The organism is Dasania sp. GY-MA-18, from assembly GCF_024734385.1.
Classification (GTDB): Bacteria; Pseudomonadota; Gammaproteobacteria; order Pseudomonadales; family Dasaniaceae; genus Dasania; species Dasania phycosphaerae.
In genome coordinates, this window is the sequence record NZ_JANHAP010000001.1 from 288358 (window position 1) to 519043 (window position 230686).

Sequence of the window (230686 nt, forward strand, 5' to 3'; positions counted from 1 at the left end):
AAACTTCATCAAGCCACTGCAATTAGTGAAGAAATTTTACACGCATTGAAAAACGGCGATTCAAATCAGGCTAATAGTCTTGCCGAGTTACGACTATCACTAATACAAAGCATTTCTTTTAGCGATTTATTACAATCACACCCCAAAGAAGCCCCACTTGCCATAGAGCAATTCGAAAAAAGTAATCATCGCCTCATTGAAACAAGTAACAACATAAAATTGGCCATCAGCGATGAAATTAAAAAAGTTAAAAAAAGTCTCACTGGAGCCAAAATATATAACGAAATTAACAAGCAATAACCTTATAAAATAGCAAACAAAGCTCTCAGCCAAAAAAATCACATACTAGATTTGTCCATCAGCATAACTTACCCTTAAAGCTAAATACCACGAAATGACCGACGATTTATATGGCTGACGACTTCCACAATATTAGCATCATCGCTCAACGCTGGCCGTCGCTAGCAAAAACCCTCAATCAGCAAGATATTTCTTGTCTAAATGCCAGCCTAGTTAAAGGCAGAGAAGAAACGATCAGCATTGACGGCATACAACTAAGCAGCCGACACAATCGAGCCACAGAAGCTCAGCTACTAGTAAGCCAAATACCTGATGACGCAGAAGTCATCAACCTTTACGGCACAGCCCTAGGCGACCTTCAACAAGCTATTTTACAGCGTAAAAACATACGGCTACTACGAGTATTCATACTCAACGAAGCAGTATTTTCATTGGTATTAAAACATACCGACCAGAGTAGCTGGCTAAACGATCCAAGAGTCTCATTGCAAACTCCATTAGCTAACGAAGAGGTAAAACACCCATTTATATCTATAGCCCCTGAACTTAGCCTTGCTTCAGACCAGCACTTAAAACTTCGCGATCATATTCTCAATGAAAACCAAACTAACTTTATTTATAAAAACCATATAAATAACAGCGCCTCAATTAATGAGCAGATAAACAAAAATATAGACCTCATCAAATCAGATAATGATGTGCAGTCACTCTTTAATAGCCGCAGGCATTCAAAGGCTTTCGTTATAGGAACAGGGCCTTCACTAGAGCGCTGCTATACCTATATAAAGTCAGCATGCAAAAATGAGAATATTTTAATTATAGCTGTAGACACTGCATTCAAAGCATTAACAGCTAACAGCATAAAACCCGACATTGTTGTTACCGTCGATGAAGAAACCAACACTAATGAGCTAAGTCCTCAGCACTCTGAAGGGATTTCATTAGTTTACTTCCCAAGAACAAACATAAACGTGCTTAGCGCGTGGCGAGGAAAAAGGTATACCAGCTATTCTACCAGCCCAGCGTATAACCGCATTTCAGAAACACACCCAAAGGGGCGACTGTATTCTGGGGGTAGTGTCATACACCCAGCAGTTGATCTTGCGGTAAAAATGGGCGCAAACTCTATCACACTATTTGGCTGTGATTTCGGATTCCATAGCAATAAAACCCACGCCGAATGGAAAGAAGGCGAGCTAGGGCTAGATTATACGAATAATCAAGGCCAGGTTAAGAATGGCTACGGTGAGATGATTGCTACCGTGCCAAATTTTCGCAGCTATTTGTGCAATTTAGAAAACTATATCAAATTGCACCCGCACATCACATTTTACAATTCCTGTCGGTATGGAGCCCTAATTGCAGGAACAGAGTATATTGAGGCTAAGCTATGAAAGCTGAACTCACCACAATACGAAATGAATCCTTATCTATTGCTAACAGCCTGAGACTAGGTAGAAACATTGAGGTCAGCGAAAAAATAGTATCACTTACACAGCTGCTAGGTGAACTTGCCACATCGCTTACTCCTAAGCAGCTAAACGACCTGCATCCTATATTAATTGACTTATTGGCTGCCCAAGAGCGTTCAGACTGGTTGTGCCTAGCTGATTACTTGGAGTACGAACTCATTGAGTTCCTTGACGAAAACAGCAAAAACAACGATTAAAACAAGCATAAAGTTTTTACAAAATCGGCCGATATCAATGTAAAGGGCAAGCGCTCCCCTTCTCAAGGTTGATATAACTAATGAAAAACTCCAAGCTAGAAAAAAAGCTTAAAATTAAAACTGGCAACAATATCTCCAAAGCATATATAGCCATTAGTAATGGTCCTTACCCCATAAACCTGTACGATAAGAGCCCGCTAAAGATAAATAGCCATAGTTCGAGTTTTACCAATCATTTCCAGCACATAAAACGCACAATTAACTTTATACTCCCTGACAAGCAAAGAAAATTTACTGTCATTGTTTCTAATCGTTAATATACTCTTATGAACCACAGAAAATTAAATACTAACGACTTTGAAACATGCGAAAACGATATTTATCATAGCTGGGAGAAAAGTAAACAGCTAGAGCGCATGATTATCAGCTCATCAAATCAAAACAAATGGACTGATGTACTTAGCAATTGTCAAACAAGAACAATGCAGCTACTACTGCACTTTAAAAAATACCCTATAGGCCCAGAAACCGCTTATTTTTATCAACATAATTTAAGCGAACATCTACGCAATGAAAAAATCATTGAGCAGATACGAAGAAAGGCCACTAAACAAATATTACAACTTGTAAAGTAAGTAGCACTATCGCAAGAAGTTAAACAAAGACAACGAACTTACGCGGCTAAAGGTCTGCTGGGCAGCTTCCAGCACAAAGGTCTCCTGACTCAAACGACTAATCGCTTCGGCGTAGTCTAAATCCCTAATATCGGATATCAACTCCTGATTAAGCAAGCCCACTCCTTCATGCAAAGCCTTTACGCTCTCAGCAGTATTTAAGCGCGCACCAACCTCAGCCCAAACCTGGCCCAAACTGGACTCAGCTGCAGCGAAATTGGTCAATGAGTCGTCAATTAATTGATCCAAAACCACTTTATCAGCTGGGGTATCAGTTAAGGTATTCAAGCCCTCTACTAAATTTTGCAGGGAAGTGATCATGCTCTGCTTGCCAGAAGACTCCACATAAAAATCATCACCTGCCACAGGCGTTCCAGAAATTGTGACTTCTACGCCATTAAAAGTGATGGGGTTGCCTGAGGTGTATGGCTGAGCGACCAATATAGGCACACCATTTTCATCATTAACATCAAAAGTAGCAGGGCCGGTAAAGGTAATCTCATAATCCAAAGGATAACTAGCATCGTAGCTAGCCTGATTGACTACCCGCTGGCTGGAAACCACGGCAGCCGCGCTATTAGTCGTGGTATAAAAAGTATTTTGCGCAGAAGGTATATCTTCAAAGATGCGACGACCACTATCGCTAATTGCTATAGCTGTACCATTAGCAACGGTCACCTTACGCTGCCCCTCGTCACCTTGATAAACATAATCACCGGCGGAGTTTTGTACAAAAGGCTGAGTCCCACCCTTAAAGCCGGCAAAGATATATTCACCGTTTGCATCAGTGCTATTGGCTATAGAGACAAGTTCTTCCAAGCGAGTGCCAAGCTCAGCCGCAATGGATTTGCGCTCGCTAAAAGCATTGGTACCATTAGCAGCCTGCAAGGTTAACTCTTTTACCCGAATCAGCAAGTCATTAACGCTGGACAGCCGTACCTCTTCTATCTCTAGCCGGCTTTCAACAAAGCTAATGTTTTTTTCAAACTGCTCTAACTGAGATTGCTCTTGATCCAACTGTATCAACTTAGCCGCACCTACAGGGTCGTCTGCAGGCGTACCTATGCGTTTACCTGTTGAGATTTGGTTTTGAGTATTAAAGCTTTGTTCCTGTATGCGCAGCATACTGCTTAAGCTTTGATTAAAACCCTGTAAAAATGAAAGCCTCATAATCTGACTCCTGGGCTATCGAAAGGCTGCTAGCAGCGTATCAAATATTTGCTGCGCAACAGTAATGATGCGTGCCGATGCATTATAGGCCTGTTCAAATTTAATTAAATTGGCGGCCTCTTCATCGAGGTTAACCCCTGAAACGCTGTCACGGCTTTTTTGCGACTGTATCAACAAGGACTCAGAAGCATCACGGCTAATTCTAAGCTGCGCTGTTTTTGCCCCCAGCTCCTCCAATAAACGCCCATAGGCATCTTCAAAGTTTAAAGTACCATTATCTAAACTGCTGGCCAAACGCAAATTACCCAAGGCCACTCCGTTTCTATTATCGGAGATGCCATCAACATTATAATCTACAGTAAATTCATCCCCTGTAGCTGGCGCACCTGTAAGCTCAATGCTGTAAGCGGCATTGGGTGAGGTATAAATATTGACGGTATTAGGTACAAAAGCATTACCAGCACTAATTACTGCATTAGTAGAGCTATTAATAACATCGTAACTAGTCGCTGAAGTGAACACGAATTTAACCGGCGTGGTGATATCTGTCATGGCTGCGCCGGCAACCGACAACACAGTACCACCCGAGATTATTCCAGTACCGGTATTACCCAAGCTAGAACCCGTTACTATAGGAGATGCATAAGCAAATTCTTGTGGCCGGGTTATTTCCAGGGCTATATCTTGAGCCGCCGTTTTGGTTGGGTTGAGATAAAACTTATCGCCGGCATTAGGGCTGCTGCTAATATCAAGGTCGAAACCATCAACATTAATAGTCGCGGGAAATGCCCCTATAGTGCCCGAGCTGACTACGGCATTATCAGACTCTCTAACAATTTGATAAGTTGAACCCGTACCACTAAAGTCAACAAAATAATCGCTAGTAGTCAGCTGGTTAACGTCACTAATAGACACACTTAAAGTAGCCGCACCAGTATTACCCACATCAGCGATCACTCGGCTAAGAGTTAATGCTGAGCTGTTGATATCCCTAAAAATATCATCACCAAAATTACCCTCTAAATCTATGCCCAGTTTATTTTGCTGGTTCATGGTTTCAGCGATACCTAGGGATATACGCCCTAGAGAATTATATATACTAGGTAGTGCATCCTGCTGGTAAGCGACCAAACCACCTAACTTGCCACCATTGATTAACCGGGTAATCTGCTGGGTGCCGCCCAGGCCACTGATATTGATTTCTAGCTGGCCCGGATTTCTAACACTATTAGCCGTTACCAATTCATTATGATTGCCGCCCAAGACTAGTGCTTGGCCACTGCCGATAAATACCGATAAGGCCCCATTATCTTCAGCAGCCGTTCGCACAGTTACTAACTCTGACAATTGAGTAATTAATCGATCACGCTCATCTAATAGCTGATTGGGTTGGCCTTTGCCCCTAGCCATCTCCTCAGTTATGGAAACATTTAAATTGGCTATGCCTTCAGCCAAAGAGCTTACCTGCGAGGTAAAAGCTTTGGTTTGCTGATTAATACTCTCTTGTTGCCGCTGTATACGTTGATACAGAGTATTAAAACGCTCTACCAACCCTTCCAGGTCACTGAGCACTAACTGTCGTGCAGGCATAGAGGTAGGGTCTTGCGCACCCGCCTCTATATCGGAAAAAACACTGTCTAAAGCTGGGCTTAAACCACTAAAGCTATCAGCCAGTAAAACATCCATTTCTTCAATGCTGCTCACATAGGCGGCTAAGTTATTAAAACTGGCAGTATCGGATTGCAGCTGAGTAATTAAAAAGTTCTCTACAATTCTGGATATATCACTAACCCCAGCGCCAGAACCTATAAAACCTACCCCTTGAAAAAACTCAGGGCGCGTTTCTACCTCTGCACGCTGCCGGCTATAGCCCTCCACATCGGCGTTGGCAATATTATTACCAGTAACCTGTAAAGAGGTTTGATTAGTACTTAAACCGCTAACCCCTATGCTCAATAATGAAGACATAACTAATTAACCTCTACACTGGCAATAGCGTTATTCATGGCGCTACTATTTGCAATGCGCATAATCTTTTCAGCATATTTGGGGTCAGTGGCATAACCGGCCTTAGCTAACTCTTGAATATACTGTTCGCCATCTTTGGCTTGTAAGGCTTTATCGTAACGACCACGGCCCATAATAAAATCTACATAGTCATCAAAGCTTTGTTGAATATTGTTATAAGAGCGAAAATTTGCCTGTTCTTGCACCGGTAAATTATTTTTAAACTCCAGGGTAGCTACACTAACCGTATCACCCTGCCAATCGCTGCTTGCTTTAATATTAAATAAGTTAAGTGAGCTTTCACCATTGCTAGCCTGGGTCATTTTTTTACCCCAGCCGGTTTCTAATGCCGCTTGCGCCAGTAAGGCTTTAGGCTCTATGGCTAATTTATCTGCGGCCGTTTTTGCCATAGCGTATAGCTTGTTGACAAAATCGCTAACCGTGCCATCAAAACTAACCGTCTCCTTTACTGCCTCAGTAGCTTGCACAGCTGCTGCGCTAGGCAGCGGTGCAGGGGTGGATTGTGCTGGGGTGGATTGTTCAGGCCTAATCAATTCCTGCTGCTTGGCGCTGGTATTATCTTGCTGCTCTATGCCAAAGCGTCGCTGTAGCTGTTTCACCATTAAATCACCTATGCCCATGCCTCGGCCCTTGGTGAGTGAAACCGCCAACTGATCATCGTACATTTGCTGGTACATGCTGGTAGTGGGGCTGGATAACATATTACCTTTGGCAAAAACCTCATTGGCATCGCGCATGCTCTTCATCATCATGCGTACCAGCATGGACTCAAACTGCTTGGCAACCTCTTCCAGAGCAGCATTTTTATCGCTGCGGCCTAGGCTGCGTATCGCATTAAGGCTATTGAGGTCAGTATAGGCATCGCTGCTAACACTGCGCGTTAAGGCTGATGACTGCATCATAGTTAGCGCCCCTTAAATCACTATCAAATCGGCTTCTAGCGCGCCAGCTTGCTTTAGCGCTTCTAAGATAGCCATTAAGTCACCCGGAGCAGCACCTACCTCATTAACGGCACGCACAATTTGATCCAGCGTGGTAGAGCCTTTTAGCTCAAACATTTTATTGTTAGCTTGCGTCACGGTAACCTCACCGGTTTCTGGCACCACCACGGTTTCGCCTTCACCAAAGGGGTTGGGCTGACTAACGTTATTCCCCTCCGTCACTGTTACCGTCAGGCTACCGTGAGTGACTGCACTGGGTGCCACAGTCACATGCTTGCCGACTACGATAGTGCCCGTGCGTGAATTAATCACTACTCGGGCCGGAGCTTCGCCAGGCTGCACGGTTACATTCTCTAACAGCGACATATATGAAACGCGCTGATCCATATCCATAGGAGCCGTTACCCGCACCGAGGAAGCATCCATAGCTCTGGCAATATTAGGCCCTAATAATTCATTGATGTTTTCTGCTATGCGTCTCGCGGTAGTAAAATCGGCACGATTTAAATTAAAAATTAAATGATCGCTACTGGTAAAAGCGTTGCTTACCGCTCGCTCCACTATCGCGCCATTGGGAATGCGGCCAGCGCTGGGAATATTAACGGTGACTTTAGAGCCATCCCTGCCCTCAGTGCCAAAGCCGCCTACTACTAGCTCACCTTGGGCAATCGCATAAATATTGCCATCAGCACCTTTCAAGGGTGCCATTAATAAACTGCCGCCGCGTAAGCTTTTTGAATTGGCTATAGAGGCCACCGATACATCAATCTTTTGACCGGGTTTTACAAACGCCGGCAAATTGGCGTGTATGGTAACCGCCGCCACATTTTTTAATTGAAAATTACTGCCTTCAGGAATAGTAATACCGAATTTATTAAGCATGGATTTAAAGGACTGCGCCGTAAACGGTGCTTGGCTAGTTTTATCACCAGTGCCATCTAAACCTACTACCAAGCCATAGCCCACCAAAGGGTTATCTCTAACACCTGCCAGGGTAGTAATATCTTTTAAACGCTCTGCATAGCTAACAGGCGTTAACACAGCTAGAAATATAACCGCGCTGATTAGCTTGTTTATCGTATTCATTACTGCTCTCTTTATAGAATAGTGTGCGTTCATCAGGCTTTAAAAAGGCCACCACTTGGAGTTAAAAAAGCTACTACCCCAGCCCTGTTTGCTGGCATCAGCAAAATCACCGGTACCACTATAAGTAATGCGTGCATCAGCCAACTTGGTAGATGACACGGTATTATTGGGGCTGATATCTTCCTGTCTAACCAAGCCTTTCACCCGTATAAATTCTTCGCCATTGGTTAGCGTCATCCACTTTTCACCGCGCACCGCCAGCAAACCATTAGGCATAACTTCTGATACTGTTACCGTGATACTGCCTTGCAGGCGGTTGCTCTGATCACTCTCGGCATCACCTTTAAAATCTCTATCCTGGGTAATACCCGCAGACATAATTTCATCACCGTTATAGGTAATATTGCGGCCAAACAAAGTACCGGCGTTAATGGCTAACTCCGTTTCTTTTTTAATTTCTGTTTCGCTTTTCTTTGATGACGATGTGCGCTCATCCAACAAAATTGTCAGCACATCCCCTACTCTGGCTGCGCGCTTATCGGTGAATAAAGACCCTCTGTAACCAGCCTGATAGAGGCTGCCACTGGAAGTCGCTATTTGTGCATGTTGATAATTACCCATCACTGGTGCATAGGCAGGGTCATCCGGCTTAGGGTCGGCCGCTATGCAAGCTGTTAAGCTCAACGCCAACAAACAATAACTAAGCGCTTTTATGATTAAACCGTACTTCAACATAGCTAACACCTTATGCACTAAACGCCGATTACAAGTTTTGTGAAACAAATTGCAACATTTGATCAGCGGTAGAAATAACTTTTGAGTTCATTTCATAGGTACGCTGGGTGGTAATCATATTGACCAACTCTTCCACCGTATCAACATTGGAGTTTTCTAAAGAGCCCTGCTCTATGCTGCCTATACCATCTTCACCGGGCGTACCGGCTATGGGGGCACCACTGGCGGTAGTCTCTAAAAACAAGTTAGTGCCTATGGCCTGCAAACCCGCTGGGTTAATAAAATTAGTCACCGTTAAAGTGCCTAGCCCCTGCGCGCCAGCTTGGCCAAACACAGTGGCCTCTACTATGCCGTCACTACTAATGGTGATACTTTGCGCATTATCAGGAATCGTAATACCCGGCTGTAAGGGATAACCGCGCGCATTAACAATTTCACCGGTGGCATTTACCTGAAACTGGCCGTTGCGGGTATAGGCTTGGCTACCATCCGGCAACAGTACCTCAAAAAAACCCCGCCCAACTATGGCTAAATCCAAAGGTTGTTCGGTAATTTCTACACTGCCGCTGGTAAATTCTTTGGTGGTACCGATGACTCGCACACCGGTACCTATTTGCACACCCGAAGGTAGCTGTGTGCTCTCAGATGATTGCGCACCCGGCTGCCTGCGAATTTGATACAACAAATCTTCAAACACTACCGAGTCACGTTTGTAACCCACGGTCGCGGCGTTAGCCAAGTTATTTGAAATTGTTGATAAGCGCGTATCTTGCGCACTTAGGCCGGTTTTACTAATCCATAATGCCTGAATCATACTGCACCTCTTAACAATTTAACGCTGATCACTTTGCTCTAGCGCTAACACTAAAATTTAAATTATTTAACTGCTTTTTAATAAACTGGTGGCCGCCTGACTATTTTCATCGACTGTTTTCATCAGCTTAATATTCACTTCGTATTGTCTTGCCAAGGCCATAATTTGAGTCAGCTCGCCCACGGTATCGACATTACTGCCTTCTAAAAAACCTGACTGCACTCGCACTCTGGGCTCGGGCTCTTGCTCTTGGCCATCTTTACGGCTAACTAAACCGTCCGGGCCTTTTTGCAAATCTTTATAATCAGGGCGTACTAATTTCATTCTGTCTACCACCGCCAATACCCCGGCGGCCTGCCCTTCAGGCTGTATGGTGATAGTGCCGTCAGCACCTAATGTGAGCTTATCGAAAGGAGGAATAGCAATAGGGCCGCCCTCGCCCATAACCGGCAAATTATTGCCGGTTAGCAATTGGCCGGTGGGGCTTACCCGTAAAGAACCACCGCGCACAAAGGCCTCGCGGCCATCTTGCGCCTGCACCGCCAACCAACCGTCGGAATCTATAGCTACATCCAAATCTCTGCCGGTTTCTATCAGGGCGCCATGGTTAAAATTAGTACCAGGGCTCTCTGTCATGGCATAGGCGCGGGTGCTGTGGCCATCACCGTAATACACCCCCATAGAGCGAGCCTGAGCGAAATCCGCCTGAAACCCCGAGGTATTGGCGTTGGCAAGGTTATTTGAATGTATCGCCTGCGCAGACATAATATTTTGCCCTGCAGTCATCGCGATATAGATTGCTTTATCCATGATAAAAAGCGCCTGTTTATTAACACTAATCATGAAAAATGCAATTAGGGTGCCAACAAGTTTTTTATGAGGATAAATACTGATGCCATAGCGTCAGAGAAATGCAGAGCATTGCGAAAAACAAAAAACCCGGCACAGAGCCGGGTAAGAAATATGTGAGCGCTACTAGGGGAGCTATAAAAGATGTCGCACTTGCCTGCCACCAAAAAACCAGCTGAGCCGTGTGTAATCCACCATGCTGTACGGGCACAGTTAGATTACGAAAAATGCGTGTACGAGAGAGAGTTGACAAGCATTTTAGACTGATTTTAAGCGTAGCAAGGCAAGCGCAACAACTTTTATAGACCCCCTAGCAAAACTCCTAAGTAATTAAATTCACACGTTAACGTATATTAATAATAGCCTGGGTAACCGTATCCGAAGTCTCTATGGTTTTAGCATTAGCCTGGAAGTTACGTTGCGCAATAATCAAACGCACCAACTCTTCCGATAAATCCACGTTAGAGTCTTCCAAAGCCCCCGATTGTATTGCCCCTAAGGACCCCGTTAACGGCGCACCAATAATCGGCTGGCCCGATTCAAAAGACTCGCCCCAGCTGGTATTACCTAGGGGCGTTAAGCCCTGTTGATTACCAAAAGTGGCCAGTGCCAATTGCCCCAGCACCTGCGCCTCACCATTGGTATAACGCGCGAAAATAACCCCGGTTTTATCCACCTCAACACTCGATAAGCGACCTGGTGAAAAACCATCCTGACCTACCGCGGTAACCGAGAACTCACTACCAAACTGGGTAGAGCTGCCCACACTAATGGTAAAGGGCGAGGGGGTGATAGCACCGGTAGAGTTACCATTAGCATCTATAGGATCCCAAGCCGTTATATTGGTAGGTGTTAAAGGCGATGCCAAAGTACCATCGCTGGCAAAAGTTAAGGTGATGGGTGTATCAGCAGCCGTAGGCGCGATAACATTTTGGTCATCGATTTTTACATACATTTGCCATTGATTAACTGCCGGAGCCGGGTCTTTAACAAAATAGTTGGTTTGCACATGGGGATTACCCAAGCTGTCATATACCGTCAACGAGGTTGAGGTATTGTAGCTATCTGGATCCGTGTAATCGAATGGCGTAACCGCCGGTGCTGAGGCCCGCGAATCTAAGTTAAACTCTATATCTACCGCACTGGTTGAAGCCGGTGCAATATTTTGAGTTTGTATTTGCAAGTCACCGGTAACACCTGTAGATATTGCCCCCGATGAATCGATTTGATAACCCTGCAAGCGGGCACTGTTATTAGCGACGATATAACCGTCTTTATCTAGGCCAAAATAACCTGCGCGGCTGTAGGTAGTCGCACCGGCATCGCTAAGCACAAACATACCTGTGCCGTTAATCGCCAAGTCCAAGCTGTTATCGGTAAACGAAATATTACCTTGGTCAAACTGCTGCGCCACATCGGTAACCAATACACCGCTACCGGCAGTAGACCCGCTGCCTATCAAACTATTGGCATAAACATCACCAAACTCTGCCCGCGACTCTTTAAAACCCGCGGTGCTTGCGTTGGCAATATTATTACCGGTAACCGATAAATCTTGATTCGCGGCTCGCAAGCCACTTAAAGCGGTATTAAACGACATAACTCACTCCTCTACCTTACTAGGTAATGCTGTATCTATTGCCTACAAAATTTCTGAAACACTGGATAAGGACATAGGCCCTACGCCGGCGACATTTAATGTTAGGGTGCCATTGCCCCCCACAGTGACACTATCAACATTGGCACTTAAATCGGTGGTCAATTGCTGCGGGCCTTCACTGGTTGTAGCTATGGCTTCAAAACGGTACTGCCCTGCTGCCAAGGTGTTGCCATCGTTATCTTTAGCATCCCACACAAAGGTCACATCGCCGCCTTCGTGGGCACCTAATAACTCTCTACCTACCAATTGATTGGCTGAATTATAAATATTCATACTTAAATCAGCGGTGCTATACGGCAGATTAATTGTGCCTGCTATATAACTGCCGGTAGCAAGATAGGCCTGCTCGGCGGGCACTTTAACACTGCGGCCAACTAACGATGATGCCTGTAAGGCTTGGCTAGACTGAAACCCTTGGTTCATATCAGTCACGGTAGTATTTAATTTATCTAAACCCTCAACCGAACTAAATTGCGCCAACTGTGCCACAAACTCACTATTAGTTTGCGGGTCCAGCGGGTTTTGATTATTCATTTGAGTAATCATTAATTTCAAGAAAGCATCTTGCCCCAACTCATTACTTTTGGTGCGCCCCTGTGCTTGCATCTTATCTTGTATCGATAAGTCTGCTAACAAACCTGTTGAAACTACGCTGTCAGTCATTGCCTTGCTTCCTAAGTCTTACGATTACTCATGCTGCGTTTACCAGCTACTACCCTATCAAGCTAGCTTACTGACCTATGCTTAATAAACCACGCATCATTGTTTTTGCTGAGTTCATCATTTCCACATTCATTTGAAATGAGCGCGACGAAGAAATCATATCGGCCATTTCTTCTACCACATTGACATTGGGGTAATACACATAACCATCTTTGTCCGCTTTAGGGTGCTGTGGCTCATAACGTTGTTGTAAAGGCGCATCGCTTTCAACGATGCCATCGACTTTTACACCCACACTGGACTCGCTCTGCATAGGGTCAATAAATGCATTACCTTGCATAGCCGCTTGCTGTACCGCGCGAAACACTGGATGCCTAGCGCGATAAACTTCATCAACACTACTACTGGCTGACTGCGCATTAGCCAAGTTACTGGCCGTGGTATTTAACCGCAGGCTCTGCGCCGCCATACCTGAACCGGCTATGTCAAAAATACTGCTAATTGACATTATATTTCTCCTTTAATGGCCTTACTAAGACCTTTAAATTTGCCGTTTAAAAACTGAAAGCTAGCCTGAAAGTCCATAGTATTTTTTGCAAATCGACTCATCTCAGATTGCTCATCAACGGTATTACCGTCTACGGAAGGCTGTAATGGCGTGCGGTATTTTAAATCTGCGGCACTGACTACGCCTTGGGCGGCACCAAAATGCCGGCTATTAGTTGCCTTCATGCTGCCCGCATTACCGCTCATCGCCAATTGGTTTTTCAAAGCACTCTTAAAATCGATATCTCGCGCTTTATAGTTAGGTGTATCCACATTTGCCAAGTTACTAGCAATCACTTCGGCACGCTTAGTACGCAATTGCAAAGCCGCTTCGTGTACACCTAATGCATTTGAAAAACTAATTGCCATAATGCCTTACCTATTACCCTTTACCGTTAGCAGTACTAGTGAGTAAAACCGCTAACCTTAATACTGGTGACTAGGGTAAAAGCAAAGCCTGTGCCAGTTTTATAAAAGCACTATAAACAGGGGCTAGAGGCTACTTAAGCGATGGCTAGCGTTATAAGAGCGGCAAAGTCTTGCTGGCCAGGGCGGCAAGCGGCAATAGTGAAGTGGCAATATTTGGGGAATCATCAGCTAAGGCCAAGCGTGTAATACAAGCCTAAAAACAAAAAGCCCCGCAACTTACGCAGCGGGGCTTTTAATTAACTACAGTACTATCGAGCTATCGCTGTATTACAGCATGGCAACTACAAGGCCTTGTAAATAATGCCGGGGTGGCAATGTACCATCTCGTAGAGCTCACTCAAATCGGCTAAGCCCTCAGAGGCGCCCAACACCAAATAACCGCCCGGCTTTAGGGTGGCATGTATGCGACGTAAAATATCTTTCTTCAAATCCAGCGAAAAGTAGATTAAGACATTGCGGCAAAAAACCGCGTCAAATTTGCCCAAGCTTACAAAACTATCCATTAAGTTTAATAGCTGAAACCGCACCCTATCGCGAGCTTGCGGCTTAACACGCCAGCGCTCAGATTCAGTGGGTTCAAAAAACTGGCGCAGCCGCTGATTGGAGAGGCCGCGCCCTAAGGATAAGCCATCATACTCGGCAGCCCTACAAGCCTCTATCATGGTTTTTGACAAATCAGTTGCCACTATACTCAGCGGCGGCAACTTCAGTGAGCGATTCGCCAACAGGTACTCGTCATAGACCATGCTCAGGGAGTAAGGCTCCTGCCCCGATGAGCAAGCCGCAGACCAAATACGTATATTGCTTTCACCGCGGGCTATGCAGGCCGGCAAAATGGTATTTTTAAACACTTCAAAGGGGTGGGTATCGCGAAACCACAGGGTTTCGTTGGTGGTCATGGCATCGATCACCGCTTCCTTTAAGGCGCGGTGATTGGCCATACTCATTTTTTCTATCAACTCACTAAGGCAGGCAATCTTATGGCTGGCCATAATCTTACTCAGGCGACTGGCCACCAAATACTGCTTGTTCTCGCCCAGTAAAATACCACAAGCCTTCTCTAAAAATTTCCGGAAGTTTTGATAATCTACCGATGATACTTGCGCACTAGCATGAGAAGGCGAACCATAGGTCTGTTGGCTCATAGTTACTGCTAACCTTTTTAAAAACAGGGAAAATTGTTAAGCATACAGCCTTTTCAGTCAGGGGCCGATTAAAATTTCCCCCTTACTACACTTCATAGGCCTAAGGCTAGAGCTCGAGATTAGCCGCTTTAATCCTGTCAGTTACCATGGTGGCTAATTGATCTGGGTTAAATTTAGCCAAAAAGTTATCTGCACCTACCTTTTTCACCATGGCTTGGTTAAACACACCACTTAGCGAGGTATGTAGCACCACGTGCAGTTTAGCCAAGCGAGGGTCAGAACGCACCTCCGAGGTTAGGGTATAGCCATCCATTTCTGGCATCTCTATATCGGATATCATCACCAAGTACTTTTTCGAAACATCCTCACCCGCATCGGCCAGATTCATTAGGTGCTCATAGGCTTGACGGCCATCATTCAACACCGTGGTTTCTACCCCTATACTCTCTACACAGCGCTTAATTTGCTTACGCGCTATAGCGCTATCATCAACAATAAGCACATGCTTGCTAGCGGCGACTTCATTAATACTGTCATCCACTACGCCTTCAGAAATTTCCTCCACCATGGGTGAAACTTCAGAGAGGATTTTTTCCACATCAATAATTTCAACTAAGCGGCCATCAATATTAGTCACCGCGGTTAAATAATGCTCACGCCCCGAGCCCTTGGGTGGTGGATGGATATCACCCCAGTTCATATTGACTATGCGCTCTACCCCACGTACCAAAAAGCCCTGGGTCGCGGTGTTGTACTCGGTGATAATGACAAAACAACTTTCTATATCATCCAACTCACCCTGGCCTGTCGCTAAGCTCAAATCCATAATCGGAATAGTTCCACCGCGTATATGAGAGACTCCTCTCACCACAGGGTTACGCTGGGGGATCATGGTCAGCTTAGGGCACTGCAGCACCTCTTTAACCTTAAAAACATTAATGCCGTATACCTGCTCGCCACCTAAGCGAAACAGCAATAACTCAAGGCGATTTTGCCCAACCAACTGCGTGCGTTGATTGACCGTATCTAGTACACCCGCCATACCCTTCTCCAAAACCTATAGTTCAACGTTACTAAACAACTGCTACTCAGCTGCCAGCACTCGCCATGATTGCTGCTATTTGCTCATTATGCTACCAGCCAGCCGCAATACCAAGGATCGCAGCATAGCCCTATGCAGCAAAACTGCCCGCCGCCCTTCAGCATTAACGGCATACTACTTGCACAGCATTAATAAATAGCTGTTGAGCGTCATTTTTTCGACCTAAACATATCATCGGCAGCACAGCGCCAATATTTAGCGCTCTAAGATATAAAGCATAGGCTAAGTTAATGAAAGCACGTAGTTTTTTAATACCCTTAAGTGTCACCACCCTGCTCAGCACAGCGCTAGCACAGGCGGGTACCACGGTGGCGGACATAGAGCTCAGCATTCAACAATTTATGGATAACTACCGCCAAGAGCTGCAACAACGCTACCCCAACGCCAGCCGCATCAGCCACCAAATCAATGCCCTGGACTCGCGCTTGGTGATGGCTGATTGTAGCCAGCTGACTGTAGAGCGCCGCGATAACAGCGCGATTGGGCGAGTAAACCTCAAAGTCAGCTGCTCGCAGCCTAGCAATTGGTCACTGTACGTGCCCACCGATATAGCGCTATTTCACCCTATAGTCGTAGCCGCAGGCCCTATTAACAAACACACCCAGCTTACCGCCGCCGACCTAGACCTGCGCGAAGTCGATTTAGGCAATATACGCGGCAGCTACTACTTTGATAAACATGACGTTATCGATATGGAAACCAAGCGCCCGCTTAAGCCCGGCGCGGTTATTGCCAGCGGCTATTTACAAGCCCCCTTAGTAATAGAAAAAGGCGATGCCGTAGTACTGAGTGCCGAAACCGGCTCGCTGACCGTCAAAGCGCCCGCCATAGCCCTTAGCGATGGCCGTACCGGGCAGCAAATACGGGTGCAAAATCGACAATCCAAACGCGTCATCGATGCCCGAGTTATGGGCCCTGGAGCGGTGCAAGCAACCCTATAAACTCACTAAGCAGAAACCCGTAATAAAAAGGCTAAATATGTTAAAGTTCGCAGCATCACTGCCGATAAATACTATGAACGTTTTATATTTGCCTTAATTTGCCAATTAGGATTTTAGAAAATGGTTAGAGATATCAGTGGCTTAGGAAGCCCAAACCGCAACGAGCTGCGCACTGAGCGCAAGGATGACAACAGCCCGAAAACTGACAAAAGTAATAGCTCAGCTGTGGATAACAGTGCCAGCAAAGCCGCCGTCAGCGATCAGGTCAACCTCAGCAACCAAGCGCAAACGCTAAAAAGCTTAGAGAGCAAGCTGGCCGACTTACCCGAAGTCGACGAAGAGCGTGTAGCCACTATTAAAGCGGCTATAGCCAATGGCGAATACAGCATTAACAACGACAAAATTGCAGAGAAATTACTCGCTTCAGATGCGCTCTTCGGCAAATAGCGCGCACTGAACAGCTCTTTGAGCACCCGCTCGCTTAGCGAGCACAGGCAAATATAAAACATTCAAAAGGTTAATCGTATGGCAACTACACCGCAGCTGTGGTCTGAGCTACAAGCCACATTTCATAAAGACCTACCCCTCACCAGCCAATTGCATACCCTGTTATTGCAGGAGCGCAGCGCCTTAGAAAGCCGTGACTACGACAATATTAAAGCCCTGCTGGCCACTAAAAACAGCTTGGTCAACAGCCTTAAACAACAGGCCAACACCCGCATGCATGCCCTGCAGGCAGCTGGCCTACAGGATGAAGCCAGCACCTTAAAAGCTGCCGAACAAGAGGCGCCCATAGTAGCCAAAGCCTGGCGCCAACTGGCCCAGCAGTGGGACGAGTGCCAGCACCTAAACGCCGTCAACGAGCGCATCTTGCAACGCACCCGCCTAGTGGTCACCCAAACTTTAGATCTATTGCGCGGTGCCAATCAGCAAAACCGCCTCTACGACCCCAAGGGCATGGCTAACAACAATAGCAGCGGCCGCAGTATTACCAGCGCTTAATGAGCAAAAGCCAGCCTAAACCGCCCAGTGCTTTAAGGCTGGCAGCGCCGCTAATAGCGGTAAATCCTCGGGCCGGTCTATATCCGCCAAAGGCGGCAAGCAGTGATAGCGGCAACTTAAAGCCCGGCAACTTTGTGCCAGCACCCGCTCACTGCCCCAACTGATATCAGCAAACAGTTGTGGCCACAGCTGCCTAAAAGCCAATAGCACATAGCCGCCATCCTGGGCGGGGCCAAATACCACCTCAGCCCCCTGCTGCAAACGCTGTAAAGCCTGCTCTATATAGCCCCCTGCAATAAAGGGGCAATCAGCCCCCAGTATTACCACCGTTTCAGCACCGGCCGCTAAGGCATGCTGCGCCATGCCGGCCATACGTTGCCCCAAATCGCCGCCCCCTTGGGGCACTAACTCTAGGTCCAGCGCCAATTGATAGCGTTGTTGTAACTGCTGCCAGCATGAATGCTCACCGGCATAGCATAGTTGCACGGGCGCCAAACTCGCGCGCTGTAACATAGCCAAGCAATGCGCCAATAACGCCTCGTGCAGCTGCGCCGACTGCTGCGGGCTGAGCTGTGGCTGCAGTCGGGTTTTAACCTGGCCTGCGACAGGAGCTTTCGCCATAACCAAGATTTTACAACGCGGATGGCTAAACTCAGCCATAGTACAAGCTGTGCAAACGCTGCGGGCTAACTTTTAAAAAGTAGCCCAGCCGCAGTAGCCACATCAACATAATGGTTTTAAGCACCCCATGCTGTAACCAGCGACGGCTGGAGCTGAGCACTGGGTCGGCCACAACCAAGGGCCTAGCTAAGCGACGCAGCTGCTTACACAGCGCTACGTCCTCCATTAAGGGTATGGCAGGGTAGCCACCCTGCGCTATAAAGACTTGGCGCCGCACAAAAATAGCTTGATCTCCCGTAGCGACCGCAGTGAGGCTAGAGCGCAGATTCATTAACGCTTGTACCATCGGCAACAGGCTTTTACGGCTGTTCAGCCGCAGCTTAAAAAAACCCCAGCTGGGCTGTGAATGCAGTAACTGTGTGAGCGATAGCGCAGCGGGCAGCTGGGTATCGGCATGTAAAAACAACAGATAATCGCCCTGTGCCACTTTCGCGCCAGCATTCATCTGCAAGGCGCGGCCCGCCGGACTTGGCAAAGTCACATCCGCCCAAGCTTGGGCGATGGCAACACTGTCATCCCTACTGCCACCATCCACCACAATGACCTCACAGCCCTGCTGCCGCAGGGGCTGCAGGGCACGCAGGCTAGCCTGCAAACACTCCGACTCATTCAATACCGGTATAATAATGCTCAGCGCAGGCACCGCAGGTTCAGTCATGCAAGGCTCCACCGCAACTGCTGCCCTGGCCCGCGGTGCAGCCAAAGCAGTGGTCGGCTATGTGTATCTCTAGCCCGGCAAAATCCTGCCGCATAACTGAGGATAGGTGCCTACGGCCCTGCGCCGCGGTAGCGCCCATAGGCAAGGCCAACATTTGATTAAAATCACAATCGTACAAATAGCCCTGCCAATCGACACTCAATAGGTTTTTACACATTACCGTTGCCAAATTGCTGTCGCTAAAATTGGCCTTTAGCAAATCCATATATGCCTCAAACTGCCCCTGTGACAGCAGCACCGCACCAAAGCGACTAATAGGCATATTGGTAATGGTATACAACTGGTTAAAAACAATTTGATGACGCTGCTGCAGCTCTTTTTTATAGGCTGCCTCTAGCGCTTGTTGCGGCGGCGGCAATACTGGGCCGGTGGGGTTATACACCAAGTGCAGTGCTAGCTTAGGGTCGCTGCCGTAACCTAGCTGGTTTAGCTGTTGCAAAGCCTTAATGCTATCGGCATACACGCCTTTACCGCGCTGTTTTTCAACATTCTCTGCGCTATAACAAGGTAACGAGGCTGTAATCACGACCTGTTGTTGCGCTAAAAACTCCGCTAAACCCTCCTGCCCGGGCTCCAGCAACACCGTTAAATTACAGCGGTCTATCACCTCCACACCCAAGGCTCGTGCCTGAGCTACTAAATAGCGAAAATGGGGATTCAACTCTGGAGCGCCGCCAGTAAGATCCAATACTTTAATCTGCTGCGCTTTAATAAATTGCAGTAACAGCTCTACGGTCTCTAGGCTCATCATCTCGGTGCGAGTAGGCCCCGCATTAACATGACAGTGCACACAGCTGAGGTTGCACTTATAACCCAGGTTAACCTGCAATATCTCTAGCTTATTACGCCGTATAGGAGGGAAGTCGGTGGCAATTAATAGTGGCCTGCTATCTAACATGATATCTACCCACGCCTAAAAAGTGCTATTAGTGTATTCCTATTGCCCAGCTTCGACCATAGCAGCCTGCTATTGTTCAAAGTCTTTATCACCCAGCCATAAACCAGCGGCTGTTTTTTACACTAATTGACACATAGCCGGTGGCCAGCCTCAGCGTTTCAATTCATAATGCTTAGCTACTAACACTGGCCTAGCGGTTACGGGTACTTAGCTACATGTCATCACTGCAACAAATTAAAGAAAATAAAAACTACCACAGCGCCGCCATTATTTTAGTGCTGTTACTACTATGGATGGCCAGCGGCTTATTTAAAGACAAAGCTAAAGCCGCCAGCCATGAACAAGCTAGCGCCAAAGCACCTTACAGCGTCAGAGCCCAACAAATTTCAGCACAGGCCTATACGCCACTGTTACGCATCGCCGCCCAAACCGAAGCTAACCGCAGTGTGAATGTGCGCGCTGAAGTCAGCGGCCAAATCACTGCCCTACCTATCAGCAAAGGTTCCATCGTCAATGCTGGAGACATCATATGCCAACTAGCCATAGAGGACCGGCAACTACAAGTAGAGCAAGCACTAGCCTTAGTAGATAAATCTGCCCTGGAATACGATGCCTCGCTGCAACTCGAAAACAGCGGCTTTCAAGCCAAAACAGTGATAGCAACAAAAAAATCTGAATTAGAAACCGCTAGAGCCAACCTGCAACGTCGCCGCATAGACTTAGAAAAAATTAATATACGCGCGCCTTTTGCCGGGGTTATTGATAGCCGCCCGGTAGAAATTGGCGATTTAATGCAACGCGGTGATAGCTGCGCCACGGTGTTAGATTTTGACCCTTTGATAGTGGCTGGCCAAGTCGCCGGCGCCAATATTAAGCAAATTAAAAAAGGAGATCAGGTAACGGCCCGGCTATTAACCGGGGAGCAAGTGCAAGGGCAAGTGCGCTTTGTTGCCAGCCAATCCGACAAGCTCACCCGCACCTTTCGGGTAGAGGCGGCAGTCAATAACCCGCAAAATTTATTACACAGCGGCATTACCGCTGATATTTTAGTGGCCGCCCCCGCGGTTATGGCACATGTAGTTTCCCCCTCGCTATTGTCTTTAGATGATGCCGGCAATATAGGGCTGCGCATAATTGATCAACAATCACAGGTGCAGTTTATTAACGTCAATATTATTGGTGATGACAGCCAAGGTGTGTGGGTTACCGGCTTACCCCCACAAACCACAGTCATTACCGTAGGGCAAGAATATGTCAGCCCAGGCCAACAGGTTAGTGCGGTGATGGAAACCAGCCTCGGCCATAACAAACCCATAGCGCAGCAAAAAAATCTTAACACCCAGCAAGCCACCCAACTGTAGGCTTGAAACTATGAAGTATTTAAATACCGCGATTAGCCACCACCGCAGCATGTTTTGCATGCTGCTGTTAATTTTATTAGCTGGCCTCTACGCCCGTTCCAGTACCACTATAGAGTCATCGCCCGATGTGACCATACCGATTATTTGGGTACAGGTTTATTTAGATGGCGTATCACCTGAAGATTCAGCGCGCTTATTAGTGCGGCCCATGGAAAAAGAGTTGCGCAACCTCGAAGGGGTAGACGAACTCATTGCCAACGCTTACGAATCTAATGCGGTAATGATTATTCGTTTTAATGCCGAAGAAGACATAGACCAAGCCTTAGTCAATGTGCGCGAAGCCATAGACAGAGCCAAAGCCGAGTTGCCCAGAGATGCCGAAGAGCCGGTAATTAATGAAATGTCGGCCGATGCTTTTGCCGCCATAGTCGTAACCCTAACTGGCGACCAGGTAGGCGAGCGTCAATTATTTCAAGCAGCACAAAAACTAAAACGACAATTTGAAAACCTGCCCGGCGTACTCAATGCCAACATGGTAGGCCACCGCGAAGAAGTAGTAGAAGCCATAGTAGACCCCGCTTTATTAGAGATTTACCAAATCACCAGCGCCGACATGACCAATGCTGTACTCAATAATAATTTGCTGGTGCCAGCCGGTGAAGTTGATAATGGCAAAGGGCGATTCTCTATCAAAGTGCCCGGGCTAATAGAAAACTATCAAGACGTTTATCAATTACCTTTAAAATCCACCAGCAATGGCCATGTTCTTTTGGGCGACATAGCTGATATACGCCGTACCTTTAAAGACCCCAAACGCTATACCAGCGTTAATGGTAAACCCGCCATTACTATAGAAGTACAAAAGCGCTTAGGTGCAGGCTCTATAGAAATTTCAGCAGCAGTACGTGAGCAGGTTAATGCCAACCTCAAATATTTACCGCAGGGTATAGAAGTGGGTTATGTATTAGATCAATCTGACTACACCAAAAAAATGGTCAACGAAATGCAAGGCAACATACTCACCGCTATGGCCTTGGTCATGATAGTGGTGGTGGCGGCCTTAGGTATACGCTCGGGTATATTAGTCGGCCTTGGCATACCCTTTTCATTATTGTTTGCCATTATTATCACCTACAGCATAGGCTACACCTTTAACTTTATGGTGATGTTTGGCATGTTGCTGGCCCTAGGCATGTTAATAGACGGCGCCATAGTGATTACCGAATTTGCCGACCGCAAAATGGCCGAAGGCCTAAGCAGCCGCGATGCCTATATGGAATCTGTTAAGCGGATGTTTTGGCCGGTTATTGCATCTACCGCCACCACTCTAGCGGCGTTTTTACCAGTGATGTTTTGGCCCGGTGTATCCGGCGAGTTTATGCGCTACTTGCCGGTAACAGTTTTTGCCGTGCTCTTTGGCTCGCTGTTTTATGCCCTGCTGTTTGCCCCGGTGATAGGTGCACATTTTGGTAAAAATAATATGAGCCCTAGTGTGCGCAATTATTTACAGCATTTAGAAAGCGATCCACCCACCAGCTTGGCAGGTATTACTGGCAACTATGCCCGTATATTAGCTTGGTTAGTGCAACGGCCGTTACAGGTAATCCTCGCTACCTTGGCCATATTAATTGCCATCTTTTTACTCTACGGTAAATACAATGCCGGGGTAGAGTTTTTTACCGAATCGGAAACCAAGTACGGCTCAGCTACCGTGCGCGCGCAGGGTAATTTATCCGCACAGGAAATTCGCGACTTAGTACGCGAGGTAGAGCAGCGTATTTTGGAAGTAAAAGGCGTTAACACACTCTACACCGCCAGCGGCAGCGACAGCAGCGACAGCAGCAAAGCCAAAGACCAAATCGGCAGCATATGGATAGAACTTAACGACCCCGCCACACTGGCACGCTCTACCCATGAAGTTTACGCCGAGATCCGCCAGCACACTGCCGACATGCCCGGCATTATTGTTAATGCCAAAGGCTTTGAAGATGGCCCACCGGTAGGCAAGCCCATACAAATACAATTGCAGGGCCTTAATCGCGACAAACTATTAAGCACCGCTCAGTTTATCCGCCAACACCTTAGTACTGTAGCAGGGCTGCGCGACATCACCGACACCACCCCACTGCCCGGCATAGAGTGGGAGATGCAGGTTAACCGCAGCTTAGCCGCACAGTTAGGCGTCAACGTACTAGAAGTAGGCCGCGCCGTACAGTTAGTGACCAATGGCGTTAAAGTGGGCGAATACCGCCCCGATGATGCCGATGAAGAAGTGGATATACGTGTGCGCTACCCCTTAAGCAATCGTGGTATTAATGTGCTGGACCAATTACGTATTAACACCAACGATGGTGTTATTCCCATCAGTGATTTTGTACAACGCGTAGCCAAGCCCAAGGTAGACACCATTAAACGTATTAATGGCATAGAAGTTGTGACGGTTAAAGCCGATGTAGACTTGGGCGTGCTGGCCGATGATAAAGTCAAAGAAATTCAGCAATGGCTGGCGCAACAAACCATAGACCCTGAGGTTAGCGTGGTTTTTCGCGGCGCTAATGAAGAGCAAGATAAATCCAAAGCATTTTTAAGCGTGGCTTTTTCACTGGCCTTATTTTTAATGTTTATCTTGTTGGTCACCCAGTTTAATAGTTTCTACCAGGGGCTGTTAATTTTATCAGCCGTAGTCATGTCTACTGCCGGCGTGTTATTGGGCCTATTAGTAACCCAGGCAACCTTTAGTGTCATACTCACCGGCATAGGCATAGTGGCCCTAGCGGGTATAGTGGTTAACAATAATATTATTTTAATCGACACCTATAACCACCTACGCAAAGCGCAGGCCTTAAGCCCCATAGATGCCGTCATTGCCGCCGGCGCCCAACGCCTAAGGCCGGTTTTTTTAACCACCGCCACTACCATTATGGGTATGCTGCCTATAGCACTTAACACCAGCGTTGATTTAATTTCACGCACCGTTATCACCGGTGGTGAAATTTCATCCACTTGGATACCTTTAGCCACCGCTATTGTTTACGGTTTATTATTTTCAACCCTGCTAACACTAATAGTCACACCTGTGATGCTGGTATTACCCAGCTATTTAGTAAAAAAATATCACAAACTTAAACCCGCAGTACTAATTAACACTTAAAATATTCTGCGATATTCAGTATGCTTAGTTTTTTAAACCACCGCCCTTAGCTCAGCTGGATAGAGCGGCCCCCTCCTAAGGGGCAGGTCGCAGGTTCGACTCCTGCAGGGCGGACCATACAAACAAAAAGGCCCCACCGGGTATTTTAGGTGGGGCTTTTTTGTTTATATCGTTCAGTCTACAGGTTTTGAGTTAAAACGTTCGACCAAATGCGAACAGCATTTGGCTACGAGCAACGCAGTGGTGTAGCCCGCAGGGGATGAAAATCCCTCAATGGGATTTCTTACAGTCTCTAGTCTCTAGTCTCTAGACAAAAAATCTAGCAACTAGAGACTACAAACTAGCGACTTTTTTAATCTATCAAATAGCCTTGCATACGCTCACGCATCAGCTCCGTAATCGGCGTTGCCCTTCTGGCATCCAAATCAAAATATACGCTTTTAGACGTCATTGTGGCGGCGAGCTGGCCGGTTAATTTATTTGTCATTACAAAACTTATAGTGAGCGAACTATTCCCTATGGTTTTTATGCCGCCACTCACTGTCAGTAAATCACCGGCGCGCAGCTCACCCACATACTCTATTTCGTGGCGCACGTCGGCCCAGCCCCGGCCCTGCCACTGCGGATCATTTCTATCCCAACCCACGGCCTCAGCCATCAACTGATAACTGGCATCGTCAAACATGGCCATATAATGACGGGTAGTAAAATGCCCCATCATGTCACATAACCAGGGATGTACCACGCCGTTTAATAAATGATGCATATTATTCCTTAAATCAGTCTCTAGATTTTTTAATCTTTTTACCAGCGACTAGAGACTTGTTACTAGCAACTTCTTTTTAAGCCATAAATTTAAAACTTAAAATAAACACCGCGCCACCTAATGGCGAATCGTTAATTTCAACTTTACCTTGATAGCTGCCTACAATATCTCGCACCACATCCAGACCTATGCCTTGGCCCGCACCGCTAACATCGGCGCGCAAGCCACGCTTGAGTATGGCGTTGCGATTTTCTGGTGCCACGCCCTTACCATCATCGTGTACTTCTATATATAAGTAGCGACTTTCCACATAGGCTTTTAGCATAACGGCGTTATTACAGGCTTTAAAGGCGTTATCTAATACGTTACCTAACACTTCCATCAAATCGCGCTGATCGCCTTTAAACACGGCATCAGAGCTAATTTCGCTACTGAATTGCACGCCCTTGTCGTGGTAAATTTTTTCGAAAGCGCCCTTTATTTTTTCTACGCTGGCCGCTACCGGCACCGACTCACTTAAGGTGTTAGGGCTAGAAACTACCGCCCGTTGCAATTGATGCTTAATAATATCGTCTATACGGCTGGCTTGTTGTATTAAGGTAGTATTAGTTTGATTATTTTTAGCATCTAACTCCAGTTCCGCCTGTATCACTGCCAGTGGCGTTTTTAAACTATGCGCCAGATCGGCCAGTGTGGCGTGGTAGCGCTCTCGCTGTTTGCGTTCGGTGGTAATTAATTGATTCAGGTTTTTTGTCAGCCGCCTTAACTCTACGGGGTATTCACCCTCTATATGGGTAGCCACCCCCTTCTCTATTAATTTTAAGCGCCGCGCCAGCTCCCGCAGCGGCAAAGTACCCCACAGCAAAATCAAAACCAATGCCAGCACCAGTAACAGTGCCGTAACAGCTAACCAGCGGCCAATTTGTTTTCTAAAGTCGGCAATTTTTTGATTGGTGTCGGCTCTATCTTCTAAAACAGAAAAGATAATCAGCTGAGGATCATCATTCACCACTTCCCACATAACCGCGTGCTGGTAAATATAATACTGTTCACTTTTTAGAAAGTGACTTTTGCCTACGCCTAAGCTATTAGCCGTCAATAATTCAGCGCTAAGCGTCAGTGAATGCGCTGAATAAGATCCCCAAAATGCCTGCCCCGCACTATCGCTAATAAAACCATATAAACCCGACTCATGCTTATTAAATCGTGGGTCGTGCAAACTGTCAGGAATGGAGATAGTGTCATCATCCACCTGCGCCACCGAGAGTAAAACATGGGTTTCTAAAGCCAGGCTTTTTTTAATGGACTGCTCAATATTATGAGTAAAAACCTCTACCGTCATATAAGCGATAAAACTAAAGAAAAATGTCAGCAGTAAAACACTGGCAAAAATTAAGCGGCCAAATAAGGAGTTAGGCATGGTCGTCGCTCTCTTGCAGAGTAAAACGATAGCCTTGGCCACGCACCGTGGCTATAGGCTTTAAGCTGTTATCGGGGTCTATTTTTTTACGCAAACGGCCTATAAATACCTCTATTACATTACTATCGCGATCAAAGTCCTGGTCGTAGAGGTGCTCGGTCAGTTCGGTTTTAGAAACGATATCACCCGCCTTTAACGCCAAATACTCCAAGGTATTGTATTCATAGCTGGTGAGTGTCATTAGCTGCTGATTAAGAGAGGCGGTTTTGGCGGTAGTATCTATGCACAACGGCCCAAAGTTTAAGGTAGCTTTGGCCCTACCCATGCTGCGCCGTAACAAGGCATTTACTCGGGCATTAATCTCTTCAAAGTGAAAGGGCTTGACCACATAGTCATCGGCTCCCGCCTCCAAACCCTCAACCTTATCCTGCCAGTCACTGCGGGCGGTTAAAATAAGTATAGGAAAGCGGCATTGGCGCTGTCGCAACTGCCGTATCACATCCAGCCCCGACAGCTGTGGCAGGCCCAGGTCTATAATCGCCAAATCATAGGGATTTTCTAACCCCATGTATAAGCCATCCTTGCCATTATCGGCACTATCTACCGCATAGCCAGCGCGCCCTAGGGACTCTTGCAAGGCTGTGCGCAAATGCGCCTCGTCCTCTATCACCAGTAAACGCATATATGCTGCCTCATCATTATTTTCATCGGGCCAGTATCCAAAGAGCTATTATTCAAATAGCCATATTAAAAGAGCAGGCAAAAAAAAACGACGTGCAATCCCCATTACACGTCGTTTTTTTTTCGCTTAGGATTTAAACCTTAGCGGCAAACCTGCTTAGCAGTTTTGATTTGCTTCTTGCTGCAATCGTCTTTTAAGCCCTTACCTACACACCAGGTCTTGCGCTTATCCCAGGCAGAAATGTCTTTGCTTTCGCCATTAGAGCAGCTAACAACGTAGTGTGAGTAGATTTGGTCGCCTTCAACAACGATATCTTCGTTGTATTTGATGCTCACTGGGCGAGCAGCAAAGGCTTGAGTTGCAGTAATGGCAACAGCGGCTGTGAGGAGTACGGTTCTTAATTTCATAGTCATTCTCTCTTCTACAATAATAATTTTATTAAATGTAAAACTAGTTTCTCTCAATGTGTTACAGATTATGCACTTTTGAAACTTAACCTAAGCTGAACAAAATCATTCAGTTACAAGTTTTTTAATTCATAATCGCTCAAAAAACAGTCAAAACTAAACTTTTGCAGCCTATTTTTATTAGACTTTTCAGCTGCCTTATCTATCCCAGCCTAGCTCATAGGCCAAAGCAGCCGCTGGCTAATCTGCAGCCCTTATCTTTTTTTATCACCACTCTTTAGCAGAATTACGCCCTAGCCGGGCTGACTTGATTAAGCCGTGGATAACGGTCAATAATGCCGGACTACGTTGATTAAGATAAAACCACCAAGGACTGTGATGCTGCCCCCCTTTTTACGCTGCCACATACGCACGCTGCTTATCAGCACCGGCCTAACCATCATAGGCTGCGCCAGCGCCCCGCCTATGGATGCAGCGCTTAAGCTCACCAGAAATGGCCAGTTTGAACAGGCTGAACTAGCACTCAATAGCGCCATCGCCGAGCAGGGCAAAAACCGACTACTGCATCGCCTAGAGCTGGGCATGATCAACCACCTAAAAGGCGACTACCAGCGCAGCACCTATTACTTTGATGAAGCTGAGCAATTAATAGACAACAACTACACCATCAGCCTCAGCAATGAAGTTGCCAAATTACTTACCGGCCCCAGCCTAACGCCCTATCAAAGCCAACAGTTTGAAAACAGCTTTGTGCATTACTATAAGGCGCTAAACTATCTCAAGCTGGCACAAAACAGCGATCATATAGACAACGACTATCTAGACTCCGCCCTAGTAGAAATACGCAAACTCAGCCATCGCTTAGAGCAACAGCGCTTCCAAACCGGCGGCTACCCAGCTCGCCCCGCCCCAGGCAATGACGAAGAGCGCACCGCCACACAACTATTAGACTTATTCAAACAAGCCTTGGGCGAACCCGCCCACAGCGATAAGCTGGTTTACCGTGACGATGCCTATGGCCATTATATTGCAGGCTTATTATTTGAATTAGCAGGCAATGCAGACAACGCCCGCATCTCCTATCAGCGCGCCGCACAAAGCTACCAAAATGGTTTTGCACAACAATACCGACTGGGCGACAGACCCGCTCAGCAAGCCTGGTACGATGTGGCCCGCGTGATGAAACTGGATAATGACCCCGGCTGGCAAGACATAGCCCAGCGTCATTTAAGCAGCCAGCAACGCCAACAATTACAAAACTTAGATGCTCAAACCAGCGACCTGGTAATTATTCAACACAGCGGCACCATGCCGCGCCGCGAAGAGCTAAACCTGCGGCTTACCCTGGACAGCTACTCCCGCTCACTGGTGCTATGGCCCATGCCTACCGGCAGCCGCGAGCAACAAAGAGCCCAATTAGCCTGGTTTTTAATGCTTTATTCAGATACCAGCCTGTTTGATATTTTGCAAAACTATGCGGTGGGTGATGTAGGCACCGTCGTACAAGGGGCGATTAGCAAGCGCATACCCATAGGCATGCTGTGGCGCAATGTAGAAAAACTGAACTTAGTAAAAGCCTTGGAGTTTGGCGCTCGCGTAGCCGTGCCCTATTACCCGCCGCTGCAAAATAGCGTCAATCACAGCGAACTCTTTATCAATGGCAGCAAAGCCAGCCAGCTGCTGCCCGCCGAATCCATTATGCGCATCGCCTTGCAAGAGCAAATTCGCCGCTCCAATACCGATATACAACTGGCGCTTACCCGCGAGCTCACCAAAGCCATAGCCGCCCAGCATACCGCCGACGAGTCGGGGGCGGCAGCGTTAGGCGGGCTATTAAAAATTGTTAACTTACTAACTGCCTCTGCAGATACCCGCAACTGGCTAACTCTGCCCAATAGCATACAGCTCAGCCGCCTTAACCTAGCCCCCGGTCAACACCAGATAGAATTAAAAACCACTTTAAACAATGGCTTTGTGGTACGGCAAAAGCAGACGTTGAATGTGGTGGCGGGCCGCCCTACACTGTGGCATACCCATACTTATCAACCGGTGGGCATAGCCAGCAAGCCCCTGTGAAATATTTAGCGTTAAAAAACCAACCATACGATAAAGGAATAATATGATGACCACCTTGACGACTCTACTGCCACGCCTAGGCTTACTCGCGTTATTGTTTGCTGGCCTATCCGCCTGTAGCACGGTTTCGGTATCGCGAGTAGACAGCAGCCAGGAAATCGCCCTCACCGATAAGTGGAATGATAAAGACTCCCAACTCACCGCCGAGGCCATGATAGAAGATATGCTCACCTTCCCTTGGATAGCCGAGCATATGCGCAAAAAAGATCGCCGCCCCACCGTTATTATTCAACGGGTACGCAATAAATCCCACGAACATATCGCCACCGACACCTTTACCAATGATTTAAAACGCGCCCTATTGCGCAGCGGTAAAGTAGACTTTGTAGCCGACAGTGAAATACGCAAAGACATACGCGCCGAACGGGCCGACCAAGAGCTAAACGCCAGCAGTGATACCCAAGCGCAAATGGGCGAAGAGACCGGTGCCGACTACGCACTGTCTGGCACCATTAACTCCACCTTGGACGAGCTGGACGGCAAGCGCGTTACCGCCTATCAAATTGATTTACGCCTTATTGATATGAGCACTAACCGCGAAGCCTGGAATGGCCAGAAAAAAATTAAAAAACTACAGGAGCGCTCAAAGTTTGGCTTCTAACCTCCCCCCCCGTTGCAACACTCTACTCGCGGGCTGCCTAGTAATGGCAGCCTTAACCGGCTGCAAAACCGTTAGCTCGCAAGTGCAACACCACACTGGCGATGAGCAAGCCCAGCGCGAAGCCGAACTGCACGCCCAGGCCGACGATGCCTTTGCCGAGCTAGAGGGCAAAGCGAAAAAACGCCCCCTCACTCCCCCGCAGACTAGCCCGGCACTACAAAAACCAAGTGCCAGCGACCCGATGGTAAAAACCCACCAACGCCAACCCGATTGGGTGATGACGCCCCCCAGTAACCCCGAGTATGTTTTCGGAGTAGGCTCAGCGGGTATTAACTCTACCAGCGCTACCGCCAGCCAAATAGCCGACGAGCAGGCCAAGGTCAACTTAGCCGCCAAGCTGCGGGTATCGGTGAGCGCCGTTAACAATGCGCAAGAGCGGCTGCAACAAGGTGTGGTCAGCCAATCCTTTAACAGTGAAGTACGTAATACCGTGGCACCAACCAGCTATAGCGGCCTTAGTATTATTGAGCGCTATATCGATAAAGCTAACGCCACCGTTTACGCCTTAGCCGCCCTGCACAAGGCCAGCGCCCTGTCCAACCTGCAGCAACAAATCGCCCAGCTGGATCAACAGCTACTAGCCGCCAGCCAGGCCAGCGCCCAAGGCAGCACACTCAATAGGTTACGCAAAGCGCTACCCAGCCTTAAATTATTAGCCCAGCGCGAACAGCTCAACCAACAAGCGCTGGATATATCCAATGGCCAGCAGAGTTTCGCCCTTAGCCCTGAGCTCATCGAATTTCAAAATATTATTTACGCGCTGCTGGATACATTACAGTTTCGTATAGTCCAAAACGGCGATGCGATTTTGCGCGACAGCTTAATCAAAACGCTAACCGACCAAGGTATGCGGGTAAGCCAGCAAGGTGCCGCCGATATAGTACTGAGTTACAAGGTAAACTGGCGCCATATACACAGGGATAGCCAACACTATCAACTGGCCAATGCCACCGTTAGCCTGCAAGATGAGCAGGGCAAAACCCTATCCACTTTTATAGAAAAGGCTAAGGGCATCTCCAGCGATGCCGGGCTAGCCAAAGATAAGGCGCTGGAAAAACTCGCCCAGCAGCTCAGCCAATCGCTGGGGGCGAATTTAGTCAAAGCCATAGACTAACATTCACTAGGCCAATCGCACTGGCCAGCAAAGCAACAACGGGAATAGATGTGAGTAAACATAGCTACGATTACGATTTATTTGTTATAGGCGCCGGTTCCGGCGGTGTTAGAGCTGGCCGCATGGCCGCAGGCTACGGTGCCAAAGTAGCGGTAGCCGAAGACCGCTACATGGGCGGCACCTGTGTTAATGTGGGCTGTGTGCCCAAAAAACTCTATGTTTACGCCTCACAGTTCAGCCACGCCTTTGAAGACGCCCGCGGCTTTGGCTGGGATAGCAAGCGCCCCAACTTTAATTGGGCCACCTTACGGGACAATAAAAAAGCCGAAATCAGCCGCTTAAACGGCGTATACGACGGCCTATTAGGCAATGCCGGGGTTACCGTATATAACGGCCGCGCCCGCTTTGTGGATGCCCACACCGTAGAGGTTAACGGCCAACAGCACAGCGCCGAGCGCATTGTTATCGCCACCGGTGGCTGGCCCTATATACCCGATATTCCCGGCCGCGAGCACGCCGTTAGCTCTAACGAAGTATTTGATTTAGAAAACTTTCCGCAACGTATTATCGTCGTAGGCGGCGGTTACATCGCGGTGGAATTTGCCGGTATTTTTAATGGCCTAGGCGCACAAACCACCCAGCTGTATCGCGGCCCCTTATTTTTGCGCGGCTTTGACGAAGACGTACGCCAATTTGCCGCCCAAGAAATTGCCAAGTCCGGGGTTAACTTACAGTTCAACAACAATATCCAAGCCATAGAAAAACAAGCCGACGGGTCGCTGCTGGCACAACTAGAAGACGGCAGCAGCCTAGCCTGTGATGCCATACTCTACGCCACCGGCCGCAAGCCCCATTTGCAAGACTTAGGCTTAGAACACGTCGATATCGCCCTTAACGACAACGGCACTATCAAAGTGAACCAGCAATACCAAACCAGCACCCCGCATATATATGCGCTGGGTGATGTTACCGGCGGCATGGAGCTCACACCTGTCGCCCTAGCCGAAGGTATGGCACTGGCCAAAACCCTGTATAACAACGAGCCTAGCACGGTGGACTACGACAATATCGCCACCGCCGTTTTTTGCCAGCCCACCATAGGCACTTGTGGTTTATCGGAGCAACAAGCTAAAGAAAAATACGGTGATATTACCGTTTATGAATCCAACTTCCGCGCTATGAAGCACACCATAGGCGGCCGTGAAGAACGCACCTATATGAAGCTTATCGTCGACACCGCCAGCGACAAAGTGGTGGGCGTACACATGGTGGGTGACGAAGCCGGTGAGATTATTCAGGGCATAGCCATAGCCATGAAAGCCGGTGCCACCAAGGCCCAGTTTGATAGCACCATAGGCATACACCCCACCGCGGCGGAAGAGTTTGTGACTATGCGCAGCCCGCGCGCATAAAAATATAGCTGCCCCCCTGTATGGGGTAGGCATTAGGCTAGGCGCTGGCATCCATACCAGCGCCTCTCTAGTGTCCGGTTAAAGCACTATTCCAGTCATGCCGGGCTCCGACACGGCATCCACGAAAACTGAAATATGCTAGCAATCCTCAGCGTGTGATTAGAATACGCTATCAAAATAGTCATTTTTTAAAAACCTGTATTAAATGCATGCTACGAACTTCGTAAGCCTATGGATACCGGCTCAAGGCCGGAACGACAACCTGAAAGTGAGTCATAAATCTAAACGAGGTGAATTCTATTTACTATTTTAGTGTCAAATACATACCATTACGATTTTAACCGGACACTAGTGTATCAGCGCCTGGCTTACCAGCAGCTACCTTCTCCTTGAGTTTCAGACCGTTGTCCCCCTACATTTAAATTTTTTTCAGCTCGTTAGACATTCGTTCAAAGCCACAGCTCTAAACACGATGGATCAAGCAAGCCAAATTCAGCCTGTGTACTATACTGGCCCATTATGAAGACCGTAGATGAGATGGACTTTGATAGCCTATTACAGGGCATAGATGATGGCGCCAGCCCACTGGTATTTTGCCGCTGCTGTCACACGCCTATTACCAGCCAGCACGAACAGGCCATCATAGGCAATAACAGCCACCACCGTTTCACCAACCCCGCCGGCGTCAACTACCATTTGCGCTGTTTTAACAATGCCCACGGCTGCAGCATTACCGGCCCCGCCAGCGAAGAATACAGCTGGTTTGCCGGCTACCAATGGCAACTGGCCCTGTGTACAGAGTGCGGCGAGCATTTGGGCTGGTATTATCAGTACTGCCGTAGCAGCCATAGCCAGCGTTTTTTCTTTGGTTTAATAGCCGATAGGTTAATGGATCAACTGGGCTAGGCTTTCGTGCTACACTGCGCCGCCTAGTAACAGCAACGACCTATGCGCTATGACTGGCAGAGATTTTATTGCCCCCCCTTGCACCGAAGATATACATATACTCTGGCAGGACGATCAGTGTTTACTGGTTAACAAACCCGCTGGTTTACTCTCGGTGCCCGGCCGCCACCCCGCCAACCGCGACTGTCTTATCAGCCGAGTGCAAGAGCAATACCCCAGCGCCAGAATCGTACACCGCCTAGACATGGATACCTCGGGGATTATGGTGCTGGCGCTAAACGCCGATAGCCATAGGCAGCTCAGCCGACAGTTTGAACAAAGGCTCACCCACAAATGTTATATCGCTGAAGTGTTTGGCCTAGTAGCAAAAGATAAAGGCAGTATAGAGCTGCCCATCATCACCGACTGGCCTAATAGGCCCTTACAAAAAATTGACCACGAGCAGGGTAAAGCCGCCTTAACCCACTACCAAGTGCTGAGTAGAAACCCCACGCGCAATAGCAGCCGAGTATTGCTCACCCCCATCACTGGGCGCTCGCACCAGCTGCGCATACACCTAGCGGAAATAGGCCACCCTATTTTAGGCTGTGATTTTTATGCCCACCAGCAGGCTAGAGCCCTATCACCGCGGCTATTGCTGCACGCTGAAACCCTGCATTTTCACCACCCTGTTAGCGATGAAGTCATTAAAGGCTACAGCCCCTGCCCCTTTTAATGCGGCCAGTTCTTTAACAAGGCTATAGGTACGAGCACCAGTCACTCCAGCTGCCCGCATACAGCTTGGCGTCCTCCCTGCCCGCCTCGGCCAGCGACAATAAATTAACGCAGGCCGTGACCCCCGAACCGCAGTACACCATTAACTCATCCTGATTAAGCAGCTCCTGCCAACGCGGTTGCTGTTGCTCAGTCAGTAACTGCCCCTGCTCGCCGGTGACACTCTGCCAAGGGTAATTAACAGCCCCCTCTATATGCCCAGCGATAGGATCTATAGGCTCCTCTTCGCCGCGGTAACGCGGCGCTTCACGGGAGTCTATGAGTGCACAATTCGCACCGCGCTGTATGACCGCCTCGCGATTTACCAATAATTCGGGGCGCGGCGCAGCGATAAAGTCCCCCGCTATGCTGCTGGGGATAGCAGCATCACAAGGTAAACCCTGCCCCTGCCAGGCCTTAAAACCCCCGTCTAACACTTTTACCTGCTCATGGCCCAAGTAGCGCAGCAGCCACCACAACCTGGCAGCAAAGGCCATGCGCTGATCATCATAGGCCACCACCAAGGTCTTATTAGTCATACCCAGAGCCTGCAAACGCTGCTGTAATCGCCCACTATCAGGCAAAGGGTGACGGCCACCATGCCGCCCCTTGGGGCCGGACAAATCTTCATCCAAATGCAAATAATGGGCACCACTAATATGGCTTTGCTGGTAGCTGCGGCGACCGGCCTGCACATCTGCCAGTGAAAAACGGCAGTCTATAATCAATAACTGCTCGCGGGGTTTAGCCGCTAACTCCGCCGGTGAAATCAAATATTTTGGCATAACACTACTCTTTAATTACTTACCTTTTTATTACTTAGCTTTTTAATGCTTAGCTTGGCGCTGGCCGCGCAAAGCAAATTGCCCAGCGGGTGATATAGGCTATGCTAAGCAATACCTTTTTATCAAGTAATATAAACATGGACGATTTTACTAGGCCCCTCTACAGTGATAGCGGCGCACAATCAGGCAGTTCTATGGATAAGCTAGAGGCGAAAACACGCTTCCTCTACCACTATGCCCCTATAGGTATATGGGAAGAAGACTGGAGCAAAACCAAGGCGCTATTCGACTCTTTAACACCGCAGCAGCAAAAAAACTTTGAGCAATACCTAAAGCAAGACCCTGCGCGGGTGGAGGCCTTTAAACACACTACCCAAGTCATATCGGTAAACCCTGCCGCCCTACACCAATATGGCTACTGCGAAGATGAACACGACTTATTTTTACAGGAGTACGATGTTTACATAGCCGATTTTCTTCCCGACCTAATTAGATTTTCTCAGGGGGAATATGTCAGTACTAGTGTGAGCGAAGAAACCGGGCGCTTTGGTAAAAAGTTAATTTTTCGCGACACCTACTGCATACCGGAAGACTATCGCCACGACTGGCGGCGGGTTATTTGCATCTCGCAGGAAATATCACAAACCCTACAACACGAGCGCATAGTCGACGAACAAGTACGCCACTTAGAAATGGCAGCAGCTATAGCCAAAATAGGCTATTGGAATGTGGGCTTAAGCGAAAATGCCAAAATTCAATATTCAGGCCAGTACTTGCAATTGATGGAATTAGAAAGCCAAGACGCCATCACCCAAAGCGACATTAACAAAATAATACACCCTGAAGATTTGCCAAAAGTTCTTAACACCTTCAAAAAAGCTGACACCCACCTGCAGGATTACAGCATAGATTACCGAGTCATCACCCCCAAAGGAAAATTAAAATACATACATGAAATAGGGCAAATATTAGCAAATCAAGATGGCAAGACCTATTCTCACCACGGCATTATTCAAGATATCAGCACCGAGGTTTTTAAACAGCAACAACTGGAATCCGCCAAGCAAAAAATTAACCAATTAAAAGAACAGTTTATGGGGGCCATTAACGCACTCACAGTAGGCATAGGCTTATTCGACAGCAACAACAAACTCATAAAATCCAATAACTACCTCAATAGCTATTTTAATGAATTTGATATAGATCTGTACCAGCCGGGACTTAATTTCCATGAAGCTATAAAAAGCATTATCCAAACTGACGACTACAAAAATAATAAAGAACAGAAACAACAAGACTTTCAACAATGGTTTATTAGCAACTCTGAAAAAGCCTTTGAATATTACGACAACTATAGCTGGCTCAGCCTGCATAAAGAAACGCTAGCGGATAACAGCTACGCCATCACCCTTTCCGATATTAGTGAGCTCAAAGAGCGCGAACACCTACTACATGAAAAACAACAAGAGCTAGAGCGATTAGCCACCAAAGACGCACTCACTAATATTTATAATCGTCGCAAATTTAATGAAAGCCTCAACCATGAATTTAGGCGTAGTATGCGTAATAAAGAGCCGCTATCTTTAATTATGTGCGATGTAGACTTCTTTAAAAACTACAATGATAACTATGGTCATATCAGTGGCGACCAATGTTTACAACAGGTGGCCGAAGCCATACACCAGTGCTTTAATCGTGTCACTGATATAGTCGCCCGCTACGGCGGGGAAGAGTTCGCCATAATCCTGCCCAATACTGACCAGCTGCTAGCAGAGCAACTAGCCGCCAAAATGCTAGCCGCGGTTAAAGATAAAAACATCCCTCATCAAGGCTCAAAAATAGGTGATTGCGTTACCGTAAGCGTGGGGGTAACCACTATGAATAATTGCCTGCAACACAGCCAAATCGACCTTATAGACTGTGCCGACAAGGCCTTATATACGGCCAAAGAACAAGGCCGAAACTGCATGTGTAGCAACCTCTGCCTATAACTACAGCGACACACGCACATATTCAAGGCAGGCTAACAGCCTACAACGCAGCCAATTCAACTCAATAAACATATTAGCTTAGGCAAAGGGGATTCCATCGTCATCATCACAAGCCCCTTTAACTCCGTTTTAAGGAAACTAATTAGTTAGCGCCTAGAGCCAGCAGAAAACGGCCCCAGCTGCAGTACTACTTATTTGTGGGCCTAGCACTAATCGTTTAGATTGATGGGCTTAAGCTTATATAGTATGGTCGTGGCATATTCAGCTTAAGTAACTCTGGCTAATAAGCTTTTTAACTTAACAAGAGGCAAACTCATGCGCTATTTACTCGCTATACTCCTACCCCCAGTGGCGGTTTTTCTTTGTGGCAAGCCTATGGTTGGCATTTTAAATATCATACTCACCCTATGTTTTTGGGTACCTGGCGTGGTACATGCACTATTTGTGGTACACAGCCACCTCAACGAAAAGCAAACTCAAAAAATTGTTGATGCCATAAACAACAAAGGTTAAGCCCATGCTACTGCGCGTCTTGTTAATCAGTATTCTGTTTACTCTCACCGCTTGTGAAAGCACTTATTTCAATGCCATGGAAGAACTGGGCATACACAAGCGCGATATTTTGGTAGACCGCATAGAAGATGCCCAAGACGCACAACAAGAAGGGCAGGAGCAGTTCAAAACTGCCCTAGAGCAATTTAAAGAGGTGGTTAACTTTGACGGCGGCGAACTAGAAGAAATGTATAACCGCCTCAACAGCGCCTACGAAGACAGTGTAGACGCCGCCAACAACATCAGTAAACGCATAGACAAAGTTGACTCCGTAGCCAATGCCCTGTTTGATGAGTGGCAAGATGAGCTGGAGCAATACACTAACAGCAACCTTAGGCGCAGCAGCGCAGCGCAACTTAAAAGCACTCAACAACGCTATAGCCGCCTGCTAAAAGCCATGCGCAAAGCTGAAAGCGCCATCGCCCCCGTGCTTAACACCTTGCGTGATAACAGCCTATATCTTAAACACAACCTCAATGCCCGTGCGATTAGTTCACTGAAGGGCGAACTGGGCTCAGTCAACCGCGATGTCACCGCCCTAATTAAAACGATGGAACTAGCCATACAAGAGTCCAATAGTTTTATTAAAGAGCTAAAAGCGGGCAGTTAAACTCCCCCCATCACCACTCATATAATGCATCAGCTCAACTAAACTGGTGCCTGTCGCCACAGCAAAGATAGCTATGACTCAAGTCGTTTCCTCCAAAGGGCTGGCCAGCTCCATAGGCGCATCACTGTTATTTGCCATGATGCCGCTGTACTTGCAGTGGCTGCCTTCCAGCTCCGGTTACGTAGCCGCTGGCCAGCGCATTATTTGGACCAGCCTATTTATTGCCTGCGTACTGCTATTTAATAAGCAGTTGCTCAACAGCCTTAAACCCCTTAGCCGACTCAGCAATTGGCCTGGGCTAATCTGCGGCTCGCTGTTGGTAGGTATGCAGTGGTTTATATTTTCCTGGGCGCCGCTAAATAATGAAACCTTAGGCGTTTCTCTAGGTTATTTTTTACTGCCACTCACTTTAGTGTTGGTTGGCCGCTTGCTCTACGGCGAAAAGCTAAACCTGGCGCAAAGTTTGGCCACGGTATTAGCCAGCTTGGCGATAGCCTATAACCTTTGGTATACCGGCAGTTTTTCCTGGGTGGCCTTAGTCATAGCCTTGGGTTATCCGCTGTATTTTATTTTGCGCCGCAAACAATCCCTGCCAGTAATGAGTGCCTTTTTTATAGAAAACTTATTATTGCTACCCATCGCTTGGTGGGCCAGCCAACACTATGGCCAGGTCACACATCCCTTTGCTTACAGCTGGCCAGAGCTGGCGGTATTTTTAGGGCTGGGGGTTTTAGGTTCGCTGGGCATGTTGTGCATGCTATACGCCAGCCGCCTACTACCAGTGGCATTGTTTGGCTTGCTAGGTTATTTAGAGCCGCCACTAATCATGCTGGTAGGTTTATGCTTTTTAAATGAAAGCATACAGCCCGGCGAATACCTTACATACATATTGATACTGCTGGCACTCATCACCCTTAGCCTTAGCGGTGTCAAACACCTGCTGCGTGAGCGCCGCCGCCGAGCTTAATAGCGGCTGCGGCAATATGCCACATTCCCCCCTTTTTCTTAACGCTATACCATGGCCGCTGATTACAATAGCTTTAAGACTTTTACCCACATGCATAAAAAAACTTTATTTGCCGCCAGCTTTTGCTACGCGGCACTGCCCAATGTAGCCTTAGCTCTCACCCCTTTAGAAACCGTAGTGGTCACCGCCACTAAAGAAGCGCAACAGCGCGGTGACTTGGCCGAGTCGGTGCAGGTGTTTGATGCCGCCACTATTAGCGCCATTTCACCCTCTCACCCCAGCGAAGTGTTAAACCGCGCCGCCGGTGTGCATATTAATAATTTGGGCGGCGAAGGCCATATGACCGCCATACGTCAACCCATTACCACTCGCGGCGTGTACTTATATTTAGAAGATGGTGTGCCCACTCGCCCTTCGGGCTTTTTTAATCACAATGCCTTATACGAAGTTAATATTCCGCAGTCCGGTATGTTGGAAGTGGTCAAAGGCCCGGGTACGGCACTGTACGGCAGCGACGCTATAGGCGGCATGATTAATGCCATTAGCAAAGCGCCTCCTAGCGAGGCTCGCTATACCGTTAATCTAGAGGCGGGCTCTGATGGTTGGCGCCGCGGCTTATTATCTGCCGGTAATAGCAACGATGAGCAAGGCTTTTTAGTCAGCATTAACTGGACTGAAAATGAGGGCTATAGCGATGCCGCCGATTACAGCCGCGGCTCTTTAAGCGGGCGCTGGGATATTAGCGCCAGCGATAAGCTGCAACTTAAAACACTACTCTCCTATAGCAATATCGATCAAAACAGCGTCTCCAGCTTGGAAGCCTACGACTACCGCCATCATGGCGATAAAAATCTATACCAAGGTGGCACCGCCTTTCGTGAAGTTGAATCACTGCGCTTATCCTCAGAGTTTGCGCTCACCCTGAGTGAACAAAGCCTACTCACCCTTACCCCTTATTACCGCGACAACAGCATGGACATGGCTCCCAGCTGGATGGTGAGTTACGACCCCAACGTACTGGCCAGTGAGTTTCAATCCTACGGCCTGCTCAATAAATTTCGCCATAGTCTTAATGACAAGGTCACCGTTATTAGCGGCTTAGACTTGGACTACACCCCCGCCAGCTACCAAGAAACGGCCATTAGCCACAGCTTAAACGGCGATATTTATACTGGCTATGTTGTACTGGATCATAAAAATTATGATTTCAAAGCCACTCAAACATCAGTATCGCCCTATTTGCAAATCGATGCCGAGGCCAGCGAACAATTAAAAATCTCACTGGGGCTGCGCTACGATTATTTTACTATTGCCTACCGCGACCAACTGCCCAGCAATAACCCCTATAGTGTTTTTATCCCGCAACTAAACCGGCCCGTCAACCACTTGCGCCCCGACAATCAAACTGCGCGCTTTGAAGAATGGAGCCCCAAACTGGGCGTGGTTTATCAACTCAACGACCAGCACAACAGCTACTTTAATTATCGCCACGCTTTTAGCATACCCTCGGCGGGCACCCTGTTTCGCTCTGGCTCCACGGCCAACAGTGATGACTTACAGCCCATTAAGGCCAATAGCACAGAGTTGGGCCTGCGCGGCCAGGCCACAGACTGGCTGTATTACGAACTGGCCGCTTACCGCATGCAAATCAAAGATGACTTGGTAACGGTAATCGATGGTTTTACCCGCAATGTTTATAACGCCGGTAAAACCACTCACCAAGGTGTGGAGCTCTCGTTACAAGGCCAGATCAATGCAGCGTGGCACTATTCCCTGGCTTATACCCGCACTAGCCAGCGCTATGATAGCTTTAGCTATACCTGCTGTTTTCCCTCGCAAAATATTGATGTTAGCGGCAACGAAGTGGGCAAGGCCCCCAAAACCATTGCCAACATGACCTTAAGTTATAGCCCTCACACCCTACCCGGCCTGCGATTGGAAGCAGAGTGGTCACATATGGGTGGCTACTATACCGATGAAACCAACAACGGCCGCTACGATGGCCATGATCTTTATAACCTGCGCATTAACTATCAAATTAATGAAGCTGTGGAAATCTACGCCCGCCTACAAAATATCACCGATGTTTTGTATTCCAGCTACACCAATAGCCAAGTGGGCGATGCGGATATTAGTTATAGAACCGGGCAACCCCGCAGCGTTTATACCGGTATAAAACTTGTTTTTTAACCCAGCCATTACTAGCGACAAAAAATGAAAAAAATCGCCATACTTAGCGCCCGCAAAATTCATCAAAACTTAGCCTGGCTAGCGCTAGCGGCATTGCTACTATTTTTACTATCCGCACTCAGCCATCCACTCATGGTATGGACAGGCCCGCAGCCGCAGCAGTTTATGCCACCCAGCATGATATTAAAGGGCGAAGAACTACCCCGTATACAACAGCTGCTAGCAGGCAACGATTTACATGCTCGTATCTACAAAGCCGTGCCCAGCCCACACGGCCCCATGCTGCAAATCACTCACGATGAAAAAAGCCCTAGGCAATACCTGCCACTAAACCCGCAACACGGCCTATCACCACCGCAACTACAGGATTACGACCGCAGCCAGGCCATTTGGCTGGCACGCTATTACAGCGGCGAACAAGGGCCAATTAAAGCCGTACATTTTATTAATGAATTCAATCACCACTACCCTTGGGTTAACCGCTTGCTGCCGGTATACCAGGTAGAGTTTGAACGCAGCGATAATTTAACTGTGTACGTGCATACCGAAACCAATGCCTTGGCCGCCATTAACAACCAATGGAAAACGAATTTACAAAGCCTATTTCAAATGCTGCACACTTGGTCGTGGCTGGACGGCTACCCGCTATTACGTGTGTTAATTATTAGCCTGTTATTAGCCAGCTTACTCAGCATGGCGGCAGCCGGTTTAGTGATGATGCTTTTTATCAAACGTAAAAAATTTAACAGCCTGGCACAGCAATACCACAGAGCTATTGCGGGCTGGCTGATGCTGCCCTTTCTCGCCCTATGCCTTAGCGCACTTTATCATTTATGGCAGGCCGAATACGGCGAACAAAATAGCGGTATGCGCCTAAGCCAGGCTATAAATATTAAACAACTAGACCCTAAGCAGTCTTTATCCACCGCCGCAGTTACGGGCAAAGCACTAAACGGGCTGAGTATTATTGAGCATCAGGGTACTATTTTTTATCGCGCCAGCTTGGCCCGCAATCACGACAGTGATAATCATCAACCCCACCAACACAGCAGCAAACGCCAACAAAATTTTGATGGCAATAACAAAGAGCAAGGTGCAATACTGATAGCAGCAAATAATAGTGAGCATGCTATTAGCGAAGCCCAAATCGTCAACCAAAAAGCCTTGCAATATTTAGGCTTGGCAGCTAATACCGAAACCAAGCTGCAACTAGTTAAGCACTTTGGCAATGGCTATGATTTTAGAAACAAGCGCCTGCCGGTATGGCGAGTTGATATTAACAATGCACAAGCGGATAGCGTTTTTATAGACCCTGCTACCGGCATATTGGTAGAACATTTACAACACTCGCAAAAACTGGAGCGGCTGTCTTTTTCGCTATTGCATAAATGGAATTTTTTAGTGCCTTGGGTAGGCAGGGAAGGCCGCGATGCTATCATCGTAATATTTCTACTAACCTTTGCCGGCTTCGCCTATATGGGGCTAAGGCTTAAACTGCCCGCCGCCAAGGCGGGCTAAACTACAGCACGGCAACGGCTAAATATTTATCAATTTGCGCCGTAGAATTAACTCCCGGAGTTAATACATTGGCCACCCCCAGTGCTAATAACAGCTGGCTAAAGGATTGCTGATCTTTTTGCGGCAGTGTTGCGCCAACCTCATCCATATGGCTTTGTAACTGTTCTAGCACTTGGGCAATCTCTATATTGCGGCTGCTGGCGGTGGGCATATTAAAATGGTCTAACACCGTTTGCGCCTGCCGCAGGCTGTCGATAATACCCTGCTCAGCGCCTTGCTGCTCCAGGCTGGCCGCATAGCTATCAATAAAATTTGAGAGCTGTGCCACAGCAGAGCTCTCATCCTGATCTTTATTTAGCACTCCCGCCCCTAAGCTTTCAGCCTCTTGCTGGCTAATCAAACCGTACTCAGCCAAGCGCTCGATTAAGGCCTTAGTTATTTTGATGGCGCGGGGGCCTTCGGCAAAAAACTCTTCATTAAGTTTTTGTATTTTTTGTGCACGGCTAGAAATTTGTACGGTTTCGGTTTGCTCTTCACCCGCAGCCGCCACATCGCTAAGCGCGGCACTGGCCGCCTTGGCCACAGTATCGACGGCCGCCGCTGGCGAGTTACTATTGCTAGCACTGCTATTGCTGCTAGCCGTGTTGCTATTGAGGGTGGCTTTGCCAAGCCCATCTAAGCTGCTCATGGTTTATCCTATGCCATAATTTTGTCTATCAACGATACAGAGCAATTATCATGCCTTTGTAGCTATAGCCATTAGCAGCAACATTGACAGCACTCAGTGGCAACGCTTATTGTAGCTGGCTGCAATCTCGACTAGGCTCACGCTAATAATCAATAAACTTGCAGCTGTTATATTGCTAACATCAGCCTCGTTAGTAACACCACTAAGGTTGCGCACAATAAAACACCCAACACCCTGAAATTTGAGAGCTGGTTGTGAACAATTCGAATACGCCCCACCCAACAACAAAAAAAGGCGTCAGCATATCGCTTAGCAGCAAAGTGGTTTCACTACTGCTGATACTTTTTGCAATATTCGCCAGCGTTAATTATCTCAGCCAGCGCTATGTGGTATACCCTAGCTTTGAAGCATTGGAACAAGAGGTAGCCCAAAATAATGTCCAGCGCGCCTTACTGGCCATACGCCGTGAGCTCGATGCCCTGCGCCCGCAGGCAGCGGACTGGGCCAAGTGGGATGACAGCTATCAATTTATCGCCGACCAAAATCAGGCCTATATAGACGCCAATTTATATGCCGGTGCCGTGCTCTCTATAGGCGTCAACCTAGAGGCGTTTTACAATCTTGAAGGCCAGTTAGTGTGGGGCATGGGGCTAGACCTAAGCACCAAAGAGGTCGTGAATTACCAAACCTTTTTACCCAAAACATTGCCCCCCAAGCACCCCTTATTAAGCCCGCCCTCTGCCACCGCCCCCATACAAGGCATTATTAACACTCCCAGCGGGGCTATGCTTTTTGTCTCCCACCCTATACTGAATGATAACGGTGAGGGCCCCGCTAGAGGCAATGTCATTTTTGGACGGCTGCTTAACAGTAAGGCCATAGCCCGTATTGCCGAACAATCGCGTATTACGCTCTACGCCCAAGCCGCCGATGCCACAGCGGCAGTAAGCGCAGTAGCAAAGTCCGACAACGAACTAGCCCATAGCAACATCCATATAGCCACTGGTGAAACACTGTTAACTGGCTCCACAACCCTATTAGATATAGAGGGTAAACCTGCACTTAAGCTGATGGTTTCCACGCCGCGTACTATTACCGCACGCGGCCACAAAGCCATGATGATAGCCAATATCTCTATGGCGGTAGCCGCCTTAAGTATTTTGTTTTTTATTTTGGTGTTGCTGCGCATCACCGTATTTACACCGGTTACCCAACTCACCCAACACGCTATTAATTTGGGTCGTAAAAATAAACTCAGCTCAGCTTTAAATCTAAACCGCAATGATGAAATTGGCGTCTTAGCCGATGAGTTTGACCTTATGGTAGAGCGGCTCAACCAAGCCCAGCGGCAAGTTTCGGACCTATCCTACCAGGCTGGCGTGGCCGAAATGGCCAGCGGGGTATTACACAATATAGGCAACGCCGTTACCCCGCTGGGAGTAAAACTCAGCATGCTGAAACAGAGCTTAAAAGAGGCACCACTGGCCGAACTGGAAATGGCCGATAGCGAGCTGGCCGATCCCTCTACCCCCGAAGACAGACGAGCAGACTTACAGGCCTTTAAAGTATTGGCCAACCAAGAGCTCATTAAACTGATAAGTCGCATTAGCCCCGAGATAGATGCCATGCGCACTCAGGTAGACCATGTGCAATCAGTACTGGCCGACCAACAGCGCTACAGCCGCGCTGAACGTATGCTAGAGCCGCTGGACCTAGACAGCCTGTTACGCGACAGCATAAAACTCTTACCCGAATCACTGCTCGCCCACACCCAAATAGAGCTAGACCCAGCGCTAGCCCAGCAACAGCCCATACTGGCCGGTCGTATCGCACTGCAGCAAGTGTTTAACAATCTGCTGATTAACGCCGCCGAATCCATCAAAGAGAGCCGCCAAAAAGCCGATACCGGGCTGATACGTATTTTTGTTGCCGGGCAAGCCGACGATGACCAACAGTTGCTACAGCTATGTATTTGCGATAATGGCCTAGGTATTGCCCCCGACAATATTAAACAGCTGTTCGATAGCGGATTTTCAACTAAACTTAGAGGCTCAGGCGTAGGCCTGCACTGGTGTGCCAATACCCTACTAGGCATGGGTGGGCGCATATACGCCAGCAGCGATGGTTTGGGCCATGGCGCTTGCTTACACTTACTACTACCGCGTGCAAATAAACCATAATAAGAGAATCCTATATGAGCAATGAGGATAAAATCCGTATTTTAATCGCTGATGATGAAGCCAGTATTCGTGAAAGCTATAAAAATATTCTCCAACCCCAACAGCCCGAAGCCGGTAACGACCTGCAGGCAATGCGCGCACGCTTGTTTAATAATAAAACTGCAAAGCCCAAGCAGAGTTTTGATTTAAGCTTTTGCAACGGCGCCGAAGATGCCGTGCTGGCAGTACGCGAGTCCATAGAAACAGGCCAGCCCTTTTCCTTGGTATTTCTTGATATGCGCATGCCCCCAGGCCCCGACGGCGCATGGGCAGCGGTACGCATACGCGAGCTAGACCCCAACTTAGATATTGTTATCGTCACCGCCTACTCCGATGTAGACCCCGAAGAGATCTCAGCCCAAGTACCACCCGCCGATAACCTTTTTTATGTGCAAAAACCTTTTCACGTGCATGAGATACGCCAACTGGCCAATGCGCTAAGCCGCCGTCGGCAAGCGGAAGATCGCATACGCCAACTCGCCTACTTCGATGATATTACCGGCTTACACAATCGTATTTCTTTTAAAGAGCGCTTAACTATTGCCCTCAAAAATGCTGCACGCAATCAGCGCAGCCTGGCCATTTTATATTTAGACTTGGATAATTTTAAACGCGTCAACGACACCCTGGGCCATGCCGTAGGCGACATTATGCTCAATGAAGTGTCCAAGCGGTTATTACTGGCGATACGCGATACCGATGCCATTACTTCAGGGCATATTAATAAAGCAACGCCTGCTGCCAGTAATAACAACAAACACTTAGCTCGTATGGGCGGTGATGAATTCTCCTTATTACTCAGTGAAATTGCCGACGGCACCCATGCCGCCATAGTAGCTAAACGCGTACTCAGCGCCTTGGAACAGCCCATAAGCTTGGATGGCCATGAGCTTATCATCACCTCCAGCATAGGTATTGCGGTATACCCCAATGATGGCGACGATGCCGACACCCTGCTTAAATGCGCCGACTTAGCCATGTATGCCTCTAAGCGAGAGAGCCGCAACACCTTTAACTTTTACAGTGCCGAAATGAAAGTCACCGCCCTACGGCATATGGCGTTAGAAAAAGGCCTGCGCAATGCCATCGCCCGCAACGAACTCTCTATACACTATCAACCCCAATTAGATATACGCAGTGACAAAGTCTCCGGTGCCGAAGCCTTGCTGCGCTGGCAAAGCAGCGAACTGGGCAGCGTATCACCGGTGGAGTTTATCGCCGTCGCCGAAGAAACCGGCCTGATTTACAGCATAGGCGAATGGGTACTGCGCACAGCTTGTACACAAGTAAAAAGCTGGCGCGATACCGGCATGTACTTACCGAAAATAGCGGTGAATGTATCGGTTAAACAATTTTCTCACGTAGGCTTTGTGGCTTTGGTGCAGCAAGTATTAGAAGAGAGCGGCCTGGAACCCGAAGTCCTAGAACTGGAAATTACCGAAAGCGTACTGATGAAAGACGGTGACCAAGCCTTTACCACCTTAAACGCCCTCAAAGCCTTAGGAGTACAGCTGGCCATAGATGACTTTGGCACCGGCTACTCCAACCTCGCCTATTTAAAACGCTTTCCTATAGACAAGTTAAAAATTGACCGCGCCTTTATTTCAGCAGAGCAAGCCAACAAAGAGAATCAAGCCATAGTCACCGCCATTATCGCCATGGCCGACAGCCTGGATATGTCTGTTACAGCCGAAGGGGTAGAAACCAAAGGGCAGCTAGACTTTCTTAAGCTGCAGCAATGCGACGATGTGCAGGGCTTTTTATTAAGCCGGCCACTACCGGTGCAAAATGCGGGGGATTTTTTGCTAAGCCATGGCAAAGCAGCTAACGACGCTAAAGATAGTAGCGACACATAATAGCCCTGCGCAAAATCTCAAACCCTCACTCATAAACACGCCCTGTATACAGCTATAGGGCAACCAACCCTGGCACTATAAATACATAGCGATTAACTAGTTAAATAAGCCTTAAACAAAACGTATAAACCTTACTGGGCTTGCTGCTAAAATAGAACCATGACTAAGCCCCCCATGAATACAAAAAATATTTCTGATGTAGAGCTACGGCAAATCACCGTTTTTAAAACCGTGGTTGAATGTGGTGGTATCACCGCAGCCGAATTAAAGCTAAACAAAGGCAAGTCCGCTATTAGTATGGATTTATCGTCCTTAGAGCAGCGGCTAGGCATGACACTATGCCAGCGCGGGCCCAGCGGCTTTTCACTGACCGAGCAGGGTAAGTCTATTTATGCGGCGGCCAAGCAACTGCTAGCCAATATAGAGCTGTTTCGGCAGCAGACCCACGAGGCGCAATCACAACTCACCGGCAAGCTTAACCTTCAGCTTGCCGATAATGCGGTATGGGATCACCAATTAGATATATCCGAAGTGATTGCCAACTTTCATCAAGCTGAACCCAATATTTATATTAATATCGTTGGCAGCGGCCCCAATGAAGTTGCCCAAGCAGTGCTTAGCGGCCAAGCTGACTTAGGCATAGATGTGTTACCGCGTCAGTCTGCAGCGTTGAACTGCCTACCACTTTATAAAGAAGATTTGTTTTTATATTGCGGCGAAAAGCATCCACTATTTTCTGCCGATTGCGAAGAGCTAACGCTAGCAACATTAAAGCATTACGAATTTATACGCATAGTGACCTTGCGCGATCCAAAGCTAGAAGCACTATTAGCCGATTGCCGCATGACAGCCTCGGCCAGTAACCTAGACATGCGCGCAGCCATGATTCTCAGCGGCCAATATCTAGGATTCTTACCCAGCCATATGGCTAAGCATTGGACCCAAACACAAAAAATGCGCGCGCTAATGCCTGAGACCATGAGTACTTGCAATGACGTTTATGCCATCACGAATAAAAGCCAAACCTGTAACCCGGCAAGGGATAGGTTTATTGCTGCGGTCAACAAAGTGTTAAATAAACATACTTAGCGTATTTGCTTAAACAGCACCTTTACTCACTAAGTTTGTTAAGGTGCCGGCTTATAAACAAGTTTAGTGATTAGCAGCAAGCTGGCTTAAACATTTATCCAAGGCCTGTATAAAAATATCCACCTGCGGCCTGCTAAACACCAACGACGGCCGCAACTTTAAGCTATTACGCAAAGGACCAGAGCTGCCAATCAACACCCCCTGCTCTCGCATCAATTCTAGTAGCGCAAAAGTTTGCTCACTAGCTGGTGCCTTAGTGACACGATCAGTCACAAACTCTACCGATGCCAGCATGCCCTGGCCGCGCACATCGCCTATTAACGGCTGGGTTGTGGCCAGCTGCCGCAATTGCTCTCGCAGGTAATCACCGGTTTGGTTGGCATTGTTAATAAGATCTTCGTCTTCAATAACATCCAACACCGCCATGCCCGCCGCACAGGATACGGGGTTGCCACCAAAGGTACTAAACATCGCGGTTGCTTCAATAAAGCGATTTAAAATCGCTTTGCTGGTGACCAACACGCCCAAGGGGTGGCCATTGCCCACCGGCTTACCCATGGTCACAATATCGGCTTTTAAACCGCGCGCCTCGTGCCCCCACATTTGCCCTAAACGGCCAAAGCCTGCCTGCACCTCATCGGCAACTATCAAGCCGCCTGCGGCGCGTACTTTTTGTTCTACTAAAGCTAAATAGCCTTCAGGCACATCGATCACTCCGCTAGAGCAATAGGCGGTGTCCACCATAAAGCAGGCGGGCTTGATGCCTTTATCTTGCAACTCTGCGATGGCAGCATCAGCATCTTGTGCATACAACTCGGCGCTATTTTCTTTACCGGCGTGAGGGCCACGATAGCTGCATGGCACACCTAAGGTGGCGATATGGTTAGCGGTTTGCGGGCGGCTTTTAGGCGATAAATCTCGAATGGTTTCGCTAATGCCGTGATAGGCATCTTCAACCACAATCGCGCCATGGTTACCGCTAATCAAACGTGACATTTGCAAGGCTATGTCATTGGCTTCGCTGCCAGAGTTAAAAAAGATACAGGCATTTAAATGCTCAGGCATTAAGCTGGTTAAGCGTTCGGCATAATCCAACACGCTGCGGTACAGATAACGGGTATTGGTATTAAGCACTTTTGCCTGCCGACTAATCGCCCTAACGACATGCGGATGGCAATGACCCACCTGCGGCACGTTATTATATAAATCTAAATAGGCTTTACCGTCTACGCCATATAGCCATGGCCCCAGCGCCCGCTCAACGTGCAAAGGGCGCTGGTAAAAATGCCAGGTTTGCTCGCCTAGCAACTGATGGCGTTGCTCTAGCAGTTCCCGCTCATCGCTTTCGCTGACGCGCTCTTGCTCACCAATAGCAGGGCTATAGGCGGGGAAACGACAGGCGGCTCTAAAACGTGAAGTAACCGCGTGCCGCCCTTGATTTAATAATTTATCTAACAATGCCCAGTACAACTCTATATTTTTAACATAGGGCTCTTGCTCAGGATGCTCCGCAGAGCGCCAGGCGCAGAGGGTAATATAAATACATACACGCACTAAAATAAGGTCGTAGAGTAAGTCTATTTCTTCCTCTTCTAGCGCCAGTTCCCTATCGTAGCCCACTATAACGTCACACATATTGCTAACAGGGTCGTCGACCTGTTCCATCATCATGCTGCAGGCGACAACCAATTCCATGATTAATGGCGAGTACAACATATCACCAAAATCAATTAAGCCGGCGACGCAATTAGGCTTGTCAGGATTTAACAGCACATTACCGCCATGGGCGTCTTGGTGCACCACTTGATGACGTAGCTGTGTTAATTTTGGTGATACATGCTCATTCACATAATCAAATACGGTTTCTACCTTTGCTCTAATATCGGCATTGCTAATACTGTCGGTATGTGGGCGATGCACCATAAAATTCATCACATCCCAGGGATGTACGTTTTTAGCATGGGGGTGAAAAAAACCGCGCAAGGCCTTATCAAGCTTGGCAACGGTAGCCCCTACATCACGGCGTAATTCCTTACTATTAAGCTCGGGACGGTCTCTTACCATAACGCCGGGCAAAAAAGTTAGTAAACGCACTACGTGTTTTTCGCCACTCTTACCTTTTATTATTTCTTCGCAAGCTCCGCCTTGGCTAAGTATTACCCGGGGAATGGGTAAATTAGGGTCCTGCTGCTCTACATGCCTTAACACCTGTGTTTGAAAGTCTATAACGCCAACATCATCCTGCGAATTTGAAATCTTTAATATATATTTTTCATCACGCTCTGAGGTGACTATAAAACCTTGATCTCGCTCGCTAGGTACTTCTTTAAAAATGCCATTCAAGGCAAAGTGTTTTTTGGCGATGGCTTGCACTTCAGCCATAGAAAAGTTTGGTCTACTACGCTTTAATATAGTGTTATCACCTTTCACTACATCGCGATTCAATTGATTCATTACTGTTACCTCTATTTACAGCAAGCCCAGTAGCTGGGCGATGGTCTTAGTTCAATTTTTGAAAGTAATATTCTTTAACTTTGACGCAAGGAATTGTCTTTGCGGATTTCGGCACTGCGTATAACAATCTCACCGACAATAAGCACCGCAATAGCGCCCACAAATACCGGCCACTGCATGCCGTGGTTGGGGTTATAAATAAACAGCACTATGGATAGGCACAACACGCTAATACAGGAACCCGCACAAAGGCCTGCGATTGCCATACCGCCAGCAAGTTTAAAAGGCCTGGGAGTCTCACCGTCACTCACGCGCATTTTTAAAAAAGCGAGCATCATGCCTATATAAGGCAATAGCGCGATTACGGCACTAAAAGAAAACAGCGACCAAAATAAATCCTCACTGTTACCCGCCATTAAGCCGTAAAGAACTAATACGCAGGTACTGACACAGCCCATAGTAATAGCCGCACCTATGGGTGTGCCTAAAGACTTATGCTCATACCCCAAGAAAGCGGGGAACTCACCTTCATTAGCGGCCTCGGCTATGGCACGGTTGCAGCCCAGCGACCAGGTCACACCGTTAGAGAAAAAGGTAAATAGCGCCGCAACACCTAAGCTCAAAGCGAAAGCATCACCCCATACAGAACCACCAAAAAATAAATACAGGGTATTCATCAAACCTTCTACGAGATTAATTTCCTGCGCGGGTATAGCCACCAAAATGGCAGCTGTGCCCAATGTATAAAGGCCGATGATAATTAAGCCGGAAAACAAAACCGCTTTTGGCACATTTTTGGCGGGTTCGTGTATTTCGTCACTGCCCGCACACATCAACTCAAAACCTAACATGCCGTATATAATCACGGGGATATATTGCATACCCTCTCCCCAGTTAGGCTTTAAAGTTTCAAAGCTTATTTGATTAGCCATGCCGTGATCCTGGCTATAGGCAAGCCCCCCCACTATCACCGCTATAAAAATCACTACTTTTAAAATGGCACCCACGTTGGGAATCCACTTACCCACCTCTAAGGTAATAATATTAATGGCCACCGCAATCCACGACAGGGCTATACCCAAGCCTATTTGCCATTTAAGTGCTAAATCGGGGATAAATAATTGGCTAAACACCGCGGCAAACAAAATAAAAATAGCGGGGTTCCATAGCGCCGTATTCACCCAATAGCCCCAGGTTGCCCTAGAGGCCCAACGGCCACCAAAGCTATCACGCAGCCATGCGTATATGCCGCCCTGCTCAGGGTAGGTGGTGCCCATCTCGGCACTGATCAAGCCAAAAGGTATAAAGAAGATAACGCCTAGAAATAGCCACCAAAAAATACTGGACGCACCCACGGCGGCAGCGGCAGCTAAGGTATCTAGCAGTAAAATCGCGGATACGGTGAAAAGGGTAAGGTCTCGCAACCTCAGTGATTTTATATGGTGAACAACACTGTCCATTTATTAGCCCTATGGGTAACTGACGAAGATACGGCTAAAACTAGCTATATCGAAGGCCAGCATTATAGGGCGCAGGCTTAATATCTAGGTTTCGCTGTCGAGAACCTAGGTTCAGCCAGGCCAGAGCTAGCCTGGCATGCCCCAGCTCCCGCAAACCGCTAGGCGGCAGTAGGCATATCTACCCAATAGCCTACAGCGCCCCATTTCTGTACAATGCGCCTCCTTTAGCCAGCCCCGTAAATCGGTAGTCTCTATGTCATCTACACCCACCAACAGCAGTGATTCCAAGCAAAAAGTCGGTTTTGTTAGCCTAGGCTGCCCCAAAGCTCTAGTCGACTCCGAGCGCATACTCACCCAGCTCAAGTTAGAGGGCTATGATATTAGCCCCAGCTACGACGATGCCGATGTGGTGGTGGTGAATACCTGTGGTTTTATAGACAGCGCCAAGCAAGAGTCTATGGACGCCATTAGCGAGGCCATGAAAGAAAACGGCAAGGTGATAGTCACCGGCTGTATGGGCAAGGGCAGCGATGCCGAGGCCATAAAGGCCGCCAATCCCGGCGTGCTTAGCGTCAGTGGCCCGGCTGATTACGACACGGTATTGGGCGCGGTGCATGAGTATATCCCCCCGGTTATCGAGCAAAAGTCCGCAGCTGAGCACAACCCCCTAATAGACTTGGTGCCACCGCAAGGCATTAAGCTCACCCCCAAACATTACGCCTATTTAAAAATTTCAGAAGGCTGCAACCACCGCTGCACCTTTTGCATCATCCCCGCTATGCGTGGTGACCTGGTTAGCCGCCCCATATCCGAAGTGGTAGATGAAGCCAAAAAACTGGTGGCGGCTGGGGTACGCGAATTATTGGTGATCTCCCAAGACACCAGCGCCTATGGTGTAGATGTAAAATACAAGCTGGACTTTGTGGACGGCCAAGCCCACGAAACTCGCATGCAAGATTTAGCCGTAGCCTTGGGTGAGTTAGGTGTGTGGGTACGCCTGCACTATGTTTACCCCTACCCCCATGTGGATAAAGTCATCCCCTTAATGGCTGCGGGAAAAATCCTGCCCTACCTAGACATCCCTTTCCAACACGCCAGCCCGCGCATTCTTAAATTGATGAAGCGCCCCGGCAACCAAGTTAAAGTGTTAGAACGGATTAAAGCCTGGCGCGAGATCTGCCCCGAGCTGGTGATACGCTCCACCTTTATTGTGGGCTTCCCCGGTGAAACTGAGGAGGACTTCCAAATGCTGTTAGATTGGCTGGAACAAGCTCAGCTAGACCGCGTGGGTTGTTTTAAATACTCACCAGTAGACGGCGCCACCGCCAATGAACTACCCGAGCATGTGCCTGAAGATGTACAGCAGGAACGCTGGGAGCGCTTTATGCAAACCCAGCAGCGCATCTCTACGGCACGCCTGCAGGCCCGCATAGGCCAAGAGATGGAAGTGTTGATTGATGAAGTAGACGAGCAGGGAGCGGTAGGCCGCTGCTATGCCGATGCTCCAGAAATCGACGGCAAAGTTTACTTAGACGGTTTTACCGATACTTTCCCCGGCGATGCCCTATTAGTGACCATTACCGGCGCAGATGAATACGACTTATGGGCAGAGCCCATCTATGAAGACGACACTGCTGGTTAAGGTGACTATCGCTACACCCGCTCAGGATATTGCTGCTCACGCTGCAAACATTTAATCAGCACGGCATACAAATGTTCAAAGTCTATGGGCTTGGCCACAAAATCATTCATGCCGGCTGCTAACACTTGCTGTTTATCTTCGCGCATGGCGTTGGCAGTCATGGCAATAATAGGCAAGTCATAAAAACGCGAGTCGGCACGTAGCCGCCTAGTCGTCGCCAAACCATCTAGCTGTGGCATTTGTATATCCATTAGCACGCCATGCACCGGCATATTCTCTAACAGCTCTAACACCTGCAGGCCATTTTCAGCCACGTGCACCTCTAGGCCTACTTTATTTAATAAGGCCACCGCCAAGGTTTGATTAAACGGATTGTCTTCGGCCAAAATAACCCTCATACCCTGTAATAATGGCAAGCTTTGGGCCACGGCCGTATCTAAACGTTGCACAGAAGAAATATGCCCGTTATGAGGTAACGCTGCTATTTCATTCACCGGGATTTCAAACCAAAACTCACTGCCCTGCCCTGGCCGGCTATTCACACCTATACGGCCATTCATTAACGTCACAAAACGCTGGCAAATGCTCAACCCCAGGCCCGAGCCCTGATACTGGCGAGCAATACTATTATCAATTTGCACAAAGGGCTTAAAGATTTGTTGCTGATCCTGTTCGCTAATGCCTATACCGGTATCACTAATAACAAAGCGCAGGCAGCACTGTTTGTCAGCCGCTTCGGGCTTAGTTACACAGTGCACTGATAATTTAACTTGGCCGCGCTCAGTAAATTTTATGGCGTTGCCACACAAATTGCTTAGCAGCTGTAACAGTTTGCCTTTGTCACACTCAATAAATTCCGGCACGCTATCGTCCACCGCAATGGCAAATAACAAGCCTTTAGCGGTGGCCTGCGCTTCAAACACATCGCTAATTTTTTTCAGCGTATCGGCAAGGGCAATGGACTCTGGCTCCAAGACCATATTGCCGGATTCAACCTTGGTATAACTTAAAATATTATTAATCAGCCCTAATAATAAATTGGCCGAGGTCACCACTTTAGCTATATAAGCACGCTGCAATTCGCCCAGGTCCATGGCTTCAACTAACTGAGCCAAACCTAAAATTGAATTTAACGGTGTGCGCAGTTCGTGGCTCATGACCGCTAGAAACTCACTCTTGGCGACATTAGCTCTTTCCGCTTCACTTTTAGCCAGGCTAAGCTGCTCGGTGCGCTCTGCCACTCGCTGTTCTAGAGTTTTATTAAAGTCTCGCACTGTAGCTATACGCAGCTGCATGCCGCGCACCGCAAAGTAGCACAGCACTGCAATCAATAAAGACAGTAAATAGCCCAATACACTAAGGCTCACAGAATACGGCGACTCATGCGACCAGCCGGCCTTAGGCTTAGCCGCCAGCAACCATTCTCCACCGAGAAAATTAACACCTTGGCTAATATTTTCCGCGTTAAACAAAACATCTTCGCCATAAAAAATATCGCCACTGGCTCCCAGCCCATCCTTACCGCGCATGGCTATGCTTAAGGTTTTTTCAGCTTCATTCAAGCCAGCGCTCTGTAGCAAAGCCTGATAATCAACCACCATACTCACTATGCCTACAAACTTCCCGGGCTGCTTACTCTGGGTATGACTAAATAAAGGGATACGACAAATAATACCCGTACCACCCTGTATCAATTGCAAGGGGCCTGCCACCACTGGCATACGCGACTGCACTGCGCGCTGCACTGCAAGCCACTGCCCAGGTAAATCTCTATAGTTGTGGCCAATAATTGCGGCATTCCCTTCCATGGGATAGGCAAAGCGTATGGTATAGGCTTCTGAGATGGCGACATTGTTAATATAGGGTAGCCTAGTGGTGGCCTCTCTTGCCCATGCTTCTATCTTGTCCTGCTGGCTTAATATCGAAGCGCCTTCAAGCTTTAACGTAGAGATTAATATCTCTATACCTTGGGTAATATAAAAAGTTGAATTTAAGCGCTGCTCTAAATCTAAGCGAAAACGCCCTAGCTGATTCACTACATCCATGCGCTGCCTAGCGTAGTGGGCTTCGTCAATTAAGCGCACCATAAAACTAAACAACTGCTGGCTAGCCACCGCCAATAGCAGGCAGATGAGTAATAATTGTAAACGCGATAGTTGTTTCATAAGCTGATCTTTAAAAGCCTCAATACGTAAACGCCGCAACTACCCTATAGCTATTTGCACACCCCGTGTACATAACCAAAAACAGCAGCCGGAACCAAGCGCGGCTTAAAAAACAGCCGCGTTATGATCATGGCTAATATGCGGTACAATTGCCCTTTATGTTCACACACGATGCAGTTCAACACCATGAATTTAATCTTATTTGCTGCCCACGAGCTCGATGGCCATCAACAGCTAAGCCTAAGCGATGAGCGCTATCAACACATACGCCACGTACACCGCTCACAGCCCGGTGATACGGTGCGTTTAGGTATGATAAACGGCTTAATGGCCACTGGCACGATTATCAACATCGATGAACATAGTGTACAACTCTGCGTGCTCAACACAGAGCCGCCGCCGCCAAAACTCCCGCTAAGAATCATCTTAGCGCTACCGCGCCCCAAAATGATACGCCGTATCTTTCGCAGCATTGCTGAGCTAGGCGTTAGCGAGCTGATTATCATTAACAGCTATAAAGTTGAAAAAAGTTTTTGGCAAAGCCCAGCCATTAGTGAAGCCAATGTACAAGGCTATTTATTGGACGGCCTACAACAAGCTAAAGATACCGTACTACCCAAGGTCAGCTTTTATAAACGCTTTAAACCTTTTGTAGAAGACGAACTACCCAAACTCTGCGCCGACACTAAAAAACTTATTGCCCACCCCGACACTGGAGAGGCCTGCCCACTAGCAATTAACTGCCCTACCACCTTGGCCATAGGCCCAGAAGGTGGCTTCACCCCTTATGAGGTAGATAAATTTTTAGCTGCGGGCTTTAGCGGTATACACTTAGGCCCGCGCATTTTAAAAGTTGAAAATGCTGTAACCGTATTAACAGCCAAGCTGTTTAACTAAACGGCTTTAAGTATTAGTAGCTGACACCAAATCAACACCAGCCCTAACAAATTCAGCAAAGGCTTGTGCAGGCAAAGGTTTACTAAAATAAAAGCCCTGTATTACATTACAACCCAAGCCTTTTAAAAACTCTAACTGCTCTAGCTCTTCCACCCCTTCTGCGACCACATTTAAATCTAGACTGTGAGCCATGGCTATAATCGCTTTGACTATAGCGGAGTCATCCTTAGCCTTGGGCACATCTATAATAAAAGACCTATCAACTTTCAATTCGTCAAGCGGGAAACGTTTAAGATAGCTTAATGATGAATAACCCGTACCAAAATCATCAATAGAAAAACTGGGGCCATAGGATTTAATATCATTAAGCTTTTTAATTAAGCTATCTTCATCGCCCATCATCATGCCTTCAGTAATCTCTAATTTCAAAAAATTAGGATTCATACCGGCAGCCTCTATAGCGGAGCAGATAACTTGCTGCAGATTATTCATATTAAACTGTGGGCCGGCCACATTAACCGCAACTATCAAATCGCCCAAGCCCTGCTGGCGCCACGCCACTTGCTGCCTACAGGCCTCTTCTATAACCCAAGTACCTATGGGTACAATTAAACCGCTCTCTTCAGCGATAGGAATAAACTTAAAAGGCGGCACCATGCCCATCTCTGGGCTGTCCCAGCGTATTAGGGCCTCACAACCTTTTACCTTACCGGTTTGCAAATCAATTTTAGGCTGATAGTGCAGTACAAACTCATTATTATCCAAAGCTCGCCGCAAAGCAGCCTCCATACTCAGGCGTTTTTTAGAGAGCTCATTAATTTCTTTGGAATAAAATGCGTAGTTATTCACACCTTGCTGTTTGGCATAAGCAGCAGCGGCACCAGCATTTTGTACTAACACATCCGCCTCTTCACCATCATTAGGGAAAAGTGCAATACCTATACTGGCACTGATATAAATTTCATTACCATCAACAACAAAAGCTTTAGCTAAAGATTTTTGTATGCGCTCTGCCACAAACGCAGCGCCATCACCATGCACCACATGGGGTAATAAGATACAAAACTCATCACCACCTAAGCGCGCTAGCTGACGCCACAAATCGTCTACACCTAAACGTGAAACAACATCACTTTCCCTAACACTGTCTATTAAACGCCTAGACACTTCCGTTAGGATCTCATCACCCGCCCTAGGCCCCAAGCTATCATTAACCTGCTTAAACTTGTCTAACCCTATATTCAGCAAAGCCATGCGCTCTTGATCGCGCCGTGATTTTTTTATAGACCACTCTAAACGGTCCATAAACAACTTGCGATTTGGCAATTGCGTCAAGGTATCATAGTAGGTCAGTTGATCTTGATAGGACTTGACCATCAAAGTATTGCGCAAACGCAAGGCCAGCTCACTGGAATCTACCGGCTTGGAAAGAAAGTCTGTTGCGCCTAGCTCTAAAGCTTTTAATTTGGTTTCGGCATCACTAGACGAGGTCAACACAATGACGGGGATCTGCTGCATCATTTTAAGCTTGCGCACAGAGGCTAAAATCTCAAACCCATCTACATGCGGCATATTTAAATCCAGCAACAGAATATCAGGCCTTTCGACATCTAAAACATCTAATGCTTTACGAGAATCCTCTACGGTTATAAATTTTTTATAACCTTCATCCTCCAGAAAAGCTTGCAACAACTCCATCAATAACGGTTCATCATCAACCATCATTATCACAGAGTCTTTTAGCTGCAAAAAAAGCTCATCTACTTGTAATGTGGAAACAGTTTCGCTCATAACATTCCTTAATGGGATTGAGCCATAATGCTTATACCATATCCTTAATAGTATTCATTTCTATGCGCTCAAATAACACCCTAATCAACTTCATCTCTTTACGAATTTTTTCAATATCCTGATCTTTTGCCGCCAACTCTAACTCGGCGGCAATATCAGTAAAATCATTAAAACCTGCAGTTCCCGCTGAACCTTTTAACCAGTGCGCCAAATCCGACAGCGCCACAAAATTTTGTTGCTCTATTACACTATCCATTTCGTCTAATTGCGTGGCTAGGCGCAATACAAATTTTTCTACTATAGGCCGCAGCTTAGGATTAGCCGCTAAGCTTGATGTTACAGACTTAGGCAGCGATGGCTGCTCTAGCTGATTGGATGTGCTTTGTTCAACGCTGGCATTTGGCGCATTGTCACTAGGCAGTGTTAACCTGGCGGTCAAGGCCTTTATCTCGGCGACCACCTTTATCAGCCCTTGCTTATCGCCCTGCTTGGCCAGCTGCTCCAGCTCGTCACCGGGCTCATCAAAATGATGAAAGCCTACCGAACCCGCCGACCCTTTCAGCCAATGCCCTAAATCTTTTAAGGCTTTATAATCGTCCTGCTCTAAGGCTTGTTCTATGGTCGCCATTTGTTGCTGCAAGCGCTGGATAAATTTATCAATGATTGTTTGAAAGCGGTGATTGCCCCCCGCCAAGCTACTGACAATGGGGCTGTTATCTGTTGCTGCTTGTACTTGCTCATCAGCAGGGCCAGCCTCCACGTGGCCGGGCTCTTGCTCCAACCATTGACCATTTAATTTTTGCGCCAATAATTCGGTAAGCTGATCTATATTAATCGGCTTAGACATATAGTCCGAGTAACCCGCTGCTAAGCATTTTTCTTTAGCACCTTTCATGGCATCAGCGGTAAGGGCAATGACAGGGATAGCCAGGCCTTGCTCGCGCATACGTCTGGCCGCGGTAAAGCCATCCATAACCGGCATTTGCACATCCATTAGCACCAAATCAAAGCTATGTTTGGCTAATTGATCTAACGCTTGCTGGCCATCCTCTCCAGTGTAGACCTCTAAACCTAAATCACTTAACACCACACTGAGTAAATCGCGATTTTCTTGACCATCATCAACCACCAGAATTTTAGCGGCTGGAAACTGCCATTGACCATTGACATGAGCCTCTACAGGTTCAGCTGCTTGCAACAATTCCTCTACACTCAGCATGGCGACGCCACTAATATCACCGGCATTGATTCGGGTAGTAAAACAACTGCCTTTTCCTGGCGCGCTGCTTACCACAATATCGCCGCCCAGCGCTTCTGCAAAACGCTTACTAATCGTCAAGCCTAGGCCGGTACCGCCAAAACGCCTGGTGATAGAAGTGTCGGCCTGTACAAATGGTGAGAAAATGGCGCTGGCCTGTTGCTCCGTCATGCCTATGCCGGTATCTAATACATCTATTTCAACAACCGCATCAGCGCCAGTAGGTACTAAGCGTGTCACCACTTTAACGCCACCTTGCTCGGTAAACTTGATGGCATTGCCAATTAAGTTGGTGAGTATTTGCCGCAGGCGTGAAGGGTCAGAGGCTATGCTAGCAGGGAAAGGCCCCTCGGGAATAAACTCTAGGCTAAGGTTTTTCTCTTGTGCTTTAACTGCCATAACCTGTACTACATCTTGAATAATACTATGCAATGCACAGGGTAAGGTTTCTACCTCTACCTGGCCGGCCTCAACTTTTGATAAATCAAGTATGTCGTTGATCAGCTCCAGCAGGTGTTTGCTGCTGCTGGCAATGGTGTTGAGATATTTAAGGTTTTCACTTTCCAACCTATCACTGCTGCGGGTTTTATAGGCTCGTTTTAATACCTCGGTAAAGCCCATAATGGCATTCATAGGGGTGCGAATTTCATGGCTCATATTGGCCAGGAAATCACTTTTAGCCTGGTTGGCCTGATCCGCCTCTAATTTAGACTGCCGTAGCTGCTGCTCTTTTTCTTCTAGCTCGGTAATATCATCAAAGCTTATTAACACCCCGCCCGCTTTTTCATCGCTGGTTAATACCGGTGAGCAGTTGGTTAAAAATGTTCGGTTAGTTTGCCCGGGCACCACTAATTTTATTGCTCGCCCTTTTTGTGCTTCACAGTTTTTTAGAGCCAGCGTCCAAGGCAGCTCGTCTTTTTTCAGGGCACCGCCATCCGCAGCTAACCACTCAAACATTGCCACACTTTTACCAAATAGCTGCTCACTGCTGAGCTTAACCAAACCTGAAAAAGCTTCGTTGGCCAATACTATATTTTGCTTGGCATCCAATACCAGCAAACCCTCTGCCATGGTATCCAAAGCCGACCTCACACGATCGGGCACGGCCTGCGAAGGATCCAAGTCCTTGAGCATTTTGCGTAAATACAGAAAGAACAATATAAAACAAGTGAATGATAAAAAAGCTATCAGCAAAAACACTGGTTCCAACATAAAGCCAAAAAAACCTTGCGGCCGCAGCGGCTCAAAACGCAGCTCTATTTGCCCCCATTGGCTTTCCCCTTCCCAAATAGGTACCACTAACTGGCTATTCGCATCGCCTTCAAGCTTCCAGTGCTCCGCGTGTTCGCCCACCGTCACTATCGCTTTTGATTCACCTCTACGTATAGCTGCCGATAAGATTTCAGGATTGCGGCTCAACACCAAGCGCAGATTAGCTTCCATACGGCTGATATCAGAGCGGGTAATAAAAATAGAAGCGTTGGAAACTATCGCCTCTGCCACGGCCACTCGGCCATCTATTATTGCCTGATCACGATTGGGGATTAAACCAAAAAATGCGGCCACTAATAATAGAGTAATTAATACACTGCACTGCCCCATAGCTAAGCGCAGGGTGGTGCCATTAGTTTTTAAAAACTGCTTCAAAAATTGCATGGTTAGTGACTCGGTTTTTTATTGTTATCGGTTTGCGGTACGGGCTCGGCATCGGCTGCGCCACTATCGTTAGCGACTATGGACTCTAGGGTTTCTTCATCCCCTCCCGCTAAACCGCCTTTACCTTGCGACAATATGGGTAAAGGATCTATAAAGCGCCATGCTGGCAAGGCGCTTAACGCACTACTTAATAGCACGCCACTACGTATCAGCCACACCACATAGCCCACGGATAAGCTAGCTGTAGCAGTAACTGTGCCGCCTAATATTGATTGATTGCGTTCTATATTGCTGACAAAGGTTTCCCGCATAGTATCTAAACTATCGGATAAGTTTTGCGAACTCACTAAGACCAAGGGATCGACAAAAGAAGAAAATCCCGTATCAACACTGCCGGACACACTGGCCTCTACCGCTGAAGCTAATGCCGAATTATTATTTAACAGCCTCACATTAATATTGCTGGTATTAGCCGTTGTAGAGGAACTATCACCATCACCTAGCTCATTGCCAAAGCCGGTGAGACTGTCAATTTCTAACGTATTGAGGTTATCAAATTGGCCATCATCAATATCGTCATCCTCATTTTCCTGAGCGATAAATGCTGCAATTTCATCGGCATCGGTCTCAGCTTCAGAATCTTCATCCGTAGAGTTATCTTCTTCAGCGCTGTCTTCTTCGGCATCGTCATCAATGGCTTCAGGCACTGGCAGCTCTGGCTCGACAACGCTAGGGTCGGTAATCACCACAAACACTTCTTCAACCGCTACCGAGGCACTGGTTTTCGCAGCGCTAGCGCCATAACTATCCGTGGCGGTCACCCGCACACTAATATCGCTATCGCTATCATCACTGGTTAATAAGTAGCTGCTAGCAGTAGCACCATCAATCACCGCACCATCACGCAACCATTGATAGCTAAAACTGGCTAAGCCATCGTCATCTGATAAACCTGAAGTGTTAGCGCTTAGCGTGGTGCCCACAAAGGCAGTACCGTCTATAGTGACGTTACCTACTAAGGGGTCATCAATATTAGCTACCGCTGCTGTAGCGGCACTGCTAACGCTTTCCGCGTTACCACTACCATCGGTATAACTCACTGCTACCCGTATGGTTTTGCCTACGTCCGCATCACCTAGGGTATAAGTAGCACTGGTAGCCCCACTAATGGCCACACCGTTGCGCAGCCATTGGTAACTATAAGTTCCCAAACCATCTTTATCAGCCAGGGTTGAGGTATTGGCAGTAAGGGTTTGATCCTCCACTACCGAGCCAGCAATACTGACATTACCCGTTGGCACATCATTCACCGCTTGCACTGCTACTGTAGAGCGAATACCCAAAGCCACAGTATCGTCACCGCCATTAGCAGTACCGCCGTTGTCTTTAAAGCTGCTAATAGTGACGACGCGGTTGCTGGTGTTGGGGGCTTCGCTGTTGTTCTGATAGCTAATGCCGTCCACTAAGGTTTCGGTGGCGGCTGCACTTAAGCTACCACCGCTAAGAGTAACGGTAACAGTGGTGCCGCTTACGGACACGCTATAGCTCAAGCCATTGCTGGCGGTAGTGCCGCTGCTGTTAATGAGCGCTATGGCGGTGCCGTCTATATTGAGTATTTCGGCGCTGCCATTATTAACATTGCTTATAGTTAGGGTGAGCTCGCCCAGCACCTGCCCAGATTCTATAACGTCTACTGAGGTACCGCTAAATAAGTTCTGTGCCGCGCCACCTTCGGTAAAAGTAGGGTTGCTGCCAGTCGCGGTAAACGTAGGCTCGTCGTTAACGGCAACTACCGCCACCGTGCTGGCTATGCTTAAGGCCGCAGTGTCATCGCCACCATTAGCGGTGCCGCCATTGTCTTTCAGGCTGGTAAGGGTGACTACTCTATTGCCAGCAGTGGGGTCGTTGCTGGTATTTTGGTAGCTAATACCGTCCACTAAGGTTTCAGTGTTTGTTGCACTTAGGCTACCACCGCTAAGGGTAATGGTGGCGGTAGTGCCACTTATCGATACGTTATAACTCAAGCCATTAGTCGCGGTAGTGCCGCTGCTGTTAATGAGCGCTATGGCGGTGCCGTCTATAGTGAGTACCTCGGCGCTGCCGTTATTAACATTGCTTACTGTTAGGGTAAGTTCGCTGAAGGTTTGGCTAGGCTCTATGGTGTCTGCTGCGCTGCCGCTAAACAGGGTTTGTGCCGCCCCCCCCTTCGGTAAAGGTAGGATTGCTGGCGGTGGCCGTTAAGGTAGGCTCGTCGTTAACTGTGACTACCGTCACCGTGCTGGCTATGCTCAAGGCTATGCTATCGTCACCGCCATTAGCGGTACCACCATTGTCTTTAAAGCTAGTAATAGTGACGACGCGATTGCTGGTATTGGGGTCATTGCTGTTATTTTGGTAGCTAATGCTGTCCACTAAGGTTTCGGTGGCGGCTGCACTTAAGCTACCGCCGCTAAGGGTGACGGTAGCGGTAGTACCGCTTACTGACACGCTATAACTCAAACTATTGCTAGCGGTAGTGCCGCTGCTGTTAATGAGCGCTATGGCGGTGCCGTCTATATTGAGTATTTCGGCGCTGCCATTATTAACATTGCTTATTGTTAGGGTGAGTTCGCCCAGCACCTGCCCAGATTCTATAACGTCTACTGAGGTACCGCTAAATAAGTTCTGTGCCGCGCCACCTTCGGTAAAAGTAGGGTTGCTGCCAGTCGCGGTAAACGTAGGCTCGTCGTTAACGGCAACTACCGCCACCGTGCTGGCTATGCTTAAGGCCGCAGTGTCATCGCCACCATTAGCGGTACCACCGTTGTCTTGCAGGCTGGTAAGGGTGACAACTCTATTGCCAGCAGTGGGGTCGTTGCTGGTATTTTGGTAGCTAATACCGTCCACTAAGGTTTCAGTGTTTGTTGCACTTAGGCTACCACCGCTAAGGGTAATGGTGGCGGTAGTGCCACTTATCGATACGTTATAACTCAAGCCATTAGTCGCGGTAGTGCCGCTGCTGTTAATGAGCGCTATGGCGGTGCCGTCTATAGTGAGTACCTCGGCGCTGCCGTTATTAACATTGCTTACTGTTAGGGTAAGTTCGCTGAAGGCTTGGCCCGTTTCTATGGTGTCTGCTGTGCTGCCGCTAAACAGGGTTTGTGCCGCGCCCCCTTCGGTAAAGGTAGGATTACTGGCGGTGGCCGTTAAGGTAGGCTCATCGTTAACCCCGACTACGGTAACGGTGCTGGCTATGCCCAGGACTGCGGTATCGTCACCGCCATTGGCGGTACCGCCGTTGTCCTTGAGGCCGGTCAGGGTGACAACGCGGTTGCTGGTGTCGGGGTCATCGCTATTGTTTTGATAGCTCATATTGTTAACTAGCGTTTCTAACTGCGCCCCCGTCATAGTGCCACCTACCAAACTCACTGTGGCGGTACTGCCTACCACACTGACACTATAGAGCAGGGTATTACCGGCCGTGGTGCCGGCATTGCCGTTAGTCAGCGTAATTGCAGTGCCATCTATGTTAATGACTTCAGCGCTAGCATCGTTAACATTGGTTACGGTGAGGGTTAGGTCGGTCACGGCCTGCCCTAACTCTAAGTCTGAAGCGCTGGCGCCGCTATAGAGGTTTACGGCCGCGCCCCCTTCAGTAAAGGTAGGGTCAGTAGCCGTGGCAGAGAGACCAGGCTCGTTATTCACGCCCTGCATAGTCACGGTGCTGCTCAGGGTGAGCGCTGCCGTATCGTCACCGCTGTTGGCGGTGCCGCCATTATCTTTAAGGCTGGTGATGGTCACTACCCTATCACTGGTATTGGGGTCAGTGCTGAGATTGCGGTAGCTAATGCCGTCTACCAAGGCTTCCAACTCTGTGGCGCTTAAACTGCCGCCGCTTAGGCTGATGGTAGCGGTGCTACCCACCACGCTAACACTGTAAGTGAGGCCATTGGTAAGGGTCACACCCAGCGGGTTGTTAACCAGTAAAATGGCGCTGCCATCTAAGTTAAGTATTTCCGCAACACCGTCATTAACATTAGTCACAGTAAGCGTGAGCTCACTAAAGCTTTGCCCTGTCTCTATGGTGCTGGCATTAGCGCCGCTATATAGGCTTACCGCTGCCCCACCTTCGGTAAAGGTAGGGTTACTGGCCGTCACGCTTAGGGTGGGCTCATCATTCACCGCCACCATAGTGACGGTGGAGCTAAGGTTAAGTGCCGCCGTATCATCACCACCATCGGCAGTACCGCCATTGTCTTGTAAGCTGGTGATGGTGACTACCCGATTACTGGTAGTGGGATCATCGCTGTCGTTTTGATAACTAATGCCATCAATTAACGTTTCTATAGCGCCCGCATCTAAGCTGCCGCCACTTAAGGTGATAGTGGCAGTAGTGCCTGACACCGTCACGATATAGCTCAGACTGCTTGCGGTAGTGCCGCTATTACCGTTGGTTAAGCTAATAGTGCTGCCATCGAGGTTAAGCTTTTCATCACTGCCATTATTAACATTCGTGACAGTAAGCGTCATAGCGCTAAAAGTCTGGGTGCTTTCTATAGTACTAGCGCTGGCACTGCTGAATAGACTTTGCGCCGCTCCATCTTCAGTAAAGGTGGGGTTGCTGGCGGTAACCGTGAGGGTGGGCTCGTCATTAACGCTAACCACGGTCACAGTAGAAGCGATATTGGGGGCCGAAGTATTATCGCCACCATTGGCCACGCCACCATTGTCTTTTAGCTCGGTGATAGTGACAACGCGGTTGCTGGTGTCGGGCTCGTCGCTGTCGTTTTGATAGCTAATACCATTCACTAAGGTTTGAGTGGCGGCGCTGCTGAGGCTGCCGCCGCTTAAAGTAATAGTGGCCGTAGTACCGGTCACTGACACGCTATAGCTCAAGCTATTGGGGGGGGCGGTGGTGCCGCTATTACCATGGGTTAAGCTGATGACGGTGCCGTCGATACTGAGCTTTTCATCACTGCCATCGTTAACATTGCTAACGGTTAGGGTGATTGCTGCAATCGTTTGGCTACTTTCTATGGTATCGACACTGGCAGCACTAAACAGCCCCTGAGCCGCGCCTCCTTCGGTAAAGGTGGGGTTACTGGCCGTGGCCGTTAACGTCGGTTCATCGTTAACGGCTAGCACGGTAACCGTGGACGCTAAATTGGGCGCTAGAGTATCGTCACCACCATTGGCGGTACCGCCGTCGTCTTGCAGGCTGGTAATGCTGACCACACGGCTACTGGTATCTGGCTCATCGCTATCGTTTTGGTAACTAATATTATTGATTAAGGTTTGGGTAGCAGCCGCATCTAAGCTGCCGTTACTTAGGGTGATGGTGGCGGTGGTGCCGGTTACTGACACACTATAATCCAAACCATTAGTGGCAGTGGTACCGGTATTAGGATCGGTTAAGCTAATAGCTGTGCCGTCAAGGTTAAGTTTTTCATCACTGCCATCGTTAACATTGGTAACGGTTAAGGTCATTGCAGTAAAGCTATCACCGTTATCTATCGCATCGGCTACAGCCCCGCTAAAAACATTAACCGCCGCCCCGCCCTCGGTAAATGTGGGGTTAGTCGCGGTGGCGCTTAGAGTAGGTTCGTCGTTAACATTTTCTACCGCCGCCGTTTCAGAACTGATAACCACCTCGGCATTGCCGGCACCGTCGGTGTAACTCACCACGACACTGATGGCCTTGTCTACGTCATCATCACCTAGCGTATAGGTACTGCTGGTGGCCCCTACGATACTGGCACCATCGCGCTGCCACTGATAACTATAACCACCAGAACCAAGACCATTGGCATCTGACAGGCCGCTAGTATTGGCCGTTAAGGTTTCATCTTCCCTAACAGTACCGTCAATAACCACATTGCCCGTGGGCAACACATTACTAGCGCCTTGTGATTGAATAAAACTGAAGCTATCTATATTTTCATCGCCGTGGTTTAGGCCTACCTTGGAGCCATCAAAAAATAAGCTCACGGTTCCATCGGTGATGCCAGCAAGCCCTTTAGTGGTTTGCGTAAGATTCAACGCATAAATATCATGACGAGTACCCGCTTGGGTGTTGCTGAGATACACGCTATTATCACCGTCAGTAGTGACTAGTAAGGTACCGGCCGTCAGTGTAGTCCCAGCCACGGTATAGTCATTTTCTATCAGCTCCAGGCCGGTAATATTATTGCTAAAAATTGCATCGCTTAAGTTGGGCGTATCGCTGCCATCAACTAAAACTTCGGTGCCCACATTGGCCGGGGCAGCCGTTAAATCGCCCGGGGTGAGCACAAGAATGCTGTTATCATTTTCGACAATTAAGAAGGTGCCCTGCTGCAGCGTGGTGTCACCTACTGTAGTGGTCTCTTCCACTAAAGTCAGCGCGGTAATATCAGTACCCGTGTTGTTAGTAAATAGCTTTATAAAGGTACCGGAGCTGTAATCACCGACCGTATCGGGGCGAAAGATAAACACATCCTCTTTATCGACATCGGTAGTGCTCAGGTCAGAGTTGGTCAGGGTTTCGGCGCTGGCTATCGATAGCAACACATCCCCTGCCAATAGGCTAATAGGGGTACCGCTGCCTACGTCTATATCGGTGGTGACGTAGTGGATGGCATCGACATTATTGTTGGCTGTATGGTCGGCAAGGTCAAAAACCGCATTAAAGCTACCGCTAGTAGTGGGTTCAAAACCGGCAGCGTCGGGGTCGAAACCCAGCACTGCGGAGTCTGTCCAGGATGCTAGGCCATTGGCACCGGGCGAGCTCACATCGTTGCTGGTAGACAGCCATAGCAGGTTGGGGCTAACCGTCACATTGACGGTAGCTTGCTGGCTACCGCCACTGTGCAAATCACTGACTTGTGTGCTGTTTAGCGAATCATTATAAATACGCACACTGTCTAAAGCGCCGCCATAAAAGTTGTTGGCGCCTTCATTGCTAGCACCGAGATAAATATCAGACGCTATGCTCATCGGACCGGCACCATTGCCACTAGTCGCTTGTGATACGCCATCGATGAATACTTCAGTACCGCTACCGTTAGTCGACACCAAGGTATAACTATGCCAGGCACCGTCATCCAAATTGAGACTGCTGATATCAACATAAAGGGAGGAGGAATCAAGCACGTCAAGATTATCCTTGATGTTGGTCACCAAGTGATTGTTATAAGCAGAAGCGTGGGTATCCTCCCTTATGGCTATATTAATAGAACCAAGGGAGCCAAAATTGCCGTGATTGTATAAATACTGTACACCACTACCTACCAAGCCACCGGACTGAATTTGAAAACGAAAAGAAATAGTAAAATTGCCGGTGGGATAGTTGACGTCGGGTAATACCACATAATCATCCACGCCATCAAAACTGAGCGCATCACCGTAATGGCCCGCCACCGTGGTAGTGCCGACGACGGTGCCATCATCACCACCGACCGCATCCACGGCATCGCCGTCTAAACGCCAGTAGTGCGAGGTCTCATCCTCGTTGCCATCGTAGACTAGGTAGTCAAAACTATCGCCACCGCTATAAGAGGCACCGGGAGTATAGGTGAGGGTGTTATCGCCATTGAGGGTGACGCTGCCATTAGTGGGGTTGGTGTAATCGAGTAAGACAATAGGGTCAGACTCTGGATCGGTATCGTTGGCCACCACATCGATCTTAACTGGGGTATCGATAATGGTTTGCACCGCGTCATCCACGGCGGTGGGTTCAGCTAATACCCCCTGCCAGTTTTGCACCCAGCTATCGTTAAAAGCGATGCTGGTTTGTACGGTGCCTAGGCTGTATTCCAAATCCCAGTCACCGCCTTGCTCGCTGGCACCGGTTAAATCGTCACTGGCGGCAACATCGGCGCCGGTGATAGCGGCCAGGCCGGTTAATAAGTCGCGGCCCGCTTCACCGGCAGCCAATTCACAGCCGTAGATTAATAAATCGGCTTCGCTATCTAAAAACTGCCGCCACTGGTTTAGCGAGGCCTGATATTCATTGAGCTTGTCACTACTAAGCCACTGATCCCCCAAGGCAAAGCCATTCTCATTACCATGGCTAATAATATGTATGGCATCCACCTCGCCCAAGGCCGCTAAGGTGCTGGTGATTTTAGCTAGGGCATCTTCACCGGGCTGCCACTCAATAACGCTGTAGTGGGTTTGCTGGTCATTACTGGGGATGGCGGCTAATAAGCTTTGGTAATCTTCTAGGCTGGTATCAACAAAAATTAGCTCTTGCCGAATAGCCTCGTCGGCCGTAGGTAGCAACACAGCCAGCTCATCAATCAATGCAGTATTGCCAGACTCTTGCTCATCGCTACTATAAAAGGTGCTTTGTTGCGGGCCATGCAGCTTATCTTGGGGGTATAACTGGCTTAGGCTGCTTAGGCTAATAGGCTCGGGAGTGGTGGCCGCTAATACTGGTTTATCAAGGTAGCTAGCGGCCAGGGTTTGTAATAATTGCTCGGCGGCGGCTTGGTCGCCCAGGGCTAGTTTATCGTCTAAGGGGTTGAGCAAACCGCTGGGGTCGGCGGCACCCAAAGGGTCGGCAGACATCAGTAACCGCGGCTCTAGTGACTCTATGCTATACATAGCCGAGTGCAAACTCGCCGGTGGCTTTTCGGCAAAACGGCGACGAAAAATCATATCAAGAGGCTTCATGCCTTGCACTCCTAGCGACCCTGTTATGCATCAGTAATACCCTATTTAAGCCTTGGCTAATATACGTAGTACACGCAGGCTACGGCGCCATTGTGGTGGCCGACGACACGCTGGTAGCCGCTGCCGGGGTAAATTTCATGGAGCATTTTAAACCGGCAGGCAGCTGGTAATCAGGGTTGGGCAGATTCAGGCGCACAGCAAAAGTACCACTGGCAGCATCACCCACCTTATCGACTATGGTGACCACCGCCTCTCTTTGCTGCTGCACATTGGTTTCGGGGTATACCTGCGCAGTCATGCCAGCACTGATACGGCCGTAGAATTCAATGGGCACTATGGCCTCTACATACAGCGGGTCTAACTGGGCGATACGCATAATGGGTTGATCTTCTACATACTCGCCAGATTCTTTAAACACTTGCAGCACGTAGCCATCTATAGGCGTGCGTATAATTTTTTGCTTGAGTTGCTCTTGCGCGCGGCGCAGTTCTAATTGGCGTATATGCTTTAAATCCAAGGCCTGCTGCAAACGCCAGGCCGATAAGTTAAATTCGCGCTCGGCCTGATCTTTAGTATCAAAGGACACGCTTTTCTTCTCGTACAAGGCGTCTATGCGCTCTTTGCGGCGTTGATCGAAGGCGTGATTCACCTTGCTGACCTCCACCTCCGACTCTATGTCGGCGCGGGCCTGGGCCAAGACCACCGAGGCCTGCTCCACACCAGCATCTAGGGTAGCGGCGATTTTGCCCTTGGCAATAAAATCACTTTTTTCTACGTAGATTTTATTCAGCACCCCCGGCACCGAACTGGCGAGATCTACTGTTTGGTAGGGGCTAATCACACAGTCTAAGGGCGGCAGCTCTGGCTGCGACTGTTGCGACCACGCCAATGGCGAGCTGATCGCTAACATCAAGGAGGCAATCACTGGGCGGTTTAAGGCACTTTTTATTATTAATTTTTGGCTGCAATACACGTAGGGACTCTCATTTAAGCAAAACAATCCCTAAAGCATAACAGCTATACCCAGCTTTGAAAGTCATAGCTTAAAAAAAACGTCTAATTTTCAAGAGCTTGGCTAAATTTTGAAGTGGCTCAACATAAACTGCCGCAAAGCCGCTAAACCCTGTAGAGCCAATGGCGCGCTGTGGTGAATAAAGCGCACGCTAACACGGTGGGGCAAGGCCCTTTCAGGGGCAGCAGCTGGCAGGCTGATTTCAAATTGAAACAGGCCATCTATAGCGGCTAGGCCCTCTTTATCTCTGGCATCCACCACGATATCGCCGCCGCCTTGGGTACCTAAGGAGCGACTAGGCAAACGCATAGAAGCCTGCGGCACTTCCCGCAGTATGGCCGCCGGCCAGGTTTGCTGAGGCTGATTGTGTATTTTTACTTCTACCGCCTGGGTGTGACGCCTGACCTTATCGACATCGCTTTGCCGTACCACTACCCGGGCAGAAACCGTACTCTTATCAATAACATAGGCCAAGGCATCGCCCTGCTGCACATAGCGGCCGGGTAAATCACTGGCAACCACAATAGCTAGGCTACCGCTTACCCGGCTACTAGCCTGCAAAGAAGCTAATTGCTGCTGTATATCCGCAACCGCCTGTTGATTGAAACGCAGATCAGCTGCGTACTTTTGCGCCTCAGAGGGGTCGCGCACCAAGGCTTGCTGATAACGGGCCGCCAGCTCATCACGTTGCGCCAGTAACAGCTGCTGGCGCTGGCGCAAGCTGGGATTAGACAGCGTAAACAATAGCTGCCCGGCCTCTACCTGACTGCCATCGGCTAGGTGTACCTGCTCAACAAAACCATCGGCTCCCGCCCGTACTATGGCCTGCTCCGGCAGGCTAACCACGCCCTGGGCATAACTGCTATCGCTGACTGGCATCACAAATAGCAGCAATACCAGCACCAGCCCCAAGCCACCACTCACGGCATATAGGCGCCGCTGCAGCTGGGCTTGTTGAGCCTGCTGCCACAGTGAGCGGGCTATTTTGACTATGGGCAGCAGCCACTGGCTGATCAATGCCCACAACGCCAAGATCACCCCTATAAAGAAAAACTCGCTGGCTACATACAGGGCTATCACCAAGCTAATAAACAGCCGATAAATACCCGCGGCCAAGCCATAAGCCAGCAACCAGCCGCGCTCACCCTCAGCCCTTACCGGCGAGGTGGCATCCCTAAAGCCATACAAGTAACGCTTACACAAATAACCCAAGTATTGATTGGCGCGGCTACCCAGGTTGGGAATCTCCAGCATATCCATCAATATGTAATAGCCATCAAAGCGCAGCAGCGGATTGCCGTTAAACATCAAGGTGGAGACACTGCCTATCAGCGCAATATTAAAGCAAAGATCCTTTAACCAACCCGCGCCCAGCTGTGACCACAGCAAAAAAGCCAGCCCGGCCAACCACAACTCCATCATGATACCGGCACTAGCTACCAGAATGCGGCGACGCTTGCTGTAAAAACCATTACTGGCCGTGGCATCTACATAGGGCAGTGGCATAAATACCACCAGCATAATACCCATTTCATGCACTTCTCCCCCCCAGACCTTAGTCGCAAAGCCATGGGCCAGCTCGTGCAAGGCTTTAATAAAGGGGTAGGCCAGGGCTAACAACATCAAATTTAGAGGGTCGCTAAAACGCATAGACCAGTGCTGCGCAATATCCGCACTGTGCTGGCCCGCTTGCAATAGGGCCCAGAACACCACCACCAGCCACAGCATAAAGCCCAGCGAACTAAACAGCGGCTGCACCCAAGGCAGGCCGCGCGCCAGAAAACGGTCGGGATCTAATAAGGCAAAGCGCTGTACCAAGGGCTGACGCAGGCGCCGCCAAACATCCGATTTGGCCTGCTGCTGGGCGGCCTCGGTCGCCGTGGCGGGCACATCGCCCTGCAGCAACTGGGCACTATGCAATTTACCCAGCAACACCGCCACCTCGTATTGGCTGGGTGGCCGCTGCAATTGCGCTAGCTGCTGGTAGGCTTGCGCTACCGAGCGGCTACCGTCCAACAAGCTTAATAGTTGATAGGCTGGGGCAGGCAAGCGAAAGTAGTTACCCGATAATTCATCGGCTAACACATACCAGGCCTGGCCTCGATAATGGTGCAAATAAAACTGCAAATGTGGCCGCAATTGTGGTTTTAAGGCGGCGAGCTGGGCCCAACTCTCGGGGGGCAAATCGGGCGGATGCGCGACGGGCTCGGTCATGGTAACCAAGCCCATAACTTCAAGCTTAGCCAATCCCATAAACGGTGGGTCAGCATCCAGCTATAGCGGCGCTTGCCCACCTCTATCTTGGCCAGGCCTTGCATGCCAGGGCGCAAAAACAGGTCATTGGCTAATAGCCGGGCCTCGGTGCGATAGCTGATTAACGCGCCATCAAGCTGATAAACCGTAGCCACATCTTTCACTTCAAACGCTATGGCATTATCGGGGTAGGCGTTGAGATATAAACGCCCCCGCTGGCCGCTTTGCACATGGGGAACATCGCGCTCATCCACCTGCAACACCAAGCGGTATTCATTGAGAGGGGCAATCTCAAATAACACCTGCCCCTTGCTTACAGGTGCCCCTAAGGAGCGACTCAGGTCACCTTCAATAATCACTCCATCGAAGGGTACGCTTAGCTGGGTGCGCTTTAGTTGCTGCTCCAACAGGCGCAGCTCTGCGGCGGCTTGCGCCATTTGCGCCTGGACGATTTGTGATTGCGCCAGGTTGCGATCGGCCAGTTCTTTACGGTATTGCTGCTGATACTCATCGTGCTGATTTTGCAGGCGGCGATATTCCAGCTTTAACTCATTGTCATCCAGCTCGGCGATAATCTGACCCAGGCTCACAGTTTCGCCCGCCCTAGCGTGGGCCTTGGCAACATAGCCATCAATGGGGGCCACCACTGCGCGCTGTATCAAGCCCTCTAATTTTGCCGGCGCTGCTACCCGATAATTGCCAGACCCTAATAACAAGACCGCTAACGCTACGATAGCCGCTGCAACCAGGTAGCGCCCTCGCCCCTCATAACTGCTCACCGCCGCCCCCCAAGTACCGCGCATAGCGTCGCCAGCACGGGCGATTAGCGAGCGCTCACCTTGCCTTTTAGCCTGAAATAATGCGCCCAAGAAACTCGCCAAGGCCGCTAAGCGCTGTAGCTCAGCAGCACTGAATACGGTCGCTTTACACTGCAGCAATAACACCCCAAAGCGCTGCTCCTGCAGCTGCATAGGAATGCTGCAAACATGAGTGTTATGCAGCTGGGCATAGTGCTGATGCATGGGGTAGGTTTGGCCGGTAGCCAGCGGCGCCTGTATCGCCTGATCATGCTCCAGGCTTTCGGCCATCAGCTCTTCTAGGGCTCTGGCCATATTGGTTTTAACATCAAAGGGCGTGTTATGGGACAAGCCCTGTAACAACACATCATCCCCTTGCTGCAAACCTATGGCCACGCGCTCACAGCCAAACAGCTGCGCCAGACTAGTGGCAGCGGCCTCTACCGAATCCTGTAATTGTGGCGCGCCACAGGCCGCCGACAAGACACTGTAATCCTGCTCTGACAGCTCTGCGACGGTATCTGTTTGCGCTTGCGCCGCCGGCGTTTGCTGCGCCAATAGCTGCAGCCAGGACTCGCCCCAGGCCAGCAATTGCAATAACAATTGCTGCTGCTGGTGCTGGGCCGGTAGCTCCACGACGACCACGGCTGGAGGAGTGCAGGCCAAAGGTTTGGCTAACACCATCACGCTAGCCTCACCGCCTTGATCCATCACATTGACAACGGGGGCCTGCCTACTGGCGGCCAAGGTGGCCGTGCTTAACAGCTGCTCTGTGGCGCTGCTCTGCGGCGGCCAACTGGCCACGATACTCAATTCCTGGCTGGGCTCAGTCGTCACCGCCAAAATGGCACGCTGCACCTTGGGTAACATGCGACACTGTAAATCTAACCAAGCAAGATAATTCATTGATTAACGGTTATTCCTAAGAGAGCACTGCATGCCCCATTATTTATTTGTTATTTCGTTTATTGACTCATACATGCAACCACAAGCATCATCTTTTTCTTAACGCTTGTAACTTGTAACTCAACAGTATTCCACCCCCACGCCACCCAAGCCGCAATAACCGTCGGGGTTTTTATCCAGGTATTGCTGGTGATAGTCCTCAGCATAATAAAAGCTGGGCATCAGTAAAACCTCGGTGGTAATAGCCGGCAACCCCTGTTTGTTGAGCTGCTGCTGGTAGCGCTGTTTTGAAGCCTCGGCCTGGGCCAATAAGCTGGCATTATTTACATAAATGCCCGAGCGATACTGTGAGCCTATATCGTTACCCTGGCGCATGCCTTGGGTGGGGTTATGGCCTTCCCAAAAACATTTCAACAGGTTATCAAAACTCAGCTGCCGCGGATCATACACCACTAACACCACTTCGGCATGGCCGCTTAGGCCGCTGCACACTTCTTGATAGCTAGGGTTTTCAGTAGTACCGCCAGCATAACCTACGGCAGTGGTATACACCCCCGGCAATTGCCAGCATTTACGTTCCGCCCCCCAAAAACAGCCCATGGCTAATAACACTTGCTCGCAGTGCTCGGGAAACGGCGGCCGAATATTGCTTCCTAATACGGTATGTATAGACATAACACCCTCCTCATCACAGCTTTGCCACAGGGAACTTTTGTCATCAAACTGACATCTACTATAGGCATTATGACTCACGAAAGGATAAATAAGGAGAGTGAGAGCGATACTATGAGAGCTATAGATAAAAACAAAGACGACATTTTAGATGTAAACAACTTAAGCAGCCGCAAATTATGGGAGCTGCTAAACAATGAACCACAACTCAGCCCTAAGGATAAGCGGCAATTAAAAGTGACTCTGCGCCTGCGCCGTCACTATGAACAAGAGCTAGATCAATTACAACAAGGCGCGGGCTCGCTGCATTAATACACTAGGCAGCCCCAGCCATAAGCTATAGAATCCAGCGCTTACTTAAGAAAAAATAAGGTTAAGCGCCGCATGATACGAATCATCCTCATTGTCGCCATCGTTTTGGCGGTGGTGATAGCCCTAAAGCAAGTTAAAAACACTCCGCCTGCCCAACGCAAAAAACTCTATATAAAACTAGCGGTGGGCATAACCGCGGCGGTGGTATTATTGCTGGCACTAACCGGCCGCATACACTGGATAGGCGGTCTGATAGCGGCCTGTGTGCCACTGTTTAGAGCCGCCCTGCCCTATGCGTTGCGCTACCTGCCCTTTTTGCAAGCAAAAAACAGCGAACAGCAACAGCAGCAAAAACCTCAGGCACAGGTTAATGTCAGTGTCGACGAGGCCTACCAAGTGCTGGGCTTGCAGCCCGGCGCCGACCAAGAGGCAGTGATTGCCGCCCACCGCAAGCTCATACAAAAAATGCACCCCGACCGTGGCGGCAACGACTACCTGGCCGCACAAATCAATCAAGCCAAAGAAGTGCTGCTAAAACACCTAGGCTAGAGCATGGTTAGCCCTGCTAAATCACGTTAAAATAGCCCGCTTAACCACCCGCAGATTAACTGCGCAACACAGTGATGAAATAGTAGTGAGAGCCCCGCATGAGTGAAGTTTATGTAGTGACCAACCAAGACGGTTATTTCGCCAGCAAACACAAAGAGTGGCTGGACGGCCGCGAGCCCAAGCAACTGTTTCGCAGCCCCCATAAAGACGAAGCCATTAATATGGTATTTGAACTCAGCGCCAAGGACATCAAGGTGCGTGCCTCCACCTTATTAGTAGAGCTCAACGAAAAGGGCCTGCCCATAGTCGAAGTCACCGTGCCTTTAGTGGCAGAACCTAGCCCACAAGCCGAATTGTTAACAGAAGATCAAGACGGTGAAACAACAGCAGCTGCAGAGCAAGACCAGCCCGCCGCCAACGAAGAACCCAAAGAGCTCACCGCCTCCGAGCGACTATCGCTAATGGCGGCAAGACTGCGCAAGGCTGAAGGTTAGAACAAGCCCTGCGGGCAGTTGCTAGCCCCAAGCCGAAAGCCGCAAGCACCCTTGTAGCCTCTAGGGCTAGCATCTTCTTGCTGGCGACTCTACACTAGAGGCTAGCAACTCATAATAATAACAACAGGATACCAGCATGAGCCTATCCGATGAGGCAGTTAGCCCACCCACGCCTGTAGAAAATCCCACTAGGCCTTCCAGCCACGATAGCGACGTACTTTCAGAAAAAAACCTAGCCAGTTACTGGCGCGCCAATCGCATCGTGTTAGCCACCCTGCTCAGTGTGTGGGCCATCATTACTTTTGGCTTTGCCACTTTGCTGGGGCCCTGGCTGGATCAATTTCACTTAGGCGGTTTTCCACTGGGCTTTTGGTTTTCACAGCAGGGTGCCATACTGGCCTATGTGGCACTGATTTTTATTTATCATTGTTGGATGCTGCGCATAGAACGCGCCCACGGCGTGGATGACGATGCCCCAGGCTTAAACAAGGGGGGCAAGTAATGGATACCCAAACACTAAGCCTGGTTTTTGTTGCTTGCACCTTTATGCTCTACATAGGCATAGCCGTATGGTCGCGGGCAGGATCGACTAAAGAGTTTTATGTAGCCGGTGGTGGCGTACCCCCGTTACTGAATGGCATGGCCACCGCCGCCGACTGGATGAGCGCGGCCTCGTTTTTATCACTGGCAGGTATAGTGGCTTTTTCTGGCCGTGATGCCAGCGTTTTTATTTTAGGCTGGACCGGCGGCTATGTGTTGCTGGCCTTATTACTGGCCCCCTATTTAAGAAAGTTTGGCCGTTTTACCGTGCCCGAGTTTATTGGTGACCGCTATTATTCTGACTTTGCCCGCGTTGTTGCCATACTGTGTTTAATTTTTATTTCCTTCACCTACATCGCTGGCCAAATGCGCGGCGTAGGCATAGTGTTTTCACGTTTTTTAGAAGTGGATATCAACACCGGTGTGTACGTGGGCATGGCCATAGTTTTTTGCTATGCGGTATTAGGCGGCATGAAAGGTATTACCTACACCCAAGTGGCACAATACTGCGTACTGATTTTTGCTTTTTTAGTACCGGCGGTTTTTTTATCCATATTGTGGACTAACAACCCCATACCGCAGCTGGGCCTGGGCAGCCAATTAGCCGATGGCTCGGGCCTATCGGTATTAGAAAAACTCGATCAAGTCACCGTAGAGCTGGGCTTTAGCGCCTACACCGCCAGCACCCGCTCATCTTTAGATGCCCTGGCTATTACCGCCGCCTTAATGATAGGCACCGCTGGCCTGCCCCATGTCATCGTGCGGTTTTTTACCGTGCCTAAAGTCACTGACGCGCGTAAATCGGCGGGCTATGCCCTGATGTTTATCTGTGTGCTATACACCACCGTGCCAGCGGTGGCGGCCTTCTCGCGTTTAAACTTATCGCAAAGTGTTAATGAGGTAGCTTACAGCGCAGCACCTAGCTGGGTAAGCACATGGGAGAACACCGGCCTTTTTGCCTGGCAAGATAAAAACAACGACGGCGTTATTCAATACGGCGCCGGTGCCCCCTTTGTAGGCAAGCCAGACTTTAATGAGCAGCGCGGTGTACATGGCCAGCGCCTATTAAACAATGCCCCTAGCGAACATCAAAATGAAATTTATGTAGACCGCGATATCATGGTGCTAGCCAATCCAGAAATTGCCAATATGCCCAGCTGGGTAGTGGCACTAATGGCCGCCGGTGCAGTAGCCGCCGCCTTATCTACAGCGGCAGGTTTATTACTGGTGATCTCCAGCTCCATCTCGCACGACTTATTAAAACGCACACTTAAACCCGACATCAGTGATAAGCAGGAGCTGTTGGTCGCCCGCTGTTCTGCAGCGGCAGCTATATGCGTAGCGGGTTACTTTGGCATACACCCACCCTCTTTTGTGGTGCAGACCGTAGCCCTGGCGTTTGGCTTGGCGGCGGCGACTTTATTCCCCGCTATTTTCCTAGGCATTTTTAGTAAACGCAGTAACAATATTGGCGCCATAGCAGGCATGTTAGTGGGGTTGCTGTTTACGGCAGGCTATATTGTTTACTTTACCTTTATCGCGCCAGAAAACAGCCATGCTGACAACTGGTTGCTGGGCATCTCTCCCTTGGGTATAGGTGCAGTAGGTTGTTTGCTAAATATACTCACCACATTATTAGTTAGCCGATTAGGCGCTGCACCACCGCAGCAAGTACAAGATATGATAGACGACTGCCGCATACCCAGCGGTGCTCAAGTGGCGCATCAGCATTAGCTCGGTCGGAGTTAGGAACTAGGAACTATAAAACAGTAAGCAAAAACTGCTGGCTAATTAGTTACTTTTTTCCAAATATTTATTGGCTATAGCCAGCACTGCATCCCACTCTATGGGCTTGGTGAGATAGTCATTCATACCCGACTTTTCGGCCTCTGCTATATCTTGCGCCATGGCATTGGCAGAAAGGCCACAGATGATTAAATCTTTGTAACCATCGGTGCGTAATTGTTTGGTTGCCGTATAGCCATCCATAACTGGCATCTGTATATCCATAAACACCATGTCGTAGTCTTCACCTGCCACCACTTTTTCAAGCGCTTTTTGGCCATTTTCAGCCAAGTCAAAGCTCAACCCCATATCGGCTAACATGTCACCCACCACTATTTGGTTAATGCGGTTATCTTCCACTACCAACACATGGCCTTTAAACTGCTGGCTACCACGCTCATCAAGCTCTAGCTGCTCTAACTCGGCAGGCTCTTCCACCACCTCAATAATAAATTGCTTAAAGTCCGTAGGGGCAAAGGGGTGGGTCAAAATTGGATGGCCAAAAGCCGTTAAAATCTCAGACTGCCGCTCATCCAACTCAGCATCAACAACAAAGCCCACCGGCAAACCTATAGCTAACAGCTGTTGAATAAAGCCCTGCTGGGTATCAGCAAAGATTGAGCTAACCACATCAATGAGAACAAAACTTTTATTGGGCTCTGCTGTGCTAGCCAAATTATCTATTTGATCGTGTAACAAAATCCGCTTGCTAATTCCTGCACTGTCAAAATAAGCATCGTTTATTAAAGGCGCATCAGCCAGCAGCGGATAATAAACCGTAAGCTGTTTGCCAGCCAGCTCAGTTAATAGCATTTCACAGGGTAGCTCCTCCACTTGGCAACTAACCGTAAAACGACTGCCGCGCCCCTCTATAGAGCTAACAGCAACCTCCCCTCCCATAAGCTCTGTTAATTGTTTTACTATGGTTAAACCTAAGCCTGTGCCACCAAATTTTCGGCTGGTACTGCCATCAGCCTGAGTAAAAGAATCAAACACAACCGCCAACTGTTCTGGGCTCATACCTATGCCAGTATCGGATACTCTGGCAATAATCTTGGCAGGCTCATCTTGGTTAGACGGGTGGAAATCTATATCTATGACTACGCTACCACTATCGGTAAATTTAATAGCATTACTACATAGATTTAATAAGACCTGGCTCAATCTTAGTGCATCACCCTTTAATTTCTCGGGAATAGCTGAATTAACATTAACCCTAAATTTTAGATTTTTTTCCTTAGCACCAACACCAACAATAGCAATTAGATTCTCGATTACCGCATTCAGTGAAAACTCAAGATGTTCTATATCAAGCTTGCCAGCCTCGATTTTAGAAAAATCTAATACATCATTAATAACGCCCATCATAATACGGCAGGAATAGGCAATTTTATCCAAATAACTGCGTTGTTTTTTATCTAAATTAGTCTTTAATGCCAACTGAACTAAACCGATAATACCGTTCATGGGCGTGCGTATTTCATGGCTCATATTAGCCAAGAACATCCCCTTAGACTCGGCCGCTTTTTCCGCTCTTTCTTTTTCTATGGCCAGCTCTAAATTTAATAGCTCTTGCTCAACATTCAACTTTTGAGTTCGTTCTAATAACTCAACCGACTCTTTATTCTTCTCGTGAAACACATTGGCCGCCTTGGCCAAATCCCCAATTTCATCGCCGCGCCGCACACAGGGTATTTCGTCAACCTCGCCACCTACTGACAAAACGCGAAACACATCGGTTATTTTTCGCACAGGCACAATAATTCTTAGTATTAGATATAGAGCAACCAACACAAACAAAACCAGAGAAAAAACAAGCACCACAGTATTATTACGCTGGGTAGCGGCGGTTACTTGCAATATATTTTTATTGTTTAGCAACTGTTCATCACTAAAGCTTTGAGCAATCTCGCGAGTTAAAAATAAAAACTCATTAGCTGACCCAGCCATAACCACATTAACCAAAAATATGTAGCCACGAGTCACATAAGTAAGCTGGGTAAAGTCATCACGCACCTTATTGAGGTTAGCTTCAATGTCACTCTTGTTAAGGTAACTATTGTTAAGACTATCCCCAACAGAATTTATATTTTCATTAAAACTCTCTATCAGCTGATAATCTGGAGACAGCATATATGCAAGTAAATACCGGTTTGCAGACAGCAGTGCATAGCGAACTTTATAATTACTATCATCCTCTTCATGTTGATCTAGTAAATAATTCAAGCGCTCAAAACCAAGCACTATGTTATTGTGGTATATATTCTCACGTCTTTCCCTGCCACTAATAACACTAGAGAAATTGCTCTCATAATCTTTTAAATGAGAGCGCATACGTTTAATTAAGTCTTTATATTTCTCGTTATCGGTAGCGGCAATATTATTCTCAAAACTAGCCAGATTAGCATTAACACTGGCTATTAGGTCATTAAACCGCGATATAGCTGATTCACTAGCAGTGTCTTTATAAATAAGAACATTGCGCTGCAAATCTACCACATCACGTTCAAGTTGATTAACCAAACCAACATTCGTCATAGCCTGCAAGGTTAAAGCTTGATTTTCAATCAAGCGATCCTGCGAAACTTTATACTGAAAAGCTTGAACAATTAAAATCAATATTAGGCAAGTGACTACCAGCAGTATTTGTACCTGCAAGGACCGAAACATTTTTTTAACAAAATTCATGAACTGATAAACTCATACCATTTCTGCAAGCTATAGTCATAGGTTTCCATCACCGTATTCCATACTGCCACATTGCTAAAACGTTTTTCATAACTGCCGCCAGTGCGCAACTCGCCACGCCGCACTGAAATCTTGCCATCGGTGCCGCGCAGCTCTTCAGCCGCTGCCTTGCCTTGATACCAGTAATCCCACTCCGCCTTACTCAACAGTGATTTGGATCGCTGCGGGTTTGAGATGTAATAGCCCTGCTTAGCAATAAAAGCGCCCGGCCAGCCAGATAACCACCAGTTCATATAGTCATAAGCGGCATCCTTTCTTTTGCCTTCAGTGGCGGCTGACAGGCACATCACCCCATGCCAACCTCTATACCCCTCTTTTGGGGCAGCATAAGTAACCGGCACCCCCATACCATTGAGGGTGGACACCGCTGGAGAAAACATACTCTCTATAACGACTCGTTTACTGGCCATAAAGTCCACCGACTCAGGCACTGAAGTCCAAAAGCCACTAAAGTGGCCCGCTTTTTTCTTCGCGATAAGCAGCTTAAATAACTCGTCTAGCTCCGCGCGCGTTAGCGCACCTATATCCTTAAACTGTATTAAGCCCTTAGCTTGAGCCGCCAGCGCCAAATCAAACAAACCTATGGTGGGTTCATTAACAATGCCCACCTTACCGGCGTAGGCTTCGTCCAATAACCAGCCCCAGCTCTCGGTTTCATAGGGTATGCCCTTAGCCACTACTTGGGTGTTGTAGCCAAAAGAATCAACATTATGTACATAGGGCAAAAAACTAATCTCATCGGTATGGGCTACACCTAGCTTACCATCGGGCTGCACATGTAATAGCTTATAAGGAGCATCGCCCGCACCTAATTTTGCCTGCGGTGTTAATTTACCGGTTTTACTGAGGTTGTTAATTTCATCCCAATAGCGCAGCCGCTTTTTATCTATTGCCTGTATAGACCCCGAGCGCCATAACACATTGATGCTATTAGACCACTGCTCATATAAATCAAAAGACTGCGGCGCCATAAAGGCCTTTTGTAGTACCGCCGCACTGCCGCCGGGTTCAAACTGTATATCTATGCCCAAATCCGCCATGGCGCGCTGGCGCAACTCTTCCTGCAAGGTAACATGCGTGCCCAACACCCGCAGGGTGGTTTTGTTGCGGGCGAATACAAAAGGCGCCTTGCCCGCTCCCCAAGCGGTAACACCTAAGCTAGCCAAGGTTTTTAGACTCTGGCGTTTGCTCAGATTAACCGGCTCATCTATGTTACTGGGCTTATTGTTTCTGGATTTATTGTTACTGAGCTTATTGTTACTGGACTCATTATTGACACTAGTCTTGTTATTATTACTGGTAGTCATACCCCCCCCTTGCTACAAAACTGCAGGATCATTCCTTTTCCGCAACACACATTGGCTTTAATTGTAGACTCTTATAGGCAAAAGCCTCTAAATTTATGCTCCGTATAAATACCTATAGCTCTACTAGGCTAGGGAATGAGAAACCGATTATCGCCCTAGGGCTTAGTGCTCTATAGCTGCAGCAATAGACAGGGTGCGCCGCGCTTCTTCCACATGTAGATTTTCTATCAGGCGACCATCTAACAACACCAATGCCTCACCTGCCTGTTCTGCCTGCTGCCAGGCGGCAATCACTTTATGGGCCCACTCCACATCTGTGGCGCTAGGCGCAAACATCTGGTTGGCATAGGCCAGTTGTTTTGGATGTATCACACTCTTACCATCAAAACCCAAATCGCGGCCCTGCTCACAGCTATGTTGGTAGGCTTGCTCATTGTTTAAATCCAGCTGTACGCCATCAATAATATCTAAGTTATTGGCCCGCGCCGCCAACACACAAAGATTCAACGAGGCCAATAAGCCCTGGCGATCATCGCGGTTACGCAGTCGTAACTCTTTAGATAAATCACTGGTGCCCATCATCAACACCGTTACGCGCTCACTGGCGCTACACACCTCTTCAATATTTAGCACGCCCCTAGGGGTTTCTGCCATCACCCATAAATACAGACTGGCGGGAGCCTGCGCCCTATCCAAAATAGCCAGTGCCTCAGCCACTTCTGCTGCGCTTTCGACTTTAGGTAAGCAAATAGCATGAGCACCACTATGCGCCATAGCTTTTAGATCGGCTTCGCCCCATTCAGTATCCAAGGCATTAACCCGCACTACAATTTCGCGCCGACCATAATCACCTTGCTGTATCGCGGTTTTAATAATCTCCCTGGCTTGCGCCTTTGCCGCAGGGGCAACGGCGTCTTCCATATCAAAAATAAGGCAGTCGGCGGCTAATTGCTGGGCTTTTGCTAAGGCTCTGGGATTGGAGCCAGGCATGTATAACACGCTGCGGCGGGGGCGGATTTGCATAACTACCTCAAACTAAAAAATTGAGGTCGTATTCTAACAGCGGGGCAGCGCCAGCTTCTATAAAGTGGCGCTTATAGTGGCTATTTTAAATTATTTAACTGATTACGATAACAAACTCAGCACCAGCTGCGAACTGGCATTGGCCTGGGCCTGCAGCGCATTGCCACTATTTTTTAATAGGCTTTGTTTCAGCTGCTCGCTGGTGGCCAAGGCAAAGTCGGTATCGTTAATGCGGCTGCGGGCGGCTGCGGTATTTTCGGCGCTGTTGCGATTATTACTAATCACAGACTCTATACGCTTACTCACCGCGCCTAAATCACCACGAAAACTATTGACTGCATCGATAGCCGTATCTATCACCGCTAGCGCATTACTGGCGCCCACCCCAGTAGAAACATCTATGGCTTGGGCCGGCGTTAGGCTAGCGCCTAGATCGGGTAGCTGCAGGCTTAGTTTGTCGCTCGCTAGGCCACCCACTTGCAGCTCTATAGTCGCATTACTTTGCAACAGCTTAAGATCATTAAACTGGGTAGTATCTAACACCGTACTGATTTGTTCTTGCAACTGGCCTACCTCAGCCTGTATAGCATCCCGCTGGCTGTTCCCTAAAGTGCCGTTGCTAGCCTGCAGGGATAACTCCCGTATGCGGCTGAGATTGTCGTTAATCGAAGACAAGCCGCCATCGGCCACCTGCACCAATGAAATGCCGTCGCTGGCATTGCGTGCCGTTTGATCCAGGGCATTTAATTCAGTTAGCAATTGCTGAGAAATAATTAACCCTGCCGCATCATCTTTAGCGCTGTTAATTTTTTTACCCGAGCTTAAGGGCTGCAAGCCTTCTCTCTCTTGTTTGGCGTTTTTTTGCAACTGATTTAATAAACTCTCGTTGCTGGCGATTTCGCCTATAGTCAGGCCCATTAGTTCACCTCAACCCTATAGTGTTTACTATCACCCTAGCCTAGCAGTTCTGGCACGAACTTCTAATATTCGTTTTTATCAAAGCTCATACACTTATAACTTTGCTATATATGCCCCTGCGCAGCGTTTATAAAAACTGCTATATTGGCGGGCCAAATAACTGCCTAGGTAACGCAAGATGTCAGAACAAGATAAACAAAACGGCCTAAAAGTAAGAGCCGAAGTCATGGGCGCGGCCTTTGTGCAGCGGGCCATAGACAACACCACCGAACTCACGGCCCCGCTGCAGGATTGGATTAACGAGCACGCTTGGGGTTCCACTTGGCAGCGCGATACTTTGCCACGGCAAACGCGATCACTAATCACCATAGCCATGCTGGCGGCACTTAAAACCCCCACCGAATTAAAAGGCCATGTGCGCGGCGCGTTAAATAATGGCTGCAGCGTAGCCGAAATACAGGAAGTGCTACTGCACTCTATTGTTTACTGCGGTGCACCAGCAGCACAAGAAGCCTTTAGAGCAGCGCAGGAAGTCATTAGCGAGTGGCAGCAAAGCAACCCCGGCAACAGCTAACTAACACCTAAAAGGTATAGCCTTAGCCATAGGCCGGGGCTACTATGCTTGCACTTATAATAATTAACTGACCAAGGGCTAACATGATGCATCCACTATTTTCTCTGCAGGGCCAAGTGGCTTTTATTACCGGCGCGGGCAGCGATAGCGGCATAGGCTTTGCCGCGGCAAAAATTTTGGCAGAGCTAGGTGCAGAGATTGCCATTACCGCTACCTCTGAACGCATACACCAACGCGCTCAAGAGTTATCCGCGATTAGCCCTAAGGTAAAAAGTTATATTTGCGATTTAACCGATCGCCCCGCTACCCGCGCCATGATTAAAACCATAGAGCAGGACTTTGGCAAAATAGATGTGCTGGTGAATAACGCGGGCATGACTATGGTGGGCTCCAGTGAAGTGTACGAGCTGTTTCACCAGTGCCGCGATGAAGATTGGGATATGGGCATAGAGCGCAACCTCACCACCTGTTACAACGTCACCCGCGCGGTATTACCCGGCATGGTGGAGAGGCAGTACGGCCGCATAGTCAACGTATCATCGGTAACCGGCCCCTTGGTGAGCAACGAGGGCGAGGCCGCCTACAGCGCCGCCAAAGCGGCCATGATAGGCATGAGCCGCAGCATAGCTATAGATGTAGCCAAGCATAATATTACAATTAATAACGTAGCGCCGGGCTGGGTAGCCACCGCCTCGCAAACCGAAGAAGAAGCCATAGCGGCAAAGTATACGCCAGTAGGGCGTGGCGGCAGCGCCATGGAAATGGCCACCATGATTGCTTATTTGGCATCACCGGGCTCCAGCTATGTCACGGGGCAGATGATGGTAGTCGATGGTGGCAATTGCCTGCAGGAAAGCAAGGGGCCGTAAGCAAAGCCTGCCAATGTTTAGCCAGCGCGCTAAGCTGTAAATCAAAGTTTTAAACTAAAACTCTAAACCAAGGCTATAAATCGCATTCGTAAATCCAGGCCCCGTTGTTTTCCCACAAACGGTGCCTGGGGCCGCGAGCGTAGGCATTATTCTCTTCATAGCCCGCGTCACCAGCGTATAGCATGCAACGATCCTGCTCGGTGCTAAGCCAGTTTTTGGCAGCATAGCGCAAGGGCCCGCGGGCTTGGTAAAACGCTATGGCCTGCTCGCTGCTTTGATGCTGCGCCAACTCTAACAGGCTGACATAGGTAGGCGGCATCATTGCCATTTGCTTATTATCAAAATACGCCAGCGCCTGTTGCGGGCTGCACCAACGGTGGTGATCTATCTCTTGCTGATCAACCTGCACGCTGGCCTCGCCTTGATAGCGCGTCACAAAAAACCAGGTATTAAAACGCTTGCTGGTTTCCTTGGGGGCCAACCACTGTGAGACGGGAATAAGCTGCTGTGGGCACAGTTTAAGCTGTGCCTCCTCATAGCTTTCACGCACTGCCGCCTGTTTAGCGACCAAGGTCATATCAGGCTGCTCGCTGGCTGCTCGTTTACCATAATCACCCGCGTCTATGCGGCCACCGGGAAACACCCAATAGCCAGCAGCAAAAGCCAAAGCTTGCGAGCGGCGTAGCAATAAAACCTCTAACCCCTGCTTACCATCGCGCAATACTATAGCAGTAGCGGCAGGGATTAATTCAGCCATCGTGTTAGTCGTCGCGCTCTTCGGTATGCTCGGCAGTTTGCTCAGCAGCCGCTTTAAATTGCTCGGGGTCCATAAACATCATATGGGCAATAATAGAGGCGTCTTTGGCAAACTCTAGGGCTATCATTAATACATTATCTTGCTCATGGGCGCGCACTACACCGGGTATACCTACCAGCTGTAAACCCTCTTCGCTGTGCATAATGCGTATATCTTTTTTCGCCTTCATGTCTACGGCTATGCGATTAAGTAAACCACCTAAGGCCACGCGAAATATATCGTAGTTAAAGCCGGGGCCTTTAAATTCGCTGTGATCTAATTTAAGTTTGCAATCTAGTTTAAGCTGATCACCTTGGTTAATCGCACCTACACTTAACACCTTACCCGATTTTAAATCTTTAAAAGCTGCCTTGGCTTTTTCTTTAGGGGCTGACACTAATATGCGGCCCATCACACCGCCCATTACATCTAACACCTGAAAAAAATTAATTTCTATATCTTTAACTTGCTCAGTCATAACAACCTCAATCTTATCGATAACGTAGTTTTTATTGTTAACTTGTTGCGCTACACAGCTTTAGCATACTGCGCGCGCAATTGATTTTTTTGCACTTTAGCCATGGTGTTTCTAGGCAAAGCGGCAACAAAAAATATTTGTTTAGGCACTTTATAAGCCGCCAACTTCTGCTTGGCTTGGGCTATTAATGCCGCCTCACTAAGCTCGGTTTCGGCCACCACTATAGCGGTAACCGCCTCACCTAAGTCGCTATGAGGCAGGCCTATTACCGCACTCTCTTTCACCCCTGCGATGGCATCTAAGACCAGCTCTACCTCTTTGGGGTAAACATTGTAGCCACCGCTAATCACCATATCCTTAGCGCGGCCCACTATGCTGATATAGCCATCGTCAGTGATGCTGCCCTGATCGCCGGTAATAAAAAAACCGTCGGCAGTAAAATCCTGTGCGGTTTTTTCAGGCTTGCGCCAATAGCCCTTAAATACATTAGGGCCCTGCACTTGAATGCTGCCTATCTCGCCGAGGGCCAAGGGCTGGTTTTGCTCGTTCACTATACGCACTAACACCTGCGGTAAGGGCTGGCCCACTGTGCCGGCACGGCGCTCACCCTGCAAGGGGTTAGAGACTAGCATACCTGTTTCAGTCATGCCGTAACGTTCTAAAATTTTATGGCCGGTAAGTGTGGCAAACTGCTGGTGAGTACTGGCCAATAAAGGGGCCGAGCCTGAAATAAATAAGCGCATATTAGCGCAATGCTGGGCACTGAACTGTGGCGCAGCTAATAAACGCGTATAAAAAGTAGGCACTCCCATCATCACCGTAGCCTGGGGCAAGGCCGCCATAACGGCGGGCAGCTCAAAACTGGGCAAAAATTGCATACTCGCCCCGGCGGCTAATACGCAATGGCAGGCCACAAATAAGCCATGCACATGAAATATAGGTAGGGCATGCAGCAACACATCATCGCCTGTAAAGCCCCACAGGCTTGTTAGGGTATAGGCATTGGCCGCCAAATTGCCATGGCTGAGCATAGCGCCCTTGGGCTGGCCAGTGGTGCCAGAGGTGTAGAGTATGGCGGCAATATCATCACTCTCACGGCTGACATCCTCAAACTCGGCTGCATATTTTGACAATTGCGCCAACCAATCGGCCTGCCCATGCTCATCTAATACTCTGACCAACGGCGCAGCAGCCGCCTCGCCATCCAGCTTGGCTAATAGGTTTTGCAAGGCCGCCTGCCGCTGAGGCTCACACACTAATAAGCTAGGCTGGGCATCGGCCATAAAATAAGCCATTTCAGCATCGGTATAGGCGGTATTTAGCGGTAAATAGATCAAACCCGCCCGCAGCGCGGCCAGGTATAGCATCAAGGCCATAGGGGATTTGGCCACCTGTACCGCAATGCGGTCACCGGGCTGCAAACCTAGGCTGGTAAAATACTGCGCCAGCTGGCCGCTGAGGCTACGCACATCGCCATAGCTAAGCACAGTGCCATCAGGGCTATGGATAAAGGCCTGTTGGTCGGCGGGAAAGCCTCGCTGAAATAAGGTGAATAAATTGCTCATAGACAAAAACGACGATACGCCAAGCCGATTTTAAGAAAATATTAGTGGTTTTATACGCTTATTCGACCAGTGTACCCCATCAATGGGGATAATCCGATAGCGCCCAAGCAGTATAGCGCCTATAATAGGCGGTTATCCCTTGGCCTTGCGCCAACTGCTTTACCGTCCCTATTAGAGATTATTGAATGTCATCCCCTGAAACAACCAGTTTTTCTGACCTGGCGCTTTCTGCGCCCGTGTTAAAAGCCATACAAAGCGTAGGCTATGAACAACCCTCCCCTATACAAGCCGCCAGCATCCCCCATCTATTAAACGGTGAAGACCTATTAGGCGTGGCACAAACCGGCACCGGCAAAACCGCCGCTTTTGCCTTACCGCTATTAAGCAACATCGATGTCAAAACCAAAGCACCACAGGTTTTAGTATTAGCCCCCACCCGTGAACTAGCCATACAGGTAGCCGAGGCTTTCAAAAGCTACGCCAGCCAAATGAAAGGTTTCCAAGTATTGCCCATATACGGCGGCCAAGATATGCGCGGCCAACTAAAACAGTTAGAGCGCGGCCCACAAGTAGTCGTTGGCACCCCAGGGCGCGTAATGGACCACCTGCGTCGCGGCAGCCTAAAACTAGACGCCTTGAAATGCGTAGTGTTGGACGAAGCCGACGAAATGTTACGCATGGGCTTTATAGACGACGTGGAGTGGATACTAGAGCACACCCCCGAGCAACGCCAAGTAGCGCTATTTTCCGCCACCATGCCCGGCCCCATCAAAAAAGTGGCCGACACCTATTTGCGTAACCCCAAAGAAGTACGCATAGCCAGCGCCACCCAAACTGGCTCGCATATCAAACAAAGCTACTTAATTGTTAACGGCTTTGAGCGCAAACTGGATGCCATCACCCGCATCCTAGAAGCACAAGACTTTGATGCCATGATTATTTTTGTGCGCACCAAAACCGCCACTGCAGAGTTGGCCGAAAAACTAGAAGCCCGCGGCTACTCAGCCTCGGCCCTAAACGGCGACATGAACCAACAACTGCGCGAGCGCACCATCAACCGCCTTAAAAACAAGCAGCTTGATATAGTCGTCGCTACCGACGTGGCCGCACGCGGCATAGACGTTGAACGCGTCAGCCACGTACTCAACTTCGACATACCCTACGACAGCGAAGCCTACGTACACCGCATAGGCCGCACCGGCCGCGCTGGCCGTGATGGCAGCGCGATTTTATTTGTAGCGCCCAGAGAAAAGCGTTTGTTATTTTCTATAGAAAAAAACACCCGCCAAAAAATCGAGCCTATGGAACTACCCAGCGGCAAAGAAGTATCCAGCCGCCGCGTAGAGCAATTTAAACAATTGCTAACCGACACCCTAGAGTCGCAACCTAACCTAGATTACTTTTTTGAAATACTCAGCGAATACAGCGCCGAGCACGACCGCTCAGCCGAAGATATCGCCTGCGCCCTGGCTTACCTACACCAGCTAGAACGCCCTCTAGAAGTAAAAGACTCACCCAAAGGCCGTAAAGAAAAAGGCTTTACCGTAGTTGAAGAAAACCGCCAGTCACGCTCAGGCGATAGCGACCAAATGATGCGCTACCGCATAGAGCTGGGCCGCGATCAACAAGTAGGCCCCGGCGACATCGTAGGCGCCATCATGAATGAAACCGACCTACACAAAAACGACATAGGCCATATCAAATTACACGGTGACCACAGCACAGTAGATTTGCCTTTAAACCTACCTAAAGAACTTATCAGCAAGCTAAAAACCCTAACCGTGCGCAACCTGCCGATTAACATCAGCGAAGTAGGCCCCGCCAAGCGCGAGCAACGCCAACCGGGTAAGCGTAAGAGTGCGCCGGGGGCGCATAATAAAGCACCGCGTAAGAAGCCTAGAAAAGCTAAAAAGGATTAGCTTTTAGTTGAGTTTGGTTTGTTAAACAATGCCCGCTGATGCGGGCATTTTTGTATGTGGGGTGTGGGGGTAGTTTATTGTTAAGGCTGCGGACTATGGTACTTGCTTAACCTCGCCATCAGTCATGCCGGGCTGAGACCCTGCATCTATTATCTTTGAATTTATTCGTCATGCCTGCGTACAAGGTGAATTGCGCAGCAAGAGAGGGCACCCTGGGACGGGCCGGTATCTATGATTTTGTTTTTTTATTAGTAATTATTTGATACTTGCCATTTGTTTCGCCTTGCCGGGCGATAAGGGGCCTTTGCATGCCCAAAGGCCCCTTAACCCCAAAGGGCACCCCTAGTCCGTCGTCGGCTGCGCCGATGCCCTGCGCTACTCGAAAAACTAACGGCCGCTGCGCAACTCACAAAAAACGATACTCAATCGTTTTTTGCTCGGACAGTGCTCGCTGCTTCGCGCCGTTATTTTCCTCCGTTGCTCGGCGACTCCCAAGGGGAATCTGGGTGCTTCGTAGCGAGATTGGCTGGGCATAGAGATTAAAGGCTGCAATCGTGAATAATTTACAGAATAATGACTAGTTCTAAACGTTTAAAAGTGTGTATATTGAGGCATAAGATCTAGGCATGGACATTCTAATTAATACAATTGTTAAACGGTAAAGCATGGAAATCAGAGCTCGCAGAGAATATGCTTCGATGATGCGGGAGTGTCGCTATCGGGTCGAAACACTGCGTGACTTCACGTCCGGAAAAACGCATTGCACCTATCTACAAACAACGATTGAATCGGAAGCTCTTCAATTGCGAAAATTGCTTGAGCTAATTGCGTTCTCATCGCTTGTGTCATACCAAAATGCCTACCGCACTGTGAGAAGCGATATTGCGAAGGATTGGCACGCAGCAAGGATCTTACGCAAGATTGAGGACATCAACCCTGAATTCTATCCAGTTCCAGTAGATGGCTTCAATAAGCAAAGCTGGACTAAAGTACAAAGCGGGTACCTCACTAGAAAGCAGTTCGAACGGTTATATGATAAATGTGGGGCAATGCTTCACTCTCAAAATCCCTTTTCAAAAGGGAAAAGTTCATTAGCCTTCCATAAAAAAGTACCTGAATATTTAGATAGGATTGAAACCCTATTGTCAGAGCATTTGGTGGAACTTGCGGAATCACAAGATCTCATTCACGTGATCGCTCCGATGGAAGAAAATGCACCAATTCAAGTCCGATACTTAGTGCGGAAAACGAGGCACGCTTAAGACCAAGGGCTCAGAGTCGTTGAAAAACACCCAACAGCAATAACACCTCCACACTATCCCACCACAAATCAACTACGAAGCCCCCGAATTCCCCTTGGGAGTCGCCGAGCAACGGAGATTTTTAACGGGACGAAGTAGTGACGGATGTCTGAGTATTTTTTGATTAAGTATCAAAAAATGCGAGTTCCGGAACGACCGTTAAAAATTGAGTAGCACAGGGAATCGGCGTAGCCGACGACGGACTAGGGTGCCCTTTCTTTTGGTTCTGTTTTCTTTGGGCAAACAAAGAAAATGAACCCGCCCAGCGAGGCGGAACGGCAGCGCATAACAACAATCAAACCTCAAACCTAAAACCTAAAACATGGATGCCGGCGTGTGCCGGCATGACAAAATACACTCCCCACATACAAAAACGGCCCCAAATCAGGAGCCGTTACAAACACCAAAATAATCAAACCATCAAACTACCCCCGCTTGCGATAACAACACCACAAACCCAACAGCAACAAAGCAATCACCACTGCCCATAACCATTTTAAAATATGGCAGGGTATGCAATCTTCTTCGCGCTCTGGTGGTTTAGGTGGCAACAAACTCACATAGCGGGTTGCCTCCCTGGGGGCAAGTTCACCGCGCTCGTTATAACCCTGGCCTTTATAAAAAATCTTATAACTACCGGCCTCGGCGGTTTGAGTAAAGCTGGTGGTGAAGGTGGCATCACCGGCTTCGCTATCAGTGTGAGTGCCATCATCATAAAGATTTAACGGGCCATACACTGTACCTGAAGGTGAGGTGATGGTAACCCTAGCTTGCGCATTGGGGGCCGGCCAAGCTCTATCGCTAAAGCTAGCGCTTAAGTTAAGAGTGGCACCGGGTTGGCTGCTAGAGGCTACCGCGCTAACGGCCATGCGATAGTCGGATGATACCGCTGCAGCAAAACCTATGGGCACTATGCCCGCACCGGGGTTGTACACGCCATCGCTAGTGCCTTGCGAATAACCATGGCTAGTTGTACCCGGTACTTTTTTAGGTAGGCCTTTGGCGGTTAAGCGCAGCTGCCACACGCCTACATAGTCGCTGGCTTGAGCCAAGCTGGGGAATACCACTCGCACTAACCTATAGGTATCTCTAGTTAGCTCATGCACGGCTACGCCGCCTATGGATACTCCCGGGGTGATGATTTGGCCGGTGGGGCTAATCAACTCCAAGGCATAGTAGGGCCGCAACGCAGGCACATCTAACACTAAGAATGTGGCGCTTTTATCAGAGCTGGTAATCGCCGCCTGTTGCACCACTATGGGCGCGGTGTTGTTAAGGTTAACTGGCACGGTGGGGTCTACCACTAATTCCATGCCGGTGGCGTTGGCAAAAATTTTGAAGTAGAAAGCTTCTAAATCAAAAATACTGGTGCCGCTTAAATCATCCGCCACTTGATGGTAGCCGTTGGTGATATTGGTAATGGCCTGCAATTTGTCGGGCTCTATATTGCTGCCCAAACCTATGCTGTACATTTTAATATCGGGGTCATTGGTTTTAACGATTTCCACCGAAGGCACTATGCGTGGGTCGACGTTTTCTTTGCCGTCGGTCATCACCACCATTACATGCTTACGACTACTGGGTGAGCCTGCCAGCATGGTACCGGCGCGCTGTATGGCACCACCTATGCCGGTGTTGCCTCCTGCGGTGAGACCATCAATAGCGTTATGTGCATCGGTGACTTGCATCCCTTGCAGGGTATCCAAGGCTAGCAATTGGCTATTGTTTTCGTTGTATTCCACCAAGCCTAATTTATCGGCATCGGCTGCGGGCAAACCATCAGAGCGCTGGGCAATTAAATCGGTAAACAAATTAGCTGCACGCTTCATAGCCGAGAGTTTAGTGCCGGCAGTACCGGCGGCATCATTCATGCTGCCACTGCGGTCTAACACCGGCACGGCATCTATGGGTATGGGCGGTATGCCCTCGCCCATCAAGGTGACTATATCTTCGGGGTTGGTGGGGTCGTCACCACTCACCCGCATTTGCATGTTGTAGTTGCCTGTGGCCAAAGGCTCAAACACCTGCCTAAATACTGCCTCGCCACCGGGGGCGACTACAGTGGCACCCACTTCGCGGTTGGACCACTGCGGCGCATCGGCAGCCAAGGGTAAGATATCAGCCACTGTTAGGTTGAGGTTAGCATCACCGGCGTTGCGCACAATAATGGCCTTGGTAAAGGCAAAACCCAGTTCCACCTGATGGTAATCCAACACCGTGTCATCCAATAACATACGAGGTTCGGGATGGTGTGCCACTGCGGTAAAGGGGCATAGTTTAACTGGCTCGTCGGGGTCGTTGGAGTCTATGCGCAGCTGGCCGCTATAAGTTGCTTCGCCACCGGCATTGGGCGCGGTAAAGGTCATCGCCACACTGCGCGAGCCACTGTTTAAAGGCGCTAAACTGGGCGCACCGTTAAGCGCAAAAGGTGCTAGGGGAGAGAGGTTAACCACCTGCACGTTGCTAATCACCAACGGCGCGGTGCCAGTATTGGAATAGCTACGGCTGATATTAATCGTTTCCGAAGTCGTCCAATCAGCGGTGCCTAAATTGGGATTACCGGTACAGCTAATATTAGGCACCGGCAACTCTACGGTGCAATTGACGGTTGCCGTAGGCGAAGCCACCGCAACGGAAGGATTACTACCAGTCACGGTAATAGTAGAGCCAAATACACCTGCGGCTGGCCCCGCATTACAACGCACGTTAAAACTAGCTGGCGCAGTGCCACTGGGGGCCGCGCCAACTATAGAAAAATGCGCGGGGTCAGAAAATGTCACACCAGTAATGGTCACCGGCAAATCGCCGGTAGAGACTATGCTAAACAGTTGATTAGCTGAGTTATTACCTGCCAGCACGGTACCAAAATTATGGCTGCCAGGGCTAAGACTAATCGAAGCCGTGCGGTTGTACTCTATGGTATAGCTGCCTACCCCCATACCAAAATAGGTGGTACTAATAATATAAGTACCCGCATTCAAAAACATTTCACCCGAGTTAAAACCACTGTTTAAACTTGTTGAAAGTGCAATTTGATTAAGCGACTGCCCCGATTGGTGCAAGTAAAAATCATTGCCCTCGGTGGGCATAGAGGGGTTGTAGTTTGCCGTCCACCGTATTGTTTGATTAGTGGCTATGGTAAAAGTATCGGTGCCACCCACCGAGTAGGTATTGTCTGGATTTTTAGATTTAGTTGCCGTAATACTATCAGCGGCAAAAAGAGTACTGGAGCCTAGCAGCACCAGCATGGCTAGCAAGGCAAAACATAAGCCCCCCAGCCGTTTTATTGTTATACCACTATGAAAGTCCATGACCTTCTCCCTGTAAATTCGTCATTGAAACCATTCTCGGTAGCCCTATGACTATCGAGCCTATAGAACCTGACACTGCGCTGCTTCAGTGAGCACAACATTACCCGGCATTAGTTAGCTGCCGAGCAAACAACAAGTGGCATTTAGCCTAATTAATATACCAGCGTCAATAACGGAAAGGATTAGCGGCGACGGTAAAACAAGCAAGCAAAGGCTAGTGGGTATAAGGATTCGATAAACTAAAATATAGCGCGCCAAAGATAGCTACCATGGCTTTACAGCTACAGCCTTAGCCCTATTAGTGTGCAGTTAATTAAGCACTTGCGCCAACACTTCAAAGGCGGACCTAAGGGCAATAAACTGCTCATGGTCGCCGCCATGATCGGGGTGATATTGCTTGGCCAAACGCCTGTACGCTAGCTTTACCTCTTGCCAGCTGGCGTCTACCGGTAAACCCAACTGCTGGTAAGCCTCCACCTGTTTATCCTCTGCCAAATAGCGCTGCCAAAAGCCGGTAAGCAATTGCTGCACATCGCCCTCATCGGTATCAGCCAAATTAGACAAATCCCCGTAGTACTCCGCCAGCGCCGGTGACTCCAACACATCCGCTAAGCTGCTGCCATGGCTGGCGGCCAAGGGGGCTAACTGTATACACAAAGGGGATATCTGCAGATGCAGGCCATCGGCTAGTAACTGCTGCTGCAGCTGGTATAAAGCGTTCATAATCAAAAAATGGCGGCGAAACAAAGCCAAGTCGTTAGAAGCCGCTGTAGCCCCTAGCCCCGCCACCTGCAGCCCATCAAACTCGCCCTGCTGCTGTAAAGCAGTCAGCAGCTCATGCTCAGTCACCGCGGCGCGCTGCTGTTTTATAAAATGCAAAATAGGGATGATTAGGGGGTTGTGCACTATAGCCATTCAAGCCTGCTTACTGTAGTAAGAGTTACCATTAAAGGGTGAGTTGGGATAGGCAAAAAAAGATAACACAAAGCCACACTATAAATTGCTTTATTTCAGCTTTTGCTAAAAAATAGCGGCCCTTAAAAAGCACTAAGTAATTGGAACTGAGATGCATATTTGGGTTGATGCCGATGCCTGCCCCAAGGCCATTAAAGAGATACTCTATAAAGCCGCCAACCGCAGCCAGCTAGCACTAACCCTAGTGGCTAATCACGCCCTGAGCACACCGCCCTCGCCTTATATAAAGAGCATACAGGTGGCCTCGGGTTTTGATGTAGCCGACAATTATATAGCGCAACAGGCGCAGCCGGGCGACATAGTGATTACCGCCGACATACCGCTGGCCGCCGATGTGGTGGCCAAGGGAGCCTACGGCATAAACCCGCGGGGTGAGCTATACACCGAGCAAAATATACAACAGCGGCTAACTATGCGTAATTTTATGGAGGAAATGCGCAGCACTGGCCAAGCCAGCGGCGGGCCGCCGCCACTAGATAACCGCGACAAGCAAAGCTTTGCCAACAGCTTAGACAGGCTGTTAAGCAAAGCCCAAAAATAACCTCTACTGGAGTTAACTAAGCTCATGTTTAAAATTAACGAATACTTTGAAGGCAAAGTTGCCTCTATAGCCTTTCAAACCTCTAACCTGCCTGCAACTGTGGGCGTTATGGCTATAGGCAGCTATAAGTTTGGCACTACCCAAAAAGAAGTGATGACGGTAGTGAGCGGCGACTTAACCGTAAAGTTAGAGGGCGATAGTGAGTGGGTTAACTACCAAGCTGGTGAAAGCTTTACCATTACCGCCAACTCATCCTTTGAAGTCAAAGTGATGGTAGAAACCGCCTACCTATGTACCTATGAATAAGGGCCAGCGCTAAATGACACAGGTTGAACTAAGCTATCAAGCAACTCAGCTAAGAGCTAGCATGTAATGACTACAGCCACAGCCTTATGCCCTTGCGGCAGCAACAAAAACTTTGCCGACTGCTGCCAGCCTTTACTCGCCGGCGAACAACAAGCCGAAACCGCCGAGCAGCTGATGCGCTCGCGCTACAGTGCTTTTTGCCAGCACGATGTAGACTACCTGATTGCCACCCATCACCCCTCTAAACATGAGCACGATGACAAAGAGCAACTCAGGCAAACCCTAGCCAGCTGCCGCTGGCTACAATTAAAAATAGTGCAAGCACTGCAAGGCCAAGCCGATGATGATAGCGGCACGGTAGAGTTTATTGCCGTATACGAAGAGAATAAGCAACTTTTTCAGCTCTGCGAAAAATCCAGCTTTATTAAAGAAGATGGCCGCTGGTATTACTTAGACGGTATTATTTCTAATAGCCACCAGGCTCACGCGGCCAAACTGGGGCGCAACGATCCCTGCTGGTGTGGCAGTGGCAAAAAATTTAAAAAATGTCATGGTTAATCAGTCGTTAGTAAGCAGTCGCTAGAAACTATGAACTAGCGACTGCCCGCCAAAAACGCTCTTATTTTTTTATAGTCCTGATACAGTATTTCGCTATCAAAATTCTGCACCCCGCTGCGGCTTTGTTGCGGTTTAAATATAGCTTGCAGCCTGCCCTGGGGGTTTATTAAATACATATACACACTATGGCTGACGCTATAGGCTTTGGGGTTAGCCACAGCTTGCGATTTAATTTCTTTAGCTATGCCTAAGCTTTGTTCAAAAGCCTGAGCTGCTTCATCGGGCCTAGGTGCCAGGCCTTTAATAGCCAAGGGGAAGTAAGCTAAGTATTGCTGCAATTGCTGTGGCGTATCGCGCTGGGGGTCTAGGGTATAAAACGCGAAGTTCAGTTCTTCAGGCTCACTGTCTTGGGCTAATTGCTGCTCAAACTTTACCAGGCTGGCCAGGGTGGTGGGGCATATATCGGGGCAATAGGTATAACCTACTGACAGCATTAACCAGCCTCCCTTTAGTTGCGCGGGGGTAAACGCCGCCCCCTGCTCATCCACTAAATTAAAATTGGCCAACTTTTTAGGCTGAGGCAAGTACACCGCCGATTGCAATTCAGGCGCTGCACTAGGTTTTAACAACAGGCCAAAAGCCAACAATAGGCTCAGCACCAGTGTTATTAGCAAACCTATAGCCAGTTTAATTTTAAGCCTATTGCGGGCTAACATAAGCTACCACTGCCAATTAAGCGGCAAGTAGTGATCCACTAACAAAGCGATAAACAAATAAAAAAGATAGGCTATGGAAACATAAAAGGTTTTTAAGGCAGACCCCGGCTTAGCAAAAAACTTCAGCTCTAAAGCATAATATAAAAACCACGACCCCAAACCCAAAGCCGCCAACACATACAGCAGGCCGCTCATAGCAATAAAATAAGGGATTAAACTCACTAAGACTAAAGCGAGGGTGTAAAACACTACATTCGATTTAGTAAACTCTATGCCATGGGTCACCGGCAGCATGGGTATATTGGCACGTTTATAATCCTCTACCCTATCTATGGCTAGGGCCCAAAAATGAGCGGGCGTCCACACAAAAATAATCAGCACTAACAACAGCGCCTCTCTATCTATGCTATTGCTCACACTCACCCAACCCAATAAAGGCGGCAAAGCCCCCGACAAACCGCCTATTACAATATTTTGTGGCGTGGCATGTTTTAAATACAGGGTATAAATAAAAGCGTAACCGATAAGCCCAGCCAGAGTTAACAGCGCGGTTAGCGCATTCACCCAATATAATAAAATGGCCATGGACAGCACAGCCAACACTAGGGAAAACAACAACGCCTGGCGATTATTAATCGCACCACTGGGCATAGGCCGCCGCTGCGTTCTGCGCATTAGGGCATCAATATTTTGATCTACCACATGGTTAACAATGGCAGCCGAGCAAGCCGCCAACCCTATCCCCGTGGTAGCGGCAATAAAAATAATAGGGTTAAGCAAGCCAGGGCTGGCTAAATGCATACCCACTACTGCGGTAAGCAATAGCAGCAACACCACCTTAGGTTTACACAGTTCAACATACTGGGCGATTAAAGTAGCATTAATAAGGTGCTTAGAACTGGCCTGTAATTTCATAACGCTGGCCTTGATTAGTTAAAAAAAGTGATGCGCGATAAAAACACATAATTAGCTTCCGAGGCCATCAGTGCAATCAGCACCAATATGGCACCGGGCGGTAGCAGTATCAGCAATATCATAGCCAAACGCTCCCAGGCCAAGTGCATAAATATGCTCATGATAAAACCGGCTTTTAACAACATAAAAATTAAGATTAATGACCAGCGCAAATAGCCCTCCAGATGGTAATAATCAACCATATAAGAGAAGGTGCTTAGCACAAACAATAGCAGCCAAACTTTTAAGTAAATGCCTATGGGGTGCTGCTGGCCTACGGCATGCTGTTGCGTTGCGGCAGTACTCATAAATCACCTCACCATAAATAGAAAAATGCAAAAATAAAAACCCAAACTAAATCAACAAAGTGCCAATACAGACCGGCAATTTCTACAATATCGTAACCCTTGCCCTCGTAATCACCACGCCGTACTTTGTTTGCCACCACCAGCAAATAAATAACCCCAGCACTAACATGCAGGCCGTGAAAACCCGTAATCATAAAAAAGGATGAGCCAAATTGCGCCGCCCCCATGGGGTTAGCCCAGGGCCTTACCCCTTCATCAACAATAAGCTTGGTCCACTCAAAAGCCTGCATACCCACAAAGCTAGCCCCCAATAAAGCCGTGGCCAGCATTAGCTTAAAGGCTAACTGCCTATTGCCGTTGTAACCGGCATTAACCGCCATCGCCATAGTGCCGCTACTGGTGATTAACACAAAGGTCATAATGGCTATTAATAGCAAGGGGAAATGGGTACCCGCCACCTCTAGGGCAAATACTTCACTGGGATTGGGCCAGGCGACGGTGGTGCTCATGCGCACGTTCATATAACCCGTTAAAAAAATACTGAATACAAAGGTGTCGCTTAATAAAAACAGCCACATCATTAACTTGCCCCAAGGCACATCAAAGGTCTGCTTATCGGCGCTCCAATCACTCACCAGGCCAGGCATACCTGGCTCTACATATTCTGCTTTTTCTTCACCGCTGTTGGCCATAGGCTCACCTGCTGCTGTTACTAAAGCGTTTTAATACAAGGTTTAAAAACCGCACAGGGCGGCTATTGCCGCATAGGTTTCTGAGCGGCTGGTTAACAATAAAAAAAGTATCATCCACAACACTAATAGGTAATGCCAATAGCTGGCACACAAAGCTAAGCTATTATGCAATCGCGGCAATGCTGCGCTGCGAAAAAAACGATAAATTACAGCCAGCAACACCAGCAAACCACCGAATAGGTGCAGGGCATGTATGGCTGTTAATAAATAGTAAAAACTATTGGCGGGGTTGCTACCCACGTAATAGCCCAAGGCCATTAACTGTTGCCAGACCATAAACTGAGCCAACATAAAAGCCACAGTAAATAGCAAGGCCAATATCAATGCCACTAGACTCGCGTTAAGCTGGCCACGCGCACTGCTATATACACCCCACTGCATTGCCAAACTGGCCAATAATAAAATAGCGCTATTGATCCAAAGCTGACCGCTGTCGGTAAAGGGCTGCCAAGGCTGCCCCGCTAAGGGAACAAAATCGGGGTACTGCGATCGCGATAAAAAAGTAATAATAAATAAAAAAAACAATACACTCACCGCAGCTAAAAAAAACCGTAAGGCTATGCGCTGCGGCATAAGGCCAGAAGTTTGTGGCATAACAGCCTCGCCAGCCTGTGCCAGCCAAGGTTTTTCAAATAAGCTCTGTAGTATTTTCATTCGCCTATACCTTTATGCCTGCCGCTTTCGTCCAGCCATTCAACCTCATCCTGGCTAAAATTTTGGGGAATAAAATCATGCTTGGCATTGGGCACACTAAAGTCATAAGCCCAGCGATAAACGCGCGGCAGCTGCGCCCCCCAGTTGCCGTGTTTGGGCGGCAAATCCGGTGTTTGCCATTCTAAGGAAGTGGCACACCAAGGGTTTTTATGGGCTTTGCGGCCATAGCGCAGGCTCCAAATCACATTGATAATAAATAAAATTTGCACCACTCCCACGATAATAGCCGACACCGTAATACTGGCATTTAACGCCTGTGCCGAATCGGGGATAAAGTCGGTGCCCGACATGGCATAGTAACGCCTAGGCACGCCTAAAAACCCTAGGTAGTGCATAGGTAAATAAATGGCATAGGTGCCTAAAAACGTTAACCAAAAATGCCATTGCCCCAAGGTTTTATTAAACATGCGGCCAGTCATTAAGGGGTACCAATGATAGATGGCGGCAAACAACACCATCACTGGCGACACCCCCATTACCATATGAAAATGCGCCACCACAAAATACGTATCCGATAAGGGTAGGTCTACCACCACATTCCCCAAAAACAAGCCGGTCAAACCGCCGTGGGTAAAGGTAAAAATAAAACCTATAGCAAATAACATGGGCACCGTTAGATGTATATTGCCGCGCCATAGCGTAAGCACCCAGTTGTAAACTTTAATCGCCGTAGGCACAGCAATAATTAAAGTGGTGGTAGCAAAGAAAAAACCAAAGGCGGGGTTCATGCCGCTTACATACATATGGTGCGCCCATACAATAAAGCTTAGCCCCCCTATGGCCACTATGGCCCACACCATCATGCGATAACCAAAAATATTTTTTCTCGCATGTACCGCCAACACATCAGACACCATGCCAAAGGCAGGCAAGGCTACGATATAGACTTCGGGGTGACCAAAAAACCAAAATAAATGTTGAAATAAAATTGGGCTGCCACCGCTGTAATCTAATTGCTCGCCCATAGATAGTATGGCGGGCATAAAAAAACTGGTGCCTATGGTTTTATCTAACAACATCATAATGGCGCTAACCAATAAAGCGGGAAAGGCCAACAAGCCCAGCACAGTTGCGGTAAAAATACCCCATATGGTTAGCGGCATACGCATCAAGGTCATGCCATGGGTACGCGCCTGCAATACCGTGGTCACGTAATTTAACCCGCCCATAGTAAAAGCGACGATAAATATGGCCAGCGACACCAACATTAAAATTATGCCCCAGTCATAGCCGGGGGTGCCCTGCAGTATTGCCTGCGGTGGGTATAGCGTCCAGCCGGCACCGGTACTACCACCGGGCACAAAAAAACTGGCCAACAACACCAATACCGCCAATAAATACGTCCAATAGCTGAGCATATTGAGATAGGGAAATACCATGTCTCTGGCGCCTATCATCAGGGGAATTAAGTAATTACCAAAACCGCCCAGTAATAAAGCGGTCAATAAATAAATCACCATAATCATGCCGTGCATGGTGACAAACTGCAGATAGGCGCTGGGGTTAATAAAATCAAAGGCATCGGGAAAGCCCAATTGCAAACGCATCATGCCCGATAACACCAAGGCCACCAGCCCCACAAAAATTGCCGTGCAACCATATTGTATGGCAATCACTTTGTGATCCTGGCTCCAGATATATTTGGTAATAAACGTATCGGGGTCGTGTAAGTCGCTGACTTGATCGGCAATTGCTATATGTGCCATGCAGTTTCTCTCTATATGTTATCTATATTTGATCTATGTCTTACTAATGATTTTTAATCGATTTCCCTAAAATTTTTAGCAAATTTCTTCACCGGCCCAGCAGTAAAAACTAGAGACTATTAATATAAGTTAAGAGGTCATCTATGGCCTGTTCATCATTTAATAAGCGCGCCATTAACATCATCTGGCGGCCATGGGTATCTTTGTTATGAGTGCCGCGTATGCCCTGTTTAAAATTGAGCAGCTGGCGTTTGATATACCAATCATCTAGGCCCACTAAGGCTGGGGCATTCAACGCGCTATTACCTTCACCCTGGCTGCCGTGACAGGCACCACAGTTAACAAAATAGCCGTGGCCACTTTGTCTATCGCCATTGCTAATAGTGGCTGTTAGCTGTGGTTTAGGAAGACTTTGTATATAGGCCACCACATGATCAATGGCACTTTGGTCGGCGAGCAAATTCGCCATCGCAGCCATTTGCTGGCCGTAGCTGTCTTTGGGGTGCTGGCCTCTAATGCCCTGTTTAAAATTAACTAGCTGGCGCGCCATATAGCTAGCACTTTGGCCGCTAAGCGCGGGGGCATTCATAGCCCTATTGCCCTCACCCTGCTGGCCATGGCAGCCGCCACAAGTGGCATATAATGCTTTACCTAATTGCGCATCACCCACTACCCGCTGCTGGCTACTGGCAAAGGTAGCTTGGCTGTTTACCCAGCGTTGATAATCGGCTTCGCTCTCTACTACTACATTGCCGCGCATGGCGTAATGAGCCAAACCGCACAACTCCATACATAAAATATCGTAGCGACCCAGCTTGGTGGGTGTTAGCCATAAGTAGCTGACTAGGCCGGGGACTAAATCCATTTTTACTCTAAATTCAGACACCGCAAAATTATGCAGCACATCCTTAGAGCGCAGCTCAATTTTTACTGGCTTATCTATAGGCAGGTGTAGCTCGCTATCAAACACCAGCACATCATCTAGGCCTGCGCTGTCGTTGGGGTTAATACCAAAGGGGTTGCTGGCGCTAATATGCCGCGTATCTACTGTGCCTAATTTGCCATCCTTACCCGGCAGCCTAAAACTCCACTGCCACTGCTGCCCCACCGCCTCAATTACATGGGCCTCGGCGGGAACCTCAACAAACTTGGCCCATACAATCAGGCCAGGGGCTAACATGGCAGCCACCCCAACGGTGGTAATAGCCATTAGCCAAGTCTCTAGTTTTTTATTTTCAGGTTCGTAGTGGGAGCGACGATGATGCTGGTGCCTATAACGGTACACGCAATAGGCCAAAAAAATATTCACCGCTATAAAAACGGCGCCGGTGACCCAAAAGGTAATATTAATGGTGCTATCTATAGAGCCCCAATTAGAGGCTAGCGGGGTAAACCACCACGGGCTCATAAAATGAAACACTAAAGAGCCGACCACCAGTAATACTAAAACAATCGCTAATAACATAAGCGGAATAATCCTTTTATTCTTATCAGACGAAGGTTGTTTTTAACGTGCTGGAGCTTAAATACAGGCTACAAAATACTGACCGACTTTTTATTGCACTGCATCTACGTTACAGCCGCTAATCAACGAGTCTTGATGGTTTTAATGAAAAATACTGACGCCACCTGTGTATATGAAATTTAAAATCAGTATAGCAGCCGATCATTAGGGCAAGCTTTTTGAAAACATGATGACATTAGGGATTATGTTATTGAAATACACACATGACATATCAGCTTATGCGCTTATAAGGCTTACTGCTTAAAACCGCTTTAAATACGGTATTTATGGTTTTTTTAGCGTATTAACGCATACCACAAGTATTCAATATGAAGCTTTAATCTATTGCTTTTTTAACCCCTGCTATAAGCCACCAACTTGGAGCCAGACCTGATATCTGCTACTATCGCGCCCTTTTTGATGGCTAGTGGCAGGCCACTCTCTCCTAACTCGGCAGCTAAGGTCAGGCTTAGGTAGGGCACTGCTATAGTGCTAGCTAAGCAACTCACTCTGCACATGGGGCATGCATGTTTAACTTAATCACCTCGAATACCAGCAATGTCAAAAATGACTTGCTATCGGGCTTTACCGTAGCCTTGGCTTTGGTGCCTGAAGCAGTGGCCTTTGCCTTTGTAGCGGGCCTAGAACCCATGGTGGGTTTATACGCAGCCTTTATGATGGGTTTACTCACCGCGGTTTTTGGCGGCCGCCCGGGAATGATTTCCGGTGCTACAGGTGCCACCGCGGTGGTCATGGTCTCGCTGGTGGCGGTACACGGCGTGCAATACTTATTCGCCGCAGTAGCCTTAGCGGGGGTATTGCAAATCACCGCCGGTATTTTAAAGCTGGGCAAGTTTATCCGCCTAGTGCCTCACCCGGTAATGCTGGGTTTTGTTAACGGCTTGGCGATAGTGATCTTTTTGGCTCAGCTGGGCCAGTTTATGGTTAAGGACGAGTCCGGTGCGCTGGTCGCCATGCAGGGCGAAATGCTATACACCATGGGCGCACTTATCGCTATTACCATGCTGATTATGCATTTTCTGCCTAAATTCACTTCGGCAGTGCCCAGCGGCCTAGTCGCCATATTGGTGGTGACTTTAGCGGTAATTGGCTTGGATTTAGAAGCCCGCACGGTTATCGACTATGTGCGCGACATGCTACCGGCCGAGCAAGCAGCCACCGCCACCTTAAAAGGTGAGCTACCCAGCTTTGCTATCCCCATGGTGCCCTTTAACTTAGAAACACTGCGCATTATTTTCCCTTACGCATTGATAATCGCCGCCATAGGCTTGATAGAGTCGCTACTGACCTTAACCCTGATTGATGAAATCACTAACACCCGCGGCCACGGCAACAGAGAGTGTGTAGGCCAAGGCATAGGTAACACCGTTAATGGTTTCTTTGGCGGCATGGGCGGTTGCGCCATGATAGGCCAGAGCATGATTAATATTAACTCCGGCGGCCGCGGCCGTTTATCGGGCATTACCGCAGCACTGGTATTACTGGGCTTTATTTTGTTCGGTGCCAAGATCATAGAAATCATTCCGCTGGCAGCACTGGTAGGGGTAATGTTTATGGTGGTACTGGGCACTTTTGAATGGTCGTCCTTCCGCATTATCAAAAAGATCCCAAGGTCAGATGCCTTTATTATTATTTTAGTTTCGGGTGTTACCGTGGCCTATGATCTGGCCATAGCGGTTATTGTGGGTGTTATTGTCTCGGCGCTTATTTTTGCTTGGAAACACGCCAAGCACATACAAGCCGATACTTACATAGACGAGCAAGGCCAAAAAGTTTACGACCTGCGCGGCCCCGTATTTTTTGGCTCTATTAGCTATTTCAAAGAGTTGTTTGATATAGAAAACGACCCCGAGCATGTAGTGATAGAGTTTAAACGCTCCAGAGTAAGCGATCACTCCGGTATAGAGGCCCTGGACGGCTTAGCGCTAAAATACAAAGCCGCCGGTAAAAAATTACACCTGCGCCATCTTAGCCCCGAGTGCCGCCAGCTGCTAAAAAACGCGGGCAATATGTGTGAAGTCAACGTAATGGAAGATCCCGACTACCACGTGGCTACCGACGCCTTAGGCTAAGCCCTGCTAATACTAAAGCCCTGCCTGCGCAGGGCTTTTTTTTGCCTGTAAACCTTAGCCGCCAGCTAGACCAAAAATCGCAGGCATAAAAAAAGGCCACCTTGCGGCAGCCTTTTTTAACAACGTTACTATTTAGATAGCAACGATGTTTTCAGCTTGTGGGCCTTTTTGGCCTTGAGTTACATCAAACTGAACTTTTTGGCCTTCGGCCAAAGTTTTGAAACCATCGCCTTGAATCGCGCTGAAGTGTGCGAATACGTCTGGGCCGTTCTCTTGCTCAATAAAACCAAAACCTTTGCTTTCGTTGAACCACTTTACTGTACCTGTTGTTGCCATGATCTAATCCTAAATTTATCAATGTTACTTTATTTATAATGACGCTTTAAAATCAGCATTGAATTATGGAACTCAGGACGGTACAACAAAAAAGAACGTCTTAAAGGTTGAACATAAAAACACGCTATCATTTACAAGCTGTTGAAATTATATGCCATTTTGGTGAAGCGTCAACATACAGCAGCGAATAATAAAACAGGCCTACCGCTAGGCTTTGCCACTATCGACTACAGGAAACAGCATGAACCAGCCCACAGCACCACGACCACTGCACGGACTCAGGGTAATAGAAATGGGGCAATTGCTCGCAGGCCCCTTTACTGGCTGCATCTTAGGCTACTTTGGTGCCGAGATAATTAAAATTGAGCCTCCCGCTGGCGGCGACCCGATTAGAGGTTGGCGGGTGGTAGAAGACGGCACCTCGCTGTGGTGGCACTCGCTAGGGCGCAATAAAAAATCTGTCACCTTAAACCTAAAAGAGCAAAAAGGCCGCGATATAGCCAAACAATTGATCAACAGCGCTGATGTACTAATAGAAAACTTCAGGCCTGGCACCATGGAAAAGTGGGGCTTGGGGCCAGAACAATTTAGCGATGCTAACCCGCAATTAGTCTACGCCCGCATCTCTGGCTTTGGTCAAACCGGCCCCTATGCCCAAAAAGCGGGCTATGCCTCAGTCACCGAAGGCATTAGCGGCTTTCGCTATGTTAACGGCCACCCCGGTCAGGCACCGGTACGCCCCAATTTGAGCATAGGCGATAGCATAGCGGGGCTGCACACCGCCCTAGGCATTACCATGGCCTTATTAGAGCGCCACAACAGCGGCAGCGGGCAAGTGGTGGACGTAGCCTTGTATGAAGCCATGTTTAACCTTATGGAAGCAGTAGTGCCCGAATACGATGGCGCGGGGGTCATACGCGAGCCTAGTGGCAGCACCGTTACCGGCATAGTACCCACCAACACCTACCGCTGCCGAGATAAAAAGTATGTGGTTATAGGCGGCAATGGCGACTCTATTTTTAAACGCCTAATGCTAGCCGCTGGCCACCCCGAAATGGCCAATAACCCCGCCATGGCCAATAACGAAGGCCGCGTCGCCCACGAGGTAGAAATAGACGCCGCCCTAGCCGCGTGGTGTGTGCGCCACCCTGCCAGCTTTATTATTGCAACCTTGGAAGAAGCTAGAGTACCAGTAGGCCCTATTTATAATGTTGCCGATATGATGGCCGACCCCCACTTTCAAGCGCGTGGTTTATTCGAACAGGTAGAAATCAATGGCAAAGCCTTGAAGATACCCGCTATTATCCCCAAGCTTAATAAAACCCCTGGCAAAACCGATTGGCCAGGGCCCCGCTTGGGCAGCCACACCGAAGAGGTGTTAGGCCAGCTAGGGCTGGATGCCGAGGCCATCGCCCAGTTACAGGCACAAGAGATTATATAAATGGATAAAGACCGCTGCCCGCTGTGTGGCAATGCCAATCTTTGCGCCGTTAACCAAGGCGGCAGCATAACGCAGTGCTGGTGCAGCAAGGCCACTATTAACCCCGCAGCCTTGGCCGCTGTCAGTGCCGACGACCAGGGCCAGCGCTGCATCTGCCAGCAATGCGCCAGCCGCGTTGACCAGCTCAGTAAACCCGCCCAGTAAACGCAAACACCACTAAGGAACAGCATGAGAGGCAATCTTATACACGGCGCAGAATATCTCGCCAAAGGCTTTCAACTTATTACCCAGCCCGGTTTACGGCTCTTTGTCATTATCCCCTTATTAATTAACATAGCTATTTTTGCTCTGTTGCTCACCCTCACCTTTCAGCAATTTGCCCAATGGATAGATGACTTAATGGCTTGGCTGCCCAGCTGGCTAGAGTTTTTACGCTGGGTGGTATGGCCCCTAACGGTAATTTTTGTATTGGCTATTAGCAGTTATTTATTTAGCACTATCGCCAACTTAATCGCCTCGCCTTTTAATGGCCTGCTGGCAGAAAAAGTAGAAGAGCGCTTAACCGGTGAACCTGTTAACGGGCCGGAAACCTTGGCCCAGTTGCTAATAATGGTGCCTAAAAGTTTTGCCCGCGAGCTGCAAAAAATACTTTATTACTTACCTTGGGCCTTATTGGCCTTGGTGATTACTTTTATCCCGGTGGTCAATATTATCTCGCCAGTACTATGGTTTTTATTAGGCAGCTGGATGATGAGCATACAGTATTGCGACCTGCCCATGGATAATAACCAACACTCCTTTAAAGCAATGAAAACCGTATTAGGGCAGCATAGGCTTACTTCCAGTGGCTTTGGCATGATAGTCATGGCAGGCACTATGATACCGCTGGTAAACTTTGTGATCATGCCCGCTGCGGTATGTGGCGCAACGGTTTACTGGGTAGAAAAACTAAAACAATCCCCCAGCTTACAACAACACTAACAAAGTTTAGGAACTAAAAGTTTAGGAACTATAATGAAAACCAGCCCCCTCTATGACCTAAGCGTAAGCGATATACAAGGCAAGCCCGTGACGCTGGCCGATTACCGCGGCCAAGTGTTATTAATCGTTAACAGCGCTAGCGAATGTGATTACACGCCACAGTATCAAGAGCTGGAGTTACTACAGCAGCAACTGCAACAGCGCTTTGGCCCTAATAAATTTTCAGTATTGGCTTTCCCCTGTGACCAGTTTGGGCAACAAGAACCCGGCAGCGATAGTGAGATACTACAGTTTTGCCAAAGCCGCTACGGCGTAAGCTTTCCGCTGTTTAGCAAGATAGAAGTTAACGGCCCGCAGGCCAGCCCGCTATACCGTCATTTAAAACAGGCAATCCCCACAGCCAGTGGCCACAGCAATATACGCTGGAACTTTGAAAAATTTATCGTGGATAAAAAAGGCCGCGTGGTTAAACGTGCACCGCCAGCGCGCTCACCACTGGCGCTACAAAAACATTTGGCAGGCTTAATTCAACAACGCTAACAAGGTGTTATAGCCATGACCACCGCAGCAGATATTATTGATTTTTGGTTTCATGAATTACAGCCACAGCAATGGTGGCTAAAAGATGAAAAACTAGATCATATGATAAGCCAGCGCTTTTTACCCTGTCTACAACAGGCCAGCCAGTGCGAGTTATTTGGCTGGCGCAATAGTGCCCAGGGTCGTTTAGCAGAAATCATCGTATTGGATCAATTCTCCCGCAATATTTATCGCGATAAACCCCAAGCTTTTGCCAGCGACCCATTAGCCTTAGCCTTAGCGCAAGAGGCTGTAGCGCTGGGCTACGATCTAGAGCTTAACCCCACACAGCGCAGCTTTTTATACCTGCCCTATATGCACAGCGAGTCGGCCGCCATACATAAAACCGCAGTGACTTTGTATCAAGCGCCGGGGCTAGAGGATAATTATGCCTTTGAACTCAAACACAAAGCGATTATCGACCGCTTTGGCCGCTACCCACATCGCAATAAAATATTAGGGCGGCAGTCCACCGCAGCAGAAATTGAATTTTTGGCACAGCCCGGCTCTAGCTTTTAAGCCCTCTCTTTTTTAATCCCTCTCTTTTTTAACCCCTAAGTCTGTCGCCTTGAGGGCCCACAACGGAATCAACATGTTTAAAAAATACCATCGCCTGATAGGCTTAATTATGCTCATCCCCCTATGTCTATGGGCGGCCACCGGCATATTTTTCAGCATTAAGCCTGGCTACCAAGAGGCTTACCAAAAACTCTTTGTAAAAACTTACCCCTTGGCAACATCCTTAAACCTAGTTACTCAGCCAGAATGGCAAGAGGTAAGACAGCTAAAAACCATACTGGGCGAGCACCTATTAGTAAAAACCAACAATACATGGCAGCAACTGCACCCCCATAACTACCAAACACGCCCTATAGCCCAACCCGAACAAATACGCCTGCTTATAGCGGACGCCATACGCAGTGACCCAAAACGCTACGGCAATATAGCTAGCATTAACGGCGATCAGGCCAGCACCAGCACTGGCGTTAGCATTAGCTTAGATTGGGGTAGCCTTGCGCTAAAGCAACGCGGCCAAGATACCGAACTCATCGCCAGCCTTTACAAGCTACATTATTTGCAATGGACCAATAGTGAAATACTCAATAGGTTTTTTGAGATTATTGGCCTAAGCTTACTGGTAATATTAACGTTACTAGGTGGCTGGATGAGTGTTAGAAAATCTTAAGGATGAATCTGTTAGCTATGCGGAGCATAGCGCCAATTCAGCAAATAAAGGCCTGCCTATGCTGAAAGCCTTCACAAACAATAAGCTTTTACTGTGTATGAGTATGGGCAATTGTTTGTTAGGCAGCACGGTAATCATAGGCTGGCTGTTACATATTCCAGCCTTAATTCAAATCAACCCCAACTGGGTACCCATGCAATTTAATACTGCATTGGGCCTACTATTATGCGGCTTGGGACTATTACCGTTTAAACAAGCAAACAAAATTATAAAAAATACTATAGGCCTGTTTTTAATCGCACTAGGTCTGGCCACACTTTACCAATATTCATTTAATGTAAACTTGGGTATAGATGAGTTTTTCATCACCCATAGCATCACCACCTTAAGCAGCCACCCAGGCCGCATGGCACCGAATACCGCCATAGGCTTTGTTATTATGGGCCTAGCCTTTAGCTACACACTGTTTATTAAAAATAAGAAAATACGCCGCTTTATTCATCCTTTAGGTGGTGCCTTACTGCTAGGCATGAGCAGCTCCGCGCTAATGGGCTATTTGGGCGATCTAAACACCTCTATTGTATGGACCAACCTCACCGCAATGGCAGCGCATACCGCTATAGGCTTTATGCTTTGTGCTATTGCGCTGCTCACACCTTATTTTAACCAGCAAACCTTTGAAGGTCGCTGGGGCTTAGTACAACTGGGATTGCCGATATCGGTTATGCTATTAGTGTTTGCTATCGTACTCGCCGTATCCACGTATAAAAATGAAACGCAAAGTATCAACTGGCAATTAACAAACACCGCCACTCTTATTTTCTCGTTACTGGAAGCTGAACATGAACACAGTAAACAGCTAACTCCGTTAACAGACCTTCCTATTACAGCTCTATCGTTACAACACCTAAAGAATAAAACTTTAGATAACGAAATTGCTATAAACCTAGCTAATAGCCAGGGTACGCTTTATCAATCTGAGGTTAACCATCTAGATCATAGTTTCCCAGCACTACAATTCCAGCACCACTATGCAGGCAACACCTACACCCTAACATTACAACCCAGCAAGGAATTAGTAGACAGCCACAGAACTCGCCTGCCCTATGTTACTTTTTTAGAAAGCTGCTTATTGGGTGTTTTGTTAATGGCTTGCTTTTACTTTTTGCAAAAATCACGCATTAGAGAAACCGCTTTTAAAAATGAAGCCATAAAAAACCAGATTCTTGCCAATGAAGTGAAGTCTATCTTTGATGGTTCACCAGTAGGCATGCTAATGACTAACGAACAGGGCGTTATTCGCGCCGTCAACCAGGAAACCCTAGCCATATTCAACTATGCCAGCCATGAAATACTGGGCCAAACCATAGAAAACCTAATCCCCCATGAAAAAAGAGAGCATCACATAAAGTTGCGCAATGATTTTTCCAAGCAGGCCAGCAAAAGACGCATGGGGGAGGATGTAGAAATTTACGGGCTGAGAAAAGACGGTAGTAAAGTCCCCTTAGAAATCGGCTTAAACCCAGTAAAAACAGCCAGCGGCAACATGATGATAGCCTCCCTCATTGACATCAGCGAGAAAAACGAGAAAGAACAAGAACTATCGGCCTATATGCACGCCTTAGAGCGCAGCAATGAAGAGCTAAACGAATTTGCCTACATAGCCTCCCACGACTTAAAGTCACCTTTGCGCGGCATAAAGCAACTAGCGGGTTGGATTAGAGAGGACTTGCAAGGCAAGCTCAGCGACAAAACTGAAAATTATTTCAACCTGTTAGAAGCCCGTGTAAGCCGTATGCAAAACCTGCAAAATGACTTACTTGATTACTCGCAAGCCACAAAAAACACCGAAACTATAAGCCTGGTCGACAGCCGCCAACTTATTAGCAGTTGCTTTGAACTATACGCCTCTGACGCTGCCCAATTACAATTATCACCGGGTGAGTACCCGGTAATTAATACCGCCAAAACGCCATTAGAGCTTATTTTTAGGAATCTGTTCTCCAATGCCATCAAACACTGCGAGCAAGCAACAGCCAAGATCCATGTATCCCATGAAGAAACTGAGCATGGCTACTGGTTTCATATCACTGACAATGGCCCCGGTATTTCAGCCAAAAACCAAGAAATTATTTTTTCTATGTTTAAAACACTCAAACCCCGAGATGAAGTTGAAGGTAGCGGCATGGGGCTAGCCATGGTAAAGAAAATATTAGCCACCTACGGTGGTGAGATCAAGGTGGCATCCGATGGCAGCAATGGTTCCACCTTTAGCTTTTTTTGGCCTAAGGAATTATTTATAACCAACAAAGTACGCTAAGCTTAACTTAACCGCCACGAGAACAATAATGCCTAATAAAAAGATATCAATATTACAAATAGAAGATGATCTTATAGACACCATGGAGATGGACAGGGCTGCAGAAAAAATACAGGTCCCCTGTGAGATTTACCATGCTAAAAACGGGGCCGAGGCCTTAACCATGCTGCGCAGCCAAATCACGCCGCCGCACTTTATTTTTCTAGACATCAACTTGCCGCAAATGAATGGCTTTGAATTTTTACAGGCCCTAAGGGCCGATGAAAGACTAAGTAAGGCCGTAGTTTTTATTTTATCCACATCCAGCAGAGAGCAAGATATCGTACTAGCCTACCAACATCATGTAGCAGGCTATATTAACAAGGACCAGTTAGAGAATGGATTCGCTGACGTTATCACTATGCTAAACGCCTATTTTTCAGTTGTTAGCTTTCCCAATCAGGAACCCATATCATGCTAAAAAATCTCACCATCGCAGTCATTGATGACGATTTAGTTGACCTAGAAGATATAGATAGAAAAATAAAAACCATAGCGGCTAAGCACCCTGCTATAGCCTTTACTGTATTACTGTACAACTCATCCGAACAGGCTATGCGTGATATAAAAGTAAAAAATGATATCGCCTTGCTAATACTGGATATTCATATGCCAGAAATGGACGGTATAGAATTTATTAACCATATGGCTAAAGAGAACATTCATATACCGGTGTTATTAACCACCGGCATAAACCCAGAAATTATGCATGTCGCTGATAAGATCGGCCGCATGTCGGGTGTTAGTGTTATTGAAGAGGCTGTTAAGCCCATAAGCGAGAGCGCGCTCACTAAAACATTGCTTAAGCTGGAACTTATTTATTAAAACCGCTAACGATAAGCACTATTATTGCCACTATATAGCTACTAAAAAAAACGCCTCTTGGGAGGCGTTTTATTGTTAGCGTAGCAGTTCTTCAGGCGGCTGCTCACAACTTAGCTTATCACCCAATAATTCTTCTATGGTGGGCAATAAAAAAGCGTCGTCTTCACAGGCAAAGCTAATAGAGGTACCTTTAGCTCCGGCCCTGCCAGTGCGGCCTATACGATGCACATAATCTTCTGGGTCTTCCGGCAAGGTGTAGTTCACCACATGACTAATGCCTTTAACATGTATGCCACGGCCAGCCACATCGGTAGCTATTAACACTTTCAACTTGCCATCTTTAAAACGCTGTAAGGTAGAAGTGCGTTTATTTTGTGGTACCTCACCCGACAACATACCGCATTCCACCCCGGCTCTGGTTAAGCGCTCAGTCAATTTGCGCACTTGGTCGCGGCGGTTGGCGAACACTATTACGCTTTCAACTTGTTCATCGGTAACAATGTTTTTTAACAATTTATATTTACTATCGGCCGCCACGATATAGACTTTTTGATCCACGCTATCGGTGGCAACACTCTCGGGCTCTATCTCTACGGTGATGGGATTATACGTCCACTGCTCGGTGAGGTTGAGTATGTCAGGGGTAAAGGTGGCGCTAAATAATAGGGTCTGCCTATCTTCTTTGCGCGGGGTAGAGCGCACAATACGACGTACTTGTGGAATAAAACCCATATCCAACATGCGGTCGGCTTCATCTATGACTAATACTTCTACCTGATCTAAATACAGGTCGCCGCGCTGCATAAAGTCTATTAAGCGGCCTGGCGAGGCTACAACTATATCAACCAGGTCGCTGTGCAGACGCTGTTGCTGCTTTTGATAATCCGCACCGCCAATCAAAGTAACCACCTTAACATCGGTGTGTTTAAGCAAGCCTCTGGCATCATCGGCAATTTGCACAACCAACTCGCGGGTAGGCGCTATGATCACCGCCCTGGGCTCACCCGCAAAGCGTTCACCCTCTATAGGATTATTAAGCAGGTCATTAATAATAGTAATTAAAAAAGCAGCTGTTTTACCGGTGCCGGTTTGGGCCTTGCCAATAACATCATGGCCCTGCAAGGTGTGGGGTAAAGCCGCCGCCTGTATGGGCGAAGCATATTGAAAGCCCAGGTCGGCAATACCGCGCATTAAGCGATCATCTATGCCCAGATCGTGAAAGCGGGTTTTGCCCTCCTGTGCGGGAACCTGGAACTGCTCAACTGTCCACGCTGGCTGCGTAGCTTTGGGCTTTTGCTGTTGGTGCTTACCGCGACCGCGGGGCTTTTTCTCGGTTTTTTTAGCCTGGGGAGCTGAAGCAGGCGCCTCAGCTTTATTTTTTTTACCAAATAACTTACCTAACAAGGGCAACTCTCTTTTTTAACCATATCATTGCGGCGCATTCTAGCACTTATATGGTTATTTTACGCCCACTTATTATCGGCAAAGCCACGGCTTTTAGCTTCAAGCTACTCAGCCAAGCTAAGCCTTTCAACATCTGCCCGTTCGGCGTCCATGCTGGCAGGCCATAACAGTGCCGCCACTTTATTTAAGGCATCTAACACTAAGGGGCTAAACTGGCTGCCTCGGCCTTTATTCAGTTCCAAAGTCGCACGCACTATGGACTTATGGTACTGCCGATCAGCACGCTGATGGGTAATAGCAAAAAAAGCGTCAGACAACGCTATGATTTGCGCACCTATATGTATTTCATCCCCTTTTATCCCTAGGGGGTAACCCCTGCCGTCATAGCGCTCGTGATGCTGGTGCGCCATGTCAGCAGCCTGTTGCCAGCCGGGCATTAGGCGCAGCATTTCATAAGCCTGTATGGGGTGCTGCTGCAACAGCATAATATCTGTAGGCCCGTAGCGATCTTGTTTAAATAAGATATTGTCCGGCAATAAAGACATATACACATCGTGCATATAGCTGGCGGCTCTTAATTGCAGCTCGTCTACTTGCAGGGCCGCAGGTAGCTGCCTATTGATTAACAAACAACCGTAAAGCACCTTGGCGGTACGCCCCCGCCACAACTCTGAGCGCAGCTCTACCGCCCCGGCTAAGCCTTCAAATACAGCTAATGCTTGCCGCTGCTCATCAGTGATGTCACGCATAGCGTCATCCATATTGACTGACTCACCCTTTTCTAAAAACTGTAGGATTTCACGGCTAATCTGGCGAGGCTGATCATCACCTTTTTCGGTAACAGTAGTACTAACTGGCAGCTCTGAAACACAATAGGTTAAGTCAGGATGGACTTTGCTGGCAAAAAGCTGCATAGACTCCACAATTAATTGCGGCGCTTTACTTTTGCTCACCGCTGTAAGCTTGTTGAGCTGATTGCTGAGCTGCTGCATGATCTGATGATCAAAATGATCTTGGTAAAGCAGGCTATCGCAGGCCACTCTTACTTGATCAAGGGCCAGCAATAGCAATTCTGACAAATGCTCAGTAATGGGCAGCCGACCTAGGCTAACAGTCGTTAGTAAATCTTCAACGGTATGTATATAGGCTACATAGGGCTCAATAAAGGTTTGCTGAACGGCAGCCTCTATACTTTTTAAAAATTGTAATACCTGGCTAAGGCTAGCCTGGGGGTCCTGATCTTGATGCAGTGCCATCAAACTCATTTCCACGCCGGAAAACTCATTACCAATAGATTCTTGTAGATCGACTAAAATTTCTTTATCTACATCCTCAATAGAACACGCTATTAAGTCCCTCACACCGCTACCTCCATATACTTATCACCCATCCCATCACGCTAATTGCAGATCAGACTAGACTAGAATTAAAGGCTGTGCAGTAGGTATATATGCTTAGCTTGGCAGCTAAAAAAAATGCCGAAGTCAATTCGGCATTTTTGCAACAGTTTTTTGGCTAGACCTTATATTAATAAGGCCTAAAACACAGGGCTGTTTATGGCTTTGGAAAGCAACGACTCAACCAATAATCCATACTTACATAGCGGCCACCACCAGTAAAAAACAAAGATAACAACATCACAAAATAAGTAATGGCAAACTCTATACCGTTATTGAGTATTACTAGCGAGCCCCTGCCGGTAAGCCACTCATAATTACCGTGCTCGGTGAGTATTTCTTTTGCTCGCTCTAAGCGTATCGCAGCTTCGGCCACCCGTTCATTGGCAAAGGGGGCACTCACATCAGCAATAGCCTGCCAACCATTAGGCCAATGCACCACAAATGCAGCGACTAACATAGTCACCATTAATGGCACACTAATCCAGCGCACGGCAAAACCCGCAGCTAAAAAGATTGCACCTAACACCTCGGTCCAGCCTGCTAAAAAAGCCATTAAGGTAGGCAGCGGCATGCCTAAATAGCCACCAAACCACTGCACGGTACCCTCGTAGGGCATCAACGTGGTGAAGTCGATTTTACTGGCACCAGCCATCCAAAATACAGGGATTAAATACAGCCGTAATAACAACGGAGCCAAACCACTAAGGCAGGCGGTTTTATCCAATAGGTGATTTTGCAAATAATAATACTTACCGATTAAGTTATTCATACAGGGATTCCACGTTGATAGCGTAAACAGCCAAATTGAGACTAAAGATTATTATTTTAGTTCATCCCCAGCTTAGGGCCGCAAAGTACAGCGGTTATTACTATGCCCACTGCGCTGAACTAGTTATTTTTGCACAGCGGACTCGCAGCCTTAAGCTGTTAACTCGTGCATACGGGACAATGTTTATTCTTAGGTAAGCTAAGCTTGCGCCACTCCATGACCTTGGCATCAAAAATCATTAGCTGGCCACTTAAGGTCTGGCCAAAACCACTGATCACTTTTATGGCCTCCATGGCCTGCATAGCACCTATCACCCCCACTAAGGGAGCCAGCACGCCACTTTCAGAACAGCTGAGCTGGCTATCTTGGGCATTATCATCATACAGACAGCGGTAGCAGGGGCTGGTTTTAGCGCGGTTATCAAACACCGCCACCTGGCCTTCGCTGCGTATAGCCGCTCCTGATACCAAGGGCTTTTTTGCCGCCACACAGGCGCGGTTAATTTCAAATCGGGTGGCAAAGTTATCGCTGGCATCCACCACCACATCGACATGCTTTAGGGCATCATCTAATAACTGGCCATCTAAGTGCTCATTGATTGTTTCTACCCGCACATCGCTATTCATAGCCGCTATACGCTCGGCCACGGAAATCACTTTAGGACGACCCACATCGGCTTGTTCATGGCCAATTTGGCGCTGCAGATTGCTCAGCTCTACCTCATCAAAATCCGCCAACCATAACTCGCCCACTCCGGCAGCCGCCAAGTACAGTGCTACTGGGCAGCCTAAGCCGCCCATGCCCACAATCAGCACCTTGGCACTAAGCAAGGCCTGCTGCCCGGCCACATCAAAGTCGGGCATCATTATATGGCGGCTATATCGCAGTAACTGCTGGTCGTTCATCACTTATACCTCATTGGCTGCAGCGTATTGCCCTAGCGTCACCCTATCCATGCCGGCTATATCTTTTAGTGTAGCAACAGCCACATAGCCATGCGCTTTGAGCAAGGCACGTACTGCCTCAGCCTGCTCATAGCCATGCTCAAACAGCAGCCAAGCGCCGGGTTTTAAATACGCAGGCGCCTGCACACTGATATGCTCTATATCAGCCAAACCTTGTTTGCCTGCTACCAGCGCACTGCGCGGTTCAAAGCGTACATCACCCTCGGATAAGTGTGGATCATTGGCATCTATATAAGGCGGGTTGCTAACTATAAGATCAAACTGTTGCTTAGGAATATCTGTAAACCAATCAGACTGTAAAAATTTAGCGTTGTTAATTTTATTAAGCCGGCCATTGCGCTCAGCTAACGCCACAGCCTCACGTTGTAGATCACAGCCCAGCACCTGCCATAGACTATTTTCTGAAGCAATAGCTAAGGCTATAGCACCGGTGCCAGTGCCCAAGTCCAGCACTAGCGCGTTCGGTTTAGCTGCTAGTTTCTCTAGGGCTATTTCAACCAGTAACTCAGTTTCAGGGCGAGGGATTAACGTAGAGGGATTGACCTGTAAATCCAAGGTCCAAAAACCGCGGCTGCCTAGCAAATGGGCTATGGGCTCACCGGCCTGCCTGCGCTGCAACAGCGTTTGAAATTGCTGCTGTTGCGCTGCACTCACTTCACGCTCTGGCCAGGTTTTTAAATAAGTACGGTTTTGTTCCAGGGAGTGTGCTAATAGCAGCTCAACATCTAAACCTGGTGTATCACTCACCGCCGCCAAGCTGCTGCGGCTAGCTAACAGCTCAGCGATACTACTCATTCGTCGCCCATAGAGGCCAATAGGTCTGCCTGATATTCATTGCGCAGCGGCTCTATGACTTCGTGTAAAGACCCTTCCATAATTTCGTTTAACTTATATAAAGTTAAGTTTATGCGGTGGTCACTCACGCGGCCCTGCGGATAATTATAGGTGCGTATGCGCTCAGAGCGATCGCCACTGCCCACCAAGTTACGGCGCTCACTGGCCTGCTCTTGCTGCTGTTTCTCTTGCATGCCAGTTAATATACGCGACTGCAATAGCGACATAGCGCGGGCTTTGTTTTTATGCTGCGAGCGCTCGTCCTGACACTCCACCACTATGCCGGTGGGTATATGGGTAATACGTATAGCCGAGTCGGTTTTGTTAACGTGCTGGCCACCTGCGCCCGAAGCTCTAAAGGTATCCACTCGTATATCGGCTTTGTTAATGTCTATGGCATCAACCTCATCGATTTCAGGCATCACCGCTACGGTGCAAGCTGAGGTATGCACGCGCCCCTGCGATTCGGTTTCGGGTACGCGCTGCACTCGGTGAGCGCCCGATTCAAATTTTAAATGAGCGTATACGTCTTGGCCGCTAATGCTGGCAATAATTTCTTTATAGCCGCCGTGTTCACCTTCTCGCTCGCTGACCACCGATAACTTCCAGCCTTGGTTTTCGGCATAGCGCGAATACATGCGGTATAGGTCACCGGCAAAAATCGCTGCTTCATCACCGCCGGTGCCAGCGCGAACTTCTAAAAACACATTATTGGAGTCGTTGGGGTCGCGGGGCAGCAATAATTTTTGTAGCTCTTGTTCTAGCTCATCTCTTTGCGCTTGGCTGCTTTTTAATTCTTCCTTGCCCATTTCGCGCATATCGGGGTCGCTATCGTCCAGCAATACTTGCGCCTCTTCTATATTGTCTAAGGCCACCCGGTATTGCTCGTAACATTTCACTACCGGCTCTACTTCGGCATATTCTTTAGACAGTGCGCGAAACTTATCTTGATTAGAAATAACTTCACTATCACTTAATAAGGCACCTAATTCTTCGTGCCTGTCGATCAAGTTTTCTAACTTATTTACTAGGGACTGTTTCATATCATATCTTTTAATAAGGGTGTGATTGGCTGGCTAAGTTAGCAATGGCTAGTCGTTGTCTGAAGCCGCCGTTGAGGCTTTACTTTTTAAACCAAATAATTGTTGGGTCAAACTAATTAAATCTTTGCGGCCATGGGCGCTGGCTTTTTTCATTTCTATGCTGGGGCTGTGGATTAATTTATTGGTTAGGCTGCGGGCCATTTGTTCCAGCACTCGTTCGGGCTGGGCGCCTTTTTCTAACTGTTTTAAGGCTCTAGCCAACTCAGCATCGCGTATTTGTTCCGACTGCGAGCGAAACGCTTTTAAGGTGTCTACCGCATCCAGCGAGCGCATTTTTTGTAAATAATCGCCCACCCCTTCGTTAATAATTTCATCCGCTTTACGCACTTCTTGCTGTCGACTTTGGCGATTGGCATCGACTATTTCGGTGAGGTCATCAACGCTATATAAATACACATCCTCCAGTTCGCCCACCTGCTCTTCTATATCTCGCGGCACCGCTATATCAACCATTAACATAGGTTTGTGCTTGCGGATTTTTAGCGCGTGTTCCACCGCCCCCTTGCCCAAAATAGGTAATTGGCTGGCGGTGGATGAAATCACTATATCGGCTTTTACTAATTGCTCGGGGATTTCCGATAGCAGCACCGCCTCGGCAGCAAACTGCTGCGCCAACTCCTTGGCCCGCCCCAAGGTACGATTGGCCACCACTATATTGCCCACACCATTTTCTGAGAGATGCTTGGCCACCAGCTCTATGGTTTCACCGGCACCAATTAACAATGCCGAGGTATTGCTAAGATCAGAAAAAATATGCCGCGATAAAGTCACCGCCGCAAAGGCCACCGACACCGGGTTTTCACCTATGGCGGTATCGGTACGCACTTTTTTCGCCAGCGAAAACACATGGGGGAAAACATTATAAAGTTGCGAATCTACCGCACCGGCCTCCTGCGCCACCGCATAGGCGGATTTCATTTGCCCAAAAATCTGCGGCTCACCCAAGACCAGCGAATCCAAACCACTGGACACCTCTACCATATGGCGCAGGGCTCGTTCTTCATGATGCTCGTAATAACAGGCTTGTAAATCGGCCAAGGATAATTGATGGTAGGCTGCCAGCCACTGCAAAATACGCTGGCTGGCATTATCGCCCCCGGCCACCGCAAAAATTTCGGTACGGTTACAGGTGGATAAAATCGCCGCCTCATCCACCGCCGCCACTGCCAGTAAATCCTGCAGGGCCTCGGTCATTTGCTCAGGCGCAAAGGCCACGCGCTCGCGCAGAGACACATGTGCCGACTTATGATTTATACCCAGTGCTAATAAAGCCATTTTGCTGTTGGCGAACCCTACAAAGTCATCTCAGTTTGCCCAACCCACCATGGCTGCTTTGGCCAAACCCTAAAAAAGCGCCCAATTCTATCAAGTTAGCGAGCAAATGTGGATTGATCTTCACCTTACTGGGTCTAAGTCTTGGCCTAATGCTAAGTTTAAACTAGGCAAGAGCACTTAAAAATCGACTTTTTTAGCCCTAACCCAGACTTAGCCACCGGCCAGCTGGTTTTCTGGCTGGGCTTTGTGTCATTATGAGAGCAACTGAAGGAACACTGTATTTATGAAGAATTACCTGTGGCTTATTGCCTTGCTCACCCTACAGCTAGGCGCCTGTACTGTCGCTAATCACCCCACAGACAGGGCCCCCAGCGACAACGCCCAGCCCAAACAAGCCGAAGCTGAAAAACCCGCCATACCCAGCCGCCCTTTCTCAGCGGACAGCTTCCACGACTTACTGGTCGCCGAGTTTGCCGTGCGCCGCAATCAATTTGATGTCGCCCTAGGTCACTATGTGCATCAGGCCCACCAAACCCGCGACCCTGGGGTAACCGCCAGAGCTACTCGGCTAGCGCAGTATATTAAAGCCCAAAACGCCGCCTTAGATATGGCACAGCTATGGGCCGAGCTGGAACCCGACAGCGCTGAAGCCCAATACACCACCGCCACCCTGCTGGCCCAAAACAAACAACCCTTACAAGCACTGGAACACATGGAGCGAGTGCTTAATGCCGGCGGCGCTACCAACTTTACCGCCATTGTCGCCTCCAGCCTCAACATGCCCAAACTCAGCCAACAACTGGTGGCCTCAGCCATTGATGGCCTGATTAGCCGCCACCCCCAATACGGCCAGCTTTATGTTAGCCGCGCCATTATGGAGCAGAGCCATAACAAACCCAGCCAGGCCCTAGCCTCGGTGCGCAAGGGCATAGCGCTGGACAACACCGACTTACAGGCAGTGATTATAGAAACCCGGCTACTACAGCAAATGGGCCGGGACGATGAAGCCTTTGTTAGGCTAGAGGCCATACAACAACAATACCCCGACAACCGACGCCTGCGCCTACAATACGCCCGCCTACTACTAAAAAAAGACCTCAACAAGGCCCGCGAACAATTCGAATACCTGCTAGCCAGCACCCCCAACGAGGCTGACCTGCTAATGTCGCTGGCCCTAATCAACACCGAGCTCAACGACTACCCGCAAGCGAAGCAATATTTTAAACGCGCCCTGGCCACCAATACGCGCAACAACGAAGCGCTGTATTACCTAGCCCAAATAGCCGAGCGCGAAGATTTATTAGATGAAGCTATCGCCCGCTACCAAGCCATATCCCTAGGCGATGACTATATCGCCGCCAGCAACCGCATGGCCGAGCTCTACAGCCAACAAGGCGATGACGACGCGGCCCTAGCCATGCTGCAACAACGCCGCCAGCAGCACCCCGAGCTGGCGCTGCGCTTTTATTTGCTAGAGGCCGAACTACTGTTTAACAGCCAACACTATGAACAATGCCACGCACTACTGACAGAGGCCCTGAACCTGCACCCAGAGCAAGGCAACTTGCTTTATATGCGCTCACTGGTTAGCGAAAGGCGCAACGACTTTGCGCTTATGGAACAAGACCTGCGCAGCATCATCACCCAGGACCCACAAAATGTGACGGCCCTTAACGCCCTAGGCTATGTACTAGCCAATCGCGGCGTGCGCCTGGAAGAAGCCTTTGAACTCATCAACCAAGCCCTAAGCTTAAAACCCAATGACCCCGCTATACTCGACAGCCTGGGCTGGGTAGAATTCAAACGCGGTAATTACGCACGGGCTGTGACCTTATTAGAAAAAGCCTACGCCGCCTTCCCCGACCCCGAAGTAGCCTCACACCTGGGAGAGGTGCTATGGACGCTTAATAAGCAAGAACAAGCCCAACAGATCTGGCAGCAGGGGCTAGAAAAAAACCCCGGCAACCCCATTATTGAAAGCACCATGCAACGCCTATTAAATAACAGCGGCAACAGCGAACTTACCACTGCCGCACCACCTGCCAACAGCAGCCCTTAAGCATGCCCAAAACCTATACCAATCGACAGTTCTCTTTAGTACCACTGACCGTAGCACTAACACTACTGGCAGGCTGTAGCCACCAGCCCCAGCCTGAAGACCAGCTGTGGCTAAGCAGCAGCCAACAACAGGCCAACCACGGCATACAGCAATGGCAAATAGGTGGCAAAATTGGCATACGCAGCCCCTCCGACTCCAATACCGCTTATTTAAATTGGCAGCAGTGCGGCGATGCCTTTGATATACGCCTTAGCGGCCCTCTGGGGCAGGGCGCAGCCCATTTATGGGGCGACAGTCTACAAGTACAATTGCAAACCAATGAGCAGCTATACAGCGCCGACCAACCCGAGCAGCTGCTAGCCGAACAGGGCTGGCAACTGCCGGTCTCGCAACTTTTATACTGGGTGCGCGGCCTACCCGCCCCCGGCCACGCCATTAGCCAAGCCGATAACAGCGGCTTTAGCCAAATGGGCTGGCAAATCGATTACCGACAATGGCTAAGCCTGGACGGCCACAGCCTGCCCAAGAAAGCTGTAGCCAGCCACCCGCAACTGAAAGTAACGCTATTGTTAAAAAAATGGGCACTGGACGCTGACTGCAGCCCCGAACAACTCAGCAAGCGCCTACCCACAAACGCCCACAACTCCCTATCACAGTAAGAATACCTCCACACATGAGTACACTTTCACTGCTAGCCCCGGCCAAGCTCAACCTGTTTTTACATATTACCGGCCAACGTGCCGACGGCTATCACGAGCTACAAACCTTATTTCAGCTGTTAGATTACGGTGACACCCTGCACTTTAATCTGCGCCAAGATGCACAACTTAGCATCAGCCCCGCAATCGCCGGGGTAGCTGCAGAAGATAATTTAATCCTGCGCGCCGCTAAACTTTTACAGCAATACAGCGGCTGTAATTTGGGCGCCGACATACAGATTGATAAAATTTTACCCTTGGGCGGCGGTTTGGGCGGCGGCAGCTCCAATGCAGCAACCACCTTAGTTGGCCTTAATCATTTATGGCAATTACAACTCCCCCTACACGAATTAGCACAATTAGGTTTGCAATTAGGCGCGGATGTACCGCTGTTTGTTGAGGGCAAAAGTGCATGGGCCGAAGGGGTGGGAGAGCGCCTAACTGCTCTAAAAATACCCGATTGTTGGTATCTTGTACTAAAACCTGATTGCGAAGTGTCCACTTTGCAAATTTTTTCAAACAAACAATTGACACGTAACACCTCACCCATCACAATAGCCGCCGTTTTCGAGGAGGGCCACACGAACGATTGTGAGCCTGTAGTGAGAGCACTTTACCCCGAAGTGGATAACGCACTTAAGTGGTTGAGTCTAAAGACTAATTCTCGATTAACCGGCACCGGCGCTTGTGTATTTGGCCAGTTTGCTGATCAAGCATCAGCACTACAGGTTTTAAATGAGTTGCCCGCCGAGTTAACAGGCTTTGTGGCCAAAGGGGTAAACCAATCACCCTGTCACAGCAAGCTGGGCTTATAGAGCCAACAAAAGTTTATTGGGGCGTCGCCAAGCGGCAAGGCACTGGGTTTTGATCTCAGCATTCGAAGGTTCGAATCCTTCCGCCCCAGCCATTTTAGAACACTCATAGCCTTTGGCATGAGCCGCTGGAAAAGAAGCATGGCTTCTAGCCAGAAGGAGTCGAACCGGGTTCGACAAACGCAACAGCGTTTGGACATCATCGCAGATGATGGGGCTTTAGCCCTGAAAGCCGTAAGGCTTGAATCCATCCTTCCGCCCCAGCCATTTTAGAACACTCATAGCCTTTGGCATGAGATGCTGGAAAAGAAGCATAGCTTCTAGCCAGAAGGAGTCGAACCAGGTTCGACAAACGCAACAGCGTTTGGACATCATCGCAGATGATGGGGCTTTAGCCCTGAAAGCCGCAAGGCTTGAATCCATCCTTCCGCCCCAGCCATTTTAGAAAGCTCATAGCCTTTGGCATGAGCTGCTGGAAAAGGATTTTTAGCTAGCAGGGTTTTAAACCAGCCCTGACGCTGTAGTAACAGCATGTTTTAAGTTCGTCGCACTAACTGGAGCGGCACACCGACCAAAAGCTTATACAACTAAGCTATCGGTTTCGGTGCATAGCACTGAAGCTACACAGACCCACAGCCCACAACAGCCACAAGCAGGATACCCATCGTGTCTACGTTAATGATTTTTACCGGTAACGCTAACCCCGAACTGGCTCAAAAAGTTAGCGATCAGCTACACATCCCGCTGGGTGACGCCGACGTTAGTCAATTCAGCGATGGTGAAATCGCCGTAGAAATTAACGAGAACGTGCGTGGTGCTGATGTCTTTATCATTCAATCTACCTGCGCTCCCACCAATGATAACTTGATGGAATTGATCGTTATGATCGATGCCCTACGCCGCGCTTCTGCTGGCCGAGTTACTGCGGTAGTGCCTTACTTCGGCTATGCCCGCCAAGATCGCCGCGTACGCTCTTCACGTGTACCCATTAGCGCCAAAGTCGTTGCCGACATGATGACAGGCGTAGGTGTAGACCGCGTATTAACCGTCGATTTACACGCCGAGCAAATTCAGGGCTTTTTTGATGTACCCGTAGATAACGTTTACGGCTCACCAGTACTGTTAGACGATATCACTAAACAAAACTACGAAAACATTGTAGTTGTTTCACCCGATATAGGCGGCGTAGTTCGTGCCCGCGCCGTGGCCAAGCAATTAGATGATTGCGACCTAGCCATCATAGACAAGCGCCGCCCACAAGCTAACGAAGCGCAAGTCATGCACATCATCGGTGAAGTAGAAGGCCGCACCTGCATACTAGTCGACGATATGGTCGATACCGCTGGCACACTATGTAAAGCTGCCGAAGCACTTAAAGAGCACGGCGCTAAAAAGGTTGTAGCCTACTGTACCCACCCTGTACTTTCAGGCAACGCCCTAAACAACTTAAAAAACTCAGCACTGGATGAGCTAGTCGTTACCGACACCATTCCGCTGAGCGAAGAAGCCAAAAACCTAGGCAATATACGCCAGTTATCTATGGCTTACTTACTCGCTGAGTCGGTACGCCGAGTCAGCAACGAAGAGTCGATTAGCGCACTCTTCCGCTAAATACTGCTTAGCCACAGCAATAAGGCTAAACAAAAGGGACAGTTTTTATACACTGTCCCTTTTGCCGTTTTAAGTTAAAGCCTAAAACGGCGTAACAAATACCGTTTGCCAGCAGACATAAAGCTACTGGCAAACACTAAAAGAGGCGACTTAACCCCAGTGTTAACACCCTCGCAACCCTCACCAAACGCCGGTCGCAGGCCTTGGTGAGCTTCGCTACTATAGGAGACATATTATGTCTGGCGAATTTACTTTAGACGCACAAACCAGAACAGACTTAGGGAAAGGTGCGAGCCGCCGCCTACGTCGTCTGGACAACAAAGTATTAGGCATCATTTACGGTGGTGGCAAAAAGAAGCCTGCCCCTATCATGGTTGCTGAAAACGAAATCGTTAAGCTTGCTAACAACGAAGCGTTTTTCACTAGCTTAATCACTTTAAACCTTGATGGTAAAGCTGAGCAGGTAGTTGTTAAAGACGTACAACGTCACCCCGCTAAAGAAACCTTCATGCACGTTGATTTTATGCGCGTAAGTGCTAAAACCAAAATCACCATGCACGTACCTTTACACTTCATCAATGAAGAAAGCTGCCCAGGCGTTAAGCTACAAGGCGGTAAAGCCAACCACGCATTGAACGACATCGAAGTTTCTTGCTTACCTAAAGACCTACCCGAGTTTATCGAAGTAGACCTAGGTGCATTAAACGCTGGCGAAAACATCCACCTTTCTGACCTTAAGCTACCTAAAGGCGTAGAAAGCGTTGCATTAAGCCACGGTGAAGATCACGACCTGTTAGTTTGTGCTGTAAACGTACCTCGCGGCGCTGCCGGCGATGACGAAGCAGAAGCTGAAGGCGATGCAGAAGCCAAAGCAGAAGGCGGCGAAGAGTAATCTCGCCCCTTTAGCTCACGCTAAGTAACACAATAAGGCCCCGACATTGAGTGCAATTGAACTTATCGTTGGCCTGGGTAACCCAGGCCGTGAATACGAAGAGACGCGCCACAATGCCGGGGCCTTATTTGTTAGCGAGCTGGCTAGGCAATATAACGCCACGCTCAAATCCGAAGCCAAGTTTTTTGGCGACACCGCCCGCATCAACTTAGTTGATAGCCTAGGCAAGAGCCACGATGTGCGCTTATTAATTCCCAGCACCTTTATGAACCGCAGCGGGCTAGCCATCGCAGCCATGGCCAGCTTTTATAAAGTTGCTCCCGAAAAAATTCTTGTTGCCCACGACGAACTAGATATAGACGCAGGCACCGCACGCTTTAAACAAGGCTGCGGCCACGGCGGCCACAATGGCCTGCGCGACACCATTGCCAAACTGGGTAACAACAAAAATTTTCACCGCCTGCGTATAGGCATAGGTCACCCCGGCTCGGCCGACAAAGTGACCGGCTACGTGCTCAACAAAGCACCCGCCAAAGAACATCAAATGATGATGGATATTATTGACGATAGTATTCGCGCGCTACCCCACGCCTTAGCTGGCGACTGGGCTAAAGCCATGCACCACTTACACAGCATAAAAGCCTAAGGCTTTTACTCGATAGCGTTACACAGACAACAGGAACAGACCATGGGTTTTAATTGCGGCATAGTTGGCCTACCCAACGTAGGTAAATCAACCTTATTTAACGCCTTAACCAAGGCCGGCATAGGTGCAGAAAACTTTCCCTTTTGCACCATAGAACCCAATGCCGGCATAGTACCCATCCCCGACCCACGTCAGGACGCCTTAGCTGCCATCGTCAAACCCGAAAAAACCATCGCCACTACCATGGAATTTGTGGATATTGCAGGGCTAGTTGAAGGTGCCTCCAAAGGCGAGGGCCTGGGCAATAAATTTTTAGCCAATATACGCGAAACCGACGCCATCGCCCACGTAGTGCGCTGTTTTGAAGACGACAACGTCATCCATGTCGCCAACAAAATCGACCCCGCTGACGACATAGGCATAATCAACATAGAGCTGGCCATGGCCGACCTAGAAAGCTGCCAAAAACAACTGCAGCGTGTCACCCGTGTCGCCAAAGGCGGCGATAAAGAAGCCAGCGCCCAAAAAGCGCTATTAGAGAAACTTATCCCTCATTTAGAAGAAGGCCACCCCGCCCGCGCTATGAGCTTTAGCGAAGCTGAGCAAGAAACCCTGCCCAGCCTGCACCTATTGACCATCAAGCCCACCATGTACATCGCCAACGTCGATGAAGAGGGCTTTGACAACAATCCCCACCTAGACACGGTAAAAGCCATAGCCGCCGAAGAAAACGCCATCGTGGTGGTTATTTGCAACAAACTAGAAGCCGAAATTGCCGAACTGGATGACGAAGAAAAAGCCGAGTTCCTAGCCGACCTAGGCATGGAAGAACCTGGGCTAGATCGCGTTATACGCGCCGGCTACGAACTACTAGGCCTACATACCTACTTCACCGCCGGTGTTAAAGAAGTACGTGCTTGGACCATACCCAAAGGCGCCACTGCCCCAGAAGCCGCAGGCGTAATACACACCGACTTTCAGCGCGGCTTTATCAAAGCCGAAGTAATGTCCTACGACGACTTTATCACCTACAACGGCGAACAGGGCGCAAAAGAAGCCGGCAAGCTACGCCTAGAAGGCAAAGAGTACATCGTCAAAGACGGCGACGTCATACACTTTAAATTTAACGTTTAAAAGCGCAGAAAGGCGATCTAACGGCTTGACAACAAGCGAGCAGATCGCCAGAATACGCGCCTCTTGAATGAGCTGCTTGCAGACTTATTCACAAAGTTTTAGCAAGGTCGCTGAACTTAAGGGATAGTGTTAGAGCACATCACCCGCGTTGATAGGGAATAATCAAAAAACAAGTTTTGGCAAGGTAGCTCAGTTGGTTAGAGCACATCACTCATAATGATGGGGTCGGCGGTTCGAATCCGCCCCTTGCTACCATTACAAAAAAGGCTCACCCAAAGGGTGGGCCTTTTTTGTAATGGTCAGCCAGAGACAGAATCGAGTTTAAGCCCCGGTTCGACCAATTTCGCTTACAGCGGAATTGGAACAAGCCGCTAAAGCGGCACAGCCCCGCAGGGGTGATAAAAGCCTAAAGCTTTTATCATTCATCCGCCCCGAATTAATATACCCAAACCAACAGCAGGCTCACACTCTTTATAGGGTGGGCCTTTTTTGTAATGGCCGCCAGAGGCGGAAACGAGTTTAATGCCCCGGTTCGACAAACTGTGTCTACGACACAGTTTGAACGCCAGCTTTCCATGGCGCCCCGCAGGGGTGATAAAAGCCTAAAGCTTTTATCATTCATCCGCCCCGAATTAATATGCCCAAACCAACAGCAGGCTCACACTCCTTATAGGGTGGGCCTTTTTTGTAATGGTCAGCCAGAGACAGAATCGAGTTTAAGCCCCGGTTCGACAAACTGTGTCTACGACACAGTTTGAACGCCAGCTTTCCATGGCGCCCCGCAGGGGTGATAAAAGCCTAAAGCTTTTATCATTCATCCGCCCCGAATTAATATACCCAAACCAACAGCAGCCTCACACTCCTTATAGGATGGGCCTTTTTTGTAATGGTCAGTCAGAGACAGAATCGAGTTTAAGCCCCGGTTCGACCAATTTCGCTTACAGCGGAATTGGAACAAGCCGCTAAAGCGGCGCAGCCCCGCAGGGGTGATAAAAGCCTAAAGCTTTTATCATTCATCCGCCCCGAATTAATATACCCAAACCAACAGCAGGCTCACACTCCTTATAGGGTGGGCCTTTTTTGTAATGGTAGCCAGAGGCGGAAACGAGTTTAAGCCCCGGTTCGACAAACTGTGTCTACGACACAGTTTGATACCCAATGCACTTCGTGGGGCATGCTAACGCCAGCTTTCCATGGCGCCCCGAAGGGGTGATAAAAGCCTCAAGCTTTTATCATTCATCCGCCCCGAATTAATATACCCAAACCAACAGCAGCCTCACACTCCTTATGGATGGCCCTTTTTTGTAATGGCCGCCAGAGACAGAATGGAGTTTAAGCACCAGCTCACAAAATCACCAACAGGCCAAATATTACCAATATTAACCCATGCACCCACCCGCAGAGTTTGCTAACGTAAGCTCATGCACCCCATACCCTCACCCTGCGTTAGAAACTGCTGCCTAAACAGCCAAGATATATGTTTGGGCTGCCTGCGCAGCTTGGATGAAATATTACTATGGGGCAAAGCCAGCGAGTTGCAAAAAGCTGAAATCATAAAAAACGTAGCTGCCCGCAAACGCCTAGCCCAGCAAAGCCACTCTAATCGCTGAGATCACCAACGCCATGCCCACTATTAAACGCTTATCTGGCTTTACCCTTATAGAAATCATTGTGGTCTTAGCCGTGATAGCCATATTGATGACCATGGCCATGCCCAACACCACTAACCGCGTTGCTCAAATGCACGTTAAAGAAAGCGTAGAGCTAATAGAGCCCTTTAAAAAACAGCTTAGCGATTACCACCGTTTCAACGGCAAGTTTCCAAGCAATAATAAAGCCGCGGGTATACCCGAGCCCGACAAAATTATGGGCAACTATGTCACCAGCGTAGAGCTAATAGACGGCGCTCTGCATTTAACCCTAGGGCATAAAGCGCATAAGCAATTACAGGGCAAGCTATTAAGTATTAGGCCAATCTATGTAGCAGGCTCACCCGGCAGCCCCATCTCTTGGGTATGTGGCTTTGATGAAGTACCCAAGGCCATGCAAGTGAGTGGCGATAATCTAACGGATGTAGAAATATTACAACTGCCCATCAGCTGCCGCTAAACAAAATCGCAGGCAAAAAAAACCGGCAATAGTTTTGCCGGTTTTTTTGATTTAAAGGCTGGGATACGGGTTAGTCGACAGCATCCAACTTTAAAGTGCTGAGGTTTTTCGCTCTAATCTCAGCCAATAACTCTGGGCTCTCTCTTAAGCTCTCGCCATAAGAGGGGATCATAGTTTTTAGCTTTTCCTTCCAACCCTGATTTTCCATTTGCTCGGCAAAGCAGCGTTCCAACACACTAATCATGGTTTGGGTGGAAGTAGAAGCACCCGGTGAGGCACCTAACAAGGCGGCTAATGAGCCATCCGCGCTGGCGACTATCTCAGTACCAAACTCCAGCTTACCTTTACCCTTTTCATCTTTCTTGATGATTTGCACACGCTTGCCGGCGTTGAGCAAAGTCCAATCCTCATCGCGAGCTTCGGGGTAGTATTGGCGTAGCGACTTCATACGTGAGCGCTGCGACTGCATGGCTTCACTAATCAAGTATTTGGTCAGCGACATATTATTTAGCCCCACCGACAACATAGGCTTTATGTTGTCGCCTTTAATGGATTTGGGTAAATCCATGTTGGAGCCTTCTTTTAAAAACTTGGTGGTAAAGCCCGCAAAGGGGCCAAACAACAATGCGGTTTCGCCACCTATATTACGGGTGTCCAAGTGCGGCACCGACATAGGCGGCGCACCGATGGCAGCCTTGCCATACACCTTGGCATTATGTTGTTTAACCACCTCAGGATTGGTACAGACCAACCACTGACCACTGACGGGGAATCCACCGTAGCCGCGGCCCTCTTTAATTTTGGATTTTTGCAGCAATCGTACTGCGCCACCGCCCGCACCCAAAAATAAAAATTTGGTACGCACAAAGCGACGCTTACCCGTGATGTTATTTTTTAATAGCACCGTCCAGCCGCCGGTGGGTATGGGTTTCATATTCACCGCCGAGTGACCCAGCATTAAGTCAAAACTATCCTGCGATTGCAGGTGGCGTATCATGGTTCTGGCCAAGGCGCCAAAATCAACATCGGCACCGCGCTCTACCTTGGTAGCCGCTACTGGCTCGCCGTCTTTACGTCCATTCATCACCAAGGGCATCCACTGCTGGATTAACTCCGGGTCTTCGCTGTACTGCATACCGGCAAACTGGTGATCCTTGCTCATCAGTTCATAGCGCTGGCGCAAAAACTCTACGTTTTTTTGCCCCCAAACAAAGCTGAGGTGCGGCGTGCGATTGATGAATTTTTTGGGATCGGGCATAACGCCACTATTGACCAAATACGTCCAAAACTGCTGGCTGATTTCAAAGGCCGCGTTAATTTCTTTGGCCTTAGTAATATCCACCTTACCGTCGGTTTCAGGTGTGTAGTTCAGCTCGCAGTAAGCAGCGTGACCAGTACCGGCGTTATTCCAGCCATAAGTACTTTCTACCGCCACATCGGCTAAGCGCTCGACTACAGCCACCTTCAACGTGGGATCTAATTGGTTTAACAGGGTGGCCAACGTGGAGCTCATCGCTCCGGCCCCCACTAATAATGCATCGACTATTTTTGCCATAATGAATTCTAGGCGTTTCCGCCCACCTATAAGTTTTTGGGGGGCGAATTATACGTTTTTTGCAGCTATAAATCTCAGCTAATCTTCAAGCAATAAGCCATAAAACAGCGTTTTTATGTCCGATTTTAACCAGTTATAGCGGCTCCCCATGGCGATTAAACAAAGCTCAGACTAAAATCACTTTTTAAGCATATTTTCGCTATACTGGGCCGCCGTAATAAACACAGCACCGACCATGACGCTCACCGCTCAACAACAGCAAATCATTCATCAGCAACTAGGCCGCACACCACGAGGCATAGTCAAGATTGCTGCCGAAACTGCTAACGGCATCCCTTTAGTATTACAAATGCGCTCGCTGGTTGATGACCAACCATTCCCCACGCTGTACTGGCTAAGCTCCAAAACCCTAGCCAAGGCCATAGGCACTATAGAAACCCAGGGCTGGGTTAAAACCATAGAGCAACGCCTACAAGAGGATGAGCTGCTGCGTGAACAATTTTTACAAAACCAGCGCGACTACGTTAACAGCCGCTGGCAAAAAATGGATAACGAGGATAAAGCGCGTATAGAGCAACTAGGTTTTAGCCCCTTGTATGAGCAATACGGTATAGGGGGAATAACCCAATGGGATAAGGTGCGCTGCCTGCATATGCAGTACGCCCACCATTTAGCCGAGCACAATGTGATAGGGGCGTTAATGGATGAAGAGTTTCAACTCAATGAATTGGCAATAGAAATCTAGCCTCTAGCCTCTAGCCTCTAAAAAGTTTCATGCAAACTTATTACAACTTGTAGCTTGCCACTGCTCTAATAGCCCTAGCTATTAGAGCTTCAGCCCTCCCCCCAACGATTAACCACACCTACATCGATATCAAATAAATCCAAGGTGCGGCCCACGCTGTGATCGACTATATCAGCCACTGTTTTGGGCTCGGCATAAAAGCCCGGTAAAGGGGGTGCAATTATCGCCCCCATTTCCGACAGTGCCGTCATGGTACGCAGATGGCCGGTATGAAAAGGCGTTTCCCTTACCATTAGCACCAATTTGCGCCGCTCTTTTAACATCACATCGGCAGCGCGGGTCAGCAAGTTAGAAGTAACCCCGGTGGCTATCTCCGACATGCTGCGCACCGAGCAGGGCGCCACCACCATGCCCATGTTTTTAAAGGAGCCACTGGCTATAGCCGCCCCTACATTTTTTACCGCATGCACTTCATCAGCCAAGGCCTGTACATCGGCTACTTTTAACTCGCTCTCATAACTCAGCGTTAGCTCGGCAGATTTTGTCATCACTAAATGGGTTTCTATAGCAGTAGGTTTTAGCAGCTCCAATAAACGAATACCGTAAACCACGCCTGAGGCGCCTGAAATCCCTACTATTAACCGCTGTTTTGCCATGAGCTTAACCTTTATACCGCCACATTCACTGAAACGCCTTTATAACAGGATCACAGCATAGTTCAATGGCTGCCTTAACGCTTGTTTCAGCCTAGCGCTTACCATAAGCTTAGCCCCTGATAGTTATGCACTGCCCCCCTGTATTTTTTGCTTTGGAAATCACAATTGAATGGAAAGCCCAGAAACCTATAACCGCGTCAGTCAAATTGAAAGCACCTTCACTCACAACAGCTTAAAATGGCTGAAAACCTTATCACTGTTAAGCCTAGTTGTTGTTGCCGGATTGACCTATACCCAACAACTGGATTTAAGCCTGGGGCTATTACTGGGCACAGGAGCACTACTCATAGCCCTGTTGCTATGGCGTATTATTATTAGCCGCAGCCGGCGCTGTCGTTTTTGCGGTGGTGAGCTGCACTATATTAATCGCGAGATGATACTCAATAGTCACTACCTAGCTATGCAAGGGGTTAAACAAGGCGACTATTACTACGCCAGAAGTGATTGGGCCAAAAAACATTCGCCTACAGGCTGGGCCAAAATTTCACACCGCGCGCAAGCCTGCCACTATTGCCGCATCTCCAAAGAGGGCTATAGCGCTCATCAACAAGCGGCTAGCGAACAAGAGCTACAAGCCTTAAAACTCACTGCTAAATCGCGCTGAAACCAGCAAAACCGCGCTGCAGGCACAAAAATAGATGCAGTTCACAACAGCGCTAGCCACAAGCACGCTAACAGCCTCTATACTTACATTCTCAATACTTATAGCCCTGTACTTAGCAGCATAATAACAACGCTAACAATAATGGTATTTCCAGCCCCACCCCATGGTGAGCAATAAGCGAATGAAAAACCCTTTTTTAAAGCAACTGCCCCTAGCAGTGAAATTATCTATGATGATTTCACTGCTAGTGATAGCTGGGGTTTCTATATTGAGCACCATAACGCTCAATAAACAACATACAATTCAAAGCCAACAAATTAATGATTTCAGCATAGCCATGGCCAAACAATTAGCCAGCGCCATGCGCGAACCGCTGTTTACCGACGACAGCCTGTCTATGCAGCTAATGATTAATAACTTTGCCCAACTGCCTCGTGTGGTTGCGGCTGCCGCGGTAGACAACCAGCAACAACTTTTGGCGCAAAGTGAAGGCAGCTCTATCAGCCGCGAAACCATTGCTTACTTCACTCAAACCATTGAGCTATCCCTCAACAGTATTAGCCAAGCGCAAGATAACGGCATAGTCCATGCCGCCAGCCCTATAGAGTTTAATAATAAAACCGGCGGCTACGTGGTTATAGCCTTAGAAACTCACATGCTCTCCAGCATATACCAACACACCTTAAAACTACTGCTGTGGGTTAGCGGCGGTATTATTTTATTGGGACTGTTGGCGGCCTATTTTATTAGCCAGCATATATCCAACCCCATCAAGCAAATTATCAATGCTGCCCAAAGAATGTCACACGGCAGCTTAGAGCGCATAGAAGAACGCCGCAATGACGAGCTGGGCCAGCTTATAGGCACTATTAATAAAATGAGCGACGGCCTGATTAGAAAGCAACAAGTGGAATCTTTGTTAGATCGCTTTTTAGCCAAAGATGTAGCCAGCCAGTTATTGCAACAACTAGACACCGTAGAGGTCAAAGGCGAGCGAGTTGATGCCACGGTGCTATTTGCTGATATTGTGGGTTTTACCAGCCTGTCAGAGCAGCTTAGCCCCGAAAAAGTCGCCGAGCTGCTTAATGAATATTTCTCCTATTTTACCCTGTGCGCCAATATGTACTTTGGCAGCATCGATAAATTTATCGGCGACTGTGCCATGGTGGTATTTGGCGCACCTAAGAAAAATGCACAACACCAATTTCACGCCATCGCCTGTGCCATATTAATGCAAAAGCTCACAGCAGCCCTCAACCAGCGCCGCCGCAGGCAACAACTACCAGAGATTAAGCTCAGCATAGGCATTAATAGCGGCCCTATGCTGGCGGGGGTACTGGGCAATCAAAAGCGTATGGAATATACCGTAGTCGGTGATAGTGTTAACCTAGCCTCCAGGCTGTGCAGCGAGGCTGGCTCTGGCGAAATACTCACCACCTATGCCGCTTGCCAGCAAGCCCTAGAGAGCAATAAAATTTCCGCGAGCAAATACAAAGCACTGCGTGTGCGCGGCAAAGAGAAGCAGGTAAAAACCTATCTTATTAATGATATTGCTCGCGAATACCAACTCAGTATGGATAGCCTGATTGAAGATATACTCTCTCAAAGCACTCACCACAGCGAGCACTAGCGCTAAAATCCTACTGCTGGTTATTTACCTGCTGCTAATCAGCGCCTGTAGCTCGGTGCAATATTGGGGGCTAAACCCGCCGCAAAAACTGTCGGCACTGCTGGCCGAGCACAAATACCAACTTGCCCTACAGCTCATAGATCAAAGCCCCAGCGATACCGATCATTACCACTACCTGCAACAACAGCGCGACGCCGTGGTAAAACAGCAGCAACAATATATCAACCAAACCCTTAGCAACAGCCAGCAGCTGCAACAGCGCTATCTCTGGCCCCAAGCCTTGGACCTTATTCAGCAGGCCCTAGCCAACAACCCCGAATCCAGTGCCTTAACAGCCGCCCTGCAACAAGCTCAAAGCCAGCAGCAGCATTTTATCCAGCAGCAAAAAATTCAGCTCGCTAAGCTGGAAGCCCCGGCCCTGCAACAAGCGCAAGCAATTATAGAGCCCTTGCTATTAGCTGACCCCAAGCAAGCAGACTATGTCACCATACAACAGCTCAACCGCCTGCGCTCCCTGCACCACCTGCCCATTTTGAGTGCTGCCGCGGAAGCGGCCATCGCCCAGCAGCAATGGCAGGAGGCGCAAAGCCTATTGACCGCCGCGCAACAACTGCCGCTGCAGACCGACCTGAAAGAACTAAGCAATACAGTTAATAAAAAATTAAACCTGGCCGCACAACAACAAAGGCAATCGGCCTTAGCGCAACAACGGCAAATAGCTGCTGAACTGGCCCAAAGCCTGGATCAACTCATACAAGAGCAGCAGTGGCCGGAAATTAAAACCATAGCAACCGCCCTAGCACAGCAGGATACGCTTACTGAGCACGAGCTCAGCCTGCTCAATAAAGCCCAGCAATCACTGAGCCAGCACCTAGCGCGCATCATCAACCAAGGCCAACTGCACTACACCAAAGGCGAGCTGCAGGAAGCCATCAACTACTGGCTGGAGGCCTTGCAGCTCTCCCCGGAAGACAATAATCTCAAGCAGCGCTTAGAGCGTGCCCTGCGCTTTAAGCAAAATATCGATAATTTACCCTAGCCAGAAAAAACACTAAAAAATTTCACAGTTCTCAAGCTAATTAACAAGCTGCCGCTATACTATGTAGTCATCGTTATATTCTTAGACACGATGGACAAATAACATTCAGCCCTCATAGCTGTAGATAACTCGCATAGGCCCTAAATCATGACTGGATCATCCATCTCCGCCCGCATAGCAGTACCTGTCGCTCTGGTTGGCGTAGTATTACTTATACTAGGCTGGCTACTATTGCCGGAAACACTGAGCGCAGCGACGGTATTAATATTAATGGCAGCTGTCGTCATCGTGCTGTGTATAGCCACTTGGCTATTTACTCAGCAATGCTTAGCTAGGCGCCTAGCCCAGTTGCATAACTATATAGAGCTACTCGCCAGTAGCGAGCGCGCCCCTAGCGCCAACCCTGAAGATGACGGTAGCGACGAGTTAAGCCGCCTGACTCACTCCTTGGTGGGCTTTGTACAACAGCTGCGTGAGGTTATGAGCCACCTCAACGATAACGCCAAGTTAGTACACGACAGCTATACCGAGCAAACACATAAAATGACCCATTCGGTCAACCAGCTGCAACACAGCACCAGCGAGTTAGATGATGTCTCTAGCTCTATACAGCAAGTAGCCTCAACCTCTATCTCACTATCGGAAAATGCCGGTGAAATAGCCTCCACCGTGCGCGAAGTCGCCGATATGATAGAGCACGGTAGCCAGGCCTCCAGTAGCAATCAAAACTCTATGAGCACGCTAGCGAATACGGTAGAAAGCATGACCGAAAACGTTGCCCAGCTGCAGGAAGAGAGTGCCCAGATAGGCTCAGTACTGGATGTTATAGGCAGCATCGCCGAGCAAACCAACCTATTAGCACTTAACGCAGCCATAGAAGCCGCCAGAGCGGGCGAGCAGGGCCGCGGCTTTGCCGTGGTAGCCGACGAGGTGCGCGCCCTGGCACACCGTACCCAAGAGGCCACGGTAGAAATTCAAAATATGGTAGAAGGCTTACAAGGCAAAGCTCAAGCAGCTGTAAAAGCCATGGAGCAAGGCCGCGAGCTTAGCAACAACAGCCTAGAGCAAAGCCGTAACATCGAGCAGCTACTGCAAAAAATCCACGACGTAATTAGCACGGTAACTCAGCTGACCAACCAAATTGCCGATGGCACCAATACCCAAACCACTGCCACCGATCAAATTAATCAACGCATGCACGCCATTGCTGACCAGGGCCGCGAAGTCAGTGCCAACCTCAGCGCCATTGCTGAAAAAACACTGGATCAACAAGATTCATCTCTTAAAACCGATGAGCTACTAAAGCGCATCTGCATCTAAATTTATCGCGCTAGCACAGTGCAAAGGCGAGCTTAGTAACAGGCTCGCCTTTTTTTATGCCCCCACGCTACACCCAGCCAGGGGCAAATAAGTAAATATTGTGCAACCAGCCAGCTGGCCGTAGCCATAGCTGGCAATTGTTATTACCCTTAAGTCATGCGCATACAACAAAAATTATTTTTAACCCTGCTAAGCACCTGCATCTGCCTGGTGATTTTGATGTTTGCCTTTATGCGCTGGAGCGTCGATAGGGGTATGCTGGAATATGTGAATACCCGCGAAGCCAATCAATTAGCACCAATACTGCAACAACTGGCTAACAGCTACGAGCACTATCAAGGCTGGGAAAACATCCCGCAGCCACGACACTTTTTTCGCCAGCTGCTACACCAACAGCGGCAACTACACGGCCGGGATCATGACAACAAGCCGCCCAAAGAACCGTACGACAGCCCCAAATCCAGGCCGCCTAATATTGCGATTTTAAACGCGCAGCAACAGCTTGTTTTTGGCCGCTATCACAACAGTAAAGATTACCAATTATTGCCTATACGCTCGCAGCAGCAAATCGTTGGCTGGCTGGCCAGGCCGCAAAAAAAGTTTATTAGCAAAGGCTTCGAACTCGCCTTTGTAGAAAAGCAAACCGAAACCCTGGCCTTAATTAGTCTGTTAGTTTGCGCGCTGGCCATGCTGATTAGCTTTCCTCTGGCTCGCCATTTTGTCAATCCCATACGCCAACTCACCCATGCCCTGCATCGCTTAACGCAAGGCGATTATCAAAACCAACAAGATACACAACACCTGCAACAACGTCGCGACGAACTAGGTGGCCTAGCCCAAGATATACATAGCCTGGCGGCCACCCTGAATAAAAATGAGCAATTGCGTAAGCAATGGCTGGCCGATACCTCCCACGAACTGCGCACCCCGGTAAGTATTTTATTAGCCGAAATTGAAGCCATGCTAGATGAAATCAGGCCAATTACTAAAAACAATTTGCAATCACTGCAGCAGGAAACCCTGCAATTAAAAAAACTAATCGACGACCTGCACACCTTAAACAGCGCTAACTTAGGCAGCCTGCACTATCACAAACAAAACACAGACCTATGCGCCCTCATCCAACAGCAATGCGACTTACATCAGCAATCTCTCAAGCAAAAATCGATAGGCATTAGCTGCAAGCTGCCCAGCCAGGCCATACACTGCTATATCGATCGCAGCCGTATAGCCCAGCTATTGGATAATATCTTGGCCAACTGTAAGCACTACTGCCCCGCCAACAGTGAAGTATTGATAACAGTACGCAGCGAACAGCAGCAGGCGATCATTGACATCGCCGACAATGGCCCCGGCGTACCCGACGAGGCTCTAGCTCATTTATTTGACTCACTCTATAGAGTAGAGCACTCGCGCAATCGCAGCACCGGCGGCTCGGGTTTAGGTTTGGCCATATGCCAGCGCATAGTCGCAGCCCACGACGGCCATATAGTGGCCAAGCATGCCGCACAGGGCGGGCTATTAATAGAAATTACCTTACCCTTAAGCAGCACGTAAACAGGCCATGAGCACAGCACATATTTTAATTGTTGAAGACGAACCCAAACTCTCACAACTATTATCAGAGTATTTTCAGCAAAGCGGTTTTAGCTGCCACTGCCTAGGCCATGGCGATGCGGTATTGCCCTGGTTGCAACAACAGCATGCCGACGCCATTATTTTAGATTTAATGCTACCCGGCATGGATGGCTTAAGCCTATGCAAAGCCATACGCCAGTTTTCAAATACACCTATTTTAATTACCACCGCCAAGGTAGAAGAGATAGACCGTTTATTGGGCTTGGAGCTAGGCGCTGATGATTATATTTGTAAGCCCTATAGCATGCGCGAGGTGGTGGCCCGCGTAAAAGCCGTGTTACGCAGGCTTTACCCGCAAGAACAAGCCAGTTTGGAATTTGAGCTGAACCCACAACAACAATGTCTAAACTTCCAGCAACAGAGCCTGCATTTCACCACCGTAGAATTTCAATTGCTCAAGCAGCTGGCTGAGCAGCCAGGACGTATTTTTAGCCGCAGCCAACTCATGGATGGCATGTACCAAGATCACCGCGTAGTCAGCGATAGAACCATAGATAGCCATATTAAAAAATTGCGTAAAAAACTACACCGGCACTACCCACAGTATCAATTTATACACGCTATATACGGCGCTGGTTACCGCTTTGAGCTAACTCCTACCGAATAGATAGCTAGTCTCACAATACTTAATTCAGCCATTTTTCTTGCACAGTTGCTTTTTACACTAGCCCCTCAACCCCAAGCATTAGGAGCTAACATGAAACAACTTATTACCTTTATCGCCATCGCTGTACTTAGCCTACCCAGCTACGCCCATAGCGACAGAAATCCCGAGCAACACATGGATAAACTAGCCAAAAGGCTAGAGCTCAATGAGCAGCAACAACAGCAGGTAGCAGCCATACTGAAACAAAGCCATGAACAACATAAAGCCTTAAAGGAAAGCACTCACGAGCAACTCAGCAACGTGCTCAGCGCGGAGCAATTGGAAAAAATGGAAAAGATGCACGACAAGCGTCGCCATAAGCATAAGCGCGATAAAGACTAAGCCTTATCACTGCAACCCGGTGCCCACCATAGACAGCGGGTTGCAGTATTTTGTTAACAGGCTAGCGCTATAGCAATTATTCTTTGTCTAAGGCCTGCTCCGACTCTAAACGCTGGCGCTTTAATTGATTACTCTGGCCTTTAACTATGTGCTGGATTAGCAACTCTTGGTCATTATCACTAATATTGGCAAAATTAACCCGCACAAAATAAGCACTCTCAGCCTCTTCCGCAGGGCTGCAGGCTACCACTTCGGCTAATGCCACTATATGCAGCTCACCTGGGCTTAGCAGTAAATCTAATTGTATATGCCTACCTACCGGCAGCGATTCATCACAGGGAAAAGCCATGCCACAGGCACTAACATTTACCTGCTTCAGGGTGTAGGCCACTCGCTGCATTAGGCCTGCATCTATATCCATTTGTTGAATCACAAAGTTCAGCTTTTTATTCACTAGATCTATTAATTCCGCCGCCAAGGGTGCCTGTATACGGCAGGCATCTAATAAGGTTTGGATACGATTATCAAAGTTGGCTGCATAGTTAATGCCGCCATGATCCTTACTGGCCTGCTCGGAAAAAGCTGCGGCCTCGGCCTCGCCCAATAGGCGGTAAGAAACTCTTAGGTTTTCGTCAATGCGAAAGTAACGGCGACGCTCATCGTTCATAATTATTCTCTATGCTGGTCTGCTGTACGCTATGATCTTAGTAAAAACGGCTTAAAAAATCTCATCGGGCCTGAGGTCAAATAACACTTCGTCATCTAACTGCAAAGAGTCATATAACTCTTTGTCTTCATGCTTTAACACTTCTATTTCTTCTTTTAAATCTTCGTCTATGCCCTGCTGCACGACAATTTCAACCCGGCGGTTTTTAGCTCGACCTTCGGGCGTATCATTGCTATCCACTGGCCGCACGTCACCAAAGCCGGCAATACGAAAGCGTTCAGGTTTTAAAATTCCGCCAGAAAATAATTCGTGAGCTACCGACACCGCTCGGCTGGTAGATAACTCCCAGTTAGAGCGAAACCGTGATGACTGTATAGGAATATTATCGGTATGCCCCTCAACTGTAATAGTGCCTTTTTTTGTGGCCAATACATTACGTACTTCTTGCAGCAGCGGAATATAATCATCAGCTAAACGCGCCGAACCCGAAATAAACGAACCGTGCTCGCGTATGCGCAATACAATTTTACGCCCAACCGTTTCTATCTCTACTTCGCCTTCAGCAATTTGCTTGCTCAGCGCCTTGGCTAAATCCAGCGCGTCATTTTCAGTTTCCTGAATTAGCTGCTGGATTTTTTCAGCGACTACCACCGGCATTTGCACGCCGGCCTGTTTGTCATCGCTGCCGGCTTCTACTTCGTACTGCTCAGCACATTCCACCTCTAGGGACAGCTCAGTCATATCATCAGTGCGCTGGTAGATTTCATTAATAGGGGTAGGTTCGGGGCGACCGGGGCTAAACTCCTGGGCGATTACACTGGTGCCTTTGGGCGGGTCTTTAACATCCAGTTTATTTTGCACACCAAAGGCCTGTGCCATAGACCCCGCCAAACGCTTAAACTTCATCGCATCCATCTCAGCAAAAGACAGCAGCAATACAAAGAAACACATTAATAGCGACATCAAATCCGCAAAGGTGCCCATCCACCCGGGGGCACCGGGGGGCGGGCATTTGGGGCAATCCTGCTCATCACTCATGTTATTACCCGCGCCTTATTTATTCGTCATCAGCGCTGCCGCGCTTAGATGCTGGTAAATAATTGCGCAACATGGAATCTATTACTCTAGGGTTTTGGCCGCCTTGTATGGCCAGTAAGGCATCGATCACCAAGCTTTTAACCATGCTCTCTTCACCGCGGCGCAGGCTCAACTTATCAGCAATAGGTATGGCCACCATATTCGCCAACATCGCACCGTACAGCGTGGTTAATAGGGCTACCGCCATGGCTGGACCTATGGACTTGGGGTCATCCATATTAGAAAGCATGGCTACCAGACCTACCAGCGTACCTATCATACCCATGGCGGGGGCAACATCGCCTAGCGCCGAAAAAATAGTCGCGCCGGTTTCGTGCCGCTCTACTGCCTTGTTCATATCTTTGCCTAATAGGTCTTTCACCACCTCTGGGTCGTGGCCATCTACCAATAGCTGTATGCCGTCTTGCAAAAAGTCATTACTCACCTCCTTGCCCTCCAGCGACAGCAAACCGCCTTTACGCGCCACATCCGCCAGTTCGACAATCTCATCGATTAACTCAGCAGGATCAGAGGTTTTAAACATAAAGGCTTTGGCCGCAACTTTACCCGCGCCTAAAAAAGTCGACAGACCAAACTTCGCCATCACCACAAAAATACTGCCGACGATAACAATCAGCACCGATGGAATATCGACAAACATCAAGACGCCGCCACTCAGCGCCATCGCGGTGATAATAATCACCATGGCACCTAGCATCCCTATAATCGTTGCTAAATCCACTCTCTACTCCCCATTATTGATCTAACCATGGCCAGCCATTTAGCCACTGCCATTAATACCTTAATACAGCCATCTTATGCGGCCAGTTAAACCTCAGCTTTTAACCCTTGGCCCCAAGCTGATTATCCCCCGAGTATAGCGAGAGATAAACTGCCGCGCCCTAAAAGATGTCGCTAACAAACTTAATTTATCGCCTAAAAACCCTAAAACCTCTACAGAATAGCGGCGTAATGACCGCAAGCTTTAATTTTTATGCTTTCTGCGCTTAGGGATACCTCTATGCTTAATCAAGCTTTATAATCACAGCCCACACTATTATAAACAGCAATCAGCATACCCGCGGGGGCTCAACATGGCGAAAGCCAAAAAAACCATTAACTTTGAGAAAACCCTGGATCAACTGGAAGAACTGGTTGAAGACATGGAGCACGGCGACCTAAGCCTGGAAGAATCTTTAAAAGCCTTTGAAAAAGGTATAAAGCTCACCCGCGATTGCCAATCGGCGCTCAACGAAGCCGAACAAAAAGTACAAATATTAATCGAAGAAAACAACGAGCTCAGCGCCCACGACTTTGACGACGACCTCGAATGAGCGACACCTTTAAGCTTTTTTTACAAAACAGCCAGCAGCGGGTAGAGGCTGCCCTGAGCGCACAACTCAGCCACTCCTTAAGCAACAGCCAACAACAACCCTTGTTGCAACGGCTGCACGATGCCATGCACTACAGCCTGTTTAATGGTGGCAAACGGGTGCGCCCCATGCTGGTATACGCGGCTGCACAAGCCATTAACAGCCATAGTGATGCGCAAGATTTAGACAAGGCCGCCAGTGCCATAGAAATGATACACAGCTACTCGCTGGTGCACGACGACCTGCCCGCCATGGACGACGACGACCTCAGGCGCGGCAAGCCCACCTGCCATATCGCCTATGATGAGGCCACCGCCATACTCGCGGGCGATGCCCTGCAGGCTTTAGCCTTTGAGCAACTAGCCAGCCTTAACAGCAGCAGCGACACCCGCGTTGCCCTAATACGCCGCCTTAGCCAAGCAGCTGGCCCCTTGGGCATGGTGGGTGGCCAAGCCATAGACCTGGCCTCGGTCAACCAGCAAATAGACCTGCCGCAGTTACAGACTTTGCACCAGCTCAAAACCGGCGCGCTGATTCGCGCCGCTGTCAGCATGGGCGCCACCGTGGCCGGAGCCAGTGCCGCACAACTTAGCGCGCTAGATGATTATGCCAGCGCTATAGGTCTGGCCTTTCAAGTCACCGACGACATACTGGATATAGAAAGCGACACCGAAACCTTGGGCAAACAACAAGGCGCCGACCTCGCCCTAAACAAGCCCACCTACCCAGCACTGTTGGGTTTAGCAGGCGCTAAAGAGAAGGCCCAGCAATTGCAGCAGCAGGCGCTGCAAGCACTGGCCGGTTTTGATCAGGCAGCCCAGCCGCTACGCGACTTAGCGGCCTATATAATAACTAGAAAACACTAAGCTTTAGAGTGAGTTAGCCCTAACATTTCACAGGTAATTACTGCCTCTTTAGGCTACAATGCCGCTCCGGCCCGTCGCAAAAAACAGGCCGGTTACGACGGGATAATACATGTTTAACGAAATACCACAGACTCGCCCAGCCACCCCTTTGCTGGACGGCATTAATGAAACTGCGCAACTGCGCGCACTACCCGAAGAGCAGCTGCCACAATTGGTAGAAGAGCTGCGCGCCTACCTGCTCTATACCGTAGGCCAAACCGGTGGCCATTTTGGCGCAGGCTTAGGCGTGGTGGAATTAACCGTGGCCCTGCACTATCTCTATAACACTCCCGAAGATCGCATAGTCTGGGATGTAGGTCACCAAACCTACCCCCATAAAATACTGACCGGCCGCCGTGAGCAAATGCACAGCATGCGCCAGCAACATGGCTTGGCGGGCTTTCCCAAGCGCGCCGAAAGTGAATACGACACCTTTGGTGTAGGCCATTCCAGCACCAGTATTAGCGCCGCCCTAGGCATGGCCATAGCCGCCCGCGACCAAGGCATAGACCGCAAGGCCGTAGCTGTTATAGGCGATGGCGCGATGACTGCAGGCATGGCGTTTGAGGCACTGGCCCACGCCGCCCACGTAGACACCGATATGCTAGTAGTGCTGAACGACAATCAAATGTCCATCTCCCACAACACCGGCGGTCTTAACACCTATTTTTCCAAAATCTGGGCCAGCAAAACCTACACCGGCCTGCGCGAAGGCAGTAAAAAAGTATTATCGCGGCTGCCGCCAGCCTGGGATTTAGCCAAGCGGGTAGAGGAACATATGAAAGGCATGGTCGCCCCCGGTACTTTATTTGAGGAGCTGGGCTTTAACTATATAGGCCCTATAGACGGCCACGACCTGCCTAATTTAATCAGCACCATAGGCAATATGCGCGAGCTTAAAGGCCCGCAGCTGCTGCATATTATTACCCAAAAAGGTAAGGGCTTTGGCCCCGCCGAAAAAGACCCGGTGGGTTATCACGCCATCAATAAAATTGAGGCCAAAGCCGCCAGCAGCAACAGTGTTAAAAAACCCAAATACCAAGATGTGTTTGGCCAATGGCTATGCGATATGGCCGCCAGCGACGACAAGTTAATAGGCATTACCCCTGCCATGTGTGATGGCTCGGGTATGACAGCCTTTGCCAAACAGTACCCGCAGCGTTTTCACGATGTCGCCATCGCCGAGCAACATGCCGTGACGCTGGCAGCAGGCATGGCCTGCGATGGCTTAAAACCCGTAGTGGCGATTTACTCCACCTTTTTGCAAAGAGCCTACGACCAGCTGATACACGATGTCGCCCTGCAAGAATTAGACGTGACCTTTGCCATAGATAGAGCAGGCTTAGTGGGCGAAGACGGCCCCACCCACGCGGGCAGTTTTGATATCAGCTTTTTACGCTGCATACCCCATATGCTGGTAATGACCCCTTCAGACGAGGATGAAACCCGGCAACTGCTATACACCGGCTATCAACATAAAGGCCCCGCCGCCATACGTTACCCCCGCGGCACCGGCCCCGGTGCCCATATAGAGCCACGCATGACAGCCCTGCCCATAGGCAAAGCGGTACAACGCCGCGCCGGTAAGCAAGTGGCCATACTTAATTTTGGCACCCTGCTACCTGCCGCCTTAGCCGCAGCAGAAAACCTAAACGCCACCGTTATTGATATGCGCTTTGCCAAGCCGCTGGATCAAAACATGATTAGCGCCATGGCCAGCAAACATGAATTATTAGTAACACTGGAAGAAAACAGCATAGCGGGTGGTGCCGGTGCCGGGGTGAGCGAATACTTAAACCAAGAGGGCATCACCCAGCCATTATTACATTTAGGCCTGCCCGATGAGTTTATTGATCACGGCAAACACGCCGATCTGTTGGCCAGCTGCGGCCTGGACAGCGTTGGCATAGAGCAGGCTATACGCCAACGCTTACTACAATTAGCCAGCGCTAAAAAAGCTAAGGCCAGCTAAAGCTGGCCTTTTTATGACAATAACAATCCCTTTCGCCGCCGCGGGCTACCTGGCTATTGCTCTTCGTCGTCGTGCATCAAGTGCCCTAACTTACCCGCTTTGGTGGCAAGATAGTGCGCATTGTGGGGGTTATGGCCGGTTTTTAGGGGAATACGCTCTGCAATAGTCAGGCCCTGCTCGGTCAAGGCTTTTACTTTGCGCGGGTTATTGGTCATTAAGCGCAGGCTCTTAATGCCTAAGTGCCTAAGCATTTCGGTGCAAATACTGTAGTTACGCATATCGGCACCAAAACCTAATTGCTCATTAGCCTCTACCGTATCGGCACCGGCGTCTTGCAATTTATAGGCTTTAATTTTATTGAGTAAGCCTATACCCCGACCCTCTTGACGCAAATACAACAAGGCGCCACGACCTTCTTCGGCGATTTTTTGCAGCGCCGCTTGCAGCTGTGAGCCACAGTCACAACGCATGCTAAATAAAGCATCACCGGTTAAACACTCTGAATGCACACGGGCTAGCACCGGTTCACCATCGGCTACATCACCCAGGGTCAACACCACATGCTCTTTGTCGTTTTCTATATCTTCAAAGCCATGCATGTCAAAAACCGCCCACTCCGTGGGTAATTTTGACGACTCGACAAAACGTATTGACACTAGGCTCTCCACAATCAAATCTAACAACAAATGTAAGGCAAAACTAAAGGGCGCTCATTTTAACAAGGTCAGCGCCGATGTATAGGTGAAATTCGCCGCCGGGTTAGCGCCTACTAAGCCCCTAACAGTGCCATAGGAACTTAATATTTACGGCGCAGGGTCATAATGCCATCTTGCTCTTGCATATCCAGCTGCGATAAATAACTCATACCCAATAAAACTTCAGTAGGGTAATTGCCCTCTATCACCGAGGCCTCTACCCCGCTAACAGTAATGCCACCCACCGTCACCGACGACAATACCAAGCTGTAAGCAGCGGCTACCCCGCTGGCGGTAGTCACTCGTGACTTGACGCCCTGCCGGTAATTAATCCCCAGACGCTTAGCGTGGGCACTGCTCATGGCCACGATATTGGCACCGGTATCCACGAGCACGGTAATACGGCGGCCATTGATGGTGGCATAGGTTAAATAGCGATTGCGGCTATCGCGAATAACTTGAACTTCTGGTGCCTCGGGGGCGGCAGCGGCACCGCTAATATGCTTGTTTAAACCCAGAGTTTGGCGCTGGCCATCGAACTCTATCACCACATGACGGGTGCTAGCCTCTATAACTTTCACCCCAGAATTACTGCTTTGGCCTTGGCGCAACAAAGTTTGCTGGCCATCTATGCGCAAAATAGCGCCACCTTTAAACAAGCCTTCAACCACTACTTCGGGCTGGGCCCAAGCCAGGCAGCAAAAAAATACCAAGGTGCTTAGTAATAGCCTGCTCACACTCCCCCCCTTTTGCGGTGCTAGTGGTAGATCGCTTATAAATTAATAGCGCTGTCTTCGGCCAGTAATTGCTGGGCATCAACGGCTACACCATCAACACCACTAATCATACACTGGTTAATTTGCTTGGCGTCGGCAGCACTACTGGCTATTAGCGGATAAAACTCGGCTAGCAAGCCTACCCACTGCTCCAGCTGCGCCCAACCCTCTTCATCGGCGTCTACGTTTAGTTCCATATAACTGGGCTCGACACCATCGGCCTTGGCAATGTCGGCATAGCTATGTACCGCCACCCCCAGCATAAGCTTGGCCTCATGCAGGGCCGCTAAGGCCTGCAAGCTAAGTTGGTCAGCTGGCAAATGCACACCATAGGCCTGCTGGTCTATGGCTAGCTGCCAGTCACCTTCGATTATCACTTTTACTTGCTGCTGGCGGCATTGCGCGATTGCCTCAGCCACCCAAGCGGTATCGCCTGTGATACGTAAACGTAACACGCTGACTAACTCTGAATTTAACAGCTCGGGCAACTGCGCCAAGTCTGTGACTATGGGGCAGAGCTGTAAGTTGTCGTCACAGGCGGGAAAACTAAAGCCCTGCTCCGGCAGCTGGCTGGCCAGCACCGGTAAGTCATCTAATTCTGCGGGCCAGCCAAAATGCCCTACCGGGCCGGGGCCGCTGCCTATTTGCACGGCGTAACGCAAGCCTTGGCAAACATAGGCTTTAGCCAATACCAAAGCATCCTGCCTACTAAAACCGCGCGCTAAAGCGGCGGTAATAGCCGCGCTAAAACTGCAACCACTGCCGTGGTCATTAACGGTATCCAAGTACTCGCCCAGCAGCCAATACGCTTGCTCTGCATCGCAATAATAATCCAGGCACAGGTCGCTATAATCTTCAAAATGGCCGCCGGTAAGTACCACCGCACGCGCGCCTTGTTGCACTATTTGTGTGGCTGCTGCCACCATATCCTCAGCCTTATTTATGCTGTTACCCGTTAAGGACTGTGCCTGTTTGATATTGACTACCAATAAGTCGGCTCTGGGGATTAACTGCTGGCGCAATAACTCACCGGCACTCTCGGCTAATAGGCATTCGCCAGTCACCGTTTGTAAATGTGGGTCACACACCACCGGGCCAGGATAATCGCTGAGGTATTTAACAACCGGCTCTATAGTCTCTTCATTTAACAGCATGCCTACTTTAATCGCCTTGGCGGGCAAGTCGCTGTCTAGGGCATTGATTTGCGCCACCATATTTTTGCGTTCGGTGGCCACGGTATAGCCCACCGCAAAGGAGTTTTGCGCGGTCAAGGCGCTAATCACTGAACAGCCGTGTACGGCAAAATCTTGAAAGCTATACAGGTCTGCCTGTACTCCGGCACCACCGCCAGAATCTGAACCTGAGATAGTCCATACCACGGGCTTTTTATGTTGCAGAAAATTATTCAAGCGCTAGCTCCAAAACATCAATTAATTAAGTGAATACGGCCCGTCTTTATGCCGCCATGACCACCTGTAAATACACCAAACCTTGCAGGCAAATAAAAGCATAAACACCAGCCAGCACATCATCCAACATAATACCCAGGCCAGTTTCCATTTTTTCATCCAAGACTTTTATGGGCCAGGGTTTCCATATATCAAATAGGCGAAACAAGATAAAACCAATGACTATCCACAGCCAGCCTGCCGGGGCCGCCAGCATGGTTATCCAAAAGCCCACAAACTCATCCCAGACTATACCGGGGTGATCGTGCACTCCCAAGTCATCGGCGGTTTTGCCGCACAGATACACCCCCACTATAAAACTGGCTAGCAATAGCAGTACATACCCCAATAAAGGCAGCTGCATAAGCAGCAGGTATAAGGGCACCGCCATCAAGGTACCAAAGGTGCCCGGTGCTTTCGGCGCTAAGCCGCTGCCAAAACCAAAGGCCAGGCAGTGTATGGGATTGCTGAGTATGGCCTTGGCATTAACGCGCATAGTTTTTTATCATCATGTTGCTTGCCGCTTTATAGTTAAAACTTTTCATTTAAAAATGTTGATAGCCGGTTTGGGATAATTGCAGCTCGCTGCCTCGCCCATCCACACAGCGCACCCCTGAGCCTGCCACTATAGTGCCGACCTCGGTAATGGCTACGTCTATCAGTTCGGACAACTCCAGTAATTGCTCACGCATAGAGGCGGGCGCGGTAAAGCACAGCTCGTAATCATCGCCGCCGCTCAACGCATAGCGCCGTGCTTGTTCTGGGCTGCTGGCCGCCTGTAACTCTGCCGACAGCGGCAGCTTATCCACATTCACCACGGCAGCCACACCGCTGCGCTTGGCAATATGCCCTAAGTCGGCAACCAAGCCATCGGAAACATCTATAGCCGCAGTGGCTATATCATTAAGGCTTTGCCCCACCGCAATGCGGGCACTGGGCTGGTAGTAACGCTGTTTAAAAAATTGCTGGGCGCTTTTGGCGACGCTCAATTGCCCTTGCATAAAAGCCAGTGCCGCCGCCGCGTCACCTAAGCTGCCAGTAACAAAAACACAGTCACCCAGCGCCGCACCGTGACGCTGCAGCGCCTTGCCCTTGGCAACCACACCCTGCACATGCACGGTAAGGCTTAATGGCCCCTTGGTGGTATCGCCGCCTATAAGTGCAATAGCATAATGCTGAGCGGCCTGTTGCAAGCCGCGACTAAAATCGGCCAGCCAGGGCTCGCTGACTTGCGGCATGGAAATCGCTAAAGAAAAAGCCACCGGGCTGGCCCCCATAGCCGCCAAATCACTGATGGAAACCGCCAGCGCTCGCTGTGCAATTAAGTCTGCATTGGCTTCGGCAGGGAAATGTACGTTGGCATTTAGGGTGTCTATGGATTGCGCCAACTGCATATCGTCCGGTATGGATAATAAGCAGCAGTCGTCCCCTATGGCGAAATCCACATAGGGGCTGGCAGGCTGTTCTAGGGCTGTGAAATAACGCTCTATTAATGAAAATTCCGACAGCGACATAGCCTACAGCTCTAACGTTGTGCGGCTTTAACTTCTACTGCGCGCACTTTCTGCGCCAGCTTATCTAATACCGCATTGATATATTTATGACTTTCAGCAGCACCAAATTTTTTCGCCAGTGACACTGACTCATTGATAACAACTTTATAAGGAATATCTATACGCTTAATCAGCTCGTAGCTACCTACTCGCAATAACGCTAACTCTATGGGATCTAGCTCATCCATAGAACGGCCTTGCAAATAATCAATAAAAGCTTCTTCCAGCTCAGAAACACAGCCTGGGATATCAAAAACTAATTCGTGAAAATAGGCTTTATCAACGTTACTAAAATCGTAATCTGTTAAAAACTGTGACTCAATTTCGTTCAGGGCATTGCGGGTCATCTGCCATTGATACAGGGCCTGCATACCATAGTGGCGTGCCTTGCGGCGAGCGGCGGGGTTAAACGTTGATGTTTGTTTATCAGACACGATATTTCTCACTCATATAAAAAGAACAAGCGCACCGTTACAGGCGCGCTTTATTAATAAAACTTTGCGGGGCTAAACCCTGCAGACCATTATATGTGGTCTAACAAGCTAACCATTTCTAGGGCTGAAGCCGCAGCTTCTTCACCCTTGTTACCCATTTTGGTGCCTGAGCGCTCTACCGCCTGCTCTATGCTATCAACCGTAAGCACACCAAATGACACGGGGATTTCAGCCTCTAAATTAACCGTGGCCAAACCTTTAACACATTCGCCGGCCACATATTCAAAGTGAGGGGTGCCGCCACGTATCACTGCCCCTAGGGCAATAATGGCATCATATTCTTTTTTAGCCGCAACTTTTTTAACGGTTAGAGGAATCTCAAAAGCACCGGGGCAATAAATGATACTTAGATCTTCTTTGGCGACGCCGTGGCGAGTTAAGTAATCTACCGCCCCCTCTAGCAAGCTACCTACGACGAAGCTGTTCCAGCGGGTTACCACTAAGGCAAATTTTTTGCCCTTGGCTGAAATAAAATCACCTTCAATTACTTTAATATCTTTCATTACACTCTCTCTACATTTTCTAATTCGTTGCTAATTGTTATTGCGGCGCTACGTGTTCAACCACTTCTAAATCAAAACCAGATATAGCATTGTATTTAATGGGCACGCCCATTAAGCGCAGCTTACCCGCACCTACATCGCGTAAAATTTGCGAACCCAAACCTACTGTTAGGTAGCTGGCATTTTTAGAGCTGGCCTCTTCTATGGGGCGATTTTTTTCACCCATGGCGATGGCAACGCTTTCTAGATGTTCGGCCGCAGTTTCGTGATTAGCTAGCAACACCACCACACCGCTACCCTCTTCAGCCACCTTGGCCAGGCAGCGTGACATATTCCAGCTGGGCTTATCGTTAGGTTGGGTGGTGAGTAAGTCTCGCATAGCAGAAGCTAAATGCACACGCGCTAAGGTAGGCGTACTGGGGTCTATCTCACCTTTGACCATGGCGTGGTGTATATCACCGGCCAATAGATCTTTATAGGTATGTAATACAAACTCGCCGTGATCGGTTTGCACCACACCTTCGCTGATTTTTTCTATGGTGCGCTCGTTAATAACCCGGTAGTGAATTAAATCGGCGATGGTGCCTATTTTTAAATCGTGCTCTTTGGCAAAAATTTCTAGCTCGGGGCGCCTGGCCATGGTGCCGTCTTCATTCATAATCTCGACTATGGTACCCGAGGCTTCAAAACCGGCTAAGCGCGCCAAGTCGCAACCGGCTTCAGTATGGCCAGCACGGGTCAACACACCGCCGGGCTGGGCCATAATGGGGAATATGTGGCCGGGCTGTACTATATCGCTGGGCTGGGCACTGCGAGCTACTGCGGTGCGCACAGTGTGGGCACGATCAGCGGCAGAAATACCGGTAGTTACGCCTTCGGCTGCCTCTATAGACATGGTGAAGTTAGTGCCAAACTGAGCGCCGTTAGCACCATCTACCATTAAACCTAGGTCCAATTGCTTACAGCGCTCTTGCGAGAGAGTTAAGCAGATTAAGCCGCGGGCATGCTTGGCCATAAAGTTGATATCTTGTGGCTTTACGCACTCGGAAGCCATCACCAGATCGCCTTCGTTTTCTCTATCTTCGTCATCCATCAAGATAACCATTTTGCCCAGGCGTATATCTTGTATCAGTTCTTCTACGGTATTTAATGCCATTCTTTAAACCTTTGCGCTTTACGCTTTATAAAAGCCATGCTCAGCCAGCAAGGCCTTGGTGACGCCGCCGGCCATTGTAGCACTGACGGCTGCCTGTTCGCCCAACATTAAGCGCTCCAAGTAACGCGCTAGCTGATCAACCTCTAAATTAACCTGAGTGCCGGGCTTATAATGTTTGATGATGGTTTCTTGTACCGTGTGGGGCACGATATTGAGCTCGAACTCCGCGCCATCCACCTGATTAACGGTAAGGCTGGCACCGTCTATACACACCGAGCCTTTGTGAGCGATATACTTAGCTAGTTTAGCAGGCGCTTTTAAACGAAACCGTTCAGAGCGCCCATCACTGTGGCGGCTAAGCACTTCAGCCAAACCATCTACGTGGCCGCTAACCAAATGCCCCCCCAGGCGAGTGGCCAGGGTCAGGGCCTTTTCTAAATTAACACTGTCGCCCACTTGCAGACTGGCCAAGCTGGAATTGGCCAGAGTTTCTAGCGAGACATCAGCCCAAAAACCATCACCGGGTAAGGCGACTACGGTTAAACACACACCATTGGTGGCAATACTATCACCCAATTGCACATCTGCTAAATCTAACTTACCGCTGCGTATTTGCAGGCGCAGGTCGCCGTCGCGCATCTCTTTGGCGGCTATGCTGCCCACCGCGGCAATAATACCTGTAAACATGCTTTAACCTTTTGATTCCACTGGGGCTATGGCTAACGCATCGATGCGCCAATCCTCACCTATGGGAGTGATTTGCTGTATGTGTAAGCGCTGCTGCTGTGACATGCTGCTTAGCGGCAGATTAAATAAGGGTCTGGCCTCACTGCCCAGCAAAGTGGGCGCCATATAGACGGTAATCTCATCCAGCAGACCCTGCTGTAAAAAAGCCCCCGCCAAGGTGGCACCGGCCTCTAATAACACTTCATTGCAGCCCCGTTGGCCCAGCTCGGCCATCACCGCCGCCAAATCAACTTGCCCCTGCTTATTGCTTAGCTGTAACACCTCCGCGCCGGCCGCCTGCAATGCTTGTTGCTGCTGGGGTTTGGCTACGGCGGTGATAATTAATATAGGGCCGGGCTGGGTAAACAGCTTGGCCTCTGGGCTTAAGCGCAAAGTAGAGTCCAATACTACACGCAGAGGTTGCTTGGCAACTATGGCAGCCACTAGCGGCTCATCGTCCAAGCCTAATTGCTCGGCGCGCACGGTCAAGGAGGCTTGATCCATAAGCACGGTATCCACTCCCGAGATAATGGCAGAGCTGCGCGCCCGCAGCCGCTGCACATCGGAGCGCGCGGCGGGGCCGGTAATCCACTGGCTTTCGCCGCTGGCCATGGCTGTGCGGCCATCCAGGCTCATGGCTAGCTTGGCACGCAGCCAAGGTAACCCTTGGCGCATGCGTTTGTTAAAACCTTTATTGAGCTGCTCGGCCTGCTCGGCCAGCACCCCCAGCTCTACCGCAATACCGGCATCGCGCAAGCGCTGTATACCCGCGCCCGCCACCAGTGGATTGGGGTCTTGCATGGCAACCACCACTTTAGCGACCCCGGCTTTAATCAGGGCATCACAGCAGGGCGGTGTTTTGCCGGTGTGACTGCAGGGCTCTAAAGTAACGTAGGCGGTAGCGCCCGTAACCGCCAGGCCGCGCTGCTGTGCATCTTGCAGGGCATTGACCTCGGCGTGGGCCTCGCCAGTGCGGCGATGAAAACCTTCACCAATAATTTCCCCTTGCTGCACTAACACACAGCCTACTCGGGGATTGGGTGAGGAGGTATACAAGCCCTGTTCGGCCAGGGCTAAAGCACGCTGCATGTAAAGGCTATGGTCGCTCACGGAACTTCCTAAGACTCGCTTTCTGCAGGCTCATTGGTGAGGCGATCTATCTCTTGGCGGAATTCTTCCAAATCTTTAAAGTCGCGGTAGACCGAGGCAAAACGCACAAACGCCACTTGGTCCAAACGCTGCAAATGCTCCATCACCAACTCACCCACCACCAGCGATTTCACTTCACGCTCACCGGTGGCTTGCAGGGCTTTTTTGATATGGTTAATGGCGGCTTCTATATCTTCCACACTGACTGGCCGCTTTTCTAAGGCGCGCAAAATACCGCTGCGCATTTTCTCCTCATCAAAGGGCTCACGATTACCATTGCCTTTAATAATACGTGGCATTAATAATTCGGCAGTTTCGTAGGTGGTATAGCGTTCAGAACAGGCGGTGCATTCGCGACGGCGGCGCACTTGGCCACCCTCGGCGACTAGGCGAGAGTCGATAACCTTGGTGTCATCGTGGGAACAAAACGGACAACGCATATTGTTGCCTTAAAAAAAGTTAATGATGGCAAGAGCTTAGCATAAGCGGCCATCAATTTGCTGAAAAACCTAGTTGAAAAAAACAAGAAGGCTGGGGAGAAACCCCAGCCTTAAGCGACCGTACTTATTTGTATACGGGGAATCTAGCGCAAATTTCCAACACTTTGGCTTTGACCTCAGGGATAACCGTAGCGCTGTTACCGTTTTCTAATGAATCCAATACATCACAGATCCAGTTAGTCAGCTGCTCGGTTTCAGCCTCGGCAAAACCTCTAGTGGTAATTGCTGGCGTGCCCACACGTAGGCCCGAAGTAATAAACGGTGAACGTGGATCGTTAGGCACAGCGTTTTTGTTAACGGTAATAAAGGCTTCGCCCAATGCCGCATCGGCGTCTTTACCGGTGTATTCTTTACCGATTAAGTCTACCAACATCAGGTGGTTTTCAGTGCCACCCGAGACGATTTTAATGCCGCGCTGCATAAAGGTGGCCGCCATTACTTTCGCGTTTTTCACCACTTGTGCTTGGTAGGTTTTAAACTCTTCGCTCTGCGCCTCTAAAAAGCTTACTGCCTTGGCTGCAATCACATGCATTAGCGGACCACCTTGGCCGCCGGGGAATACTGCAGAGTTAAACTTCTTCTCTAGCTCTTCGTTAGCCTTAGCCAAGATCACACCGCCGCGTGGGCCGCGTAGCGTTTTGTGCGTGGTAGAGGTGACTACGTCAGCAAATGGTACGGGGTTGGGGTATAAGCCCGCCGCCACTAAACCGGCAACGTGAGCCATATCTACGAATAAATAGGCACCCACTTTGTCGGCGATTTCGCGGAATTTAGCCCAGTCAACGATGCCAGAGTAAGCAGAGAAACCGGCGATAATCATTTTTGGCTTGTGCTCTAAGGCCAAGGCTTCAACCTGAGCGTAATCTATCAAGCCAGTCTCGGGGTCTAGACCATATTGTATGGCGTTATAAACACGGCCAGAGAAGTTAGGCTTGGCACCGTGCGTTAAGTGGCCACCCGCATCCAGGCTCATGCCCAACACAGTATCACCAGCATTTAATAAGGCCAGGAACACAGCAGAGTTAGCTTGTGAGCCCGAGTGTGGCTGCACGTTGGCATAGTCGGCACCAAACAAAGACTTAACGCGCTCTATGGCTAGCGATTCGGCCTTGTCTACATACTCACAACCACCGTAGTAGCGTTTGCCGGGGTAACCTTCAGCATATTTGTTAGTCATTGAAGAGCCTTGGGCCTCCATGACGCGTGGGCTGGTGTAGTTTTCAGACGCAATAAGTTCTATGTGCTCTTCTTGGCGACGATTCTCTTCTTGAATCGCGGTAAAAAGCTCATCATCAAAACCACTAATTTGCATATCTTTCGAGAACATTGGTATCCCCTGGTTATCGTGACCAAATAGTCTAATTTGAACGCAGCCGGGCTAGCTGCCAGAAAGCGTGGGATTGTACCTTATCAAAGCGCTTTAGGCATGTGTTTTGAGGCAGGAATAAAGGAAACAAAGCATTTCTTTTAGCTACGCAGGCAACAATAGCGCTGAGCTTAGGACTGGAAGGCAGTGAGCTGCACCTCATCCTCCACATTGCTTAGGCACAACGCTTTGCTTTCCGTTTTTTGCTGGTAGCCTATACCATCTAAGGTTAGCGATACATTGGGGTATAGCACTTTTTTGACCTGCACTGTGGCGGGCTGGTGGTTTGCTTTTTTCTGCTCTAGCTGCGCCTTGAGGGCGGCTAGCTTATCCAGTTGGGTGGCCAAAGCCGCTAGCGTTTGGGTGATTTTGTCAGCTTTTTCAGCCAACTCGCTGGTTAAGGGCTTTAGCGCCTCATAGCGGCGTATTTTTGCTAGCGCCGCACTAAGCTTGTCGCTGTCGGCCTGGCGCTTTTCACTAAGTGCGCGCAGCTCTTTAAGCTTAGCGACATAGCTGCTGGGCTCACCCACTTCTACCGCCGTTTTAATATAGGCATCGTTGCCCAGATTATTGGCCACTACCGATTTGAGCGCATAGGTATGGCCGCCAAAAATAGCCCCGCGACCGCCATTTTGCCCCAATAACACACTAGCCTTAGCACTCACCCGACTGTGCATTAGGTATTCTCTCACCTCCACATTCTGGCCAGCCTTAAGCTCGGCCATATTGACAAACCTGGCCTCTATATTACCGACGGCCTCAAGATAGGCCCCCATAGTTAAGACTTCAAAATTCTCTTGTTCTTCGTCTTCGCCCTCAGTTTCAGCGCTGGCAACCAGCGGTGCAGAGCGCTTTTTCAATTTGGCGGCTCTATCCTCCCCAATCACACCATTGGCCACCGAAATATTGCCGCCGGCAATAATCCTTGCTTTGTCTACGGTATCTTTGACTACCACATCACCGCTGGCACGCACCTCATAACCACTGGCAACACTGCCTTTGATCAGCACCGAACCGTCGAAATCGATATTGCCACTGGCCAGGTTCACATTGGGTAGCACCAGTGTAGGGTCAACACTAACCCCATCCGGCAAAATAACTGGATGGCCTTTTACAGTCGCTATTAACAAGTTGGCGTCGCTGTCACTAATCGCCGCCCCTGACAAAGATGCCGAAAACTTAAACGCCTTACCCGCTACCGGTGCTAAAGGCATACCCAGCACATCCTCACCGGGGGTGCCTAAGGTATGGGGGATAACACGTGCCAGCTCCTCTCCCTGTTCAACCACCACAAAGTCTTGCAGGCGATGGAAATCCATATTACCCAGTTCATCTTCATTAAGCGTAGAAACACTCTCCTCGATTAACACCTCCAGGTAACCATCATCTCCCGCGACAGGCTCCAACGCCCTAGCAACAATATGATTACTGCCGCTGCCCGCCGCCACAGCCTGCTCCAATAAAGATTCATCTATACAGTTAGCGGCAATACGATTATTGAGCAACGCTTGACGCAACGTTTCCACAGTTAAAGGCTGGCCGCCACAGGCTGGCTCTATATCGACGTGCACCGCGCGCTTATTGTTGGCAATATGCACCTCTACCCTAGCGTCGCGGCGCTCACCTATCACCACAACTCCTGCTTCACCTGCCGCGGCTTTAGTTAGCACATCGTTCATAGCCTCTTCGTCTAGCCACAACGAGGCAAAACCCTCATCCTGTAGCAGGGCGCGCATAGACATTATGGTTACAGGCTTAGAGCCTTGAGAGCTCTGTTCACTCACTAATGACAACTGTGCCAATAGCTGGCCATTATCAGCCAAGCGCAGTGCAAGCTCACAAGTTTGTGAAGCCGAAGGTACTGAAGCTGAAGATCCAGCCAACTCAACCTCCGATTGCGCAGCAGGGCTTACCCCCAAGCCTTTTTTATCCGACGCCACCTAAGCCTCCCCAGCAAAATATTATTAGCATTATTCTATGGGCCTCAATATAGCGTAATTATGGCCACAAGGCAGCTTAGCCATAGGGCTTAAGCCTTTAATCCTACAAGCAAAAATCAGCATTCCTTAATAAGCAGCAAGCAGCGCAGTGCTCACTTAACAAAACAGCGGGGGAATTGGGTCGACAAGCGTAATCACATCCGGTAACTTTCTTGGCTATTTCAGTACTCTGGTTAGGAAAGCAAACACCATGGCTCAATACGTCTACACCATGAACCGCGTTGGCAAAGTCGTGCCACCCAAACGCGAGATTCTTAAAGACATCTCCCTCTCATTTTTTCCCGGCGCCAAAATTGGCGTGCTAGGCCTAAACGGTGCCGGCAAGTCCACCCTGCTAAGAATTATGGCCGGCGTAGACACCGAATATAACGGTGAAGCCCGCCCGCAAGCTGGCATCAATGTAGGCTACCTGCCACAGGAACCCGAGCTAGACCCCAGCAAAGATGTGCGCGGCAATGTTGAAGATGGCATGAGCGACGTGGTGGACGCCCAAAAAGAACTGGACGCTGTTTACGCCGCCTACGCCGAGCCCGACGCCGACTTTGACGCCCTAGCTAAACGCCAGCAGGAGCTGGAAAATATTATTCAGGCTTCTGACTCCCACAATATGGAGCACAAACTGGAAGTCGCTGCCGACGCCCTGCGCCTGCCACCCTGGGATGCCGACGTTAGCAAATTATCGGGTGGTGAGCGCCGCCGGGTCGCCCTGTGCCGCCTACTGATGTCCAACCCCGACATGCTGTTACTGGACGAACCCACCAACCATTTAGATGCCGAATCCGTACACTGGCTGGAGCACTTTTTGACCGAATACCCCGGCACCGTAGTGGCCATTACCCACGATAGATACTTCCTGGATAATGCCGCCAACTGGATTTTGGAATTAGACCGCGGTCGCGGCATCCCCTATGAGGGCAACTATTCCAACTGGCTAGAGGCCAAAGAAGCGCGCCTGGAACAAGAGTCCAAGCAAGAAGCCTCGCACTCCAAAGCCGTTAAAGCCGAGCTGGAATGGGTGCGCCAAAACCCCAAGGGCCGCCAAGCCAAAAACAAGGCCCGCCTGGCACGCTTTGAAGAGTTGCAATCGCAGGACTTTCAATCGCGCTCAGAAACTAATGAAATTTATATTCCACCCGGCCAGCGCTTGGGCGACAAGGTTATAGAAGTCAAAAACGTTAGTAAGGCCTACGGTGACAACAGCCTCTACGAAAATGTCAGTTTCTCGGTACCTAAGGGTGCCATAGTCGGGGTCATCGGCGGCAACGGCGCGGGCAAGTCCACCCTGTTTAAAATTATTGCCGGCATGGAACAAGCCGACAGCGGCGAAGTAGAACTGGGGGATACCGTAGATCTGGTCTACGTAGAGCAATTGCGCGACGCCCTAGACGACAACCAAACCGTATGGGAAGCCGTATCCGGCGGCCACGACCAGTTAAAAATCGGCGGCTATGAAATCTCGTCCCGCGCCTATATAGGTCGTTTTAATTTCAAAGGTTCAGACCAACAAAAACGAGTAGGGGAATTATCCGGCGGTGAACGCGGCCGCCTGCAATTGGCCTGCACTCTTAAGCAAGGGGGCAATGTTTTATTATTGGATGAACCCTCTAACGACCTGGATATAGAAACGCTACGCGCTCTGGAAGAGGCTCTACTAACCTTCCCCGGCTGCGCCATGATTATCTCTCACGATCGTTGGTTCTTAGATCGCATAGCCACTCACATTTTGGCCTATGAAGATGACGGCACTGTCGTATTTTTTGAAGGTAACTATACTGAGTATCACAGCGACCTAGTGGCCCGCAAAGGCGAAAACACCTTGCCCCAGCGCAGCCGCTATAAAAAATTACGCTAAGCCATTAGCTGCGGCATAAACAGCCAGCAGCTAATATTATAGTGATTATCAGCGCCATTTTATTGAGAGCCCTTTATGAGCAGCAACGAACGCAGAAGTTTTAGCCGCATCGCTTTTCAGGCCGAAACCAGCATCCAGCAAGGAGCAGATTTATGGGCCGTAGAGCTTATAGATGTTTCACTTAAGGGCTTATTAATCAAAAAACCGGACGACTGGAGCGGCAACCGTGAGCTAGCGTTTCATATCAGCATACACCTGGGTGACAACACCGACATCACCATGACCGCCCTAGAGCGCCATGACGACGACGGCCAGCTAGGCTTTGAATGCCAACACATAGATATAGACAGCATAGCCCACCTACGCCGCCTAGTAGAATTAAACCTGGGTGACGCCAGCCTGCTAGAGCGAGAACTAGCCACACTAGGACAGTAAGCCCTCATCATAAAACACTAATTAGCAAGCACAAAAAAACCAGGCATGATGCCTGGTTTTTTCTTTTCTCTTATCGCTTGTAGCTTGTAGCTTGTAGCTTGTAGCTTAAAGCTTAAAGCTTAAAGCGGATAATGCTCAGGGTAAGGCAGCTGTGCCACACCAGTATCTATCGCCGCCTGCGCCACCGCAGCCGAAATAGAGCTAAGCAGACGGCTATCCATAGGCTTAGGCAAAATATAATCAGGGCCAAATTCTAACGACTCTTCACCACAGGCGTCCAAGACTTCTTGGGTTACCGGCAATTTAGCAATGGCACGCAAGGCTTCTACCGCAGCAATTTTCATCGCCTCGTTAATGCGACGCGAACGCACATCTAAAGCACCGCGGAAAATAAAGGGGAAACCTAAAACATTATTCACCTGATTGGGAAAATCAGAACGCCCTGTGGCCATAATCACATCGGGGCGCGTTTTTTTCGCCAGTGCTGGATCAATTTCTGGGTCTGGGTTAGAGCAGGCAAATACGATGGGATTAGGTGCCATTTTTTCTAGTAAACTGGCCTCTAATAAATTAGCTCCCGACAAACCTAAAAACACATCAGCGCCATCTAAAGCCTCAGCCATAGAACGCGCATCGGTTAAATGAGCAAACTCTTCTTTAAACTCATTTAAACCAGAGCGCCCTGCATAAATTACCCCACCCCTATCTATCATGGTGAGATGCTCTTGTTTGGCGCCCAAGCTTTTTAACAAACGCATACAGGCTATTGCCGCTGAGCCCGCGCCCAAACAAACAATTTTTGCATCCTCTAGAGTTTTGCCCTGTATTTCCAGGGCATTCAACATACCAGCGGCTGTTACTATGGCCGTGCCGTGTTGATCATCATGGAATACGGGAATTTTACACTGCTCGATTAATACGTCTTCAATTTGAAAACATTCAGGCGCTTTAATGTCTTCTAGGTTAATACCGCCAAAACTATCGGCTATGCGCACTACGGTATCAATAAACTGTTGCGGATCCTCGGTATCCACTTCTAAATCGATAGAGTCTATACCCGCAAAGCGTTTAAACAGTAGCGACTTACCTTCCATTACGGGCTTACTGGCCAAGGCACCTAAATTACCCAAACCTAAAATAGCGGTACCGTTAGAAATAACCGCCACCATATTACCCTTGGCAGTGTATTTATAGGCATTGTCAGGATCAGCGGCAATCGCACGAACAGGCTCAGCAACACCTGGGCTATAAGCCAGGGCGAGGTCATGTTGAGTCTCTGCTGCTTTGCTTAACTCAACGCTAATTTTGCCCGGCTTAGGAAATTGATGGTAATCCAAAGCTGCCTGCTTAAAATCGTCTGACATAGTCCCTACTCTGTTAGTTTTAATTGCTATAAAAATGATGCTGGAGGAGCTGATCTGTTTAACGGCATGAAGATCGAAGCACCGACAGCTTCTTACTGTGTACCCAATGCTTCCGGGAACGCTGAAAGGGCTAATGATGATAAAGAAAAGCCCCTGACGCCACAAGGCTATTATCTGTCTGGCTGCGGCCCTCACTGTCGCACTGCCGGACTCATATCTACATAAGCGGTAAATTACCGCCTTTTAACGTCACGTTCGTACCACTTCGCTTGCCAACCGCTTTTCAACGTTTTTTTCTATCTATTGAATAAAAAAATAAATAGCCCTAGGCTTTAAACCATAACAACAAAAATATTAAAGTTTCATTGCCACAGCGTTTATTTTTCTCCACACCTGCGGCGATGTACACATCCGTTTAGACCGAAAAAAATAACCAAACAACTCTCTACTTTCCACTCGCTTTTAAGCAAGCCCGTTTGCAACAAGGCAACAGCCTAAACTGCAACGGGAATAACCCACTAAGCTAAGCAACAAACACCACAAATGCGTAGCAAAAAAAAACGCCCAACCGTAGGTTGAGCGTTTTTCGATAAGCTAACTGGCGCAGCCTAAACTTAAGCTTTGCTACCGCGACCGCCGAAACGCTTGCGGAAACGATCAACACGACCGCCGCTATCCAACATTTTCTGCTTACCAGTGTAAAAAGGGTGACAGGCAGAACATACGTCCAAGTGTAAATCTTGGCACAAAGTAGAACGCGTCTTAACAACATTACCGCAACCGCAGGTCGCTGTTATTTCTTCGTATTTGGGGTGGATATCAGCTTTCATGGTTTGTTTCCTTAAAATAGGTGCCGCCACTTGATCTCTTGCCAAGCACCGCACTAAATCACCCCAAATGGCTATTACGAATAAACCCTTGGGCTGCTTGAAAAATAGGCGGTGCATAATACCAAAATAAACTCGATTAGCAAGGCCGCCGTTAGCCTAAAAGCAGTGTTACCGCCTTTATACACTCTTTGTTAGACTAGAGCAGCCTTAAAACCTATAAAAAGCCGCCAACCCCTAGCCTAAGCCTGTTAATGACCTACCTACGCCTAGCTCTACCCACCCCCCTGCGCCGCAGCTTTGATTACCTGCCCCCCGCCGATTTAAGTGCTGAGCAAGTTCAGCAACTGCAACCAGGCCTGCGTATACAAGTGCCTTTTGGACCGCGCCAGCTTATAGGGGTATTACTAGAGCTCAGCGAGCATAGCGATATTGCCGAGCATAAGCTCAAGCCAGCCATAGCCGTGCTGGATCAACACAGCTTGATCAGCCCGCATATACTCGCGCTATGCCAATGGGCCAGCAACTACTACCAATACTCTGTAGGCGAGGTACTCAGCAACGCCCTGCCCACGCTAATGCGCAAACAGGCCGAGCTGCCCAGCTATAGCGAAACCCGCTGGCGACTAAGCAGCAAAGGCAAGGGCCTGCCCGAAGGTGCACTCAAACGAGCCCCCAAACAAGCGCTAGCGCTACAACTACTACAGCAACAGGGCGACATAGGCCTAGCCGAATTAACCAGCGCCGAGCTCAACCGCAGCCATATTAAGGCGCTGGTCGATAAAGGCCTGGCCCAGGCTTTTAGCAGCGAGGCCAGCACAGCACAGCACCCGGTGTTAAAACAAGCCAGCCTCACCCTGAACCAGCAACAACAGTTGGCGGTATCCAGCATCAACCCCGAGGCGGGCTATCAATGCTGCTTATTAGAGGGCATCACCGGCAGCGGCAAAACCGAGGTATATTTACAACTCATCGCCAAATGCTTAAAGCTGGGTAAACAGGCGCTGGTATTAATACCCGAAATAGGACTAACCCCGCAAACCCTGGCCAGATTTCAGCGCCGCTTTAACTGCAACATCGTCATCCTGCACTCTGGGCTAACAGACCGCGAGCGCGCCATCGCCTGGCAGCAGGCTCGCAAGCAGCAAGCCGCTATAGTCATGGGTACCCGCTCGGCCATCTATACCGACATGCCGGCGCTGGGCATGATTATTATTGACGAAGAACACGACAGCTCTTTCAAGCAACAAGAGGGCTTTCGCTATTCCGCCCGCGATATAGGCATCAAACGCGCCTTCGATCTCAACATTCCCATAGTGTTGGGCTCAGCCACCCCCAGCTTGGAAACCCTGCACAATGCCGAAAGCGGTCGCTATCAACACCTGCAGCTAACCCAGCGCGCCACCGGCGCCAGCATCCCGCCCCTACAGCTAATAGACACCCGCAACAGCCCACTGCAACATGGCTTTAGCAAAGAGGTGTTAACCGCCATACACAGTGAGATACACAGCGGCAACCAGGTACTGGTATTTATTAACCGCCGCGGCTTTGCCCCCACCTTAATGTGCAATAACTGCGGCCACGTTGCCCAATGCCAGCACTGCGATGCCAGGCTGACAGTACACTACCGCCAACGCCAACTGCGCTGCCATCACTGCGACAGTTTATGGCCACTACCCAGCCACTGCCTTGAGTGCAATAGCCACGAGCTGGATTTTCGCGGCATAGGCACTGAGCGCAGCGAGCAAACGCTGCAACAGCTATTCCCCGGCACCGAGGTCATACGCATAGACCGCGACACCACCAGCCGCAAAAATGCCATGCAAGATATGGTCGACGAGGTACACAAGGGCGAGCCCTGTATTTTGGTAGGCACGCAAATGCTGGCCAAGGGCCATCATTTTCCCGATGTAACCCTGGTCGTGATTTTGGATGCCGATGGCGGTTTATTTAGTGCCGATTTTCGCGGCCCCGAAAAAATGGGGCAACTGCTGATACAAGTGGCGGGGCGCGCAGGACGCGAAGCCAAAGCCGGGCAAGTCATGATACAAACCCTACAACCCGAGCATCCGTTTTTGCTCAGCCTGGTCAACAATAATTACAAATTATTTGCCCAGCAATTACTGCGCGAAAGAAAACTACTAGGGCTGCCCCCCTACGGCCACCTGGCCATTATACGAGCCGACCACCACAACCTGGCCGAAGCCGAACAACTGCTACAAGCACTGCGCCAGCACAGCGAACAAGGACAAACATCACAAGCACAATGCCTAGGGCCACTGCCCGCTCCCATGACCAAAAAAGCCGGCCGCTTTCGCGCCCAGCTTATTTTACAAGCCGACACCCGGCCGCTATTACATCAACGCCTGCAACATATCGTCGCCATAGCCGAGCAACACCCATTGGCTAAAAAAGTACGCTGGTCGGTGGATGTGGATCCGGCGGATATGTATTGATTCAGTCGCTAGGCTGGAGTCACTAGTCTCTAGACGGTAGTCGCTAGTATGAGCTTACTAACTAGCGACTAGGAACTAGGAACTAGAGGCTGTCGACTGAGAAGCCGTAAAGGCTTCGAGCCCCTGCTGCACCAGCTCATAGGTTTTATCAATATTGCTGGCTATATCACCTTCCAACACTCCCAGGCCATCCAGTATTTCGCGTGCTTCCGCAAAGCCTTGGTCTATGCCACCACCTATAACGCCTAAGAATTTATCCAGCTGCTCTTGCAAGCTTAAGCCCTGATGACGCTCTTGAGATTGAAAGGCCGAGAAAAAGGCGGTGCTTTGGCTGACTATGCGCTCGGCTGTGGCTTCGGGGGATACATCTAAACCGGACTCGTAGGCTTGCTCGATAGCGTTAGCACCTAAGATGGGTTCTACATGTTCTTTCAACGCCTCCAGCACCGTTTTAAACAGCAGCGCCATGGGCTGATCTTTAGCGCCCACACTGACGCTAAGCTGCGATTCTATAATGGCTTGGTTAAGGCTAGCCTTAGGGTCATCCAGCTCGCCGGCATCGATTTTTTTCGCCAGCCCCGGCGGCATGCCATGGGGATGCGGCTTATTGCGCGCCTCGGCCGCGCGCTCACTGGCCTGTTCAGGCAGAGCTGGCTTTTGCAGGCCACGATACGTATAGCTATCGGTAATATTGGGCGGTGACATGGCAGCTCCTTGCGAATTGCAGCGCGGTAAGCATGTTGTTGAATAAGCTCTTCAAGTCAGTATAGCGGCTGATTGACTCCACTCTACAAGACCGTTTATTTATAAAGCCTGCCGCCATTAACACAATCGCAGCAACCTACCCCTAGGTGGGTAGCACCCAACCCCATAAACAGGGATAATACGCGGCTATTTTGTTAACACTGATATTGTGAAGCGATTACCCCTATGAAAGACCATGTAGCCGAGCTGATTACCGCCGCCCTTAACACGCTAGTTGCCAATGGCGACCTACCTGAGACTATTCAGCCCCGCGTGATGGTCGACCGTACTCGCGATAAAAGCCATGGCGACTTCGCCAGCAATATCGCCATGACCCTAGCCAAGCCCGCCGGTAAACCACCTCGTGAAGTGGCGCAGCTAATTATCGAAGCCCTGCCGCAATCAGCCCAGCTTAGCAAAGCTGAAATTGCTGGCCCCGGTTTTATTAATTTCTTTATGGACGATGCCGCCACCTCGGCCATTATCAGCAGCGTACTGAGCGCAGGCGATAGCTTTGGCCGCAATACCAGCGGTGCCGGCAAAAAAGTACAGGTGGAGTTTGTCTCCGCCAACCCCACCGGCCCCCTACACGTAGGCCACGGCCGCGGCGCGGCGGTGGGCGATAGCATATGCAGGCTGCTAGCGGCCAACGGCTGGGATGTCACCAGTGAGTTTTACTACAACGATGCTGGCGCGCAAATTAACAACCTCGCCCTTTCTACCCAAGCACGCTGTAAGGGCCTAGGCCCCGATGATGAAGGCTGGCCCGCCGACGGTTATCGCGGCACTTATATTACCGAGTTAGCCGAAAGCTATATGAAAGGCGAAACCGTACACGCCGAAGACAAACACGTCACTGGCAAAGCCGATGCCGACGACCTAGATGCCATACGCGATTTCGCCGTGGCCTATTTGCGTCGCGAGCAAGATCACGATCTCAAAGCCTTTGGCGTTGATTTTGATGTGTACTTCTTAGAGTCCTCTTTATACAGCGATGGCGATGTTGAAAAGACCGTAGAAAAACTTATCGCCAGCGGCCACACCTACGAAAAAGACGGCGCCCTGTGGCTAAAAACCACCGACTTTGGCGATGACAAAGACCGCGTTATGCGCAAGTCTGAAGGCGGCTACACCTACTTTGTGCCGGACGTGGCCTACCACATGAACAAATGGCAGCGCGGCTTTGAGCGCGTGGTCAACGAACAAGGTGCCGACCATCACAGCACCATCACCCGTGTGCGCGCAGGCCTGCAAGCTTTAGGCGAAGGCATACCCAAAGCCTGGCCTGAATATGTGCTGCACCAAATGGTCATGGTGATGCGCGGCGGCGAAGAGGTGAAAATCTCCAAGCGCGCTGGCAGTTACGTCACCCTGCAAGACTTAGTCGAAGAAGTAGGCCGCGATGCCACACGCTACTTTTTAGTAGCCCGTGCCACCACCTCACAGCTAACCTTTGATATAGACTTGGCCATATCGCAAAGCAACGACAACCCCGTGTATTACATACAGTACGCCCACGCTCGCGTGTGCAGCATGTTGCGCAAACTGGCCGATCACGGTTGGAGCTGGTCGCCCGAGCAGGCAGGCCACTTTGAACTGTTAAGCGAAGATGCCGAGAAAGGCTTAATGAACAAGCTAGCCGCCTACCCTGAGCTAATCACAAGAGCGGGCAGCAATACCGAGCCCCATATCGTCGCCAACTACCTGCAAGAATTAGCCGGTGAATTCCACAGCTACTACAACAGCCATAAAATGCTGATAGACGATGAAAAATTGCGTAACGCACGTCTCAGCTTAAGCGAAGCTGTGAGACAGGTACTGCGAAATGGCTTAGACTTGCTGGGTGTTTCTGCACCTGAATCTATGTAACGCATTAGAAATAAAAATATGACCCACGACTTTGCCAAAAAGCCTAAAGCCAATAGCAAAAAGCAAAACGGCCATCGCAAAAACAGCCCCAAAAGCCAGGTACCTGGCTGGGTGTGGCTGTTTACCGGCATAGTCACGGGTTTATTTATTGCCTTCTTAGCACACTTGGCCGACATCACCCCGCCAGCCAAAAGCAGCGAAGAAAAAGTCGCCGCCAAAGCCAGCACAAAAACCAAAGCCAACGACAAGCCCACCACCAGCTTTGAGTTTTACACCCTGCTGCCCGAGCGCGAAGTGATCGTGCCGGTAGAAGAAAACAGCGCCAATGACAAACCCCAGCAGCAGATCATTTACATACTGCAAGCTGGCTCCTTCAAAAACCCCGCCGATGCCGACCGCCTGCGCGCCAAACTAATACTGTTAGGCCTGGACACCAAGGTAGAAGAAGTCACTGGCAAGGGCAACGACACCTGGCACCGCGTGCAGGTAGGGCCCTTTGTGTCACGCTCCAAACTCTCTAAGGCCCGCAACCTGTTGATTAGCAACAATGTGGAAACCTTATTGTTAAAACGCAAAGTAAAAAGCTAAACCCAGCTTAGCCACATGCTGGTCACACCAGCATAAAGACTATGCGCTACAATCCCTTGAAAAACACCAGCGCACCCCCATATACAACAGCTACCACCCTTCAAAACACTGCCCCACTAAGGAGACCCCCTTGGATCAATACAGAGGCACCACTATTCTTTCAGTTCGTCGCGATGGCCATGTGGTCATAGGCGGCGATGGCCAAGTATCTATGGGTAATACCGTTATGAAAGGTAATGCCCGCAAGGTGCGTCGCCTGTATAACAACCAAGTGATAGCCGGTTTTGCTGGCGGCACCGCCGATGCCTTCACCCTGTTTGAGCTGTTTGAGGCGCAACTGGAAAAACACCAAGGCAACTTAGTACGCGCTGCCGTAGAGCTGGCCAAAGCCTGGCGCACCGAGCGCTCACTGCGCCAGCTAGAAGCCCTGCTGGCAGTAGCTGACAAAACCACCTCGCTCATCATTACCGGTAACGGCGATGTAATAGAGCCGGAAAATAATTTAATCGCCATAGGTTCTGGCGGCCCCTTTGCCCAATCCGCCGCCAAGGCGCTGCTGGACAACACCGAGCTCAGCGCCCGCGATATCGTCGAAAAAGGCTTAGAAATAGCTGGCGACATCTGCGTATACACCAACCACAACCGCACCATAGAAGAATTAAAGAGCGACAGCTAACAACCCCCTGCTGCGCTCTGCTGCTAATTAATAGGTATTACCATGTCACAAATGACTCCCAGAGAAATTGTCCACGAGCTAGACAAACACATCATAGGTCAGGAAAACGCCAAGCGCGCAGTAGCCATAGCCCTGCGTAACCGCTGGCGCCGCATGCAGCTTAACGAAGAACTGCGTGCCGAAATCACCCCTAAAAATATTTTAATGATAGGGCCCACCGGGGTGGGTAAAACCGAAATTGCCCGCCGCTTAGCAAAACTGGCCAACGCACCTTTTATTAAAGTAGAAGCCACCAAATTCACCGAAGTGGGCTATGTAGGCCGCGATGTAGAATCCATAGTGCGCGACTTAATGGATGTTTCTATCAAAATGTTCCGCGAGCAGGAGATGGAAAAAGTTAAGCACCGCGCTCTAGACGCCGCTGAGGAGAGGGTGTTAGACGTATTACTCCCCCCCGCTCGCGGTGAAGAAGGCAGCAGCGATAAAGAAACCACTACCCGCCAGCTATTCCGTAAAAAATTACGCGAAGGCGAGCTGGACGACAAAGAGATAGAAATTGAAGTCAGTGCCGCGCAAATGGGCGTAGAAATCATGGCTCCCCCCGGCATGGAAGACATGACTAACCAATTGCAAAACATGTTTTCCAGCATGGGCAAAGACAAAAAGAAAAGCGCCAAACTCACCGTTAAAGCCGCCATGAAAAAGCTGCAAGACGAAGAGGCTGCCAAACTGGTTAATGATGACGACATTAAAAACAAGGCACTACAAGCCGCCGAGCAAAATGGCATAGTCTTTATAGACGAACTAGACAAAGTCGCCAAACGCAGCGAAGGCGCGGGAGCTGATGTTTCGCGTGAAGGAGTGCAACGTGATTTACTGCCACTAATTGAAGGCAGCACCGTAAGCACCAAACACGGCATGATTAAAACCGATCATATTTTATTTATTGCCTCGGGCGCCTTTCACTTAGCCAAACCCTCGGACTTAATCCCCGAGCTGCAAGGCCGCCTACCTATACGGGTAGAGCTAGAGGCGCTAAGCCCCGATGACTTCAAGCGTATCTTAACCGAACCTGACTCCTCACTGACTGAGCAATACCAAGCGCTAATTGCCACCGAAGGTTTAAATATAAATTTTACCGAAGATGGCATTTTAAAAATCGCCGAAACCGCCTGGGAAGTTAACGAGCGCACCGAAAATATAGGTGCCCGCCGCTTACATACCATTATGGAACGTTTACTGGATGAAGCCTCGTTTACTGCCTCAGATCATAGTGGTGATAAGCTATTGGTCGACGCCAACTACGTTACTGAAAAGCTAGGCGAGCTAGTGAATGATGAGGACCTAAGCCGCTTTATCCTCTAATTGCAGCCAGCTCTAACCATAAAGCCGCCGCGCCATAAACGCTGCGGCTTTATTTTTTTAATAATAAGTGCTTAGTAATTGTACAAGGTGATGATTTGTCTTTATTATCCGCCCCCATGAATAAAATAACACTAAGAGCAATTCAAGGCGGAATTCTTGCGGCCGGCGCCCCCATAGGCTGGTTAATCATACGCGTATTTTCAGGTTCTGAACCATTAGCCGAACTACAACAGCATTGGAGCCTGTATGCTTATATGCTATTCGGTACGCAAATGGTTTTTATTACCTTTAGCATTTATGTGGGCCGGCAGGAACAACTTATCTCTAACCTCGCCATAAGAGACAGCCTCACAGGCATTTTTAATTTACGCTTTATGGTTGAGCGCATGAACGAAGAGATTGCCAATGCCCAACGCTACAACACCGCACTCTCGGTTATTTACTGCGACTTAGACCATTTCAAAAAAGTAAACGACCAATACGGCCACCCCGGTGGCGACGAAGTATTACGCCAAGTCACCAAAGCTATCAGCTTTAAAACTCGCACTCAGGATGTATTCGCTCGCGTGGGAGGCGAAGAATTTGCCATCCTATTACCTCAGTGTAACCACAGTGATGCTATAGATTATGCCGAACGCATACGCAAAACCGTAGAGCAATTACCCATACAAATCCCTACCAAGCCTGCATTTGGGGTAACCATCTCGCTGGGTGTTGCTACACTAAAAGAACATGAAACTGTTAATGACTTCTATAAACGCGCCGACCAAAACCTTTACCTGGCCAAACAACAAGGCCGCAATAAGGTAGTCGCCTAATCCAGGCTTACTCTTTATGAGCGCTTGCAGGTTTTCGCTATGAACACAGCCACTCTCACCCGCATCCAGCTACACAAACAAAGCAAAACTTTGGAGCTGCAGTTTGGCGAACAAAGCTACAGCCTAAGCGCGGAATACTTACGGGTATATTCCCCCTCGGCCGAAGTGCGCGGCCACAGCCCCAGCCAAGCGGTATTACAAACTGGAAAAATTAACGTCGCCATAGACGATATAAAAACTGTAGGTAATTATGCCCTGCAATTATATTTTAGTGATGGCCACGACAGCGGTATTTACTCCTTTAGCTACTTACATGAACTGGCCACCCAGTACGAGCCCTATTGGCAGGATTACTTACAACGCTTAGAGCAAGCCAAGGCCAGCCGCGACCCGGACCTGCAAGTGGTACGCATAGGCCTGTAAGCCAAGCCAGCAAGCCCCATAATAAAACGCGACAAGGCAGCCATATTGATTAAATACTTCCCCCTGTGGGCACCGCTAGCAGCAGTGGCGGGTTATTTAGCCCCCGACAGTTTGACCCCGCTCAAAGTCACTATTATTCCCCTATTAATGCTGGTGATGTTATGCATGGGCATGACCTTACGCCCCGCCGACTTTATTGCCATAAAACGCTATCGCAGCGCTTTGGCTGCCGGCCTGCTGTTACAGTTTTCGGTTATGCCTTTGCTGGCGCTAGCCTGCGCCAAAATTTTTCAGCTAGATAGCGATTTAAGCCTGGGCTTGCTATTGGTGGGCAGCGTTGCCGGTGGCACCGCCTCTAATGTGATGACTTATTTGGCCAAAGGGCATGTGGCACTATCGGTATCTATGACAGCATGCTCCACTCTGCTTAGTGTGGTGATGACGCCCTTACTGCTAACCTTGTTTAGCGGCACCCACATAGACATACCCGCACTGGCCATTTTAAACAGCCTAATAAAAATTATTATTTTGCCGGTAAGCCTAGGGCTGCTACTCAATGCTTACTGCCATCGCCATGTTAAAAAAATCGAGCCCGCCTTAGCACCACTGGCAGCACTGACTATTTTATTAATTATTGCCATAGTGGTTGCGCTAAACCAACCACGAGTAGCCACACTTGGGCTGGCGATTGTTTTTGCCAGCCTGCTGCACAATATTAGCGGTTTACTACTCGGCTATGCTGCGGCCTACGGGCTGGGCTTTAATAGCAAAATTTGCCGCACCATAGCCTTAGAGGTAGGCATGCAAAATTCTGGCTTAGCAACCGCACTGGCCTTAAAGTTTTTTAACCAAGCGGTGGCATTACCGGGCGCACTGTTTAGCATTTGGATTAATATGAGCGGCGCTATATTTGCCGCCCTGTGCGTACATCGTGATCAACAATCATCACCAGCTAAAGACTAGGAACCCTACATCTAGGAGCTAGGAACTAACATCATAAATCCACCAAAGGGTTTTGCGGCCAGGGCGGCTCAAAAAAACTATCGACCACGGCATCATCTACTTCGGCCAGTGTTTTATATTGCCATTGCGGATTTTTATCTTTATCCACTAACAAGGCCCTTACCCCTTCAGCAAACTCTGGGTGGCGCATAATATTGGTCACCAATACTAACTCGGCATTAAACACCGCTTTTAAATCTAGCTCGCGGCTAATCTGTAACTGTTTAAAAATCCATTTAATCGCCAGCGGCGAACCGCCGCGCAATCCTTGCTGAGCACGCTGCAACCACTCATCATCGCTTTGATAGGCTTCGATACGCTCGGCTATAAGCTGTACATCATCGCCCTCGCATAGCTGATCAATAATCGCTTGGTGGGGCTGTAGATTTGGCGCTGGTTGATCGGCCGCCGAGGCTTGAGCAAAGGCGCTTAGCTGCGCATTGATCAACTCACTATCGGCCTGCTTATCGCCACTAAAATGCAGCCCCTGCAAACACTCTAACACTTGCGCTTGCAGGCTGTGATTTATAAAGGTGTCGGCCAAGCCTGCATACAAAGCATCCGTAGCATTAATCGAAGCCGCGGTTAACGCTAAAAAGCGCCCACAGGCACCAGGCATACGATTTAAAAAATAGCTGCCGCCCACATCGGGAAATAAAGCGATGGTGACTTCGGGCATGGCAATGCGAGTTTTTTCTGAAACTACGCGATGGCTACAACCGGCCAGCAAACCTAAGCCGCCCCCCATCACTATGCCATGCCCCCAAACCACCATGGGCTTGCGGTAGTTATGTAACAAGTAATCCAAGCGGTATTCCAGCTCGAATAAGGTTTCAGCGTATTCACAGGGGCCACCAGGGGTTTGCAAAGACGATTGCCTTGCGGCCAATACATCACCCCCAGCGCAAAAAGCTTTTTCACCCTGGCCCTGTAAAAAAACCATTTTAATATGCGTATCACTCTGCCATTGCTGCAGCTGGGTATACAGCAGCTCAATCATGGGCAGATTTAAAGCGTTTAAGGTTTTTTCATTATTGAGGGTGGCTACCGCGATGGCGCCACCCTGGGGGCAGGCTAATTCAGAAAATAAAACCGGGGCAGTCACAGGCTTACCTCACTATGCGCTCGCTTTATGCACTCAGCAACAATTAATAAGCGTCTTCATCATCGTAATGGCTGAGATTTTCAAAGCGTGTGTATTGGCCAATAAAGGCTAGCTTACAATAGCCTATGGGGCCGTTACGCTGCTTGCCAATAATAATTTCACCCACGCCTTTATCGGTGGTGTCTTCGTTATACACCTCATCGCGGTAGATAAACATGATAACGTCAGCATCCTGCTCTATCGCACCGGATTCACGTAAGTCAGAGTTGATGGGGCGTTTATTGGGGCGCTGCTCCAACGAGCGGTTAAGCTGCGATAGCGCAACCACGGGACACTGAAATTCTTTGGCTATGCTTTTTAAAGAGCGGGATATTTCTGATATCTCTGCGGTTCGCCCTTCGTTATTGCCCGCCACCCGCATCAGCTGCAGGTAATCGATCATGATTAAGCCCAAATCGCCGTGTTCGCGCACTAAGCGCCGCGCCCTGGCCCGCACTTCGGTGGGGGTTAGCGCTGCGGTATCGTCTATAAACAGGGGCTTATCTTTGAGTTTGGTAATCGCCGCTGCCAGCTTGGGCCACTCCTCTTCACTGAGTTGGCCGGTACGCACATGGGTTTGATTGATGCGCCCCACCGAGGAAATCATACGCATCACAATGGCGTCGGCGGGCATCTCCATACTAAATACCAGCACCGGCTTTTCGCTGCCAAACAGGGCGTTTTCCACCAAGTTCATGGCAAAGGTGGTTTTACCCATAGAGGGCCTGGCGGCAACGATAATTAAATCTGAGGCCTGTAGGCCGGAAGTCATTTCATCGAGCTTGGCAAAGCCCGTGGTAACCCCGGTAATACCGCCGTCGGCGGTACTCATTTCGTCTATGCGCTCTAGGGTAAGCTGCAATAAGGGGTTTACCCCTTGCGGGCCGCCCTCTTTGGGGCGCTCCTCGCCTATTTTCATGATATTGCGTTCGGCTTCGTCCAACAGCTCATCACTGCTGCGCCCTTCGGGGCTATAGCCGCTTTCAACAATTTCATTGGCAACATTAATAAGTGAGCGCAAACTCGCGCGCTCACGCACCACAGTAGCGTAGGCGCGTATATTGGCCGCACTAGGGGTGTTTTTGGCCAGCTCGGCAAGGTAGGCCAAGCCGCCCACCTGCTCTAGTTCACCGGTGTTATTTAAGGCTTCGGATAAAGTAATAACATCTATGGGGTTTTCGGCATCAACCAAGGCCACCATTTGCCTAAAAATCTGCTTATGGGCACCACGGTAAAAATCTTCAGGCTTAAGCTGATCGGCCACATTATCCCAGGCCTCGTTGGCTATCATTAAGCCACCCAACACCGACTGCTCGGCCTCTATAGAATGCGGAGGCACTTTCAGCGCAGCCAAATCCACATCATCACCCATGCCTGGCGGCGGTGAAGACATCATATAATCAGCGGGTTCATGCTCGGGGTCAAAATCCACGGTACTTATAACCTAACAGCGTTTATTGTTATCAAAAAACAGGGGGATCATTGTGGGGTATTTGAGCTTTCAGCTCAATAGTCGATAGTCGATAGTCGATAGTCGATAGTCGATAGTCGATAGTCGATAGTCGATAGTCGATAGTCGATAGTCGATAGTCGATAGTCGATAGTCGATAGTCGATAGTCGATAGTCGATAGTCGATAGTAAAAATCTTGCCGTATCTATCGTCCCTGTCCAGCGCTTTTCAAGCTTTTCATTAGCGACTAGGAACTAGAGACTAAGAGCTAGCGACTTTAACCAACAAAAAAGGCCAGTGCCCATAGAGGGAGCTGGCCTTTTTCTTAATCTAGCAACTAGCGACTAAACACTAGCGACTGACAATCTTACTCAGCAACTACCGACAGCTTAACCGCTTGCATAACTTCTGAATGCACTTGCACGTCGATTTCGAATTCGCCGATTTCACGGATTACACCGTTAGGTAGACGAACTTCGCTTTTGCTAACTTCTACGCCAGCTTTGCTGATAGCATCAGCAATATCGCGAGTACCGATAGAACCGAACAGTTTGCCTTCATCACCGGCATTGCCCGCAATAACAACATTTAGTTCAGCTAACTTGGCAGCGCGTGCTTCAGCAGCAGAGCGTTTCTCAGCAGCGGCAGCTTCTAGCTCTGCACGACGTGCTTCAAAATCAGCAACGTTTGCCTTAGTGGCAGCAACTGCTTTGCCGTATGGTAATAAGTAGTTACGACCAAAACCGGCCTTAACATTAACCTTGTCACCTAACTCACCCAACTTACCTACTTTTTCCAGCAGAATAACTTGCATTGTATTCACCTTTTCTCTTGTAAGACCGCGTTCCGCTGGCCTGTCAAAACTCTATAGCGCTGGTAGGCTAAGCCTTGTCCAAACGCCCTCTTAAGTCGAACCAACTGTCTACAACAACTACCAGCAGTAGCAGTAACTTTATAGGATCGAGAATAAACCACCCTATATAGAACAGGCCTAACCAATGCCCATTCATTTGCTTTTTCGCCACCCATCCGTGCACCAAAGCAAAGCCTGCAAACATAAAGGGCACTACACATATCAATGCCCAAAACCGGTAATCGGCACCCAGTGACGACAAAGCAATGCCGGCCACTAGCAGTAACACAGTCAATGGTGGCGTTAATCGCAAGCTGTGAAACTCTTGGCGGAACCCGCCAGGGTTGTACAGCAGCGCCTGCCACCAGCGCGCCAAAATCAAACATAACGTCACCGTTATGGCATTACCCAAGCCCAACAGGCCGAGTATTTGCACCACCGTAGGTGCAGATATATTTACCTGCTGGCCCTGCGTGGCTTGATTTTGCAACTGAGTGATAAACTCACCCACAAAGCGCAAAATTTCTTCTATATAGGCCTGCCCAAACGCTAATAAAGCAAGCCCCGTTAATACGCCCGAGGCGGCTGCTGCAATCAATGTTAAGGGCCACGAAGCCGTCACTCTTAACACGCTGGCTAGCAGCGCCGTACCCAACATAGTGGCTAATGGGCCGGTATCACCCAAAACAACCATCACTATACTGGGCAGTAATGCCCAAAGAAGAACATTAAAGCCTTCTTTAAAACCTTGGCGTAATATGACTAGGGCAACAACCGCTGCACCTACCCATGTAAATAAAACTGTTGTAGAGGCCAGCACAGCTACCAAAATAGCCTGCGCCCTACCTTTCATCACAAACTCAGCTAAGGCGCGCATATCTGATCCCTACAGCCTTTACTAACCTTATTTGTGCTGGTCAGTGTAAGGCAATAAAGCCAAGAAGCGTGCACGCTTGATGCAAGACGCTAATTGACGCTGATACTTGGCTTTAGTACCGGTGATACGGCTAGGTACAATTTTGCCAGTTTCAGTGATATAGGCTTTTAATGTGTCTAGATCTTTATAGTCGATCTTGCTGACACCTTCTGCGGTAAAACGGCAGAACTTACGACGACGGAAAAAACGTGCCATGGTGTTACTCCTCAAATTCACAAATAAGCTGCTAGCAGCTAGTTAATTACTCTTCGCCAGCCTGCTCAGCTGATTCTTCAGAATCATCGCTATCGGCAGTTTCAGTAGCGGTTTCTTGAGTACGCTCTACGCGGCTGTTGCGACGCTCGCGGCTCTCTTTTTCGGCTTTCATGATGGGCGACTCTTCAGTAACAGCAGCATCACAACGGATAACCATGTTACGCAACACAGCATCGTTATAACGGAAAGCTGTTTCCAACTCGTCCATAGCGGTTTGAGAGGCTTCAACATTCATTAGAATGTAGTGAGCTTTGTGAATTTTGTTGATAGGGTAAGCCAACTGACGACGGCCCCAATCTTCAAAACGGTGGATTTTGCCACCATCAGATTCAATAGTTTGTGTATAGCGCTCAACCATGCTGGGCACTTGTTCACTTTGATCTGGGTGTACCAGAAATACGATTTCGTAATGACGCATATTTGCTCCTTACGGGTTAAAGTCACCCGGCAATCGCAGCCAGTATGACAAGGAGGATCGAACCGTTACCTGGCAAGCAAGCGAGCCGGATCGAAAGGAGGCGCGATTTTATGCAAAGAGGGGGGGATATGCAAGCCCTTTGGCTGATATTCAGCCAAAGGGCTTGCAGCTGTAAGTGGCAAGCTACAAGCGGCAAGCAGATCCGTGTTGAAACTAGGCCATTATTTCTTGCAGCTTGCCACTAGAGCTCTTCTACTAAAAAGCGAAAAGCAGGTACAGGAGAACCTTTCCGCACAGGCCTCATAAACGGCAGGCAAGCAGACCAGCGCTTTACCCCCCCCTTATCACTTGCAGCTTGCAGCTTATCGCTTGCCACTAAAATCCTAGAGCTCATCTAGGATTTTATAGTACATCATCCCCAGTGCCATAGCCGGGCGGCGCAGCAGCTTACCGCCGGGCCAGCTCATATGCTTAACCTTGGCGAAGGTATCAAAGCGCTCGGCATGGCCGGCTATCATCTCGGCGGTCACTCTGGCGGTCATATGGCTGGGAGCCACGCCGTGGCCAGAATAGGCCTGTATATAGAAGACGTTATCCGACAAGCGCCCCAGCTGCGTCAGGCGGTTGATGCCTATGCCCATCTGCCCGCTCCAGCCGTAATCTATGCGCAGATCGGCTAGCTCAGGAAACACCTTCAGCATTTTTTTACGCAGTGTACCCACCACATCATTGGGCTCTAGGCCCGTGTAATTCGACAGGCCACCAAACAACATGCGCTTGTCGGCGGTGAGGCGGAAGTAATCCAACGCCGTGCGGGGATCACACACGGCAATATCGGCGGGCAGGGTTTGCTTTATCTGGGCCTCGCTTAAGGGCTCGGTAGCTATTACACAACTGGTAGAGGGCAGCACCTTACAGGCCAGCTTGGGCTCTAAATCCCCCATATAGGCGTTACCGCAGGTCACCACATATTTGGCCTTAACCACGCCTTGATCGGTATGCACCTCGGGCCGCGGGCCGTGCACTATATTACGCACCCGCGATTGCTCAAAGATCTGTACACCTAAGCTCTCGGCTGCCCTGGCCTCACCCAAACACAAATTCAGCGAATGCACATGGCCGTAGCCATTATGGTTAATCAGGCCGCCTATATAGTTATCGGAGTTCACATAAGCTTTAATACCCTGACTATCGAACAACTCCAGCTTGTGGGGGTAGCCATTTTTTTCCTGATACTCGCGCCATTGCTCAAACTCACGCATATGGCGGGGCTTAATCGCAACGCTGCCATAGCCCCACTTAAGATCGCACTGTATATCGTATTTGGCGACACGTTCGCGAATAATTTCGCAACACTCCACCCCCATATCAAAGATACGGCGTATACCTTCTTTGCCTATCCATTTTTCAAAGCGGTGGTGATCGTGACCTATGCCTCCAATAATTTGCCCACCATTGCGGCCCGAGGCTCCCCAGCTAATGCGATTAGCTTCGACTAAGACCACCTTATAGCCGCGCTCGGCTAATTCCAGCGCCGTATTCACGCCAGTAAAACCGCCGCCTATGATGGCCACATCGGCTTGTACCTCCCCCTGTAATTGCGGGTAATCGGTTTGCCAATTGGCGGTGGCGGCATAATAGGAGCCGGTGTGCTCGCTGGTTTCTTGACTAGGTTTCAACCAAAACATAGAACTTTCCCACTATTAGACAGCCGCACTGCAAGAGTCACTTAAGATTAAAATTAACAGGACAGCTATAAACTATATAAACAATCACCCGTACCGCAACACACTGTCGCAGGCACAAGCATCATAGAGCGCGCTAAACGCAACGCTTAAACATTAGAGGGAGGTTGCGGGGTCTTCGTCTTCACCGCGAAAGTAGTCCTGCCAGGCTGCAGCCGTACATACCCAGTGCGACCAGGTAATAAAGGTAGGCTTGCCAGCGCTGGAGATCGTGTTCATATACACAAAGCCAATACAGGAATGAATGAGCGTTCATTAAAACGCGCCTCCCCCATTGTTGTCAATGGGGGAGGCGGGGCATAATGCTATACGCACTCCGGAGGCCGGAGTCTATCTTTTTCTAGCGACTAGCGACTTTCCACTAGAGACTTTCCACTAGAGACTAGGAGGCTGGCCGCCTTTGGCGGCCGATCTCAAACAAACACACCCCCGTAGCCACCGACACATTCAAACTGCTGACACTGCCCGCCATGGGCAGCTTGATTAGATAGTCGCAGTGCTCACGGGTGAGGCGGCGCATGCCCTTACCCTCAGCCCCCATAATTAACGCTATGGGGCCGGACATATCAACGTCGTAAATTTCCTGCTCGGCCTCACCGGCGGTGCCGTATATCCATATGCCGCGCTGCTGTAAGTCGCGCAGGGTACGCGCCAAGTTAGTGATTTGCACAAAGGGCATAACCTCGGCAGCACCACAGGCCACCTTGCGGGCGGTGGCGTTTAAACCGGCGGCATTGTCTTTGGGGACGATAACCGCATCCACGCCAGCGGCATCGGCGGTACGCAGGCAGGCGCCCAAATTGTGGGGGTCGGTCACACCATCCAAAATCAATAATAAAGGCGGGTGATCCAGCTCATCTAACAACAGCTCTAAGTCGCGCTCGCGCAACAACTGGCTGCCCTGAGATTGCGCCACCACACCTTGGTGCTGGCCCTTGACCATATCGTCTAAATCTTTTCTATCCAGATACTCACAGGCTATCTCGGCTTGCTCGGCGCTAGCCAATAAAGCCTCCATGCGAGCGTCTTTGCGGCCGCGCTGAATATACAGTTTCTCTACTCGCTCAGGCTGGCGTTCCAGTAAAGAGGCGACGGCATGTATGCCAAAAATCAAAGTGGTATTGCTCACGGTATGGGGCTGCCTGTGGGTAAGGGGTTAATGGATCAGTGGCGGGATTTTACATGGTTTTGAGGGGGAATGCGCTGGGGTGGTTTTTTAAAAAAGAGCTGCGCGACCCTGTGCTTATCTAAGACCTCATAGCAACACTCCAGATAAAACGCACAACCCGTCTCATCAAAAAAGCATGCATGCCGTTTTACCCAGCTGTATAGCCTTGCTTGGTAAACACCAGCTCTTGCAAAAGTAGCAAACTGATCAGGAGCCTTGGCTAGAATACCACCATAAGCAATACCCTATTAAGGCAATAACCGCTACGTCAGTAGCTTTGTAAAAATTTAGTTATCTGGAAAAACATCTAAAAGAAAAACTTGTGAACTAAATTTGACCTAGCAGAAAGCTTTATAAAAAGCTGATAACTACCAGGTCAAACCTGAATTGCTGCGCCTTATTTACTGGGAAACAGCACGTTTGGATGTTCCCCCTCCGCTGCTGCACACACACTCGTATTGGAAAGCTTTACGGGTATAGCGATGCTTTCCTCCACCTAGCTTTTGAATATCGGGGGTAGGGCCGAACACATAATTTGGCGCGCCCGTTGCCGCAGACCCAACCGCTGCCGGCACATCACCTGATTTGCATTTGTAGGCCACGTCATCTCTGGGCATGCCATTACCCCAATCAAATTCGGCGGTGAATTCAGGGGCTGTGTACGGGCCACCGCAAACTGGTACCGGCTTCAGGTAATTCATACTCACGTCCCCACTCTTGCCGCCTGCAGCAGCGCTCGTCGATACGCTTTGGCCTCTTGCCGTCGAAGCTTCAATACCTGCCAGGCGTTTTTCAATGACGGCAATATCCGCATTAATTTTGGCCATTTTCTGGGCATTATCGATGGCGTATAGCGTACGCTGAGTATCCGCCACACTCTTCTCAATAATCTGATCTGCGACAGTGCTGCTGCCAACTGCTTGCTGTATGTGTTGAGCAAAGCTGTACATGTTTTGCCTGTCTCGATTATCCGCCGCGGCCTTTTCACTACGCCCAAAACGATCGCGAATACGCTTCATACGGTTAATCTCATTGGCATACTGCCGCTCAAGTGAGGCCACGCTAGCCACGCCTTTCATTTTTTCACCGATCACATCATCGGCCTGAGAGGAATGCTCACCAAATAGCTTGGCTAACTGCTTACGCTGCTTCCTATAAGGTGGGCAAAGTTTGTCTTTCTCCCTGTCTAACGCATCCAGCAGCTGTCTTTGATAGTCCTCACAAGCCGGTGAGGGATGTTGATCGCCGTAAACCGAAACGATGCAAGTAAACTCACTGGCTTGGCTGTACATCCGCCCCGATGTGAAACAAGGTGCCGCCGTTTCCCTTAGACTGGCCACCGCAGCCTTCAAATCAGCGTCATTATCAAAGTACTGCCTGATGGCATCTCTCTTTTCAACATAAATCGCCCGCCCCCGTTTATACTTGTAGTATGCCTCCAAGGTATCGAAGAATAAGACCTCTTCAAGAAATCCCGCTATACCGTATTTTTGTCTTAACTTGGCATGTTTAATAATACTTTCAAAAGTTGAACGGTCGGCCCCATAACGAACCAACAACTCAGCACGTTTAACATAAGGGTCTGTATTGGTTTTCATACCCTTTTTGTAATAGTTAGAATATTTATCCCATGCAGTATCACGCAAGACAGAGCTGCCTAATGTATCGACAGCATTCGGGTCAGCACCGGCTTGCAACATGGCCTCAATCATCTGTAGATCGTGGGTATCATCATAAGGCAATGCATAACCGCCAATTTCTGCTCTCAGGGGACGCAGCACGGCCAATGTTAAAATAGGTTCGTATATTATTTGATTTGAAGCCACCGATGGCACCATGGCGTTAACATCTGCACCCTTTGCAATCAGCTCTGGCACACGCTCAGGCGTATGCATAATAGCGGCAGCCAAGGGCGTGAGCCCTAGTGGCGATTGCCGATTAATGTCACCAACGCCTGATAACAACACACGGCTTTCAGCGGTATGCGTCTCTTTATTTTTTTGGTAATCAAAACCAGAACAGCCGACAACCATTAAAACCAGCAGAATTAAACCAAATAACTGAGTAAGTTGGCGCTTTATTTCCATATCGTTTCTCTCATCAATTAAGCTGCCCACAGACGACAAATAAAAAAAAACGATGATTATAACTAACACTATTAAAAGAAACCAAGTACAGGAATCGCAACATTTTTTAACCCGTCTGAGCTCTGCTAGACTCCTTCCAGCCAACGCCATTCAAAGAAAAGGATTTGAAAAAAAGCGATAAGCACCCAAAATCCTAATACGAAGACCTAGGCGTAATCTCCGGATTAATCTCACCATAAACCTCGTCAGGGTCCACATCATTAAGCAACAACACTTCCCTAACAGCCTCTATATGCTCCAGCACGGTTTGATAGCGCTCGCCGTATTCGTATTGGTTAACTTCTATAGCCTTGGGCATATAGCTAAACGCAATTTTTAATGCTTGCAAAGCAGCGGCATCCAATGGTTGGCTCATTGCAAAACTCCTTTAACAGCCTTATACGGGGTTATCTATATCCACAAAGTGATGTGTTAAACCCAACTCATTGGCCAGCCACTCACCCAAGGCTTTAACACCGTAGCGCTCGGTAGCGTGATGTCCAGCTGCCATATAGTGTATGCCCAACTCCCTAGCGCTGTGCACGGTGGGCTCTGAGATTTCGCCGGATAAAAATAAATCGGCCCCAGCCGCCACAGCCTGCTCTATATAGCCTTGTGCCGCACCGGTACACCAGGCCACCCGGCTAATGGTGGCATCAGCCGCGCCAATTAATAGTGGCTCGCGCTTAAGCACGGTTTTTACTCGCTGGCTAAAATCGGCTGCACTCATAGGAGGATTAAGACTACCCACATTACCAACCGGCCGCGCCTCACCGGGTTGCAAGCCACCTTCTACGCTAAGGCCTAATAGCTCAGCCAACTGAGCGTTGTTGCCCAATACCGGATGGGCATCCAGCGGCAGATGGTAGGCCAGCAGGTTGATATCATTATCCATTAGGGTTTTGATGCGCTGGTATTTCATGCCGGTAAGGCGAGCGTCTTCCCCCTTCCAAAAATAGCCGTGGTGCACTAATAACGCGTCAGCCTTGAGCTTTACCGCCTCATCTATTAAGGCTTGTGAGGCTGTTACCCCCGTCACCAGGGTTTTGATGGTATTAGCGCCCTGCACCTGCAGGCCATTGGGGCAGTAATCGCTAAATTGCTCAGGCATTAACTGCCCTTCTATAGCATCGACTAACTGTTTGATTGTTATTGCGTTTTTGGCCTGACTCATTACACCCTCTTTGCGCTATTTCTCATTGTGCGGATACTGATAATAAAAAATTCATGCTAGGCTAACAGCCCATTGAATACCAGTGCTAACTCTGCGGCATAGTAAGCGATACCCAATACATGAATAAACTCATACGATTTTTAAGCTGGCCTGTACTTTGTGGCGTGTTAGCCGCCGTGATTATTTTGCAGTACCTCAACAATGGCAACAGTCAGCACTCAGCCCCCGCCAACATTGGCCCCAATAGTTATGCGCAGTCTGTACAAAATGCCGCCCCGGCGGTGGTGAATATTTACACTAAAAAAACCGTAAAACAAAAACTGCCACCACTGTTTAACGACCCCTTTTTTAGGCACTTTTTAGAGCGCAATAACATACGCCAAAAAGAGCGCGTGCAACAAAGCCTGGGCTCTGGCGTAATTATGAATGAGCAGGGCTTTATTTTAACCAATCACCACGTTATTAACGGTGCTGAGGAAATCCTAATACTGCTACACGATGGCCGCGAAGCCTTGGCCAATATTGTGGGCAGCGACCCCGACACCGACTTAGCGGTATTAAAAATCGAGCTGGATGACCTGGCCTTTATCCAATTGGGTGACCCAGCACAGGCACAGGTAGGCGACGTAGTACTGGCCATAGGCAACCCCTACGGCTTTGGCCAAACCGTTACCCAGGGCATAATCAGCGCCACCGGCCGCTATGGTTTGCAGCTCAATACCTATGAAAACTATATACAAACCGATGCAGCTATTAACCCCGGCAACTCTGGCGGCGCACTGGTGGACGCCCAAGGCAAATTGCTGGGCATTAACTCCGCCATTTACAGCCGCACCGGCGGCTCGCAAGGTATAGGCTTGGCCATACCTATAGATTTAGCCCTGCGCATAGCCGAAGATTTAATCCAATACGGTAAAGCCATACGTGGCTGGCTAGGGGTAGAGGTGCAGCCACTCACGGCCATGGCCGCACAAAATTACAACCTCAGCCCCGGCAATGGTGTGGTAGTGACTGCTGTGGCCGATACCGGCCCCGCCGCACAGGCCATGATAAAACCTGGCGACATTATTGTAGCGATTAACAACAAGCCCATAGGCGACGGCAATATAGGTATGAACCTGATTGCCGCCACCCGCCCTGGCGAGCAAGTCAGCATAGAGCTGGTGCGCAACCGCAACCACTTTAACGTCACAGCCATAATCGGCAGCCGCCCCGAGTAAGGCAGCAGCTTATGACCCCACAATTACAGCAGCAGTTTGCGCATTACAGCCAAAGCCATCAACACCCCAGCAATTTATTAATACATGCCATAGCAGTGCCGTTAATTTACCTCAGCGTGCTGGGCCTGCTTTGGGCCATCCCACTACCCTATGGCAGCAACGCCGCTTGGTTGGGCATAGCAATCACTTGCGGTTTTTACCTGCGCCACTCCCTGAGTTTATGCTTGGGCATATTAGCGCTATCGGCACTGGCCGTTTTGGGCTGCGCGCTACTACAGCAGCAAAATATTTCTGTAGCACTGACCTCGTTAGCTATTTTTATTGTGGCTTGGCTGGCACAATTTATAGGCCACGCTATAGAGGGCAAAAAGCCTTCTTTTTTTGAGGACTTAAGTTTTTTATTAGTAGGCCCAGGCTGGGTGCTGGCAAAACTTTATCGCCGCCTGCACATTCCCGTTTAACTTTTATTATCAAACTAGCAATTGAAGAGAGACAACTATGCAGTTTTTAGTGACCGCTTTAGATGGCACCGACGAACTAGCCCCACAGCGCCGTTCAGATGCCCGCGAAGAACATCTTAAAGGTGCCAAAGCACTAAAAGACTCTGGCCATATCTTAGAGGTAGGCCCCATACTCAGCGACGACGACAAAATGATAGGCTCGTTTATTTTATGCGAGTTTGATAGCCGCGCCGCGCTGGAAGACTGTTTAAACAATGATATCTACAGCAAAACAGGGGTGTGGGTAAATATTGATATTAAGCCGGTGAAGGTGGCTTTTAGATAAGTTTTTAAAATCGGCTATATAGAGCAAGGCAGCGATTTATAAGCAGCCGCCTTGCTCTATATTATCTAGCGCTTCAAGATAAAGCTTAAAAACACCTAATCTTTGATGCGGTATTCCGCAGAGCGGGCATGAGCCGTTAAAGATTCACCTCTGGCTAATACCGAAGCCGACTTGCCCAACGCTGAGGCACCCTCTGGCGAGCAAAAAATTAACGAGCTGCGCTTTTGAAAATCGTACACACCTAAGGGTGATGAAAACCTTGCCGTGCCAGATGTAGGCAATACGTGGTTAGGCCCCGCACAGTAATCCCCTAAGGCCTCAGCGGTGTGGCGGCCCATAAAAATAGCACCCGCGTGGCGTATGCGTGGCAGCATGGCCTCGGGGTCGGCGATGGATAACTCCAAGTGCTCGGGGGCGATGCGGTTAACCACTTCGGCGGCCTGCTCTACGCTGTGCACGTGTATAAACGCCGCGCGCTCACGCAGTGAGACCTTAACAATATCCTGCCTATCCAAAGTGGGTAGCAGCTTATCCATGCTGGCTTGTACTTGCGCTAAAAAGTCCGCGTCTTCACTCACCAATATCGATTGCGCATCTTCATCGTGCTCGGCCTGGGAAAATAAATCCATGGCTATCCAATCGGGGTCGGTCTTACCGTCGCATAACACTAAAATTTCGGAAGGCCCAGCAATCATATCCAAGCCCACTTGGCCAAACACTTTGCGCTTAGCGGTAGCCACAAAAATATTACCGGGGCCCACAATTTTATCCACCCGCGGTACCGTTTGGGTGCCGTAAGCTAAGGCCGCAACGGCCTGCGCGCCACCTATGGTAAACACTCTATCAACACCGGCTATAGCCGCTGCCGCCAACACCATATTATTGCGCTCGCCCTTGGGGGTGGGCACCACCATAATCAGCTCGCCTACCCCGGCCACTTTGGCGGGGATGGCATTCATTAATACCGAAGAAGGGTAAGAGGCTTTGCCGCCGGGCACATATAAACCCACTCTATCCATGGCGGTGACTTGCTGGCCCAACACGGTGCCATCGGCTTCGGTATAAGACCAGGACGCTTGCTTTTGGTGTTCGTGATAAGAGCGTACCCGCTGCGCGGCCAACTCTAAGGCTTGGCGCTGCTCGTCGCTGATATCTTTTAAAGCCTGTTGCAATACGGCCTGCGACATTTCCAACTCAGCCATAGCATTGACCGCAAGGCCATCAAAACGCTGGGTGTATTCCACCACTGCAGCATCACCGCGGGCGCGCACACCGGCGACGATTTCATCTACCGCTGTTACCACGGCATGATCTGACACCGACTCCCAAGCCAAGAGTGCATCTAACTCTGCCGCAAAGTTTTTGCTGTTGGCATCCAGTTGCTTAATGGCAACGCTGGGGGTATTGGTATTGCTCATTGCTGTATTCGCTTATCGCTAAGAAAAATAAAAGTAAAAATCAGAATTAATTTTGCGCGGCCACCGCCTGCGCCAGCTTGTCGATGAGTTCTTGTATGCGTTGGTGCTTGCGCTTCATCGCGGCTTTGTTCACCACTAAGCGCGAACTCACATCGGCGATATGATCCAGCGGCTGCATGCCATTGGCTTTTAAGGTATTACCCGTATCGACTATATCGACAATAATATCGGCCAAATCCATTAGCGGCGCTAACTCCATGGCACCGTAGAGCTTAATAATATCCGCCTGCTGGCCCTGGGCCGCAAAGTGCTGCTTGGCGATATTGACGAACTTGGTCGCCACTCGCACGCGGCCCTTGGGTAATTCACGCCCCACCATGGCGGCGGTCATTAAACGGCATTTGGCAATTTGTAAATCCAGCGGCTCGTATAAATCGGCGCCGTCTACTTCCAATAACATGTCTTTACCCGACACCCCTATATCGGCAGCGCCATGCTGCACATAGGTGGGCACATCCGAGCCGCGTATAACAATCAACTTTACATGGGGCTGATTGGTTTCAAAAATCAGCTTGCGGCTTTTGCTAATATCTTCCAGCGGCTCTATGCCTGCGGCGGCAAATAGCGGCAGCGTTTCTTTGAGTATACGGCCCTTGGTGAGGGCAATAATAATGTCTTGATCGTTATTCATTACATTAACTTTTTAAAAAGGTTAGTTGGCAATACGACGTATATTAGCGCCCAGTAATTGCAGCTTTTCTTCTATGCACTCGTAACCGCGATCGATATGGTAAATACGATCAATCAGCGTATCACCCTCGGCAATTAAACCGGCGATAACCAAGCTAGCTGAAGCGCGCAAATCACTGGCCATAACCGGTGCTGCTTTTAGGCGCTCTATGCCGGTAATGACCGCCGTGTTGCCCTCTATGGTGATATTAGCACCCATGCGCTTCATCTCTTGAGTTTGGTTGAGGCGGTTTTCAAAAATCGTCTCGACTATAGTGCTAGTGCCTTCAGCTATGGTGTTCATAGCCGTCAGTTGAGCCTGCATATCGGTGGGAAACCCCGGATAAGGCGCGGTGCGTATGTTAACAGCCTTGGGCCTGCGGCCTTCCATATCCAGCTCTATCCAACCATCGCCGGTGGTGATTTTAGCGCCGGCGTCTTCCAGCTTAACTATCACCGCTTCTAAAATGTCGCTGCGAGTATCTTTAAGCTTAACTCGGCCACCGGTAGCGGCGGCGGCCACTAAGTAGGTACCGGTTTCTATGCGGTCGGGCATTACCGCGTAATCACAGCCGTGTAATTTCTCCACCCCTTCTATGGTGATAGTGGCGGTGCCGTGACCTTGGATTTTGGCACCCATGGCAATTAAAAATTCGGCCAGGTCTACCACCTCGGGTTCGCGGGCGGCGTTTTCTAAAACTGTTTTGCCTTCGGCTAAAACGGCGGCCATTAAAATATTTTCAGTGCCGCCTACGGTGACCGTATCCATTAAGATATGCGCGCCTTTTAAGCGGCCATTGGATTTAGCTCGGATATAACCTTCATCCACCGTAACGGTTGCGCCCAGCGCCTCAAAACCTTTTAGGTGTATGTCTACGGGGCGGCTACCTATGGCACAACCACCGGGGAAGGAGACATTGGCTTCGCCAAAATGCGCCAACAAGGGCCCCAACACTAAGATGGAGGCACGCATGGTTTTTACCAGCTCATAGGGCGCGGTTAGTTCGCTTATGGTGCCGGGGTTAATTTCTATACCCAGTTTTTCATCGATAATGGCATCCACCCCCATGCAGCGCAGCAGCGTAATCATGGTGGTGATGTCGTGCAAATGCGGTAGGTTGCGTATGGTCACCGGCTCACTGGCCAGTAATGACGCCGCCAAGATTGGCAACGCTGAGTTTTTAGAGCCAGAGATACGGATTTCGCCGTCTAGCCTAGTTCCGCCTTTAATCAGCAGTTTATCCATGAAAAAACCTTAAGTAATTGTGCTGCAACTCTGCTTATGAGTTTTCAGCGGGAGTGAGCGCCTTGATGTTCACGGCGTGTATGCTGCCATCGGCAATTTGCTGGCTTAAACCGGCATACACCATTTGCTGGCGCTTAACAGGGCGTACCCCTTCAAAAATATCGCCTATGGCCGTCACGCTGCAGTGGCTACCCTCGACTTCTACTCGTACTTCACAGCCCGTTAACTCGGCCTCTAGTAATTGTTTGATTTGATCTGCGTTCATGAATTCCTCACCGCCTATGGATACTGGCGCTAGCGCTATAAAAGACGGCAAATTGTACGGAAACAGGCCCCAAATAGCGAGCTAAATGGGGCTGTTAGGGCTATTGTTGTGACGCTGGTTCGACTACGGGCTCTTGCCCTGCGGGCGTAACTGACCAATTATCGATCACCTTATCCAAATCACCCTGATAGCGCTTGGCGGCGGCGATAAACTGGCCCTGATAAACCAAGCCTAAGTTCACCGCCTCTATGGTGACATTGCGAATTTTCCATGTGCCATCTTTGTCTTGGCGCATTTTGTAAGAGACCTCATAGGGCTTTTCGGCCGAGCCGTAAATTTTTTGCAATACGGTGGCAACACCACTCACATCTTCACCGGCAGCGGGGGGCACTACCTCTGTTTTGGTGCCGCTAAAAGCCAATAACCCCTTGGCATAGGTTTGCACTAAACCGCGCTTAAATACGTCAGAAAAACGCCTAACCTGACCTTTGAACGCCTCCCTGGCCTGATCGGAGCCCAGTTGGCGGTAATACTCGCGGGTGGCATAGGGGCCCATCACGCCTCGGGAAAAACCATCGAAATCGAGCACAGCATCTAAAATAACCTCTATTTCCTGATAAAAGCGCTGCGGGTCTTTTTCAAAATAACCATTGGCTTCGTCAATTAAGGCCAACACCTTCTCGGTGGTTTGCTCTACGGTTTGATGAGCCGTTAGAGGTGCCGCCGCAGCCATATTCACCATTAATAACAGTGTAGCGATAGCCACTGACACCCGTTGTATAGCCCTCATGAATTTCTCCCTAGTAATGAATGGCTGCCAATGTAACGAAAAAACCTGCGAGGTAAAAGCATTCTGTTAATACAAAGTTACGACAACTATATGCTTTTAAATGTTTAATTTGTCGCCATGGCGATTACCTTTAACAAAAACCCCTATATAATGGCCGCCCGTTTTCAACTCACACGCCTAAACACAACCTCCATAGGAACACCATGCTAGAAGCCAGTATTGCCATCATTATCGGATTTGCCGGTTTAATTTGGAGCGCCGATCAATTTGTTGCCGGCGCCGCCGCGATTGCCAAAAACTTAGGCATGGCTCCTATCATGATAGGTTTAACCATAGTGGCCTTTGGCACTTCAGCGCCCGAGATCATCGTTTCTATTAGCGCCGCATTAAAAGACGCTGGTGGTTTGGCAGTAGGTAATGCTTTAGGTTCCAATCTGGCCAATATAGGCATGGTATTAGGCATTACCGCTTTGGTAGCCCCTATCCCCATCGCCCTTAATATTTTGAAACGCGAAATGCCACTGCTGCTAATTGCCACCCTGGGCGCCAGCTATTGCTTATATGATTTACATTTAAGCTGGCAGGATGGTGTTATTTTACTCGTCACCTTGGCGGTGATTTTTTACATATTAGTGACCAGCAAATCACACCAACCCGATGCCGAGCACGAAGCCGATGTGGAACATATTCCCACCATGTCTTCCGGTAAAGCATGGCTATTATTTGCGGTTGGCTTTGCCCTGTTAATTGCCAGCTCACAACTGTTAGTCTGGGGGGCCAAGATAGTTGCCATAGAGCTAGGGGTTAGTGAATTGATTATAGGCCTAACCATAGTAGCCGTAGGCACCAGCCTGCCCGAACTAGCCGCCACCGTAGCCAGCGCCTTGAAAGGCCACCACGATATTGCCTTGGGTAATATTATAGGCTCCAACCTGTTTAACCTGCTGGCGGTAATGGCCATGCCAGCATTAATTAGCCCTACGGCTTTAAGCCCTGAAGTCTTTAGCCGCGACTATATGAGCATGGCGGGCATCACCGTTTTATTAGCCGCCATACTCTATGGCCACTATTTGTGGGCTAAGCGCAGCAACGCCAAGCTATCCAGCAGCAACGGCACCCCCGCCCTATTACCTACCCAATACCTGGGCAGGCTGGCGGGTGCGGCGCTATTAATCTGCTACGTGGCCTATTATTATCTGCTATTCCCTATACATGGATAAGCTCAACATTATGACGACCATCTCATTTAAAGACTCGGCCCTGCGCACTATCAACATAGAGCGCGACGCCGTGGCCAGCTTAATCGATAAGGTAGATAAGCAATTTGATTTAGCCTGCCAGCTGATCTTGCAATGCCAAGGCCGGGTAGTGGTTACCGGCATGGGTAAATCCGGCCATATAGGCACTAAAATCGCTGCGACTTTAGCCAGCACCGGCACCCCCGCCATGTTCGTACACCCGGGCGAAGCCAGCCACGGTGACATGGGCATGATTACTGCGCAAGATGTGGTGATAGCACTATCCAACTCCGGCAGCACTGCCGAAGTAGTCACCCTATTACCCCTGCTTAAACGCTTAGGCATAGCCTTGATTACCATCACCGGCAACCCCGACTCCATACTGTCGCAAACAGCTGACGCCAATTTAGATGTCAGCGTAGCGCAAGAGGCCTGCCCGCTTAACCTGGCCCCCACTTCCAGCACCACCGCCTCGCTGGTTATGGGTGATGCCCTAGCCATAGCCTTATTAGAAGCTCGCGGCTTTACTGCTGAAGACTTTGCCTTTTCACACCCCGGCGGTGCGTTGGGCAGGCAGCTGCTATTAAAAGTGGATGACGTCATGCACAGTGGCGAGCAAATCCCCAAAGTCGCCAGCGGCACCCTGCTTAGTGATGCTTTATTAGAAGTAAGCCGTAAAGGCTTAGGTATGACCACGGTAGTGGATAAAAACAACGTATTAATCGGTCTATTTACCGATGGCGATTTACGCCGCGCCTTGGATCACAGCATAGACATACATAACACGCGCATAGACGAAGTGATGACGGTTAACTCTAAAACCGCCCATCCCGGTATGCTAGCCGCCGAAATTCTGGGGCTGATGGATGAATACAAAATCAACTCCATGGCCGTAGTCGACAGTGACAAACACCCTGTAGGTGCCGTGCATTTACACGACTTATTAAAAGCGGGAGTGGCCTAAACACCACAAACTATGAAATTACTGCGCCGCAAACAAAAACACTTTATCACCTCCAGTATTGCCTTGGTTTTACTGCTAGTGTTTTTATGGCTGTATAGCGATACCGGCTCCACCCCCAGCTTTAGCAAAAAAACCGCTCCCTCTGACCCCGAAGTATTTATGAGCAATATGCACAGCCTGCGCTTTAACGAGCAAGGTGAGCTGGCCCACACCCTCAAGGCCGAAACTGTCAAAAGCTACAGCAATGGCAGGCGCAGTAACTTGCAACAACCCATCATAGACTTTTATAAAGATCAGCAGCCCTCATGGCGCATCACCGCCGACTCAGGCATAGTGCGTAAAAAAGGCGCAAAGGTAGATCTAAAAAACCACGTAGTAGTGGTTAATAACGACCACAGCTATCAACTAACCACCAGCGCACTAACGCTATACCCCAAAAAAAATATCGCTGATAACAACCAAGCCGTTACTATTACCAGCCCACAGGGCACTACCAACGCCACCGGTATTAAAGCGGATTTAACCCAAGAACATACTATTTTGAAAAAGCGTGTCACAGGCCACTATCATGCAACGCCTTAATAAATTATTGCTACAACTCACCGCCACCGGCCTCAGCTGCTTAAGCGCAATTGGCTGGGCGCTGCCAGATGATCGCGAGCAACCTATTACCATACAGTCAGACTCTGCTGAGCAGCGCATAGTCAACGGCAAAGAAACCACCGTCTATAACGGCAGCGTAGAAATGGTACAGGGCAGCCTACAAATTAAAGGCGAGGCGGTAACCGTGTTTAGCGAGAACCGCTCCGTTACCAAAATTGTCGCGGTAGGTGACCTGGCTTTTTTTAGCCAGCAAAACGAGGCCGAAAAACCGCCGGTAGAAGCGCAAGCCAAAACCATAGAATATTTAATCAGCGCCGACACCATAGTATTTTTGGACCAGGCGACACTAACCCAAGGCGCCTCCAGCATTAGCGGCCAACGCATAGACTACAACACCAACACCGCCCAAGTTAAAGCCGCTGGCAGCAGCAATGAAAACAACAGCGCCGACAACAGTAACAATAGCGGCCGGGTTAACATGGTATTAGAGCCCAAACGCAAAGCCGATGGCACCGAGCCCACTGGCATTGAAAACGCAGCCCCAGCACAAGCAGCCGCTAACGCGCCCCAGACTGAACAGCCCGCCCCCGCCACTGCTATAGAGCCAGCTCCAACCACAGAAACAGAAACAGAAACAGAAACAGAAACAGAAACAGAAACAGAAAAAAAGGATAGCCATGCCGACGCTATTAGCCAGTAATCTAGCCAAGGCCTATAAAGGCCGGGAAGTGGTTAAAGATGTTTCTCTATCGGTAGAAAGCGGCCAAATCGTTGGCCTGCTGGGCCCTAACGGCGCCGGTAAAACCACCTGTTTCTATATGATAGTGGGCATAGTCACCGCCGACCGCGGCCGCATTACCCTAGACGATAAAGAACTCACCGGTCTCTCTATGGGTGGTCGCGCCAGACAAGGCATAGGCTACCTGCCCCAAGAGGCCTCTATTTTCCGCAAGCTCAGCGTGTCCGATAATATTATGGCCATCTTAGAAACCCGCTCCGAGCTCAGCCGCCAGCAGCGTAAAGCCAAACTAGAAGAGTTACTGCAAGAGCTGCACATCACCCATATACGCGACAGTGCCGGCATGGCGCTATCGGGCGGCGAACGTCGCCGGGTAGAAATTGCCCGCGCCCTAGCCACCGAGCCTTCATTTATTTTATTGGACGAACCTTTTGCCGGGGTGGACCCCATTTCAGTAGGTGATATTAAAAACATTATTCAACATCTAAAAGATTTAGGCATAGGGGTGTTAATCACCGATCACAATGTGCGCGAAACCCTGAGTATCTGCGAAAAAGCCTATATTGTTGGCGAAGGCCATATCATTTCGGAAGGCTCACCGGAAACCGTGCTTAATAACCGAAAAGTGCGCGATATCTATCTAGGCCATCAGTTTGTTCTATAAGCTGTACAGCTTTTAGCCAAAACTTAAGATAAGTATAAAAAAGCGGTATAAATTTTGCGTTCGTATTGCCTATAAGAACCCGCATAAACTACACTAGCGCTAAGTTGTCCTCATTAATAGCTGGCATAAATGGCCCGCCCTAAGCAGTAAAACTAGCCCTCTTAGGCGCAGCCTCCTTTTGCGGTAAACGTAATAATTATTCACTATGAAACAATCGCTACAACTTAAAATTGGCCAGCAGCTGACCATGACGCCTCAGCTGCAGCAAGCGATCAAACTACTACAGCTTTCCACCCTAGATTTACAACAAGAAATTCAGCAGGCCCTAGAAAGCAACCCCATGCTAGAGGTCAATGAAGAAAGCGAAAACGAAACCGCCCCCAAAGAAGACGACAAGCAGGCCGAGTTAGTCGACCTCAGCCAGCCCAGCGAAAAAACCAATAGCAAAGAGGCCGACAGCGCAGCGGCCGATGCCGACAGCGACTGGGCCGAAAATAATATTCCCGACGACCTACCGGTAGACACCAACTGGGATGATGTTTATACCAACAACAGCCCCAACACCAGCTCTGCGCCTGCCGGTGATAGCGATTATAATTTTGATGCCAACAACAGTGCCGAAGAGTCACTGCAAGATCACCTCTATTGGCAACTCAACCTCACCCGTTTATCCGACTTAGACCGCAGTGTTGCCATGGCCATAGTCGATGCCATAGACACTAACGGCCGCCTCACCCTTAGCCCCGAAGACATATTAAGCGGCTTTAGCGAGGAGCACCCCGAGCTTGAGCTAGACGAAGTGATGGCGGTGTTACACCGAGTACAGCAGTTTGACCCCCCAGGTGTGGCCGCTGCCGACTTACAAGAGTGCCTGCTGATACAGCTCAACCAGCTGTCACCCGACACCCCCTGGCTTAAAGAGGCGAAACTGGTGATCACCCGCCACTTGGCCTTATTAGGCAACCGCGATTACGCCCAGCTTATGCGTCGCAGCAAGCTCAAAGAGCCACAGCTGCAAGCGGTATTAATGCTAATCCAAAGCCTCAACCCCAATCCCGGTGAAACCTTTACCAGCAGCCAAACCGAATACATAGTGCCCGACGTTTTTGTTAAAAAAATCAAAGGCCGCTGGACCGTAGAGCTCAACCCCGATACGGCGCCCAAACTGAGCATTAATAACACCTACGCCTCAATGGTTAAACGCGCCGACAACAGCAGTGATAACAACTACCTGCGCGACAACCTGCAAGAGGCACGCTGGTTTTTAAAGAGCTTGCAAAGCCGCAACGAAACCCTAATGAAAGTCGCCACCCGCATCGTCGAACACCAGCGCGGTTTTTTAGACTATGGCGACGAGGCTATGAAGCCCTTGGTACTGCACGATATTGCCGAGGCGGTAGAGATGCACGAGTCCACTATCTCGCGGGTCACCACCCAAAAATACATGCATACACCTAGAGGCATTTTTGAGCTGAAGTATTTTTTCTCCAGCCATGTCAGCACCGATACCGGTGGCGAGTGTTCCTCTACGGCGATACGGGCGCTGATTAAAAAATTAATCGCCGCCGAAAATACCAAAAAGCCACTTAGCGACAGTAAAATTACTGCATTGCTGGGCGAGCAGGGCATTAAGGTGGCTCGCCGCACCATAGCCAAATACCGCGAGTCACTTAATATACCGCCCTCCAATGAGCGCAAGCGGCTTATTTAATTTGATTAATCAAATACTTAAGTAAGCACTTGCGCCCACCCCCAAAAACCTTCTTGGGAATATCACCCGCTCAGTACGCGCGAATTAAGCAGGCTGCCAAAATTGCGCTAAGCTGAAAGAGACGGCAGCTACCCACTCCCTGATGTATCAAGAGTAGCCACAGCCGTGCAGCACTAGTTCTTAACCTCGCCTGAAGGAGCCCACGATGCAAATCAATGTTAGCGGTCACCATGTTGAAGTTACTACAGCCCTCAGAGATTACGTCAGCCAGAAATTTTCCCGCCTAGAACGCCATTTTGATCAAATAACTAATACCAATGTCACTTTAACCGTTGAAAAACTCATCCAAAAAGCAGAAGCTAACGTACATGTTGCCGGGGCCGATTTATTTGCCGCCTCCGAGTCAGAAGATATGTATGCAGCTATAGACACACTGACTGACAAACTCGACCGCCAACTGATTAAACACAAAGAAAAAGTGAAAAGTTACTAACCCATAAACCCAAGAACATTCACACAGTACTCGCGAAAACCTATGTCTTTATCTTCCATTCTTACCCTTGAGCGCACCCTTTGCGGTGCCGAAGGGCGCAGCAAGAAGCGCGTCCTAGAAACCACATGCCAATTTATCTGCCAGGATGTGCTGTCACTCGATAGTGAGGATTTATGCGATAAGATCAGCGCTCGCGAGCAATTGGGCAGCACCGGCTTGGGCCATGGCATCGCCATACCCCACTGCCGCATAGACAACTGCAGCAGCATTACCGGCGCCCTTATTAAGCTGGAGCACCCGGTAGACTTTGACGCCATAGATGGCGAGGCAGTAGACATACTGTTTGTGCTTATCGTGCCCGACGAGGCCCACGATGAGCACTTGGCGGTATTAGCCACCCTAGCCAAACTGTTTAGCGACTTGGATTTTTGCCAGCAATTACGCGATGCTAAAACCAGCCAAGAGCTATTTCAAATTGCCATTAACGCCTAGGTCACTAGCGCCTAAAAGCCAAACCGCAACCAACATCAGCCCAATACAGGGCCAACAACAGGAGAACCATGAGGCTAATCATCATCAGTGGCCGTTCCGGCTCAGGTAAAAGTAGCGCCCTCAACTTATTAGAGGACGAAGGCTATTACTGCATAGATAACTTACCGGTAGCACTGATTCCCGACCTAGTCACTCACCTCAAAAAAGGCGGCCACCCCTCGGGTGATAAAGTTGCCCTGTGCATAGATGCTCGCAACAGCAGCAGCGACTTAACCGTGCTGACCTATTTGGTAGAGGGCGAACATCCCGGCGTAGATATAGAAGTTATTTACCTGGATGCCGACAACGACAAGCTGATTAAACGCTTTAGCGAAACTCGCCGCCGCCACCCACTAAGCAATAAAGAGATAGGCTTAGCCGAGGCTATTAACCGCGAACAAAAAATGCTGGAGCCCATAGCCAATATCGCCACATTGACCATAGATTCCAGCGATATGAGCTTGCACGATTTGCGCGATGCCATTAAGTCGCGCTTAGTCGACAAAAAAGGTAGCAGCATCTCCATACAATTTCAGTCCTTTGGTTTTAAACACCGCATCCCCAATGATGCCGACCTGGTTTACGATATACGCATACTGCCCAACCCACACTGGGACCCAGCCCTGCGTATACTCACCGGCTTAGATCAACCGGTGATAGACTTTTTAGATGGCCAAGCGCAAGTCGACAGCATGTATGAAGATATACGCGGCTACCTGGAGAAATGGCTGCCCGCCTACCAAGACAGCAACCGCAGCTATATCACCATCGCCATAGGTTGCACCGGCGGCCAACATAGGTCAGTGTATATGGTCGAGCGGCTGGCTAAGTATTTCGCCAGCCGTTTTGATAACGTGCAAGTTCGCCACCGCGAAATGCCCAAGCAGAACTAAGCAATAACAACAATGAACCCGAGCAATTGCGCCACCATGATTACTTGCCACACCACCATTATTAATAAACTGGGCTTACACGCCCGTGCCGCCGCTAAATTTGTCTCTACTGCCAGCGCCTATGGTTGCGATATACAGGTGGGTAAGGACGGCCAGTACGTCAACGGTAAAAGCATTATGTCAGTGATGATGCTGGCTGCCAGCAAAGGCACCGAGCTGGAGCTGCAATTTGATGGTGACGATGCCGAACAGGCGCAAGCCGCCCTATTAGAGCTAATCAACAATCGCTTTGATGAGGCCGAGTAAAACTCCCTCTCCAAAAACCGCTAAGCGTTCGCTAATTCCCGCTAAATACATATATTAAGTTGTTGAATTACATAGTTTTCTGGATAATCACTGGCAGTCACCTAAACTGCGCTTAGCCTACTCCCTGCGCCACCGCGCGATGACCCGGAGACCCTATGTCCCAAAATGCCGAACACAAATCCGCCAACTACAACTTGGATGAATTAACCCAAGCGCTCAATAGCGGAACGTTTATTCAGACCCGCCGCATGCTTAACAGCCTGCCGCGTACTGAAGTGGCACATATGATAGAGTCCTCGCCCCCCAAAACCCGGGCGGTGTTATGGCAGCTGATTAACTCTGATATAGAAGGTGAAATACTGCCCCACCTCAGTGATGAGGTGCAGTCACAAATCTTAAGCCAAATGGACACCAACGAGGTGGTGGCCGCCATCGAAGGCTTGGAGCCCGATGACCTCGCCGATATTTTGCAGCAATTGCCTAATCAGGTAATACGCGAAGTACTGGACTCCATGGACCACCAAGACCGCCAGCGCATAGAGCAGGTCATGTCCTACCCCGAGGACACCGCCGGCGGCCTGATGAACACCGACGTCATCACCGTGCGCCCTACCATCACCCTGGATGTAGTCGCCCGCTATTTGCGCCGCCACGATGAGCTGCCAGAGATGACCGACAACCTCTATGTGGTCAGCCGCCGCGACGAATTTATCGGCTTACTGCCTCTGCGCAAACTACTGGTATCCGACCCCAGCATTACCGTGCGCGAGGTGATGAACACCGACGTCACTCCCATACACGCCGACGTAGACGACAGCGAAGTAGCCCAGCTGTTTGAGCGCCACGATTTAATCTCCGCCCCCGTGGTAAACACTGAGGGCCAGCTGCTGGGCCGCATCACCATCGATGACGTGTTAGATGTAATACGCGAAGACGCCGACCACTCGCTAATGAGCATGGCCGGTTTAGGCGAAGACGAAGATACCTTCTCGCCCTTTAGTAAAGCTGCGCCGCGCCGCGCTATATGGCTGGGCATTAATTTGCTCACCGCCTTTGCCGCCTCGGCGGTGATTAATCTGTTTCAGGGCACCATCGATAAAGTGGTGGCCCTAGCCGTACTCATGCCCATAGTTGCCAGCATGGGTGGCGTGGCTGGCACCCAGACCCTTACCGTAGTGATACGGGGTATGGCCATGGGCCATATAGGCAGCAACAACAGCGGCTGGCTAATCAATCGTGAATTACTGGTAGGCTTTGCCAACGGCCTATGCTGGGCCTTAGTCGTGGCTGTAGTGGCCATGCTCTGGTTTAACGATACCACCATAGGGGCTATTATCGCCGCCGCTATGCTAATCAATCTAGTTACCGCCGCCCTAGCCGGCGCGGTGCTGCCACTGCTGCTGAAAAAAATGAATATAGACCCGGCCTTAGCCGGCAGTGTTGCCCTCACCACCGTAACCGATGTGGTAGGCTTCTTATCCTTCTTGGGGCTGGCAACCCTGGCTTACGCGTAATTAACATAGGCACAACATGAACCAATGGTATGACGACGAAGATGAACAAGATCTTCCCCCCAGCAAATCTGAACTCAAGCGCGAAATGCACGCCCTACAAGAACTGGGCGGCAAAATTGTTAAGCTCAGCAGCGGCCAATACGCCACCATTCCGCTGGCAGGCATTTTAAAAGAAGCCATAGACACCGCCCGCCGCATCAAAAGCCGCGAGGGCCTGCGCCGACAAATGCAATACATAGGCAAGCTATTACGCGAAACCGATATAGGCCCCATAGAGCAAGCTTTTATTGAATTGGAAAATGGCCGCATCAACGCCGCCAAACGTTTTCAGGCCTTAGAACAATGGCGCGACGAGCTCATTGCCCAAGGCCCTAATGCGATAGAAACGGTGATAGCCAAACACCCACAGGCCGACCGCCAACACCTGCGGCAATTAATACTGCAAGCAAACCGGGAGCAAAAAGCCAACAAACCACCGGCAGCTGCGCGTAAAATATTTAAATATTTGCGTGAGTTAGATGAAGGGTAATACACAGCCTCGTTTTAACTAAAAAAGCCAACAGCAGCACTACAGCTTCATAGGCTTGCTGTGCACGCTCTTTACTTGGCCCCAGTTCCCCTTGCAGCAAGATAGCTGCTTATCAAACGCGCCGCTCATACGCCCAGCAGGCCCGGCGCAGCTTTGCTTACCCATGCCCCCGCAATTCTCAGCAAGCTACCCGCTTATTTGTACTACCCTAACAAGGCCATAATTAAGAATAATCATGGAGCAACTGTATGAAGCCATTACTGCTTAGCCTCATTGTTTTACTCAGCTTAACTGCTAACGTACTCGCCAATAGCGAGCCACTTATTTATATCAAGGCTGGCACGCTTATCGAAGTAGTTAACGGCAAAGTTTTAAAGCAACAACTTATCACCATACAAGGCGAACATATTATTGCCGTAGCGCCTACCAAATCAGCCACCCTGGACCCACAAGCACAGCTTATAGACCTCAGCGCTTACACCGTAATGCCGGGGCTAATGGATTCCCACACTCACCTGCTCTCCTCCATGGTCTGGGGCTACGACAGCCTGGCGCTATCCGATGACAGGCTGCTGATACACGGAGTGGTCAATGCTGAAAAAACCTTGCTAGCAGGTTACACCAGCGTACGCGATGTAGGCGCACCCGGCTTTGCCGATGTCGCCCTGCGCGATGCCATCAATGCCGGTGAAATACCCGGCCCCCGTATGCTGGTTTCCGGCCCCGCCTTAGGGATTACCGGCGGCCACTGCGACAACAACATGCTGCCCATAGACTATCAAGTACAAGCCGAGGCAGTAGCCAATGGCCCTTGGGCTGCGCGCGCCATGGTACGCAAAAACATTAAATACGGTGCCGACCTCATCAAGTTTTGCGGCACGGGCGGGGTATTTTCTAAGGGCACTAAAGTCGGTGCCCAGCAATACACCCTGGAAGAAATGCGCGCCATTATTGACGAAGCCCACATGGCCGGTAAAAAAGTGGCCGTACATGCCCACGGTACTGCGGGCATAAAAACCGCCATAAAAGCCGGTGCCGACAGCATAGAGCACGCCAGCTTTTTAGATGAGGAAGCGATTAAGCTAGCCAAAAAACACGGCACGTATTTGTCCATGGATATCTATAACGATGACTTTATACTGCAAGAAGGTGCCAAGTTTGGCATGACTGAGGAGTCCCTAGCCAAAGAAAAACACCTAGGCCTAACCCAAAGGCAAAGCTTTCAAAAAGCGGTAAAAGCAGGCGTTAATATCGCCTATGGTACCGATGCCGGTGTTTACCCCAATGGCGAAAACGGCAAGCAAATGGCCAAGATGGTGGAATGGGGCATGTCAGCTATGCAAGCCGTGCAAACCGCCACCTTACATACCGCCACCTTATTTGGCAGCCAGCAACAAACCGGTGCCATCACTGCGGGCAGGCTGGCCGATATTATTGCGATTAAGGGCGATCCCCTAAAAGATTTATCGCTATTCACTCAAGTAAGCTTTGTCATGAAAGGGGGCAAAATTTACAAACAGCCTTAGCCGGTCCAAACCTTGCCTTCGCCACGCCCCTACTCTTTAATAACCGCACAATTAATAAAGGCCGCAGCTAAGGCAAAACATGAATCATCAAACACTGTTAGGGGTAGAGCTACCCATTATTCAAGCACCCATGGCGGGGGTGCAGGACAGCGAGCTAGCACTAGCGGTGGCTGCCGCAGGCGGCTTGGGCTCGCTGCTCTGTGCCATGCTCAACCCCACACAGTTAGAGGCCGAACTAGCACGCCTGCAAGAGCATAGCCCACAGCGCTTTAATATTAATTTTTTCTGCCATCCAGCTCCCCTAGCCGATGCCGAACAAGAGTCACGGTGGCGACAATTACTGCAGCCCTATTTCAACGAGTTTGAGCTAGATCCCCATAGCATAGCCCCAGGCCCGCAGCGGCAGCCCTTTAGCCACAACATTGCCGATATCGTGGAGCCGTATAGGCCAGCGATAATCAGTTTTCACTTTGGCCTGCCCGCCGCCGATTTATTAGCGCGGGTAAAAAGCTGCGGCAGCACGGTATTGGCCTCAGCAACCACCGTAGCCGAAGCGCAATGGCTAGCAGCCCACGGTGCCGATGCCATTATTGCCCAAGGTATAGAAGCCGGTGGCCATAGAGGCATGTTTTTAAGCGAACAGTTGGATGGCCAATTAAGCACCTGGCAATTACTACCGCAAATAGTGCATGCGGTAACACTGCCAGTGATAGCCGCTGGCGGCATAGCCAATGCCCAAGATGTGGCTACAGCCACAAGCCTAGGCGCCGTTGCCGCCCAAATTGGCAGCGCCTACCTTTTATGCCCAGAGGCAAATACCAGCGCCCTGCACCGCGCCGCACTGGCTAGCGACAGAGCGCAACATACCGCCGTCACCAATTTATTTTCTGGCCGCCCAGCACGGGGCATAATCAACCGCCTTATGCGTGAACTAGGGCCCATACACCCTGGCGTCCCCAGCTTTCCACTGGCAGCAACAGCCGTTACCGCTTTGCGGCAAAAAGCCGAGGCCCAAGGCTTAGATGATTTTTCGCCGCTGTGGTGTGGGCAAAACGCCAACGCCTGCCTAGCAATATCCGCCGGCGAACTAACCCTGCAGTTAGCTGGCAAATGCGCCGCCACGGTGAACTAAGCAGCAGCGCTAAGCTCATATAAACAGTTAGCCAAAAAATCGTGGCCCTAGCTATGCCTGCTTATCTTATTACTCTGACCCTATGCTTGCTGCTTAGCCACAGTAACGTCAACGCGCAAACACAATGGCGCAGCAGCGAACAGCAAGTCACCTTAATAGAACTGTACACCTCCGAAGGCTGCAGCAGCTGCCCCCCGGCCGATCGCTGGCTTGGCAGCTGGCTGAATCGCGATAAACTGTGGCAGCAAATTGTGCCGGTGGCCTTTCATATAGATTATTGGGATTCACTGGGTTGGGTAGATCGCTACGCCCAAGCGCCGTTTACCCTGCGCCAACAACGCTACCAACAGCTGGGCCATAGCCGGGCAATTTATACCCCCGCCTTTATGGTCAACGGCCAGGAATGGCGTGGCTTTTTTAGCCGCCAATCCTTGCCTTTTAATCCACCAAAATTAATAGGGGTATTACAAGCCCAGCTGCAGGCTCCACTTGCTCATCAACAAACTTCACAACTACTGGCCCATTTTACCCCGCTAGCTGCCAGCCATGGCGAGCTCACCCTACACGTGGCCCTGCTAGGCATGAATATAGTCAGCCCCATTAAGGCCGGTGAAAATAAGGGGCGAGAGCTGCAACATAATTTTGTCGTTTTAAAGTACTACCAACAACACAGCGCCCTTAAACAGCAAGGCTACCAATGGCTGCTGCCACTTAGTTCAAGCCCAGAGGCTCAGGCTATTGCGCTTTGGGTAACTGAGCGGGAGCAGATGCTGCCACTACAAGCCACCGGCGGCTGGCTAAAAGACGAAGCAATATAATCAGCCACTATATAAAAAACATAGCCTATAACCCTTTTTGTTGTGGCAATCGCTGTGGGCTGGCACGTTAACAAGCGCCCACTATAGGTAAAAGTACTGAGATTTTTTTACATATTTTAATGCTTAAAAAAAAATTTCTTACAATAATTGCCTACGCTACATTTTTTTTTAGACTATGCTTAGGTTCAGGGTGGCGTGTTCATGTAAGCATTATCACCATTGCAGCTCACCATGATTTTCGCCACACCCTGGCATTTGTAGTTCTGAGGATTTTCTCAGCGTTTTTTCGGTCTTACCGTTACAGGGGTGAACTATGAGCATCTTTAACCACTACCGCCAACGCTACGAAACTGTTCAACAGGAAGAGCTGAGTATTCAGGAATACCTGGAGCTTTGTAAGTCTGATCCCAGCGTTTATGCATCCGCCGCTGAGCGCATGCTGTTGGCCATAGGCGAACCCGAAATTGTTGACACCGCCAAAGACGCTCGCTTAAGCCGCATCTTTTCTAACAAGGTAATTAAACGCTACCCCGTGTTTAAAGATTTTTACGGCATGGAAGAGTGCATAGAAAATATAGTCTCGTTTTTTAAGCACGCCGCCCAAGGTTTGGAAGAGCGCAAACAAATACTCTACTTATTGGGCCCCGTAGGTGGTGGTAAATCATCACTGGCTGAAAAGCTAAAATCACTAATGGAGAAACAACCCATTTACTGCATCAAGGGCTCTCCGGTTTTTGAATCACCACTGGGGCTGTTCAACCCCGAAGAGGATGGCAAAATATTAAGAGAGGATTACGGCATACCCAGCCGCTACATTAATACCATTATGTCGCCTTGGGCGGTCAAGCGTCTACACGAATACAATGGCGACATCAGCCAATTTAAAGTGGTAAAAATTTATCCCTCTATACTCAACCAAATCGCCATTTCAAAAACAGAACCGGGTGATGAAAACAACCAAGACATTTCCTCTTTAGTGGGTAAAGTGGATATACGTCAACTGGAAGAGTTCCCCCAAAACGACCCCGATGCCTATAGCTTCTCTGGTGGCCTGTGCCGAGCCAACCAAGGCATCATGGAATTTGTGGAGATGTTTAAGGCTCCGATAAAAGTCTTGCACCCACTATTAACAGCCACGCAAGAAGGCAACTACAACAGCACCGAAGGCCTGAGCGCCATCCCTTTTAGCGGCATTATTTTAGCTCACTCCAATGAGTCGGAATGGCAGACCTTTAAAAACAACAAAAACAATGAAGCCTTTATAGACCGCGTCTATATAGTCAAAGTCCCCTACTGCCTGCGGGTTTCTGAAGAAGTAAAAATTTATAAAAAATTACTAGAAAACAGCTCACTGGCCAAAGCTCAGTGCGCACCTGACACCTTATCTATGCTGGCCAAATTTGCTATTTTGTCTCGCTTAAAAGAACCTGAAAACTCTAACATCTACTCCAAGATGAAAGTCTATGATGGCAAAAACCTAAAAGACACCGACCCCAAGGCCAAGTCCATACAAGAGTATAAAGACGCTGCAGGTGTAGACGAAGGCATGAAGGGCTTATCGACACGCTTTGCCTTTAAAATACTATCCAAAGTATTTAACTTTGACCCTACTGAAGTGGCAGCCAACCCTGTACACCTGCTCTATGTGCTAGAGCAACAAATAGAACAAGAACAGTTTCCAGCAGAGTCTAGAGATAGATACCTAAACTTCATCAAAGAATATATAGCACCACAGTATGTAGAATTTATAGGCAAGGAAATACAAACCGCCTACCTGGAATCCTATGCCGAGTATGGCCAAAATATATTCGACCGCTATGTAACCTATGCCGACTTCTGGATACAGGATCAGGAATTCCGTGACCCTGAAACCGGAGAAATTTTAGACCGCGCCTCACTCAATGAAGAGCTGGAAAAAATAGAGAAACCCGCAGGCATCAGCAACCCTAAAGATTTTCGTAATGAGGTGGTTAATTTCGTACTGCGCGCAAGAGCCAATAACGACGGCAAAAACCCTGTTTGGAATAGCTACGAAAAACTGCGCACCGTCATTGAAAAGAAAATGTTTTCCAATACTGAGGACTTACTACCCGTTATTTCCTTTAACACTAAATCATCAGCCGAGGATAAAACCAAACACAAAGACTTTGTTAACCGCATGATAGAAAGAGGCTATACCGAGAAACAAGTAAGGCTTTTATCTGAATGGTATCTACGCGTTAGAAAATCACAGTAACAGCTACATCATAGCCATCACGCTATACAGCGGCAGGCATGATTAGGAGTGAGCATGATAATGCTAGCTACAGATTTTTCATCACGCAATTACAGGTAAGTTTATGAGCTTTATTATAGACAGGCGCCTCAATGCTAAAAACAAAAGCACGGTTAACCGTCAACGCTTTTTAAAACGCTATAGAAAGCATATTAAAAAAGCCGTTGGCGACGCCATAGGTAATCGCTCTATTACTGAGATAGAAAAAGGCGAGCAGATTAGCATCCCCTCTAAAGATATAGATGAGCCTATATTTCACCATGCCCAAGGCGGGCACTCCGAAAATGTTTTGCCAGGTAATACTGACTTTATCGCAGGCGACCATATACCCAGGCCGCCCGCCGGTGGTGGTGCCGGTAGTGGATCGGGGTCAGGCGCTAGCGACCAAGGTGAAGGCGAAGATGATTTTATTTTTAATATTACTCAGGAAGAGTTTCTAGACTTTATGTTTGAAGATCTAGAACTGCCTAACATGGTTAAACGCCAACTAGCGGGTAACGATGAGTTCAAAACCCGCCGCGCCGGCATTAGCAATGAAGGCTCACCGGGCAAAATTAATATTGTACGCTCACTGCGCTCAGCCAATGCCAGAAGAATTGCGCTCACTGCCTCTAAACGAAAAAAACTTGCCGCCTTAGAAAAAGAACTAGAAGAATTACAAGCGGTAGATATGATTTTACGCGACCATCAGCGCATAGAAGAAATCAATGAAAAAATAGTACAACTACGCAACGCCATTAAACGGGTACCATGGTTAGACAACTTTGACCTTAAATATAACTTACACGTCAAAGTACCCAACCCACAATCAAAGGCGGTCATGTTCTGCCTTATGGATGTATCCGGCTCCATGGATCAAGCAACCAAAGATATAGCCAAGCGTTTTTTTATACTGCTGTATTTATTTTTACAGCGTAATTATCAACGCACCGAAGTGGTTTTTATACGCCACCATACCAGCGCCAGCGAAGTGGATGAACAGGAGTTTTTTTACTCCAGAGAAACCGGCGGCACCATAGTTTCCAGCGCATTAAAACTAATGAAAACCATTATCGAAGAACGCTACCCAGCAGATCAGTGGAATATTTACGGTGCCCAAGCTTCCGACGGTGACAACTGGAATGACGACTCCTCTATTTGCAGGGAGTTACTCAGCGAAAGCCTGCTCCCTAAAGTACAATATTTTTCATATATAGAAATCACCCCCAGAGAACATCAATCCTTGTGGGAGGATTACAGCATAGTGCAAAACCAATACCCTAAATTATTTGCCATGCAGCAAATTGTCGACGCATCCGAAATATACTCAGTATTTCGTGAACTCTTTCAAAAGCAAATCGCATGAAAGCATCGCCTATTTCCACCTCATCCGAATGGAGCTTCGAGCTGATCGAGCGCTATGACAGCGAGATAGCTAAAATCGCTAAAGAGTTTGGCCTGGACACCTACCCCAATCAAATTGAAGTCATCAGTTCAGAACAAATGATGGATGCCTATGCCTCATCTGGCATGCCTTTGGGCTACCACCACTGGTCGTATGGTAAGCAGTTTATTCACACCGAGCGCTCTTATAGCCGCGGTCAAATGGGGCTGGCCTACGAGATAGTCATCAACTCCAACCCCTGCATAGCCTATTTAATGGAAGAAAACACCATGGCCATGCAGGCGCTGGTTATCGCGCATGCCTGCTATGGCCATAACTCTTTTTTTAAGGGTAATTATTTATTTAGAACCTGGACCGACGCCGACTCTATTATTGACTATCTGCTATTTGCCAAAAACTATATCGCCAAGTGCGAACAAAAACATGGCATTACTGAAGTAGAAAATATTATAGACTCCTGCCATGCCATTATGAATTACGGGGTAGATCGCTATAAACGCCCCTATCCTATTTCCGCTGAAGAAGAAAAAAACCGCCAGCAAGAGCGCGAAGAACATCTACAGAAACAAGTTAACGACCTATGGCGCACCATACCCGCAGGCAGCAGCGAAGCCCGCACACAAAAGAAAACGCGCTTCCCCGCTGAACCGGAAGAAAACCTGCTTTATTTTTTTGAAAAAAACGCGCCGCTATTAGAACCCTGGCAACGTGAAGTCATACGCATAGTACGAAAAATAGCCCAGTATTTTTACCCGCAGCGACAAACTCAAGTTATGAATGAGGGCTGGGCCTGTTTTTGGCACTACACTCTATTAAACGAAATGTATGACCGAGGCTTAGTAACTGACGGTTTTATTTTAGAGTTCTTGCAATCACACACCAGCGTAATTTATCAGCCCCCCTATAACAGCCGCTATTACAATGGCATAAATCCCTATGCCCTGGGCTTTAATATGATGATGGATATACGCCGTATTTGTGAGCACCCCACCGACGAAGACAGGGAATGGTTTCCTAATATAGCCGGTAGCAACTGGCAAGAAACCATGCAGTTCGCCATGCGCGATTTTAAAGACGAGAGTTTTATACTGCAGTTTTTATCCCCTAAGGTTATGCGCGACTTAAAGTTATTCTGCATTGTAGACGACGATAAAAAATCAGATATAGAGGTAGCAGCCATACACGACAGCAGCGGCTACCAAAAAGTCCGTGAATCCTTAGCTGGGCAATACAACCTAGGTAACCGCGAACCCAATATACAAGTGCACAGCGTTGAGATTTCTGGCGACCGCTCCCTAACGCTACATCATAGCCAGTTTGCAAGAAAACCTATGGGCGAATCCACCCTCAAAGTATTAAAACATATACATAGGCTATGGGGCTTTGATGTGCACTTGCACTCTATGGACAATAAAACCATTACCCACAGTTTTCATTACCCCGACAAAACCAGCAGCGAGCCTGCAAGTTAAGGGGCTCTCACTGCTAGTCTTTTTTTACCACAGTAAAGCGCTGATGCTGCTGTATGGGCATGGCTAAGCGCTGCTGGGCAAGGCTAGCTAAATCCATAGTCGCCACCACACAGGCTTCGCCTTTATCCGCCTGCGCCAACACCTGGCCCCAGCCATCAACAATAATTGAACCGCCAGAGGTCTCTCTATTGTTAGCATGTTCGCCACCTTGATTGGCCGCAATAATATAACACTGGTTTTCTATTGCTCTGGCACGCACCAAGGGCAGCCAATGGGCCTCACCAGTTTTACGAGTAAAAGCTGCTGGCAAACTAATAATATCTAGCCCTTGCGCAAACATAGCGCGAAAAAACTCAGGGAAGCGCAGGTCATAACAGATAGCCATGCCCAAACGGCCAAACGGTGTATCCACTACCACGACATCATTACCAGCAATAAACGTATCAGATTCCCTATAGCTGCCGGTTTTATCCGCCACATCCACATCAAAAAGATGCAATTTATTATAGTGACCACACTCCTGCCCCTGATCATTAAACAATAGGCTGGCGGCATACACTTTTGAGGGATGCTGTTGGTCGGCTATAGGAATAGAGCCACCAACTATCCACACTTTATGCTTGCGTGCTTGCTCAGCTAAAAACTGCCGTATAGGGGCCTTGCCAAAAGCTTCCTCTACACCCAAGGCATATTGCTGCGAGCTGGCAAACATGGCAAACACCTCCGGCAACACCAGTAGCTGGGCGCCTTTCTCAACTGCCTGTGCGATTAAAACTTCGGCGCGTGTTAAGTTGATATTGAGATCACTGCCACTCACCATTTGTATAGCGGCTATTACTGATGTAGTCATTGGCTACCGCCTGCTGATTTTATATGCGTTTGCTGACGCTTTTGCCCCTTGGCATCAAATACTTTTTTCAATTTTAACTGGGGATCATCCCATTTACCTTCCAGGCTATAAACTGCGCTAGAAAACTTATCGACCTGATTTTCAAATAATTTGCTGGCGCCATAGACTATGGCTGCCGCTGGCACCCCTCCCATTAACGCCGCCACCCAAGGTAAATTTTTACCTATAGGCAAGGTGGCAATTAAATCCATATCCAACACCTCGGCATTTAAATCTGTGCTGCCTAATAACCTAAAACGACTGGAGGGGCTTTCTATATTGAGGTGCTCAATAATATATAAACGCCCCCCCACTAATTCAAACTCACCTTTAACCTCGTCAAAACTCACTCCGGATTTATACAGATCGGTAAAATCTAAACGCAGACGGCGCAAAATATTATTCATATTTAACACACTGACTATGCGTAGCGCACCGCTGGCGCTACCAGCCGTTTTGAGGAAAATGCCTTTTTTAACATCCAGACTTATAGAGCCCTGCGATAAAGCCATCTGCCATTGATCTGGCGCTCCGGGCCAGCTGAGATCCACCGCAACTATACCGCTCTTAGACTCTGTGGTGCGCTCATAACCCCATTGTTCAAACACAGCCCCCACATCGGCAAAACTAAAAGCACCGCTAAGCTGGCTCTCACCACCCTGCTCGCTTTTAAGCCAGCTTAAACTCAGCGGCTTATCACCGCCACCCAACTTTAACTTGCGGATCTCGCCATAAATATTATTAACCCATAGTCGGTTTTGCTGCGCTCTAAGCTGTAAAGCTAAATGCCCCATTAAAGCCTCATCCAAATAAATCTCTTTAATACTCACATCTATATCGGGAATATCAGCCGGATTAATATCATCAAAGACCGAGGCTTTTAATTGATAAAAAGCGGTAGCTTCATTTTCGTCTATGGCGGCATCGCGTTTGTCACTATCGGCAGCTGACAAATGCAAGGACTGCACTTCAAGCTGCATGGGCTGACTTTCGTCCAGTGGGAAATGCACCAGCCCTTGCACCTTATCACTGCTTAGCTCTAACACCCAAGCCTGCTGTTGCTGCTGCACATTAACGGTGGCGGCAGCCAGATCTAGTCCAAAGACATGCGCTTGCTTAATCTGTAAGTTATCTACTCGCAGCGGTGGCGCTAGCAACTGAGACTGCTCAACTTGCGTTTGCGAAGATTTTTTATTCGCAGCCCGTGCATCTAGCTCTGCGTTTTTAGCCAAATAACGCTGTAACAAATCCTGCACATCCTGCGCATTCACATGCTCTAGCACACCGCTGATGACAAATTCATCTTCGGGTATTGGCTCATCGCCGCTAGGGTTAAAAATCAAAGCGCCGCCGCTTACCCCCTGCTCGGTCAAATGCAATGCAGCCGCCAGCTTATTTTGTAAGCGCATACTTAGCAGCGTTTGCTCTTTGCCTAAAGGAATATTCAGCTTAAAGTCAGCGCTATCCTCACTGGCTTTTTTATAGGGTGCCGGTAAAGCTATAGCCACCCCTTTTAAATCAGAGCTGAGGCTAAAGTGATCGTGCTTGGAGTTGAGCAATAGCTCCGCCTGTACCTGTGCTTGGCCACGCAAATACGTCATACCGGCAAACTGCGCCCAAGCCTCCACATCATCCATGTTCACCAGGCCATCTATATTCACTTTCACTGCCTGCTCGTTGCTTTGCGCAATTTTAACGGTGGCTTTTTTATTAAAGAGCAGGCCCTGCAAACCGCTGGATACCACGCCGTTGGCACTGCTGTATTCAAAGGGGCCGTAAACCTCTTTAAAGTTCAAACGATAGTCGGGCAGGCGTAAATCCCCCGCCCGTATATAAGAATTAAAAACTACCTGCTGCTGGAGCTTGCTGTGCTGCGCTAAAGGCAGCCCCAGGTTTAGGCTGGCACTAATATCACCTTTAAGCTGCCAATCGGCAAAAGCATCGCCAACAATCTCACGCAGATTGCCACTGTTAACAATGTCTAAAGCATGCTGGGCATCCCCCTCTAACTGCGCAGCAACACTTAACCAAGCTTCGCCATCGGCTAGCTGATTCACTTTTACCCGCGTATTGCTTAAGGCTATGCCCTTGGCTACAGCGCTGGGGCTATACACATCGACATCGCCATCATCGACAAACACCTGCGCCTGAATATTATTTAGCGCAGGCCAGCCGGGCTGATAATCCAACTCGCCATTGGCTACCTCTAAATACAGCTGCACACTGCGCTCTTGTTCCCCATCTGCCGCCAGCGAGCCGTTATAAATAAAACCGCCTTGCTGTATATCACCACCTTGTATACTGCTATCTAGCCAGGCTAATAAATCTTCGCTTAACACCTCGGGGATAAACTTATCTCTATTACTAGCCGGGGTGTCGGTTAAACCCACCGCTAAAAACATACTGGGGTCACCAGCGTCTGGCTGGCGCGGAAACCTCAGGGCTAGCAGGGCAACCGCTGGACCATACTCAGACCTAACATCGATTATGCCGCTATCCACATAAACGGTTTCAGCATCCCAGCGCCATGCCACTTTGGCTTTGGCCACATCAAAACGCATGCTGTTGGCATAAATGCCCGGAAAGGCAATCTCAAAAGGCTCACTGCTTAAGGTAACGGCGCCGCCCTGTTCATTGAGTTCTAAAAAGCCATCGATATTATTGGCTGCAGGTGCTCCATGCCAAGCCTCTAGGGCAACATCTTCTAACTCGGCCTGCACGGTAAACTGGCTAGCCAGCTTAACTAGCTGCTCTGTGCTGGGCTTTCTAGCTATGCTGATTTTTATCTGGCGCAAATCCCCCTTGGGGGCCAATGTGCTTAAGGCCTGCTGCGCGGCCACGGGTAATACATTGAGGCTTAAGAGCTTAGTACTGAGCTGCTGCAAATTTAATTCTGTAAACGCTATGGCTAGCGCATCAGGGCCTAGGGTCGCAATGCTCTCTTGTATATTGAGCGCCTGGCCCTGCCACTCACCAGCTATGCGAGGTAACCACAGCTGCCACTCATGCTCTGCGTTTTTTTCAGCCCGAAAACTTAAGGCCACATTTTTTAGCGTGGGTATGGCTTGTTGATTAATGCTGCCCAGATCAAATAGTGGCGTGCTCATTTTACCCTGCACTGTAATTACCCGCCCCGGCTGCCAGTCCAACCAGATGGTGCTATCAACGGTCAGCTCCTTGGGTTTAAGGCCAACGCTATGCAGCACCGGTAATTGCTCAACTAAATCCACTGCATCAAATTTAACATAGGCCTGGGCGGTAAAATCTTTGTCCCGGGGATCACCTAGGCTTTCTATTAGCAGATTAATGGGCTCGTCTTGCTGCTCACCGTTTTCATCTACACCATAGGCATCTTGCAAATTGGCTTGCAAGTGTATGCGCCTAAAGCCTTGGTGATGCCTGAGAAATAATTCACCCGTGTAAAGTTTTGGGCGCTTATCTTTGTAGTACTGCAGGTCTATATGATTGTCGAAAAACTCCAACCTATCGATAGCCAACACTGCATCTAGCAGCTGATCCAAGTCCAGCGCGGCATTATTATCGGCTAGTTCATATTCAAAGCCCGCCAGGGACCACTTGCCCGGCGCGGTTTCTTTAAAGCGCGTAGTTAACCCCTCTACAGAAACGCTATCGATTAAAAAGCGCCTGTGCCAGAGTGACTGCAGCGGGTTAACTTTAAAGTTGGCTTGAGGAATGCTGAGCAATACTTGCTGATTGCTGCCATGCAACACAATATCATTAAAGGAAAGGATAAATGACAGCTGCGACCAGCTGCCTGAAATACTACCTACGGCTACCGGCAAGCCAGTGTACTCAACAAAGTAGCCGACCAAGACGCGCTGATATTTTTCTACGTAGTCTATGTAATAACGGCCCAAGCTGGCATAGCTGGCCACCAGCAATAAAGCTGTTAGTAAAACCAGTTTAATGCAGCGCCGCAGCCAAGTAGTACATTGCTTGATCATGCTACCGGGCCCGGTAACGCTGGTGCGTTATTCGATGTCACCAATTACTTGTTTCCTTGTCGCTCAGTCAATGCTGCGGCTATTATAATAAAATAACGTCAAACTGCTCTTGGCTATACATGATTTCTACCTGAAAACGTATGGCCTTGCCAATAAATTCTTCCAGGTCAGCAACACTGGCCGACTCTTCATCTAACAACCTATCCACCACCGCCTGTGAAGCCAATACTAATAGCGCATCGTTTTCATAGGCTCTAGCCTCACGTAATATTTCCCTAAAGATTTCGTAGCAAATGGTCTCTGGGGTTTTTACCGAGCCCCTACCTTCGCATACTGGGCAGGCCTCACACAACACATGCTCTAAACTCTCGCGGGTGCGCTTGCGGGTCATCTCCACCAAGCCTAATTCCGAGACGCCGGTAATGGCGGTTTTGGCATGGTCGCCCGCCATCGCTTTTTCTAAGGCCCGGTGCACCTGCCGCTTGTGCTCGGCATCCTTCATATCAATAAAGTCTATGATGATAATGCCACCCAGGTTGCGGATTTTTAGCTGCCGCGCCAAAGTCGTTGCGGCTTCCAGGTTGGTTTTATAAATGGTTTCTTCTTGGTTTCTATGCCCTACAAACGCACCGGTATTCACATCTATGGTGGTCATGGCTTCGGTTTGGTCAAAAATCAAATAACCGCCCGATTTTAATTCTACCTTGCGCCCTAGCGCCTTTTGCATTTCGTCTTCTATAGCATAGAGATCAAATATGGGCCGGGGACCAGGGTAATATTCCACCCGCGGGCCTATCTCGGGTATGTACTCATCGGTAAACCCTTTTACCGTTTCATAAGTCTCGCGCGAATCTATGCGTATTTTTTCTACCTCTGGCCGTATTAAGTCACGCATGGTGCGCATATGCAGGGGAAGATCTTCATAAATAATAGAAGGGGCTTTGCGCTCTTTCATTTTGCGCTCTAAGGCGGCCCACAGGCGCTTGAAAAAACGTATATCGGCATGCAGCTCTTCTTCTTGCGCGCCCTCAGCGGCGGTGCGAATTATAAAGCCACCTAATTCAGCTACCTCTTCTTCAGCTATGGCTTTTTCAACCAGCTCACGTAAACGACTGCGCTCTTCTTCATCATCAATACGCTGTGATATACCTAAGTGAGTAGTGCCAGGCATAAACACCAAATAACGCGAAGGCACCGATAAATGCGTGGTTAAACGCGCGCCCTTAGTGCCCATAGGGTCTTTGATGACCTGCGTAATAATGGACTGCCCCTCACGCAATAAGCTGCGTATATCGGGAGTATCACCATTGCGGCGCTCACCCTCTTTATTGACTTGGGCTATATCCGAAGCATGGATAAAACTGGCGCGCTCCAAACCGGTATCGACAAAGGCCGCCTGCATGCCCGGTAATACCCGCACCACTTTGCCCTTGTAAATATTACCTACTATGCCTTTGGAGGCTGCACGCTCTATGTACACCTCTTGCAGCATGCCGTTTTCCACCACGGCTACGCGGGTTTCCATGGGAGTTAAATTAATCAGTATTTCTTCGCTCATGGCTTAACTACTTTTATCCGTTAGTATGGCTTGCAGTAACTGGTAGGTTTCTTGTAAAGGTAAACCCATCACACCAGAGTAACTGCCCTGTATTTGCTGTATAAACACGGCGGCAAAACCTTGTATGGCATAGCCTCCGGCTTTGTCATAGGGCTCATCGCTGGCTATATAACGCTCCAGCTCGGCTGGGCTTATCGCCCTAAAACTCACCTGCGTGGTGCTTAAGGCGCTGAGCTGCTGTTGCTGGTAAATAACACTAACACTGCTGAGCACCTGATGCTCACGCCCCGATAATAGCTGCAGCATTTGCCTGGCTTCATCCCGGTTAGCGGGCTTACCCAATATATGTTGATCTATCACCACCGAAGTGTCCGAGCCTAGCACCGGCAAAGCGGGTAGTTGCTGCTCACTACGCTGCTGCCACACGGCTTCGGCTTTGGCTATAGATAAGCGCTGCACATAGGCGGCGGGAGTTTCATGGGGCAGTACGGACTCATCAACATCGGCAGCCTGTACTATAAAGTCGACCTGTATTTGCTTTAACAGTTCAGCGCGACGCGGCGACTGCGAAGCTAAAATACACTGTATGTTTGTGGACATAATAGAGACACACCTTAATAAAGCTCACTAGCCCACGCTTAGCTCACGTAAAAATAACGCCTACAAAAACGCAGCAACGCCGATAACCATGGCCACAATAGTGCGCTGACTAAGGCTGGTAGTAAAAATAGCAGATTGGGTGAAATCACGCCTATTAAGGTTTGCACCCAGTGGCCTATAAGTTGATGTACGCCTATTAAAATAAACAGCACCCCCGCTTGCTGCCAGGGGGTATACATGCGCATACGCTGGTAGAGCACCAACGCTACGTAAGCAATCACCGCCAAGGCAAAGGCATTTTGCCCCAGCGGCGTGCCTTCAATAATATCCAGCACCAGGCCTGACAACCAAGCTATGCCTATACCCACACGCTCGGGCAGGGCAATAACCCAGTAAATTAACACCATGGCCAACCATTCGGGTCGCCCCCACTGCGCCCAAAATGGCATGGGCATGATGCTCAGCAGTAGGGCTAGCACTATGCTAACAACGATGACCCAAATACCATTAGCCGGCTGCTGCATAAACCTAGCCTTGCTCGCCTTGCCTAGTAAACACTAGCAATACATAGCGGCTGCGATCTAGCTGCGCATTCGGCTTAGCGCGCACCGTTGCAAAGGGCTGGCCGGGATCTATGCTGACCTCAGTCACCGTAGCTACCGGGTAGCCAAACGGGAAGCGCCCCCCCAACCCCGAGCTCACCAGCAGATCCCCCACCCGTATATCGGTAGTGGCAGACACATGCCGCAAAGTCAGCTCATGCAGTAACCCCACCCCTTCGGCGATGCTGCGCACACCGTTGCGATTAACTTGCACGGGGATCGCATGGCTGGCGTCGGTAATCATCATTACCCGGCTTTGCTTAGGCCCTACCTCTATCACCTGGCCCATTAAGCCCAAGGCATCAATCACCGGCTGCCCCACAAAGAGCTGGTCGGTCTGACCTTTATTAATAATGATTTCATGGTGCAGAGGACTGGAAGATACGCCGATTAGCTCAGCGACTAACACGGTATCGTCCAGCAAAGCCGAGGAATTGAGCAGTGCCCTAAGGCGCACGTTTTCGGCCTCTAGGGAGGCCAGTTTTTGCACCTGTGCTTTCAGCAGTAGCGACTCGGCCTTGAGGCGACGATTGTCGCGGCGCAAAGTCTTGCGGCTAACCAGATTTTCATCCACCCACAGTTCTAATCTATCGGGCATATCGGTAACCCAATAAAACGGCGCCGATATAACACTTAAAGAAGACTCTAGGGATTTAAACCATTGATAGCGCTGGCCCGCCAAAATAAAGGCAAACGCCAGCAGGCTAAGCAGTAGCAGCCTAGCACCAACAGAAGGGCCTTTAACAAAAAGCGGTTTGATAGCTGTTCCCCGTTATTGGATGACGCCTATACAATAAGAGGCCTGTGCACTGCTTATTCAGTCGAAAGCAAATCTATATTGTGTTTATCGATAATCTCTAAGGCCTTGCCGCCGCCCCTGGCTACGCAGGTTAGAGGGTCTTCCGCCACTATCACTGGCAAGCCAGTTTCATCAGAGATTAATTTATCAATATCACGCAATAAAGCACCGCCGCCGGTTAACACTATGCCGGTTTCGGCTATATCGGCCGCCAGCTCAGGGGGGGACTGTTCCAAAGCACGCTTAACTGCCTGCACTATGCCGGCCAAAGGCTCTTGCAGGGCCTCTAACACTTCATCGCTGTTAAGGGTAAAACTGCGGGGTACCCCCTCGGCTAGGTTGCGGCCGCGCACATCTATTTCACGCAGCTCACTGTCTTTATGAGCGCAGGCTATCTCTTGCTTAATGCGCTCAGCAGTCGCATCACCGATTAAGCTGCCGTAGGTACGACGCACATGTGAGACTATGGCCTCATCAAATCTATCACCGCCTATGCGTACCGAGTCAGAGTAAACTACCCCGTTTAACGAGATAATGGCGATTTCGGTAGTACCACCACCTATATCAACCACCATGGAGCCCATAGCCTCTTCTACCGACAGGCCTGCACCTATGGCGGCGGCCATAGGCTCTTCTATTAAGCGTACTTCGCGGGCACCGGCACTCAGAGCTGATTCGCGTATAGCGCGGCGCTCAACTTGGGTAGATTTACAGGGCACACAAATCAACACTCTGGGGCTGGGGCGCACCATGGAGTTTTGATGTACCTTGGAGATAAAATGCTGCAACATTTTTTCGGTCACTTGAAAGTCGGCAATTACGCCATCTTTTAAGGGACGTATAGCGGTAATATTACCGGGGGTACGACCCAGCATGCGCTTAGCATCGGTACCTACTGCCTCTATGGTTTTGTGTCCATTGTGCATGCGTATGGCAACCACTGAAGGTTCATCTAATACGATACCTTCGCCACGCACATAGATTAGGGTATTGGCCGTTCCCAAATCGATGGACAAATCGTTTGAAAACAAACCTCTTAATCGTTTTAACATTCGAGCCTCTGTTGTTATATAAGGGGGCTTTTTTGGGCTTCGATGTAGCCTTTCCCACCAACGTCTGTCAGCTATTGTGATTAACACCTAGTGAAAATGGCACTAATCCTAAAGTCTTGCAATAAATTGGCCACTCTATCAATGCCGGGGATTCAGAGCAAGGCAGAAATGTGGTAACTTTAGCCTTTATAATGACTTATCAAATTGGGTCACAGATCAACAACTCAATCAGCGGTCAACGTTTAATCTTTTTACCCCTATGAGGCTACAACACCATGTCAGTAGAGCAAACTGATATAGAAAAAATCGCCAAGCTTTCGCGTATACGTATAGCTGCCAGTGACATGCCAGAAGTGGCCTTAAGGCTTAACGATATCCTAGCCATGGTAGACACCATGCAAGCGGTAGATACCACTGGTATAGAACCCATGCATAACCCCTTAGATGCCAGCCAAAGGCTAAGAGCAGACATAGTCACCGAAACCGACCAGCGCGAGCTGCTACAGCAAAATGCCCCCGCCGCTGAACAAGGCCTGTTTTTAGTGCCCAAAGTGATTGAATAAGGCTAGCCGCCAAAACGCTCTAATCACTAACTAGACTGACAAAGACACAACACATAAGGACCATCCGGTCATGCATCAACTCACCATAGCCGAATTACTAAAAGGCTTAGACAGCAAAGCCTTTTCCAGCGTAGAGCTAACCCAGCATTACCTAGACCGCATTAAACAATTAGACGGCAATTACAACAGCTACATCACCGTTACCGCAGAGCAGGCACTGGCACAAGCACAGGCTGCCGACCAAGCACGTAGCCAAGGTGAGCACGCCTTGCTCAGCGGCATCCCCATAGCCCATAAAGATATTTTCTGCACCAGCGGCGTTAAAACCAGCTGCGGCTCAAAAATGCTGGATAATTTTATCGCCCCCTATGACGCCACCGTTATAGAAAAATTCCAACAGGCTGGTGCGGTATCACTGGGTAAAACCAATATGGACGAATTTGCCATGGGCTCCTCTAATGAGAGCAGCTTTTATGGGCCAGTAAAAAACCCTTGGAATACCGATACCGTACCTGGTGGCTCATCCGGAGGCTCAGCCGCAGCTGTAGCCGCCCAGCTGGCACCCGCCGCTACCGGCACCGACACCGGCGGCTCTATACGCCAACCCGCAGCCCTGTGTGGCATCACCGGTTTAAAACCAACTTATGGCCGGGTGTCGCGTTTTGGCATGATTGCTTTTGCCTCCAGCTTAGATCAAGCCGGCCCCATGACCCGCAGCGCCGAAGATGCTGCACTGCTAATGAATGTGATGGCAGGCCTAGATGAAAAAGATTCCACCAGTGCCGACAAAGCCGTGCCCGACTACTGCGCCGACCTCAACCAAGACTTAACCGGCATGACCATAGGCCTACCCAAAGAATACTTTGGTAAAGGCCTCAACGCCGAGATAGAACACAGCGTACAAGCCGCCATTAAAGAATACGAAAACCTAGGTGCCACCGTAAAAGAAATCAGCCTGCCGCACACCGAGCTGGCCGTGCCCTGCTATTACATTATCGCCCCCTCGGAAGCCTCGGCCAACTTATCGCGTTTTGACGGCGTGCGTTATGGCTACCGCTGCGAAGACCCCGAAGACTTATACGACCTATACACCCGCAGCCGCGCCGAAGGTTTTGGCGATGAAGTTAAGCGCCGCATCTTAGTGGGCACCTATGCGCTGTCGGCTGGTTTTTACGATGCCTATTATAAAAAAGCGCAACAAATTCGCCGCTTGATTAAAAATGATTTTGTAAACGCCTTTAAAGAAGTAGACATCATCATGGGGCCCACCACCCCCAACCCCGCCTTTAATTTGGGGGAAAAGTCTAACGACCCCGTGACTATGTACCTAGAAGATATTTACACACTTTCCGTTAACCTCGCTGGCTTACCGGGCATGTCTATACCCGCAGGCTTTGCCGACAATAAACCTACCGGCCTGCAACTAATCGGTAATTACTTTGAGGAAGCGCGCCTGCTCAACGCAGCTCACCGCTTTCAACTAGCCACCGATTGGCACCAACAAACGCCCAGCGGCCTATAAGATACGAGGTAATAAAAATGGAATGGGAAACAGTCATAGGCCTAGAAGTACACGTACAACTGGCCACCCAATCAAAAATATTTTCAGGCTCCAGCACCGCCTTTGGTGCCAGCCCCAACAGCCAAGCCAGCGCCATAGACCTAGCACTGCCCGGCACCCTGCCGGTAGTCAATGAGCAGGCCATGCACTACGCCATTATGTTTGGCCTGGCCATAGGCGCCGATATTAACCAGCGCTCTATTTTTGATAGAAAGAATTATTTTTACCCCGACTTACCCAAGGGCTATCAAACCACGCAAATGGATGAACCCATAGTCGGTGCCGGTGCTGTAGAAATACAGCTGGCCGATGGCAGCCACAAAACCATACGCATACACCACGCTCATTTGGAAGAAGATGCCGGCAAGTCAGTACACGACTTATTCCCCACCCAATCGGGCATAGACTTAAACCGAGCGGGCACCCCCTTAATTGAAATAGTTTCCGAGCCGGATATGCGCAGCTCCGAAGAGGCCGTGGCCTTTGCCAAAAAGCTGCACTCCATAGTCACCTCGCTAGGCATCTCCGATGGCGACATGTCGCAGGGTTCTATGCGTTTTGACGTTAACGTATCCATACGCCCCAAAGGCGAAGATAAACTAGGCACCCGCACCGAAACCAAAAACCTCAACTCTTTCCGTTTTATGGAGCAAGCCATACACAAAGAGGTAGAGCGACAAATTGATTTATTGGAATACGGCGAAGAAGTCTTACAAGAAACCAGGCTCTACAACGCCGACACCGGCGAAGCACGCTCTATGCGCAGCAAAGAAGAAGCTAACGACTACCGCTACTTCCCCTGCCCGGATTTACTGCCCGTAGAAATTAGCAACGAAACCATAGAGGCCATACGCGCCAGATTGCCGGAATTACCCGACGCCCGCCAAGCGCGTTTTGTAGCGAGCTACGGCCTATCCGAATACGACGCAAGCATCTTAGGCGGCGAGCGCGACACCGCTGAATATTTTGAGAGCGTGACTCAACACTGTGGCGATGCCAAGCTGGCCGCCAACTGGGTTAGCGGTGAACTGTCGGCCAGACTCAACAACGAAGAATTAAGCATCAGCCACAGCCCAGTTAGCGCCGAAGCCTTGGCAGGCTTAATTAAGCGCATTAAAGACAATACCATTTCAGGCAAAATCGCCAAGCAAGTCTTTGAGGCCATGTGGCAAGGCGAAGGCGATGCCGATAACGTGATAGAAGCCAAAGGCCTGAAACAGGTTTCCGATACCGGCGCGCTAGAAAAAATCGTCGATGAAGTATTGGCGCAAAACCCCGCAGGTGTAGCGCAATACAAAGAAGCCGATGATAAAAAACGCAAAAAGTTATTGGGCGGTTTTATGGGCCCCATCATGAAAGCCACCAAAGGCCAGGCCAACCCCGGCATGGTTAACCAAATACTGGCGAAAAAGCTTAACCAATAACAACGCACGGAACGCAGCAACACCCATGATTAGGTTCACCCTCAACCCCCGCTATGCCGACACGCTAAGGGCGTTCGGCTTAGACAACTATCAAAATATCAGCACCACCCAATTAGGCGAGGTGCTGGAAGCTAATCAAAAACGCGACACCCGCAGGCTTACCCTGGGGAGTGAGGTATTTTATTTAAAGCGCACAAAAACTGAGAAGATCAGCTCAGCTATAGAGCATATGCTGTTGGGGCATATACCCCACAGTAAGCCCTATATAGAAATGCAGCACATCCAGTTTTTACAGCACGCCAATATAAATACCATGGAGGTGGTCGCCTGTGGCGAGCACACACAATTTGGTATTCCTAGAGGGGGCTTTATACTCAGCCGCCAAGTACCGGGTATGGAGGGCGAAGCCCACTTCCAACAGGCCGATGAGACTCAGCAACTTAAACTATGTAAAGCTTTCGGTGAACTAACAGGGCAATTACATAGCAAAGGCTTTTTTGCCAGTACCCGCTTAAAAGATGTGTTCTGCCAATACGATGCTAATAACAACATCAGCTTTACCCTAATCGACAGAGAAACCCGCAATCCACACCCCAAAAAATTCACATTGGCGCGCGCAGCAAAAAGCTTAGCCGCCAGCTTTAAACGCCAGAGTAGAGATGGCAGCAGCTACACAGCCGCACAACAGCAAGCCTTTATTAGTGGTTATCATCACACCATCCAGCTCAATAACACTATAAGCCAACAACAATTATTAGCTGCCATTAATACAGCTAGCAACAAAGCCTAAGCCCCATGATCAGACTTCGCATCCATAGTGAATATGCCGATTTATTAAAGCAGCATAGGCTGAACAATTATCATGACTTTGCCAACCCCCAGCTAGGAGAGCTTATTGCCGAAGAACGCAAACGCTATGTGCGCAAGCTCACCTTAGGCGATAAAACATTTTTTTTAAAACGCTCCAAAATTGAAAAAACCAGCTCAGCCATAGAGCAATTACTCAGTGGCCGTACCCCTCACAGCCGTCCCTACAGAGAAACATTACATATAGAACATATTAAAGCGGCCAACATCAAAGCTATGAATGTCGCGGCAGTAGGTGAATTAGTAGTAAGAGGTATACCTAAAGAAGGCTTTATACTCAGCGAACAGGCCCCTGGGCAAGACACTGAACTATTCTACTTGGCCGCCAACAAGCAACAACGCTTAGCCCTCTATCAAGCACTGGGGGGGTTACTAGCCAAACTGCATAATCATGGTTTTTTTGCCAACCTGCGCCTGCGTGACGTATTTTGCACACTAGATCAGCAGCAGTTTGACTTTACCTTAATAGACAGAGAAACCCGCAACCCCCGCCCCAAAAAAGTCACCAAAAAACGCTGCATGCAAGGGCTAGCAGAGTCCATAAGACGACAAAGCCTAGACGGCAGCACCCCTAGCGCTTTAGAAATACGGGCACTGCTAAAAAATTATTGCCACACACTTAATCGCAAGATTAACATCAACCCTAAAGAAACTTTACAAAAACTACGCCGGTTGCAACCTTAGTGATAACAGTCATCAATCTGATCGGCCTTTAGTAATACGGTCGCGATTTTCCTGCTTCTTTTTTTCGCTTTTAGCCAACAAGACATAAGCCGCCCCCACGCCGCCATGCTGCGGCTGGGCACTACAAAATGCCTGCACTTCTGGCAATTCAGGTAGCCAGCTATTCACATAGCTTTTTAATTTGGCCTGTGCTGCTTTATTACTGTGGCCTTTGCCGTGAATAATAATCAAGGTACGCAAGCCGTAGTGGTAGGACTGCTGGATAAAATCAAACACCTCGCGGCGCGCCTCGGCTACGGTCATGCCGTGTAAATCTAGCCTGGCCTCTTGTTGATACTTGCCCTGTTTGAGTTTTCTATAGACACCGTTTTGCACGCCGGGGCGTTTGTACTCGATAAAATAATAAGGGTCTAATAGCGCTATCTCATTATCGCTGAGCGGATTGCTATCCCCCGCCACTTCGTTTTGTGCGGCGGCGCGCCTGGCTTTTAATACTGTTTTTGGGGTGTCGTTTTTTTTGAGAGCAATCTTGGGCTGTTGCTTTAAGGGCTTAACCCCGGCCATCTCTTGTCTAAACAACTCTTCATCGTCAGCCATAAAGTCACCACTTACTTTTTAAACAGCAATAGCTTAAAGGATTGATTATTCGCCACCATAGTCACGGACTCAAACAAACCCTTGGCTTTACGCTCCAGTGGAATAAAAGCATTCACCACAAAAAAGCCATGGCCGCCCTTGTTTAATAAACGGCTGACCGACTGTACAAACTTATCGGTAAGGCCGCTCTCCACATCAAAGCCCTGATGAAATGGCGGATTACACAACAAAAAATCAAAGCCGGGGCTAAGCTGGCTGCCGCAGCTATCCAAGCTGACCTCGCCTGCAATCTTATGCTGTATAAAGTTTTGCTGACAGCAAGTCACTGCCGCTACATTATTATCCACCGCATAAAATGTCGCTTGGTTAAGCTGCTGGCTGGCCATAACACTGAGGTAGCCATAGCCGCAACCCAAATCAGCCACGCGCTTAATTTCGGTAGTAATAGTGGCTAATACTTCAGGCAGGTGAGCAATTAAAAACTCACTACCTCTATCTATTTTATTCCAGCCAAATACACCGGGCTTGCTCGTAAAACGTATATCACCTGCGGCAACCGGCTGCTGCAGGACGCTGTAATTTTTATCATCCAAGCGGCGACTATCATCTACATCATCGCAAACAATATCGCTAATCATGGCGGTTTTACCGCCCAACAGTTTGCTTGCTAAACTGCCCAGGTATTTAACAGCCTTATCGCTATAGGTTTTGGCGCCTTCGTTTTTATAGCCGCTGATATGCAAATAGCCCTGTGGCCTTAAATACTGTGCTGCCTGATTAATAACATGGTGCACTATGGGCTTTTCTTTGGAGACACGGTAAAAAATATGCGCAAAGCTTTGCGGCTCAAAGCTAGAAAAATCAAAATCGCTAAGCTGCAGCTTAAAGCCTCGCTGCTCTAAAGCTTGTGCGCTGTCGCAGCGATTAGTCAGCACGGTTAAATTTGCAGCAGCCGACACACTGGCCATAGCGGCAGCACTAATATTTTCATCAACCACCCATAGGCTGGGTTCAGTTGGGTCAGCCGCCAGGCAGTGATTAATTTTTTCGGCCATCAAGTTCATGGCTATATCGCCACTCATAGGCTGGCTACCTCTTGCTCGCTAAGTTCACGGTACTCTCCGGGCTCTAAATCTTCATCCAGCTCGATATTGCCTATGCGCTCCCTATGTAATAGCTCTACCTTATTACCCACGGCGGCAAACATGCGCTTAACCTGGTGATACTTGCCCTCGCAAAGGGTTAACCGCGCCGCCTGTTCGTGTACTAATACCAATTCGGCGGGCAAGGTAGGGCGCAACTCGCCTTTGAGCTTGATACCCTCACGAAACGTCGCTACCACCTCTTGCTCTATAGGTTCGCTGGTTTCTACATAGTAAGTTTTTTTGCAGTCGCTTTTGGGGGCGGTAATACGGTGCGACCATTGGCCATCATCGGTTACTAAAACTAAACCAGTGGTGTCTATATCCAGGCGGCCTGCGGCATGTAGTGTTTCTAAATTATCTTCGTCCAATAGCTCCAAGATAGTCATATTGGTTTTATCTTTAGTGGCGCACACATAGCCTTCGGGTTTATGCAGCATAAAATAACGAAGCTTGGCGGCACGCAGTAATTCGCCATTAAACATCACCTCGTCATCGGCCTGCACCAACGTGCGTTGATCGGTGACCGCCACGCCGTTTACCGTCACCTCGGCCGATTTAAGAGCGCGCTTAACCTGCATGCGTGACATATCGGTTACTGAGCTAATGTATTTGTCTAATCTCATGAACAGTCTCTAGTTGATCGTCTCTAGTCGCTAGCGTTAAAACATGGCTAGTTGATTTTTGCTTTGTAGGGTTTTTGCCAGGGGCCGCCAGCCGGGCAAGTGTGATAGTTGACTGTGCAGTCTTTGCGCGTGCAGGGGTGTCACTAGGTTGGCGGGGGTGTGCACATAAAAGTAAGGGGTTTTACCCTCGGCACACCACTGCGCAATTTTGGGCAGCCAGGCTTGGTAATACTGTTGATTATAGTCGCTGTCTTTAGTGCCTATAAAACGAATAATGGGGTTATTGGCTGTTGCTATGGCATGCACGGGT

Annotated in this window: 210 protein-coding genes and 3 tRNA genes (2 of these 213 running past the window's edge); 107 read left to right on the forward strand and 106 right to left on the reverse strand. The window is 49.1% G+C overall.

The window, feature by feature from the left end; genetic code table 11:
* From NO559_RS01300 to NO559_RS01315, 4 genes are all read left to right on the forward strand, one after another.
* A protein-coding gene (locus tag NO559_RS01300) for a hypothetical protein (protein WP_258329959.1) crosses the window boundary here: on the forward strand, positions 1-300 show its 3' portion. The gene continues 24 nt to the left of window position 1, outside the view; only the last 300 of its 324 coding nucleotides appear in the window; the start codon falls outside the window, past its left edge; it ends in the stop codon at positions 298-300.
* A 110-nt stretch (positions 301-410) separates the two neighbouring features.
* Positions 411-1694 (forward strand): motility associated factor glycosyltransferase family protein, encoded by a 1284-nt coding sequence (locus tag NO559_RS01305; RefSeq protein ID WP_258329960.1) that lies wholly within the window; start codon positions 411-413, stop codon positions 1692-1694.
* Positions 1691-1969, forward strand: coding sequence for a hypothetical protein (locus NO559_RS01310; protein WP_258329961.1), 279 nt, complete (start codon positions 1691-1693; stop codon positions 1967-1969). The genes NO559_RS01305 and NO559_RS01310 overlap by 4 nt, the downstream gene beginning before the upstream one ends.
* A 326-nt stretch (positions 1970-2295) precedes the next feature.
* A complete protein-coding gene (locus tag NO559_RS01315) occupies positions 2296-2604 on the forward strand; it encodes a hypothetical protein (RefSeq protein WP_258329962.1) in 309 nt (102 codons plus the stop codon).
* 6 nt (positions 2605-2610) lie between these two features.
* On the opposite strand, the gene flgL is transcribed toward NO559_RS01315, so the two are convergent.
* From flgL to NO559_RS01380, 13 genes are all read right to left on the reverse strand, one after another.
* Positions 2611-3813 carry a flagellar hook-associated protein FlgL gene (gene flgL / locus NO559_RS01320; protein WP_258329963.1) on the reverse strand — a complete coding sequence of 401 codons (1203 nt, stop codon included), beginning with the start codon at positions 3811-3813 and terminating at the stop codon, positions 2611-2613.
* 15 nt (positions 3814-3828) lie between these two features.
* Positions 3829-5781: a flagellar hook-associated protein FlgK gene (gene flgK / locus NO559_RS01325; RefSeq protein ID WP_258329964.1), complete on the reverse strand. Its 1953-nt coding sequence runs from the start codon at positions 5779-5781 to the stop codon at positions 3829-3831.
* A gap of 2 nt (positions 5782-5783) precedes the next feature.
* Positions 5784-6743: a flagellar assembly peptidoglycan hydrolase FlgJ gene (flgJ, locus tag NO559_RS01330; RefSeq protein WP_258329965.1), complete on the reverse strand. Its 960-nt coding sequence runs from the start codon at positions 6741-6743 to the stop codon at positions 5784-5786.
* Between the two features lie 12 nt (positions 6744-6755).
* Positions 6756-7868, reverse strand: a complete 1113-nt coding sequence (locus tag NO559_RS01335; protein WP_258329966.1) for a flagellar basal body P-ring protein FlgI — start codon at positions 7866-7868, stop codon at positions 6756-6758.
* A gap of 39 nt (positions 7869-7907) precedes the next feature.
* Positions 7908-8603 (reverse strand): flagellar basal body L-ring protein FlgH, encoded by a 696-nt coding sequence (gene flgH, locus NO559_RS01340; protein ID WP_258329967.1) that lies wholly within the window; start codon positions 8601-8603, stop codon positions 7908-7910.
* Positions 8604-8631: 28 nt separating this feature from the next.
* Positions 8632-9417 (reverse strand): flagellar basal-body rod protein FlgG, encoded by a 786-nt coding sequence (gene flgG / locus NO559_RS01345; protein ID WP_258329968.1) that lies wholly within the window; start codon positions 9415-9417, stop codon positions 8632-8634.
* A 66-nt stretch (positions 9418-9483) separates the two neighbouring features.
* Positions 9484-10227, reverse strand: coding sequence for a flagellar basal body rod protein FlgF (locus NO559_RS01350; RefSeq protein WP_258329970.1), 744 nt, complete (start codon positions 10225-10227; stop codon positions 9484-9486).
* 382 nt (positions 10228-10609) lie between these two features.
* Complete coding sequence (gene flgE, locus NO559_RS01355; RefSeq protein WP_258329971.1) at positions 10610-11866, reverse strand: flagellar hook protein FlgE; 1257 nt, start codon at positions 11864-11866, stop codon at positions 10610-10612.
* Between the two features lie 42 nt (positions 11867-11908).
* Entirely contained in the window at positions 11909-12589 is a 681-nt protein-coding gene (locus tag NO559_RS01360) for a flagellar hook assembly protein FlgD (RefSeq protein WP_258329972.1), read from the reverse strand.
* Positions 12590-12656: 67 nt separating this feature from the next.
* Entirely contained in the window at positions 12657-13097 is a 441-nt protein-coding gene (gene flgC / locus NO559_RS01365; protein WP_258329974.1) for a flagellar basal body rod protein FlgC, read from the reverse strand.
* Positions 13097-13504, reverse strand: coding sequence for a flagellar basal body rod protein FlgB (gene flgB, locus NO559_RS01370; RefSeq protein ID WP_258329975.1), 408 nt, complete (start codon positions 13502-13504; stop codon positions 13097-13099). Before flgB ends, flgC begins: the two co-directional genes overlap by 1 nt.
* Before the next feature lie 341 nt (positions 13505-13845).
* The gene (locus tag NO559_RS01375) at positions 13846-14709 is read right to left on the reverse strand and encodes a protein-glutamate O-methyltransferase CheR (RefSeq protein WP_258329976.1); all 864 of its coding nucleotides are present in this window, start codon (positions 14707-14709) and stop codon (positions 13846-13848) included.
* 106 nt (positions 14710-14815) lie between these two features.
* Positions 14816-15751 (reverse strand): chemotaxis protein CheV, encoded by a 936-nt coding sequence (locus NO559_RS01380; protein ID WP_258329977.1) that lies wholly within the window; start codon positions 15749-15751, stop codon positions 14816-14818.
* A 290-nt stretch (positions 15752-16041) separates the two neighbouring features.
* Between NO559_RS01380 and flgA the strand changes: the two genes are divergently transcribed.
* The 3 genes from flgA to NO559_RS01395 all read left to right on the forward strand — a co-directional run bounded on the left by flgA (position 16042) and on the right by NO559_RS01395 (position 17754).
* Positions 16042-16752, forward strand: coding sequence for a flagellar basal body P-ring formation chaperone FlgA (gene flgA / locus NO559_RS01385; RefSeq protein ID WP_258329979.1), 711 nt, complete (start codon positions 16042-16044; stop codon positions 16750-16752).
* A 120-nt stretch (positions 16753-16872) separates the two neighbouring features.
* Positions 16873-17199, forward strand: a complete 327-nt coding sequence (flgM, locus tag NO559_RS01390; RefSeq protein ID WP_258329980.1) for a flagellar biosynthesis anti-sigma factor FlgM — start codon at positions 16873-16875, stop codon at positions 17197-17199.
* 78 nt (positions 17200-17277) lie between these two features.
* A complete protein-coding gene (locus tag NO559_RS01395; RefSeq protein WP_258329981.1) occupies positions 17278-17754 on the forward strand; it encodes a flagella synthesis protein FlgN in 477 nt (158 codons plus the stop codon).
* Between the two features lie 15 nt (positions 17755-17769).
* On the opposite strand, the gene NO559_RS01400 is transcribed toward NO559_RS01395, so the two are convergent.
* The 3 genes from NO559_RS01400 to arsS are packed head-to-tail and all read right to left on the reverse strand — an operon-like array spanning position 17770 to position 20051.
* On the reverse strand, positions 17770-18414 hold the full coding sequence (locus NO559_RS01400; protein WP_258329982.1) for a TIGR04282 family arsenosugar biosynthesis glycosyltransferase: 645 nt from the start codon (positions 18412-18414) through the stop codon (positions 17770-17772).
* Entirely contained in the window at positions 18407-19093 is a 687-nt protein-coding gene (locus NO559_RS01405; RefSeq protein ID WP_258329983.1) for a TIGR04283 family arsenosugar biosynthesis glycosyltransferase, read from the reverse strand. Before NO559_RS01405 ends, NO559_RS01400 begins: the two co-directional genes overlap by 8 nt.
* On the reverse strand, positions 19086-20051 hold the full coding sequence (gene arsS, locus NO559_RS01410) for an arsenosugar biosynthesis radical SAM (seleno)protein ArsS (RefSeq protein ID WP_258329984.1): 966 nt from the start codon (positions 20049-20051) through the stop codon (positions 19086-19088). Before arsS ends, NO559_RS01405 begins: the two co-directional genes overlap by 8 nt.
* A gap of 215 nt (positions 20052-20266) precedes the next feature.
* Between arsS and NO559_RS01415 the strand changes: the two genes are divergently transcribed.
* The 3 genes from NO559_RS01415 (at position 20267) to NO559_RS01425 (ending at position 24680) form a co-directional block, all read left to right on the forward strand.
* The gene (locus NO559_RS01415) at positions 20267-21412 is read left to right on the forward strand and encodes an efflux RND transporter periplasmic adaptor subunit (protein ID WP_258329985.1); all 1146 of its coding nucleotides are present in this window, start codon (positions 20267-20269) and stop codon (positions 21410-21412) included.
* A gap of 10 nt (positions 21413-21422) precedes the next feature.
* Positions 21423-24563 carry an efflux RND transporter permease subunit gene (locus NO559_RS01420; RefSeq protein WP_258329986.1) on the forward strand — a complete coding sequence of 1047 codons (3141 nt, stop codon included), beginning with the start codon at positions 21423-21425 and terminating at the stop codon, positions 24561-24563.
* Positions 24564-24603: 40 nt separating this feature from the next.
* Positions 24604-24680, forward strand: a tRNA-Arg gene (locus NO559_RS01425).
* Between the two features lie 235 nt (positions 24681-24915).
* Here NO559_RS01425 and NO559_RS01430 read toward each other — a convergent pair.
* The 4 genes from NO559_RS01430 to NO559_RS01445 form a co-directional block, all read right to left on the reverse strand.
* Positions 24916-25329: a thioesterase family protein gene (locus NO559_RS01430; RefSeq protein ID WP_258329987.1), complete on the reverse strand. Its 414-nt coding sequence runs from the start codon at positions 25327-25329 to the stop codon at positions 24916-24918.
* Between the two features lie 76 nt (positions 25330-25405).
* Positions 25406-26749 carry an ATP-binding protein gene (locus NO559_RS01435; RefSeq protein ID WP_258329988.1) on the reverse strand — a complete coding sequence of 448 codons (1344 nt, stop codon included), beginning with the start codon at positions 26747-26749 and terminating at the stop codon, positions 25406-25408.
* On the reverse strand, positions 26742-27431 hold the full coding sequence (locus NO559_RS01440; RefSeq protein ID WP_258329989.1) for a response regulator transcription factor: 690 nt from the start codon (positions 27429-27431) through the stop codon (positions 26742-26744). Before NO559_RS01440 ends, NO559_RS01435 begins: the two co-directional genes overlap by 8 nt.
* A gap of 140 nt (positions 27432-27571) precedes the next feature.
* A complete protein-coding gene (locus NO559_RS01445; RefSeq protein WP_258329990.1) occupies positions 27572-27838 on the reverse strand; it encodes a hypothetical protein in 267 nt (88 codons plus the stop codon).
* Between the two features lie 378 nt (positions 27839-28216).
* Between NO559_RS01445 and NO559_RS01450 the strand changes: the two genes are divergently transcribed.
* The 6 genes from NO559_RS01450 to NO559_RS01475 all read left to right on the forward strand — a co-directional run bounded on the left by NO559_RS01450 (position 28217) and on the right by NO559_RS01475 (position 34782).
* Positions 28217-29914, forward strand: coding sequence for a hypothetical protein (locus NO559_RS01450; RefSeq protein ID WP_258329991.1), 1698 nt, complete (start codon positions 28217-28219; stop codon positions 29912-29914).
* A 43-nt stretch (positions 29915-29957) separates the two neighbouring features.
* Positions 29958-30575 carry a penicillin-binding protein activator LpoB gene (locus NO559_RS01455; RefSeq protein WP_258329993.1) on the forward strand — a complete coding sequence of 206 codons (618 nt, stop codon included), beginning with the start codon at positions 29958-29960 and terminating at the stop codon, positions 30573-30575.
* Between the two features lie 43 nt (positions 30576-30618).
* Positions 30619-31749 carry an LPP20 family lipoprotein gene (locus NO559_RS01460; protein ID WP_258329994.1) on the forward strand — a complete coding sequence of 377 codons (1131 nt, stop codon included), beginning with the start codon at positions 30619-30621 and terminating at the stop codon, positions 31747-31749.
* 50 nt (positions 31750-31799) lie between these two features.
* Positions 31800-33161, forward strand: coding sequence for a glutathione-disulfide reductase (gene gorA / locus NO559_RS01465; RefSeq protein ID WP_375542730.1), 1362 nt, complete (start codon positions 31800-31802; stop codon positions 33159-33161).
* Between the two features lie 519 nt (positions 33162-33680).
* Complete coding sequence (locus tag NO559_RS01470) at positions 33681-34067, forward strand: cereblon family protein (protein ID WP_258329995.1); 387 nt, start codon at positions 33681-33683, stop codon at positions 34065-34067.
* Between the two features lie 49 nt (positions 34068-34116).
* The gene (locus NO559_RS01475) at positions 34117-34782 is read left to right on the forward strand and encodes a pseudouridine synthase (RefSeq protein WP_258329996.1); all 666 of its coding nucleotides are present in this window, start codon (positions 34117-34119) and stop codon (positions 34780-34782) included.
* Positions 34783-34804: 22 nt separating this feature from the next.
* Here NO559_RS01475 and NO559_RS01480 read toward each other — a convergent pair whose 3' ends face one another.
* Positions 34805-35605 (reverse strand): sulfurtransferase, encoded by an 801-nt coding sequence (locus tag NO559_RS01480; protein WP_258329998.1) that lies wholly within the window; start codon positions 35603-35605, stop codon positions 34805-34807.
* A 137-nt stretch (positions 35606-35742) separates the two neighbouring features.
* Between NO559_RS01480 and NO559_RS01485 the strand changes: the two genes are divergently transcribed.
* The 6 genes from NO559_RS01485 to NO559_RS01510 all read left to right on the forward strand — a co-directional run bounded on the left by NO559_RS01485 (position 35743) and on the right by NO559_RS01510 (position 43433).
* Entirely contained in the window at positions 35743-37596 is a 1854-nt protein-coding gene (locus NO559_RS01485) for a diguanylate cyclase domain-containing protein (protein ID WP_258329999.1), read from the forward strand.
* A 315-nt stretch (positions 37597-37911) separates the two neighbouring features.
* A complete protein-coding gene (locus NO559_RS01490) occupies positions 37912-38109 on the forward strand; it encodes a YqaE/Pmp3 family membrane protein (protein WP_258330000.1) in 198 nt (65 codons plus the stop codon).
* Between the two features lie 4 nt (positions 38110-38113).
* Positions 38114-38758, forward strand: a complete 645-nt coding sequence (locus NO559_RS01495; protein WP_258330001.1) for a DUF2959 domain-containing protein — start codon at positions 38114-38116, stop codon at positions 38756-38758.
* Positions 38759-38831: 73 nt separating this feature from the next.
* Positions 38832-39725: an EamA family transporter RarD gene (rarD, locus tag NO559_RS01500; RefSeq protein ID WP_258330002.1), complete on the forward strand. Its 894-nt coding sequence runs from the start codon at positions 38832-38834 to the stop codon at positions 39723-39725.
* Positions 39726-39815: 90 nt separating this feature from the next.
* On the forward strand, positions 39816-41915 hold the full coding sequence (locus NO559_RS01505; protein WP_258330003.1) for a TonB-dependent receptor: 2100 nt from the start codon (positions 39816-39818) through the stop codon (positions 41913-41915).
* A gap of 24 nt (positions 41916-41939) precedes the next feature.
* Positions 41940-43433 (forward strand): PepSY domain-containing protein, encoded by a 1494-nt coding sequence (locus NO559_RS01510; RefSeq protein WP_258330004.1) that lies wholly within the window; start codon positions 41940-41942, stop codon positions 43431-43433.
* 1 nt (position 43434) lies between these two features.
* On the opposite strand, the gene NO559_RS01515 is transcribed toward NO559_RS01510, so the two are convergent.
* Entirely contained in the window at positions 43435-44121 is a 687-nt protein-coding gene (locus tag NO559_RS01515; RefSeq protein ID WP_258330005.1) for a hypothetical protein, read from the reverse strand.
* 254 nt (positions 44122-44375) lie between these two features.
* Between NO559_RS01515 and NO559_RS01520 the strand changes: the two genes are divergently transcribed.
* The 3 genes from NO559_RS01520 (at position 44376) to NO559_RS01530 (ending at position 49285) form a co-directional block, all read left to right on the forward strand.
* Positions 44376-46301, forward strand: a complete 1926-nt coding sequence (locus tag NO559_RS01520) for a CHASE4 domain-containing protein (protein ID WP_258330006.1) — start codon at positions 44376-44378, stop codon at positions 46299-46301.
* Between the two features lie 14 nt (positions 46302-46315).
* Positions 46316-48196: an EAL domain-containing protein gene (locus NO559_RS01525; protein WP_258330007.1), complete on the forward strand. Its 1881-nt coding sequence runs from the start codon at positions 46316-46318 to the stop codon at positions 48194-48196.
* Positions 48197-48370: 174 nt separating this feature from the next.
* On the forward strand, positions 48371-49285 hold the full coding sequence (locus NO559_RS01530; RefSeq protein WP_258330008.1) for a LysR family transcriptional regulator: 915 nt from the start codon (positions 48371-48373) through the stop codon (positions 49283-49285).
* A gap of 63 nt (positions 49286-49348) precedes the next feature.
* Here NO559_RS01530 and NO559_RS01535 read toward each other — a convergent pair whose 3' ends face one another.
* Positions 49349-51739 carry an aminotransferase class III-fold pyridoxal phosphate-dependent enzyme gene (locus tag NO559_RS01535; protein ID WP_258330009.1) on the reverse strand — a complete coding sequence of 797 codons (2391 nt, stop codon included), beginning with the start codon at positions 51737-51739 and terminating at the stop codon, positions 49349-49351.
* Between the two features lie 74 nt (positions 51740-51813).
* A complete protein-coding gene (locus tag NO559_RS01540) occupies positions 51814-53199 on the reverse strand; it encodes an APC family permease (RefSeq protein WP_258330010.1) in 1386 nt (461 codons plus the stop codon).
* 253 nt (positions 53200-53452) lie between these two features.
* Here NO559_RS01540 and rimO point away from each other — a divergent pair, with 253 nt between their 5' ends.
* Complete coding sequence (rimO, locus tag NO559_RS01545; RefSeq protein ID WP_258330011.1) at positions 53453-54841, forward strand: 30S ribosomal protein S12 methylthiotransferase RimO; 1389 nt, start codon at positions 53453-53455, stop codon at positions 54839-54841.
* Between the two features lie 11 nt (positions 54842-54852).
* Here rimO and NO559_RS01550 read toward each other — a convergent pair whose 3' ends face one another.
* The gene (locus NO559_RS01550) at positions 54853-57006 is read right to left on the reverse strand and encodes an ATP-binding protein (protein ID WP_258330012.1); all 2154 of its coding nucleotides are present in this window, start codon (positions 57004-57006) and stop codon (positions 54853-54855) included.
* A gap of 186 nt (positions 57007-57192) precedes the next feature.
* Between NO559_RS01550 and NO559_RS01555 the strand changes: the two genes are divergently transcribed.
* Positions 57193-57903: a 16S rRNA (uracil(1498)-N(3))-methyltransferase gene (locus tag NO559_RS01555; protein WP_258330013.1), complete on the forward strand. Its 711-nt coding sequence runs from the start codon at positions 57193-57195 to the stop codon at positions 57901-57903.
* A 6-nt stretch (positions 57904-57909) separates the two neighbouring features.
* On the opposite strand, the gene NO559_RS01560 is transcribed toward NO559_RS01555, so the two are convergent.
* From NO559_RS01560 to msrA, 8 genes are all read right to left on the reverse strand, one after another.
* On the reverse strand, positions 57910-59694 hold the full coding sequence (locus NO559_RS01560) for an EAL domain-containing protein (RefSeq protein WP_258330014.1): 1785 nt from the start codon (positions 59692-59694) through the stop codon (positions 57910-57912).
* Positions 59695-59725: 31 nt separating this feature from the next.
* Complete coding sequence (locus NO559_RS01565) at positions 59726-62608, reverse strand: response regulator (RefSeq protein ID WP_258330015.1); 2883 nt, start codon at positions 62606-62608, stop codon at positions 59726-59728.
* Positions 62609-62610: 2 nt separating this feature from the next.
* A complete protein-coding gene (locus NO559_RS01570) occupies positions 62611-64632 on the reverse strand; it encodes a DNA polymerase V family protein (RefSeq protein WP_258330016.1) in 2022 nt (673 codons plus the stop codon).
* 154 nt (positions 64633-64786) lie between these two features.
* Positions 64787-71242, reverse strand: a complete 6456-nt coding sequence (locus NO559_RS01575) for a DUF4347 domain-containing protein (protein ID WP_258330017.1) — start codon at positions 71240-71242, stop codon at positions 64787-64789.
* 79 nt (positions 71243-71321) lie between these two features.
* A complete protein-coding gene (locus NO559_RS01580; RefSeq protein WP_258330018.1) occupies positions 71322-72215 on the reverse strand; it encodes an efflux RND transporter periplasmic adaptor subunit in 894 nt (297 codons plus the stop codon).
* Between the two features lie 102 nt (positions 72216-72317).
* Entirely contained in the window at positions 72318-74468 is a 2151-nt protein-coding gene (locus NO559_RS01585; RefSeq protein WP_258330019.1) for an efflux RND transporter periplasmic adaptor subunit, read from the reverse strand.
* A complete protein-coding gene (locus tag NO559_RS01590; protein WP_258330020.1) occupies positions 74465-76210 on the reverse strand; it encodes an HlyD family efflux transporter periplasmic adaptor subunit in 1746 nt (581 codons plus the stop codon). The genes NO559_RS01585 and NO559_RS01590 overlap by 4 nt, the downstream gene beginning before the upstream one ends.
* 120 nt (positions 76211-76330) lie before the next feature.
* Positions 76331-76885, reverse strand: coding sequence for a peptide-methionine (S)-S-oxide reductase MsrA (msrA, locus tag NO559_RS01595; RefSeq protein WP_258330021.1), 555 nt, complete (start codon positions 76883-76885; stop codon positions 76331-76333).
* A 111-nt stretch (positions 76886-76996) separates the two neighbouring features.
* Between msrA and NO559_RS01600 the strand changes: the two genes are divergently transcribed.
* The 5 genes from NO559_RS01600 (at position 76997) to NO559_RS01620 (ending at position 80511) form a co-directional block, all read left to right on the forward strand.
* A complete protein-coding gene (locus NO559_RS01600) occupies positions 76997-77194 on the forward strand; it encodes a hypothetical protein (protein WP_258330022.1) in 198 nt (65 codons plus the stop codon).
* A 72-nt stretch (positions 77195-77266) separates the two neighbouring features.
* Complete coding sequence (locus NO559_RS01605; protein ID WP_258330023.1) at positions 77267-77743, forward strand: DnaJ domain-containing protein; 477 nt, start codon at positions 77267-77269, stop codon at positions 77741-77743.
* 98 nt (positions 77744-77841) lie between these two features.
* Positions 77842-78237: a hypothetical protein gene (locus tag NO559_RS01610; protein WP_258330024.1), complete on the forward strand. Its 396-nt coding sequence runs from the start codon at positions 77842-77844 to the stop codon at positions 78235-78237.
* Between the two features lie 136 nt (positions 78238-78373).
* Positions 78374-78739, forward strand: coding sequence for a DUF4212 domain-containing protein (locus tag NO559_RS01615; protein WP_258330025.1), 366 nt, complete (start codon positions 78374-78376; stop codon positions 78737-78739).
* Positions 78739-80511 carry a sodium:solute symporter family protein gene (locus NO559_RS01620; protein ID WP_258330026.1) on the forward strand — a complete coding sequence of 591 codons (1773 nt, stop codon included), beginning with the start codon at positions 78739-78741 and terminating at the stop codon, positions 80509-80511. Before NO559_RS01615 ends, NO559_RS01620 begins: the two co-directional genes overlap by 1 nt.
* 57 nt (positions 80512-80568) lie before the next feature.
* Here the strand turns inward: NO559_RS01620 and NO559_RS01625 are convergent, their stop codons facing one another.
* The 4 genes from NO559_RS01625 to NO559_RS01640 form a co-directional block, all read right to left on the reverse strand.
* The gene (locus NO559_RS01625; protein WP_258330027.1) at positions 80569-83250 is read right to left on the reverse strand and encodes a hybrid sensor histidine kinase/response regulator; all 2682 of its coding nucleotides are present in this window, start codon (positions 83248-83250) and stop codon (positions 80569-80571) included.
* Positions 83247-84617 carry a PotD/PotF family extracellular solute-binding protein gene (locus NO559_RS01630; protein WP_258330028.1) on the reverse strand — a complete coding sequence of 457 codons (1371 nt, stop codon included), beginning with the start codon at positions 84615-84617 and terminating at the stop codon, positions 83247-83249. Before NO559_RS01630 ends, NO559_RS01625 begins: the two co-directional genes overlap by 4 nt.
* A gap of 162 nt (positions 84618-84779) precedes the next feature.
* Positions 84780-85640 (reverse strand): CoA ester lyase, encoded by an 861-nt coding sequence (locus tag NO559_RS01635; protein WP_258330029.1) that lies wholly within the window; start codon positions 85638-85640, stop codon positions 84780-84782.
* Between the two features lie 102 nt (positions 85641-85742).
* Complete coding sequence (locus NO559_RS01640) at positions 85743-86558, reverse strand: flagellin (protein ID WP_258330030.1); 816 nt, start codon at positions 86556-86558, stop codon at positions 85743-85745.
* A gap of 178 nt (positions 86559-86736) precedes the next feature.
* On the opposite strand from NO559_RS01640, the gene NO559_RS01645 reads away from it, so the two are divergent.
* Entirely contained in the window at positions 86737-87132 is a 396-nt protein-coding gene (locus NO559_RS01645) for a carboxymuconolactone decarboxylase family protein (protein WP_258330031.1), read from the forward strand.
* 83 nt (positions 87133-87215) lie between these two features.
* Entirely contained in the window at positions 87216-88001 is a 786-nt protein-coding gene (locus NO559_RS01650) for an SDR family NAD(P)-dependent oxidoreductase (RefSeq protein WP_258330032.1), read from the forward strand.
* Between the two features lie 73 nt (positions 88002-88074).
* Here the strand turns inward: NO559_RS01650 and NO559_RS01655 are convergent, their stop codons facing one another.
* Genes NO559_RS01655 through NO559_RS01665 form a run of 3 tightly spaced genes read right to left on the reverse strand, consistent with a single transcriptional unit; the run spans position 88075 to position 90840 of the window.
* A complete protein-coding gene (locus NO559_RS01655; protein ID WP_258330033.1) occupies positions 88075-88758 on the reverse strand; it encodes an NUDIX hydrolase in 684 nt (227 codons plus the stop codon).
* Between the two features lie 4 nt (positions 88759-88762).
* Positions 88763-89275: a hypothetical protein gene (locus tag NO559_RS01660; RefSeq protein ID WP_258330034.1), complete on the reverse strand. Its 513-nt coding sequence runs from the start codon at positions 89273-89275 to the stop codon at positions 88763-88765.
* Positions 89276-89325: 50 nt separating this feature from the next.
* A complete protein-coding gene (locus NO559_RS01665; RefSeq protein ID WP_258330035.1) occupies positions 89326-90840 on the reverse strand; it encodes a malonyl-CoA synthase in 1515 nt (504 codons plus the stop codon).
* Between the two features lie 185 nt (positions 90841-91025).
* Between NO559_RS01665 and NO559_RS01670 the strand changes: the two genes are divergently transcribed.
* Positions 91026-92759: a DEAD/DEAH box helicase gene (locus NO559_RS01670; RefSeq protein ID WP_258330036.1), complete on the forward strand. Its 1734-nt coding sequence runs from the start codon at positions 91026-91028 to the stop codon at positions 92757-92759.
* A 665-nt stretch (positions 92760-93424) separates the two neighbouring features.
* Positions 93425-94021 carry a hypothetical protein gene (locus NO559_RS01675; protein WP_258330037.1) on the forward strand — a complete coding sequence of 199 codons (597 nt, stop codon included), beginning with the start codon at positions 93425-93427 and terminating at the stop codon, positions 94019-94021.
* Between the two features lie 464 nt (positions 94022-94485).
* On the opposite strand, the gene NO559_RS01680 is transcribed toward NO559_RS01675, so the two are convergent.
* Both NO559_RS01680 and NO559_RS01685 read right to left on the reverse strand, forming a co-directional pair.
* Entirely contained in the window at positions 94486-97371 is a 2886-nt protein-coding gene (locus NO559_RS01680) for a choice-of-anchor D domain-containing protein (protein WP_258330038.1), read from the reverse strand.
* A 309-nt stretch (positions 97372-97680) separates the two neighbouring features.
* Complete coding sequence (locus tag NO559_RS01685; protein WP_258330039.1) at positions 97681-98286, reverse strand: DNA-J related domain-containing protein; 606 nt, start codon at positions 98284-98286, stop codon at positions 97681-97683.
* A gap of 151 nt (positions 98287-98437) precedes the next feature.
* Between NO559_RS01685 and NO559_RS01690 the strand changes: the two genes are divergently transcribed.
* The 3 genes from NO559_RS01690 to NO559_RS01700 all read left to right on the forward strand — a co-directional run bounded on the left by NO559_RS01690 (position 98438) and on the right by NO559_RS01700 (position 99751).
* On the forward strand, positions 98438-98887 hold the full coding sequence (locus NO559_RS01690; RefSeq protein ID WP_258330040.1) for a YaiI/YqxD family protein: 450 nt from the start codon (positions 98438-98440) through the stop codon (positions 98885-98887).
* 24 nt (positions 98888-98911) lie between these two features.
* Positions 98912-99193 (forward strand): pyrimidine/purine nucleoside phosphorylase, encoded by a 282-nt coding sequence (locus tag NO559_RS01695; protein ID WP_258330041.1) that lies wholly within the window; start codon positions 98912-98914, stop codon positions 99191-99193.
* A gap of 66 nt (positions 99194-99259) precedes the next feature.
* Entirely contained in the window at positions 99260-99751 is a 492-nt protein-coding gene (locus tag NO559_RS01700; RefSeq protein ID WP_258330042.1) for a YchJ family protein, read from the forward strand.
* A gap of 35 nt (positions 99752-99786) precedes the next feature.
* On the opposite strand, the gene NO559_RS01705 is transcribed toward NO559_RS01700, so the two are convergent.
* The 7 genes from NO559_RS01705 to NO559_RS01735 all read right to left on the reverse strand — a co-directional run bounded on the left by NO559_RS01705 (position 99787) and on the right by NO559_RS01735 (position 106366).
* Positions 99787-100467 carry an SCO family protein gene (locus NO559_RS01705; RefSeq protein ID WP_258330043.1) on the reverse strand — a complete coding sequence of 227 codons (681 nt, stop codon included), beginning with the start codon at positions 100465-100467 and terminating at the stop codon, positions 99787-99789.
* 3 nt (positions 100468-100470) lie between these two features.
* Positions 100471-101382, reverse strand: a complete 912-nt coding sequence (gene cyoE, locus NO559_RS01710; RefSeq protein WP_258330044.1) for a heme o synthase — start codon at positions 101380-101382, stop codon at positions 100471-100473.
* 14 nt (positions 101383-101396) lie between these two features.
* Positions 101397-101729 (reverse strand): cytochrome C oxidase subunit IV family protein, encoded by a 333-nt coding sequence (locus tag NO559_RS01715; protein WP_258330045.1) that lies wholly within the window; start codon positions 101727-101729, stop codon positions 101397-101399.
* A gap of 8 nt (positions 101730-101737) precedes the next feature.
* Complete coding sequence (locus NO559_RS01720; RefSeq protein WP_258330046.1) at positions 101738-102421, reverse strand: heme-copper oxidase subunit III family protein; 684 nt, start codon at positions 102419-102421, stop codon at positions 101738-101740.
* 42 nt (positions 102422-102463) lie between these two features.
* Positions 102464-103135: a cytochrome c oxidase subunit 3 gene (locus NO559_RS01725; RefSeq protein WP_258330047.1), complete on the reverse strand. Its 672-nt coding sequence runs from the start codon at positions 103133-103135 to the stop codon at positions 102464-102466.
* Complete coding sequence (locus NO559_RS01730) at positions 103132-104901, reverse strand: cbb3-type cytochrome c oxidase subunit I (RefSeq protein WP_258330048.1); 1770 nt, start codon at positions 104899-104901, stop codon at positions 103132-103134. Before NO559_RS01730 ends, NO559_RS01725 begins: the two co-directional genes overlap by 4 nt.
* Before the next feature lie 109 nt (positions 104902-105010).
* A complete protein-coding gene (locus tag NO559_RS01735) occupies positions 105011-106366 on the reverse strand; it encodes a c-type cytochrome (protein ID WP_258330049.1) in 1356 nt (451 codons plus the stop codon).
* A gap of 566 nt (positions 106367-106932) precedes the next feature.
* On the opposite strand from NO559_RS01735, the gene NO559_RS01740 reads away from it, so the two are divergent.
* A complete protein-coding gene (locus NO559_RS01740; RefSeq protein ID WP_258330050.1) occupies positions 106933-108498 on the forward strand; it encodes a SulP family inorganic anion transporter in 1566 nt (521 codons plus the stop codon).
* A gap of 132 nt (positions 108499-108630) precedes the next feature.
* Here the strand turns inward: NO559_RS01740 and NO559_RS01745 are convergent, their stop codons facing one another.
* On the reverse strand, positions 108631-108837 hold the full coding sequence (locus NO559_RS01745; RefSeq protein WP_309149049.1) for a cold-shock protein: 207 nt from the start codon (positions 108835-108837) through the stop codon (positions 108631-108633).
* Positions 108838-109075: 238 nt separating this feature from the next.
* On the opposite strand from NO559_RS01745, the gene NO559_RS01750 reads away from it, so the two are divergent.
* From NO559_RS01750 to NO559_RS01790, 9 genes are all read left to right on the forward strand, one after another.
* On the forward strand, positions 109076-110275 hold the full coding sequence (locus NO559_RS01750; RefSeq protein ID WP_258330052.1) for a CaiB/BaiF CoA-transferase family protein: 1200 nt from the start codon (positions 109076-109078) through the stop codon (positions 110273-110275).
* Positions 110276-110479 (forward strand): cysteine-rich CWC family protein, encoded by a 204-nt coding sequence (locus NO559_RS01755; protein WP_258330053.1) that lies wholly within the window; start codon positions 110276-110278, stop codon positions 110477-110479.
* 24 nt (positions 110480-110503) lie between these two features.
* Positions 110504-111256, forward strand: coding sequence for a sulfate transporter CysZ (gene cysZ, locus NO559_RS01760; RefSeq protein WP_258330054.1), 753 nt, complete (start codon positions 110504-110506; stop codon positions 111254-111256).
* Between the two features lie 33 nt (positions 111257-111289).
* Positions 111290-111796 (forward strand): glutathione peroxidase, encoded by a 507-nt coding sequence (locus NO559_RS01765; RefSeq protein WP_258330055.1) that lies wholly within the window; start codon positions 111290-111292, stop codon positions 111794-111796.
* 15 nt (positions 111797-111811) lie between these two features.
* A complete protein-coding gene (locus NO559_RS01770; protein WP_258330056.1) occupies positions 111812-112354 on the forward strand; it encodes a DUF924 family protein in 543 nt (180 codons plus the stop codon).
* Positions 112355-112427: 73 nt separating this feature from the next.
* Positions 112428-113021, forward strand: coding sequence for a PepSY domain-containing protein (locus NO559_RS01775; RefSeq protein WP_258330057.1), 594 nt, complete (start codon positions 112428-112430; stop codon positions 113019-113021).
* 97 nt (positions 113022-113118) lie between these two features.
* A complete protein-coding gene (locus NO559_RS01780; protein WP_258330058.1) occupies positions 113119-115341 on the forward strand; it encodes an ATP-binding protein in 2223 nt (740 codons plus the stop codon).
* A 28-nt stretch (positions 115342-115369) separates the two neighbouring features.
* Positions 115370-115801: a response regulator gene (locus NO559_RS01785; RefSeq protein ID WP_258330059.1), complete on the forward strand. Its 432-nt coding sequence runs from the start codon at positions 115370-115372 to the stop codon at positions 115799-115801.
* Positions 115795-116205 (forward strand): response regulator, encoded by a 411-nt coding sequence (locus tag NO559_RS01790; RefSeq protein WP_258330060.1) that lies wholly within the window; start codon positions 115795-115797, stop codon positions 116203-116205. Before NO559_RS01785 ends, NO559_RS01790 begins: the two co-directional genes overlap by 7 nt.
* 75 nt (positions 116206-116280) lie before the next feature.
* Here the strand turns inward: NO559_RS01790 and rhlB are convergent, their stop codons facing one another.
* From rhlB to hemA, 7 genes are all read right to left on the reverse strand, one after another.
* Positions 116281-117609, reverse strand: coding sequence for an ATP-dependent RNA helicase RhlB (rhlB, locus tag NO559_RS01795; RefSeq protein ID WP_258330061.1), 1329 nt, complete (start codon positions 117607-117609; stop codon positions 116281-116283).
* A 104-nt stretch (positions 117610-117713) separates the two neighbouring features.
* The gene (locus NO559_RS01800; protein WP_258330062.1) at positions 117714-118970 is read right to left on the reverse strand and encodes an HD-GYP domain-containing protein; all 1257 of its coding nucleotides are present in this window, start codon (positions 118968-118970) and stop codon (positions 117714-117716) included.
* Between the two features lie 193 nt (positions 118971-119163).
* Positions 119164-119778 (reverse strand): DoxX family protein, encoded by a 615-nt coding sequence (locus NO559_RS01805; protein WP_258330063.1) that lies wholly within the window; start codon positions 119776-119778, stop codon positions 119164-119166.
* Positions 119779-119936: 158 nt separating this feature from the next.
* Positions 119937-120683, reverse strand: a complete 747-nt coding sequence (locus tag NO559_RS01810) for a molybdopterin-synthase adenylyltransferase MoeB (RefSeq protein WP_258330064.1) — start codon at positions 120681-120683, stop codon at positions 119937-119939.
* A 3-nt stretch (positions 120684-120686) separates the two neighbouring features.
* Positions 120687-121538 (reverse strand): peptide chain release factor N(5)-glutamine methyltransferase, encoded by an 852-nt coding sequence (gene prmC, locus NO559_RS01815; RefSeq protein ID WP_258330065.1) that lies wholly within the window; start codon positions 121536-121538, stop codon positions 120687-120689.
* The gene (gene prfA, locus NO559_RS01820) at positions 121535-122620 is read right to left on the reverse strand and encodes a peptide chain release factor 1 (protein WP_258330066.1); all 1086 of its coding nucleotides are present in this window, start codon (positions 122618-122620) and stop codon (positions 121535-121537) included. The genes prmC and prfA overlap by 4 nt, the downstream gene beginning before the upstream one ends.
* A 48-nt stretch (positions 122621-122668) precedes the next feature.
* Complete coding sequence (gene hemA / locus NO559_RS01825; RefSeq protein ID WP_258330067.1) at positions 122669-123955, reverse strand: glutamyl-tRNA reductase; 1287 nt, start codon at positions 123953-123955, stop codon at positions 122669-122671.
* Between the two features lie 283 nt (positions 123956-124238).
* Here hemA and NO559_RS01830 point away from each other — a divergent pair, with 283 nt between their 5' ends.
* The 11 genes from NO559_RS01830 to NO559_RS01880 all read left to right on the forward strand — a co-directional run bounded on the left by NO559_RS01830 (position 124239) and on the right by NO559_RS01880 (position 133916).
* Positions 124239-126014: a tetratricopeptide repeat protein gene (locus tag NO559_RS01830; protein WP_258330068.1), complete on the forward strand. Its 1776-nt coding sequence runs from the start codon at positions 124239-124241 to the stop codon at positions 126012-126014.
* Between the two features lie 2 nt (positions 126015-126016).
* Complete coding sequence (gene lolB / locus NO559_RS01835; protein ID WP_258330069.1) at positions 126017-126673, forward strand: lipoprotein insertase outer membrane protein LolB; 657 nt, start codon at positions 126017-126019, stop codon at positions 126671-126673.
* A gap of 14 nt (positions 126674-126687) precedes the next feature.
* A complete protein-coding gene (gene ispE, locus NO559_RS01840) occupies positions 126688-127527 on the forward strand; it encodes a 4-(cytidine 5'-diphospho)-2-C-methyl-D-erythritol kinase (protein ID WP_258330070.1) in 840 nt (279 codons plus the stop codon).
* A 17-nt stretch (positions 127528-127544) separates the two neighbouring features.
* Positions 127545-127619 (forward strand) — tRNA-Gln (locus tag NO559_RS01845).
* 583 nt (positions 127620-128202) lie between these two features.
* Positions 128203-129135, forward strand: coding sequence for a ribose-phosphate pyrophosphokinase (locus NO559_RS01850; protein WP_309149050.1), 933 nt, complete (start codon positions 128203-128205; stop codon positions 129133-129135).
* Between the two features lie 235 nt (positions 129136-129370).
* Entirely contained in the window at positions 129371-130027 is a 657-nt protein-coding gene (locus NO559_RS01855) for a 50S ribosomal protein L25/general stress protein Ctc (protein WP_258330072.1), read from the forward strand.
* Between the two features lie 46 nt (positions 130028-130073).
* Complete coding sequence (gene pth, locus NO559_RS01860) at positions 130074-130673, forward strand: aminoacyl-tRNA hydrolase (RefSeq protein ID WP_258330073.1); 600 nt, start codon at positions 130074-130076, stop codon at positions 130671-130673.
* A gap of 42 nt (positions 130674-130715) precedes the next feature.
* Complete coding sequence (gene ychF / locus NO559_RS01865) at positions 130716-131807, forward strand: redox-regulated ATPase YchF (protein ID WP_258330074.1); 1092 nt, start codon at positions 130716-130718, stop codon at positions 131805-131807.
* A gap of 178 nt (positions 131808-131985) precedes the next feature.
* Positions 131986-132062 (forward strand) — tRNA-Met (locus tag NO559_RS01870).
* A 1166-nt stretch (positions 132063-133228) separates the two neighbouring features.
* Positions 133229-133417, forward strand: coding sequence for a DUF1289 domain-containing protein (locus tag NO559_RS01875; RefSeq protein ID WP_258330075.1), 189 nt, complete (start codon positions 133229-133231; stop codon positions 133415-133417).
* Between the two features lie 13 nt (positions 133418-133430).
* Positions 133431-133916 carry a pilin gene (locus tag NO559_RS01880; RefSeq protein WP_258330076.1) on the forward strand — a complete coding sequence of 162 codons (486 nt, stop codon included), beginning with the start codon at positions 133431-133433 and terminating at the stop codon, positions 133914-133916.
* A gap of 70 nt (positions 133917-133986) precedes the next feature.
* Here NO559_RS01880 and mqo read toward each other — a convergent pair whose 3' ends face one another.
* Positions 133987-135471 (reverse strand): malate dehydrogenase (quinone), encoded by a 1485-nt coding sequence (gene mqo, locus NO559_RS01885; protein ID WP_258330077.1) that lies wholly within the window; start codon positions 135469-135471, stop codon positions 133987-133989.
* 235 nt (positions 135472-135706) lie between these two features.
* Between mqo and NO559_RS01890 the strand changes: the two genes are divergently transcribed.
* A complete protein-coding gene (locus tag NO559_RS01890) occupies positions 135707-136216 on the forward strand; it encodes a DUF501 domain-containing protein (protein ID WP_258330078.1) in 510 nt (169 codons plus the stop codon).
* An 89-nt stretch (positions 136217-136305) separates the two neighbouring features.
* Here NO559_RS01890 and NO559_RS01895 read toward each other — a convergent pair whose 3' ends face one another.
* Complete coding sequence (locus NO559_RS01895; RefSeq protein WP_258330079.1) at positions 136306-136872, reverse strand: UbiX family flavin prenyltransferase; 567 nt, start codon at positions 136870-136872, stop codon at positions 136306-136308.
* 169 nt (positions 136873-137041) lie between these two features.
* On the opposite strand from NO559_RS01895, the gene NO559_RS01900 reads away from it, so the two are divergent.
* The 7 genes from NO559_RS01900 (at position 137042) to NO559_RS01930 (ending at position 144151) form a co-directional block, all read left to right on the forward strand.
* Positions 137042-137536, forward strand: a complete 495-nt coding sequence (locus NO559_RS01900) for a hypothetical protein (protein WP_258330080.1) — start codon at positions 137042-137044, stop codon at positions 137534-137536.
* A 181-nt stretch (positions 137537-137717) separates the two neighbouring features.
* Positions 137718-139166 (forward strand): adenylate/guanylate cyclase domain-containing protein, encoded by a 1449-nt coding sequence (locus NO559_RS01905; protein WP_258330081.1) that lies wholly within the window; start codon positions 137718-137720, stop codon positions 139164-139166.
* Positions 139123-140205, forward strand: coding sequence for a tetratricopeptide repeat protein (locus NO559_RS01910; protein ID WP_258330082.1), 1083 nt, complete (start codon positions 139123-139125; stop codon positions 140203-140205). Before NO559_RS01905 ends, NO559_RS01910 begins: the two co-directional genes overlap by 44 nt.
* Positions 140206-140352: 147 nt before the next feature.
* Positions 140353-141525 carry a methyl-accepting chemotaxis protein gene (locus tag NO559_RS16965; protein WP_309149048.1) on the forward strand — a complete coding sequence of 391 codons (1173 nt, stop codon included), beginning with the start codon at positions 140353-140355 and terminating at the stop codon, positions 141523-141525.
* Between the two features lie 156 nt (positions 141526-141681).
* Positions 141682-143082: an ATP-binding protein gene (locus NO559_RS01920; protein WP_258330083.1), complete on the forward strand. Its 1401-nt coding sequence runs from the start codon at positions 141682-141684 to the stop codon at positions 143080-143082.
* A 7-nt stretch (positions 143083-143089) separates the two neighbouring features.
* Positions 143090-143770: a response regulator gene (locus tag NO559_RS01925; protein WP_258330084.1), complete on the forward strand. Its 681-nt coding sequence runs from the start codon at positions 143090-143092 to the stop codon at positions 143768-143770.
* Positions 143771-143860: 90 nt separating this feature from the next.
* Entirely contained in the window at positions 143861-144151 is a 291-nt protein-coding gene (locus tag NO559_RS01930; RefSeq protein ID WP_258330085.1) for a hypothetical protein, read from the forward strand.
* A 76-nt stretch (positions 144152-144227) separates the two neighbouring features.
* On the opposite strand, the gene NO559_RS01935 is transcribed toward NO559_RS01930, so the two are convergent.
* The 3 genes from NO559_RS01935 to pomA are packed head-to-tail and all read right to left on the reverse strand — an operon-like array spanning position 144228 to position 146637.
* The gene (locus tag NO559_RS01935) at positions 144228-144818 is read right to left on the reverse strand and encodes a PilZ domain-containing protein (protein ID WP_258330086.1); all 591 of its coding nucleotides are present in this window, start codon (positions 144816-144818) and stop codon (positions 144228-144230) included.
* 51 nt (positions 144819-144869) lie between these two features.
* Positions 144870-145856 (reverse strand): flagellar motor protein MotB, encoded by a 987-nt coding sequence (locus NO559_RS01940; protein ID WP_258330087.1) that lies wholly within the window; start codon positions 145854-145856, stop codon positions 144870-144872.
* 19 nt (positions 145857-145875) lie between these two features.
* Complete coding sequence (gene pomA, locus NO559_RS01945) at positions 145876-146637, reverse strand: flagellar motor protein PomA (protein ID WP_258330088.1); 762 nt, start codon at positions 146635-146637, stop codon at positions 145876-145878.
* A 352-nt stretch (positions 146638-146989) separates the two neighbouring features.
* On the opposite strand from pomA, the gene NO559_RS01950 reads away from it, so the two are divergent.
* The 3 genes from NO559_RS01950 to dxs all read left to right on the forward strand — a co-directional run bounded on the left by NO559_RS01950 (position 146990) and on the right by dxs (position 150145).
* Positions 146990-147229 (forward strand): exodeoxyribonuclease VII small subunit, encoded by a 240-nt coding sequence (locus tag NO559_RS01950; RefSeq protein ID WP_258330089.1) that lies wholly within the window; start codon positions 146990-146992, stop codon positions 147227-147229.
* A complete protein-coding gene (locus tag NO559_RS01955) occupies positions 147226-148134 on the forward strand; it encodes a polyprenyl synthetase family protein (RefSeq protein ID WP_258330090.1) in 909 nt (302 codons plus the stop codon). The genes NO559_RS01950 and NO559_RS01955 overlap by 4 nt, the downstream gene beginning before the upstream one ends.
* 109 nt (positions 148135-148243) lie before the next feature.
* Entirely contained in the window at positions 148244-150145 is a 1902-nt protein-coding gene (dxs, locus tag NO559_RS01960) for a 1-deoxy-D-xylulose-5-phosphate synthase (protein WP_258330091.1), read from the forward strand.
* A gap of 53 nt (positions 150146-150198) precedes the next feature.
* Here dxs and ribA read toward each other — a convergent pair whose 3' ends face one another.
* From ribA to NO559_RS02025, 13 genes are all read right to left on the reverse strand, one after another.
* Positions 150199-150801 (reverse strand): GTP cyclohydrolase II, encoded by a 603-nt coding sequence (gene ribA / locus NO559_RS01965; protein WP_258330092.1) that lies wholly within the window; start codon positions 150799-150801, stop codon positions 150199-150201.
* A 140-nt stretch (positions 150802-150941) separates the two neighbouring features.
* Complete coding sequence (locus tag NO559_RS01970; protein ID WP_258330093.1) at positions 150942-151577, reverse strand: TIGR02281 family clan AA aspartic protease; 636 nt, start codon at positions 151575-151577, stop codon at positions 150942-150944.
* A gap of 35 nt (positions 151578-151612) precedes the next feature.
* Positions 151613-153025: a bifunctional hydroxymethylpyrimidine kinase/phosphomethylpyrimidine kinase gene (gene thiD, locus NO559_RS01975; RefSeq protein ID WP_258330094.1), complete on the reverse strand. Its 1413-nt coding sequence runs from the start codon at positions 153023-153025 to the stop codon at positions 151613-151615.
* A 46-nt stretch (positions 153026-153071) separates the two neighbouring features.
* A complete protein-coding gene (locus NO559_RS01980) occupies positions 153072-153560 on the reverse strand; it encodes a phosphatidylglycerophosphatase A (RefSeq protein ID WP_258330095.1) in 489 nt (162 codons plus the stop codon).
* 49 nt (positions 153561-153609) lie between these two features.
* Positions 153610-154578, reverse strand: a complete 969-nt coding sequence (gene thiL, locus NO559_RS01985; RefSeq protein ID WP_258330096.1) for a thiamine-phosphate kinase — start codon at positions 154576-154578, stop codon at positions 153610-153612.
* A gap of 11 nt (positions 154579-154589) precedes the next feature.
* The gene (gene nusB, locus NO559_RS01990; protein WP_258330194.1) at positions 154590-155054 is read right to left on the reverse strand and encodes a transcription antitermination factor NusB; all 465 of its coding nucleotides are present in this window, start codon (positions 155052-155054) and stop codon (positions 154590-154592) included.
* Positions 155055-155140: 86 nt separating this feature from the next.
* Complete coding sequence (ribE, locus tag NO559_RS01995) at positions 155141-155614, reverse strand: 6,7-dimethyl-8-ribityllumazine synthase (protein ID WP_258330097.1); 474 nt, start codon at positions 155612-155614, stop codon at positions 155141-155143.
* 37 nt (positions 155615-155651) lie between these two features.
* Positions 155652-156770, reverse strand: a complete 1119-nt coding sequence (gene ribBA / locus NO559_RS02000) for a bifunctional 3,4-dihydroxy-2-butanone-4-phosphate synthase/GTP cyclohydrolase II (RefSeq protein WP_258330098.1) — start codon at positions 156768-156770, stop codon at positions 155652-155654.
* Between the two features lie 18 nt (positions 156771-156788).
* Entirely contained in the window at positions 156789-157457 is a 669-nt protein-coding gene (locus NO559_RS02005) for a riboflavin synthase (protein WP_258330099.1), read from the reverse strand.
* 3 nt (positions 157458-157460) lie between these two features.
* Positions 157461-158606 (reverse strand): bifunctional diaminohydroxyphosphoribosylaminopyrimidine deaminase/5-amino-6-(5-phosphoribosylamino)uracil reductase RibD, encoded by a 1146-nt coding sequence (gene ribD / locus NO559_RS02010; protein WP_258330100.1) that lies wholly within the window; start codon positions 158604-158606, stop codon positions 157461-157463.
* Between the two features lie 8 nt (positions 158607-158614).
* The gene (gene nrdR / locus NO559_RS02015; protein ID WP_258330101.1) at positions 158615-159085 is read right to left on the reverse strand and encodes a transcriptional regulator NrdR; all 471 of its coding nucleotides are present in this window, start codon (positions 159083-159085) and stop codon (positions 158615-158617) included.
* A gap of 124 nt (positions 159086-159209) precedes the next feature.
* A complete protein-coding gene (gene glyA, locus NO559_RS02020) occupies positions 159210-160472 on the reverse strand; it encodes a serine hydroxymethyltransferase (protein ID WP_258330102.1) in 1263 nt (420 codons plus the stop codon).
* A gap of 170 nt (positions 160473-160642) precedes the next feature.
* Positions 160643-162451: a DUF342 domain-containing protein gene (locus tag NO559_RS02025; protein WP_258330103.1), complete on the reverse strand. Its 1809-nt coding sequence runs from the start codon at positions 162449-162451 to the stop codon at positions 160643-160645.
* Between the two features lie 250 nt (positions 162452-162701).
* On the opposite strand from NO559_RS02025, the gene ettA reads away from it, so the two are divergent.
* Positions 162702-164363, forward strand: coding sequence for an energy-dependent translational throttle protein EttA (gene ettA, locus NO559_RS02030; protein ID WP_258330104.1), 1662 nt, complete (start codon positions 162702-162704; stop codon positions 164361-164363).
* A gap of 75 nt (positions 164364-164438) precedes the next feature.
* The gene (locus NO559_RS02035) at positions 164439-164798 is read left to right on the forward strand and encodes a PilZ domain-containing protein (RefSeq protein WP_258330105.1); all 360 of its coding nucleotides are present in this window, start codon (positions 164439-164441) and stop codon (positions 164796-164798) included.
* A gap of 119 nt (positions 164799-164917) precedes the next feature.
* Here NO559_RS02035 and NO559_RS02040 read toward each other — a convergent pair whose 3' ends face one another.
* Positions 164918-166162 (reverse strand): malic enzyme-like NAD(P)-binding protein, encoded by a 1245-nt coding sequence (locus NO559_RS02040; RefSeq protein ID WP_258330106.1) that lies wholly within the window; start codon positions 166160-166162, stop codon positions 164918-164920.
* 614 nt (positions 166163-166776) lie between these two features.
* On the reverse strand, positions 166777-166992 hold the full coding sequence (gene rpmE, locus NO559_RS02045) for a 50S ribosomal protein L31 (protein ID WP_258330107.1): 216 nt from the start codon (positions 166990-166992) through the stop codon (positions 166777-166779).
* A 251-nt stretch (positions 166993-167243) separates the two neighbouring features.
* Between rpmE and NO559_RS02050 the strand changes: the two genes are divergently transcribed.
* Positions 167244-169445 carry a primosomal protein N' gene (locus NO559_RS02050; RefSeq protein WP_258330108.1) on the forward strand — a complete coding sequence of 734 codons (2202 nt, stop codon included), beginning with the start codon at positions 167244-167246 and terminating at the stop codon, positions 169443-169445.
* A 75-nt stretch (positions 169446-169520) separates the two neighbouring features.
* Here NO559_RS02050 and NO559_RS02055 read toward each other — a convergent pair whose 3' ends face one another.
* Positions 169521-170150 carry a DUF5610 domain-containing protein gene (locus tag NO559_RS02055; protein ID WP_258330109.1) on the reverse strand — a complete coding sequence of 210 codons (630 nt, stop codon included), beginning with the start codon at positions 170148-170150 and terminating at the stop codon, positions 169521-169523.
* Positions 170151-170375: 225 nt separating this feature from the next.
* On the opposite strand from NO559_RS02055, the gene argS reads away from it, so the two are divergent.
* The 7 genes from argS (at position 170376) to NO559_RS02090 (ending at position 176891) form a co-directional block, all read left to right on the forward strand.
* Positions 170376-172058, forward strand: coding sequence for an arginine--tRNA ligase (gene argS / locus NO559_RS02060; RefSeq protein ID WP_258330110.1), 1683 nt, complete (start codon positions 170376-170378; stop codon positions 172056-172058).
* An 18-nt stretch (positions 172059-172076) separates the two neighbouring features.
* Positions 172077-172646, forward strand: a complete 570-nt coding sequence (locus NO559_RS02065) for an SPOR domain-containing protein (protein ID WP_258330111.1) — start codon at positions 172077-172079, stop codon at positions 172644-172646.
* Positions 172647-172776: 130 nt separating this feature from the next.
* Positions 172777-173322, forward strand: a complete 546-nt coding sequence (gene hslV / locus NO559_RS02070) for an ATP-dependent protease subunit HslV (RefSeq protein ID WP_258330112.1) — start codon at positions 172777-172779, stop codon at positions 173320-173322.
* 42 nt (positions 173323-173364) lie between these two features.
* Positions 173365-174687, forward strand: a complete 1323-nt coding sequence (gene hslU, locus NO559_RS02075) for an ATP-dependent protease ATPase subunit HslU (protein WP_258330113.1) — start codon at positions 173365-173367, stop codon at positions 174685-174687.
* A gap of 95 nt (positions 174688-174782) precedes the next feature.
* A complete protein-coding gene (locus tag NO559_RS02080; RefSeq protein WP_258330114.1) occupies positions 174783-175505 on the forward strand; it encodes a GGDEF domain-containing protein in 723 nt (240 codons plus the stop codon).
* Positions 175506-175544: 39 nt separating this feature from the next.
* Positions 175545-175928 (forward strand): DUF971 domain-containing protein, encoded by a 384-nt coding sequence (locus NO559_RS02085; protein WP_258330115.1) that lies wholly within the window; start codon positions 175545-175547, stop codon positions 175926-175928.
* Between the two features lie 45 nt (positions 175929-175973).
* Positions 175974-176891, forward strand: coding sequence for a bile acid:sodium symporter family protein (locus NO559_RS02090; RefSeq protein ID WP_258330116.1), 918 nt, complete (start codon positions 175974-175976; stop codon positions 176889-176891).
* 31 nt (positions 176892-176922) lie between these two features.
* Here the strand turns inward: NO559_RS02090 and NO559_RS02095 are convergent, their stop codons facing one another.
* The 12 genes from NO559_RS02095 to NO559_RS02150 form a co-directional block, all read right to left on the reverse strand.
* Positions 176923-178035, reverse strand: a complete 1113-nt coding sequence (locus NO559_RS02095) for an enoyl-CoA hydratase/isomerase family protein (protein ID WP_258330117.1) — start codon at positions 178033-178035, stop codon at positions 176923-176925.
* Between the two features lie 43 nt (positions 178036-178078).
* Positions 178079-179467, reverse strand: coding sequence for a replicative DNA helicase (gene dnaB, locus NO559_RS02100; RefSeq protein ID WP_309149051.1), 1389 nt, complete (start codon positions 179465-179467; stop codon positions 178079-178081).
* A 425-nt stretch (positions 179468-179892) separates the two neighbouring features.
* A complete protein-coding gene (rplI, locus tag NO559_RS02105) occupies positions 179893-180339 on the reverse strand; it encodes a 50S ribosomal protein L9 (RefSeq protein ID WP_258330118.1) in 447 nt (148 codons plus the stop codon).
* Between the two features lie 67 nt (positions 180340-180406).
* Positions 180407-181255 carry a hypothetical protein gene (locus NO559_RS02110; protein ID WP_258330119.1) on the reverse strand — a complete coding sequence of 283 codons (849 nt, stop codon included), beginning with the start codon at positions 181253-181255 and terminating at the stop codon, positions 180407-180409.
* A 27-nt stretch (positions 181256-181282) separates the two neighbouring features.
* On the reverse strand, positions 181283-181510 hold the full coding sequence (gene rpsR, locus NO559_RS02115; protein WP_258330120.1) for a 30S ribosomal protein S18: 228 nt from the start codon (positions 181508-181510) through the stop codon (positions 181283-181285).
* A 46-nt stretch (positions 181511-181556) separates the two neighbouring features.
* Positions 181557-181988 carry a 30S ribosomal protein S6 gene (gene rpsF, locus NO559_RS02120; RefSeq protein ID WP_258330121.1) on the reverse strand — a complete coding sequence of 144 codons (432 nt, stop codon included), beginning with the start codon at positions 181986-181988 and terminating at the stop codon, positions 181557-181559.
* A 383-nt stretch (positions 181989-182371) separates the two neighbouring features.
* Positions 182372-183676 carry an FAD-binding oxidoreductase gene (locus tag NO559_RS02125; RefSeq protein ID WP_258330122.1) on the reverse strand — a complete coding sequence of 435 codons (1305 nt, stop codon included), beginning with the start codon at positions 183674-183676 and terminating at the stop codon, positions 182372-182374.
* A 153-nt stretch (positions 183677-183829) separates the two neighbouring features.
* A complete protein-coding gene (locus tag NO559_RS02130) occupies positions 183830-183952 on the reverse strand; it encodes a hypothetical protein (RefSeq protein ID WP_258330123.1) in 123 nt (40 codons plus the stop codon).
* 163 nt (positions 183953-184115) lie between these two features.
* Positions 184116-184862 (reverse strand): 23S rRNA (guanosine(2251)-2'-O)-methyltransferase RlmB, encoded by a 747-nt coding sequence (rlmB, locus tag NO559_RS02135; RefSeq protein WP_258330124.1) that lies wholly within the window; start codon positions 184860-184862, stop codon positions 184116-184118.
* A gap of 440 nt (positions 184863-185302) precedes the next feature.
* Entirely contained in the window at positions 185303-186988 is a 1686-nt protein-coding gene (locus NO559_RS02140) for a hypothetical protein (protein ID WP_258330125.1), read from the reverse strand.
* Between the two features lie 193 nt (positions 186989-187181).
* Positions 187182-187403: a penicillin-binding protein gene (locus tag NO559_RS02145; protein WP_258330126.1), complete on the reverse strand. Its 222-nt coding sequence runs from the start codon at positions 187401-187403 to the stop codon at positions 187182-187184.
* A gap of 21 nt (positions 187404-187424) precedes the next feature.
* Positions 187425-188201 (reverse strand): Nif3-like dinuclear metal center hexameric protein, encoded by a 777-nt coding sequence (locus NO559_RS02150; protein WP_258330127.1) that lies wholly within the window; start codon positions 188199-188201, stop codon positions 187425-187427.
* Between the two features lie 119 nt (positions 188202-188320).
* Here NO559_RS02150 and NO559_RS02155 point away from each other — a divergent pair, with 119 nt between their 5' ends.
* From NO559_RS02155 to NO559_RS02165, 3 genes are read left to right on the forward strand one after another with little or no spacing between them, the layout of a single operon-like run.
* Positions 188321-189421, forward strand: coding sequence for a trypsin-like peptidase domain-containing protein (locus tag NO559_RS02155; protein ID WP_258330128.1), 1101 nt, complete (start codon positions 188321-188323; stop codon positions 189419-189421).
* Positions 189422-189432: 11 nt separating this feature from the next.
* Positions 189433-189882: a DUF962 domain-containing protein gene (locus tag NO559_RS02160; protein ID WP_258330129.1), complete on the forward strand. Its 450-nt coding sequence runs from the start codon at positions 189433-189435 to the stop codon at positions 189880-189882.
* A gap of 37 nt (positions 189883-189919) precedes the next feature.
* The gene (locus tag NO559_RS02165; RefSeq protein WP_258330130.1) at positions 189920-190207 is read left to right on the forward strand and encodes a YciI family protein; all 288 of its coding nucleotides are present in this window, start codon (positions 189920-189922) and stop codon (positions 190205-190207) included.
* A gap of 95 nt (positions 190208-190302) precedes the next feature.
* Here the strand turns inward: NO559_RS02165 and hisD are convergent, their stop codons facing one another.
* The 5 genes from hisD to NO559_RS02190 all read right to left on the reverse strand — a co-directional run bounded on the left by hisD (position 190303) and on the right by NO559_RS02190 (position 194655).
* Positions 190303-191625: a histidinol dehydrogenase gene (hisD, locus tag NO559_RS02170; protein ID WP_258330131.1), complete on the reverse strand. Its 1323-nt coding sequence runs from the start codon at positions 191623-191625 to the stop codon at positions 190303-190305.
* 46 nt (positions 191626-191671) lie between these two features.
* Positions 191672-192316, reverse strand: a complete 645-nt coding sequence (hisG, locus tag NO559_RS02175) for an ATP phosphoribosyltransferase (protein ID WP_258330132.1) — start codon at positions 192314-192316, stop codon at positions 191672-191674.
* A gap of 21 nt (positions 192317-192337) precedes the next feature.
* Positions 192338-193600, reverse strand: coding sequence for a UDP-N-acetylglucosamine 1-carboxyvinyltransferase (gene murA / locus NO559_RS02180; protein ID WP_258330133.1), 1263 nt, complete (start codon positions 193598-193600; stop codon positions 192338-192340).
* Between the two features lie 34 nt (positions 193601-193634).
* On the reverse strand, positions 193635-193865 hold the full coding sequence (locus NO559_RS02185; protein WP_258330134.1) for a BolA family protein: 231 nt from the start codon (positions 193863-193865) through the stop codon (positions 193635-193637).
* A 100-nt stretch (positions 193866-193965) separates the two neighbouring features.
* The gene (locus tag NO559_RS02190) at positions 193966-194655 is read right to left on the reverse strand and encodes a phospholipid-binding protein MlaC (RefSeq protein WP_258330135.1); all 690 of its coding nucleotides are present in this window, start codon (positions 194653-194655) and stop codon (positions 193966-193968) included.
* 203 nt (positions 194656-194858) lie between these two features.
* Between NO559_RS02190 and NO559_RS02195 the strand changes: the two genes are divergently transcribed.
* From NO559_RS02195 to NO559_RS02280, 18 genes are all read left to right on the forward strand, one after another.
* Positions 194859-195875, forward strand: coding sequence for a calcium/sodium antiporter (locus NO559_RS02195; protein WP_258330136.1), 1017 nt, complete (start codon positions 194859-194861; stop codon positions 195873-195875).
* A 10-nt stretch (positions 195876-195885) separates the two neighbouring features.
* The gene (locus NO559_RS02200) at positions 195886-196857 is read left to right on the forward strand and encodes a KpsF/GutQ family sugar-phosphate isomerase (RefSeq protein ID WP_258330137.1); all 972 of its coding nucleotides are present in this window, start codon (positions 195886-195888) and stop codon (positions 196855-196857) included.
* Between the two features lie 12 nt (positions 196858-196869).
* Positions 196870-197439 carry an LPS export ABC transporter periplasmic protein LptC gene (gene lptC / locus NO559_RS02205; protein ID WP_258330138.1) on the forward strand — a complete coding sequence of 190 codons (570 nt, stop codon included), beginning with the start codon at positions 196870-196872 and terminating at the stop codon, positions 197437-197439.
* Positions 197426-198160: a lipopolysaccharide transport periplasmic protein LptA gene (lptA, locus tag NO559_RS02210; RefSeq protein ID WP_258330139.1), complete on the forward strand. Its 735-nt coding sequence runs from the start codon at positions 197426-197428 to the stop codon at positions 198158-198160. Before lptC ends, lptA begins: the two co-directional genes overlap by 14 nt.
* Positions 198138-198863, forward strand: a complete 726-nt coding sequence (gene lptB / locus NO559_RS02215) for an LPS export ABC transporter ATP-binding protein (RefSeq protein WP_258330140.1) — start codon at positions 198138-198140, stop codon at positions 198861-198863. Before lptA ends, lptB begins: the two co-directional genes overlap by 23 nt.
* A gap of 205 nt (positions 198864-199068) precedes the next feature.
* On the forward strand, positions 199069-200574 hold the full coding sequence (locus tag NO559_RS02220) for an RNA polymerase factor sigma-54 (protein ID WP_258330141.1): 1506 nt from the start codon (positions 199069-199071) through the stop codon (positions 200572-200574).
* A 205-nt stretch (positions 200575-200779) separates the two neighbouring features.
* Entirely contained in the window at positions 200780-201067 is a 288-nt protein-coding gene (gene hpf, locus NO559_RS02225; RefSeq protein WP_258330142.1) for a ribosome hibernation-promoting factor, HPF/YfiA family, read from the forward strand.
* A 42-nt stretch (positions 201068-201109) separates the two neighbouring features.
* Positions 201110-201559 carry a PTS sugar transporter subunit IIA gene (locus NO559_RS02230; protein ID WP_258330143.1) on the forward strand — a complete coding sequence of 150 codons (450 nt, stop codon included), beginning with the start codon at positions 201110-201112 and terminating at the stop codon, positions 201557-201559.
* A gap of 68 nt (positions 201560-201627) precedes the next feature.
* Complete coding sequence (gene rapZ, locus NO559_RS02235; RefSeq protein WP_258330144.1) at positions 201628-202491, forward strand: RNase adapter RapZ; 864 nt, start codon at positions 201628-201630, stop codon at positions 202489-202491.
* Positions 202492-202527: 36 nt separating this feature from the next.
* Positions 202528-202797: an HPr family phosphocarrier protein gene (locus NO559_RS02240; RefSeq protein ID WP_309149052.1), complete on the forward strand. Its 270-nt coding sequence runs from the start codon at positions 202528-202530 to the stop codon at positions 202795-202797.
* Between the two features lie 155 nt (positions 202798-202952).
* Complete coding sequence (mgtE, locus tag NO559_RS02245; protein WP_258330146.1) at positions 202953-204311, forward strand: magnesium transporter; 1359 nt, start codon at positions 202953-202955, stop codon at positions 204309-204311.
* Positions 204312-204327: 16 nt separating this feature from the next.
* Complete coding sequence (gene yjgA / locus NO559_RS02250; protein ID WP_258330147.1) at positions 204328-204840, forward strand: ribosome biogenesis factor YjgA; 513 nt, start codon at positions 204328-204330, stop codon at positions 204838-204840.
* Positions 204841-205088: 248 nt separating this feature from the next.
* The gene (locus NO559_RS02255) at positions 205089-206366 is read left to right on the forward strand and encodes an amidohydrolase family protein (protein ID WP_258330148.1); all 1278 of its coding nucleotides are present in this window, start codon (positions 205089-205091) and stop codon (positions 206364-206366) included.
* Between the two features lie 79 nt (positions 206367-206445).
* Complete coding sequence (locus tag NO559_RS02260; RefSeq protein WP_258330149.1) at positions 206446-207498, forward strand: nitronate monooxygenase family protein; 1053 nt, start codon at positions 206446-206448, stop codon at positions 207496-207498.
* A gap of 53 nt (positions 207499-207551) precedes the next feature.
* Positions 207552-208316, forward strand: a complete 765-nt coding sequence (locus NO559_RS02265) for a DUF1223 domain-containing protein (protein ID WP_258330150.1) — start codon at positions 207552-207554, stop codon at positions 208314-208316.
* A gap of 313 nt (positions 208317-208629) precedes the next feature.
* A complete protein-coding gene (locus tag NO559_RS02270) occupies positions 208630-210552 on the forward strand; it encodes a PrkA family serine protein kinase (protein WP_258330151.1) in 1923 nt (640 codons plus the stop codon).
* A 103-nt stretch (positions 210553-210655) separates the two neighbouring features.
* A complete protein-coding gene (locus NO559_RS02275) occupies positions 210656-211936 on the forward strand; it encodes a YeaH/YhbH family protein (protein WP_258330152.1) in 1281 nt (426 codons plus the stop codon).
* The gene (locus NO559_RS02280) at positions 211933-213447 is read left to right on the forward strand and encodes a SpoVR family protein (protein WP_258330153.1); all 1515 of its coding nucleotides are present in this window, start codon (positions 211933-211935) and stop codon (positions 213445-213447) included. Before NO559_RS02275 ends, NO559_RS02280 begins: the two co-directional genes overlap by 4 nt.
* 13 nt (positions 213448-213460) lie before the next feature.
* Here the strand turns inward: NO559_RS02280 and NO559_RS02285 are convergent, their stop codons facing one another.
* The 7 genes from NO559_RS02285 to NO559_RS02315 all read right to left on the reverse strand — a co-directional run bounded on the left by NO559_RS02285 (position 213461) and on the right by NO559_RS02315 (position 222912).
* Entirely contained in the window at positions 213461-214297 is an 837-nt protein-coding gene (locus NO559_RS02285) for a carbon-nitrogen hydrolase family protein (protein WP_258330154.1), read from the reverse strand.
* The gene (locus tag NO559_RS02290; protein ID WP_258330155.1) at positions 214294-218301 is read right to left on the reverse strand and encodes a YhdP family protein; all 4008 of its coding nucleotides are present in this window, start codon (positions 218299-218301) and stop codon (positions 214294-214296) included. Before NO559_RS02290 ends, NO559_RS02285 begins: the two co-directional genes overlap by 4 nt.
* Positions 218302-218383: 82 nt before the next feature.
* On the reverse strand, positions 218384-219859 hold the full coding sequence (rng, locus tag NO559_RS02295) for a ribonuclease G (protein ID WP_258330156.1): 1476 nt from the start codon (positions 219857-219859) through the stop codon (positions 218384-218386).
* A 3-nt stretch (positions 219860-219862) separates the two neighbouring features.
* Positions 219863-220459, reverse strand: a complete 597-nt coding sequence (locus tag NO559_RS02300) for a nucleoside triphosphate pyrophosphatase (protein WP_258330157.1) — start codon at positions 220457-220459, stop codon at positions 219863-219865.
* A gap of 38 nt (positions 220460-220497) precedes the next feature.
* The gene (gene mreD / locus NO559_RS02305) at positions 220498-220983 is read right to left on the reverse strand and encodes a rod shape-determining protein MreD (protein WP_258330158.1); all 486 of its coding nucleotides are present in this window, start codon (positions 220981-220983) and stop codon (positions 220498-220500) included.
* A gap of 4 nt (positions 220984-220987) precedes the next feature.
* Positions 220988-221821, reverse strand: a complete 834-nt coding sequence (mreC, locus tag NO559_RS02310) for a rod shape-determining protein MreC (protein WP_258330196.1) — start codon at positions 221819-221821, stop codon at positions 220988-220990.
* A 53-nt stretch (positions 221822-221874) separates the two neighbouring features.
* Complete coding sequence (locus tag NO559_RS02315; RefSeq protein ID WP_258330159.1) at positions 221875-222912, reverse strand: rod shape-determining protein; 1038 nt, start codon at positions 222910-222912, stop codon at positions 221875-221877.
* A gap of 275 nt (positions 222913-223187) precedes the next feature.
* Here NO559_RS02315 and gatC point away from each other — a divergent pair, with 275 nt between their 5' ends.
* From gatC to NO559_RS02340, 5 genes are all read left to right on the forward strand, one after another.
* The gene (gatC, locus tag NO559_RS02320) at positions 223188-223475 is read left to right on the forward strand and encodes an Asp-tRNA(Asn)/Glu-tRNA(Gln) amidotransferase subunit GatC (protein WP_258330160.1); all 288 of its coding nucleotides are present in this window, start codon (positions 223188-223190) and stop codon (positions 223473-223475) included.
* A gap of 70 nt (positions 223476-223545) precedes the next feature.
* A complete protein-coding gene (gene gatA, locus NO559_RS02325) occupies positions 223546-224997 on the forward strand; it encodes an Asp-tRNA(Asn)/Glu-tRNA(Gln) amidotransferase subunit GatA (RefSeq protein WP_258330161.1) in 1452 nt (483 codons plus the stop codon).
* Positions 224998-225014: 17 nt separating this feature from the next.
* The gene (gatB, locus tag NO559_RS02330; protein WP_258330162.1) at positions 225015-226460 is read left to right on the forward strand and encodes an Asp-tRNA(Asn)/Glu-tRNA(Gln) amidotransferase subunit GatB; all 1446 of its coding nucleotides are present in this window, start codon (positions 225015-225017) and stop codon (positions 226458-226460) included.
* 25 nt (positions 226461-226485) lie between these two features.
* Positions 226486-227250, forward strand: coding sequence for a lipopolysaccharide kinase InaA family protein (locus NO559_RS02335; RefSeq protein ID WP_258330163.1), 765 nt, complete (start codon positions 226486-226488; stop codon positions 227248-227250).
* Positions 227251-227255: 5 nt separating this feature from the next.
* Complete coding sequence (locus tag NO559_RS02340; RefSeq protein WP_258330164.1) at positions 227256-228011, forward strand: hypothetical protein; 756 nt, start codon at positions 227256-227258, stop codon at positions 228009-228011.
* Positions 228012-228023: 12 nt separating this feature from the next.
* On the opposite strand, the gene smrA is transcribed toward NO559_RS02340, so the two are convergent.
* The 4 genes in view from smrA to NO559_RS02360 are tightly spaced (at most 36 nt apart) and all read right to left on the reverse strand, a layout consistent with a single transcriptional unit that may run on beyond the window.
* Positions 228024-228608: a DNA endonuclease SmrA gene (gene smrA / locus NO559_RS02345; RefSeq protein WP_258330165.1), complete on the reverse strand. Its 585-nt coding sequence runs from the start codon at positions 228606-228608 to the stop codon at positions 228024-228026.
* A gap of 11 nt (positions 228609-228619) precedes the next feature.
* Positions 228620-229690, reverse strand: coding sequence for a class I SAM-dependent methyltransferase (locus tag NO559_RS02350; RefSeq protein WP_258330166.1), 1071 nt, complete (start codon positions 229688-229690; stop codon positions 228620-228622).
* A complete protein-coding gene (gene rsuA, locus NO559_RS02355) occupies positions 229687-230376 on the reverse strand; it encodes a 16S rRNA pseudouridine(516) synthase RsuA (protein WP_258330167.1) in 690 nt (229 codons plus the stop codon). Before rsuA ends, NO559_RS02350 begins: the two co-directional genes overlap by 4 nt.
* 36 nt (positions 230377-230412) lie before the next feature.
* Positions 230413-230686 carry the final stretch of a DUF72 domain-containing protein gene (locus NO559_RS02360; RefSeq protein ID WP_258330168.1) on the reverse strand. 626 nt of this gene lie beyond the right edge of the window, so 274 of the gene's 900 nt are visible here — the last part of the coding sequence; its start codon lies beyond the right edge, outside the window — the gene reads right to left on this strand; the stop codon is at positions 230413-230415.

Bases quoted from the DNA above. Each gene is read 5' to 3' on its own strand.
- gatC (WP_258330160.1), top strand. From the start codon at position 223,188: ATGTCAGTAGAGCAAACTGATATAGAAAAAATCGCCAAGCTTTCGCGT.
- dnaB (WP_309149051.1), bottom strand. From the start codon at position 179,467: ATGTCTTCACCGCCGCCAGGCATGGGTGATGATGTGGATTTGGCTGCG.
- NO559_RS01405 (WP_258329983.1), bottom strand. From the start codon at position 19,093: ATGACTGAACCTGCGGTGCCTGCGCTGAGCATTATTATACCGGTATTG.
- flgC (WP_258329974.1), bottom strand. From the start codon at position 13,097: ATGTCAATTAGCAGTATTTTTGACATAGCCGGTTCAGGTATGGCGGCG.
- flgA (WP_258329979.1), top strand. From the start codon at position 16,042: ATGAAAGCACGTAGTTTTTTAATACCCTTAAGTGTCACCACCCTGCTC.
- rapZ (WP_258330144.1), top strand. From the start codon at position 201,628: ATGAGGCTAATCATCATCAGTGGCCGTTCCGGCTCAGGTAAAAGTAGC.
- flgM (WP_258329980.1), top strand. From the start codon at position 16,873: ATGGTTAGAGATATCAGTGGCTTAGGAAGCCCAAACCGCAACGAGCTG.
- rimO (WP_258330011.1), top strand. From the start codon at position 53,453: ATGTCATCTACACCCACCAACAGCAGTGATTCCAAGCAAAAAGTCGGT.
- NO559_RS01380 (WP_258329977.1), bottom strand. From the start codon at position 15,751: ATGGCGGGTGTACTAGATACGGTCAATCAACGCACGCAGTTGGTTGGG.
- NO559_RS02255 (WP_258330148.1), top strand. From the start codon at position 205,089: ATGAAGCCATTACTGCTTAGCCTCATTGTTTTACTCAGCTTAACTGCT.
- NO559_RS01700 (WP_258330042.1), top strand. From the start codon at position 99,260: ATGACTACAGCCACAGCCTTATGCCCTTGCGGCAGCAACAAAAACTTT.
- hpf (WP_258330142.1), top strand. From the start codon at position 200,780: ATGCAAATCAATGTTAGCGGTCACCATGTTGAAGTTACTACAGCCCTC.
- NO559_RS01640 (WP_258330030.1), bottom strand. From the start codon at position 86,558: ATGGGCCTGACTATAGGCGAAATCGCCAGCAACGAGAGTTTATTAAAT.
- NO559_RS01790 (WP_258330060.1), top strand. From the start codon at position 115,795: ATGCTAAAAAATCTCACCATCGCAGTCATTGATGACGATTTAGTTGAC.
- NO559_RS01620 (WP_258330026.1), top strand. From the start codon at position 78,739: ATGGATACCCAAACACTAAGCCTGGTTTTTGTTGCTTGCACCTTTATG.
- NO559_RS01360 (WP_258329972.1), bottom strand. From the start codon at position 12,589: ATGACTGACAGCGTAGTTTCAACAGGTTTGTTAGCAGACTTATCGATA.
- NO559_RS01880 (WP_258330076.1), top strand. From the start codon at position 133,431: ATGCCCACTATTAAACGCTTATCTGGCTTTACCCTTATAGAAATCATT.
- NO559_RS01525 (WP_258330007.1), top strand. From the start codon at position 46,316: ATGAGCAATGAGGATAAAATCCGTATTTTAATCGCTGATGATGAAGCC.
- NO559_RS01780 (WP_258330058.1), top strand. From the start codon at position 113,119: ATGAGTATGGGCAATTGTTTGTTAGGCAGCACGGTAATCATAGGCTGG.
- NO559_RS01565 (WP_258330015.1), bottom strand. From the start codon at position 62,608: ATGCAATTTTTGAAGCAGTTTTTAAAAACTAATGGCACCACCCTGCGC.
- NO559_RS02200 (WP_258330137.1), top strand. From the start codon at position 195,886: ATGACGACCATCTCATTTAAAGACTCGGCCCTGCGCACTATCAACATA.
- NO559_RS02005 (WP_258330099.1), bottom strand. From the start codon at position 157,457: ATGTTTACAGGTATTATTGCCGCGGTGGGCAGCATAGCCGCCAAAGAG.
- gatB (WP_258330162.1), top strand. From the start codon at position 225,015: ATGGAATGGGAAACAGTCATAGGCCTAGAAGTACACGTACAACTGGCC.
- arsS (WP_258329984.1), bottom strand. From the start codon at position 20,051: ATGTTAGATAGCAGGCCACTATTAATTGCCACCGACTTCCCTCCTATA.
- hemA (WP_258330067.1), bottom strand. From the start codon at position 123,955: ATGGCTTTATTAGCACTGGGTATAAATCATAAGTCGGCACATGTGTCT.
- NO559_RS01685 (WP_258330039.1), bottom strand. From the start codon at position 98,286: ATGGCTATAGTGCACAACCCCCTAATCATCCCTATTTTGCATTTTATA.
- NO559_RS01510 (WP_258330004.1), top strand. From the start codon at position 41,940: ATGAAAAAAATCGCCATACTTAGCGCCCGCAAAATTCATCAAAACTTA.
- NO559_RS01785 (WP_258330059.1), top strand. From the start codon at position 115,370: ATGCCTAATAAAAAGATATCAATATTACAAATAGAAGATGATCTTATA.
- NO559_RS16965 (WP_309149048.1), top strand. From the start codon at position 140,353: ATGACTGGATCATCCATCTCCGCCCGCATAGCAGTACCTGTCGCTCTG.
- NO559_RS02125 (WP_258330122.1), bottom strand. From the start codon at position 183,676: ATGTTTTGGTTGAAACCTAGTCAAGAAACCAGCGAGCACACCGGCTCC.
- NO559_RS01900 (WP_258330080.1), top strand. From the start codon at position 137,042: ATGGAAAGCCCAGAAACCTATAACCGCGTCAGTCAAATTGAAAGCACC.
- NO559_RS02290 (WP_258330155.1), bottom strand. From the start codon at position 218,301: ATGATCAAGCAATGTACTACTTGGCTGCGGCGCTGCATTAAACTGGTT.
- NO559_RS01450 (WP_258329991.1), top strand. From the start codon at position 28,217: ATGCTGCCCCCCTTTTTACGCTGCCACATACGCACGCTGCTTATCAGC.
- NO559_RS01625 (WP_258330027.1), bottom strand. From the start codon at position 83,250: ATGAATTTTGTTAAAAAAATGTTTCGGTCCTTGCAGGTACAAATACTG.
- NO559_RS02275 (WP_258330152.1), top strand. From the start codon at position 210,656: ATGAGCTTTATTATAGACAGGCGCCTCAATGCTAAAAACAAAAGCACG.
- NO559_RS01400 (WP_258329982.1), bottom strand. From the start codon at position 18,414: ATGGCTGAGTTTAGCCATCCGCGTTGTAAAATCTTGGTTATGGCGAAA.
- dxs (WP_258330091.1), top strand. From the start codon at position 148,244: ATGTTTAACGAAATACCACAGACTCGCCCAGCCACCCCTTTGCTGGAC.
- rpsR (WP_258330120.1), bottom strand. From the start codon at position 181,510: ATGGCACGTTTTTTCCGTCGTCGTAAGTTCTGCCGTTTTACCGCAGAA.
- NO559_RS01555 (WP_258330013.1), top strand. From the start codon at position 57,193: ATGAATTTAATCTTATTTGCTGCCCACGAGCTCGATGGCCATCAACAG.
- NO559_RS02300 (WP_258330157.1), bottom strand. From the start codon at position 220,459: ATGTCCACAAACATACAGTGTATTTTAGCTTCGCAGTCGCCGCGTCGC.
- NO559_RS02265 (WP_258330150.1), top strand. From the start codon at position 207,552: ATGCCTGCTTATCTTATTACTCTGACCCTATGCTTGCTGCTTAGCCAC.
- ettA (WP_258330104.1), top strand. From the start codon at position 162,702: ATGGCTCAATACGTCTACACCATGAACCGCGTTGGCAAAGTCGTGCCA.
- NO559_RS01440 (WP_258329989.1), bottom strand. From the start codon at position 27,431: ATGCGTTTACTGGTGATAGAGGACGAGGCGCATTTGCGCACAGCCTTG.
- NO559_RS02185 (WP_258330134.1), bottom strand. From the start codon at position 193,865: ATGAACGCAGATCAAATCAAACAATTACTAGAGGCCGAGTTAACGGGC.
- NO559_RS02040 (WP_258330106.1), bottom strand. From the start codon at position 166,162: ATGTCAGACGATTTTAAGCAGGCAGCTTTGGATTACCATCAATTTCCT.
- lptA (WP_258330139.1), top strand. From the start codon at position 197,426: ATGCAACGCCTTAATAAATTATTGCTACAACTCACCGCCACCGGCCTC.
- NO559_RS01875 (WP_258330075.1), top strand. From the start codon at position 133,229: ATGCACCCCATACCCTCACCCTGCGTTAGAAACTGCTGCCTAAACAGC.
- NO559_RS01575 (WP_258330017.1), bottom strand. From the start codon at position 71,242: ATGAAGCCTCTTGATATGATTTTTCGTCGCCGTTTTGCCGAAAAGCCA.
- flgJ (WP_258329965.1), bottom strand. From the start codon at position 6,743: ATGATGCAGTCATCAGCCTTAACGCGCAGTGTTAGCAGCGATGCCTAT.
- NO559_RS01610 (WP_258330024.1), top strand. From the start codon at position 77,842: ATGAGTGAAGTTTATGTAGTGACCAACCAAGACGGTTATTTCGCCAGC.
- mgtE (WP_258330146.1), top strand. From the start codon at position 202,953: ATGTCCCAAAATGCCGAACACAAATCCGCCAACTACAACTTGGATGAA.
- NO559_RS01655 (WP_258330033.1), bottom strand. From the start codon at position 88,758: ATGGCTGAATTAATCCCTGCCGCTACTGCTATAGTATTGCGCGATGGT.
- lolB (WP_258330069.1), top strand. From the start codon at position 126,017: ATGCCCAAAACCTATACCAATCGACAGTTCTCTTTAGTACCACTGACC.
- NO559_RS02050 (WP_258330108.1), top strand. From the start codon at position 167,244: ATGACCTACCTACGCCTAGCTCTACCCACCCCCCTGCGCCGCAGCTTT.
- NO559_RS01955 (WP_258330090.1), top strand. From the start codon at position 147,226: ATGAGCGACACCTTTAAGCTTTTTTTACAAAACAGCCAGCAGCGGGTA.
- NO559_RS02150 (WP_258330127.1), bottom strand. From the start codon at position 188,201: ATGAGTCAGGCCAAAAACGCAATAACAATCAAACAGTTAGTCGATGCT.
- NO559_RS01660 (WP_258330034.1), bottom strand. From the start codon at position 89,275: ATGACTGAGCAAGTTAAAGATATAGAAATTAATTTTTTTCAGGTGTTA.
- NO559_RS01630 (WP_258330028.1), bottom strand. From the start codon at position 84,617: ATGACTACCAGTAATAATAACAAGACTAGTGTCAATAATGAGTCCAGT.
- NO559_RS01920 (WP_258330083.1), top strand. From the start codon at position 141,682: ATGCGCATACAACAAAAATTATTTTTAACCCTGCTAAGCACCTGCATC.
- NO559_RS01855 (WP_258330072.1), top strand. From the start codon at position 129,371: ATGTCTGGCGAATTTACTTTAGACGCACAAACCAGAACAGACTTAGGG.
- mqo (WP_258330077.1), bottom strand. From the start codon at position 135,471: ATGGCAAAAATAGTCGATGCATTATTAGTGGGGGCCGGAGCGATGAGC.
- NO559_RS01535 (WP_258330009.1), bottom strand. From the start codon at position 51,739: ATGAATCAATTGAATCGCGATGTAGTGAAAGGTGATAACACTATATTA.
- nrdR (WP_258330101.1), bottom strand. From the start codon at position 159,085: ATGCGTTGTCCGTTTTGTTCCCACGATGACACCAAGGTTATCGACTCT.
- NO559_RS02270 (WP_258330151.1), top strand. From the start codon at position 208,630: ATGAGCATCTTTAACCACTACCGCCAACGCTACGAAACTGTTCAACAG.
- ispE (WP_258330070.1), top strand. From the start codon at position 126,688: ATGAGTACACTTTCACTGCTAGCCCCGGCCAAGCTCAACCTGTTTTTA.
- NO559_RS01335 (WP_258329966.1), bottom strand. From the start codon at position 7,868: ATGAATACGATAAACAAGCTAATCAGCGCGGTTATATTTCTAGCTGTG.
- NO559_RS01980 (WP_258330095.1), bottom strand. From the start codon at position 153,560: ATGCGCGTTAATGCCAAGGCCATACTCAGCAATCCCATACACTGCCTG.
- NO559_RS01605 (WP_258330023.1), top strand. From the start codon at position 77,267: ATGATACGAATCATCCTCATTGTCGCCATCGTTTTGGCGGTGGTGATA.
- prmC (WP_258330065.1), bottom strand. From the start codon at position 121,538: ATGAGTAGTATCGCTGAGCTGTTAGCTAGCCGCAGCAGCTTGGCGGCG.
- NO559_RS01485 (WP_258329999.1), top strand. From the start codon at position 35,743: ATGGACGATTTTACTAGGCCCCTCTACAGTGATAGCGGCGCACAATCA.
- NO559_RS01475 (WP_258329996.1), top strand. From the start codon at position 34,117: ATGACTGGCAGAGATTTTATTGCCCCCCCTTGCACCGAAGATATACAT.
- rpmE (WP_258330107.1), bottom strand. From the start codon at position 166,992: ATGAAAGCTGATATCCACCCCAAATACGAAGAAATAACAGCGACCTGC.
- NO559_RS01925 (WP_258330084.1), top strand. From the start codon at position 143,090: ATGAGCACAGCACATATTTTAATTGTTGAAGACGAACCCAAACTCTCA.
- NO559_RS01515 (WP_258330005.1), bottom strand. From the start codon at position 44,121: ATGAGCAGCTTAGATGGGCTTGGCAAAGCCACCCTCAATAGCAACACG.
- NO559_RS01445 (WP_258329990.1), bottom strand. From the start codon at position 27,838: ATGAAATTAAGAACCGTACTCCTCACAGCCGCTGTTGCCATTACTGCA.
- NO559_RS01665 (WP_258330035.1), bottom strand. From the start codon at position 90,840: ATGAGCAATTTATTCACCTTATTTCAGCGAGGCTTTCCCGCCGACCAA.
- NO559_RS01305 (WP_258329960.1), top strand. From the start codon at position 411: ATGGCTGACGACTTCCACAATATTAGCATCATCGCTCAACGCTGGCCG.
- msrA (WP_258330021.1), bottom strand. From the start codon at position 76,885: ATGTCTATACATACCGTATTAGGAAGCAATATTCGGCCGCCGTTTCCC.
- NO559_RS01830 (WP_258330068.1), top strand. From the start codon at position 124,239: ATGAAGAATTACCTGTGGCTTATTGCCTTGCTCACCCTACAGCTAGGC.
- NO559_RS02110 (WP_258330119.1), bottom strand. From the start codon at position 181,255: ATGCGCGCCTTAGCTGAGTTTGTGATGAAAGGTAGGGCGCAGGCTATT.
- NO559_RS01750 (WP_258330052.1), top strand. From the start codon at position 109,076: ATGAACCAGCCCACAGCACCACGACCACTGCACGGACTCAGGGTAATA.
- NO559_RS01725 (WP_258330047.1), bottom strand. From the start codon at position 103,135: ATGAAAATACTACAGAGCTTATTTGAAAAACCTTGGCTGGCACAGGCT.
- NO559_RS01695 (WP_258330041.1), top strand. From the start codon at position 98,912: ATGTTTAAAATTAACGAATACTTTGAAGGCAAAGTTGCCTCTATAGCC.
- hisD (WP_258330131.1), bottom strand. From the start codon at position 191,625: ATGAGCAATACCAATACCCCCAGCGTTGCCATTAAGCAACTGGATGCC.
- NO559_RS02195 (WP_258330136.1), top strand. From the start codon at position 194,859: ATGCTAGAAGCCAGTATTGCCATCATTATCGGATTTGCCGGTTTAATT.
- NO559_RS01730 (WP_258330048.1), bottom strand. From the start codon at position 104,901: ATGGCACATATAGCAATTGCCGATCAAGTCAGCGACTTACACGACCCC.
- NO559_RS01940 (WP_258330087.1), bottom strand. From the start codon at position 145,856: ATGAGTGATGAGCAGGATTGCCCCAAATGCCCGCCCCCCGGTGCCCCC.
- NO559_RS02350 (WP_258330166.1), bottom strand. From the start codon at position 229,690: ATGAGTGGCGATATAGCCATGAACTTGATGGCCGAAAAAATTAATCAC.
- NO559_RS01765 (WP_258330055.1), top strand. From the start codon at position 111,290: ATGAAAACCAGCCCCCTCTATGACCTAAGCGTAAGCGATATACAAGGC.
- flgB (WP_258329975.1), bottom strand. From the start codon at position 13,504: ATGGCAATTAGTTTTTCAAATGCATTAGGTGTACACGAAGCGGCTTTG.
- NO559_RS01680 (WP_258330038.1), bottom strand. From the start codon at position 97,371: ATGGACTTTCATAGTGGTATAACAATAAAACGGCTGGGGGGCTTATGT.
- NO559_RS01895 (WP_258330079.1), bottom strand. From the start codon at position 136,872: ATGGCAAAACAGCGGTTAATAGTAGGGATTTCAGGCGCCTCAGGCGTG.
- NO559_RS01670 (WP_258330036.1), top strand. From the start codon at position 91,026: ATGTCATCCCCTGAAACAACCAGTTTTTCTGACCTGGCGCTTTCTGCG.
- NO559_RS01935 (WP_258330086.1), bottom strand. From the start codon at position 144,818: ATGAACGATGAGCGTCGCCGTTACTTTCGCATTGACGAAAACCTAAGA.
- NO559_RS01550 (WP_258330012.1), bottom strand. From the start codon at position 57,006: ATGAAACAACTATCGCGTTTACAATTATTACTCATCTGCCTGCTATTG.
- NO559_RS01560 (WP_258330014.1), bottom strand. From the start codon at position 59,694: ATGAGCGAAACTGTTTCCACATTACAAGTAGATGAGCTTTTTTTGCAG.
- NO559_RS01530 (WP_258330008.1), top strand. From the start codon at position 48,371: ATGAATACAAAAAATATTTCTGATGTAGAGCTACGGCAAATCACCGTT.
- argS (WP_258330110.1), top strand. From the start codon at position 170,376: ATGAAAGACCATGTAGCCGAGCTGATTACCGCCGCCCTTAACACGCTA.
- NO559_RS01890 (WP_258330078.1), top strand. From the start codon at position 135,707: ATGACGCTCACCGCTCAACAACAGCAAATCATTCATCAGCAACTAGGC.
- NO559_RS01930 (WP_258330085.1), top strand. From the start codon at position 143,861: ATGAAACAACTTATTACCTTTATCGCCATCGCTGTACTTAGCCTACCC.
- glyA (WP_258330102.1), bottom strand. From the start codon at position 160,472: ATGTTCTCGAAAGATATGCAAATTAGTGGTTTTGATGATGAGCTTTTT.
- NO559_RS01430 (WP_258329987.1), bottom strand. From the start codon at position 25,329: ATGCATCATTTATTAAACGGCGTGGTACATCCCTGGTTATGTGACATG.
- NO559_RS02165 (WP_258330130.1), top strand. From the start codon at position 189,920: ATGCAGTTTTTAGTGACCGCTTTAGATGGCACCGACGAACTAGCCCCA.
- flgE (WP_258329971.1), bottom strand. From the start codon at position 11,866: ATGTCGTTTAATACCGCTTTAAGTGGCTTGCGAGCCGCGAATCAAGAT.
- NO559_RS02160 (WP_258330129.1), top strand. From the start codon at position 189,433: ATGACCCCACAATTACAGCAGCAGTTTGCGCATTACAGCCAAAGCCAT.
- ychF (WP_258330074.1), top strand. From the start codon at position 130,716: ATGGGTTTTAATTGCGGCATAGTTGGCCTACCCAACGTAGGTAAATCA.
- NO559_RS01470 (WP_258329995.1), top strand. From the start codon at position 33,681: ATGAAGACCGTAGATGAGATGGACTTTGATAGCCTATTACAGGGCATA.
- NO559_RS01495 (WP_258330001.1), top strand. From the start codon at position 38,114: ATGCTACTGCGCGTCTTGTTAATCAGTATTCTGTTTACTCTCACCGCT.
- rng (WP_258330156.1), bottom strand. From the start codon at position 219,859: ATGAGCGAAGAAATACTGATTAATTTAACTCCCATGGAAACCCGCGTA.
- ribE (WP_258330097.1), bottom strand. From the start codon at position 155,614: ATGAAAGATATTAAAGTAATTGAAGGTGATTTTATTTCAGCCAAGGGC.
- rarD (WP_258330002.1), top strand. From the start codon at position 38,832: ATGACTCAAGTCGTTTCCTCCAAAGGGCTGGCCAGCTCCATAGGCGCA.
- NO559_RS02190 (WP_258330135.1), bottom strand. From the start codon at position 194,655: ATGAGGGCTATACAACGGGTGTCAGTGGCTATCGCTACACTGTTATTA.
- NO559_RS01490 (WP_258330000.1), top strand. From the start codon at position 37,912: ATGCGCTATTTACTCGCTATACTCCTACCCCCAGTGGCGGTTTTTCTT.
- lptC (WP_258330138.1), top strand. From the start codon at position 196,870: ATGAAATTACTGCGCCGCAAACAAAAACACTTTATCACCTCCAGTATT.
- NO559_RS01415 (WP_258329985.1), top strand. From the start codon at position 20,267: ATGTCATCACTGCAACAAATTAAAGAAAATAAAAACTACCACAGCGCC.
- NO559_RS01600 (WP_258330022.1), top strand. From the start codon at position 76,997: ATGAGAGCTATAGATAAAAACAAAGACGACATTTTAGATGTAAACAAC.
- flgK (WP_258329964.1), bottom strand. From the start codon at position 5,781: ATGTCTTCATTATTGAGCATAGGGGTTAGCGGTTTAAGTACTAATCAA.
- NO559_RS01615 (WP_258330025.1), top strand. From the start codon at position 78,374: ATGAGCCTATCCGATGAGGCAGTTAGCCCACCCACGCCTGTAGAAAAT.
- ribBA (WP_258330098.1), bottom strand. From the start codon at position 156,770: ATGGCATTAAATACCGTAGAAGAACTGATACAAGATATACGCCTGGGC.
- rplI (WP_258330118.1), bottom strand. From the start codon at position 180,339: ATGCAAGTTATTCTGCTGGAAAAAGTAGGTAAGTTGGGTGAGTTAGGT.
- prfA (WP_258330066.1), bottom strand. From the start codon at position 122,620: ATGAAACAGTCCCTAGTAAATAAGTTAGAAAACTTGATCGACAGGCAC.
- mreD (WP_258330158.1), bottom strand. From the start codon at position 220,983: ATGCAGCAGCCGGCTAATGGTATTTGGGTCATCGTTGTTAGCATAGTG.
- NO559_RS02335 (WP_258330163.1), top strand. From the start codon at position 226,486: ATGATTAGGTTCACCCTCAACCCCCGCTATGCCGACACGCTAAGGGCG.
- hisG (WP_258330132.1), bottom strand. From the start codon at position 192,316: ATGAATAACGATCAAGACATTATTATTGCCCTCACCAAGGGCCGTATA.
- NO559_RS01650 (WP_258330032.1), top strand. From the start codon at position 87,216: ATGATGCATCCACTATTTTCTCTGCAGGGCCAAGTGGCTTTTATTACC.
- NO559_RS02315 (WP_258330159.1), bottom strand. From the start codon at position 222,912: ATGTTAAAACGATTAAGAGGTTTGTTTTCAAACGATTTGTCCATCGAT.
- NO559_RS02285 (WP_258330154.1), bottom strand. From the start codon at position 214,297: ATGACTACATCAGTAATAGCCGCTATACAAATGGTGAGTGGCAGTGAT.
- NO559_RS01810 (WP_258330064.1), bottom strand. From the start codon at position 120,683: ATGAACGACCAGCAGTTACTGCGATATAGCCGCCATATAATGATGCCC.
- cysZ (WP_258330054.1), top strand. From the start codon at position 110,504: ATGAGAGGCAATCTTATACACGGCGCAGAATATCTCGCCAAAGGCTTT.
- NO559_RS01420 (WP_258329986.1), top strand. From the start codon at position 21,423: ATGAAGTATTTAAATACCGCGATTAGCCACCACCGCAGCATGTTTTGC.
- NO559_RS01755 (WP_258330053.1), top strand. From the start codon at position 110,276: ATGGATAAAGACCGCTGCCCGCTGTGTGGCAATGCCAATCTTTGCGCC.
- gatA (WP_258330161.1), top strand. From the start codon at position 223,546: ATGCATCAACTCACCATAGCCGAATTACTAAAAGGCTTAGACAGCAAA.
- NO559_RS02085 (WP_258330115.1), top strand. From the start codon at position 175,545: ATGAACACAGCCACTCTCACCCGCATCCAGCTACACAAACAAAGCAAA.
- NO559_RS01735 (WP_258330049.1), bottom strand. From the start codon at position 106,366: ATGTTATTAGCGATTGTTTTAGTATTACTGGTGGTCGGCTCTTTAGTG.
- NO559_RS02130 (WP_258330123.1), bottom strand. From the start codon at position 183,952: ATGAACACGATCTCCAGCGCTGGCAAGCCTACCTTTATTACCTGGTCG.
- NO559_RS01690 (WP_258330040.1), top strand. From the start codon at position 98,438: ATGCATATTTGGGTTGATGCCGATGCCTGCCCCAAGGCCATTAAAGAG.
- NO559_RS02055 (WP_258330109.1), bottom strand. From the start codon at position 170,150: ATGTCACCGCCCAATATTACCGATAGCTATACGTATCGTGGCCTGCAA.
- NO559_RS02340 (WP_258330164.1), top strand. From the start codon at position 227,256: ATGATCAGACTTCGCATCCATAGTGAATATGCCGATTTATTAAAGCAG.
- NO559_RS01905 (WP_258330081.1), top strand. From the start codon at position 137,718: ATGAAAAACCCTTTTTTAAAGCAACTGCCCCTAGCAGTGAAATTATCT.
- NO559_RS01635 (WP_258330029.1), bottom strand. From the start codon at position 85,640: ATGCAAATCCGCCCCCGCCGCAGCGTGTTATACATGCCTGGCTCCAAT.
- yjgA (WP_258330147.1), top strand. From the start codon at position 204,328: ATGAACCAATGGTATGACGACGAAGATGAACAAGATCTTCCCCCCAGC.
- rpsF (WP_258330121.1), bottom strand. From the start codon at position 181,988: ATGCGTCATTACGAAATCGTATTTCTGGTACACCCAGATCAAAGTGAA.
- NO559_RS02065 (WP_258330111.1), top strand. From the start codon at position 172,077: ATGACCCACGACTTTGCCAAAAAGCCTAAAGCCAATAGCAAAAAGCAA.
- NO559_RS02155 (WP_258330128.1), top strand. From the start codon at position 188,321: ATGAATAAACTCATACGATTTTTAAGCTGGCCTGTACTTTGTGGCGTG.
- NO559_RS01585 (WP_258330019.1), bottom strand. From the start codon at position 74,468: ATGACCGAGCCCGTCGCGCATCCGCCCGATTTGCCCCCCGAGAGTTGG.
- NO559_RS02280 (WP_258330153.1), top strand. From the start codon at position 211,933: ATGAAAGCATCGCCTATTTCCACCTCATCCGAATGGAGCTTCGAGCTG.
- NO559_RS01480 (WP_258329998.1), bottom strand. From the start codon at position 35,605: ATGCCAAAATATTTGATTTCACCGGCGGAGTTAGCGGCTAAACCCCGC.
- NO559_RS02220 (WP_258330141.1), top strand. From the start codon at position 199,069: ATGAAACAATCGCTACAACTTAAAATTGGCCAGCAGCTGACCATGACG.
- NO559_RS01590 (WP_258330020.1), bottom strand. From the start codon at position 76,210: ATGAATTATCTTGCTTGGTTAGATTTACAGTGTCGCATGTTACCCAAG.
- NO559_RS01715 (WP_258330045.1), bottom strand. From the start codon at position 101,729: ATGAGTACTGCCGCAACGCAACAGCATGCCGTAGGCCAGCAGCACCCC.
- NO559_RS01950 (WP_258330089.1), top strand. From the start codon at position 146,990: ATGGCGAAAGCCAAAAAAACCATTAACTTTGAGAAAACCCTGGATCAA.
- thiL (WP_258330096.1), bottom strand. From the start codon at position 154,578: ATGTCGCTGTCGGAATTTTCATTAATAGAGCGTTATTTCACAGCCCTA.
- NO559_RS02140 (WP_258330125.1), bottom strand. From the start codon at position 186,988: ATGGAAATAAAGCGCCAACTTACTCAGTTATTTGGTTTAATTCTGCTG.
- NO559_RS01720 (WP_258330046.1), bottom strand. From the start codon at position 102,421: ATGGCCAACAGCGGTGAAGAAAAAGCAGAATATGTAGAGCCAGGTATG.
- NO559_RS01705 (WP_258330043.1), bottom strand. From the start codon at position 100,467: ATGTTAGCCCGCAATAGGCTTAAAATTAAACTGGCTATAGGTTTGCTA.
- NO559_RS01350 (WP_258329970.1), bottom strand. From the start codon at position 10,227: ATGGATAAAGCAATCTATATCGCGATGACTGCAGGGCAAAATATTATG.
- rsuA (WP_258330167.1), bottom strand. From the start codon at position 230,376: ATGAGATTAGACAAATACATTAGCTCAGTAACCGATATGTCACGCATG.
- NO559_RS01315 (WP_258329962.1), top strand. From the start codon at position 2,296: ATGAACCACAGAAAATTAAATACTAACGACTTTGAAACATGCGAAAAC.
- NO559_RS02240 (WP_309149052.1), top strand. From the start codon at position 202,528: ATGATTACTTGCCACACCACCATTATTAATAAACTGGGCTTACACGCC.
- lptB (WP_258330140.1), top strand. From the start codon at position 198,138: ATGCCGACGCTATTAGCCAGTAATCTAGCCAAGGCCTATAAAGGCCGG.
- flgH (WP_258329967.1), bottom strand. From the start codon at position 8,603: ATGTTGAAGTACGGTTTAATCATAAAAGCGCTTAGTTATTGTTTGTTG.
- NO559_RS01395 (WP_258329981.1), top strand. From the start codon at position 17,278: ATGGCAACTACACCGCAGCTGTGGTCTGAGCTACAAGCCACATTTCAT.
- smrA (WP_258330165.1), bottom strand. From the start codon at position 228,608: ATGGCTGACGATGAAGAGTTGTTTAGACAAGAGATGGCCGGGGTTAAG.
- NO559_RS01375 (WP_258329976.1), bottom strand. From the start codon at position 14,709: ATGAGCCAACAGACCTATGGTTCGCCTTCTCATGCTAGTGCGCAAGTA.
- NO559_RS01455 (WP_258329993.1), top strand. From the start codon at position 29,958: ATGATGACCACCTTGACGACTCTACTGCCACGCCTAGGCTTACTCGCG.
- NO559_RS01775 (WP_258330057.1), top strand. From the start codon at position 112,428: ATGTTTAAAAAATACCATCGCCTGATAGGCTTAATTATGCTCATCCCC.
- NO559_RS01850 (WP_309149050.1), top strand. From the start codon at position 128,203: ATGATTTTTACCGGTAACGCTAACCCCGAACTGGCTCAAAAAGTTAGC.
- NO559_RS01770 (WP_258330056.1), top strand. From the start codon at position 111,812: ATGACCACCGCAGCAGATATTATTGATTTTTGGTTTCATGAATTACAG.
- NO559_RS01505 (WP_258330003.1), top strand. From the start codon at position 39,816: ATGCATAAAAAAACTTTATTTGCCGCCAGCTTTTGCTACGCGGCACTG.
- murA (WP_258330133.1), bottom strand. From the start codon at position 193,600: ATGGATAAACTGCTGATTAAAGGCGGAACTAGGCTAGACGGCGAAATC.
- NO559_RS02035 (WP_258330105.1), top strand. From the start codon at position 164,439: ATGAGCAGCAACGAACGCAGAAGTTTTAGCCGCATCGCTTTTCAGGCC.
- NO559_RS01435 (WP_258329988.1), bottom strand. From the start codon at position 26,749: ATGCCTAACTCCTTATTTGGCCGCTTAATTTTTGCCAGTGTTTTACTG.
- NO559_RS01740 (WP_258330050.1), top strand. From the start codon at position 106,933: ATGTTTAACTTAATCACCTCGAATACCAGCAATGTCAAAAATGACTTG.
- cyoE (WP_258330044.1), bottom strand. From the start codon at position 101,382: ATGAAATTACAGGCCAGTTCTAAGCACCTTATTAATGCTACTTTAATC.
- NO559_RS01540 (WP_258330010.1), bottom strand. From the start codon at position 53,199: ATGGACAGTGTTGTTCACCATATAAAATCACTGAGGTTGCGAGACCTT.
- hslU (WP_258330113.1), top strand. From the start codon at position 173,365: ATGTCACAAATGACTCCCAGAGAAATTGTCCACGAGCTAGACAAACAC.
- flgL (WP_258329963.1), bottom strand. From the start codon at position 3,813: ATGAGGCTTTCATTTTTACAGGGTTTTAATCAAAGCTTAAGCAGTATG.
- NO559_RS02230 (WP_258330143.1), top strand. From the start codon at position 201,110: ATGTCTTTATCTTCCATTCTTACCCTTGAGCGCACCCTTTGCGGTGCC.
- flgG (WP_258329968.1), bottom strand. From the start codon at position 9,417: ATGATTCAGGCATTATGGATTAGTAAAACCGGCCTAAGTGCGCAAGAT.
- NO559_RS01310 (WP_258329961.1), top strand. From the start codon at position 1,691: ATGAAAGCTGAACTCACCACAATACGAAATGAATCCTTATCTATTGCT.
- NO559_RS02260 (WP_258330149.1), top strand. From the start codon at position 206,446: ATGAATCATCAAACACTGTTAGGGGTAGAGCTACCCATTATTCAAGCA.
- NO559_RS01460 (WP_258329994.1), top strand. From the start codon at position 30,619: ATGGCAGCCTTAACCGGCTGCAAAACCGTTAGCTCGCAAGTGCAACAC.
- NO559_RS01805 (WP_258330063.1), bottom strand. From the start codon at position 119,778: ATGAATAACTTAATCGGTAAGTATTATTATTTGCAAAATCACCTATTG.
- NO559_RS02145 (WP_258330126.1), bottom strand. From the start codon at position 187,403: ATGAGCCAACCATTGGATGCCGCTGCTTTGCAAGCATTAAAAATTGCG.
- NO559_RS01675 (WP_258330037.1), top strand. From the start codon at position 93,425: ATGGAAATCAGAGCTCGCAGAGAATATGCTTCGATGATGCGGGAGTGT.
- NO559_RS01645 (WP_258330031.1), top strand. From the start codon at position 86,737: ATGTCAGAACAAGATAAACAAAACGGCCTAAAAGTAAGAGCCGAAGTC.